We start from the raw sequence: 230,018 nt of genomic DNA, 5'->3' as shown, positions 1-230,018 counted from the left end.
CGAACTGTTAGACGACGCGGACGGGGTCGGTTCGCTAGATGAAAATGGTGAGCTCGAAACCTCGTACACACCTGACTCGGGTGGTGCCTACGGCTTCATTCTGGTCACCGTCGATGACGGACAAGGACTGTCCGTTTCGGACAACAACGTTTCGGCCGATGGAAACGTGACCGTTGTCGGCGTTGAACAGACGCTGGTTCAGGAAAGCGCGTCTACGGTCGAGGCGACCGCCGACAATGTCTCCACCGGGGATAACGTCTCGCTCGATATCGAGACCGAACTGGAAGACGACTCTGTCACGCACGCCGTGTTGTTGTTCGATGAGGACGAACTGCAGGGCCAGACGAGCACCGTTCGGGTGACTGGTGACATCAATGAGGATTTCTCCGAAGATCAAGTCACGGTCGAGAACTCCTTTGAGGGCGTCAACGGCGTTTCGTCGGCCAGTGATGGCGCTACCCTCACCGGTGGGGACTCGACAGCCGCGGGGACGATGCCGTCTGCGGGGCTGATCGGCCTGTTCGGATTCGTTCTCTCCGAAGCATCGCCGGATTCGACTGGTGATAATATGATGCACGCCTCGGCGACAACGGTATCCGATACCTCCGATACCACCATCGATGTCGAAACGCTCGACTCCTGGTCGAACGGGACGTACACGTACGTGCACGTCGCTGTTGGCGAAGACTCAAACGAGATCAGTTCCTCCACAGGAACGGTCACACTGTCACAGTCGGACGACGATAACGACGACAGTGATAACAACACTGGTGGCGGCGATGATGGCAGTGACAGCAACGACGGAAATGACGACAACGACGACAACAACAATAACAACGGAAGCGACGACAACGACGACAACAACAATAACAACGGAAGCGACGACAACGACGACAACAACAATAACAACGGAAGCGACGACAACGACGACAACAATAACGACGGAAGCGACGACAACGACGACAACAATAACGACGGAAGCGACGACAGCGACAACAACAATAGCGGTGATGACGACTCCGATAACGAGAGTACCGAAGAAGACACAGCGGACGAAACTACGACTGACACCGACACCGACGACGGCACCGAGACTGGAGGCGGAGCGGAACCAACGGAAGCAGCTACGACCGCAGGTGGTGGGGCACAGCAACCCGACGATACGGACACAGCCGGAACGGAGGGCACGGTCGAAACCACGAGTTCGAGTGGTCCCGGGTTCACCGTCCTCGTCGCGGTGCTAGCACTGCTAGGCGCTGGATTCCTGGCACGACGCGACTAACGAACGCTCCAGTTTACACAGCGGTTTCGGTTCTTCTCCGATGCGATTTCCTTCTCCGCTGCATGCCCATTCGAAGTCTACGGTTCTCGAATGACTGAACTATCATGTCACCAGCGGTTGCAGATTCAATGTTGCTGAAAGGGGTAATTTTATATTATTTACAGATAACATGACAGTGTAAGGTACATACAATGGGGGACTACGCAAAACCATCTCGTGCGGCGAAGATCAAGTGTATCAAGTGCAACTCACCGGTCGTGGTCACCGTTGATGAAGAGTACGTCTGTGTCAACTGCGGCGAAGCGCCGATAGAATCCACAGCCCCAGTCTGAGACCGTCGTTTTAGTTTTAGTCCGTGGACCCCCAGTGCTGGGAACAGCAGCGACTCTATCTGACTGCTAACCTGATGTCCGCCGCTGGAGAGCTGTCACTTCAGCTTACAACGACCGGTGAGCAAAGCGTTAGCGCGGTGGGATTTCCACTGATATCCGTTCGTCTCTCCGGTACATCGTCACGAAACTGTAGCTGACGGCCAGTCCGAAGACGATCAGGGGGACGGCGAGCGAGAGCAGACCGTCGGGCGAATGCGCTGCAAACGACGGCGTTCTATCGGGGTTTGCCGCAACCACCGGCCAGAACAGGTTCGGGAAGAAGTAGTAATCCGTCCCGAGTCGCACAATCGGATAGAAGTCGCCGGCGATGTGTGAGAGATAGCCGGCAGAAAACACCACTGCGTACCGCCCGTAGCTACGGCGGGCAGCCAGCAGTACAACGACGGTGAGGACGGGGAGCGAGATGACCAGCGAGTGGGCTAGCATACGCCCACTCGGAAGAAGAGCAAACGTCCACGCGAGCGGCTTGTCGATTACGTCCGGAAGTTGTGTCGCGACAAGCAGGAGCAGTACCATCGGCCCGGATGGGAGGCGATGCCACCGAGCCACCGTATACGCCGTCAGCGGGACGACTGCGAGGAGGAAGTGGCCTGCGGGGTACACCGTGAAGCGAATGGGCCGAGAAAATAAAAGCTGTTCGCTGGGTTCAGTGTTCAAAGCGCAGGCCGCGGGATAGCCCCGTTTTACCTGGGATGGTGCTGCCCTCTACAAGAACACGGATCAGCCGGTCACGTTCACCCAGAGGTGGACTTCCCGGTACGCGGTCGATTGGGCCACAGTCTCTGGCGGTGAGCCACGGTACAGCAGGTACTGGAGCCGAAGTCTCTCCCCAGTCATCTCGGGCTCCACCTCGTGCTGGCGCTGCCAGGTCTTGTTGTGTCCCAGCGTCGGCTGGAAGCGCTGTAGTTCAGATTGCTCCCGGACCTGCGTCTCATTCCCAACGCGCTCAACGCGTTGTAACTCGACGATAACGGTGTACTCCGTCCGCTCGTGTTCCTGATTCCCAATACCGACGATCAACGAGCGACCTTCGCCCCGCTGAAACTCCGTCGGATAGCCGTCAGCAACGCGCTCGCCATCTTCACCCTCTGTCAGCAGGTAGAATTCGCTGAATCGCTCACCGTCTTTGGGCACCGTGACGGCGTATCCGACACTGGCGGTTGCAAGCAGGATACTCAGGACTAGCAGTACGTTCAGGGCGGCGTCAGTCCGCGAGGCCGGCGAGAATACCTCTTCACGCCCGGCACTAAGCCACGCGCGATACGGAACTCGGAACCGTTCATCGGCGGGCAGCGCCCAGCGTCGGACAGCCGCGACAGCGGTCAACACGAGCGTCAGTCCACTAAGCGAGACGAGAATCGGAAGCAGGCGGATGCCCCATGGTGTGAAGTTCAACACCAGGCCAACCAGAGGAACGAGAGCGATGCTGAGCCCGAACGAGAGTGCGGTCCGTTCGATCCCGTCGATCCCGTCCGCTTCTGGGTTCGAAACGGTTTCATCGTCGGTACTGGGGCCACTCCCAGCTTCTGGAAACAGCGCTGCGATGAACGCATAGCCGGGGATGAAAAGGACAAACACGAGCCCGGCGATGATGCGGACCGGCGTGTCGGAGACGACCGGCAGCAAGGCAGCCAGATTTGTCAGGACCACAACGCCGACAACGCCTGCTAGATCAGCCGGGAGGTGGCGGAGCTGGCGCGGCAAGAGTAGTTTCCACGCCTGGGATTCAGCCATTGGCAATGAGTCATATCGGCACGGTAAAAAAATAGCTGATTGCTTCGCTTTCCATCTCAGCGGATAACTGCAACTGTCTCCGGTAAGCCAACCGAACGCATTTTATCAACCCGGGAGAATAACTCGGTGTGTTCCGGAGCCAGTCGTGGGCCGTGTTCGCCATCCTGACAATACTGGGGCTTACAGCGGGCGCTGGTGGGGTGGCAGCGATGGGAACTGACGACGGGGGTCCGGCTCTGAACCGTCAGGTGGAGACGCCGACGGACAACAACGAGACGCAACAGGAAAACCCGGATTCGGTATCGAACGGGGAGTACAGCGACGAAACAGCCGCCTGGTTAGCTCGGACGATGGGCGGACAGCTGGAAAACAGCAGTATTGCGCTGTCGAACGCCCAGTACGACCGGGCTCGGTCGGTCCTCGGTGACGACTACGACAAGCGTCTAGAGCAGTACGTCGAGGTTGCTGGAGACACGTCGTCGGATACGGACGACACCGCTGCGAGGGAGTTTGAGGCCGCGCGCGAGAACCAGCGAAACCTAACGAACGAGGTCCAGCGGTATCGGCAACAGTACGCGGCATATCAGACGGCACGCGAGCGCGGTAACGAACGCGAGGCCCGCACCACTGCACGGGCGATGGAGCGAACGGCGTCGAACATCAGCGACAGGAGCAACGAACTGAATCAGAACCTCGACCGGATTGAGAACATCACATCTATTGACCTGTCTTCGGGACAGACCGAGATCAACGAGACGACAGCGAACATCACGGCGACGCAGGCAGTCATCCGTGAAGAGACGCTCGTTGGAACGACACTCACGGTTCGGTCGATAGACTCGACCGCATCATTCAGTGACTCCGGAACGGTCGCCGGCCAGATACAGACTGAGAATGGCTCGGTCATCGCGGACGAGGCGGTTGAACTCAGGATCGAGAACCGGACGCGGACTGTCCAGACTGATTCGAGCGGCGTATTCGAAACGCAGTACCGGCCACGTTCGGCCAGGCTCGGGTCGCAATCCATATCGATCGAGTACGTCCCAGAAACTGACTCGGTGTACCTGTCCGACAACGCCACGTTCGTGATTACCGTACAACAGGTGACCCCGGACCTGACGAGCGAAATCGCACCGGATTCGGTGGGATACGGCGACCGACTCAACGCCACGGCGTCCGTGACAGTCGCGTCGGACGGTGTCGATGCGGTCCCAGTCGAGTTTGCTATTGGTGAGTCTGTCGTTGCGCGGACGACGACCGGACCGAACGGCACCGCCACAGAAACGATCCGACTCCCGGCGACGGTAAATGACGGGGAGCGTCAGGTCATCGCCCGGGTTCCGTATGAGGACCGAGCAATTGCAGGCGTCCAGTCGGAAACCCCTGTTGTCGTCGTCGAGACTCGAACAAACCTCTCAGTGAATGCATCACGCACGGATGACGGGGTCCTCGTCAGCGGGAAACTCCAGACTGTTGCTGAGGAGGACCCAGTGGTGGGTCGCCCGGTACGCCTGCAGATCGGTGCTAGCGGAACACAGCGGGTCGAGACGAACCGAAACGGGTCGTTCCAGACTGTTCTCGAGAATCCCCAAGGCAACGAATCTGTGACTGTCACCGCAACGTACGACGAGCCACGGGCAAACCTCGGTAATGCGACTGCAACGACAACGCTGGCGGCTGGATCCGGCGGTGGCAACCCACCGGTCGGCTCAGATTCGGATAATGATCTGCTCATCGATACGCTGGTGGCGATACTGTTCGGCTCCGATGAGAACCCAGCGGCCTTCGGGAACGGGGTTATCGGCTACAGCTGGCTGCCCGTCCTCGGTGGTGGGGTAGCACTTGTGGTTGTCGCCGCAGCTTGGTTTGTCGTGTCACGTGTCCGCCAACCCCGAGAGGCGGACTCGCCTGTCCAGACCGAGACGGCTGATGCATCAATGGCTGACTCTGATCCGTCGGCGATGTCGTCAGACGAACCGACGCCGACGTTCGAGGACCGCGTCGAGACGTATCTGGACAGCGGGAACTACGACGCCGCAGTGATGGCAGCGTACACCGCAGTTCACGACGTGCTGGCAGTGGAAAACGGGATTGACGAGGGGGCAACACACTGGGAACTCCTCCAGCGGAGCCAGGAGCACGGCGTCTCGGAGGAACGGATAGCAGATATCAAAACGGTGGTCGAAACCTTCGAGGCCGCAGCGTTCGCGCCGACATCAGTCGACCCGTCACGGGCCGAAGCAGCTGTGGAGCGCGCCCGTAAGATCAAGTCGAACGGGAATCACTGACTGTCCACTCGCCGGTTCGAGTCCCTGCTGTGGCCCGCAATCAGGTTTGGAACTGCTGTCTTCAGCGCTCAGCAGCGGAAATGATAAAACGAATATGCGTACGGTCTGTCGAGTCCGGTAGTGGCAACTCTGCAGTCGTGGTTCGTTGGTGTCGGAACAGTCCTGCTGGTCCTGTTTGTCGGGATCGGCGGGTCAACAGCCGTCGCTACCGACAGTAACGAGACGCCAATGCAAACCCAGACAGGGGCTGTGAATACGACTCTCGACGTTCAGATCAGTCCCGGATCGATTTCCTACACGAACCCCGCTACCATCCGCGGGACGTTGCGGACGGCGAACGGGACGCCCGTCGCGAACGAGCAGGTCAGACTCGAAGTCGAAAACCGAACACGACTCGTTGAGACCGATGGTAACGGTTCGTTCGCGCTCCAGTACCGGCCCCGTTCGGCACAGACCGGTCCCACTGACGTTACGGTCCGATATACTCCGGCCCAATCTGCGGTGTATCGCGGTGACACGGCAACCGTCGCTGCCAGTGTCACGCAGGTGACCCCGACGCTCACCCTCGACCGGTCACCGACCCGTCTCGCTACCGGCGACGAGCTAACAGTCACGACAGCAGTGCGCGTCAACGGGGAGGGTGTGAGCAATGTCCCGGTCGAACTACGCATCGGTGGGGCGCTGTTCAAACGCGTGGTGACCGGGAGCAACGGGACGGTGACGACCAGTATCAGGCTGCCGCCAAGCGTAACGACCGGTGAACAAACCGTCACGGCCGTGATTCCGTATGAGGGCCGTGCGATTGCGGGCAAGCGCGCGACCGCATCGATCATAGTCGGCCCTGAGGCGGCAGAGTCGTCGGCGACCGTTGATACCTCGGGTGGCTCAACGGAGCCGTCAGGGAGCAGTCCCCAGTCGCTCGTGTCACAGATCCGTTCGTTCTTCACAGTCCCGGTCATCGCTGCACTGCTGACCGCGATTATCCTTCTGATTCTTGAGGTCATCGTTCGTCGACTTGGGTTGTTTTCCGACGCTACCCCCGAGTCTGAGGGGACAGAGACGACCGTGAGGACGGGCACCGACGAGCCACAAGCCATCGAGTCCATCGACGACACTCCCACATCAACTGACAGTCCGACGGACCAGATGGGGAACGCTCTCGCGGCCGGCAAGTACGACTCAGCGGTCACGATGGCATACGAATCGGTCGCCGATGACATCCGGGCTGTTGCGGACTTTCAGAACAGTAAGACGCACTGGGAATTGCTTGCATGGTGTGAGGACAGCGCCCTCGACACAGATCAGGTCGACGCGGTCCGGACCGTCGTGGAGGCATACGATCGCGCGGCCTTCTCGGCGGACCAGATGGACCGTGCCAGTGCGGAAGCCGCAGTCGAACACGCTAGGGAGTTACAGATCGACAGCCTATCGTAAGCCCCGACTCCGCCGGCGGAATGCGGTAACTATCTTACACCCACCCGCTGTAGGACCCGGCAATGAGTGACGGCCGGACAGGACGAGTGCTGCTCATCGTAGCTGTGCTGGCCGTGGCAGCCGCGGCCCGACTGACGACGCTCCACTGGACACCACTGCCCTCGACGCTAGACGGATTCGGTTACGTCGCGCTGGCGAGAGACACGCTTCGGACGGGGACCTTTCCGCTCACACGGTTCCGCGCGGACAACATCGTGTTTACCGCTGTGCTGACGGTCGTCGGTTCGCTCACCGGTGAACGGCCGCTGTACATCGCCCAGCTGGTCGTCGCGGTCACTGGTGCGGCATCCTGTCTGACGGCGATGGCGTTAGTCAAACGCCTCGCGCAGTCGAGCCGATGGCGTCACTCGCGCACGACACTGGCGATGGGCGTGGTCGGGATGGGGCTCGCAGTAGAGGGAATCTATCTCCGTCGGACTGGCCAGACTGACGAAGAGGCACTGGCGTTCCTCTTGCTCCCGCTGTTTGCGATTGCCGTTCATCGGTTGCTCACGACGGAGCGATACCGGCGTCGATGGGGGGCAGTTGTGATCCTCCTGTTCGCTGCCTTCCCGCTCCTGCACACGTTTAGCTCGCTCATCGTTGCGCTGGTACTGACGGGGGTGCTAGCCGCCCACCTCGCCGGTATTCCGTCGCGTCGTGATGCCGTCACCGCCCTCGCCGTCGTCGCGGGCTTCTGGGTGTATATGTGGGGGTACTACCGGATTGCAGAACGCTCGCTGTTGGAGGTCCCCTACGTTGACCGTATCAGCGCGTATCCGGGGCTGTTTTTGGCCTGGGTCGTTGTGCTGGTGGCGACGCTTGTCTGGTTCCAGCGGACGAGCGCTCGCCTGCAGCGGGTGACCATCGGCGGCGCAGTCGGTCTCTGGTTTCTGACGCTCGGTGCGAACGCGTTACAGACCGTGTTCCCCGGGACACAGACCACGCCGATCGGCCTCTTGGTGCTTGTCGCGGCCTTTGCCGTCCCGGTGGCGTTTGCGGTCGTCGGCCTCCCGCGTGCGAGCCGCGATCGTCGGTTGATCGGCCCGGTCGTGCTTGCGCTGCTACTAGCGCCAATTGTTACTGTGTACTTCTCGTTGACCGCCTCGCTGACGCCAGAGTACTACGGGACGGCGCTCCGCGGGCAGACGTTCATTCATCTGCCCGTGTTCGTGCTCGCTGGCATCGGCGTCGCGTCGGTCGCCTATCGGCGGTCGCCGTCGCCGGACGGCGGACGTGGGTCGCCGAAGGCCCACAGCCACCGACTCGCAACGGTTCTGACAGTCGTCGTCGTGGTCGCCGCAGTCGTAACGATGCCTATCGCGTTCATCAATCTCGACACGCTAGCGTTCCCGACGGGGGCGACCGAATCGCAGTTCGCGGCCGCCACGTTCACCGCAGATCACGTTGACGAGCAGTGGGCTTCCGACCATCCGTTCAGCCGTATCGTCGACCTGTACTATCCGGGTTCAGCCAACGGTACGTACCAGCCGACCGCCCGGTGGCTCGGTGGCGGTGCGGAACCAAACTGCCCGACGCTGTCGCGGGCATCGTGGGGGACGACCGGGGCACATCTGTTCCCGGCCGGAAGCGAGAAGACCACGCCTGCGGCGCTGGAGGAGTGGCGTTACGAGAACGATGTGGTCTATGACACCCGAGGGATCGACTCCGTGTACCTTGTTCGCCCCGGCGGGAACCGAACGAACTGCTGAGCGCACACAGTTCGATTGGCTCTCCACCCTCGGTCTCTCCCGTGTATGTAACCGTGGCATACAATACGGGGCCGGCAGAAAGGCCGACAATGACTGACCCCGTCCTCGTCGGTTCAGGGCTGTGTGTCACACGACGGGGGACCAAGATTCTCGACGGTGTCTCACTTACCGTCGGGTCCGACGCGGCGATGCTCGTTCAGGGGCCTAGCGGAGCCGGCAAGTCGACCCTGTTCAATGTCCTCGGACTGCTAGAACCACCGTCTAGCGGTCAGTTGGAAGTCGCCGGCCGAGACGCGAGTGCCCTATCCGAACGCCAGCGTGCCCGGCTGCGTCGGACGACGCTCGGGTTCGTCTTTCAGGATTTCCAGCTCATCGGCGACCTGACGGCCCGCGAGAACGCGTCGCTCCCGCAAGAACATGCGGGCAACCGTGATCCCGACTGGCTGGACACGCTATTCGAACGCCTAGGCATCGCCGGACTCGAACACCAGTACCCTGCGACGCTGAGCGGGGGCGAGAAACAGCGGGTTGCTATCGCACGGGCACTTGCAAACCGCCCCGAAATTATCCTTGCTGACGAGCCGACCGGGCAGCTAGATCCGGATACCGCCGAATCGGTCCTAAACCTCCTGTTCAGTATGAAGGAATCGACGGAGACCGCACTCGTCGTCATCAGCCACGACCCGCAACTGGCCCAGCGGTTCGACGAACGGCTGTTCATCCGCGGCGGCACCCTCGTCTCCGATACCGCCTCGGCGCCGGACGCGAGCCCGTCCACGGAGACGAACTAACGAATCGATGGGATACAGAAACGCCCTCCTGTTTCGCTGGTCCAGACGGGATCGGCTCACCGTCGTCGTCGTCGCCGTCACGGCCGCGTTTCTCATCGGCACGGTCCTGCTGTTGTTCACCGCCGTAACGTACTCGGAAACGTTCGCCGAACCGCTTGCGAACTCCGGGACGGTCACCTACCACGACGCGGACAACGGCCCCCCGGAAACCGGCGAGGATATCACCGTGCTCCCGACAGCGACGGCGACCACAGACGGGACCGACGTTCGTCTCGTCGGCATTCCGCCCGATACGCCCAGGGTGCTTATCGAGGGGTCGGCCCAGTGGCAGGAGGGGCGATTACCGACGATTCCCGATGGGGTTGATGGCCGGGGACCGGTCTCCCAGCAGCGAACCCGAACAGTCAGTGGGTCAAACGGGACTGTCTCCCTCACGGTTGTTCCACAAGAGCGGGGAACGACGTTCCTCTCGAATCAGTGGTACGCGACGAACGCCTCGACTGCCCAGCGGGTCGGCGTCACCGGCTACTTCGTCATCGACCACAGCCCGAGCGGGACCGGGCTCGGGAGTCTTCCGAGTGAGGGGGCACCGCTTGTCAGCGCGCTCCTGTACGTCCTCGGCGGTCTGGAGCAGGTTCTCTGGGCGCTGGGTATCGCCGCGGCTGCCGGCGGATTGCTGGTCCTCATCGTCGTCTATAACGTCACGCGGATGAGCGTTCGCGACCGACTCGATGCAATACGAGTCATCCGCTCGACTGGCGCATCGGGGTGGCGTGTAGGGCTTCTGTTTACGCTTCGCGCCGGCCTCCTCGTCACGACCGGAGTCGTGCTGGGCTACGCTGTCGGACTCATCCTTATCAAGGCGCTCGTCAACGTCGCGATTTTCGTCGGCCTCCCAATCGCGCTTGATATCACTGTTACCGGCCAGAGCGCCACTGTCGTTGCTGGTGTCGCTGGAATCTTCGTTTTGATGGGGCTGGTTGCAGGCGCGCTTGCGGCCTACCCTGCGGCGACTCGTCCACCGGCATCTCTCGGAAACCGCCATACTCGATCCGGCCAGTCCGGGCAGTCGGCGCTTGCGACGCTCAGAAGCTGGGTCACACCGACGTTTCTCTCGTGGCGCTCGGTCGTGCCGACGGCGGCGACGCTGACCGTGTTCGGAATCACATTCCTGCTGGTCGTCTCCCTGGCTGGCCTCGCGTCCCCACTTGGCGGTGAAGCAGGCGGAACCGGGACCATCACTGAAGCCGGCGCGCCCCACCCGCTGAACAGTCGTCTCGATGCTGAGTACGCTTCGGCCCTGAGTGCCGACGGGACGCCGGCCAGCCCGGAGGTCATCTACGCTCAGGTTTCGGACGGCCAGCCGTACATGGCTCATGGGGCGGAGTACGACGCGTTCGCGAACGTCACCGGGGCCACGCTGGTCGAAGGCCAGCGACCACAGCGACATGACGAGGCCGTCATCGGGAGCGACCTCGCACAGACGCTCGATGTCGGGGTCGGTGACGAACTGACCGTCAGTGGAAGCGTCAAGCCTGGGGTTCGCCGGGTCACTATTGTCGGGCGGTACGACGCCCCCAGAACGCTCGATGACCTGCTCATTCTGCCGCTTGACTCCGCGGCCGACTTGGCGACCGGACCGGGAGAGGTTCATATGATCCGCGTCAAAGGCTCGGTCTCAGCTCTCGACGACGCCGACGGTGTCGCGGCCAACCAATCGGGCGCTGTCGTGACAGGGCTGTCGGGTCCAAGTCGCGTCACGAAAGGTGACACAGTCAACCTCACTGTCGCCGTCCGAAACGTCGGCAACGAGCGGGCGGACCGGGAAGTCACAGTCCAGTATCAGGGCGACCAGCGGACAACGACGGTGGCTGTCCCGCCGGGACAGGAGCGGACTAGTACTGTCTCCGTTACCGCGTCGGAACTGGGGACTGCCAACGCTACTGCCGGGGAGTACACACATTCGGTGACCGTGGTCTCACCGAACGCTATCGAGATTCCAAGCCAGCTGCCATCCCAGGCCCCGCCCGGGTCGGGGCTCTCCGTCCCTGTCGTCACCAAAACTGGAGAGCGCGTTTCGAACGCCACCGTCACGGTGAACGGCCCGTCGCTCAGAACTGGATCGAGCGGTGTCGCCGTCGTTCCCCTGCCACGCGAGCCGGGGAACTATACGATAACGGCCCGGTCCGGAGACCAGACGGCGACACACGACATTCAGATCGTCCGTGGAACCGAACGGGAACTGTACGGGGAGCTGTCGATAGCTCCGTCATCGGGGTCGGTCCTGACGACGCCAACGCTCAGGGTCGGACTCGCAAACCCCTGGCAGGAACCGCTCACGCGCAACGTGGGCGTTATTGGCCCCGGCGTTTCCCGGAACCGGACTGTCTATATGCCGCCCGGAAACGTCACGCAAACGCGGTTCTCCCCGGACGGCGGACGGAGCCAGCCCGGAACGTACACCTATCGAATGACAGCCAACGGGACCACCCTCACCACGGCGGACTACAAGGTGACCGGCGACCGCCGGCTGGCATCCGCGGTGGCAAGCAGCGGGTCGTACGCGTCCGGAACGCCAATTGAGCGCTCCGTCGAGGGCGTGTTCGGGAACGTCCAGTTGATTCTCGGCGTCCTTGTCGTCCTCTCGGCGCTGAGTACTGTCGGCAGTACCACGGCGACGTTCGCACAGGGTGTCCACGCGCGTCGGCAAGCTATCGGTATCCATCGTTCGACCGGCGCGACGCAGTGGCGGGTCTTGCGGACGATTCTGGCTGATATCGCTCGAATCGCAATTCCAGCAACCGGCCTCGCTCTTGGCCTATCGGTTCTCGCGTTACAGCTGCTGGAACGGGCTGGCTGGCTCGTCTTCTTCGGCTTCCGCCTCTCCGCGCGGACGCCGCCAGCCATCCTTGCAGCGATATTTGTCGGCGGCGTCTCGCTTGCCCTGTTCGGGGCCCTCGTCGCAACGGTGCCGTATTTGACGGCCTCGCCGGTCTCGTTGCTCCCGAGCGGCGACCGAACGCGGACGCCCGACGAGGAGTCGGCGGACTAAGTACGGCGGGAGTTCCGTCGGACATCCGTGCCGCTCTCAGGTATTCCGACTGTCAGCGGTTTTACTCGGGATGGTCAATGCCAACCGGGCATCTCGATGTGGCTATCAGTATTCCCACTCAGTCTCTAGTTCCTGTTCAGACCTGACACCGGTTCCTGAACCGGACAGCAGGCGGAACTGTTCAGTAGTTAAGCTCCGATAGTCAGGGACCGCACAGTCGACTAGCCTGTGTCTCTTGGCTATGAATATGGAAAAATACAGTAGTTGTAGAGCCAGTGGAGAGCGGTTTCATGCCGAATTGAGCCCATCCAAGCGAGGTCTCGAAACCAACTTCGAGGGTAATTGATGGACTCTGATCTGTACTGTACGCGAAAGTAGTTGTTAATTAAATACATTGCATCACTGTTAGTTCTGAGAGAGTCATGTCTGGGATGACTGATTTCGTATTCGTGACGATTGACTGCTGGAGAGACGATGCACTAAGATCGATGCCGGAATTCCGATCGTATACGGCTAATAGCGATTGGGAGCGAACAGCAGCGATAGCAACGTCCTCAAACACGAGCAATACTTTTCCAGCGTTGTTTGGAGCGTCATACTACCCGCAGGTCTGGATGAAAGACGGGACTGTCAACCCAGACATCCCGACCTTGCCCGAGAAGCTTAACCGAGCTGGCTACTCGACAGCCGGATTTATCGCTTCGAACCCCTGGCTGAGTCGATGGCGTGACGAATTCGACACGTTCTGGAACGGCGGGATCGAGGATTCGAGCCGACTACGGTTCGGCCTCGAACGGGCACGTAACCTTCTGCAACTAAAGCCGCTGATACCTGCGGAAACTGTTTTGCAACGAGCGCAGACCTGGTGGGAAAACACTGATCCACCACGATTCCTCTGGGTCCATCTGATGGAACCACATAAACCGTATCTCCCCGGAGTAACACGCGGACTGGAGATCGGACCTGTCTTATCACCGCTTTCGCTCGCAGCGGCACCCCAGTACGACGACACAGCGTATCCCAAGTGGCTGCGGCAGCATTCACGGAGCCTATACAAACAGGCTGTGCGGCGACTGGATACCCATCTTACGCCGTGGCTCCAGACGCTCGGCGATACCCCGACTGTCATTACTGCTGACCATGGCGAGGAGTTCGATCACGGGATTGTGAGTCACAAGCAACTGTACGACGAAACTGTCCGCGTCCCGCTCTTGACAAACAGTGATATTGGTCAACTAACGGACGGTCTCACCCGTCAGATCGACATCGCCCCGACGATACTCCGGTTCCTGGGCCTTGATCCACCGACTGTCTGGGAGGGGACTGAGGCGGCGGCAACCGTACCCCCACAACACCTACTATGTGGACCGGATGACGACACGGAAAAAATATGGGCTGGTATCCGGACAGAAGGAGAGAAACTGGTGAACACCTACGATTATGACTGGAACGTTATTAATACGGAATTCTATCAGTTAGCGTCTGATCCAGACGAATTATATCCGAAACCGAAACAGGCCGCGCCGACGGAACTGCTTGACGCGGTAAGTGACTTTGTGAGCCGACCCGAAATACAGGAGCCGCTACAGGAGTGGTACTCGGACCTCGGTACTATTGAAACCGGAACTGTCGAGAGCAGATTAGAAGATCTGGGATATCTCTAACCGCTGGGGCGTGACGGAACAAATACGGAATTGGCTCAGCTTGTCGGATCGCGACTGTATCCGGCGGAGCAGTAGACGCGTGCAACCCAGAGTCGTCCTCCAGTATGCGGCTTATAATTATGATCTAGTAAAGTGAATGCCTGCTTCAATGACTGGGGCAGGGGACTCACGGTCGGCACAGATAGAGACAACTGCACTCTCTCGGCGAAAACTCCTAGCTGTGACAGGGCTTTCCGGACTCTCTCTTTTCGCCGGCTGTGGAGGGCTTACCGGGAACAGCGGTACCGGTATTGACGTGCTGCAGGACGGCTCTCGCGTAAGTGCTGATGTTACGAAGCTTGATTTTACCGGGGCGACCTCGATAGAGCAGCGGGATTCGGACACTGTCGGCGTAGACACTGCGATACAGAGTGACGATATTACTGGCATTGACGCGACATTGGGCTCATTAGCTGTCGACTCGCTCCATGTTGGAACGGACCAGACAGTGACATTTGGTGACAACGAGGAGTTCGATGCGACCTTCGATAGCGAGACGCAGCGACTGGAACTGTCCGGTAGCGTTCAGTTGTCCAATGGAACGCTCAAAGGACCCTATGACACGAACAACCATGTCCACGACATGATACTGCCCGGAATGCATCCACACGCAACTGATGCGGTTGGGGCACAGGACAATGTACTCGGATTTGCTGATGCGTGGGCCGACGTCAGCCACACTCCGTTGAGTGCCGGTGCGGGACTCCACACGCTATTCAAGCCTGGGCCAAAGCTCTGGGCCGGTTGGAACCAATCAGAAGACTTCCCGGCACAGATTACTATCGAAGACCTTTCCGAAGACTGGGGACCCGGACGAGCGATGGTGATGTTCCGGGATCAGGCGAAACCACAATATCTCTCCATCGAAGTACGGTCTTCTGGTGGGAACTGGGAACAGGTTGCGACGAAGGAGAACAACTCGGATGCAGTCGTTATCTTGGACCTGACTGATGCGTCTCCCCCTATTACTGCGATGCGGTGGACGTTTGCTGAGCCCGAAACCGAAGCTAGGGTACACCTGACGAATTTGTTTTACTTTTCGATGTCAGTAAAGGGGAATTCGTGGCTCCCGAAAGCCCGCGGTGAAACGACGGATATCACGTTCATCCCGAAGTCATCCCCGTCCCCGCCGGAAACGGGGGTCAAACTGTTCACAGATGCGAATAGCGGAGCCCTCAAAGCGATCAAAGACGATGGGACGGAACAACAGTTAGACATTGATACAAAGTCGCGTGAAGCAACCACCGGATCGGTGACGCTTACAGATGGAGAGGCAACTATCGCCACAGGGATCTCCGAACCAGGCACTCACTTGAGTGTCCATCTGGACCCGACAGGCAACGGTGCGAACGACTGCTGTGTTAGCGTCAACTCATCCGTTCGGTGGGACAGCACTGACGATGAGTATAAGATCGATGTCGTGGAGAACGATACGACAGTCGGTGACCCAGTGGTCGGATACAAACTATCGAGGTTGTAGCGCTGTCGAGGCTGAGCAAGGCCTGAACCATCTAGGGATACTAATATTATGGATCAATGAACCAAACACACTAGATGTCGAACAGATCGTTTCTTGTTCGGTTGCTTCCCGGATTTGTGCACGCAGTCCCCGCTGATCTGCTGGTTGTTCTCCTCTATGTAGCCGCGACTGGCCTCACAGTGTTCGTGCCTGTTCTCCGTTCGTCCCCGTTGCGAGTCATTGTCGGCGTTCCGTTTGTCCTGTTCATTCCGGGCTACGCACTTATTGCCGTCCTATTTCCCGGGGCACCACCACAGAATCATCCGACATCTGCTGGCGTCGACGCTGATGAGACGACGGGAAGTATTAGTGACCAAGTCGACGGGATTGAACGGTTCACTCTCTCCCTTGCGACGAGCATTTCGCTCGTTATCTTTTGCGGATTGTTTCTCGAGATATCTCCTTGGGAGTTTAGAACCGTCACACTGTTCGTCACTATCGCCGGGTTCGTGCTCCTTGCCACTGTGGTCGGTATAAAACGACGCAGGGCACTTCCGGCCGAGGATCGCTATACCGTCCCCATCGGGCCCTGGTACCGAACTATCCGTCACCGACTCGGAAACCCGCCGACCCGGGTCGACCTTGGACTGAATATACTGCTGATCGTCGGGGTTGTGATCACAGCTATAACCCTCGGGTTTGGCGTCGGCGGGCCAACCGGCGAGGAGGGGATCACAGAGATGTATCTGCTGACCGAAACAGCTGATGGCGACCTTGTTGCCAGAGACTATCCCACAGAATTCACGAGCGGCCAACAGAGGCAGGTCGTCCTTGGGCTAGAAAACCATGAGCACGAGACGATCAGATACACGACCGTCGTCGAACTTCAGGAAGTATCAGACGATGGGACGATGACTGTACGCGAGAGCGAGCTATATCGGCTTTCAGTTACGCTCGCACACAACCAGAGTGACACGGTTCCACACAGCGTCGCGCCAAAACTGACCGGTCCGCGACTCAGATTGGCGTATTTGCTCTATCGCGGCGAACCACCAAGAGAGCCGACGATTGCGAACGCGTATCGCGAGACTCATCTCTGGATTAATGTAACCACTTCTGGGTGACTGGCCCGCTACGAACCCTCGGTGATGACTGTACTGAGTTGAGCGCGCAACTCCGTGGATATCTGCTCCCATAGATGCGTCTCACGGACGTATTCGCGGCCGTTAGCGGCCAACTGTTCGCGAAGGGCCCCGTCCGAGACCAGACGCGCAATCGCGTCGGTGAACCCGGTGACTGGAACAACGAGAACTTCCTGCTCGTGGGCGATCTGGAATCCCCGCCGTCCGAACGCAGTGGTCACCACGGGAAGACCTTTGGCAAGATATTCGAGGAGTTTGATGTTCGTGCCGCTCCCGGATTCGATTGGATTCAATCCGATATCTGCCGCCGCAAAGTATGGGTCAAGATCGGACACAAACCCGGTGCAAGTGACGTTGTCTCGGTCAGTGGATATGGACTCACCAACGCTGCCGACGATCAGAAAGTGGATATCGAGTCCTCGCTCGGCCGCCTCCGTGGCGACCCGAACTAGCTCGCGTGCCGCCTCACGATTCGGGCCGTAGTCCGTTCCAATAAACAGCCCGATCATGTCTGCACTGATGTCGTGTTCCCCGCAAACTGTTCCCGACGACTCCCGCTGTGATCCCCCACTCGATAACGCTTCTCTGCTGACGCCGTTCGGGGAGACAATATAGTTCGTCTTCACGCCGTATCGGCGGCGGTATTCGCTAACATCGCGCTCGGACGTACAGACAACTGCTGTGGCCCGTTCGAGTGCCGTCCGTTCGATCATTGAGACCCGACTGGTAAACTGGTCTCCGATGAAGCCGCTACTGGTTGATTCGAACCGTTCCTGTTCGACGTTGTGACTCGAATACACGACCGGGGTGCCGTCTGCCAGGGATGTGACGGCTGGCACCTGCCACGGAAGTTCGACGAGTATGACATCAGCCCAGTTGATTCGCCGCTGGAAAACTGTAGGCTTCAGCAAGCGGAGCGACGCTCCCAAAAAAACGTTCGGCAATCCAAACAGTTCGGGGAGTCGGGTGAGATCGAATACCGGATGCAGATGCTGCAACTCTTGGTACTTCTCCTCGATCGAGACCGTCTGCTGTAGACTGCCGCGGAAGTAGTTTTGGAGGTGTCCGCCCTGACAGTATCGATATACGGCATCCCCATGGGTGGGAAACGACGTGACGAGCCCATGGCTCCTGTGCTGGCCGCCGTCAGACGGTGGATAGACGTTTGTTGGTGTGATCTGGAGGACGTTCACGACTTGAGTAGGACGTAATTCGGGCGCGGTCTGGCAATGACTGTTGTGCTTGTCACTACGATTGCAGTGGTGTCGCGGCGGTCACCTCATCTACGGTTTCATGTGCCTGCTGGACGATGTCTTTGATCCAGATATACTCGTAGGTACTTACTCGACCGAGATTGAACATATTCTCATACGCGTTCAGTTGGCCGTTCATCTCGTTGAACGTCTCTATCTCTGATTCGACGGGGAGCGGATAGGCCCGCGGCGCACGCCGCACCTTTGCGTCTTTCACCGTGGCCTCAACGCCCTGTTCGTTGAGGAACGAGAGCAGGGACTCCTCGAACCACTCTGTAGAGCGACCCCAGATATCCTCATCGATGAAACATGGGAATTCGACGGTCAAAATGTACTCGCCGTCCGGGATGTCCTGCGGCGTGAAATCGTAGTCAGTAATACGGGTAAACTCGTAGTCGTTCGGGAAATACCCCCAACTCACGTGTTCGGGGAACAGTCTCTCGGACGCTTCGATGTGGGCGCCCAGTATTGCCATACTCCGATACTGTAAGGATTCGTCAGCATCTACCAGCAAGCTTGGATCGATTGTGCTGACGAATATGTCACTAGAGATCACGTCCCCACTCTCGGTCGTGACACCTTCGATTTCAGCTCCGGCCGTCTCGAATCCGGTTGCCCCGTCGTAAATGACATTACAATCCGCAACCATCTCCTTGAGGACTGTCGAATACTTCTTCTGTGGATACTTCGCGGCTCCATCGAAAAACGAATCCTCAGTGTCGGGAAAACTGATTTTGAAATCGAACCAGTCGCCAGTAATGCGGGTAGGGTCGATCCCCCAGTGCTTGTTTGTGTAGTTCTTGTAATATCGGTTGTACAGCCGCTCTCCGACCTGCCGACGCATATATGACTCGAAGTAATCGGCGTCAGTTTTCCCTTCCGCGGCCGCTAACTCTTCTTCGATCTCTTCGGCGTCGTCCCAGAGCGATATATTCGACCGTGTGACGGGGTAATTGTGTGGTTCGTCTATCGTTCCTGTTGGATATGTTTTCGCATAGAACGTATGGTCGTCTAGGTCGGTAAATCGCCGAAACAGGTCACCCACAATCGCCTCTTCCTCAGAGTCATAAAAGAGAAGATGTGGTGCAGAGTCACAGTGATACCCTGAATCAAATTCGATCTCTCTGAGAAGCCCACCGATTTCCCCCTTCTCGAGAACCGTTACGTCGTACCCGCGTTCGCTGAGAAGGTACCCCGTTGTACACCCGGCCACGCCCGCACCAATCACTGTTACAGTCGTCATAGTATTCGGTGAGGTGACATATTCATCCCGGATATATCAATTTACGGGACAGAACGGGGTTATCAGATCCACGCTCTGCGAAAACTGCCAGACTACGTCTTATCAAACACCCGCTGGGCCAGATTCGGACTGCGGACACCTGCCGGGGGAGGCGTCGTTCACCTCCGCTCCTGAACCGTACACGCAGCTTAAAGCCCCGCGACTCCAGTCTATCGCGACAGTTGTGAGTTTGCCTCCGCGTAGTGGAATACTATCGGGGGTCGTGACCGTCCTGATTGACCACTGCAACCTGTTTACCCTCGATAACGTCGGTCCATCGCCGTTTCGAAACGCAGTCGTACTCGTCTTGTAAACTATAAAATACAATATACTTACATTACCGAGTATCATTACATCGGATACAATGGGTGCTCCGTACGTTGTCTCCGCTGTTGTTACTTGGAATAATTACGATGACACGCGCGCCTGTCTGGATTCACTGCTTACGCTGGACTACCCGAACCACGACATTGTGCTCGTCGACAACGGGTCTACAGACGGTTCGGCAGACCGACTGGAAACCGAGTACGAATCGGTTGAGTTGATTAGAACCGGTGAAAACCTTGGCTACGCGGGCGGAATGAACGTCGGTACGCGCAAGGCCCTCGAACTTGGTGCTGCGTATGTCTGGCAACTGAACAACGATGTCGTCATCCCGGACGCGTCGCTCCTGTCTGACCTCGTCGAGACGATGCAATCGAACCCGGACATCGGTATGCTCACACCGCTAGTCACAGAGTACCCCGATACCGACACTGTCTGGTTCCAGAAGGGGATGATTGATTGGAAAACGGGAAACACTGACCACGTTGACGCTACACCTAGCGGTTCGGACGGACTCATTTACAACGATTACATCCCGAACTGTAGCTTGCTCTTCCCGGCACATGTACTGGACGAGGTTGGACTGCTCCCTGAAGACTACTTTCTCTACTACGATGATGTCGAACACGCGGTCCGGATACAGGACGCGGGGTACGAACTGGTGACGGACACCACGTCCCGAATCTACCACAAAGAAAGCAAGAGTTCGAGAGGGGAACTTGGGCCGATGTACTCCTACTACCGGTCCCGGAACATGGTGCTCTTCAGAGAGAAATTTCGGGAGCGGATCAGTGATCTGTTCCTGCTGTATCTGTTCGCCTGGATGGTCGAGCAGGTGGGAATTCGGGTATACTATGGGGAACTCACAGGTGTCCGGGGATTAGCTGAAGGACTCCTTGATGGACTCACACGGGAAAGCGGCAAAGGAAAATACCCCTGAGTGTCGATAGGAACTCGCTTGAACCGAACCCGTCTGGGTGAAAAAGCCAACTCGCCTGCTGTCACTGATCGGAAAATCGACTGGGGCCGGTAGCTTGGCACGCGGTGTTCAGTTTGTCTCGCTAGTCTGTGGATAGTGGCTACGCGGACAGGTGGTGTCAAATTTGCGAAAGATTAATGATTCGCTGAACAAACTAAATGACAATGGAACTGACGAGACGCGATGCGCTATATGCTCTCGTCATGGGTGGTGGCATCGGGGTCAGTGGAGTCGCGTATGCCGACCGAAAGGCAGCGGAAAATGAAGGTATTGAGAACGAATCTGGGTTTTCGACTGACCAACTTCAGACGGTCGTGGCGATCGCCGAAGTCGTGTACCCGACAGAGGTAACCGGAATCGCTGCATTCGTCAAGCAATACGTCACGGGTCTCCGACCGGAAAAACAGGCTAGCCTGATTCCGGTCATCGACGCATTCAGTGCTCACGTTCGGGAGATCCACGACCGGCCGTTCTGGGAACTGTCGATTTCAGACCGGCAAGTAGCGCTTCAGGAACTGGGTGTCGACCGAATGAGTCCGGACCCGACCGGAACGCTTCCGGAACGTGTCCGATATCATCTGATCAATCAGCTTCTGTACGGACTGTTTACCGCCCCGAAAGGAAGCAAACTCGTTGGTATCGAAAACCCGGTCGGCTACCCGGGTGGCTATCAGTCGTATCAAACAGCACCAGATGTCACAGAATAGTACAGCGGACCGACGACCATCGAGTGACGCTGACGTCTGTGTGGTCGGTTCAGGTGTGGCCGGTGCGCTGGTCGCGTACACCCTATCGAGTCGAGGTCACGATGTCGTGATACTTGAGGCAGGACAGCGGTTCGACCCGGGAAATCGCCTCGAACAGATGGAGCAGAGTCTCCGCCCGCATGGCTCACTACTGGATATCTGGAACATGGGCGGCCCTCGCGACCAGTATGTCACCTCCGGTGGGGCGTACTACCCGTTGAATCAGACGCGCGTGAAAGCTGTCGGCGGAACGACCTTGCACTGGTTGGGCATTACCCCACGTCTGCATCAGAAAGACTTCGAAATGAACACCAGATACGGTCTCGCAGCGGATTGGCCCATCGACTACGAGGATCTCAGGCCGTACTACGCGGCGGCCGAGCAGGAGATGGGGGTCGCCGGCACGCAAGATAACCCGTTCGAACCGCCCAGGGAGACTGACTACCCGATGGATGCCTTTCCAGCGAGTTACTCGGATACACTGTTTGCAGACGCCTGTGATGAACTCGAGATTACGATGCACTCGACCCCTCAGGCGCGGAATTCGGAGGCGTACGACGGACGGAGCCAGTGCGTTGGATTCAGTACGTGTATTCCGGTCTGCCCTTCGGGGGCAAAATACAGTGCTGATGTCCACGTCCGCAAGGCGGAGGCTGAAGGCGCACGGGTCATAGACCGGGCTCCAGTGCAACGGATCGAACACGACAGTACTGGGGAGACTGTGGACGCGGCCGTGTACGCGACGCCGAGCGGAGACACCTATCGTCAGGATGCGGATGCGTTCGTGCTCGCCTGCGGGGCCGTGGAAACACCACGCCTGTTACTGCTCTCCGAGTCCCCACAGTATCCTGATGGGTTAGCGAATAGTAGCGGTGCCGTCGGCCGGTATTTCATGGACCAGCCTATCGTTTCCGTGACTGGAGAACTAGAGCAGCCGACGAATCAGGAGCCCATCGGCTACCACACAAGAGAATCACACCAGTTCTACGACCACGATGATCCGCAACCGGGCAGCGTTAAGCTGGTGTTCGAGAACGTAAACCCCGAGTCCGTCGTCAGACCAATGCTCAGCGGCGGTGATATGACCTCGCGAGAGAACGTGTTCGACTTCGCTATGGGCGACAGTTGGGGAGACGAAGTCCTCGACAAAATCGAATCAAACTATCCCAACAATAGAGTCCGTCTGCTCGCGAACCCGGAGCTGCTCCCTCGGAGAGAAAACCGAGTCACGCTGGACGAATCGAAGACCGACGATTTCGGGAACCCCGTTCCAGATGTCTCGTGGAATATCGGCTCGCATGCGCGTGAAACGATGGAATTTATCCGAGAGGTTCAGTACGATATCTTCGACGAACTGGGGGCAACCATCGTTTCTGAAACCGATCTTGCTGACCCGCCCCCTGCCTCACATAAAATGGGAACGACGCGAATGGGAACGAACCCAGAGAAAAGCGTTGTTACGCCGCAACTCAGGACACACGACCTCGACAACCTCTATATCGCATCGAGCAGCGTGTTCGTGACGGGCGGCGCAATGAATCCCACGCTTACTATCGCGGCACTGGCACTGAAAGCCGGAGAGCACATCGACAATGCACTGTAAGTGATCCTCATGCACTGTGCCACTACAAACAAGGCTTGTTCCGGGTGGTCTTTACGGTGCAGTCTGTTGCAGGGCGGCGAACATAACGAGGAGGAGATAGGGGATCCGGTGGCTGGCAGTAGATCCACTACGCTGCACTGTCCCGATAATCTGTGCGACCGCCGTGTCGTGAAACCGTCACTCTGCTACTGTCGATTCCGTGAGGGGGATGTCGTCGCAACACCGGCACAGTGGCTGGCTCACGCATTCAGGGTGTCACCATCTTCGCCACGACTACACGGCCAGCAGAAACAGGGCGTACTGCGTCCCGTTGGTGACATTTCGTATTCTGGAGTGTGTGATTGGCGCCTATGAGACAGAATATACGGTCACTGGTACACCGAGCGTTCTTTCCAACTGCACTGGTCGCGGGAACGGCGACTGTGCTCTTTGTCAGTTACAGTCTAAGTGCCGTCATTGGTATCCGTGGACTGTACGCCCTTATCGGACTCTGCATCGGGTGCGTGATTTACTATGGCTACCAGTTTACAGAGCCAACGGACGTGAGTGGACCAGCCCTCCGCTGGGCAAATAAAAGCGTTTACCTGATTACGCTGGCCGCTGTTGTCGTCGCACATCAGACGGACCATCGCCTCCTCGTTCTTGTGGTGGCATTGCCGCTCGGGTATCTGCTGGTAGTGTACCAGCTCCTCGCTGGGGCTACAACGCGTGTTGCACTCCCACAGGCGATCAGCTTATTTTTGATTTCGCCGGTTACGAAATACCTCACACTCGGATTTTACTTCTCTGGCGGAGACACGCTCTTTCATGTCCATCATATCGAGCGCTTGCTAACCGACGGGAGCGTCATGGCGATCAGCGGGGAATATATCGGACATGGCCTGTACAGCTATTTCCCCGGCTTACACCTATTTATTGGCAGTCTCAGCTCGATAACGGGTCTCGACGCATACGGTGCCCTTCTGACTGGTGGGACGCTCGTTTATGGCGTCCTGGTTATTCTGTTACTGTACGTCTTCGCGCGGGTGGCGCTCCAGTGGTCTCGAGTGGCGTTGTATGTGGCCCTCAGTGCAACACTTCTGTACCCGCTGTCGTACTTTGCGACGTACTTCTTCCCACAGGCGCTTGCCGTTCCGCTACTGATATTTGTCATCTATATCGGGTTCAGAGCGACAGCGTCACAGAACAGCCGACCGCTCAACTGGACAGCGACAGGGCTGTTAGTGATGGGGAGCGCTGTTTTCACTCACCACCTGTCGTTTATCCTTTTGACGCCGATAATTACCATTCTGGCGTTACTGCCGATTGCCGTTAGTGTGTTCCGAGATCGCGAGTTCAATCGTGACAGTCTGTTCCATCCACAGATATTCCCACTCGTTGCGGGGTGGATTGCCGCAGTAACCTACTGGACTGTGGCTGCAGATTCGTTTATTATAAACTTCTCACTGGCTATCCGTTCGATTCTCGAAGGGTTCCTGATCGCCGAGTCATCGTCGGAGGCGGCGGGATTCATCGCCTTTGGAACCACCGTTCCGGAACAGACAGTCGAGACTGCAGTACTGAATCTCCTCTCAGTCAACAGCCTGTATCTCCTCTCGATGACGGCGGTCTATGCTATCGGACTCGCCTTTTTACTACAGCGGTACCCGAAGTACAGACATTCACTGAGCGTGATACTGCTTGCCGTTCTCGCGGCACCAATCGTATTCAAGACTCCGTTCGTGTTTCCCGGCTTGTCTCGGTCACGAATGCCGTTTGCGTTCTTCTTTCCGCTGGTCTTCGGACTGGGTCTGTACCGGCTGGTCCGCAGCACCGCGTCTCGACCTGCACTCCGGGTCGTCCCAGTCATTGTCTTTGTGTTGTTAGCAGCCACGACACCGTTGTTTGTTTGGGCTGGTGACGATCTGTATCAGATCCACGATCCACCGAACGGGCCACCGCAAGGGCAGGTCGAGTTTTCCGAGTCAGAGATGGAATCGTTTCAGGAGCTCAATCAGTTCAAGCGATCGCACGGGATTCCCATTCAGACTGCCTGGGTCGATGCGCTCGCGATTGAGCGCTACGGCGGCACGTCGGTTGGACGTGCGACTGTCGACAATGGGACATTGCGGGCTGAAAATGGCTATCTCCTCTACAGGGACTCCTGGACTGACCATCCGGTCGTATTCGATTTCGAGAGTGGGAAGATACTGATATCTGAAGAGTGGCTCCGAGCGGAGTCAACAACTAACAACAAGATGTATGATTCAGGACAGCATGGAATCCTCTGGAAGCGTGATGAGGTTGTCCTCGGGTCGTCGTGAACGGGACTGTCCCGCTTACGATTCGATAAGGGGCTCAGGACCCGTACAACCTGAACTCAAAGTCAACCTACCCACGATCTGTGGCCGGTACGCTCCACAGCAACACGATCAGTAGGCCGAGCATGACGCCACCATATAGAATCTGAACCGTCTGCCCGCTGTCCGTCGCTACACTGATCTGTTTCAGGGAGAGTAAGGCTTCGATGCCGCGTCGACGAAACACGAATCGTGGGACGAGGTCAAGCACGTCGAAGAAAACGCTGATGCCAGAACCGGTGAGCAACCAGACAATACTGACGAAAGAGAGAGACCGGCCTGGTGTTCTTGGGAATGACCCTTTCTCGGATACGGCACGAATGGTCGACAACCCCTCGTACAATCGGGAATTTCGAAACAATGGATAACAGAGACTAATCGCGATTCCGCCGAGAAGCACCACGGAGACAAAAAGATTCACCAGTAACACGAGTGCTCTCGGATAGAACCGCCCAGTATTCGTGATCACGTACACCCACGAGAATACTGCTGCCGAAAACAGCACAGCACCGGTTCCGCGCAGTCCATACTCTCGGAGAAGCATGATAAGCTGGGTTTCTCCCAGACGCTCCCTGTACCGTCGTTCTGTGGTAAAGAGCGCACACCAGCCACCGACTGTCAGTAGTAACAGATCTGTAAGGGGGCTTACTCCGGTCAGGAATATATCGAAGAGCACCCCAAGTCCGATTCCGATCAGCGCGAGTGGCCCCAGCAACATGCCGGAAACTGCTGCGATTGTCATTTCCGGAAAGACAAAAATGAATGGGCCTGTGATCGCCAGCGGTGACGCGGTAAGGAGTTCTACCCCCGCAAGCAACACCGCGGGAAGCACTGCGGGGACTAGCACGGATTTGAGTGTGCCCGTATTCATAGTGAACTGAATAGTCTATTTACTCTTCTCTCATTTCATACTTCAGCTGACAGTACTGTTATTCTTTGGTTGACCCAGCTGGTTTGTACTATCTGGCTTCGGTATGGGTGGTAGCAGTTGCCTTCCTGGCCGAGTATGTCGAACTCGGCACAAACAGCGTATCCCACGGCATGCGATTCTGTCTCCCGGAGCAACAAGAAAGTCGAGCCGTACTCGGCAGTGACCCATATCACCCCAAAGAAATGTTACTATATGGGCCAATATGAAAGACAAATGAAGCGTCGAACGTACTTAACTCTCACAGCAGGCGGGATCCCACTGATATCCGGTTGTTCCGGGTTACAGCAGTCCGAGTCTAGCACCACTACCGAGGCCACTCGAACTGCTTCAACCGCCACACCTGCTCGAAAAAACACCGCCGCGACGCCACCGGAGGAACCGCCTTCGAAAACCGATTCAGCGCCCACACCGACGCCTGTCCAGCGGTTACCATCACCGATGGCGGTGGACAACACCAATCCGTTCGTGTATCTGAACGATATCCCGACGGACAATTTTAACGGCGAACTCGCACTGGCAATGGCAAGTGATTCAAACGGAATACAGCTCGACGGATACCTTCATGAGTTCCCCAGTGTTCCCTGGTGGGATAGCAAACAAAAGCAAACGGAGGCCGAAAACCGCTACGCGAACCATCATAGGCTTATCCGCACGAAGGCAGTAGAAAGTGGCTTTACAGACCTCCCTCCCGCTGAAACAGGAGTGAACACCCGGCACACGAAACCGGAATCGGAGGCGATAGACGAGACAGACCCGATTGGTTCAGCTGCCACGGATAGAATAGTTGCCGCAGCTAACGCGGCATCCCGAGAGAACCCGCTCGTGATTGCGGCAGGTGGACCACTCTGTTCTATTGCTGACGCATATCTCACTGACCCCTCGATCGTCGAGAAGGTAGTCGTTTTCTGTCGGATCAGACCAGCTATCGATGGATGGAACGAGTTCCTCAGTGGCTGGAGTTTGACGATCGTGACCCGGAAGTTTCAGACCGTGTTCTGTCCCGCCTCTGGTGGACCGCTGATTGAAAGATCGCGGGTACAAGATTCCCTTCCGGAGAAACCACTCCGGAAGTATATGCTGAACAAAACATACGATGGGTCCGGGGAAAACCCATTAGCTGATGGACAGAAGTGGGAAGGAGATGCTGTCTCGATACTCTCTGGTGCCCATCCGTCGACACGGACTGAGGCTGTACGTCTCAAGTTTGCTGGGCTAAAGGAGCACTGGGCACTAGGTGAGGTATTGCCATCGTATACTGAAACCACCGAGGAGACTAACACTCACGTCATCCCCGAGCATCGCCATCAGCCAATGAATGCAGCGTGGTGGAGTCACATGACCGCGGCGTCAACGTGGGGACGTGAGAGCGAAACAACCGAATGACGACCTGGATATAACACTACAGTAGCTTGGGTTGAAACGGGACTATCTCTGCGATCGCTTGCGGTTTGCCCCTTTGCAACATGAGGGGAAGGGTCAGCCAACGAATTCTCGGAAAATGTCTTTATCGTCATCAACGACTGCAAACATCCAGATGACCAGCACATAGACCACCGCAATTCCGAGTGCCATTCCGATCCGCGGGAGGAGGGAGAAAGAGCGGAGGCCTATCAAGTACGCGAGAAGCGCGAACACGCCCCCGATAACAAGCGTGATGATATACTGCCTCCCGATCGGTTGGATACCGACGTACTGCTTTGTCTGATAGAGCTCGGCTAGCTGGACTCCCGAAATGGAGATCGCAGTCGCCACCGCTGCTCCAACACCACCGTATTGCGGTATCAGGAACAGATTGAGGATGACATTAGCGACCAGCATGGTCACTGTATCGACCAGAACGATATCCTGAAACCCGGACATCTGCAAGAGCTCGCCGGCCGGTCCAACCGCGACTAGCAATAATTGCGCGGCAAACAAGATGATCAACACTGGAACGCCCTCAGTGAACTGTTCATTGAATAACTGCAGGAGTTCGGCTGCGAACAGTGACCCGATGACAACAACCGGAAACGTGAAAATCAGCACCCAGCGGGACACCGTCTGATACACGGTTTCAAGTCTGGTGATGTTGTTACCGCTATACAGATCCGAGGCGATTGGATTGAATATCGTGACCAGCGCCGAAAAGAAAATCACTCCCTGCTGTGAGAGTACCGAAGAGGCGTTGTATATCCCGACAGTTGCCGACGAGCGAAACGTACCGAGGAGCAATCGGTCCATTTGATTAAGCGCGAGATAGCTGAACCCCGAGAGAAACACCGGAAACGAGTATCTCAGCAATCCTTTAATATCGGCTTTAATCGGGCCGCGGAAGCCAATATCTTCGAATAAGCCCGGAATCAAACCGAGTCCGAGTAGCGCTGAAAGAACGACGGCCAGAGCAAACCCTGTCACCATCCCCTTGAGTTCATACCCCAGAAGAAGCGCACCGGCAACTAAGCCGAGTTTCAGAATCGGAAAGGCGACATTCAGGACTCCCTGCTGGACACCAACACGCTTGAATCCAACTGCGACAGACGTTGATGCAGTCAACAGTACACGGAACGGAAGGGCCACAGCCAGGATTGGCAGCAACGGAACCAACGCCGATTCTTCAAAGACTCGTACTGCCAGTGGGCCCGAAAAGAGAACCATGAGTATGCCGAAAAGAATTCCCAGTAGTCCAGTGATAGCTATTGAAGCGAAGACTGTCCCTCGCACCTGTGAATCGGCATCTTCACTCCGGTATTTTGAGACGTAACGTACGACACCGTCAGGTAACCCCAGTAGTGAGATCGGCTGAGCAAACTGTACGACTGTCCACCCGAGAACGAACAATCCGTATCCGCTCGCCCCGAGAAACCGTGCGACGACAATGTTGAACAGGAACCCAAGAGCTTTATCGAACAGGCTTGCGCCGAACGCAATACCGCCTCCTTTGATAATCTGTTCGTACAGTTTGTGTATCGATCCGTCCTCGTCGGTGCCAGTCATGGCTGAGTTCGTCTGATCGCTCATCGCTAGCAAGCGTCGCTTGTCATACCGTAATATTGCAGAAAGGGATGCGAGTAGACTGCTTGATATTGAACACAGAGGGGGTTGTGTCCTCGGTCCGGATCGGTGTCATAGGGGGGCCGCCCATTCTGACATCGGAGGAGATGTCTGAATAGATATGGATTTGAGAACCACCGAAGGAGTTTGCATGGCACTGTAAAATGCTTTGTTTCACGTCTACATTGGGCAACCCATACTGAATAAATAGTTAGTCGCGGATTATGACGTGTCAATCCGCTTGTAATGTCACAATCAAGTACCTAATACGATTGACGGAATGGGGGCGCCGACCGTGAAGACCGATGAAGACGTTTATATAGACAGTATCAGTCCAGAGAGAAGATAGTCCCTCGATCTACGGAATGTGGGCCGTATCCACTCGGGTGTCGATCCCCGGGAAGAACTGTGGCTTTGTCCCCCGCCACAACTCAACCGGTTCCCCGTCTGCCCATGACCACGGCTCAACTGCGTCAGCAGGAGACGACGTGTTGCTGTTGTCGAATACAATGCTGTTGCTGTTACGTGGCGCTTCCCATTTCACGTTGAACCATGTTCCAGTCAGCGATGCGTTTGTTTCTGCGAATTTCGCCCCATCGTTCTCAGACCAGGGGTGTGCGGAAAGACGGACACCGTGGAAGTCGTCAACTGCGGCATTGAACCGGTAACACCGTTTCGTCTCAGAGGTTTCGATATGCGAGAGGAGTAGCTCTGCGCATCCGGAGCCACCAATCTGGACACACGCATTACTCGCGAGGTCGACCTCGTTTGTTTCACAGATCTTGTGGAATCGCGTATCGAAGATCCGGTAGCTCCCCTTGGAACGAGGTGTCGCGTTGATCCCGCTGCCACCGGGGAAGAACCATACAGCGTTGACAGCTACGTCGAGATTCGGGACATCAGTGGTCAACCATCCCGGCTTCGACCCGTCGTTTTGCCCATGCCAGAAGCCGCCGTAAATACCGAGGTGACCGGCACCAGTCACATCGAAGGTCCACCCGGAGGTCGTCACGTTGAATCGAACGTTCCATGCAGACACGACCGAGATATCACGACCCCCGAGCGTCAGTGAGATCGTTCGTCCAATGTCATACGAATCCTGTCCAGAGATCAGAATCGTCCCTCCCTCTGACAGATCGCCCGCAGCCGCTTCAATCTGATCTGCCAACGAGCCACTGTAGGAGTCTGTTCGAACGACTGGCGTTGTGATCTGTGGACCGCCATCCACTACGACCGGTGAGTCTTGACATTGCTGCCACGGCACGTCTGAAGAGGCGTCTGGTTCCAGCCCCTTCCAGAGTGAACCGCCGTCTGCAATATCGGCATCGACGACAGATGGGCGCGTGTAATTCCCGTCGTTCCAGAGCAACGCACCTGTAGACCCAGTCCACACTGCGCCATAAACTGTTCCAGTAGTGTACTTATTGAAGCGGAGCCCGACAGCGTCACTTCGGGGGCTTTCGAACACCAGGTTTGATGCAGTCAGGTTTTGACCAGACGCCTGATCGAGGAATACCCCGGTCTGGAAGTCTCTGAATGTTAGATTTGCGAGCAACTGCTGGTCGCCACTCTGGCAATTAAATCGGATTGGTTCTGAGACACCCTCGAACGTCGCATCACGGACAGACCAGCCTTCACTGAAGTCCTGGCCATCCCGAACCAACAGGCCGTGCGTCCCACCTCTGATGACGACTGGTGCGATCAAACCCCGGTAGATATCGACTGCGGACATCCATCCGGTCCCCTGGAGTGTCCACTTCCCACCATATACCTGGATCTGATTTCGTGGGTCATTCGTCAGTCCGTAGTAGTTCGATCCGTCTCCCGATCGGCGGACGTTGAATGCCCAGTCAGCTGTTACGTCTATGGCTGCATCGTTCGCGAAGCAGAGCATCGGGCCTAGAACCGAGCCGGTATCGATTTCCACCGTCTTATCCCAAGAATAGGTGCCAGCGGGGACCTCTAAGACGGCCCGCCCATCGATCTCTGATCCCATTGCTGACATTGCGTTTTCGACCTGATGAGCAAGTGAGGAACCATCAAATGTAGTCGCGTCATACACTGCCTGCGAGCGGTCATCAAGATCGTTGACCAACGACAAATAAACGTCTGCCACAGAGAGTGTGCTCATTTTCGACAGCTGATCTCCACCGATATTATCGGAGACCGTGCTGAGGTCGTCCATTATCGACTCGAAGTTATTATTGAGTGGGACGTGCCAGTCGAGTGTTCCCTCTGCGGGAGTGTTATACCCGCCAACGCCAGAGATACCGAGTTCGTTAGCAAGTGTCTGAACGTCGCTTTCGATAGCACTGAAGTTCTCATTCAGTGGATTATCCCAGTCGAGTGACCCCTCCGCTGGAGTGTTGTATCCGCCCACTCCGGAGACACCGAGTTCGTTTGCGAGTTCTTGGACATCGCTTTCGATAGCACTGAAGTTCTCATTCAGTGGAATATGCCAGTCAAGAGTCCCTTCTGCAGGGGTGTTGTAGTTATATGACTTAGACATAATTGCTGTATATCTGCTGTGAGCTGCGAGCGTGGGCTTCTGTCCCGCTACCGCTGTAATTGCGCTTTTCTTGCTGCTCGATGAGCGAAATCTGTCGATACCGACACTCGGTGGTCTCTGTTTTCAAATTGGATTGGGGTGAATCTGCTCTGAACATCTCGTGTGGGTGATTAGGGAGTCCCTGAAATATCGTTCCGACGAGTAAGATACAGTTACTATCGCTATTCAGCTAGCTAGGTTCACTTATTTGCAGGGAACTTACCAGATACTACGACAGAAATGAAATATTGATAACAATACTGTAGAAGGTAATGAATACAACGGTCAAAAGAAGTAGGAAAGCCAAATATTAACCGTCTCATCCGGGCTCGATCGATATCGGAGGTCACATCGATTGCGTTGATATAGGTTTCAATAATTATAACAGTATGCCTTTCGGATATAGATATCGCCCTTGCGTAGCGTATATACTGGTCTCAACTACCGCTCAAGGTTCTCAAACTGTCCTAACAACTTCCCACACTGGAACCCGAAAAAGTGTGTGAAGTCGTAAAGCACTGCATAGGGCAGCCAGTGTATGTATCCATTCTTGACCAGATACTTCATCTCATTAATAACGTACTGCACCCCATTTGAGACGAAATTGTCCTCTCCATCTGCGGCGATAGTTGCGTACGCCCGCCCGTCCTCGAATCGCCGCTGCAGATTCTCTCTAAGATCATAATCATGTGAATGGTAGACCACAGCCTCAGGCTCATAGACGATGTTCACGTCCCCATCGAGAACCCGGAGCGCGAAGTCTTTATCTTCGGACATATTGATGGCCTCCTGAAACCGATATTGCTCCCAAATATCTCTATCGATGGCCGCTGATACGTCCGAAACATACACGTTGTCGAGGAAGAACTGCCGTGTGTCTGTCGTATCGTCTGCAGTCAGTGTGTTGCGTTGGTCCGGATAGAAATGCGAGTAAAAGAATTCATTCATCGGCTTTGCGTCCGGGTACGCGACTTGCCGGCCGTACACAACCCCCGCCTGATCGGAGATAATCGGATTGACAAGATTTTCTAGCCAGTCTTCCGTTTTAGGCGTCGCGTCATGGGTAAGATACACGAGTATGTCTCCGGAGGCGTTCTCTGCCCCGAAATTCCGGGTTTTACTGTGATGAAAATCCTCCGGATTGATGGTATAAATAGCACAGCCATGGGCCTCTGCTCGTGAAAGTGTTCCATCCGTTGATCCGGAATCGACCACAACGGTTTCTACGGGGCCAGAATACGACTGTCTCTCAACTGCAGACAGTATCTCCTCAAACTGTTTCCCCGGATTCTTTGTTAATATTACGACACTAACACTCGGCTTCATGATGGTACAAGCCCGGTGTTCTTCCAACGGCAAAGCTGTCAATAGCCATTACTGTCAAAAATAGGACCTTCTGTCATATAGATAGATGGTGGCTACTGAACGGCGAAAATAGAACTTATTTGCATCAGTAGCGGTCGGCTACTCGATAGAGACTGCTCCAATGCAGTAACACGTTTGTGCTGAAGAATTATTATGATATCTCTGCCAGTTTGTCGAAGACTGCCGAATGAGACCGAAATGATATATCTGCGTTATTTGAAATTCTCGACGAATCCAAACTGCTATCTGTCGGACGAGGTGCCTCTTGGCCGAACTCTTCGGTAGAGATCGGTGAAATCAGGTCTTGATTAAACCCGAATGATGCGGCCAGATCACGTGTGAATCGATATCGCGACACTCGCGTCGGTCCGGCTGCGTTGTACACGCCCGTGAGGTTCTGATCAGCAACCGCCAATGCAGCTTGCGCCAGATCGCGCGCGTACGTGGGGGTAGAAACCTGATCGTCAACGATCGATATCTCATTGCCTGCTCGTAGCTCGCTGATAGCCCACGTGACGAAGTTGTTGCTGGCGAGACCATAGATTACGCTTGGTCGTAGCACCGTCGTTTCTGTAGCGATTTTTGCTGCCTGTTCGCCAGCATACTTCGTCCGTGCGTAGTAATTAACCGGTGAGACGGAGTCTGTCTCACTGAACGGTGCATCGCTCGGTGCTCCAGAATATACGTAATCTGTCGAGATATAAATTAGCTGTGCGCCGACAGCGTCTGCGGCGCTAGCCACGTGTTTCGTCCCCTGTGCGTTGACCGTCCACGCGCGCTCTTGCTCGGATTCACAGTCATCAACAGCGTGAAACGCGGCTGTATCTACGACTGCGTCCGGTTCAATCTCTTGGAGAAGCTCGCGAACTGATACAGGGTCTGTCTTATCTAGCTCTCTGTTAGTTCCTGTATCAGGTGCTGTTCTATACGTTCCGGTCGCTGAAATGCCACGCTCCTCACAGCTTCGCAAGATGTTTTGTCCAACGAGCCCGCTTCCACCGATAACGACGATATTCATGACACCAGTGCCACTGTAATTGAGCGCCGGCCGTTGCCTTGTCCCGGTTTGTTATCGTCAAAACCATCCCCTCCAGCAAGGCTGTGACGAGCGGATTCCCTCTCCCGCTCGGTATCTGTGTCTTTTGGACTACCCGGCCAATCGGTACTATCTGCCTGCTGTAGCAACTGAGTATAGATCCTCCCGTTAGTCCCTCTCATTTTGCCGACATACCGCTACCTGGATATTAAATTCCCATGTCCGTTGGGGGAACAGCGCCTGAACTATCTACCCACCACCAGTAATTTCGCAATTCGTCTGTGGCTCAGCTTGCTGACGACCCGCCTCAGACGTCCAGCTAATCCAGTTCTAGAGCCACGACCGATCAGCCATAATTACAAATGTGAACTCGGACCACGTCGTTGCTAAAATCGCACTGGGCAGGCGGTTATGGAAGGTACTTTACCAATAACGATGTATCCGTGCGTCCTAGTGTTGGCCATGGAAGCTGGTCATCACCCGAATATTGTCTGGATTGTCATCGATGCGCTTCGGGCAGACCACACCACAATGGATGGATACGAGAGAAACACAACACCGAACATTCAAGCGATTGCTGACGAGGCGCAGGGAACTGCTGTCTCAAACTGTTTTTCTCATGCCATCGCGACCAGACCCTCGGTCTCATCAATGCTGACAGGTGTCTATCCATCGGCTCACGGTGTGAATATGATCGAGAACGCGATTCCGTCCGAGTTGCAAACGGTTCCTGAACTGCTGAGCGAGGCAGGGTACCAGTCTGTCGCAATCTCTCGAAACTCACATGTTAGCAGAGCGACAGGACTTCACCGTGGGTTTGATGAGTTCGATTGGTTCGGTAGCGTCAGTTCACTGCTGGAGACGGTCGATATCGACATCCTCCTCAAGTATCTGCTTGGAATTAGAAACCACTCTGTTGGCTTCTCAACGGACCTTGTCGACCACTCGATAGCATACATTGTTAATGAATTGGCCAAGCGAAACATTCGGCGGCTGAACCAAGACGCGAATCCGTATTTTATGTTCCTACATTATCTTGGCCCGCATGATCCGTATCTCCCTCCGATTCCGTATCAGGAACGCTACTTAGCTGACCTCGGGGTTGATAGGAAGACGGCAATTCAAGTCGTCAATCATGTAACGGAACACAACTGGGAGTACAATACTGGGAAGCTGGAATTAACTGAAGAGGAATCGGAGATTCTGAGAGCGATGTACGACGCAGAGGTCGCCTATACAGACGCCTGTGTTGGCGAACTGTTCGATTTTATCACCGAACAGGATTCACCTAACGAAACGCTGTTTATTATTACAGCGGACCACGGAGAACTTCTCGGCGAACGTAACGTTATCGGCCACGAATTCCATCTCGACGATGCACTCCTCAATGTGCCGCTAGTCATCCACGGCCCTGGCTCAGAGCACGTTCAGTCGGACGCACTTGTTCAACACATTGACCTCGTCAAAACGCTCGTCGAGGACATCTCTGGTGAAGTCGAACAATTACAGGGGGTAGATCTGGTATCCGATGAGCGAGACTGGATCGTCTCGGAGCGGTGTCAACCGCTTGATTTTGATGACCTGACCGACATCAATCCGGACTTCGACCCGTCAAGCATACATGGGGACAGCATGCGGGCCCTTCGAACTCGCGAGTTCAAACTCATTCGCAGCGCCACGGAAACCGATCTATACAAACTGCCAGATGAGGATACAGATCTCTCAGAGGAGCGATCGGAGATCACTACTCAGCTGCGGGATGAACTAGAGCAGTGGCAAGAAACGTTTGGGCAACCGATCGGAACCGCACGCAAGGCCAATCTCAGTGCCGACATGAAACAGCAACTGACGGATCTGGGGTACCTAGTAGACTAATTGTACTTATTATGGCTGCTCGACACGAACCCAGTATGATGGTTCCCTCCAGCCTGCAGCCAAGTACGATTGCTATGTGTCTGTGTTCGATGTCCACCGCTACTGAACAGCACGTCGGAAGTGATCCAACGCCAAGCGACACGGGGACGATAGCGGCTCAGGAGACAAACCGACCGCTGCGGAGACGAGTATAGAATGCCAACAGACGTTGCTATTATCCGGGGTCCGTATTTCCGACCAAATAGCACGCTTCTCTGGGAGTACGTTCACAACACGTACTCGGACATAGACATTACTGGCTTCGAGAGTGACCCACAATGGTTTGATACATCTGAGCTCAACCTGCCAATCGAATCACTGCACTGGTGGGACGGCAAAATCGATGCGTTCGGACAGGAGAATATCGTCTACCACGCCTTGGAAAAATACAAACTTCCCAGTATCGCATTGACGGGCTTACGACAGGTTGTAGATGAGCACGACGCAGTCCATGTCACAGAAAATTACCGGATCTATTCGTATTGCGTTGCACTGCTGTGTGCTCAAACGGATACAACCTTCTTCGTCGATGCTCACGAGAACATTCCACACAGGCCCGCAAACCCGCTAACGTGGGTTATCAAAAAAACCGTGAACCGCCATGCTGACGGGTTCACATCTCCGACGCTGGCGTCTAAACGAGCATTGATACATGAAGGTGTTGACCCGGACTTGGTGGAGATTCTCCCGAACGTAGTCAATCTCGACCGGTTTCAGCCGGGTCCCAGAGACGCGGATGCAGTATCACTCCCTGCTAAGATCGAATCGACGTTCAATATCTTGTTCGTCCATGGGCTAAACGAACGCAAGGGTATTCCGTTCCTGTTAGACGCGTTTGAGACAATGCAAGAGGATTGTGATGACATCTCGCTACTTCTTCTTGGAGAGAACTCCTTTGACAGATCATATTATAACGAACATGTCCGAGATAATCCGGCGGTTTATCACTTCGAATATCTCGAAGATATCCAAGCTGCGTACAATTTGAGCGATGTTTTGGTTCTTCCGAGCGTTGCGGCAGAGCGGTGGACCGAGCAGTTTGGTCGGGTCCTCGTTGAAGCGATGGCGTGTGGCCTCCCGACGGTCGTCACAGATGTCGGCGGCCCCCCGTTCGTCGTCGAGGACGAAGAGACCGGTCTCGTTGTCGAGCCACGGTCCTCACAGTCCCTTGCCAGTGCCCTCACTCGCCTGTATCGGGACGAGCAGCTACTGCAGGAACTGGGAAGCACTGCATACGACCATGTCCGTGATAATTACTCCCCAGAGACGGTCGGGGATGACCTATATGAGTTTTATCGGTCACACTGTGACGGATAGCAACTGATGGTCGCGCTGTGACAATATTCTCATAACTCGGTCCCAGAAGCTCACAACCAGCTAGGCCGATACCCAGGGATATATTTGCACACCGAAACGGTCTGTAAGGATGCTACACGCCCTCTCCATTTCATGTTCCCAGTTATACCGGCTTTCTATGGCCAATCGACCGTTTTCTGCCCAGGTTGAATATCCATCGGACTGCTGCATTTCTCTCATAACTGTTCCAGCTACACTCCCTGTAGCATGGTAGGGAAGCACTTTTCCACAATTCACGTCGTTTACAATTCGGGCTGTCGGACGAGTCGGCGTTGTCAAAACTGGGAGCTGTACACTCATGTAATCGAACAGTTTGTTCGGAATCGTTTGGTTCGTGTACGAGCTAACCTCGTGAGGAATAACACCGACATCCCCTGACCGGAGAAACGAGGTAACCGTATCCGGCGGAATCCATCCCAAAAAGTCCACATGTTCGGTAATTCCCAGCGTTTCGGCACGTCGTTCGAGTCGTTCTTTATCTGGCCCATCCCCGGCAATCGCCAGATGAATCGGCTGATGGTCCGAAGTCCTGTTCGCATGCCAGATTCCGTCAATGAGCAAGTCCAGACCGCGAAACCTGTTAATCGAACCCACGTAAACGAATGTGAACCCAGGCCACTCCGCGTTGTCGTACTCGCCGCTTTTATCAGTAAATGACGATCTCTCTCGCAAAAGCGGGACGTTCCCGACAACGTGAACCGCTGATTCGGCTTTTCCGGCAGCGACTAGGTTTTCCTTCCGTTCTTCTGCAACGACCCAAATTAGGTCAGCCAACTGCACGGTAAGGCGTTCGACAGTCCCGACTAGTGTGGTGTTGAGTACGACGTGGTCCAGAACGTGTTCGACTGGTTTCTCGCGGGCTAGTTCCGCAAAATTCTCTCGGAGATCTAACACCGTTGGGATTCCGCAGAGTTTTGCAGCGACGATTGCGGGGAGGCCCGCACGGATATCACACGGAATCACGATTTCTGGTTCCATAGCTCGGAACTGAACCACCAGCCAGAGGATCCAGAATGGATTCACCGGTACCTTTGCGGTAATAAGCCTGAAAAGCGGTGTCGAAAGCAGCCATGAGAAGCGCCTGACGTGGGCGTAGTCGATATCCTCCTCACGGGGTGGGTGCGAACTTTTGACCTGCCCAAGGTCCGGATCTTCCAGTGAATTCCGACCCAGTATGAAGACGTTCGACCCGGATTCGTCCAGTGATTTCGCCATCTTCCGCGTGCGAACGTCTCTGTCAAGCGGGTAATTCCCCTGAACAACGATAGCAACGTCGGTGGAGGTCCTATTGTCGGGACTCCTCATCGTCACCACTGTAGTCCGCTGTATTTGTCAGTACTGTCACTAGAGAGACACTCGAACAGACATACTATAAAATTCACTGATAGGACTATCGTAGCTGCTACGTACAGTATTCTTGCTACTGATCTTCTCGTACCTCTGTTATGCCGACCCCAACTACAGACAGTTTTTAGACAACACTAACCACCTGTCTGCTGCACCGATACCGAAAGAGGGCCCCACTATTCCTGATAGCAGTATCTCGCTGGGCGGGGATCTCGCCCATTAGATCATCTAGTGGGGACGCGGAGTTCAGAATAAAAAAGAAGGCAACGTTCAAGCAAGCATAGTTCCAATTCGCCAATAGGTAACGTTTCGCTGCCCAATCGGGAAAGGTGACAGCCGTGATTATTTTCGGAAACATGCGTAAGCAAGGCCTCTCTCGGCTTACAGCTATACTAGGTTTTTTCCATCAGTATGTCTTCTAAGACAATGATATCTAACCCCATCCCGTAGAAGTCTTTAATCGCCTCAATAGGCTGATTTACGATCGGTTCTCCGTTATCATTGAACGAGGTATTGAGAACCACTGGAACGCCGGTAATCTCTTCAAAGGCACTAATCAAACCGTAGTAACGGGGGTTTTGATCCTCGCGAACTGTCTGTGGTCGCGTGGTATCGTCAGCTGGATGGAGGACCGCAGGGATCTCTGCCTTCTTTTCTTCCACAACATCGAACGTCTTGATCATGAATGGCGCTTCTTCAAAATTAACCAGATACTGGTCACCGGCTTCTTTAAGCATTGACGGGGCAAACGGCCGCCATCCTTCACGATGTTTCACGAATTCGTTTACGCGGTCGAGTGAAGCCTCCGATCGTGGATCAGCCAGTATACTGCGATTGCCAAGTGCTCGAGGACCCATCTCGAGTTGGCCCTGGAACCATCCGACGAGCTTGCCATCAGCGATATGCTCTGCAACCGTTCGACACAGGTCGTCTGGTTTAGCATAGCTGAGCTTGTTCGTTTGTAGCACCGCCTCAATTGATTCTGTGGTGTATTCCGGGCCCCAATACACGGTAGAAATATCTTCGGTGGCAGTGATGCCTGCATCCAACAACCCGGCTCCGACCGCAGCACCAGCATCGTTTGAGACAGGCTGGACGAATGTACTCTCAACGCAGGGGAGTTCCATAACTTCTTTATTCACTTTGCAATTGAGTGCGACACCGCCTGCTAACCCTACTTTATCCACATCTAGACGCTCACTGTAGTGGGTAACTATCTCGGTGACTGTTTCCTCCACCAGTTTTTGCGTGACATGTGCAAGATCTCGCTCCCACTGCGAAAACTCATCAGTGGTCTGCTTTCTGGGGCGATCAAAGATTTCCTCTAATTTCCTCGTCGCGTATTCGAAATTGCCCTTCGAAAGCGTACTGACATCATACTCTAACCCGGTCTTGATCTCCTCTCTGAGGATCTGTTCGATCTCATCGTTTCGATCCCCATACGGGGCAAGTCCCATTATTTTGCCTTCGCCGTTGTTTGGGTAGTAACCCAGAAACTTTGTCACCGCTCCGAAAAAGAATCCAAGGCTATTGGGATACTCATACGTTCGCAACCGTTTGAGTCCCTCGGAATTGCCCTTCCAGACGACGGTACAGTCGTACTCGCCTCGCCCATCCATAGTGACGATTAGTGCCTCGTTGAAGCCGGATGGGTGAAATGCACTCGCTGCGTGGCACCGGTGATGTTCTATGGTTTCGATAGGGGGAGTGTACTCACCGAACTCAGAAAGGTTGTTCCGAACAGCCCACTTAGAGTATACCGTTGGGCCAACATCGCGTTTTACCGTTCCTTCAAGCTGTGTAATCGCCTCAGCAACGCCCTCTGTTTCTGTGACAACTGTGTTGATATCGTGTCTGAGCATTTTGTAAAAAAGGCGCGGCTTCCACGGAATCAGTACTTTCTTCACGTTCGACAAGCTGATATCGGCGTATTCGAGGCACGCCTCAATAGCATTCATTGGGAACGTGTTTTCGGCGTGTTTTTCTCTGGTAAGCCGCTCTTCTTCAACGCCGAACGCCAGTTGTCCGTTCTTGAAGAGTACCGCACTTGGGTCGTGAGATCCGAGATTCCCGACACAAGGATTTATCGAAAGGACGTATTCGCTCATACGAGAGGGCCTGTTTGTCCAGTGTAATAATAAGATTTGGAGTACTATCAAGTAAGTGTGGTATAATGCGGAACCCTGTGGCGGAGCACAACCACGGCTTCAGTCTCTCTTTCGCCACGTCAGATTAGCTCGTCAGTCCATGTGTCCGGCGTCTGGTCGTTCACTATCTCAACGTCAATGTGGTACGAGAAATCTCTGGGGCCCTCGTCTTTGATCCATTCAACCATCTCCTGCAAACCGTCACGGAGGGTATATCGTGCCTCGTAGTCTAGAAGCTCTCTGGCCTTGTCTGCCGAACAGTTGGCAAGCTTGACTTCCTGTGGGCGATCAGGTTTGTATATCGGATCCAGTTCGAAGCCGATAATCTCTGCAATGGTCTCTGCGAGTGTATTGATAGTCACGAACTCATCGTCCGGGCCGATATTAATCACTTCACCAGTGACATTATCGTTTGTAGCCACCTTTCGCAACGGGCGAATGTCGTCTTGAATGAACGTGAAGCACCGTTTCTGTTCCCCGTCGCCGTAAATAATCGGTTGTTTCCCCTGCAGCATACGATTGATAAATATTGCTGCGACGTTGCGGAAGGGGTCGTCAAACTTCTGTCGCGGACCAATGATATTGTGAGGGACAGCTATGACGTACTCGAAATCATGGATATCTGCCATGAGTTCAACCATGTCCTCGGCTGCGACCTTGCTGATAGCGTATGGATCCTGTGGGCGGGGTTCCATATCCTCTGTGAATGGCGTTTCGTTTTCACCGTACCGAGACATACTAGAACAATACACAAATCTGTCGACGCCGACATCAGCCGCTGCCGATAACGTTGCAGAAGTTGCTTGGTAGATGCTCTTGTTGACCCGAGCAGGCGAAAAGACGCTCAACCCCTCATACGCTAGAGCAGCAGTGTGATAGACGATGTCGGCATCGGCCATGGCAGCCTTCATTTCTGAGACATCATTACAATCGATTTCATAGAACTCGGCTTCGCGAGGAACGTTGTTTTCATATCCGCCAACGAAATTATCGTTCCCTACAACCTCATACCCCTCTTGAATGAACTCATCAGCCAGATGACTTCCAAGGAATCCGGCGATTCCAGTTATGAACACTGTCTCCGTCATCAGTACTGTCATATAGCATTAGTAACTGATTAAGTATACACCGGTTTCTGAGATACTGGATCAATTTGAAACGAATTATTGCAAATAAGGGAATCTTAAGCAACTCAGTATTTGATGAACAGGTATCTCTCTGATGGAATCCGATTACCTCTTTTATTTTCCGAGACATCCACTCTGTCCTTGATGAATTCGCCCTAGCTATCAGGTATTGACTCTACGCAACTACCGAGCCGGATGATGTCTATAACTGCGAGCAGAAGGCTGGAAACCGCCCAGATCTCATTGTCACACCTTCATGTGTACCCAGTGGGGTCCATACACACCAGTAGTTACTGGGACGACCTCTTTAGAGAAACGCACGGAACTTATCGGCAAGTTCTTCCACCCCTTGATCCAACGTATGACCCGTCTCGAATCCGTGTGACCGGATTTTCTCATCGCTTACGATGTAGGACAGTTGGTTCAGTTGCTCAGCCTCGGTGTAACCGATTTCGACATCTGGGAAGTGCTTCGTAATCGCATCAACTACGTCTTGCAGACGGCCGTTTTCTCCAACGACGTTGTATGCCTCTCCGTCACCGAGTTCATCCGCAGCGAACAGCATCGATCGGACGGAATCCTGGACGTGTAAATACGGTCGTTTTTGATCTTCAGCCCCCTCATACACTGTCAGGGGTTGACCGGTAGCAGCGAGGAACGCAAACTTGTCAACGACAGTATCGAACCGCATTCCGGGACTCCACCCATAAACAGTACCCAGTCGGAGCCCTGTAAGGTCCATCTCGCCGTCATACTCCGCAAACATGTCTGATTCTGCTTGGAGTTTTGCCTCTGCGTACGGTGACTCAGGATTGCATTCGGAGTGTTCGGTGATCTTTTGCTCAGTTCGTCCGTACACAGAACAGGTAACAGCGTTCACGAACTCGTCAACTCCTGACTTCTGGGCGTCACGAAACAGGTTTACAGCGGCTTCGTGATTGACTTCCCACGTTTTTTCGGGAATATCGAAGGTCTCAGGAGCATTGGTGATCGCCGCGAGGTGGAACACGGTATCAACATCCTCAAGCGCTGCTTCCCTCACCGATGAGTCTCTGATATCACCTTCGACGAAATCGTAGTCAGCGTACGCCGGGAGATCCCATAGCGAGTGGAATCTCGGCTGTCGAAAGTTATCCAGAATCCGAATCGTCGAACCGGAGAATTTTGGGTGGGTTGGGAGTTCACGTATAAGACTCGAGCCCAGATATCCCAGGCCACCAGTGACTAGCACTGTCATCGTTACTGGCTCACACTACTCCGTGGAATACATGTCTCGGTTATTAAGAATATACGCCCTATCGTCGCCCGAAAGGTCGGAATACTTGAGAATATTGTCACAGTTCAGCCCGGGACACTTCATCTCCCGACGCTGTTCCAGCACGTTGCCTGCTGTGATAGTCCCACATTCAAGACACGTATGTGTGATAATGTGCATGGTTACAGTTCCAATGTCGAGTTCCTGCCGACAGTTATCCGCTCGCCCTCGGGTTTACTGTCACTCGATTTTACGCAGGCTTCTCGGCCGACAAGCGAATCGACGATTTTAGAATCGGTCTTGATTTCGTTGTGTCCCATCGTTACGCTGGCCTCTATGTGGACGTTATCGACGATCGATTGCTCTCCGATACTCGTATATGGTCCAATGTAGCTGTCAGAACAGACACGCGTTCCTTCCCCGATCGAGACTGGACCACGGACGACAGCACCGCCCTCGATAACTGCGTTCTTCTGGAGTTCGACCCGCCCACTGACAGATGCTCCATCCTGGATATCGCCTTCGATTTGTCCATCCATATTGTCGAGAACGAGTCGATTCGCCTGTAGCACGTCTTCAGGCTTCCCGGTGTCTTTCCACCACCCATGCACGAGGTGTGACTGAACGCGACTTCCGGTTTCCAGTAACCCCTGAATAGCATCTGTGATTTCAAGTTCACCTCGCCACGAAGGAGTCAGTGACTCGATCTGTTCGAAAATCGCTGGCGTAAACACATAGATACCGATCAAGGCGAGATTGCTCGGGGGATCATCCGGTTTCTCGACCAGCGAAACGATATCACCGCTGTCGTTCACCTCAACAATCCCGTATCTGGATGGCTCATCCACCTCCTGTAAACCGATACCGGCGCTGTACTCTGATGAATCGAAGTTGGCAACCATATCCGTGATCCCGTCGCGCATGAGATCATCACCGAGGTACACGACGAACGAGTCATCACCGACGAAATCTCGGGCACAGCCGACTGCATGTGCAAGTCCCAGTGGATCCCCCTGGACGATATACGTGATTTCAACGTCGTATGCGGACCCATCTCCCAAGTGCTCTTGAATTGCGTCCCGGCCCTTGTTACCCAGAACTACGCCGATCTCGGTAATGCCGGCCTCTCGCAGGTCCTCTATCGCATAGTCGAGAACAGGCTTATTCGCGATTGGCACCAGCTGCTTTGGCCCGGTGTAGGTGATTGGATAGAGACGCGACCCCGTACCGCCTGCGAGAAGTACTCCCTTCATGATTACTCGTGGGGGGGTTCCTCCCAGTTGAGTGGGATTCTGTCCGTGTCGTAGGGTATCCGTTCCTCGTCTGGGTCGTCGTAGTCATACAGGTTCGTTGGGAAGTTCACCAGAAGGACTCGCTCGTCACCGATTGCTTTGAATCCGTGCCAGCAGTCTCCCGGAACCCGAATCGCGTTCATGTTACCTTCCCCAATAACATACGTGTCTAACTCCCCGTTTGTCGGTGACCCTTCCCGTTCGTCGTATATTCCCACCTTTGCCTTCCCCCGAAGAACGACGAAATGATCTACTTGCCCTCGATTATGGCGATGCCAAGCGCGTACAATACCGGGATAGGTTTCAGAAAAATAGGACATCTGAGGTTCGTCATCTCCCTGAAAAAAATCCCAGTCAGACCGCCAGATCTCTGTTAGATGGCCTCGCTCATCCACATTCATCTGAAGATGTTCTATTTCAACATCGTGTATCATATTAATACAATCAAAATATAATGTCTACTCTATTTACATTTTTTGACCGTTCAGTTACCGCCTGAGATGCACCCTCCTCTAATCAGCTACTGAATCGGGCTCGAAGACCTTCGGCGATATAATCCACCTCTACTAGAATTCGTGCGACCGGGTGATTCTCTGGGGTTCCGTCGGGGCCCCATTCTATTCAACGCTGTCGCGCCATGTTCTGATCTCGGCTGAAAATGAGGGTGCTTTGATTAGTAAGGTTTCATCTACTTTACGCGGTAAGATGAGAGTATTAACAAAACCCAGTATTAACTAAAATGGCATTAGTCGTAAGGACTGTTGTATGTCAGATGAAAACCAAGACAGTCGATTTTCAAGGCGCTCTGTAATTCACACTGTAAGCGGTATCGCAGTGACCAGTTCGATATCTGGAGTTGTCTCAGGGAGAGCGAATAAGAACGGACGAGGCAATGGAAACGGACGGAAGGGCAAACAAGGCGATAACAACGGTGGGGGACCCCCAACTGGTAGTAAAAATACCTGTCCTAAGGGGACTGCTCTACTCGCCAAATACGAGGTAGAGGGTGGAGAATTCAGGTTCGAAGAGGGCAGCGATTTTCTGGAGGCTGGTGACTCCTTCGACTTTACCGTCACTGAAACGAAGGAGGACAAAGAGGTGCTCGCGTTTGATTTCACCTCCATTGACGATGTCTATGACGTGCATACAATATCGGTCAAAACCGGAGCTGGTGTCTTCCGGAAGTCAATCGATGACTACGAGGGATCGTTTGATGCTCAGGAACATGACGGAGAGGGCCCTGTTCAGGCAGTCAGCAACGTACTCCTCTGTTCAAAAGTGTTCTGGCAGGCTGATCTCGGAATCGGAGACGTACCTGAGCCACCGAATTACAGTGCAGCAGATGCAAAGCTAGTCCGCGCTGCGTTAGGCAATTCAACCTCTCCGACGAAAGCAGAGAATCCCACTGGTGACGGGGGTGGGTCTCCAGATATTGGAGCCGATGAAGAATTCGATATTGACTTTGATGCGGGCACAATCGAGATCGGATTTACTGGAAATACAGATTCTCAGAAGATACACCTTGCCAGTTTTGAGAGGCCCGGGCCATTCAAGGGCGAGAGAGAGTTCCAGTATCAGGACCTGTTTGACACTGCGGTCTCTACCTCAACTGAAGATACACTCAGCGTCGATATTCCAACACCTGAAGACTATGAATAGTAACCTATCAGCTGTCTCTCTCAAAAAGTAAATAAAATTCAAATACCACCACTATAACCATCCACAAGTATAATGTTCGTAAAACTAGCGCTAGGAGAACGGTTAATGGCTCAGATACTTCAGGGCGGATTTCGCCCTCCGCGCTGGGGCGTATGATTCCGACACAAACCATCAGATGGTTAATTGTTTGATTAGCCCACGTCTATTCCGGAAGTTTAACTGGCAGTACAAGTGACAAAGCTACCATGGCGACACGACAGCGCCAGCAGTTCATCTACGGGCATCTCACGTGGGTACTTGGTACCATCCTCGTGTTGACCCTCCTAGATGCGCTGACGCTGGAACTGTTTTTCGTTGTCTCGCTGATCGGATTTCTCGTTACTGTCGAACTGGTTGCACCGCAGGCCGTGTCGCCGCGCTGGCGACGGCGGCTCTGGTGGCTCATCGCACTTGGTCTGGTGGGCTTTGCCTACGTGGTCATCAAACGGATCCTTGCGATTCTACCGCCGGGGCTGATCTGATGGCACCGACACCGTCTCCTGACGATTCTTGGCTGCCGTCGGTCACTTTCCCACAGCTACTGCTTGCCACTTACACTGCCCTCACGGTCATCGCACTCGTCTACGCCGCGAGCACGTCCTCAGCAGCGTTCGGTGCGTATAATTCCAAGTGGGACGGGGCGGGCGAACTCCGAACCGTCGCAGTTGACGCCGGTGCAAACGTGACCGTCGGAACGAACGTAAGTCAGTATCCGACAAGTGACACGGACGGCACCGTTGCGGTCGTTCTCTCGCCGGCCGAGCCGTACTCGTCAAGCGAGCGGACACGAATCGCTGAGTTCGTTCGAAGCGGTGGGACACTCGTCGTCGCTGAGGATTACCGCCCACACGGAAATGAGCTACTCGCGGCTGTCGGTGCAGATGCACGCTTCGACGGCCGCCCGGTGTACGACAACAGAAATTATTACCGGAACTCCTCGCTCCCGGAAGCGACGCCTGCCGGCGACTATCCAGAGACTACAGGCGTCGATACTGTCGTCCTCAACTACGGGACAACTGTCAGAGCCGGCAACGCGACGACACTCGTCAACACCTCAGAGTATGCCTACCTCGACAGTAACGGGAACGCCAACCTTGACGGCGAGGAGCAGTTAGCGTCCCGACCCGTCGTCACGAGCGAATCGGTCGGCGACGGTCGAGTTATCGCTGTCAGTGATCCGAGCATCTTCGTGAACGCGATGCTTGAACGTGGTGACAACCGACGGTTCGTCCAGAACATCGTCGCCAATCACGACACGGCCCTACTGGATTATTCACGCGCCAGTAGTGTCCCGCCAGTGGCCGCTGCCGTCCTCGCTGTACAGCGATCGGACGCGCTGTTGCTGTTCTGTGGCGTCGTGCTGGTCGGGGCGCTGCTCGCGTACGACCGCCGTCTCGACGAGTCTCTCCGTGATCGACTCAGTGAATACAGAGGTCACGAGTCGGACCCGCACCTGTCCCGAGACGGCGTGGAGACCTATCTCACAGCCCGGCATCCGGACTGGGAAGCCGCACAGGTAGAGCGAGTAACGGAAGCCATTATTAAACAGCGGTCCGAACGTCAGCGTAATGACTGATCCGTCGGTACTGTACGACCGTCTCAGAGAGGAGACGGAAACAGTTCTTATCGGGAACGAGCAGGTTCTTCGGCACATTACTGTTGCCATGCTTACACGCGGCCACGTGCTTCTTGAGGGGGTCCCCGGTGTCGCGAAAACGACGATTGCCACGCTCGTCGCCAACGCGACGGATCTCCAGCACTCTCGTGTTCAGATGACGCCTGATCTGCTCCCTGCAGATATCACTGGAACGACAGTGTATCACCAGCGAAACGGCGAGTTCGAACTGCAGAAAGGCCCAGTGTTTACTAATCTGGTCATCGCTGACGAGATCAACCGCGCCCCGCCGAAAACACAGAGTGCGCTGCTCGAAGCGATGCAGGAAGGGCAGGTGTCTATCGAGGGGTCAACGCTCGAACTTCCGACCCCGTTTACGGTCGTTGCGACGATGAACCCACTCGAGATGGAAGGAACGTTCAAGCTCCCAGAGGCCCAGCGCGACAGATTCCAGATGAAACTCGTCACTGAGATTCCCGACTCAGAGGAGGAGCGCGCTATCCTTGACCGGTTCGACGCAAACCCGACGCTTGATGCGGACTCTATCTCACAGGTCATCTCTCGGGACGAACTTCTGGACGCCCGGACAGTGGTCCCTGAGACACACATCGAAGACACAATCAAAGAGTACATTCTTTCTATTGTCGGCGCAACGCGAGACCATCGAAACGTCATTCACGGCGCTTCACCGCGGGCGACCATCGATCTACAGAATACAGCCAAGGCGGGTGCTCGTCTGAATGGCCGAGAGTACGTCATCCCGGACGACGTGAAAGAGATGGCGCTCCCGGTGTTGCGCCATCGTCTCATTATGAACAGCGACGCCGAACTAAGCCAGATCAGCGCCGAAGCGGTTATCGAAGAAATTCTCCAGTCGATCACGCCGCCCGGGTCCGACACCGACCACAGTACGGGTACCGAGACAGCGGTCGGCGATGGCGGGACGAAACGCGAGTTCGAATAGCGACCGGACCGCAGTTAGCTGTTTTCTGGCATCGTGGTCGTCTCTTTTTCCGGGGTCGCCGCGCTATTGGACTGCGCCGATGGTTGTTCGAGTGCGTCCCACGAAACCGTCACGACACCGCTGAACCGCTCGTCATCACGCGTGTCGACGGTAACCGGCCGGTCAAAGCCCGTGGCAAACCCCACCGCGAGCAGTGATACCACCGGATGGTCTAGCTGGTGAATTTCACCGAACGCAGGATTGTCAATGGCAATAGAAGCGGTTCGGTTCTCGCCATCAATTTCGATTGTTGTATCATCGACAAGTTCGAACTGTTCGGACAGGGCCGCAGTCAGCCGTGTCGCTATTGAATGGGGGTCGTCATCGAGTTCACCCGAGAGCGTTCGCTCGAACTCGGTGTATAGCCGGCCACCGGTGGGGGGGAGCGATATGCCCTGCTCCGACTCGACGCCTGTGACGAACAGCTCTCCCAACTGCTCCGGGTCGGGAACCGCGTACTCGACGTGCTGTGGGACGAACAGGCGTGCAGTCGTCTCAGGGCGGGATGCTGTTGGGACATACACTGCCTCAGTTTGGAGTTCAAGTTCGCTGACGAGTTGCTGTTCGATATCGGCCAGCGTGTCAAACACAGTATCACTGACTGACGCAGAGACGAATCGCTCGGGAGTGAGATAGAACGTGACGATGCCGGCGAACACACCGGTCCCACCGAACGCAATGAAGATGGTTTGCAGGGCCGGAAAGACGAACGCCGCTATGAGGGAGAGGCCACCGACCGTAAAAAAGCCTATCGCGGTCCGTCTGAACGTTGCTCGCTTCGCATGCACGTATGACTCGCGCAACCGGCGATTCTCCTCCCGCAACACTTCTAGCTCCGCTTCGAGTGTCTGGCGATCCGGTACAACATCGGTCTGTTGGTCGCTGTCATCAGCTGATGCGTCCAGTTGCGAGGGCTCGGGTTGACTCATAGGAAATCACGATCCGCAGCTACGTCTTCAGTCACGATGTCGAGTTCTATCAGCAGATATCGGTGAAGCAGATAGCCGACGATAGCAATCCCAACGAGGAGGGCGGACCCGACCCTGAGGGGATCCAGATTCAAGGGCCCGAGCAACAGCCAGGCAAGACCGCCGAGCAGTGGAACGACAAGCGCCACGAGGCTGCCAGCGACCCGACCGTCGGGTATCTCAATAGTGACTGAAAGCAATGCAAGGAACAGGCCACCTTCGACAAGGACGAGGGGTATGAGTGACGGTGCATCGACTGTGATGAGCGCTATCTGTCCAAGCACGACGGCGAGAACGGCTGTTCCGGATAGATAGAGACCGCCGAGGACAATACCGACGAGGCCAAGCCAGACCGGTCCACTCAGGACAAGTCCGCCTGCCGCGATGCCGATTCCCAGCAGGCCGAGCACGGTAGGCGGTGATCGGAGCGACCGTTCCCTCGCTAGTGCCATACTCATACGTATTCCCCTTGGTCTGTGTTCGCTGGGCTGCCAGACAGAATAGCCGAGATCTGGTCCGGCGACCCGACCTCGTAGGCCGTCACTGCGTCGATCTCGTTCAATTCACGCCGGAACTGGTCGAAGGTCCGATACCGTTCGTAGGCGGTACCAAGGTCGGTGAGAAGGTCCGTATCGAAGGCCACTGAGGGCGTAATAAATACGACGACCTCCGTTGCGTTGCGTCTTGCCAGTCCAACTGTGTTCCGCAGTTCGTTCGGGTTGCTGTCGTCTGTACAGATGACCAATAGGTCCGCGCTACGTATCTCGTGTGGTGCCGCTTGCAACCCGTTGTACAGTGGTTGGTCTGGAAGATGTTGCTTTGACCCAGCAGCGTTCCGATACGCGAGCAGCGTCGCTTCTATCGGTGATTGTGTGCTTGTCGACGGATTTACTCTCCCTGTCTCCGTTCCGGTGTGAGGCGCTGTTGTGATAGCTGTTGCCGGTGTCTCAGTTTCAGTGTCGAGGTCATTAATCCGATGCTGACACGACCTGTAAACCTCGGTTCTCGCTACGGGGACTCTCGAGTCTGTCACGCCTGCGTCATCGATGGTCACGTACCCTAACGGGTCACGGGTCGTTTCGGCACGCTGCTGGAACGCCGCGGCGACCGCTTTGAGGTGCTCTAGCTTCGTTTCGCCAGGTGCACCATCACCCAGCGTCTGACGGTGATCGAGGACGAGTACCACACTACGGTTACTCTCGGCTTCGTAGTTACGGACGTGCGCCTCGTCTAGTCTGGCAGTCGCCTTCCAGTCGACGTATTTCAGTGCGTCACCCGGAACGTATTTTCGAATCTCCTCGGCTGACAAGCCACCTGTCCGCCCGCGGGCATCGTGCTCGCCGACACCGCGTAGCAACTGTTTCCCACCCTGGCCAACGTGAATCGGGCCGACCGACGGCGACTCGACTGCTATTTCCGGGCCGGGAGCCGTCGTGAACGACTGGGTAAACAGCCCGGTGCCGTCACTGACAGTCACCGTGGCTCCGGGAACGGTGTAGTTGCCAACAGTCTCCCAGGTGAGCGGGAGTGTCACTGATGACGACTGCATCGATGTACCGAGAGTGATGTCTGGAGAGGGACCCGCTTCCATCTGCGCTGTGAGTGGAATCCGTGCTTCGATGGAGAGCGGCAGGTGATCGCCGGCAGCGTCAACCGATGCGTCGAGTGTGTACGTCGTTTCGGCGCCGGTCCGTATTCGGGACCGGTCGAGCGACTGGCTGACTGTGAGTTCGTCCTCAAGCCGTGAAACGCCACGAACGAACGCAACCTGCATTGCGAGCAGCCAGCCTGCGAGCGCGACGGCTCCGACGACTAAGAGGGGTGCATCGAGCAGCCCACCACCTATGACGAGGCTCCCGATAGCAGTGAGCGTGAGCCAGAACCGGCGGGTAACACGCATTACCTTCTGTTACTGAATCGAGCCCATTGAAGATACCGACAGACACAGCCAGGGACTTCAAATATACACCCAATCCAATATCGAAATCGATATTGATATTTGGGGAATTACTTACTTACCTTCTAACCGAAAACATTGGGTTATAGATGACCCAATGGTCTATTTTATCCCGGTTTTTGCGGATTTGCCTGAAGGAGACTTTTGGCCTCAGTTTTAATATTGAAACTGAGAGGGCAGGCACCCCTGCCGGAGCCCATCGTCTCACGGGCCGATGGCTCCGTAACGTGCCGGTGGTTCGTGTCGGTGCCATCGTCCTCATCACGGGGCTACTCGCCGGTGTCGTGTTTCCAGCTGCCGGAATGTCGCCACAGGTGAACACCGCTAGTGGTGGTGGGGCCGATGCGCCAAATGTACAGGAGGCACAGGCCGATGTGAACGCCACTGATACAGACGGAGACGGACTGTCGGATTCGCTAGAGCGGTCCACTTACAGCACCGACCCGACCGACGCGGACACGGACGGTGACGGCTATCCGGACGGCATGGAAGTCCGCTGTGAGCAGGCTATTCCGGATGCAGACCCGCTGCGAACCGATATCTATGTCGAAGTCGATTCTACCCAGTCAACGACGCTCAGCGACTCAGTCCAGACCTCTATTGTTGAGACCTTTGAGAATGCACCCGTTTCGAACCCGGACGACTCCACCGGGATCAACATTCATCTCGTCACGGATGATACTAATCTCTCGACCAACGGAACAGTCCACTCGAAATCCCGTGCTGGTTCCGGGAACGATATCTACGACTTCCGAGCCAACCATTCGGAGTACAGTTCTGACGGCTATTACTACGTCTTGCTCACCGATGACGTCGCCTACAACGGTGACGACTACTTCGTCGGCGCGGGACGACCTGAAATCGCGGCGATGGAGCGGTTCGATTCGACGAAGATCACCGCATCGCTGTTTATGCATGAATTCGGGCATGCGATGGGGCTCGACGCCTATCAGGACGGTATCGACGAGGAGCGCTACTCCCAGACAGAGTACGATAGCGTGATGAACTACAACGGACTGTACAGACAACTCACCTATTCGAACGGCACCGACAGCGTGGGTCGAAACGAGTGGGAGTTCGTTGCTGAGAACCGAACGCAGCCCGACGTTGTGTGTGCGGAGAACGGGACGTGCTCTAGCAGGTGTACGTAGAACTGATTAGTGCGTGAAAACGGCAGTCAATGATTAACTGCTGTCTGCCAGCATACTCATGAAGAACGACCCGAACACTGTCTGTAGCCCGAGGACCACGACTGTCGAGGCCAGTAGGGTCGCCGTGGCTGACGGTAACGCCGCTTCGCCGGCGAGCAGCCACTGTCCAAACACGCCCCCGAGGTACAGAATTCCGGCTGCAGCCGCGAGGATACCGATTGACGCGCCGTGCTCCAACTGGAACTGCTCCCGTATCATACCGACAAGCACGCCCTCCGGCTTGTTGATCGGGTTCGCAGCGATGGAACTGAACAGCGCGAGCGTCCAGACCTGATACCCGACGATTGCCAGCAACGACCCGCCGACCATTGTCTGTATTCCGAAGTTGATGCCACCGACTGACAGCTGTGCGATTGACAGCGACATCAACACTGCCCCAGCAGAGACAAGCAACAGAGCTGGATACGAGAACAGGTAGTCCGGTGCGTTCACAAGCATGAATCGGACGTGTCGCCAACCGTCACTGAAACTGTCGAGCGTTTCCTCGCCTTCCCGCTCGTGGTAGATAATCGGAACCTCCTCGATGGTGAGATCGTTCGCGCCGGCCTCCATGATCATCTCGCTGGCGAACTCCATCCCGGTCGTCTCTAGCTCTAGCGTTTCGAGCGCGTCCTTGGTGAACACACGGAAGCCGCTGTGTGCGTCGCTGACACCGGCTCCATAGAACGTGTTCAGGAACCGCGTCAACAGCGGATTGCCGACGTATTTATGCAGCGGCGGCATCGACCCGTCACGGATCTCTCCCTCAAGTCGACTCCCCATACAGATGTCCGCGTCGCCGTTCTGGACCGGCTCGAGGAGCTGTGGAATCATCTTAAAATCGTACGTCGTGTCGGCATCGCCCATCGCGATGTACTCTCCTCGTGCCTTGTCGAACGCGTAGCGATACGCATAGCCATAGCCCGGTTCGTCAGGTGTCACGACTGTCGCACCCCGCTCGCGAGCTAGCTCCGGAGTCGCGTCGGTCGAACTGTCGCTTACGATGATCTCAGTCGGGACGCGCAACTCCGATATCGCGGTCTTGATCCAATCGATACATTCTACAATCCCTTTCTCCTCGTTGAGGGTGGGCATCACGACGCTCAAAACCGGCCTGACTTCGCTCTCCGGCGTGACAAGAAACTCGTCTGCAGTGCTGGCTGTGATCCCCCGTTCGTCCGCTTGATTTGCCTGATTTGCTTGTATTGTCATTCCCGTACCTCGGCTGTAACTGGCGCGTCTAGTGGCATACGCTCTCCACTCCCCTGAACGGCTTTCGGTGAATACGGCTAGTAAGCCCCATTTTATTTGATTTCAGTGGCTAACTTCTGATAGGTACCGCGTGCTTCCCACACAGGATGTCATGTCAAAGCAGCATATAATAAAGCTGTTGGGTAGGATAACCCATCATTAATAATAATAGTTAGCATGAGGTTTCCCTATTCTCCTCTGAATGTGCACAATTTCTTCCGACCATGACGATATTGTGGTGTAGACACCTATCAATAGAGAACATTATTCACGTACTAATGTACGTTGTGGAACAGACATCTATCAAACTAGTGGACTATCTCTGCAGCGGGTATCATTTGCAGACATTCAAACACTACAATACAATGACCAACAGGGCGGCCACGTTTGCGGGAATCACACTACACCGGAAGTCTAACGAGAGACACAGAGAAGTGGTCCCAGATATTGTCCACGGTCGGAAAAATTTGCCAACTTGGATAGACGCACTCTGGAGACAACCACTTGACTCCGTGTGTCAGTCGACGACTCTAGGGCTTCATAATTGCCGAGCGGCTTACACCGGGCGGCGAAGTCGACTCCGTATCTCGCCACCAGCAGCGTGTAGCCGTGGCAGTCGGTCCTCCAATGCACTGACCAGCGTTGTGACGCTTAGTCCAAGGACGTACACTCCTCCTAAAAACATGATAACTGAGATGTCCTTGCTGAACTGAAGTGCCCCACGTATCGATGCCATATACGTACATATCCAAGACGAGTATAAGTCGTTGCGGTCCAATTATTAATATTTGTAACTGGGCGAGCACTGTCGTCCCGAGCCGTAGATTTAAGCTGTCCTATGTGCTAAGTAGTAACATGGCCACAGACCAGTCCGAGGGGGCCAGCCTGCCCGTGCCACCGCTGGAGAATACGGCGTTTTTCTCCATCGAGGACGATGACGGCTACGTCCGTATCGAACAGTCGCTAGGGAATCAGGTCCTGTACACGCCCAATGAGGCACGGGACATCGCTGAATCCATTCTCGATGCTGTTGACGAGGCTGCCGAAGAGGAGTAACCCATCGCCGGCTGTCGGCCCTGTTTTGCTGGAAGGCGAGATGGTTTGAACACGGGCGGTCCAGCATCAGATATGACAGATGCTAGCCACCGGGCGGCGGTTGCCGAGCGAGCGGCCCGTGCCGGCGGTGTCGTGGCCCGCGAGCAGTTCCGGGGCGACCTCAGCGTCGAGTCAAAGGCAAACAAGAACGACCTCGTCACGGAAACAGACCGCGACGCCCAGCGGCAGGTCGTCACAACGATTCGGGCGGAGTTCCCTGGTGACCGGTTCCTCTGTGAGGAGGACCTCTCGACGCTGGCCGGCCCAGAGGTCGACCGCGATGTCGAAGGGGTCGATAGCGTCCCCGACAGTGGCTCCGTGTGGGTCATCGACCCGATCGACGGGACGGCGAACTACGTCCGCGGAATGCGCTTGTGGGGGACGTCCGTTAGCGCCGTTGTCGACGGTGAGCCAGTTGCATCGGTGACCTATCTCCCCTCGTACGGTGACCTTTACGCCGCCGGCCCCGAAAGCGTGACGCGAGACGGAACTGAACTTTCCGTGAGCGGACGAACCGACCCAGAGACTTTTGCCGTGGCCCCCGTCGGCTGGTGGGACCGTGATGACAGGGACGAGTTCGGTCGGTTGTGTAGCGCTGTCGGCGACCGCTTCGGCGACATCCGGCGCTTGGGTTCGTTCCAAGCAACGTTGGCCCACGTTGCCGACGGGGCGCTCGAGGGGCTCGTTTGCACGCGCTCGATGGCACCCTGGGATACGCTCGCCGGCGTCCATATGGTTCGACAGGCTGGCGGCACGGTTACTGACCTCAATGGTGAGCCCTGGACCCACGACAGTGATTCCGTCGTCGCCTCCAACGGTGAGGCACACGAGGCCTTCGTGGCGGCCGGCAACGAAGCGCTCAGGCAGGACTGAACACACTTGCCCCGCGCAGTTCAGTACCGCGCGAAATTCCGCTCCATGCACACGGGACCGGAACGCTAAAACCGCCTGCCACCGGTCACTCGGCCATGGATACGTTCGAGCGAGCCGTCGATGAGTACGGGCCCGGCCAGCTCTGGGTGGGCTCTTTCGTTGCAGTCCTCCTCGTCGCGGTCGGCGCCGTTACGGCCGCTCCACAGGCCGTCTGGGATCGGTTCCTCTGGCAGTACTTCTGGGGGCCAGTGTATGCCGACGCCAAGTCGGCCAGCTGTGCCGAAATGACTGCATCCGGCCCACAACCACTGTACGATGGCTGTGCGGCGGCCATCCAGGAGGGACGGCTCATCGCCGAACCGGGATACACTATCGTCTCTGAAATCGGGTACATGTTGATTCTGGTGTATATGCTCGTTGGTGTCTACTTTCTCCTCGAGCGACTGGACATCGCCGAAGACCCGAAGCTCTACTTCGCGTTCGTACCGTTCATGCTACTCGGCGGCGCGCTGCGGACCGTCGAGGACGCAACTGACCGCGCGGTCGACGCCGGAGTTACACCCATCGTCGAGTACCCACTCAGCTCGCTCATCATCAGCCCCGTGATTTACGGTACCGTGTTCTTGCTGACGCTGCTCGTCCTCGTCGTCTGCGTGGACCTCGAACGGCGTGGGGTCGTCGACAGCTACTACCGGACGACCGGCGCTATCGGCGGGGCCTTTGTCGCCGTGACGCTCCTGTATCTCACGTTTGTCGCCCTCACCCGTGAGTACGCAACGCTGTACCCGTCAGTCCTCATCACGACTGTCGCACTGGCGTCGGCACTGTCGTACGGTCTGTACCGGCTATTTGAGTCTTACCGCCCGGCGATGAACGACGGCACTGGCTATATCGGTCTGCTGGTCATCTGGGGCCACGCAATCGACGGTGTCGCGAACGTCCTGCTGGCCGACTGGCTCGACGCACTCAATGTACCGCTGACGTACTACCCGAAACACCCGGCCAACGAGTTCATCATCGCGGCCACCGAGACGCTCCAGCCGGCTGGCCTCTCGGCCGCTATCGGCACGTCGTGGCCATTCCTGATCGTCAAGCTCGCCGTCGCCTCGCTGGTCGTCTCGCTGTTCAACCAGGAGTTCATCGACGACAGCCCGCGGTACGCACTGCTATTGCTCATCGCCGTTACCGCAGTCGGCCTCGGGCCGGGCTCGCGAGACATGCTGCGGGCGACGTTCGGTATCTGACGGCCGTTGGTGCCGTCTGCCCTCAGGGGAACGGATGGTGATCCCGGTCAAGTCGCGGCGCGAAACCGAGATCTGCCGGCACGGCTTCGGCCCGCTTGCCGAAGAACGACTCACCGAAGAACAGCGGCTGTGCCGACGGACAGACGACCCGGACCGCCTCGAACCCGAGCTGTTCGAGGTCGCGCGTCGTCAGCCGTGTCCCGTACGGCGCGAGCCCCGCGTCGGCTGCCCGGTCACACAACGTCTCTAGCTCTTCCTCGCCGGAGAGGTCCGCATCAGGGCCAAGCGAGTCCAGCGGGACCGCCGTCTCCGCAGCCGCCAAGTCGGCCGCCTCACCGGGCGATTTGGCGTAGCGCCCGATAGCGCCCTGTGCGTCCATGGCTGCCTCGGGACCCATGCTGTCGAGTTCCATCCAGTTCTGAAGCGCCTCCTCCAGCGCGCCGACGGCGGCTGCACCCGGGTTCAGATCTGCGTCGGTCCCGAGTGCGAAGCGGGGCCACCCGTCCTGTTCCAGTGCGACAGTGATGACTGGCACGTCCACGTCCTGTGTCAGTAACAGCGCTGTCACGTCGAGGCCCTCAGATGTCGCCCGCCGCCGGAGCGTTTCGTATCGCTCGTGGTCGTCGACGGCCACCCGGAGCGGCTCGAACGTCGAGTACCACGACAGCATTGCGGCGTCACGCTCGATGACTTCGTACAGCCCGGTCAGCAGCGCCTCGGTGACGGTGTTTCCCAGCCCGAGCCCGGTCGTCGTTGCCGGTCTGACGGCGTTCGACGGCGGGGGATAGTGGACGGTCTCGGCAGGAAGTGACCGGTGTTCGTTGGTCAGCAGATTTTCGGCAGGAACCCAGGGGAGCACCGTCGATTTGTCCCACTCGGCCTCGTCTCTGACGAATGCATCAGGTGTAACGGCATCCGGAATATCGGCGACTGTCCCGCGCTGTAGATTCCCGTCTCGATAGACGCCGGCCGCGTACCGCTCGTAGTTCTCGCCCAGCGCTTTCATGAATGCTGTATCCCAGTCGACGGCGACACCGGCGGCCTTGGCGGCGGCCGATACGTCGCTGAAACCGGTGGTGTCGGCGAGCGTCGACAGGTAGTACGGAGCCGGGAACGATTCGACTTCGCCGACCTCCGTTGCAATACCGACCCGGTCGTCAAGGCCCAGCTCCGCCCGCGATAGCGCCTCGCTGTCAGGGGCTGTCTGTCGACCGTCACCGAGGGTATGGCTCTGTGTCCCGCCACAATCACAGCCCGGGACTGGGAGGAACCGCCGCTGGGTGTGTGGGAGTTCCGTGACAGTCCCGAAGAGGGCAGCGTCACCGTCGAGAAACTGGGTCACCAGTCGACCGGCCAGCGCCCCCGCGAATCGTTGCGTGGCTGCTGCCGGGGCTTCTGCGACTTCCTCGGTGTCATCGACCGTCGCCTCAACCCGAGCCCGCAGGCAGTCGAAACAACCCGTCTCAGGTCCGAATCCGCTAATCGCGGCATCAGTAACCGGGACACCGCCGACGCCGCCCAGTTCGACGGCGGCCCACGGGCTGTCTTCGACTTTCGCCCGGTCGTTCCACGCCGCAAACGTCTCCGAACCGACGGTATCGACGACGATGACGAGGTCGCCACTGCTGTCCGCCGGTGTCGACGGCTGTGCTACTGAAACGTCGATATCAGCGAGAAACGCGGCAAGTGCATCGACAGCCGGTCCACGCCCGACGACTTCGACAGTTCGCATGCCGAAGCCCTCGTGGTGAAGGGAGAAAAACCTACGCGGCGAGGATGGACTGGGCGACGGAGGCCAGTTCGTCCGGGTCGGCGTCTTTGAGCCGGTCGTCACCGAGCATCAGGCGGAGTCGCGGTCGACCCACGTCAATCGGGACCTTCTCAGTGTCAATGAGATTCATGTCTTCGAGTTTCGTCTTGGTCCGCGAGAACGTCGCCTTGCTCGCCAGTCCGACATCCTCGCCCCATTTGCTGATGTCGTACAGGAGTTCGCCGTTCCGTGCGGCCACGAGCAGACTGATGGTGACCTCGTCGAGGCCGTCGCCGTCGCCGCGGGCCGTCGACAGAGAGCTGAGAACATCGTTGAAGTCCGATGCGGTTTCCGGGCCGATATCGGATTCCAGCGTTCTCTGGACGCGGTTGAGCGGCGGCGTTCGGAGTGAATACTCGTCGGCGTCCGTCCAGGCTGCGTCGTAGTAGTCGTAGGCGTTGTCGACGAACGCCGTGTCATCGGTCCCGAGACCGCCGACCGTGTCGCTGATCGTGACGAGCGCGTACACCGTATCCACAGTTACCGCGACCGAGTGGTTCGGCACGTCGTCAAGCAGTCGCATCGTGAGCCGGCCCTCGTCGATGAGGTCGGCCGCGGTGCTCGCGACAAGGAAGTCGTCCATGACGTCTTTCAGCGCCCGCTCGTCGGCCAACAGCCGAACTTCTGGAGCGCCCGAATCTGCGTCTAATGTCGATACAAGCTCAGAGATGGTCCGTCGTGACGGGTTCACGACATACACCGGCTCGTCAGTTGCCCCAAACACCGTGGTCAACATAGAACCGACGTCGTCTTGCAGGAGATTTTCGGTCATTGTCCCTTGCCAGTATATAGTGTACTGTTATATTTAATTTTACCGGCCATACTGTGTTGATTTCGCCAACAATCCGACAACACCCACCAGCGAACAGCGATAAAATATTGGTCAATTATCCTAAGCAGAAGCCGCTTGCCTCACGGACTGAACCATCTGTTCCGCTCATCAACGCTGTGTAAATCTGGCCGAATCAGTGGCTGGTCTCACTGTTTCCTTCCCGCCAGAAGCCACGACTTAGGACCAGATCAGACCTTCACCTGGGTACGCAAGGAAACGATGGCGTGTCGTATTACTACGACTGCTCAGTTGGCCAGTGTCGAAACGGGCGACAGCCGTCTCAGGATAAACCACCTGTCTTACATTTTTGGAGTCGTCAGAAGCCCGTCCGGAGGCGGGCGGCCAAGTCATCGGACCAGTGGAACTCCCCGTCGTAGATGACGGGCAGTGAGGTCTGACCCAGCGCGTCGGCCAACTCCGTAGCGCCGAGTGAGTGGCTCGTCTGTTCGCCGTTTAGCGCGGCGCTCTCGTCAAATGGCAGGCGGTAGCTCTCACCGGGCCGTTCCGGGGATACAACCGTACACTGTACGTCGAACCCGGTTTCCCCTTCGGAGAGCCAGACGACCGCCGGGTGTGCTGGATTGGGAACGATGGAGTATGTCCCGTCGCCGACAACCGCGTAGTCTTTGCACATCATTATCCGCCGGCGCGCGAGTTCCAGCGCTCGCTGGATGCTGAATCCGTTACTGAGCAAGCGCGCGAAGGCGGTCCCGACCAGGGCAGCGTGTTTGTCCAACACGTCGGTGAGTGTCACTGCGCCGGCGACCGCACCCTGTTTGACCAGGTCAAGCCCTTCATCGTAGGAGCCACAGGCGTTCAGGAAGAACGTCTGCGTTCGGGATTCTGACAGCGACGACAGCGCCAGATTACCGTCGGGACAGCGCAGTCCCTCCTCATCGCAGTGGCCGATGAAGTGGACGAACTCCGTCGGCTGCCGGAACACGTCGGCCAGTTCGTTGACCGACAGCAGTTCGCTGACCCGCACGTCCATCGGGAGGTCCGCTGCCCGGTATATCTCCGTGACTTCTGTGTGTTCGTCAGCCATCTCCTCGTCGTTGAGGACGACCGCGACTTGTTGGCTGTCGGTATCACGGTTCTGACTACGGTAGCGGTTCACGTACGCTTCCGGCGGCGTTTTGCAAGCGTCTATCGGGTTCCCCGGAGCGAGCCACGAGTGCAACTGCCCCTCACGCAGGTTCGGTTCAATGACCGGTGGGCGTTCGGCCGACCCGCGGCTCAGATACGAATCCGCCAGCGTCCTGTCGAGAAGCTCATCTTGGTCAAGCCGGGAGCTGTCCGGCAGGTAGATAAGACTGAGCCGGTCAAGCAGGAAGGGCAGATAGCGGACCCGCTCCGGCTCCGGCGAGACGTACGTCGAAAGGGGCCACTCAGGTAGAATCGAGTTCACGGCCTCATCGGAGACATCGATGTACCGTTCGAGCCGTCCAGCCGGCGATAGCGACCGAATCGTGTCCGGGTCAAGTGAGAGGGCGGACGTAATACGAGGCCCGCTCTCGGCCGGGTCGACGCGTCTGACCTGGCAGTCCAGATAGAATACCTTCCGGAGCAGCGCTGCGACGCCGGCCTGTAGCGACGGCCATGCGTCGAAAGTGAGCTGTACCGACTTGCCTTCGGCCGTCAACAGTGCGGTGTCCCGTGACTCGACCACCACTTCGGCCCCGAGATAGTACGCCAGTGGTGCGCTGACGAGCAGTTCCGCCTCGCACTCTGGAACACGGAGCGTGATACCGGTCTCGGGACGGTTCTGCCGAACCGGTTCCGGAATGCGGGTTGTCTCGCCGGTCGTGACTATCGGCGGGTGCCCGCGGAGTTCCGGGTGCGAGCGGGACGGCTGCATCGTGTGATGAGCCCCGCTCAGATGTGTGATTGCCGTTGCGAGCCCTGCGGGCGTCGCGGGGACCTGCAGATGCGGCCGCTCCGCGTTCGTTTCCCAGACGAATCCGACGGTAATGCTCGTCGGCTCCTGGAAGCCAAGCACGGTAGTAATACCGGCCGAGTGGAGCGACGCCGGGCCGTCGAAGCGGACGTGGATCCGGATGTCATCTACGACGCCCAGCGGTGAGTCCCGGTCGCTATCCGCAGCGCGGGCCTGCATCGTCAACAGGTACTCCCCTTCCTGAAGCCTTGTCGGTGAATCAACCGTCTCGCTATCGGCATCAGCAGCAACGCGGGTTACCGTGGCATCAACCGCCGGTAGCGCTAACTCGGTGACGGACCCACGGTAACAATCGTCGACACGTTGTGGTAGCTGTTCGCCGTCAGTACTCTCCCGATTGTGTAATTGGTGCACCAGTGCGGTCGGGTCGACCGTCTCCCCATCCCAGTCCAGCGTTTCACCGCCGTCCCGGCCCACCCGCTCGCCTGCCACCCCCCAGGTGACCATGTGTGATTATACAGAACGTCATCTGATATATACGTACGGTTGTCAGCACGTCGTCACCCCCCATACCCCGGCACCAGACGGTAAATAATAACATTGCACATACGTGGGTCAAAGGGTAGATTATTGTCGTATCGGTCCTGACTCGGATACATGAGCTACGAAACCGTACGGGAAGCAGACCCGGCAGTCGCAGACGCCCTGGAAGGCGAACGAGGCCGGCAGAACGACACACTGGCGATGATTGCTAGTGAGAACCACGTCAGCGAGGCTGTGATGGAGGCACAGAGCTCCGAACTGACGAACAAGTACGCCGAGGGCTATCCTGGCGAGCGCTACTACGGCGGCTGTGAGTACGCCGACGACGTCGAGGAACTCGCTATCGACCGCGCAAAGGAGCTGTGGGGCGCGGACCACGTCAACGTCCAGCCACATTCCGGTTCACAGGCCAACATGGGCGTCTATCTCGGCGTCCTCGAACCCGGCGACAAGATCCTCTCGCTTGACCTGACCCACGGCGGCCATCTCTCACACGGCCACCCGGCGAACTTCGCCGGGCAGGTGTACGAAGTCGAACAGTACAAGGTCGACGAGGAAACCGGCTACATCGACTACGAAGGCCTCCACGACCATGCAGAGGAGTTCGAGCCGGACATCATCGTTTCGGGCTACTCGGCGTACCCGCGCGAAGTCGACTTCGAGCGGATTCAGGAAGCCGCCGATGCGGTCGACGCCTACCACCTCGCAGACATCGCTCACATCACTGGTCTCGTCGCCGCCGGCGTCCACGAGTCGCCGGTCGGTGTCGCCGACTTCGTCACTGGGTCGACGCACAAGACCATCCGCGCCGGCCGCGGTGGCATCATTATGTGCGACGAAGAATACGCCGACGACATCGACGCTGCCGTCTTCCCCGGCTCGCAGGGCGGCCCGCTGATGCACAACGTCGCCGGCAAGGCCGTCGGCTTCGGTGAGGCGCTGGCTCCCGAGTTCGAGCAATACTCCCAGCAGACCGTCGACAACGCCATCGCGCTCGGCGACCGACTCAAAGAGCACGGGCTGGATCTGGTCTCCGGCGGCACGGACAATCATCTCGTCCTCATCGACCTCCGGCCGTCCCACCCGGACACCACCGGCAAGGAAGTCGAGGAAGCGCTGGAGGAAGCTGGTATCGTCCTCAACGCCAACACCGTTCCGGGCGAGACCCGCTCAGCATTCAACCCCTCGGGCATCCGCGCCGGTACGCCCGCGCTCACCACGCGTGGCTTCGACGAGGACGCCTGCCGCGAGGTCGCAGACCTCATCTACAAGGTTGTCGACGCGCCCCATGACGACGATGTCGTCGCGGAAGTCAGCGATCGCGTGGACGAGATGACCGACGAGTACACGCTGTACGAATAGCGCCAGAAGCTGTAGCCTGCGGTTCTGCTATCCGCACACTCCGCAACTCACTTTTTACCATTTCCAGCCGACACGTCTGGTATGCTCCGCGCAACCCGACGCCGGATGCTCTATGCACTGGGTGCCTCCCTGTCAACACTCGCCGGCTGTACGCAGTTTGAGGTCGAGTCAGGGGAGGAAACCGGACACAGCGATGGTGGCGGGAGTGAGCCCACAACAACAGCGTCAGAGACAGATACTGTTACTGCCACAGCCGAGCGGGCCAGTGCTGGCCAGACAACTGATGCCGAGGCGCTCGACCTGCGGGAGGCCAACGTCGTCGGCGTCGAACTCACGGACGAGGGGAGCGGCGACTACCGCTTCGACGTAACACTCTACCACGATGACGACGGCGAGGACGGCTACGCGAACTGGTGGCAAGTCGAGACGCTGGCGGGCGACCGACTCGGGCGCCGGGGCCTCCGGCACGCTCACTCGACGGCCCCGTTCACCCGGTCGGAGACGATTACGGTTCCAAACGACGTGGGCTGTGTCGTGGTTCGGGGGCATGACCAGACCCACGAGTACGGCGGGCAGGCGATGACGGTGGCTGTCCCGAGCGGCGTGACACGGGCCATCCAGCAGGGAGCCGGGCGGAAGTCAATCGCCGAGTCGGACTGTCCCTGAGCGTGCCAGCCTGTCGCGGCTGACTGAAATCCGGGACGTTCATACCGCCCCGCGCCGCCGTTGTACCTAATGACAGAGATTATCGACGGCAACGCCGTCGCACAGTCGATTCGGGACGACCTGGTCGCGTCCATCGACCGCCTCGCCGACGCCGGCCACCGCCCGTCGCTGGCAACAGTGCTGATGTCCGAGGACCCGGCCAGCGAGACGTACGTCTCGATGAAACAGGACGACTGCGAGGAGGTCGGTATCGAGGCCATCGACATCGACATCGACCCCGACGCGGACGCCGCCGAACTGTACGACACCATCGAGGACCTCAACGCCGACGACGACGTCAACGGTATTCTGGTCCAGATGCCCGTCCCCGACCACGTCGAGGACCGGTCGGTCCTGCGAGCCATCGACCCGATGAAGGACGTCGACGGCTTCCACCCGGAGAATGTCGGCCGACTCGTGGCCGGCGACGCTCGGTACAAGCCCTGCACACCCCACGGCATCCAGAAACTCATCGAGAGCGCCGGTGTGGACACTGAGGGCAAGGACGCCGTCGTCGTCGGCCGCTCGGACATCGTCGGCAAGCCGATGGCGAACCTCCTCATTCAGAAAGCCCCGGGCGGCAATGCGACGACGACGGTGTGTCACTCTCGCACCGAAAACCTCGCCGAACGGACGCGAAACGCTGACATCCTCGTCGCTGCGGCCGGCGTCCCGGAGATGATCGACGGCGAGATGATTGGGGAGGGCGCGACGGTCATCGACGTGGGTATCAACCGCGTCGACGCCGACACCGAGAAGGGGTACGAACTCGTCGGCGATGTCGAGTACGAGAGCGCGAAAGAGGTCGCCGGCGCGATCACGCCGGTTCCCGGCGGTGTCGGCCCGATGACCCGCGCGATGTTGCTGTACAATACGGTCAAAGCGACGGGCCTGCAACACGACATTGACGTCGACCTCCCCTGAATGCCGACGCTTGCGGATTTTGCGGACCGGGACGTGCTCACCCGCCGAGTGACCAGAGAGAGTGACACGGCGGGCGTAGACGGCGTCCGTGGCCGTGCCGACCGCGGGCTCCACTGGGCAGTCGGCGCGCTCGTCACCGACCCGGCGGACCGTCTGCTGTTCGTCTACGAGGACGACATCTGGAAGCTCCCGGGCGGCGGCGTCGAAACCGGCGAGACGCGTCAGGAAGCGGTGCGCCGCGAAGTACGCGAGGAGACTGGTGTGCCTATCGCTGTCAATGAACTGGCTGCCGTCACCGAGGTCACAGTAACCGACGGCGACCGCGAGGCGACGTTCTTTTTCGGGACCTATCGCGGGACGGCAGATGCAACGGCGCTCGCGTCGGACCCCGGCCTTGACGGCGAATCGATAGAGACCGTCACGTGGCGGGAATCAGTCCCTGAAAACTGTCTGGACGAGTCGCTTGTACGGCGGCTCCGGTGACCGGTTAAACCGTGTCGTCCTCGATTCCGGTGAGCCAGTTTTCGGCTCTGACGAAGGCACTTTCGTCGCCGGTGATGTACGAACCCAGGTCCCGCGCCGCATGGACGAGACGGTTCGCGTCTGCGGGGTCGACATCGCCGTCCAGCGCTTCGACCCGCTTTCGATGGTCGCGAATCCGCCCGGAGAGCTGTCGTGCAGTAGGGTCCGGATTGGCGTCCAGATACGTCCGCACGTCCCGCTGATAGCTGTCGACGGCGGCCGCCATCGCCAGCCCGTACGGCACGCGAAGGGCCGACGGGACTGACTCGACAGCCGGACGGTCGCCGTCGTCAGCCCCGCCGAGCAGTTCGTAGAAGTACCGCTCTGCTGGGTCGCCGCTGCGCAATTCCCGAGAGAGGTGTGCGCCAACATGCTGGAGTTCGACCGCGGCGACGAACGTCGGGTCGAGCGGGCGAAGCTCGCCCGCGTCGATGAACCCTCGCTTGCGCGTGTATTCCCGACAGTGCTCTGCTGCCGTGTCGGCGATTTCCCGGGTCGTATCCGCATCGATTCGACTCCGCACCGGCGTCAAATCGAGCGTGGCCGGTGTGTCGGTGTGTTCGGTGTGCTCGTCGATGCCGACACTGTGGATGCTGCCACAGTCCGGACAGGCAATGCTTCCCGTTTCGTAGTACCGCCACCGCGTGCCACAGTCCTGACACTCGCGCTCCCCGCGGACTTTCATACCTGATGCTGAGAGGGCTGTCCTCAAGATTGTTCCGTGAGGGCTGTCTACGCTAACGCATGCGCTCGGAAGACGAGATCCGCGAGCAGTACGAGTTCCTTGCTGAACAGTTAGACGACGAGGAGATGGACCACGAGCGGGTCCGTATGATGTTCACCCACTACAAGCGAGCACTTGGCTGGGCGCTTGAGGAGGAGCACATCTAGGTTAGTTACAGCTTACATTCGCTTCTAATTCGATAACTAACATCTGCTGGACGGGGCCGGTACTTTTAAGTTATTCTGCCCCATTCGACCAAGTGACGCTTCGCTTGGAGGGCCGAAGCGTCAGCGGGGACCAATTCAGGGCGGCAAGCGGTCGCGTTTTTCGCGACCGCTTTCCACTTACTTCGCTGCAAACAACCTGACACGAGTGATTTCTGTACATCCAGAAAGTGATTACTGACGATAGAACGTACTCGATGGACAACTCTGTGCCTGTCGCGTTCCCGGACCACTACCAGTTTGAGCTCGCTGTTGCGTGTCCCGTCGCTGCCCTCGGCTCGCCGCACTCTACTTTCAACTCAAACGCCACCTGTGACGCCGGTGTGAACGTGACTTTCTGGCCACTGCGTTGAGCGTGGCCTCTGATCTGTCTTCCAGAGTGTCGGTTATCAGTCTGTGCTCTGCCGCGGTGACGTTGCGGCCAACTACATCACCCATTTCACACAGGACTAGTCCGCCCATCTCTCTCCTGTACTGACAAATAATACTGCTGCAATCAGTTTCCGGAGAATGATTATATACTGACTGTAGTTACCATATGGACAAAACGATGACTGAGGGCCTACATACAGAAAATTCGAGACCCAAAACTACTGAAACCACCTCAAGTTCTCTGGGCCGATATATTTAACAGTATAGATACTAAATCATTACATAGGAGAATCGATGCACGACTTGACAGGATTCCAGCGTGATCTTCTCTACGTGATCGCTGGCAGGGAGGAACCCCACGGCTTAGCTATCAAGGAGGAACTCGAAGCGTACTACGAGAAGGAGATCCATCACGGTCGCCTGTATCCGAACCTCGACACACTTGTCGACAAGGGACTGGTGGAAAAGGGCCAGCGCGACCGCCGGACCAACTTCTATACGCTCACGCGTCGCGGGCGTCGTGAGATAGACGCCCGGCGCGAGTGGGAAGACCAGTACGTCGACCTCTAAAGATGTCGTACCGCGGCTTGTGCCGAGGCCGTCGTATCGTCGGTAGTGACAGGTACAGCGCCAGTAACAGGAGCTGGTCACGGTGCGATAACGGCGGTCATCGCCGTAGACACACAAGCCGTCGTTTACATGTCGCACAGCTGACGAAACAGCTTGGTGTCAGGTGGTTTCCGGCTGGTTCACCACGAGAGACCCGTGGCATTCGACAACGAACTTGGCTCCGCCACTTTCTCCCTCAGTGACGGATATATCCCACCCGTGTGCCTGAACGATGTCTCTGACAATAGCCAGGCCGAATCCTGTTCCCTCTTCGTTTGTGGTATATCCCTGCTCGAAGACGGCGTCACGCTCTTCACTGGGGATGCCCGTCCCGGTGTCTTCAACGTAGAACCCGACCCCGTCGGGTACGGACCCGACCTTGACGGTCAGATCGGCCGATTCATTGTGTTCGACACTGTTCCGGAACAGGTTTTCAAACAGGGTCCGAAGTCGATTACGGTCACCATCGAGTTGGAGTGTCGTTTTGACGACGAGGGTCGCTCCGTCAGTCTCGACGCTCTGCCAAGCATCGTATGCGATCAGTTCGAGGTCTCCCTCGTCGGTCTCAGTCACCGTTTCACCTGAGCGGGCCAACGTGAGCGAGTCGTCGATGATAGACTCCATACGCTCGAGTTGCTCCTGAATCGTCCCAATCGACGCGCTGTGATCGGCATCGACATCGCTCTCAAGTAGGCTCAGTCGTCCGCTAGCGACGTTCAGTGGATTCCGAAGGTCGTGCGCAACAATGCTTGCAAACTGGTCCAGTCGTTCGTTCTGCCGTTCCAGTTTTTGCTTCCGCTGTAGCTGTTCGGTCACATCTCGGGAATTCAGAACGATTCCCTCGACGAACGGGTCGTGAAGCAAATTCGTTGCGTGTGCCTCGATGAAACGCCAGTTATCGGCTGCGTCCCGGAATCGCACTACGTACGTGCCGGAGTAGCCGTGATCGTCAACGTATTTGGCCAAATCCTCAGCAACGCCTTGCCTGTCGTCAGGATGGATGTATTCGATGGCGTTCTCACCGACTAACTCCGCAGGTTCGTACCCGAGTATCTTCTCGACTGGCTGGCTGACGTACGTGAAATCCCCGTCTTCGTCCAGAATTGTCACCATGTCCGAAGACCGCTCGATGAGGCGCTGGAACCGCTCTTCAGCGATACGTCGATCGGTCACGTCACGGTAGATGAGCAGGTGTCCGATCATTGAGCCAGTTTGATCGGTGAGCGTTGTACGGTTAATATCAAAGTAGTGCGGCCCGCCGTCAGCCTCAATGACGACATCGGCGTCGGCACTGCCGTCGCCGTCTGGGAGCGAGTCATAGGACGGCATGACTTCGGACGCGGACCGACCGATTGCCGCCCCTTCATCATCGAGGAAGTCCGCCCCAGCCTCATTTACATCGACAAGCCGTTCGTCTTTATCAACGACGAAGACGGGATCGGACATCTCCTCGACGAGCGTGTGTCTCGCGACGGGCATCAAGTCAAGGAGGTCAAAGCGAAAGAGCGCAATAGCGAAAACAATCCCCGTAAAGGTGAATGAAAACGCTGTCGGGTCGGCGGACCCCATCGGGCCGCTGCCGAAGATGAACACCACGCTCGCAATCATCGGAATAATGCCGCCAAGCAACATCAAGGTCGCCTGTGTCCGGTATCGACCGCTTCGTTTGAGCCCGAAGAGCCCGACAATGACGTACGTCGTCCCGATCAGAGTGTACTGGTACAGGAGATTGAACCAGAAGACAGGGCCGTTCTCACGCTCCGGACTCGCGAGCGGCGGTCCCTGCACGAACCCGTCGAGGGTCCATATCAGATCGTGTGACTGTGCAGTCACGACAAATCCGAATACGATGACCGGGGGAGCGAGCAGTAGCGCCCAGCGTCGGCGGGTCAGGAGTGATTCCCGGCCGCTGTATGTCAGCCCGAACCAGAACTGTGTTGGCCCGAGCCCGACCGCGCCGATGTATTTGATAACGAGACCAGTCCGGTACGTCGACATTGTCGTGCTTGCAGACAGAACACCGTTGCCGAGCGAATAAAGCGCGACAGAGGCCATTATCGCAGCGAGCGGTACTGCTCCGCGGACGCTCCGCCGACGAACGGCGATTCCAGCGATTCCCAGGTTTATCGCGAATGCACCAAGGAGAATCCACGTCGGTAGACCGGGCGCTAATCCCACAGCCAAGAATGATTTTGACGTTTTTTATAACTTCTCCCCGTATATATCAGGTGGATTATATATGCGTCGGTATCCGCACAATCTGTGCCGGAATCCAACTGTTTCACCTACGACCAGACTGACATCGTGCGGGTGTACAACTGAGTGACGGGGCATATCTTCTGCCTGTCTCGCTGGCTGATATTTGGATGAGAAGCAACGAGCGTCTGTCTCCCATCACTAACTGCTAACTGATCACACATGTGGGAGCTATGTCGACTCGCTTGCAACTATCCCCGGAGTCGATTCAGACGATTGTGTCTCGTCCTGCTTGCGGGATGCTCGGGATGTTTCTGGGCCTCAAAGCAGTGTTGACTGCCCGAGGCCGAACCGCGCCTTCGCCACGCGCGCCGTGTTCTGGATTTAGAACTGGTAGCGCCGGTCGTCCTTGTCCTGTTGCTGGGGGAAGTCGTTCCCGGTCATCTGGTCGAAGGTCATCCCCGAGAGGTACTCGTCGTACGTGCAGTCGTAGCTCGATCGGAGGTGGAAATCCAGCGTCCCGCGGTCGACAGTCGACTGAAACAGCATATGAACTGCACGCCTGACGAGTTCATCCGGGTCGTCCGGATCGAGTGCGACTGACAGCATCGCGAGTTCGTTGCGCGTCTCGCGGTCAATCGACAGCTCGAATTCGTCGTCGAAGTCGCCGTACACCGCTTCGATATCATCCTGTAGATCCTCAAGGCTCATACGAAAGGGGACGACGAGCGCGAGGAAACCCCTTACGACTCGTCTGGGGACGCTCCCTCGAAGCACGTATCGCTACGAGTATAACATATGATAAATTATATCATGGGTTGAACATAACGATGTGTAGCGGTCAGCTACCATAGGATTCAGATCAGATAATGACAGGTAGTGGGGACGAGACAGCAGCGTCCAGTCAACCCGACGGGCTGCTAGAGCGGCTTCACGCAGTCGTCCCGGATATGTACGCGCGGAGCTACACAGCGAAGTTCGCTGTCGCGCTGGCAGTAATCGTCGTTGTACTCGCAGCCGTCGGCTTCGGCAGCTACCTGCAGATACAGGAACGAATCGTCAGCGATGCGGCGACAGACCTCGAAACGTCGGCAACCCATCGCGCCGACAGTATCGAGCAGTGGCGGACGACCACCGAGACGGAGGCTACTGCTATTGCAGCCGCAGGTGTGTACGACACTGGGACGTCCGCAGATGTCAGACAGTACCTCACTACGGCAGAGTCGTCGCAAATTCGTTCGCTCCACTACGTCTCCACCGTCGACGACTCCCAGATGGTTGTCGCCAGCACTGAGACGAACACAGAGGGCCGGTCGCCGTGGGCGGTTGAACCCGCGTGGAAGTCCCCCGTACTGGCGGCGACGAATGACACCGCCGGTACCGAGACAGTGGTGCAATCGACAGCATACACGGATGGTGACGGCCACTCGATGGCGTTCGTGACCCCTGTCCCCGATGGCGATGGGGCACTAGTGCTGGTTGCCCGGGTCCCGGCTGAGCAGTTTCACGACGGGCGCAACGGGTTCGAGACGCAACTGCTCACCGGGGACGGGGACCCGCTTATCGGTGGCCAGGACGGTTCCGCGCCCATCAGTCAGGACGGCCTTCAGGCCGCAATAGCGGGCCAAACGACGACTATCGAAACTGGGGACCGTGTTGCAGCGTACGCGCCCGTCAACGGCACGTCGTGGGTGGTCGTGACGAGCGCTGAGCGCGAGTCGCTGTACGGAACGAGTCGGCTCGTTGGCTTGGGATTTCTCGCTGTCGTCGGGACGGCAGTCGTCTCTTTGGGCGTCGCAGGGTACCTCTTCGGACGGCACACGGTTCGGCCTCTGAGACAGCTCCGAAGCCGGACGCAGGCGATGGAACAGGGTGATTTGGGTGTTGACATCTCGACCGCTCGGCAGGACGAGCTCGGGCGGCTGTACGGCGCCTTCGGAAATATGCGGGACACGCTTCGGAGTCAGATACAACAGGCACAGGCGGCCCGGAAGGAGGCCGAGCGATCGAGCCATGAACTCGAACGCCAGAACGAGCGGCTGGACGAATTCGCATCGACGCTGAGCCACGACCTCCGAAACCCGCTTACAGTCGCCCGAGGGCATGTCGAACTGCTTGCGACCCGGCTGTCGGACCCGGAGACGGAGTCGGCTGACCTCCAGTCTCACATCGAGAAACTCGAAGACGCACACGACCGTATCGAATCCATCATCGACGACGTGCTGACGCTGACAAGAAAGGGCGCGAGCGTTGAGGAGACGGCGCCGGTTCCGCTGGAGGCCGTCGTCACCGAGGCGTGGGACAACATCGACAACAAGGACGCCAGCATCGAAGTCGCGGGCAGTCGAACCATCGACGCTGACCGGGCGCGACTCTTGCGAGCCCTCGAGAACCTGTTTCGAAACGCTATCGACCACGTCGGCCCGGACGTGACTGTCACGGTCGGACTGACGGACCACGGGTTCTACGTTGCCGACGACGGGCCGGGGATTCCGACCGAAGCGGTCGACGACATCTTCGAGTACGGCCATACGACGAGTGAGGACGGAACCGGGCTCGGCCTCTCTATCGTCAAGACCATCGCGGAGGCCCACGGCTGGCGACTGTACATCGACACGACCTACCCCGACGGCGCGATGTTCGTGTTCGCGGACGTGTTCAGCGAGGACGAGCCGGACTGGTACGGGACCGAGTTCGAGTGGGGACGGTCCGAGGTCGACGACTAAGCGGTAACGACCGCCACGCACAAATCAGGACAGAGCTAAACGAGGGTATGACCGACCAGTCGACAGCGACGGACCGCGAGGGAGGCGTGCCTGCGGACCCGTCGGCTGTCCAGGACGCACTCGTGGAGTGGTACGAGGCAGACCACCGCTCGTACCCGTGGCGAGAGACGACAGACCCGTACGAGATTCTCGTTTCCGAGGTGATGAGCCAGCAGACCCAACTGGACAGGGTCGTCGACGCCTGGGAGGATTTTTTGGACCGCTGGCCGACCGCGGCGGCGCTGGCAGCGGCCGACCGCTCGGACGTGGTCGGCTTCTGGACCAGTCACTCGCTGGGATACAACAACCGGGCGAAGTATCTCCACGAAGCAGCTGGTCAGGTGATTGACGACTACGACGGCAAGTGGCCCCGCGACCCGGACGGCCTCAGCGAACTGATGGGTGTCGGCCCTTACACCGCCAACGCTGTCGCCTCCTTCGCGTTCAACAATGGGAACGCTGTCGTCGATACGAACGTCAAGCGCGTCCTGTATCGCGCCTTCGATGTGCCAGACGACGACTCGGCATTTGAATCGGCTGCGAGCACGCTTATGCCAGCAGGGCAGTCGCGGGTCTGGAACAACGCAATCATGGAACTGGGTGGCGTCGCCTGTCAGAAAACGCCCCGGTGTGAGGAAGAATCTTGTCCATGGCGCAAATGGTGTTACGCCTACGAGACAGGCGACTTCACCGCCCCAGACGTTCCTGAACAGCCCGACTTCGAGGGAAGCCGCCGACAGTTTCGCGGACGGGTTATCCGTGCCCTTGGGAACCACGACGAACTAACTCTTGACAACCTCGGACCGAAGGTCCGCGTTGACTACGCGCCTGACGGCGACAACGGACGCGAATGGCTTCACGGGCTGGTATCTGATTTGGCCGATGACGGGCTGGTTGAACTCGCTGAACAGGATGGTGATACCATTGTCCGGCTTCAACAGTAAACGCACCAGCCGCTTCCGGGTATAAAAGAAATACATATTTCAATGATTGTCTGGTAAAACCGACGTAGGTAAAGTGGACCATCGATACACCGATATATTTACGACCAACAGATTAAGGTCTGGTGGCTTAGAGGATATTCTATGCGCGACCAACTCGAATCTCTTACTTATCGGGTCGAGTCTGGGGAATTACAGACCCATGATGAAATTCGGCGTGAATTTCTGAACATCATTGAAGACACAGAAGACGAACCCTTCGGTTCTTCACTACCGAAGGTATTCACGGTGCTTACATCAATAGACCGTACTTCCCGAATGGCGTAATCAACTGAACACGATCAACTTATCACTTAATTGTAAATATATGCGTTTTCGAATTCCTCAGAATCTCTCTCCGAGCGACCTGTTAAATTGTAACTGCGCAGTTTATTTATTACCGTTTCTGTGCGCGGTCGCACTCATCGCGGATTACGCCGTCTCTCATACGTATCCGGCATTAGCTGGCGGCTTTTATTTCGCAGTGGGTGATACTGTCCTCAACAACTTCCCAACATATCCCGAAACAGTGCCGTTGTACACGGCTGACGGTGTCCGGATGGGGATGCCCCCCTTCGGTGCAATCATCGCCGCACTTGTCGCAAAAATCATTTCCCCATTAACGGCTGCGATGTGGCTCCCACTCCTATTTCATGTTGTGGCGACACTTGTGGGAACCTATGCGGTCCTAACCTACGTCCGCGATTCAGGCTCCGGAAAGTTGATCTCCGTCCTTGCTGGCAGTTCTCTGGCGGTGAGTCCGTCGGTGTACTTTTGGCATGTGACCGCTGGCGGCACGGTTCGCACGCTTGGATATATTTTATATCTCTCGCTTATTGCTATCTCAATTAGGCTCTTTCGCGGCCGGGAGGGCCGTCTGCTTGCTGTGGCCACACTACTCACCGGTCTGGCGATCTCAACACATCCGTTCTATGGGTTCATGTCCTGTCTGGCTGTCCTTGCGGCTTTTCTCGCCTTTGATCCAACCGTGCGGACGTTTCGGTGGGGTGTGTTGATCGCGGTTGGCAGTCTGCTTGTGGCAGCGATCTGGTTGCTGCCGTCAATCCTCAACCATGGCCTTGAGATGTACCTGAACGTGTCTGGGTCTAGGAACGGACTCTTTCAATGGACCTGGAATCCCGTCAACAGAATTTACACCGAGGGATGGCGCGGGACGAATAGACCGTTCTGGGTAACACTGGGATTATTCGGAACCCTCACAGCTCTTATAAAACGCCGTACATTTTTGCTCCTCTTGCTCGCGTTTTCTACCTACTTCACACCCCGGCCCCGGTTCATCATCGTCCCACTCGTGACGCTTGCAGCACTGTTCCTCGTCAAAGACGGCCCGACCTACTTCACCAAGGTCGCCAGAGGTATCAACGAGCGGCGACTGAAACAAGCCGGAGCCATCTTAGCCGTGCTGAGCCTTGTGATTGTCCCTGTTGCGACTGGTTTGGGCGCTGTTGGCGCGAACGCTCCACCATCGTTTATTAGGAGTGGTGGCTTGGACGCAGCCGAGTGGGCAAAGACCAATACCGAGTCTAATGCAAGCTTCATGGTAGGTGACGACTTCGCTGAGTGGTGGCCGCTCCTCTCCGATCGACGTTCTCTTGTTGCCCCCCGCGGCGCGGAGTGGGACCATGGTGAACGGCAAACAGAACTTGAACAACGGCGCACAATTCAGTCTTGTAAGTCTGCTGATTGTCTCCGTAAACTAGCTACATCGGAGCCGATTTCGACAGATTACGTTGTTGTCCCAGTGGGACGGCTGGTGACGGGTTTGGGCTATCAGCAGCAATCTCCAGAACTACACCCTTCGCTGCAACAATCTGCGAATTTCTCACTGGTATATCAAAACAGTGACTACGCAATATACGAATTCACTATGTCTAATAACTAACCAGATGTTTGGATTGGCTGATATATAATCTGAAAAACGGGGGGGGGGGTACCTGATCTTTCCAGACTCAAACTACGGGCAAGAAGGGCATTATTACGAGGTTCATTAGCGAAAGGGACAACACTGAACACAGTCCCTGTATTGCTAACTCGGGGAGAGCAGGGGTTGAAGGTTACAGCGTCACGGATTGTCTTAATTAATGGCGGAAATTGTCCGGCTGTAATGCCGGTCGAAGTTACCACCGTGATACTTCACGCGGACGTGAAGGAACGACTTGAAGACGAACGGAACAAAGACGAAAGTTACAACGACGCGGTAGACCGACTTCTCGGGGGTGACAGCGCGTGATGACGCCGGACGAACGGGCGCATTCCGCGTTCTGTGCCGAGGACTACGTCGAATTCGCGGCGGCGGACTACGACAGCCCGGCGGCGTTCCTGAAGGACCGGAACGGCGTTCACCCGGCCTCGGTTGACGACCCCGGCGAGTACCAGAAAGCCGTCGCTGAACGCGGGGGTGAACAGTGACCATGTCCGTCACCGACGACGCCGACGTGAACGCATGGGTTCAGGACGCCGTGTCCGCCGTGGAATTCCCGGCGAAGGCGAAGGGGTCGCTCGCGTGGCGTAGGGCGTTCCGAGCGGTCCTGACCCATATCCGCGAACAGGGAACGAGCGGGGCCGCCGGGAAGAACCTTCGGACAGTCGCCAATCGGGAAGAACCCCGGTTTGAATGGACGTGGGCTGAGACGGTCCTGCCGTGGCTTCCCGGCGTTCAGTACGAGCGCGGCGGACTGTGGAAGTTCGACCCCGCCGACGCCGACCGGGAACAGCCGACGTGGACACCCCGGGCGACGACCGAATAGCGTCCATGGTGACGGCGGCGGACTTCCCCGGCGAGGGGACGACCCCCGCCCAACACCGGAACGCTGTTCGGGAAGCATATAGCCACCTTGTCCGTCACGGAACGGCGACACGTGACGACCTTCGGCAACGCACCTGAGGGGGAGCACGGCCGGGAGTGGCTCCGCGGGCTGCTTGCGGATTTAACCGACGACGGGCTAGTCGATGTTGACGACAGCGATGGCGAAACGGTCGCGCGCCTACAGCGGTAACCGCCACTGATTGTAACACGACACGCAGGTGACGCTCTGATGCTAGTCATCGCCTTGCTCGGGCGATAGCTCGCGGGAATACACGGCCTCGTCGTAGGGGTCGCCGCCGATAGTCAGTGTGCGAACATTCGTCCGCTCGAAGCCGAGGTTCTCGAAGAACTCTCGGCTCCGGTCATTCGAGGCCAGGTCGAGCGCGCGGAACCGCTTGACGTCGTGCTCCAGAAAGATGTCTTCGAGTCGGTCGTATAGCGCCGTCCCGACACCCTCACTGTGATGGTCCGGATGGACGTACAGCCGCAGCATCGTTCCCATTGTATGCATGGTGATGCCCTGGGTGAAGCCGACGATTTCGCCGTCCTGCTCGGCGACCAGTAGCGTCGCCTCAATGTCGTCGAGGTCGTTGGCGGGGACGCCGCCAGCCCACCCGTGGAGCGCGCTGCCCAGTGGGTCGGCGTACCAGTCGGATATCGTCTCGTCGATGACTTCGGCGTCCAGCGAGTCGTAGGCGTCGTGCCATGCTGCCCGTGCGACCCGGCGGATGCCGTCGGCGTCGGCGTCGAAGGCTCGGCGGATAGTCGTCATGTGTGTCCCGGCGACGGACAGACAGATGGTTCCGAGCCAGTTCCACACCGGGTAAACTGACGCGATAGGCGGCGCAGTCCCGCCGGCTCGGCCGGATGCTGAATCGTGTCGCGTCCCATAGATGCTGTGTCTATCGGCTCGTTTGTGCTATCATGGCTAATATCCTCTCCTTTGTGTGTGAATCACTCTCACTATATATCATGGTTTATCATTAGGTTTATGTAGGTGACACCCATTGATCGTCTTGTATGAGGACAGTCATCCTCGGTGTCATCGGCTCCGACGCGCACGTCGTTGGGATTACCATTCTGGAACGAGCGTTCGAAGCGGCAGGGTTCAACGTAGTCAACCTCGGTGTCCAGTCGTCCCAGTCGGAGTTCATCGACGCCGCGGATGAACATGATGCCGAAGCGATACTCGTTTCGTCGCTGTACGGCCACGCCGAGCAGGACTGCCAAGGGTTCCAGCAGCAGATCAACGAAGCAGGACTTGACGTGACGACGTACATCGGCGGCAACCTCGCTGTCGGGCAGGACTCCTTCGAGGAGACGCGGGAGACGTTCAAAGCGCTCGGCTTCGACCGGGTCTTCGATTCGGAGACCGACCCGGAGGAAGCTATCGAGGCACTTAAAGCCGACCTCGGCCACCGCTCCCGTGAGGAGGCCTCGTCCGAGAAGATCCAGCTCGGCTCCTGAGCCACGAACACCTTTTCCAGCCGCTCACGTCAGCGAACCATGCGCAATCCGGACTGCTTTCAGCGACTGCTATTGTCGACCACGCACAGCCCGGGGCGCTTTACGACCAGGGTGCGTAGGCTGTGTAATGTCACACATGACAGCTGAGCTGAGTGACGGCACCGAAATCAAGAATATCCACGACGTGGTTGAGGGGTCGAACGGCGTTCACCTGAAAAAGGAGGTCAGCGGTGGCGAGCTGGAACGCGTCGCATACATCCCGTATCCGAACCTCCTCTACGTGTACCACGACAACTGAGCGTCGACCAGATAACCGCCGTCGTCGTGACAATCCGGAAGCGGAACCGAGACTAGCGATGCACTCTGTCTCCCCCACCGATATACCGGCCCCACTCCATAGGTCCGTCATGTCCGAACCACACGTCGTCGGCGTCGTCGGCAGTCTCAGGGAGCAGAGTTACACCAGAGTCGGCATCAAGCGCGCGCTCGCCGCCGCCGAAGAGACCGGAGCGACGACGGAACTGCTTGACCTCCAAGAGTTTGGCCTGCCGGTGTTCGACGCCGACCACCGTGAGGCAGGCGACGCCATCGCGTTCGCTGACAGCGTCCACGCGGCTGATTCGATTTTGCTTGGGACGCCGGTGTATCACGGGTCGTACTCGGGCGTATTGAAGAACGCACTCGACTACTGTGGCTTCGATGAGTTCGAACACAAAACTGTGGGGTTACTGGCAGTTGCCGGTGGAGGCTTTCCGATCACCGCGCTCGAACACCTTCGCTCGGTCTGTCGGGCGCTGAACTGCTGGGTCATCCCACACCAGGCTGCAGTTCCGAACGCGAGCGATCATATCGCCGACGATCAGATAGTCGACGCCGACATCGAAGACCGCGTGACGACGCTCGGTGAGGAAGCGGTCCAGTACGCGAACATCGAACCGGACCCGGCGTGTTTCGAGAGTGCGGAGAACGTCGGAGCAGATGATTAGCCGTGAGGACCGCCGTGGGTGTCCGAGCCGTGAGCGACTGATTCGAAGGAGCAGATGATTAGCCGCGTAGACCGCTATGCGTGTCTGTGCTGGAAGGGGCCACTGGCCGAGAGAAGGAAACGGTCAAACCGGCCCGCGCCCAAGTTCCCGGCGTGACTCAGTGGGTCGAGAATCCGACCGGTGGCCGGGACCGGGGGCCAACCGCGCTTGTTCGCGCGTGGGTCGAGATACTGCGGCGTCCGCGGCGGTTCTTCCGCACCGGCGTCGGACCGGGTGATCAGGCCCCGGGGCTGGTGTTCGCGGCGATGGTCGTCCTCTTCGAGGAAGTGAGCCGTTACGCCGTCGTCAAACTGGCCCAACGGGGACTCCTGTCTACGGGGCCGTTTGATTATCCCGCCATCGGCGGGTTCTCGCCAGGCGTTGCGGTACTGGCACTGTTTGCCATTCTTGTGTTCGTCACGCCGGCAACGGTGCATCTAACGGCGGCGTTGCAGACACTGCTGTTGCTCCCCGTCGCGTCGGACCGCGGTGGCGTCAGCGAGACCGTGCAGGTGATGTGCTACGCGATGGCCCCTTGTCTGCTGGCGGGTCTGCCGAGCGCAGAGGTCCGGGTGCTCGTCACCGCCTGGGGCGCGGGGCTGTACCTGATTGGGACCGCTGTCGTCCACAACGTTAGACTCCCAGTGGCCGCGATCGTCGGGGCCATCCCTGCCGCAATTATCTTCGGCTACGGCTTCCGCGGCTTCCAGGCCCTCTCGGTGCTGGCCGCTAACTACGGGTTTTAGGGTCCGTCGGCATGCGTTTCCGAACGATGCTCAGTATCGACATCGACCAGTTCATGCTGGAACTCAAGGATGGAGCGTTCAAGAGCGTCGGCCCGTCGAACAAGGAAGCGACGATCAAGATGTACGACGTGGACGGCGTCGACGTTCGCGAATACGGCGACAAGCGCGTCAAAATTGCCTTCGAAGACGAACAGGGAAGCGAAATCGAGGTTGCTCTGTTCCCGGAACAGGCGAAAGCGGTCGCTTCAGGGCTCGAACTGCTGGAAGAGGAGAGAGAGATGTTCGAATAGCGGACCTGTTTCGTTCGGCCGGAATTCGACAACCGTTTTAGGCCCGACATACTTGCACCGTGTAATGGGTTCGTGTATCATCTGCGGCAAATCTGTCGAAGGACGCATCTGTGACCTCCACGAGGAGGACGCCCTGTTCGAGTTCCGTGGCTCGCGTGCCGACCAGCTATCGGTCGACCGCTACTACCGCGGCAGTGTCGACGGCTTCGCCGAGTTCGGCGTGTTCGTCGACATCGGCGACAGCGTAACGGGGCTGCTCCACCGGAGCGAACTGGACCAGCGGCTCGATTCCCTCGACTGGGAGTCGGGCGACAACGTCTACGTTCAGGTCAAAAACGTACGGGACAACGGCAATGTCGACCTCGGCTGGTCGATTCGCCAGTCCGAGCGCGAGTTCCGCGGCGTCCTCGTCGACGACCCGGAAATCGGCCATTCCGTCCTACTTGAGAACGAAGATGACGAGGAGGACGAAGAAGTCGAGTCCGAGTCGACGGCCGACGAGTCCGCAAACCAGAGTGACGACGTGTCGAGTGCGGACGACGACTCCGGCGCAAGCCAGTCTGAATCTGAGAGTTCCACAAGCGCCGGTGCCGTCAGCCGAGCCAGCGACGCCGACCGCGTCGAGGGCACTGCGGCCGTCGGCGGCAACGACAGTGGGTCGAACACCGCCGTCATGACCGAATCCGACGAGGAAGCCGACGCAGAGAGCGAGGCGAGTCAGTCGGACGAAGCGACGACCGATGAACCGGTCGCCGCGGCTATCGGCGACCTTGACGACCACGTCGGTGCGGACGTTAGACTGGAAGGCGAAGTCGTCGGCATCCGACAAACCTCCGGGCCGACGGTGTTCGAACTGCAGGACGAGACCGGCACCGTCGACTGTGCGGCTTTCGTCGAAGCGGGTGTCCGCGCTTACCCCGAAGTCGAAGAAGATGACTACGTTCGACTGTCGGGCGACGTCCGTGAGCGACGTGGCGAACTGCAGGTCGAGACCGAGGACCTCGGCGTGCTCGAAGCAGAGGAGCGCGAAGAAGTCGAACAGCGACTCGCCGATGCGCTCGACGACGAGGCCCGACCCGACACGGCTGAACCGCTCGCCGAAGACACGGCGGTCGCGGCCCTCTCCGACGAACTGGTCGAAGCGGCGACCCAGATCCGGAAAGCAGTGCTGACCGACCGACCGGTCATCGTTCGCCACGCCAACACTGCGGACGGCTACCTCGCCGGCAGCGCGCTCGAACGGGCCGCGCTCCCGCTCGTCACCGAGCAGCACCGCCGCGCCGACGCGAAGTATCACTACTTCGATCGGCGACCGATTGAGGGCGGCGTCTACGACATGGACGACGCGACGAAGGACACGACGACGATGCTTGACAACCGGGAGCGCCACGAGGAGAAGCTCCCGCTGTTCGTCTTTGTCGCCGCCGGCGGCACGCGCGAGAGCCTCGACGGCTTCGACCTGCTGAACGTGTACGGCGCACCGAGCGTCGTCATCGACGACATCGACGTCGACGGTGCGGTCGTCGACACCGTCGACGCTGTCGTCTCACCTTCGGCTGACGCCGTTTCCGAAACCACCTCGACGGCGCTTGCGGCCAACGTCGCTGCACACGTCAACGAAGACGTTCGCGACGACCTGCAACACCTCCCCGCTGTGAGCTTCTGGGAGGATATCCCAGAACCCTACGTGGACGCCGCCAGCGAGGCCGGCTACGACGAGACCGCGGTGTCGGAACTCCGCGAAGCCGTCGCGCTTGAAGCCCACTACCAGTCCTACGAGGACAAGCGCGAACTCATCACCGACCTCGTATTCGGCGACGACGAGGAAGACGTGGGCGGCCTGGCTGGCCACATCGCCGAGCAGTTCCGCGAGAAGGTCGACGAAGAGGTGTCCACCGCCCGGGCCAATCTCGATCACCGGACCGTCGACGGCGTCGACATCGCCGTCCTCGACACGGACGCGTTCACCCACCAGTACGAGTTCCCGCCGGAGTCGCTCCTGCTCGATGAACTCCACCGGGACGTTCGCGACGAGAGCGACGCCGTGCTCGGCATCTCGACGGACACGATGTACGTCCGCGCCAACGGCGATCTGGACCTGCACGAACTGGTCAACGAGGTCAGCGAGCGAGTTCCCGAAGGCGGCGTCGCGACACGGAGCGTGCGCGAAGGCACCATCCGTTATCTGGCCGGCGAGCGCCCGGCCGTCCTCGACGCCATGCTCGACGTGCTGGCTGACGAGCTGTAACGCGGCAGACTTTTTCTCCCCGCCGGCAATCTGATCGGGCATGAGCGACGGCCCCGTCAACGAAGCCGATCTCGATTGGACCGACCACGACCACGGCGACCGGACCTTCAGACGCAAGCAGATCGGTGACGCTGCCGGGGGTGAGCAACTCGGCGCGAGTCTCTATGCCGTGCCGCCGGGCAAGCGACTCTGGGTGCGCCACTACCACGAGGGCAACGAGGAAGCGATATTCGTTCGGGGCGGAACAGGAACACTCCGGCTCGGCCCCGAGGCCGACGAGCACGCGCTGGAAGCGGGCGACTACGTCGCGCTCCCGGCTGGCGAGGAGAGCGCGCACGAAATCGAAGCTGGTGAGTCTGAACTCCGGCTGCTGATGGTCTCGACAATGGAGGAGCCGGACATCACCGTCTACCCCGACCGGGAGATGGTCGGGCTGTATGCCGGATCGCCTCCGGGCGGCGAGAAAGCAGACCGGACGCTGTCAACATATCTCGATATGAACGCGGAAAAAGAGTACTGGGACGAGTGAGTCTTAGCGGCTGCCGACGTCGAACTCCGACAGCATCGTCTGGAGCCGCTCGGACTGCTCGGCAAGGGATTCGATGCTGGCGCTGACCTGTGACATCGACGCGGCCTGTTCCTGCGCCGTCGCGGAGGCGGTTTCGGTCTCCGCGGCGGTCGACTCGCTGATGTCCACAGCCTCCTCGACCATCGACACCGTTTCCTCGGTCGTGGCGGCCTGGTCATCGGTCGTGTCACTGATCTCCTGAATACCGTTGTCAGTCGCTTCGGCGTTTTCAGCTACTTGCGAGAACGTGTCGACAACAGCCTCTACGGCTTCGGTGCTCTCTTGCATATCCTTCTTGGCTCCCCGCGCCTCCGTGACCGTGGTTTCGGTCTGTGCCTGCGTCTCCGCGATGAGCTGTTCGATCTCGGTCGCCGAGGCCTGCGTCTCCTCGGCTAGCTGTTTGACCTCGTCCGCGACGACGGCGAACCCGTCACCGCCAGACCCGTTTCCGGCCCGGGCAGCCTCTATGTTGGCGTTCAGGGCCAACATGTTCGTCTGCTCAGCGATGTCACCGATGAGTTCGACGATGTCACCGATCTCAGCCATTTTCTCGTCCAGTCGCTCCACGTTTTCAACGGTCGAATCGATCGCCGTCTGGACTTCCCGGGAGCCTGCTATCGCTTCCTGTGCTGTCTCTTCGCCGTCGTCAGCGATTTCGGCCGTCTCACGGGACCGCTCCGCGACAGTTTCGGCAGATGCGGCGACCTCTTCGACAGTCGCCGACAGGTCAGTCATCTCGCCGGAAACGGTTTCGAGCATCTCCTGCTGTTCGGCCGCCCCGCTGGCGATTCCCTGAATCGATTCGCTCATATCTTCGCTGGCCCCTGTTGCCTGGTTCGCACCGGCCGTGGCCTGGTCGCTTGTGGACGCAACCTCCTGAGAGAACGTCTGTATCTCTTCCATCGCCGACTCCGTCTCCGTCATCATCTTGTTGAACGACTCGGCGATCTGTACCATCGCGTTGTTGTCAGCTACGTCAGGGTCGACCCGAACTGTTAGGTCACCGTCGGCAGCGGCCGACATGGCCTCACTGAATCTGCTGGCCGTCTCCTGCAATTCAGTGTTTTGCCGCTCGGCTTCCTGCATTTTTCGCTCCGCTTTTTTACGGGCTTCTTTTGCCTCGGCGCGTTGTTGCTCTATCTCCTCTTGCTTGGCTTGGAGGTCATCGATGTCCGAGGCGCGCTGTTCGGCTTGTTCAAAACGTGCCTGGGATTTCTCGCGTGACCGCTCGGTCGATACCCAGTTGTTCACGAGGGCGACACACAGCATCAGGACGAACCCACCATGGATAAGCCCCCATGCCCACGGGTTGTTAATCGCTGCCGTGTGGTTGTAGACGCGACTCGGGTCGATGGTCCCAAAGTATCCGTGGGTGAGAACGACATACGCCAGTCCCCACAGGAATGGGACCCAGTCCTCGTACACAGCAACTATCGCCATCCCAACAAAGAAGTGAAAATGGGCTTCGATATAGCCGCCGGAGAGTTGGACAAGAGCCAGTGACGACACAAATACTGCCGTAACCGAGAGGATGGTCCTGACACGCCGCCTGAAGCGAGGGATGAGGCTACTTGCAGATAGGGCAAACACGACCCCACAGAGTAGCAGTACCCGAGACAGCGGGGTTGCAGGGATTTGCGCTTCTGCTATCGGAGTAGACCCAGTGTAGATACCAAGTCCGAATAAGAACGGGATGTGAAGCAGTGTCACGAGTACCACGCTCCGGTGTCGGTTGCGCCACTGCTTGTCCGGGATTGTCGAGCCGTCCGGAATGTAGGATACAAAGCTTTGTAGCCGCTCGGCTACGCTTGGATTACTGTCTGTTGTCTGCCCGACATTTCCCGTTGACTGAGCCATACGTACGCATCGTTCGAGTACCGCAAATTAACCCTTTCGCGCAGATTATCAATGCTTGAACTGCGGTATCGTCGCGTTCATGCCCTTACCGGAGGAATATAGTGTCGCTCGGTGCGTCCGTCGTGGCCGGAGAACCGGTCGTCGTTTCTAGAAATTAGTCTATCGCCGCTCTCTGGGCGGCAGTCGTGTTACCGGCCGCTCACGATACAGCGGATCGCCAACACCAGAAGTGACGTATCGACAGTCGTTCTCACGCTTTGGTCAATATGTAGCGACTTACCCGCAGTATCACTCAAAATAATGAAGGCGTCTGCGGCGGAGAGCAGACGGCCCCGGATTGTTTCCGGAATTCGACGGGCCCTACGTATCCGGTGACGAGACGGATTTAGCCGCCTTCTTGGCACCGTAGTACGCCCACTCAGCGCTGTAACAGAATACGCAGCCGCGGAAGGTCGGCCGGTCAGGGCTCCCGGTGTCGTCCGTTTCACCGCTCATACTCTAACATGGGGTGACAGCACAATGAACCCCACGGCTAGCCCCATCATTGACGATACCCGAGCGACACGCTTATTCGGCCGAGACGCCGATTTCGCACAACGCCGATGAGTACGGAGACGCCGGACCCAGACGAGACAGAGACCTTCCAGCAGGTGTGTGCGGAGCTGGTCGACCGGATTCTCGCAGGCGAGGTCGAGCGCGACGACGTCGAATCAGCCAAGATCGACGTCTGCCGGGAGTACTCCGCGCCGAAAGTGCCGAAAAACTCCGAACTACTCGATTACGCGCCACAAGAGCACCGCGAGGTGCTGGAGGAGGTCCTCCAGCGCAAGCCGGTTCGGACCGCCTCAGGTGTGTCCCCAATCGCGATCATGACATCGCCAGAGCGGTGCCCCCACGGGAAGTGTCTGTACTGTCCCGGTGGTCCCGACTCGGAGTTCTCCTCCGCCCAGTCCTACACCGGTCACGAACCCGCGGCCGCACGCGGCGAACAGAATGACTACGACCCGTACGGCCAGGTCACCCTTCGGCTCAACCAACTGCGGGAGATCGGCCACCCCGTCGACAAGGCCGAACTCATCGTGATGGGCGGGACGATGACGGCCCGGAGCCACGACTATCAGGAGTGGTTCGTCAAGCGAGCCCTCGAGGCGATGAACGACTTCGACGTGGACGGAGAGCCGACGCCCGCAGAGGACGTGAGCTTCGCCGAAGACGACTACGAGTTCCGCTATCTCGAGGACGTCATCGCGGAGAACGAGACCGCCGACGTCCGCAACGTCGCCACGACGTTCGAGACAAAGCCCGACTGGTGTGACCCCGAACAGATCGACCGGATGCTTGACCTCGGCGCAACGAAAGTCGAAGTGGGCGTCCAGACCACCTTCGAGCGGATCAACCGCGAGATGCACCGCGGCCACGGTGTCCAAGCCTCCATCGACGCCAACCGTCGCCTGCGAGACTCGGGGTTCAAAGTCGGCTTCCACATGATGCCGGGCCAGCCCGGGATGTCAAAGGAGATGTGTCTGGAGGACTTCCGACGTATCTTCGACGAGACGGACTGGCGGCCGGACTATCTCAAGATATACCCGACGCTGATCGTCGAGGGAACCGTCACCTACGACTGGTGGCGCAAAGACGAGTTCGACCCACTGGACAACGACGAGGCCGCCGAGTTAGTCGCCGAAATCAAGGATATGATTCCCCGCTACACCCGTCTTCAGCGCGTCCAGCGGGATATCCCGGCTGACTTCATCGAAGGCGGCGTCTGGAAGTCGAATCTCCGGCAACTCGCTTGGAAGCGGATGGAAGAACACGACTGGACGTGTGACTGTATCCGCTGTCGGGAGGCTGGACACAGCGACGACGCCGCCGAGAACATCGAACTCAACGTGATGACTTACGAGGCCTGTGGTGGCACGGAACACTTCATCTCTTTCGAAGACTTCGACAACGACGTGCTCGTCGGCTTCTGTCGGCTTCGATTCCCCAACGACCCAGTGCGCCGGGAGCTACAGGACGCCGCAATCGTGCGTGAACTCCACGTCTACGGTAACGCCGTCGGTGTCGGGCAGGAAGGTGATGATGAGGACCACCAGCACAAAGGCTACGGGAAGAAACTGCTGGAGAAAGCGGAGGTATTGGCCCGGGACGCCGGCTTCCCGAAACTGGCCGTCATTTCCGGCATCGGTGTCCGGCAGTACTACCGGGAGAAACTGGGGTACAAACAGGACGGCCCGTACGTGAGCAAGCGTCTCTGATAGCCCCGACTTGATTTTCACCGCTACTGTCCCCGTGTGACGTGTCCTGTCGATGGACCAGACTGCAGAACTGCACTGTTGAGTGTCCGGCCAACGTGAGGCTCGCCACCGCGCCGCGGGTGATGGCGACGATTGAAAGGACGAACGTCATTTGAGGTACTATATGTATACCAACGCGCTGGCTGTGCTTGCGGAGTGGATCGAATAGGGCATTATCTGTAATGCCGTGTCCCGGCCCTTATTAGACTAGAACCGGCGGTAGCGGACGGTAGCAGCGATAATATGACCTTACTTTGCGATTCGTTCCTGCTAACTAATTACCAGACTATCATCGGCCAACCCATGGGTAAGATTACGGGCCTGTGGCTATCAGCGATGACGCTACTGGCTGTGGTTGCGGTGTCGACGGCCCCGATGTACGGAACGGGTGTCGCGGCGGCGTCCAATCACGAGACAGAGACGGTTGCGGGACCGGACATCGAGGTACAGGACGCCGGATTGATCGACAAGCGGGTCGATACGGGGCAGATGAATACGCCAGAGCCTGAGCTGTGGGTCACGTTCGAGAACACGGGCGACACGGACGGGACAGAAACAATTACTGTCGAGGTCGGCGGGCGAGAAGTGACGGTCATCGGCCCCGAAGAGGTGACCGTCAACGCCGATGGAACGAGGAACGTCACCACGACGTACCTACTCGAAACCAGCGACGGCGGCTATATCGAAAACGGGGAACACGAAGTGACGGTCAACGGTGAACCCGCGGGTACGCTGGTCGTTGGCGAGTCCAACATCACCGTCACGGACCATTCATGGAATACGACGACGGTCAGCGAAGGCGGAGCCGTTGAACTGACGGTCTCCGCAGAGAACACCGGCGCTGTTTCCGGCCAGCGGGATGTTTTCACTTACGTAGACGGAACGTCAGTTGACGCAGTGTCTTTCAACCTCGAACCGGGCGTGTCCGGGACGGACACGTACGTACACACGTTCGAGGAATCCGGGACATTCGAGTTCGGTACCGCCGAGGAAACCCAGACGATCAGCGTAGGCGACCCGCCAAGTATCGAGGTCAGCGAGCGGGGACTCAACAGGTCGACGGTCGACGTGGGTGAGCCCGTCGAGATAACGGCCACCGTCACGAACACCGGCGACCGGGCGGGGACCTTGGCGGTGCCGTTCACGGTCAACGACGACACGTTGGAGGCGCGGGAGGTAACGCTCGACGGCGGCGAGTCCACGACGGTGTCGTACACGCATTCGTTTGACAGTAGCGGAACGTATACCGTCGACGTCGCGGGTGAATCGGCCGGTGATGTCGACGTACTCGAACCGGCCTCGTTTGCGGTTCGGGACGCTCAGTTGAGCACTGACACCGTGGCCGTCGGCGAATCAGTCGATGTGACGGCGACGGTCGTGAACAACGGCGCGGCGGCCGGGACCTTTGAGGCGGAACTCGTTGTCGACGGCAGTACCGTTGACACGCAGTCAGTTGCAGTCGACGGCGATAGCTCTCGGGAAGTGAGCTTCAGTCGCTCGTTCGACGACAGCGGCGAGCGGGAGATTTCGGTTAGCGATACGACCGCTGGGACGCTGACCGTCGAAGCACAGAATGGCGGTGGAGCTGAGCCACCCAATATCCAGATTCAGGACGCCGGGCTCATCGACACCCAGGTCAATACTGACACGGATACGGGCGGCATTGGAACCCGCGAGCCGGAGCTATGGGTGACGGTGGAGAATGCTGGCGGACAGACAGGTACAATTTCTCTGCCTATCGAAGTTGGCGGTACGCAGGTCGGCCAGGAATCGATAACGGTTTCGGCTGGAGAGACAGCCAACGAGACGTACCTCTATCGCCTTGAAGGAGCTGTTGATGAGGGTGACCACGAGGTTACGGTGGGCGGTGTCACTGCCGGCACCCTGACTGTCGGCCAGCCCGATATCCAGATCACCGACGCGAGCTGGAACCGGACGACGGTCACCCGGGGCGACGCGGCAGAACTGACGGTGAGGGCCAGAAACGATGGAACCGTGACCGCAGGCCAGGAGTTCTGGATCGAAACGGGGAATCAAGTCCCCGACGCCGTCTCGTTCGACCTCGCACCGGGTGAATCCGGGACGGACACGTACGTGCGGACGTTCGACGAGCCCGGAACGTACCAGTTCACCGTCGGGAGCGAGACACAGACCGTCACAGTAGAGCAGCCAGCGACGTTCGAGGTATCCGATAGGGCGCTGAACACGACAAGTGTGAGCGAGGGACAGAGCGTCGCGGTGACTGCAACGGTCACGAACACCGGCGACCAGGCCGGCACCTACGAGGTCCCGCTTACGGTTGCTGACGAGCAGACGAGCGCCACGGACCTGCAATTAGGCCCCGGGGAATCGACGACTGTCTCGTTCACGGAGCCGTTCACTGCCGTTGGCACGTACTCCATCGATCTTGATGGGGTGCGGGTCGGGACGGTCCGTGTGTCTGAGACGGCGACGTTCGAAACCACCAGCGTTGACCTGAACAGAACGGATGTCGTCACCGGAGCGCCGATAGCGGTCGCCGCGACCGTCCGGAACGAAGGTGACCAGACCGGGACGGCCGATGTGCGGTTACAGGAAGACGGTACCACGATCGACACGCAATCGGTGACACTCAACGGCGGCGAGGAAGCGACTGTCACGTTCGTCCAGTCATTCAGCGATGCGGGGACGCGAGACATTGCCGTCGACAACCAGTTCGGAGCCCGTGTGACCGTGACTGAGCCGGCGATGTTCGAGATCAGCAACGCGGCAGTCAGTAGCGAGTCCGTGACCCAAGGCGGTGCTGTCGAACTTAGCGCGACCATAACGAACACCGGTGGACAGGCGGGGAACGTCACAGGGAACTTCTCAGTCGCGAATTCGGTCGTGGAGAGCCGAACAGTGACTTTAGATGGCGGTGAGGCGAGAGAAATCACGTACGAACACGTCTTCAACGACAGTGGGAACTACGTCGTCGATATCAATGGCGCGCGAGCGGGCACAGTCACGGTCAAAGAGCCGGCGGCGTTCGACACGACTGCTGTCGAACTGAACCGGACGAGCGCTCGAACAGGCGAGCCCGTTGAGGTGACTGCCACGGTCGTCAACAATGGTGACGAGGAGGGGACCTCCCCAGTTCGCCTGCAGACCAACGACGACATCGTGGACACGAGGAACGTTACGCTCTCGGGCGGTCAACAGACCGAGGTCACCTTCGTTTACGTCTTCGAGAGTGGCGGTGAGTACGATGTGGCGGTCAACAGTGACTCCGGCGGAAACATCTCAGTAACCCAGCCGGCGACGTTCAAGATTCGTGACGCAAAGCTGAGCAGTTCATCCGTTGAAACCGGCGAATCAGTTGACGTGACAGCGACTGTTGCAAATGTCGGCACAGAGAGTGGGAACTACACCGCGGCGCTCACAGAGAGCAACCAGACGCTCAAGTCCAAAAGCCTCGGTCCGATTGCCGGCGGTGAGACAGCAACTGTGTCATTCAGTATCTCCTTCGATGATGAGGGCGATCGGTCGCTCTCTATTGGCAACGCAACCACCGAAACGCTCGCCGTCGAAGCTGAGAGCAGTAGCGGCGGCGGTGGTGGTGGTGGCGGAGGCGGCGGCGGTGGCGGAGGCGGTGGCGGCGGATTCAGTTCCAATGACGACTCAGATGAGACCGACAACGGCGGCGGCGCAGAGGCTCCCTCCATCTCACAGTCACAGATCGACAACGGAGTCACTGTCCAAGTGACTGCCGACGCCGCGAACTCGACGGTCACCCAGTCGCTGAACCGCTCCGGTCCGTCCGAGACCGCGCCGGCGTTTACCCTCTCTGAACTCTCGCTTAACGTGACCAACGAAAGCAATGGGTTCAATGCGACGCTGCTCGGCCCACACGCCACGCCAAACGATATGGCTGCGGTTCAGGAAGATGGCGTGCGCGGATACGTGACCGTCACCTCCGGCGCAAATGCGTCTGCTATCAGCCGGGCGACGTACACCCTACGGCTAAACGAATCGGCGCTTCCGGCCAACGGGTCGATGGACGCTGTCCGGGTGTTCCAGTACCACAACGGGTCTTGGAGTCAGCTACCCAGTACTGTCGATGCGACGAACAGGTCCATTCGGGCGACGGCGTCCAATTTATCAACTATCGCTGTCGTTTCCCCGGCCGCTAATGCGTCCACTCCGAAGGTATCCGACTCTTCGAATACGGATACATCGACTCCGACACCCGCAGAACTCACCGTTGCTGATGCGTCCCTGATGGCTGACTGGGTCAGGTCCGGGTTCAACACGTCGGCGCGGGCGACAGTCGAGAACCCGACCAACGAAACCGTCGAACAGACGCTGACGGTTACTGTTGACGGCGACTCGGTCGCTTCTCGGACGGTCCGGCTTAACGCCGGCGAACAGACTACTGTGACAATAGAGTTCGAGGCTGTCAACGGCGCAGTAGCAGTCAACGGCGTCAGTGCCGGTGACCTGCGTGTCGGCTCGACTACCGCCCAGAGCACGGGTGGGTCCGGGACTGACGAGACTGGTGAAAGCGGTGGCGGCGCAGAGCCAGCCGCCGAAACGGTCGCAGCATCTGGCCCGGGATTCACCGTCCAGCTAGTCGCACTCGCGCTGGCGCTGATCGCCGGTCTTGTCCGCGTCCGTCGTCGGGTGTAGTACCCATGTGGATGGCAGGGCATCCGGCCTCGCTACCTCAGCTGTGCATGAAGGAGGAGCTTACCGAGGATTTGGCAGCTGGGTAACTAATCCTTTACTCGCATACCTCCCTGTATGAGCGAGGCAAAGACACTCTTCACTGCGGTCACTATCGTTTTCGGTACCGCTGCGCTCGCGTCCGCATTCGCCGTCGGTAGCGTGGTTGCGTCCGATGCCGGCTCCCAGAACAGTGTATCGGACGCCGGAGTAGGCACAGTCGAACCTATTTTTCAGACCGACTCCGGGGGACTACTTGGACAGGTGAACGAGACGGATACACCGGAGGGCGGCGAGCAGACTGCGGAGGACCAACAGACGTCAACCGAACAGGCCCAAACTGAATCGGAAGAAACGGAGGGCCCGACTGAAAGCGGCCAGACGGAGGAACCCACGGAGAGTGCAGCGACAGAACCCTCGACTGAGATCGAGGAAACGGAGGAATCGACGGAAACCGAAGAAACGGAGGAGCCGACGCAAACTGAGGACCCCACAGAAAGAGAAAATACCGAGACACAGACTCGGACTGAAGAACCGACCGGCAGTGAAGAGACCGAAGAACCGACGGACGGTGAGGAAACTGAAGAACCAACTGACAGCGTGGAGACCGAGGAACCAACCGACAGCGAGGAGACCGAGGAACCAACCGACAGCAAGGAAACGGAAGAACCGACCGACAGCGAGGAAACGGAAGAGCCGACCGACAGCGAGGAAACGGAAGAACCGACCGACAGCGAGGAGACCGAGGAGCCGACCGACAGTGAAGAGACCGAGGAGCCGACCGACAGTGAAGAGACCGAGGAGCCGACCGACAGTGAAGAGACCGAGGAGCCGACCGACAGTGAAGAGACCGAGGAGCCGACTGAGGGTGAAGGGACTGAACAACCAACCGACAGCGAGGGGACTGAAAACGGGACACAGAACGCAACTGAAACAGATGACAATGTCGGTGCTGCCGACACCGACGACTCAGATGACAACTCCGACGACGACAGCGATACCAATGGTGGTGGTTCGAACGATTCAGGCGGTTCCGACGACTCTGATGACTCCGATAATAGCGACGACTCTCAGTCCGACAGTGGAATTGATGACAATCTCACGGAGTCGGATAGGAATGAAAGTCGGACGCCGACCGAGGGCGTGAACGCAACCACGCAGAACGGAACAGCAGGCGGTGGCGCGCCTCCCGGCAACACGACCGGCATCGGAAACGAAACCGCTGGATTCGGGACGGAAACGGGTACCGATGGAGGCTCCGCTCTCGCGGGGCAGGGAAACGCCGACTTGCAGGTCAGGAAGGCGTCACTGTCGGCTGACTGGGTGCGGTCCGGGTTCAATACGACTGTGCGAACGACAGTAACGAACGCCGGTTCGCGGCCGATTAACGAGACACTGACTGTGACGGTCGACGGCAAACCGGTGGCAACGGACCGAGTGGCACTCGACCCCGAGGAAGAGGCACTCGTCGAGACTGAGTTCGAGGCGGTCGATGGAACCGTTCGAGTCAACGGCGAGACAGCGGGCTCACTCAGAGTAGAGAACCAATCCGTTTCGGTCACTGACGGCGGCGACCGGGAAACGACTGCGGCACAGGGCCCCGGATTCACACTTTCACAGGTGGGCGTCGGTGTCGCGATACTCGTCGTCATCGGCTGGACGCGTCGGAGCGTCCGACGCCAGCGGGGCCGCTGAATCGGGCCCCGGGCGGGTGGTCCGAACTGGTTGTGTGGTGGATTTTTACTCGTACCGTCCGACGAGCAAGTATGGCTCGTAACCTCGCAGTCGTCGGTGCCGGTGGTGCCGGTGCAGCGGCAACGTACGCGCTCCACGACGCGGACGTCGACGTAACAGTGTTCGAGAAGAGCCGCGGCGTCTGCGGGCGCGCCGCGACTCGGCGGCATGGTGACTGTACGTACGAGTACGGGGCGAATTATCTCAAGGCCGACGACGGTCGCGTGACGGAACTGGTCACAGAGTCCCTCCCGACCGAGGGACTCGTCGATATCGAGGAACCGGTCTACGCGTTCGACAGGACCGGCGATATCGACACCGGTCGAGATGCTGACGAACACAAATGGACGTACGAGGCGGGCATTACGCAGGTTGCAAAGCGGCTGTTCAACGAGGCCGACGCCGACGTGGAGAACGGCGTACGGGTCGAGCGTCTGGAGCGACAGCGCGACGGCTGGCGGCTTGAGGACGATGAGGGGGCGGATCTTGGATACTTCGATGCTGCGCTGCTGACACCGCCGGCCCCCCAGACGGCTGACCTGCTGGGACAGTCGCGGTGGGACCACGACGACTGCCGGGAGCTTCGGCAGGAGGTCGCCACGGTCCCTTATCGAACGGTCATCGCCGGCGTGTTGCACTACCCCTTCGAACTCGACGTGCCGTGGTACGCCGCGGTCAACAGTGACAAGGACCACGACATTGGCTGGATCGGCCGCGAAGAGTGCAAAGACGGCCACGTCCCCGACGGCGAGTCCCTGCTGCTGGTCCAGATGAACGAGCCGTGGTCGATTGCGAACTACGACGAACACCCCGACACGCTCATCGACGACATCGCATCGCGGACGGCCCGATTGCTGGACGACGACCGGCTAGCCGACCCCGACTGGACCGACCATCAGCACTGGCGCTACTCTCAGCCCGAAGGCGACGTTGACCACGACTTGCTGTCGTGTGCGGCCGAGCACGACCTGCACTTTGCCGGCGACTGGGTGGCCGGCGAGGGGCGACTCCACGCGGCGCTCCGGAACGGGCTGGAGACGGGCGAGGAAATCGCCGACAGCGGGTAACGGAACGCCTTTGGGTGCCCGCCGACAGCCACCGACATGGACCACAAGCGGGAACTGACGAGCGTCGACCTTGCCGCGCTTGAGGGCGAACTCGCCGGCTACGAGGGCGCGAAGCTCGACAAGGCGTACCTTTACCCCGAGGACGACCTCGTCAGACTGAAGCTCCGGGACTTCGACCGCGGGCGCGTCGAGTTCCTCATCGAGGTCGGTGATGTCAAGCGCGCCCACGTTGCTGACCAGAGCCACGTCCCCGACGCGCCGGGTCGGCCGCCGGATTTCGCGATGATGCTCCGGAACCGACTGTCGGGCGCTGACCTCGTCCGCGTCGAGCAGTTCGAGTTCGACCGCATCATCGAACTGGAGTTCGACCGCGAGGACGCGTCGACGACTATCGTTGCAGAACTGTTCGGCGACGGCAACGTTGCCGTGTTGGACGAATACGGCGAGGTCATCGACTGTCTGGAGACGGTTCGGCTCAAATCCCGCACCGTTGCACCCGGGACGCCCTACGAGTTCCCGTCGGCGCGGTTCAACCCGATGACCGTCGATTACGACGGCTTCGTCGCCCGTATCAAGGAATCCGACGCCGACCTCGTCCGGACGCTGGCGACGCAACTGAACTTCGGCGGTCTCTACGGTGAGGAGCTGTGTACCCGCGCCGGTATTGACTACAACGTCGCCGTCGACGACCTCGAGGAGTCCGACTTCGAGCGGCTGTACGAACTCATCGACGAAATGGGGACGCGCCTGCGTGAGGGGAACGTCGACCCGCGGGTGTACTACGAGACGCTCGATGACGGTGACGGGGCAAGCGGCGGTGAGACCGACGAGGACCCGGACCGGCGGCGCGTCGACGTGACCCCGATTCCGCTGTCGGAGTACGAGGAACTCTACAGCGAATCCTTCACGGAGTTCAACTCCGCGCTGGACGACTACTTCTTCAATTTCCAGCGGGAGGAGGAAGTCGAGGGCGGCGAAACACAGCGCCCGGACTTCGAGGCCGAGATCGAGAAACAGAAACGAATCATCCAGCAGCAGGAACAGGCTATCGAGGACTTCGAGGCCGACGCCGAGGCCGAGCGGGAGAAGGCCGAACTGCTGTACGCCAACTACGACCTCGTCGACGACGTGCTCTCGACGGTTCAGGCCGCCCGCGAGGACGACGTGTCCTGGGACGACATCGAGGCGAAGTTCGACGAGGGAGCCGACCGCGGCATCGCGGCTGCCGAGGCGGTCGTCTCTCTCGACGGGAGCGAGGGGACGGTGACCCTCGACATTGACGGCACGCGGGTCACAGTGGACGCCTTCACCGGCGTCGAGAAGAACGCCGACGAACTGTACAAAGAGGCCAAACGCATCGAGGAAAAGAAGGAGGGCGCGCTCGCCGCTATCGAGAACACCCGTGAGGACCTCGAAGCGGTCAAAGAGCGGCGGGACGAGTGGGAGGCCGACGACGGCGAAGACGAGACCGACGAGGACGAGGGCGAGGACGAACCGACGGACTGGCTCTCGATGCAGTCCATCCCCACCCGGTCGACTGAACGCTGGTACGAGCAGTTCCGCTGGTTCCACACCTCAGACGGCTTCCTCGTCATCGGCGGTCGGGACGCAGATGACAACGAGGAACTCGTCCAGAAGTATCTGGAGGGCGGTGACAAGTTCTTCCACGCCCAGGCTCACGGTGGCCCGGTCACGGTACTCAAAGCGACCGGCCCCAGCGAGCCGTCCAAGGAGGTGGAGTTCCCGCAGTCGTCACTGGACCAGGCCGCGAAGTTCGCGGTTTCGTATTCCTCGGTCTGGAAAGACGGGAAGTTCGCCGGCGACGTGTACATGGTCGACCCCGATCAGGTGTCGAAGACGCCGGAAAGCGGCGAGTACCTGGAGAAGGGCGGCTTCGCCGTCCGCGGCGACCGGACGTACTTTGAGGGCACGCCGGCCGGCGTCGCCGTCGGCATCACCTGCGACGACGAGACGCGAGTCATCGGCGGCCCACCCGCGGCTATCGAGGGACAGGCCGCGACCAGCATCACCGTCGAACCGGGACAGTTCGCGCAGAACGACATCGCCAAGCGCCTGTACCGGGAGTTCAGGTCCCGCTTCGCCGACGAGTCGTTCGTCCGTAAGGTCGCCAGCCCGGACCAGATACAGGAGTTCTTGCCGCCTGGCGGTAGTCGAATGACTGAGGACTGACCATGTCGGGTCAGAGGGAACACCGCGCCGGAGGTGGCTGGCTGCATGAGTGACCTCGGAAAAATCGACCGCGAACTGTTCGATAGCGTCATCTATCCGGAACTGGGTGCGGACCGAGAGGATGTGACGCTGGGGCCGACCCACGGCATTGACTTCGGCGTCATCGACGTGGGCGGCGACGCCCTCGTTACAGCTACTGACCCGCTGTCAGTTCTCCCCGATCTGGGGTTCGAGCGGGCCGGTCGGTTTGCACTCGATGTAGTACTGGCCGACGTTGCCGTCTCCGGCATCCCACCAACCCATCTTTCCGTGACGTTCACGCTACCGCCGGAGATGACCGATGACGAACTGGCGGCGATGTGGCACGGCTTCGCCGGACGGGCTGAAGAAGTCGGTGTGAGTGTCGTCACCGGCCACACCGCCCGGTATTCGGGCGTTGACTACTCCTGGGTCGGCGGCGCAACGGTGCTTGGCGTCGGGTCCCACGGGGACATCGTCCGGCCGGACGGCGCACGACCGGGCGACAAACTGGTCGTCGGGACCGGCCCCGGTGCGGAGGTCACGGGCCTGTTTTCGACTCTCTTCCCGGCGCAGATCGGGCTGTCGCCCGACCGAATCGCCACCGCACAGGAACGGCTGGCCGACACCGCTCTCGTCGAGGATGCCATGGCCGCGACGAACGCCGGAAACGTGACGGCGATGCACGACGCGACCGAGGGCGGCATCACCGGTGCGCTCATCGAGATGGCTGACGGCGCGGGCGTCCGGTTCGACGTGGACAGCGACGCAATGCCGGTCGCCGACGGCGTCACGGATCTCTGTAACGCGCTCGACATCGATCCCTGGCACGTCAGTAGTTGCGGGACGCTGCTGGCCGCTGTCGACCCTGCGGACGCCAATAGCGTCGTCGACGCGCTTCGGGGCTGTGGGACGCCCGCGGCCGTCGTCGGCGAGGTGACCGACGGTTCAGGACTGTACGTCGATGGCACTCGGCAGTCACACCCTGGAGCAGACCCCTCGTGGGAGGCGTTTGCGCGGTTGCAGGCGGCCGGCGATGGCAACGCTGAACAGCAGTGACGCTGAGAGCTGTCCGGCTACACCTGACAGCACGGCACACGTACTGCTACATATACTGCCGTGCGAGATATGCCCGCCACTGACGCCGGCGATGAGACGCCCGCGACAGGCTCGGTTGCCTGATCGACACAGTACGCCGATTCCGCATTTTGCGTCCCGGCGAATCGAATGGCAGAACACTTGTGTCCATGAAGCGGACGCTTCAGTATGCAAATACAGAGTCAGGAGACCACCGCGGAAGGGGCAGAACGCATCGAGGTGGTCCCCGAGACCCTTGACGACCTCTGGCATCTCTCGTATGTCATCGAGCCGGGGGACCTCGTCTCCGGCGACACGACGCGGCGCATCCAGCGCAACGACGATAATCTCCGGGACAAAGGCGGCGAGCGCGAGCCGATGTGGATTCAGATCGAAGTCACCGACGTGGAGTTCGCGAAGTTCGCCAACCGCCTCCGTGTCGGCGGTGAAATCGTCGACTGCTCCCGCGAGGACCAGCTGGGCTTTCACCACACGCTCAACGTCGAGGAACACACCGAACTCACCGTCGAGAAACACCTCAAGCCCGACCAGGCCGACCGGCTTGAAGAGGCCGTCGAGGCGACGGAGAACCCCGACGTGGCGATTGCGACCGTGGAGGAAGGCGAAGCACACGTCCACACAGTCGCCCAGTACGGCACGGAAGAGCGGGCGACCATCACCTCGACGACCGGGAAAGGGGAGTACGCCCGCCCACGAAAGGAACTGTTTGACGAACTGGCGTCGGTCCTCAAACGTCAGGACGTGGACGCCTACATCCTCGCCGGCCCCGGCTTCACCAAGCAGGACGCACTGGATCACTTTCAGGACGAGATTCCCGACATTGCCGAACAGATTACCGTCGTAGACACGTCTGCCGTCGGCGACCGTGGCGTTCACGAAGTACTCAAACGCGGCGCTGTCGAGGACGTCCAGCAGCAGACCCGCATCGCCGAAGAGGCGGACTACATCGACGAACTGATGGAGCGCATCGGCTCAGGATCGGAGGTGGCTTACGGCCCGGAGGAAGTCGCAAAAGCGGCCGACTACGGCGCTATCGAGACGTTGCTCGTGCTCGATGAGCGCCTCCGACTGGAGCGGGCTGGCGAGGGCGACTGGGACATCGATGTTGACCAGATCATCGAAACGACAGAACAAAAAGGCGGTGACGTAACCGTCTTTTCCGCGGAGTTTGCGCCCGGACAGCAACTCTCGAATCTGGGCGGTGTCGCGGCGCTGCTGCGCTACCGACTCGACTGAGGCCGCGTACCCACGACATATGTCTGCCATTTTTCACTCCGCCGGTGAGTCCCCCGAAACCGTTTTTTGCCCCGCTCTCCATTGGTACATAGTTCCAATGTCTGCGAGGAGTGGGTGATATGTCGTTCGAAGAACAACAGGATTTTGCTAGACAGGTCGCTGACCTGAACAAATACGGTCAGGCGCTCAATCGGTGCGAGTCCGTCGACGAAGTCGTCTCGCTCACGCTCGAAGCGATGTCGCTGCTGTTCGAGTTCTCTTACTCTACGTTCGTCGAGGTTCGTGACGACGAGCTCCGCGTCGTCCACAGTACAAACCCGAATCTCGTCCAGGGCGAGCCACCGAGTGACCTCGCTCGACGGGCGCAGGAGGCTGGCGAGACGCTGGTCGAACAGGGGTCTGATGCCGCTGTCGCTGCCGACTCGGATGTGACGGGTGCGCTGGCTGTCCCCGCTCGGATGGGTAATGAGGTGACTGCTGTGCTGGTCACTCGGTCACAGACCGTCGAGGAGTTCGGGGACGAATACATCAGACCGATGGAGATTCTTGCCACTCACGCCGCGACGGCCATCTCTAACATCCGTTCCCGTGAACGGCTAGAACGGGCACACCGGGACCTCGAACGGCGAAAGGAGATGATCGAGATGTACGACCGACTGCTCCGACACGACCTGGGCAACGACCTGCAGGTCATCGCCGGGTTCGCCGATGTCGTCGCTGGACAGGTCGACGGCCAGACCGAGGAGTACGCCGGCAAGATCCAGCGCGCGGCCGAAAGCGCCGCCGACCTCATCCAGCGCGTCGGCGACCTTGTCTCGACGCTGGAAGCACAGGACAATCCAGAGCCACAGGATCTTGAATCAGTCCTCGGGGACACGGTGCGTGATGTCAGAGACAACTACGGGTCACTGACGATTGATTTTGTGTCGTCAGACTTCGAGTATCAGGTGTACGGCGGTGACTTGCTTGACTCGGTGTTCACGAACATTATGTCCAACGCGGCGGTCCACAACGAGGGCGAAGTCCATATGCGAGTGTACCCGGCGGAAGTCAGTCCCGACGAAGTTACGGTCTGCTTCGCTGATGACGGGAATGGTGTCTCGCCGGACCTGCGTGCTGATATCTTCGAGATGGGGGTCAAGGGCCAGGAGAGTTCAGGCACCGGCTTTGGCCTCGGATTCGTCCGGGCGCTGACTGAATCCTACGGCGGCAGCGTCAGCGTGGGCGAAAGCGACGCTGGCGGGGCCGAGTTCCGCGTCACGCTCGAACGCGTCTAGCTGACTGTTATCGTTAGGCTGTCCTCGGCGAACTGCACGTCGCCATCGTAGCTGTCTGCTATCGACTCGAGCATCTCCTCGTGTCGTCCCTCTGTGTGTGGGTACAGGTGGGTGAGATACACGCGGCCGACCTCGGCGTCGGCATCGCGGAGCGTCTGACCGAGGGTCTTCGGCGTTGGGTGGTTCGACACGTCCACGTCGTCCGGGAACGAGCAGTCGTGAACGAGTACGGCCGACCCATCGGCGAACTCGATGAGGTCTGTGAACGCTTCGGAGTCAGCACCGAGCGTTATTGCTGGCCCGTCACCGACAGAAAGCCGGTAGGCGAAACACTGCATCGAGTGGCGCGTCTCGCAGGTGTCGCCGCGGAACCCAGACAGTTCGAACGGTCCGCCATCGAGGTCCCTGACCGTCAGGTCCAGCCGGTCCTGCATATAGTCGTGTGTCTCGAGCAGGTCACGAACCAGGTCGCTCGTCCCCGGCGGGCCAGCGATCGTGAGGTCCGTCTCACCGGCCAGCCAGCGGGCCTTCATCAGCACGTCGAGATCGGAAACGTGGTCCAGATGATGATGGGTCAGCAGGACGGTGTCGACACCTTCGTACCCCGTGTCTGTCTGGGCCAGCGAGTGCAACACGCCGCTACCACAGTCGACAAGCAGGCGGTTCCCACCGCGTTCCAGTAGATAGCCGGTCTGCATTCGAGAGCCGGTGGGCATGGCGCTGCCGGTGCCGAGAAACGTGAGACGCATACCGGACGACAGCGAGCGAACGGACAAAGGGTTGGTGTCTGGGGGCACACGTCGGCAGGGGAACCACCAGGGAGCGTCAGCGGAGTGAGGGCGGTGGCCGTCGGCGGGGACGGGGTCAGGGCGGCCGTGTGGGAAGGTCACCCGTCGACGGCGCAATTCATGCTTCGGCCGGGGATAGCAAAAGCGCACCTGTGGCTCAAAACGCGTTTTTACCGAACCGGACCCACGCCGAGACCGCAAAACGGAGCGGGAAGCACTTGTACGGCCGCACCGAGTGACGAGTATGAAGAAATCACTTGACGAACACGCTGAGCGATTCTCCGACCACGCCGACGCGTACGATGAAGAACAGGATTCGGCGGCGTATCGCGCCTGCGTCGATTTCGTCGTTGACCACGCGGCCCCCGAGAGTGATGACGTAGTGCTCGACCTCGGCACGGGTACCGGAGCGATTGCGTTCGCGCTCGCGTCCGATGCACGGGAGGTTATCGGCCGCGATATCAGCGACGGAATGCTGGAGAAAGCCCAAGAGAAAGCGAAAGAACGCGGCGTGGAGAACGTTTCTTTCGGCGACGGTCGCTTCCGCGCTCCGAACGTCGACCGCCCAGTGAACATCGTCACATCGAATTTCGCCATGCACCACCTCGGTGACGACGAGAAACGCGAGGCGATCGACACTATCGCCGACCTGGGGCCGCGGCGCATTGTCCTCGGGGACGTGATGCTGTTCGGCGACGACGATCCCGACGCACCGTTTTACAGCCCCGAAGTCGACGACCCGGCGACGGTCGGCGTCCTCGCCGATGCCTTCACCGATGCCGGCTACGCGCTGACAGCTGTCGAGATGGTTACCGAGCAGGCCGGCGTGCTGGTCGCCGAACAGGTCGACTCGGATTAAAGCGACTGGATAGGGAGACCGATTTAGCGGTAGTTTCTGTACGCCCAGAACGAGACGTATAGCGTCAGGACCAGCAGCCCACCGAGGAAGAAGGCCACGCCGGGTTCGATATGGAAGCCGCCACTGGCCGCGGCGTCGGTCGTTAGTTGCCGTGCCTCCTCGGTCATTGCTGCGACCGGGGTGTCAGCCTCTGGAGCCGGAGTGCTTCTCGGGGCCTGCGTGGCCTCTGGTGTCTCCGTCGCCTCGGCTATCTGGAACCCACCGTCGTCCGACGCCGTCGAGGTCGGTGTGGATTCGGCCGTCGAGGCTGTCCGGTTCGCCGTGTCCAGACTCTCAACGTCTCCGCCGCCCTGCGCACCGTCACCGGCGGTTCCCGCATCGCCGCCGGCCCCCGAACTCCCGAACTGGATCGGGAACTGCCCGAGCAGGAGTTGCAGCATGACGCTGGCCGCGGTGAGGATACCGATAACGGGCAGGACGCGGCGGATGAGCGACCGGAGCGACCGCTTGCGCTCCTGTGTGCCGACGAACAACACCAGCGGGTCTTCGGGAGGCTCGTACACCTTCATCTCCTGGCCTTTCTCAGAGTATTGGATCCCGGCGACAGCGATGAGTTCCTCGTCTTCTAGTTTCTCCAGATGATAGGAGACCTTCTGTATCGACATATCGAGCCGGTCGGCTAGTTCAGAGGGCGTCCCCGGCTCTTCGTACACCGTGTTGAGTATTTCTCTGGCCGTTTCCGAGGAGAGGGCATCGAGTACGGCTGAGACATCTTCGTCGACCCCGACGACCTGTAGCTCCCCGTCCTGTGAGGTGCTTGTGTCGGGACCGCGGGAGGGCAGCAACGACATATATTGCGTTCACTGCCGCCCAGCGTAATGAATCTCGTGGAACCTCACGGGAATATTTGAGTCTAAACAGTCACTCCAGCCGTTCGGTCACCGACGCGATCGCGTCCGACGAGAGCGAGTCTCGGGGCGGTCGAACCGTCGCGTGGTCGATGATACCGCGGTCGGCGAGCAACGCCTTCACCGTGGGCGCGAAGCCGAACTCGGCACACGCGTCCGAGAGCGGTGAGAGGACATCCCGCTGGACTGTTCTGGCCTGTGCAACGTCGCCGCTTGCGACGGCAGTACCCGCCTGCTCCAGTTCGTCGAACAATAGGTGCGAGAGCGCGCTGATGCCACCGTCGCCGCCAAGCACCAGCGACGGGACGAACAGGCCGTCGTGGCCCTGGTAGACGGTGAAGTCCTCAGAGGTCTGATTCATGACCGCGGTGACGTACGGAAGGTCGCCCGAGGAGTCCTTGAGTCCCGCGACGGCGTCGGACTGGGCAAGCGCGGCGACCGTCTCGACGGACAATTTCTGCCCGACTGCTCCGGGGATGTTGTAGAGGTAGACGGGCAGCGGCGCGTCGGCCAGCACCGCGTCGAAGAACGCCTCGTTGCCTGCTCCGCTCGCCTGCCCGCCGTAGTACGACGGTACGACTAGCGTGCTGTCCGCGCCCTGTTCGGCGGCGAACGCCATCCGCTCGTGGACCGTCGGCACGTCGGTAGCGGCCGTCCCGACAATAACGCGGCAGTCGTCGGGCGCTGTCTCTGTTGTGCTTCGGACGACGGTCCGGTACTCCCGTGGCGACAAGGTTTCGAACTCACCAGTCGTCCCGCAGGGAACGATGCCGTCGACGCCCGCCGCCGAGACGTGCCGGACCAGCGATTCCAGACTGGTAACGTCGAGTTCGCCGTCGGCGTCGAACGGCGTCACCAGCGGCGTCAGTACGTCGAAGGAGTCAGCCATGCCCCAGGCCAGACGCGGCGGTCGCTTAGGCGTTTTCCCCATCGATATGGCGGAACCCACTTGCCACGGCAGTCCTACTGGTCGATAAGAGCCGACAATGGGAGGACGCGAGCGTCTCGCAGCGACGGACCCGGAGTTCGACCCGGAGGCGGTCGACATTGACGACGCCGAGGTGCTTGACCGCCTCGCGCCCGTCGTTCAGGAGTGGTGGGTCGAGCAGTTCGGTGAGTTCGTCCCCGGTAACGGCGGCTTCTTCACCCCGCCACAGAAGGAGGCCATCCCGCTCATCCACGAGCGCGAGAACGCCCTCATCTGTGCGCCGACGGGGAGCGGCAAGACCCTCGCATCTTTTACCGGCATCATCAACGAACTGTTCGGGAAAGCTCGCGAGGACGAACTGGAGAACTCCGTCTACTGTTTGTACGTTTCGCCGCTGAAGTCGCTGGCAAATGACATCCATCGGAACCTCGGACAGCCGCTGGACGGTATCACGGCCAAACTCGACGAGTGCGGCGAGGACGTGGAAATCCGCCATGCGATCCGCCACGGGGATACCAGCGACAGCGAGCGGCAGGCGATGCTCGAAACGACGCCCCACATCCTCAACACGACGCCGGAAACCCTCGCAATTCTCCTGAACTCGCCGAAGTTCAAACAGAAACTCGAAACCATCGAGTACGTCATCGTCGACGAGATCCACAGCCTCGCCGAGAACAAGCGCGGCACGCACCTCTCAGTATCGCTGGAGCGTCTAGAGGAGATGGTCGAGGAACCGCCGACGCGCATCGGCTGTTCGGCGACCGTCGAGCCGCTCGACACCGTCGCGGAGTTCCTGGTCGGCCGTGAGGACCCCGGCGGCGACCCCCGTGACTACGAGATCGTCGACACGCGGTTCGCCCGCGACTTCGATATGGAGCTGTCCTGTCCGGCCGACGACCTCATCAACACGCCCCGTGACATCATTACCGAGCGGTTCTACACCCAGCTCCACGACCACATCCATTCCCACACCAACACGCTCGTGTTCACGAACACGCGCTCGGGGGCCGAACGCGTCCTGCACAACCTCCGCGAGAAGTTCGACGAGTACGACGAATCTAACTCCGGCTGTCACCACGGCTCGCTCTCGAAAGAGAAGCGCCGCGACATCGAGGAGTCGCTGAAGGCGGGGTCACTCGACGTAGTGACAACCTCGACCAGCCTGGAACTGGGTATCGACATGCCCCACATCGACCTCGTCGTACAGGTCGGGTCGCCCAAATCCGTCGCCGCGTTGCTCCAGCGCATCGGCCGTGCCGGCCACCAGCTCGGCGAGACTGTCGAGGGCCGTGTCATCGCGCTCGACCGTGACGAACTCGTAGAGTGTGCGGTGATGCTTGAAAAGGCCGAACGGGGCTTCGTCGACCGTGTGTTCATCCCCGAGAACGCACAGGACGTGGCGACCCAGCAGATATACGGCATGGCCATCAATGACGTTCGCCCCGAGGCGACATTCAAAAGCGTCCTCCGGCGAGCTTACCCGTATCGGGACTACGATGACGGGGACTGGGAACAGCTGATGCGGTATATGACCGCCGACTACCCGGGGATGGAGGATAAGAACGTTTACGCCAAAATCTGGCGGGACACGAACGACGCGCCCGACGGCGAGCACCACTACGAGGAGTACGACGTGGGTGAGCACCTCATCGGCAAACGCGGTCGGCTCGCGCGGGTCATCTACATGACCAACATCGGAACGATTCCGGACTCGTTTACTTGCGACGTGGTCACCCGGAGCGACGACAGCTGGGTCGGCCAACTGGACGAGTCATATCTGGACACGCTGGAGAAAGGCGACGTGTTCGTGCTGGGCGGAAACAACTTCGAGTACCGCTATCGCCGCGGGTCGAAGGTGTACGTCGACCGGACCGCCGCCCGCCCGACGGTCCCCTCGTGGTTTTCCGAGCGCCTCCCCCTTTCATACGACCTCGGACGCGAGATACTCGACTTTCAGGGGCAACTGCTGGACCGGCTTGGCGATGGGGGGATGTCGGAAGTCAGGAACTGGCTCCGGACGTTCCCCGTCGACGAGAACAGCGTCCGGGCCATCGCGCGGATGTTCCGAGAACAGGTGGCCTACGCCGGCCCGGACAGCGTGGCCACGACTGACCGCCTCGTCATCGAGGAAACGCTTGACCACGATGAGTACGAACGCCACTACCACGTCCACTCGAACTACGGCCGGCGGTTCAACGATGGCTTCTCACGGCTGCTGGCCTACCACATCGCTCGGGCGGCCAGCGCAAACGTTCAGGTCGCCGTCGCCGACAACGGCTTCACGCTCTCGATGCCGCTGAACCGGAAGGTGGATATCGCGCGAATCGTCCGCGATTTGGACCCAGCAACGGCTCGCGAGGACCTCCGGGCCAGCCTCGACGGGACAGACCTCCTCCAGCGGTACTTCCGCATCAACGCTACGCGGTCGCTGATGATACTCAAACGCTACAAGGGCTACGAGAAATCGGCCAGCGAGCAGCAAGTCTCCTCGGAGATGCTGCTCGGGTTCGCTGAGGACCTCGGTGACTTCGCCGTCGTCGAGGAGACCTACCGGGAGATATTGGAGGATAAGCTCAACGTCGACGGCATCGAGACCGTCCTGCGTGCGATGCAGGACGGCGACGTGGACGTGGTTCGGACCCGCGTCGACTCGCCGTCGCCGCGGGCTTTCGGTCTCGCGACGCTGATGGCCAGCGACGTTGTGCTCGCCGATGACGAGTCGGCCGTCCTGCAGGAGTTCCACCAGCGAGTCCTGAACGAAATAGAGGACGGGGATGCCGATGACAGCACCGTCGCCACTGACGACTGAGCGGCTGGCACTGTTCGACACGAGTGCCTGTCTCCCGTCCGCTGTACTGCCGGCGAGCAAGCAGTAAAGGCCACGGGGCACAAAGGCGTGTTCTGCAATGCCACATCACACACACGGGAGCGACGACGACGCACACGATCATGAAGAGCCGGAGGCCGGCCACGTTCACGAATCGGTCGACGACGGCGTCGACGCGAGGGACGACTGGGCGCGTCGACGGCGCAAGGGCATCCCGACCGACAAGCAACTGCTGGTCGTCGCGTGTATGGACGAGCGAATCCCTGTTGAGGATGCGCTCGGGCTCTCGCTGGGCGACGCACAGATATACCGAAACGCCGGCGGGAAAGTAACAGACGACGTAATTCGCTCAGCGGCGCTGACAACACAGTATTTCGATACGACGGAAATCATCGTCGTCAACCACACCGACTGTGGAATGATGAGCGCGTCCGACGAGGATATCGTTGCAGGGTTCGAGTCCGCAGTCGATGGTAACCTCGATGATATCGATCTGGACCCGGCACTGCCGGAGCTAGATATCGGTGACGCGTCAATCGCGGAGTGGGTCCGGATGACCGACGACATCGACGCGGCCTGTGCGGCACAGGTCGAATACCTCGAAAACCACGAGCTGATTCCCGACGACGTCACGGTGACAGGCTACGTCTACGAGGTCGAGAGCGGCCACCTCCGTCGGCCCGGCGAGCGGGTCGCCGAACAGGTCAACGAGCGCGTGTAGTCCGCTACGGTCATCATCGGGTGACCTGAGACGGGACGGAACAGTATCGGGGCAAACGTGCTGTCCTCGGCTGTCTACTGCTCGGCAACGACCGGGCAGTTGACCATCGCCGCGCCGGAGGCCAGGATGTCGGCGTCTTGGGCCGAGTCGAGGTCCGAAACGCTGTCAAAGTCCGCGTTGTCGAAGATGTTGACCAGCCACAGCGGCGAGTAGCCGTCGTCACCCGGCACTGTCGCGGTGACGTTGTGCGTCTGGTCGCTCCCCTCTTCGGAGAGGAACCCGGACGGCGGGCCCCCGCCCTCCTCGTCGGGGTTAGCGTTGAAGCTCACGTAAATCGGGGAGACCGGGACAGTACCGTCGGACGACGATAGCGACGCCTCACCGAACAGGAAGTACGGAACTACTTCGCCGTCGTACCAGCCCTCGACCAAGTCGGCCGAACTGCTGTCGACACTGTGTCGTAGCTCCGCGGTTGACCCGTCGGGAACCACCGGGCAGTTCTTGATCGTCTCCGTCGGCTCGATGTCGTAACCCGCCTCCTGAATATGAGAGACGCTGGTCGCCGTGTTCGCTTCGTAGCTGTCGGGCACTGTCACTTTGTGGACTTGCCAGAAATCGTTGTACCCCTCGTCGCCGGGCACCACGTCGATGATGTTGAGTTGGTCCTCGACCGGGTCACCGTTTTCGTAAAACAGCGCGTAAATCGGGGCCGCCTCGGTCGGCTGGACGTCGAAATCGTAGTACTCGATAACGGTTCCGTCAGGCCCGTATCCCTGTGTCAGGAACTGCTCGTCGAAGTCGATCGGCTCGTCGGCGTCCGGAAGCGCGTCGTTTGCGCTGCGCTGGTGGAGCATCCCGGCGGCGTCGCTGAATCGGTCGACCGACGCCATCGGGGCATCGCTGGGATCAGTGGGGCCCATATCGCCGTCCATCGATCCTTCGGTCATCTCTTCCCCCTCATCCATTGCGTCGCCGTCCGTCATCTCACTCTCGGTCATCCCACCTTCGGTCATCTCGCCCTCCGTCATTTCACTGTCTGTCCCGCCACCGCCGTCACCGTCGCTGCCACTACACCCTGCGAGTGCGAGTACAGTCCCGGTGCTTGCAAGCGTCGTGAGGAATCTGCGTCGAGTGTCTGCCATATTCCGTCTGGACACGCGATGGATTACCTAAAGGGACTTTTTCGAACTCCGGATGAACTGTCCCCCGCGTTCGGGTCGAAACCGTTCCAATTTCGGCCCGGAGCCAAACCGTTAATCCGCGGCCGGCCCCTCGGTTCGGACATGGAGTCGCTTCACCCGCGGGTGAGACTGCTGTGGGTTCTGTCGACAGTTATCCAGGCGTCGGTGCTCGGCGTCATCGCGTATCTTGTTGACCGGTTCGCGGTCTCACTGCCACAGACGGTGGTCGTCGTCGGCTGGGTTGTGCTCGTGTTTCTTGGCGTTGCCCACGCAATCGCTGCCCACCGGATCTGGCGCTTTGACCTACAGGACGACGCGCTCTTTCTCCTCCGCGGTGTCGTCACCCGGACCGACACGTCGGTCCCGTACGTTCGTGTTCAGCACGTCGACACCACGCGCGGCCCGGTAGAGCGGGCCATCGGGCTGGCGAGCGTCGTCGTCTACACTGCCGGGACCCGCGGCGCGGACATCACGATCCCCGGACTGCGGCCCGAACGAGCCACCGAACTGCGAGAACAACTCCGTGACCTCGCGAACGAGAGCGAGGCCACGGACGCGGTATGAACCGGCTCCATCCGCGAAGTGCGGTCCTGAGCGTTGCCCGAGCGGCGCTGCAAGGCGGCTTCTTCGGCTTCTTCGGCGGGTCGCTCGGGACCGGCATGCTCGGACTGCCAGCGTTCGCGGTTCCGCTGCTGGGCCTGCTCGGTGCACTGACGTTTGGCGGCTACGCGCTGGCGCGCTATCTCCGCTTTCGCTACGAACTCGATGGGGACACGCTCACTGTCGAATCTGGTGTCTTCGCCAGGCAGTCCCGCCAGATTCCGCTGGGCCGCGTCCAGAACCTCGATGTCGAACAGAACATCCTCAACCGCCTGCTCGGGCTCGCAATCGTCCGCTTCGAGACGGCTGGCGGCAGCGCAACGGAAGCCACACTGGACGCGGTCGACGAGGCGGAGGTCAAACGTCTCCGGAACTACGTGCGGACCCACGACCGGGACGAAGCCGCCGAGTCGGCGGCAGAAACTTCCGACGCGGTGTCTGAGACTGCAACATCTGGCCGGTCGGCCCACGCTGACCTTCCCGGCGTGACCGGTCCCACACCTGCACACACCGGCGACGCCAAGACGGCGAATGACTTCGGGGACTCGGCCTCGGCTTCGGACACGGAACCACGCGACCAGCCAGACGGGTCGCTGTTGTTCGCGTTCGACCAGCGCGAACTCCTGACGTACGCGCTCGTCTCCGTCCGTCCGGCCGCGCCGGTCCTGACGCTCGCGTCGCTCCCGCTGGGGATGGATATCGTCTGGACCGTCCTGCGGTTCAATGCGAACCTCGTTGGGGCGTCGCTGAATGGGCCTGTCGTCCGCTGGCTGGCTAGCTCACCGGAATCCACGCGACTGGCTGTCTTCGCCGCCCTCTCTGTCGTCCAGTTCCTCCTGCTTGCGCTGGTCGTCAGTGTGGCGCTGACCGTCATCGAATACTACGGCTTCCGACTCACACAGGCCGACGGCGACCTCCGGTACGAGCGAGGGCTGTTGCGCCGGTACAGCGGTAACATCCCGCTGGAGAAGGTCCAGACGGTCACCATCCGCGAGAACGTCCTGATGCGACGGTTCGGCTACGCAACGCTGGCTGTTGAGACGGCCGGCTACAGCGGTGGGAATCAGCAGTCAACACAGGGCGTCGCCGTGCCCCTCGCGCCCCGCGAGGAGGTATACGAACTGGCCCGCGACATCGAGTCGTTCGGCGACCTCGACTTCGACCGCCCGCCGAAGCGCGCCCGGCGGCGCTATCTCGCCCGCTTCTCGCTGGCCGCGGCCGGGCTCACCGCAGTCGCCTACGGCATCGATTTGCTGGTGCTTGAAACCGGCTACTGGTGGCTCGCCGCTCTCCTCTTCCTCCCGGTCGTGCCGGCGGCACACTTCCGCTGGCGACACCGCGGGTTCGACCTCGATGACTCGGTGCTGGCGACCCGGAGCGGCTTCTGGCGGCGGACAACGCGCATTGTTCCGTACTACCGGCTCCAGACGGTGTTCGTCACGCGGTCGCCGTTCCAGCGCCGCCGCGACCTGGCGACCGTGGGGGCTGACACGGCAAGTTCGTCAAGCCTGCTCGGCGGCGTCGCTCAGGTGTACGATATCGACGAAGACACCGCAAAAGAACTCAGAGACACGTTACGAGAGCGTCTCACCGCACACGTCGCAGGGCTGCGGACGGGCGCCAGAGGCGGCGACGCGGACGCGTAGTCAGCCCCGCGCCCACTCGACCATCCGGCCGTACACCTCGTCGGTCGCCAGCGCGTCGCCGTCGCCAACTAGGACGAGCGCTTTCTTCGCCCGCGTGAGGGCGACGTTGATACGCCGGTAATCCTCGAAGATTGGGCTGTCGAGCGTCCCGGTGGCGACAAAGGAGATAATGATGACCTCCTTGCTCGACCCTTGGAACCGGTCGACCGTGTCGACGGTCACGTCCGGCAGGCGCTTGGAAATCTCCGCGACCTGCGCGCGGTACGGCGCGATAACGCCGATGTCGTCGGCTGGAACTCCCGCAGACCGGTACGACGCGACGATTTCGGTAATTCGATCGGCCTCGGTCGGGTTGGTGTTGCCGACCTGACTGCCGTCCGGGTCGACGAACGCCACGCGGTCCCGGAGGCCTTCAGGCAAGCTCGCCGTCGCAACGCCGTCGAGGTCGTCGAGCCGCTGTGCGGCCACCTCGCCAGTCGCCGGCCGCAACTGCCCGTCGTAGAACTCCCGCGAAGCGAAGGCCTGGATGTGCTGGGCCATCCGGTACTGGCAGTCGAGCATCACGCCTGCGTCTGGGTGAGCATCGATGAGTCGTTCAAACAGCGAGGTCGACAACGTCTCGTTCTCTGACTGGACCACGGGCGGCAACTGTTGGTGGTCGCCGACCAGCACGAACCGGTCGGCCAGCGTCGTCGCCGCCAGCGTCCCCGGTTCGGTCAGCTGGCCGGCCTCGTCAACGACAGCCACGTCGAACTCCTGTGTCTGAAGCGTGCTCCCGCCGCAGGTGGCCGTCGTCGCCGCGACGACCTGCGCGCTCTGGAGCTGACTCGCACACTCGCCGGGGTCGCCGCTGGTCTCCAGCCGGTACTTCTGCATATCCTCGCGGACGCCGCTTTCTGTGCCAACGCGAACAATATCGGTGTAGCCCTGGTCTTCCAGCGCTTCCAGCAGATTGTCGACGGCACGGTTGGTAAACGCCGAGAGCAGGACGCGGTCGCCCCGGGCTATCAGTGCCCGGACCATCCGCGCCAGCGTGTACGTCTTGCCCGTCCCCGGCGGCCCATGGACCAGCGCGAAGTCCTCTGCGCCGACCGCCAGCTGGACGGCCTCGTTCTGGGCGTCGTTGTTGTCGATGAACGTCTCCTCGACTGGCTTGAACTCCGGCTCGCGCCGCCCGAACAACACGTCCTTCTGCTCGGGCGACTGGAGGAGAACGGCGTCGTGCAGCGCATTCTGGAGCCGGTCGGTGGTTAGCTCAGATGGGTACACGTCGAGTCGGCGGAGGTCAAGCGGCTCGTCGGCCGTGACGACGATTTCTTCGCCAAGACGTTCGACGCGGGCTAGTTCAGCGTTACCGGTCACCGGGTCGCCGTCGCTGGCGAGCACGAGATTGCCCTCGCGGATCTTCGAGACGGCCCCGGTCCCTGTCGCGCGCAGTTCCCAGCGGCCGCCGTCGAGCTCCCGGCGGCCGGTCGGTTCGAGGCCGATGAGCGCCCGGTCGTTGTCGGCGCGCTCCTCGGGCGTCTGCTCCCAGAGCTTTGCGTACTCTCGGTGGACGGACCGGCGCTCGGCCTCGACGGCTGTGTAGAACTGCTCGAAGTAGTCCAGTTCCTCGTCTGGCACCGCTCGACCGACCGTTCCTGCTTTGGACTCCTGGTCGAGGCGGCCGGAGACGGCCATACAGGTGTCCTGTTCGAAGCAGTACTCGCATTTCGCGTTGGCCTCGTAGCCCGTCGGCACGCTAGAGTCGTACTCCATCGCCGCAATCGCGTTGCGGGTCCGGACGACGTAGTTCAGCAGCCCGCTCCCGATAGAGAACTCCTTGGCCGGCGAGAGGTCGCCGCTCTCCTCGTTGCGGTCGACGGCGGCGTTTTTGGTGTAGAGGAGCGTACCTGTGTCCGGGGCTGCGTCGACGGCGCTGCCCGTGCCAGCCGCGCGCTCCCCCAGCATCAGGGCGTATGCCGTCGCCTGGATCTTGTCCTGAAACCGCGGCTCCCGCTTGGTGTTCTTGCCGGTCTTGAGCTCGACGGGCATCCCGCGCCGGACGGCGTCGGCCCGCCCTTTCATGCCGAACCGCTCGGAGATGAGCGTCATCTCGGAGCGCCACTCGCTCTCCGCGGGACTGAAGTCCCGCTCCGAGTTGTCAGCGGCTGTCGCCGCTCCATCCGTCTCCGTGAGCGTCCCCTGCTGGAGCCACCCCTGAATAGCCGACGCGTGGTCGCGCACGTCTCCGGCCACCTCGTCGGCCTCTCGGCCCAGCAGTCCAATATCCAGTCCGGCGGCGTCGACCTGCTCTTCGATAGCGGTGTCGAGGTCCCGGCCCCGAAGCAGGTCGCCGAACACCTCGTGGACGACCGTCCCCTTCACAAGCGGGTAGGCGTGCTCCGCACCGTCGAGTTTCCGGAGGTAGTACATCCGCGGGCACTGCACCCACGCCCGGATGTCGGTCACGTCGACGAGGAAGTCCGGCTGGACGACCAGCGTGGCGTCGCCGCCGACGGAGTACTGCTGTTCGCCCTGATACTCCCGCTCGTCGGGGTTGTAGACGGCGATCTCCATCCCCATCTCGATGACCGCGGCGTTCTCGGTCCACTTCCCCCAAAGCGTCACCGTCGTGGGCTCGCCGGCCCCGCGGTCGGGACGTATCGTCACCTCACAGAGGTCGCTCTCGCCGTACTGGGTGTTCACCGTCTTCGGCTCGTCGATGTCGACGACGACACCGCGAACACGGTCTACGCTCATGCTTCGGCCCTCCCCTGTTGCACGACCCAAGCGACGGGGCGGTCCCTCAAAAGTCGTTCGCGCCGGGGCTCATTCGCTGGTCGTATCGGCATCGGACTCGGTATCGGCGGCGTACTCTTCGAGCGTCTCCAGCGACACGTCATCGAGGACGTCCTCGCTCGTCGCGTCGAGGTTCACTGGCGGTGCGTGCCCGGCCTCGTGGGCCTCTATCCAGCGCGGAACGCAGACACACCAGCTATCACCGGGGTCGAGACCCGGAAAATTCAGCTCTGGCCGCGGCGTCACGAGGTCGTTGCCCTGTGCCTTGCTGTACTCCAGAAACTCCGCCGTCATCACGGCACAGATCTCGTGCCGGCCCGGGTCACGCTGGAGCGGGTAGCAGTAGCCATCGCGCATAAACCCTGTCTCGGGGTCCATCGAGCAGGGGGCCAACTCCCCGCCGAGGACGTTGTGTTCGCTTTCCATACCACGTCTGGCTGTTCCGGAGAGTAAAGCCGTTCGGCTACCCGCTCGCGCTCACTGTCCCTGTTCGATGTCGTCCTCGTCACTCCGGCTTCGCGTGTCACCTGATGAGTTGGCGGGCTGGTCGCCATCCCCGTCCAGTTGTCTAGCCTGGCTCTCCTCTGCTCCAGCAGCACTCTGCGACGGGCGCTGCCCGGGAGAATTACCGTCTGGTGAGGGTTCCGATAGAGAGTCAGCAGGTTCGGACCCGCTCGGTGCCGTCGATTCGGCCCTGTCGTCCGTCTCCGGTGCATTCGGTGAGACTGCGGGCACGTCGACAGCGTCCAGCGCGGCCTGAATCACGTCGTCTTTTTCGGTCCCTTCGATAGTAGCTTCTGTCGTCAGGACCAGTCGGTGACTCATCGTTGCGTTTGCCAGTCGCTTCACGTCATCAGGTGTGGCATACTGCCGGCCAGCGATGACCGCGCTGGCCCGGACAGCCTCGAAAACCCGCTGCACGCCCCGCGGCGAAACGCCGATCTTTGCCCGGTCGTCTTCGCGTGTCGCCCGCGCCAGGTCGACGATGTAGCGACGAACCTTGGTGTCGACGCGGATGTCTTCCGCACACTCCTGAAGGGCACGAACCGTCTCTGGGTCAACTACCGGATCGACCGATGGCGAGAGTGTTCGCCGGTTGGCCCGCCGGTCAAGCAGCCCCATTTCCCCATCGACATCGGGATAGTCCATCGACGTCTTCACGCTGAAGCGGTCCCGCTGGGCCTCGGGAAGCTGGAAGGTCCCTTCCTGCTCGACGGGGTTCTGGGTCGCGATAACGACGAACGGTGTTGGGAGTGGGTGCGTCGTCCCGTCGACACTGACCTGTCGCTCTTCCATTGACTCAAGCAGTGCAGACTGGGTCTTCGGCGGCGCACGGTTGATTTCGTCTGCGAGCACGACATTCGAGAACACCGGCCCCTCTGCGAACTCGAACTCCCGTTCGTGCTCGTTGTACACGTTTGACCCGGTCACGTCCGCCGGCAGCAGATCAGGTGTAAACTGTACCCGAGTAAATTCAAGGCCCAGCGCCTCCGCCAGCACCCGCGCCAGAACCGTTTTACCCGTTCCCGGTACGTCCTCGACCAGAACGTGTCCTCTGGCGATGACGCCAGCCAGTGTCTCGAACAGCACTCGGCGTTCGACAACGACAGCCTCCTCAACTCGCTCCACAATGTTGAGACAGTGTTCTGACGCCGCCTCAACGCTCAAATCCGACGATGACCCGGCCATGCTCCATGCGTTGTACTCGGGGTGTATCAATGTGTACCATTAGCCGTTATCTGTCGAGCTTCGTGGCTACTGATCCATTCTGGACGGATCAGCAGTGAGTCCGTCTCTTAGCCACGAAGTGGGGCAAGCAGCAGTAACACACCGACCGCGGCGAGTGCCATTGTCTCCGGCGATCCGACTGCGGAACCGACAGCGTGGCGCGCTGCATCGACAATGCCGACGGCGGCGATGCCGAGAAGTCCGACGCCGACGGCGAACACGCTGTGATACAGCTCCAGCCGTCGCGTTTCCGGACGATGCCCCAGTTCTGCCGTCAATCCCAGACCGAATGTGCCAACGTCCCAGGCGACGAGGCCGCTGACGACACCAGCAAACACCAGTAGCGTGGGAAGGTCGGCCTGTGCCGCACCGATGCTCGCACAGATGAGTCCCGAAGCGGTCAGTGCCGCGGGGCCGGCACGTGCTGGCAACAGGCCAAAGATGAGCGCGCCGATGACGAGCACAAGCAGCAGATACACCACCAGTGGCAGCAGGAGGGCACCAAAGAACACCGCTGGGAGCGAGGCGAACCCGAAGATCCCGGTTCGCAGGAGGAACAGGGCTACCAACACCAGATAGCCAACTGCCGCGATGGCGGCCCCGACAGTCCGCACCGAGGCGGCGTTGAACTCAGTTGTGAACTTTCGGATGACAATCACACCGCTACCAGCAACCAGCGCGCCGACTGTGACTGCCAGAAGCGGCGCGAGAACGACCCACGACGACAGCACTCGGATACCGAGACTGAACGGTGGGGACGCGACGAGCTGACCAAACGGCGTAAACAGTAGCGCCAGCGGGGCGACCACAGTGAACGATACTGAACCGATTGCGACCAGTTTGAGTGACCGGGTCCCCCGTTTCAATCTGGTCGCCATCGCGTCTCGGCGGCTCCGCGCTGTCAACTGCACGAGTGGGAGCTGTGCCACGGCAAAATACAGGCAGCCCGACGCGGCGACGCCGAGGACACCAAGACAGACCGTGGCGGCCATCGGTGATGTCCCGCCAGCGACAGCGCTCACCAGTTCCCAGCAAAACAACGCGAGCACGACTACGACCGTGCCAACGACGAGGCCGACCACTGCGAACAGATACGAAACGGCGCTGCTCACTGTCGCTGCTGACACTGCCTCTCTATCGAGCACATTGGTCCAGGCAGTCGCGACGCCGACCATTGCGACGGCAACACCGAACCCAAGAAGCGGGGCGGCTGCTACCTGCCCGACCGAGGCGATGAGGCCGGTCGCCGCCGGCAGGAAACAGAAGTGACCAATGACCGTCGGTCCCAGTCCGTCTCGGTCCAGCAGCGTCAGTCCCGCCACGGCAATGCCGGCGAGGAGTGCGATACCACTGAACAGTTGTGGGTCGCCGAATAGAACGCCTGTCGCCAGGGCGGACGCAGCGACTATGAGCGCGGCGATAGTCAGACTGGTCGCCCGCGGTCGCCCCTCGTCGCCGACGGCCGATGGTGTGTCGAGTCGCGGCCCGGCAATCATTTAGGCTCCGCCTCCTGGCTGGGCGCTGCCATTCGGCTGGCGCGCCGCGACGGCGAAGGCGTAGTCGAGGATGAGCGGCAGCGGTGTCCCACGTCGCCAGTCGATTGTCCGGGCCCCGGACGCCTGACACCGCGCCAGACGGGTCCGACGGCGGACGTGGTCGTACTGTCCGCTGACGGTGCTCGCCGCGGTTACGTCCGTCGAGAGCACGGCTCGCTGGCAGTCGAACGCTGCCCACGACGCCATTGCAGTGACCGGCGCGTCGTCGAGCAACGGCGAGACGAGCACCAGCTGGCAGCGGGGTCCGGCCATCTCCATAACTTTCCGGAACTGCCGCTGTGTGTCGGCCTCGTCTGCTGGCCCACCAACCGGGTCGCTCTCGGCAGCATCGGCAGCGGCTCGTAGCTGTTCGACAGCCAGCGACCGCTGGTTGGGTCCGTCACCTGGCTGGAGCCAGGTCAGTCCCGCTGGACCGTCGCCGTCGATGCCGACGATTGCCAGCCCGACTTCGTGGCCGGCATCCAGCAGCGAGGTCAGTGCGTGTGTAGTCGCGTACGCGCCGAGTTCGACCGCAGTCGGGCGACCGGGCCCGGCGGTCACCCGCGCTGGCGAACGGGCGTCGACGACGAACACGACCGTCGTTGACACCCACTGCTCGTAGTTGACCGTCGACAGCTCTCCTCGCTTCGCGTAGCCGCGCCAGTCGATGCGGCCGGCCGGGTCACCGCGCTGATACTCCCGCGTCGAGTGAAAGGTGAAGCCATCGCCGGGGGCGTCGGCCGTGAGTTGGCCCACGCGGTCGGTTCCCTGGTCGGACAGCGGCGGCGCCCGAGCGTCCAACTGACACACCAGCCTGTCATCGCCCTCGGGGTGTCGTGTCGCAGTCGCGACTTCGCCGGCACCCGTTCCCCGGACGCGGAGCCGTGGCTCGTCGAAGTCGTGTTCGCCCCGGCGGGCGATGAGGGTGTATTCGAGCGTGACTGATTCGCCGGCAGCAAGTGTCTCGCCACCGCGGGGCGACCCGTCCAGCACTGCGAGGTCAGTCGGAACGCCGTCGACGACCCGGATGTCCGACAGCGTCTGCTGGCCGCTGTTTGTCACCGTCAACTGGACTTCGACAGGGTGCCCCGGCGGCGCTGGCGTCGGGTCAACCGCCCGCGATACGACGAGGTCTGCCGGGACAGCAGCAGTCGACAGGACTCCGTAGGCCAGATACGAGAGCGGGAGTGCAGCGGCCAGCAGCAGTGTCCCGCTCCCCTCCCAGATGCCCGCTCCGGCGAGTGCCAGCGCGGCGACGATTGCGCCGCGCCACCGCGTGGCTCGTCGCCCCATCAGTTTCTCCCCTCCGTCACGTCGCCCCAGTCGGCCCTGTCTGTCGCTGTGGTATCCGCTCCGCTATCGTCGACCGGTGCTGTCCCGCCAGTTTCCGGGTCACCGCTGGTCGCGTCGTCCGCGCCAGTTCCGTCCCCAGTGCCGGCTCCGTCGACGCGGGCATCTTCTGACGCGCCGTCTGCGCTAGCCCCGATGTCTTCCCGCTCGGGAATCGACCCGTCGACGGCCCGCTGGAGGCTCCCATCAGCCGCCCGCTGCAGGTCGGCGACTGCTGGGGCGACGACTGGCATCGGACGCGGCGCTCGCTGGCCGACCACTGCCGGCAACGCATCATCGGCCGCAACGCTGACTGCCGCCATTGCTCGCCCACACCGCTTTCGGACGGCCTTTTCCGGAAACAGCCAAGCCCGGAGGCGCGCGCGAAACGGCCGGTCCGGCGGCGTGACGGATTCGTCCAGTACCGCGGCGGCAACCGGGTCGTCCGTCCAGGTCCCCGCGGCTAGCTGTGCTTTTACCGTGTCGGGGTCGTGACCTCCCTGAACCAGTGCCTCCGTGAGCGTCGCCCGAAGTGGTTCCCGGACAGGGTCAAGGCTCTCGTCGACCGACCCATCGTCGCGGGCCTTCGCAACCGCCGCTTCAACGCGTTCTGCGAGTTCGGTTCCGGAGACAGCGTCATCTGTCGGTGTCGTCTCGAGATACTCTCTGGTGAACCCGTCGTCATCAGCCCACGGTGACGGTGATATCGTGGGGTTGTCGGGCGTCCGCAAGAGCTTCCAGACGGCCACGAGCACGCAGACGAGGAGGACGAGGACACCCGCCGCACCCGGTCCGGAAGCCGCGGGTTCTGGCGTCCCTATCAGTCCGATAACCGCGCCGGCAGCCACGAGTAACATGCCACACAGCACGGCGATTCCCAGCCCGACGTGACGACGATTCATTCTGTGTCCTCCTGCTCGTCACTCGCACTCACCAGCGCATCGTACGCGTTACGGGCCTGCTCACGGCGGTTATCGCTCGAATAGCCGCCGTATTCGACATCCCGGAACGCCTCTGTCAGTGCTTCGACGGGGGCCCTCGGGAGGCCGCTGTCGATTGCGGCCCGGGACACCTCGCCGGGCGTCCGCGTCCGCCAGTGCCCGGGGACGACGTGCCTAGCGAACGCACGCCAGATGTCCCGAAGCGACGGGAGCGCCGACTCGTCGCCGTCTGACGAGTCGGTACCCGACTCGCTTGGTCCGGGACGAGACGCCTCAGTCTGGCGGTCCGTATCGTCGGTCCGGCCAGAGATGTAGACACTGACCGCACTCAGTGCCACCCCGGCCCCAGCCACGACGGCACCGGCCGCGCCCCAGCGAACATAGCTCAGTATCACGCCGACACACGAGAATCCGAGCGTTACAATCCTGCGCGGCGTAGTTTCAGCCCTGACCACAGTGATGGCTCGATACCCGGCCAACCGGAGCCACTGCCTGAAGCGACGGGACAGTCCTGTCACCGTCAGCGGCAGCGACGTGAGCCATGCGGCCAGACGGATAGCCAGTCGTTGGCCAATGCGCAACATGGCTTCGATACAGCCGACGAGCCAGAGTGCTGTTCGCCGGGTCAACTGAACGACACGGGCGACGAGGCCAGCAACCCTTTTACTGCCGTTCCTGGCAGCATGTGCGACCGCCTGCCCGCCCGAGATCGCATCCGATCGATAGTGGTACAGCGCGGCGACGCCCACGACTGTGAGCGCGATGACCAGTCCATCGCGTTCCCAGAGCACGCCGATGAAAAACAGCGAATCAAAGATAGCCCAGAGCACACCGACGCCGCGTGCGACCCTGGGAGTGTACAGCAATGCGGCGATAGCGATAGTCACCACAGTTACCACCAGCAGCATCGAACTCACCACAACGGTCCCGATATACGCGTCCCAGAGCGTCGTTCTCGCTGTCTGTCTGTCTGTTGCCGCTGTAACGGTAAGCGAGGGATTTGCCGGGAGTGAGACAGCAACGGTGCCGTCAGCGCCAGTTGTCCCGCGGCGCTGGTCGCCGAGCGTGACAGTTGCGTTCGTGACTGCCTTGCCGTTTATTGTGGCGTTAACCGCGGCGCTATTACCCGGTACTGGGAGGGTCTTCGCTGGCACGACGCGGACGTGTAAGTTCAGTACGTCGACGCGTGCGGTACCCTCGAACTCGCCGCGGGACACAGTTACTGCAGTGGTATCGCTATCTGGGACTGTCAGTTGAGACTGGCCGGTGGTGTCAGCTCGGCCGACAATATCGCCGTCGTGGCTCACGGTCGCGTTTCGTACCGGGACGCCGTCGACCGTTGCGACGAGCGGGACAGTCGACCCGGGGTACGGTTCGCCAAGCAGTGTCACGCTGACGTTCCCGGCGACACGGTACTGACCGGTGTTATTGTCGGCCGCTGTCTGCTGGCGCGTAGCAGTCGAATCACCCTCGCCAGATAGCCACATATTCTCTCTCGCGAGACGGTCAGCCGTTTCAGTCCCCGATCCCTCGTCCGGCCGACGGTAGAACTGACATGACTCTACGCCCGGCGATTCGACCGTTACGTTCAGTTCGCGCTGGTAGGGCACCTGTCCGGTCACCTGCCCGCTCTGGTCAGTCCGACCGACATATCGGTCATTGAACCAGACACGGGTCGCGGCCGCTGGTTCAAGATCTTGATACACCAGGACTGTGAGGGGATGCCCGGCTTTTGGCGTCGATTCAATGAGGACACCACAGCCGTCCGCAGTGGGCGGGGTAGTCTCGCCGGGAAGCGGAATCGGCTCTGTGTCGCCTGTGACGTTGGTGCTCCCGCCACCGTCGCGACGCTGTTCTCGTGTATCGGTTGGTGTCTGCGTGAGTGGTTCAGACCCGCGGCTCCCGTCACTGCCCCCACTGTTGTCGACCCCGCTCTCAGTAACCGGTGGTGGGGCCAGAAACGCAGCGACAATTAGCCCGACGAGGCAGAGACTTACCAGTAGTAGCTGCCGCCAGTCAACACCGCCATGGTCGGTATCGGATGCTGTACCCACTTGTCGCCCCTCGTAACGTGCGCCCGTACCGCGACACCCCGAGCTGTTATCATAGAAACTGGCGTGAAAGATAATCAATCCCCGGTATGGTTGTCGACAGCGGCCGCAGTCGTGAGGACACTCAGCCAGTATATACGACATTTCTCCATCTCCCGGGCAGCAGTCGGGACCGATGGGTTCATTCTGACTCAGTCCGAACAAGGAACTGACAATGCGCGTTCGTGACTGGCAGGACATTCTCGAAGACGTGATGGAGAGCAATGCCAATCCGGGGGACTGGCGTGCCGTCGGGGGCGACCGCGCGAACGGAATCGGCGAGGATATCTACTTCGGTCACCCCGACGCTGGTGTCTACCAACTCAAGACCTACGCGAAGAACCCCTTCGAGGTCCAGGGCGTCGGGTCGCAGGTGGCCCGCCGAATCGACGACGACATCGACCCGCTGTTTCCGAACGACGGGTCCGGAATTTTCGGTGTCCAGCAGGGGCCGGAAGACGAGGACGACGCCAAAGAGAAGGCCAAGAACCTCGAAACGGTCCTCGAAACGCATGCGGACGCACCGACGTCACCGCAAGCGCTGCTGGAGGACATGATGGACGCGATGGACTCCCCTGCCTACGGCCCGATGGAGTTTGATCACCACGACCGGCCAGACCAGATGACTGAACTCACCGAGACATTCGAAGAAGCGGAGGAACTACTTGACGCGGAGTTCGAGGACGTTATCGAAGAAGACGTAGAGCGGGGCTTCTACTGATGAGCGTCCGGACACAGCCAATCTGTACCGGGTGTCGCTAATGGTCGGCCCCTCGATGACAGACGCCGACCGGAAACGATTTCTCAAATATACGCAAGTCGGATTCGCGCTCCTCTTCGGCGTCTCGATGGGGCTTGTGACGTTGTACGGGGGTTCGGAACTACCGATTGTCGCTGGAACGTTTGTCGTCGGAACCGTCGTCGGCGGTGGTCTCGCATGGTACATCATCCCGGAGAGCATCGCAGAGACGCCCTACGAGTCAGTCGACAGAGGTCCGAAACCCGGCGCAAAAATGAAACAACAGCGACAGGAAAACGACGGCTCCGGACAGCGGGCATCCGAGGACGACGGCCGACTCTCACAGAACCGCGATTAGAGGAAGTCGTCCTGCATCGCCGGGTCCTGCTGTTCCGAGGCCGTCTGGTCGAAAATCTCTTCATCGAGAGTCTCGGTCTCTTCGGTTGTGGTATTGTAGGCCGAAATCCCTCGCTTCAGGAGGTCTTCGACTGCTTGGTCGCGGTTGAGGAACTCGCCCTGTTCGACGAGTCGCTGGATGTCCGAGTCCACCTGGTCCGGAAGTGACACCTTGATTTTGCTCACACTTGCCGCCTATACTGTTCGGACATAAAAACCCACCCCTGCTTTTGGGAGGGGACAAAAAGGCGCACGCATGAATGCGCGAAACCGTCACACACTTGACGGCGGCCGACACGAACCACAGTGTGAACGCGAACGACCGAGCGATCACCGCACTGGTCATGCTCGCACACGGGCTCGTCCACACCTACGAGATGGCGATCCCGATATTCGTCGTCATCTGGCTCACGGAGTTTGATCTCATCAACCTCGGTATCGCACAGTTCAACGTGACGACGGCGACCGTCGGCATCATCGTAACGCTGGGCTATGGCCTGTTCGGGGCCGGGGCACTCCCGGGTGGTATCGTCGTTGACCGCATCGGCTCCCGCCGACTCATCACCGGCTGTCTGCTGGGGATGGGCGGCTCGTACATTCTGCTTGGCCTGGCCCCAAGTATGGTCGTCATCGCGCTGGCGCTTGTCCTCTGGGGCCTCTCGGCCAGCGTCTACCACCCAGCCGGGCTCTCGCTCATCAGCAAAGGTGTCGAACAGCGCGGGACCGGACTGGCCTATCACGGCGTCGCCGGCAACCTCGGTATCGGCCTCGGCCCACTCGTCGCCGCGATTCTCCTGCTGGTCGCTGAGTGGCGGACCGTCGCGCTTGTCTTGGGTATCCCTGCGTTGTTCGCCGCCGTCTATGCCTCGCAGGCGAGCTTCGACGAGACGGCGGCGGTGACGACCGCGACTGACGGCGGGTCAAAGGCCAGCAGCGGTATCGACTCGCTCGAGGAGTTCCTCTCGGAGAGCAAGCAGCTGCTGGCCGGGAGCTTCATCCTGGTGTTCGTCGTCGTCATGTGCTCGGGACTGTACTATCGTGGTGTCCTCACGTTCCTTCCGGAACTCCTACGAGACCTGCCGGGCTTCGAGCCAATCCCGATAGAGACGCTGTTGCCTCCCGGCGTGCTCTCCGCGCTCGGTATCGAGGCCGGGACGGGCCAGACACTCAAGCCACAGGACTACTTCTACGCGGGCCTGCTGCTCATCGGCGTCCTCGGACAGTACGCCGGCGGCAAACTGAGCGACCGGATTCCCGTCGAATACGGTATCGCCGGCTCGTTCCTAGTGCTCGCTGTCCTCGCGGTGCTGTTCGTTCCGGTGTCGGCGATGGGCTTCGGTCCACTGGCGGTGCTGGGTGCACTTCTGGGCGTCGCGCTGTTCGTCGTCCAGCCGATGTATCAGGCCGCCGTCGCCGAGTACACGCCCGCCGGCACGCGCGGACTCTCGTACGGCTTCACCTATCTGGGCGTGTTCGGGGTCGGCGCGCTCGGCGGTGGTCTCGCTGGGTCGATACTGGCCTTTGCGAACGCGACGGTGTTGTTCGGGACACTCGCCGGCATCGCAGTCCTCGCCGCTGCCACCGGGCTAACTCTCGCTCGTCGTAAGTAGCCGACCACTATCTTTGGTCCACTATTCGAACAACAGTTATGTCGTTTTCAACCGTTGTAATTGGGCGGTAACATATAACACACCCTGAAGCTGATATCGTCGCATGCAAACAGGGCTGGCCGCACTTGACCCACACAAAGCCGTACTCCCGATTATTGCCGTTATCGGACTCATACCAGTACTACTGTACTACCGGCGGAGTTCGCGGCTGTTCGTACTCGGCTACATGCTACTGATTCTAGCAACGGTCGTGACCAACGTCGAGAACCTGTTTCTCGGTACAGTACTCAATTACACCGAGCACTACCTTGGTCTGATGGGATCAGGACTCGCGTTCCTGTTTGCAGCGTACGTGCGCCGCAAGCAAGTACTGGCGGACGATGGCAACGGGGACGGCCCGGAAAGTGCTCTCGAAGATGGTCCAGATGTCGCCGCCGATGGCGGGAGGACAGAACAGTGAGTGCACCCATAATCCTCGCGGACTTCATCGCGGTTACCGCATACGCCGCAACGGTCGTTCTCGGCGTGAAAACGTACCGCGAAACTGAACTCGACTCAGGGTTTTGGGCGAACTTCTCGTTCGCTGCGGCGCTCGGGTTCCTCTGGACGGGCGTTGTGTTCCTTGAATGGATCGGCATCGCGGGAGCAATCATGGATGCACTGGGTACGTCCTTGTTAGCAGTACTCATCGGTGTTGTCGCAATTTCCTCGACAGGAACCATCGCAACTGTCGAGGATCTCAAGACGGCTACCAGAACGGCTTCGAACCGGCGAGCTGAGGCGGAGGAACAGCGCAAGGCCGCAGAAGAGCAACGTCAACAGGCAGAGGCGGCCAAGCAGCAAGCTGAGGAGGCACAGCGAGAAGCTGAGCAGGCGAAACAGGAGTCAGAGAAGCTAAACAATCATCTCCGAACGAAGGCCGAGTCCTTCAGAACAACAATGCATGCGGCTGCTGAGGGAGACTTCACGCAGCGGATGGACCCCGATAGTCGAACGGAGGCGATGACTGAGATCGCGACGGCGTTCAACGACATGATGGAGACGCTCTCGGAGACGCTGACGACTGTCACGCAGTTCGCCGGGCAGGTCGACGATTCGACGGACGAACTCGGAGCCAGCGCAGAGGAGGTGCGAAACGCGAGTCGGGAGGTTAGCGAAAACGTCGATGAGATTGCTTCGAACACCGACCAGCAACACGACAACGTGACGAATGTCACCGACGAGATGACTGATCTGTCTGCGACCATTGAAGAGATAGCGTCCTCAACCGACGAAGTAGCGAGGAAGTCCGCCCAGGCGTCCGAACTTGGTTCCGTCGGTAGCGAGCGCGTGACCGGTGCGAAATCGGAGATGGAGGCGATCGAACGACAGGCCGATGCCACCATCGACGATGTCGAATCGCTCGATACCGAGATGGAGCAGGTCGGCGAAATCGTCAGTGTCATCGAAGACATCGCCGAGCAGACGAACATGCTGGCGCTCAACGCCTCTATCGAGGCTGCTCGCGCCGGCGAGGCTGGCGAGGGCTTCGCCGTCGTCGCCGACGAAATCAAGGGCCTCGCTCAGGAGACCGGCGAAGCGACCCAGCGCATCGCGGACCGCATCGAGACGATTCAGGAATCGACGACCGACGCCGTCGAAGGAATTCACGAAATGGATGAACGCGTCGACAACGGTCTGGAGACGGTCGATGAGACCATCAGCGTTCTCGAAGACATCCTCCAACACGTCGAGGAGGTCAACACCGGCATTCAGTCCGTTGACGACGCGACCGACGAACAGGCCGCCTCCGCAGAGGAAGTGGTGGCAATGGTCGAGGAGTTCGACGCAATGACCGAGCGGACGAGCGCGGGAGCGCAGACCGCAGCCGCGGCGGCCCAAGAGCAGACTGCGGCCATCGAGGGTGTGACAGATGATGTAGTCCATCTCTCGGACCAGGCTGAGGACCTCTCGGAATTGCTCAGCAGCTTCAACTTCGCTGTCTCCGGCGAGGCTGACCGCGCGACAGCGGCGACTGGCGAGCCCGCACCGGTGACCGACGGGAGCGGCCAGACCGAAAGAAACTAACACCGCCTGCTGTCGGCCGTTTCTGCGGTGATCTCTCGGCCGGCGAGTCGAAGACGAGTGTACTTCTGATCGTGACTCACGCTCTCCGGATCATCAGATAGTATTTCTGTCTGTACGGTGTAGCCGTGGATCAGATGGACGCCGCAGTTATCGTCCCGGCCTACAACGAGGCGGAGTCGCTGGCCCGCTGTCTGGCTCCCTTCGAGTCACAGCCCGTCGAACTGATCGTCGTGGTCGGCGGCGATGACGGGACGGAACAGGTAGCCCGCGACACCCCTTTCGTCGACACCGTCGTCCGGTGCGACGAGGGCGGGGCGGGAATCGCTAGGAACCGCGGAGCCGCGGCCGCGACAGCGCCGATTCTGCTGTTCACCGATGCCGATACGGTGGTCCCCGAGGACTGGGTTCGCCTGCATCTCAGGCACTACACCGACGATGGCGTAGTGGGTGTTGGTGGCCCCGCGAGGCCACTCGAAGACAGCCTCAAGCACCGTGTACTGTTCAAACTGCTGTCGGACTACTGGTATCGGGTGTCCTGGCCGCTGGGCTTCGTCCAGCAACCGGGCTTCAACTGTAGCTTCCGGGCCGACGCCTTCGAGGCCGCGGGCGGCTTCGACGAGGACATCCCGTTCATGGAGGACACGGAACTCTCACTGCGGATGAAAGACTACGGCCGAATCGTATACGACGCCGACTCCTGTGTGGCCACGTCCGCGCGTAGAGAGGCTGACGAAGGGTACCTCTCGCTGTTTGCCAAGTACGTTCGGGGATACGCCAATCACTACATCTTCCGCCGGGAGTTCGATGCCGACTACTTCTGAGAAGGGCAGCCTTTTCAACACACACACCGGAGCACTGACACGATGAGTGGCTGGCGGTCACTGCTCCGACGTGCTGTCGAACAGGTACGGTCGGACCTCCGGGACGACCCCTATCTCCGCTACATTCTCCTCCTGTCGACTGTGCTGGTCGGGTTCTGGTTCTGGCACCGTATCCCGAACTTCGCGACCCGCGACGAGTACAGCCGCTTGCTCGACGCGATGGTCGTCTACGGGTCGGTCCTCGAAGAACCGACTTTCGAGGGGCTCAAGGCCGGCATCGAGTGGGGTCGGGCCCCCTTCGGTGCGACGCTGTACCTCTATGCGCTGGCTATCCTCCCTGTCGTACTCGTCGCAGCTTTCACCGGCGAGTTAGGCGCGTTCACGACTATCGCCTTCCCCAGCTGGGAGTTCGGCCACTACGAGGTCTGGGCAGCCACGCCCGAGTGGATATGGACCTGGAGTCTCGTCTCCATCCGGCTGACCAACGTCATAGCCGCGCTCTGTACCGTCTACCTCACCTACCGCCTCGGTGTTGCTATCGAGGGGCGTAACGCCGGCCGGCTCTCGGCCGTCGTGCTCTCGCTTACCTTCGGCTTTCTCACCATCTCGAAGGAAGCCGGTGAGGACATGCCGGCGCTGGTCTTCGTCCTCCTCGCGCTGTATCTGCTCGTCAGGTACGTCCAGACGGACGACGGGACGCTGTTCCTGACGGCAAGCGCCGCTGGCGGGGTCGCGATTGCGTTCAAACTGACGGCTGTGCCGGTCATCCTGCTCATCGGTGTGGCCTTCCTGCTGCGTGCCCATGCCGCTGACGCGCCGCTGACAGAGACGCTGTACCGGCCGAAGCTCCTCCTAAGCGGCGCTTTGCTCGGGTTCGCGATGATCGTGCTCGGGTTCCCCACTGCGCTCGTGGCGGGGGCCGAACCGTTCATCGAGCGCGTGTTCGGCGGCTCGACCTCGCGGATGAGTCATCCGACTGGTCCCGACGCTCCAATGTGGTGGTGGTTCCTGCGGGGCTACTTCAGCGCGCTTGGACTCCCACTGGTTACCGCGGCCGCCGCCAGCGTCGTGGCGACTGTCGCCACGTTGCGCGACCGCGATTCCGCCTTCCACGGCACTGTCCTCGTTTTGACGGGGCTGGTAGCCTACATCGTGATGTTCTCCCAGTGGCACGATTTCCGAGTACACCACCTCATACCGACGTTCCCGCTTATCGCTTTGCTCGTCGGGGGGCGACTGGTGGACCTCCGCGAGCGCTCGTCGTCTCTGGCGCGACCGGTGATGGCTATCTTGCTGGTGACGACGGCCGTCTACGCCGGTATCGGGACGGCCCAGTTCGCGTCAATGCCCCGAGACGAGGCGACGGCGTGGCTCGAAGACAACAGCGAGGAGGGCGACGTGGTTGAGACATATCGCGTCCACATTCAGGACACCGCTGTCCCGCACTCGCTGACCGCCAGACACGTCGCCGGCCAAGACTCGGAGGCGGAGGAAGCGATGGCGTGCCCCCGATACATTCAGGTCGGGTATCGGGACCTCCTATACCTCAAAGAAGATACCTACTACCGGAACGGTGACGCACAGGCCGTCTACCTCCGGAGCCTTCTGAACGAGGAGTCCAACTACCGAATCGTCGCCGAGTTCGGGGAGCGGCCGCCAAACTTCGTGCCCCAGCGACCGACGCCTAGTTCGTTCACTGACCTGCTCCGACTCGGCGTCGTCCCGCATACCGACCAGTTCGCCGACGAGCAGGAACTCGCGGCGAACCAGTACACTCTCATTCTGGAACGCGACGGCAAGTGCGACACGAGCCGTCATCCGCCGTTCTGATACTGCCGGCTGTAAGCCATTGAAGAATTTTGCCACCCGGGGTAGCAAATCTCTTCACGTAGTTACAGCCAACAGTATGAGTCCGTCTTGCCGTGGCTCTTTCCGGCCAGCTACTCCGTCGTCAGTGACGCGACATCGAGTCGAACAGAAGGATACCAGCCAGCGAGCGACGGCAGGTAGATACTCAAGAACCGGTCGACAAAGATGATGGGAATGATAACCTCCGCTGGGAGGCCAAGCGCGACGAACACCGCCGTCGCTGTCGCTTCGGTAACACCGATACCGCCGGGCGTCAGCGGTAGGAGCGTCACAGTGTACGCGACCAGCAGGTACAGCGGCAACGCGACCAGCGGCTCGAACGCGACGCCGAAACTTCCTAACAGCAGGCCGACGCGGACGCCGGGTGCAAGCACGAGGTCGACGGCCCAGCCGACCGCGTAGCGGAGCCACACCGCCGGCTCGCTCGCCAGTGACCGAAATGTCGTGGTCGAGCTGTCGGTGAATTCGAGCAGGCCGTCGAGCCGCGCCGCAAGCGTCCCGCCGACACGTGGAATCCGGACCGCAACGCCGGACAGCAAGCCGATAAGCCGGTCCAGATAGGCGAGGTTGAGGCCGCCAAACAGTACCGTCAGACCGGCCACGAAGTACAGGCCCGTCGCAAGCGCCAGTAATAGAATAAGTTCGAGCCGGAGCAGTGGAACCGCCAGTACGAGCCCTGCGGTCGCCGCGACGCCGTAGTATAGTGCGAAGACGCCGGTGTGAAGCGCCGACGCGGCCGCGGCGTCGCTGTAGGCCATTCCGGTCTGGCTCCGGAGGACGAACGGCGCGGCCAGCCGTCCAGAGAGCCGCGACGGGAGCAACTGATTGACGAAGTTCACGATGAGCGTCGTCCCGGCGGCGGTCCGGAACCGGGCGGGCGCGAGCGGGGTCATCACTGCATGCCATGTATAGGCTCGGCCACAGATACCGAGAACGCTGACAGTGACGACTGTGAGTGCCGTTTCGGTTTCGACGCCGACGAGTAGGTCGATCGCACTGGCGATATCGAACTGCGTGAGCAGCCACGAAAGCGCCGCGACGGCGAGGCCGTACTGGGCGACCGTGATCCCCAGATCACGAGCCCGGCTCGTCACGGCGTCTCGCCCCGCTGTAGCTGTGTCGCGGCCGTCTCACCGTCCTCCAGAACGGTCCGCACGGTCGTGAACTCGAAATCCTGCTGGAGAATCCGCTCGACAGCCCGGCGCATCCAGTCGCCTGTCCTGACGTACACCCGCGTCGGCACCCCTTCGACGGCTGGCAGGTCCACCAGTTCCCACGGATGGACGTACAGCATTGGCGTGATTCCCCGGCGGGCTAGCAGCCTCATACCCAGAATCGTGTATCGGGGGCCGAAAAAGCGGAGCCAAGTCCCGGTGAGTGGCAACTGCAGGCCCGGCATGACGCTCGCCGGGAATTCCGTAACGCTGTCCGGCGCATCTGGGCGCACAGCTGTCGCAGGGACAGGTTCGTGGAGGTCGTATTCGCCGCCGTACCACCCCGGAATCGACCGGCTTGAGACGACGCTAGAGTCGTACGTGTATCCGATGTCGGAAAGCAGACCGAAGTGGTCGTCGGTGATGTCGAAGGCGGGTGCTCGGAACCCGGAGACCCGCTCGTTGGTGACTCGCTCCAGCACGTCTTTCGACTGGGACAACTCCCCTCGTCGCTCCTTGCTGTCGAGATCAGAGAGCAACTGATGGGTGTGCGTGTGCGAAGCAATCTCTATACCCGCGTCAGCGAGCGCCCGTACGGCATCGGGATGGGACTGGGCGACCGAGGAGACCACGAACGCGGTCGAGGTCGCGTCGTACTTTGCGAGCGCGTCCCTGAAAAACCGACCACCGTCGAGGCCGACGCCGTCGCGGTCGGTCGTTCCCGACGCGCTGCGGTACGCCGGCGTCTGCGTAAACAGCTCGAAGTCTATCGACAGCACCGCACGATTACTCATCTTGCTTGTCCTCGGTCTGTAGCTGGTGTTCCTCAATTTCGCTCCGCAGGAGGCTCAACTCCTCGTTCAGCCGTGACAGGCGGTCGTACATATGCCCGATGCGGTTGAGCAGGTACGTCACCGCCACGAACAGCGTCAGGTTCGAGATGACGAGGATAGCCCGGGCTTTCCATTCGAGGCCCAGCAGCCGCGCCACGACCTCGAACACGTTGGGAACGATGGCGACGACGATGAGTCCCATGCCGAGCAACAGCGACATCACGAACAACTCCAGCGACTCGCGTTCGCTTCTGACGATGATAAACCCGTTCGCGAGGAACGCCAGCCCGACGACCAGCGACAGGAGGTTGACCAGTGAGTAGTCGAATCCAAACACCATAGTTAGCGAAAGAGGAGGACGCGAAATACCGTGTCAGTCATCCGTAGCGGGTAGAGCACGAGCGTGTCGAGGCTGAACTGTGACTCGCCCTCGTCACGGATTGGCATCTCTATCGATACCTCTTCGATCCGCTGGCCGCGCTGGGCCGCATCAAGCGTCTGTTCGACCGCCCAGTGGTTGTCCGAGCGGTGGAGGATGTTTTCCAGCGCTGACACGCGGTAGACGCGGAAGCCGCTCGTTACATCAGTGATGTCGATGCCGCCGAGTTTCCGCACGACGGTCGTGAAGAAGGTGATTCCCAGCCGCCTGACGAGCGGGTAGTCGTCGATGCTCTCGTTCAGGTAGCGGCTACCGATGACCATGTCCGCGTCCTCGGCGTGGTCCAGCAGGGTTGGAATCTTCTCCGGGTCGTGTTGGCCGTCAGCGTCGACCTGCACGACGAAGTCGTAATCGTGGCGGATGGCGTACTGGTACCCCGTCCTGACGGCCCCACCGACACCGGTGTTGAACACGTGCGTGACGACGTGTGCGCCGTGCTCCCGGGCGATGGCTGCGGTGTCGTCTGACGACCCATCGTCGACGACGACGACCTCGTCGACGTATCGGCTCGTTCCGTCGATCACCGACCCGATGGTGCTCGACTCGTTGTACGCGGGAATGACGGCGACTGTTCGCACTGGTGGAAACGCCGCTAGCAGCGAACTTAGAATTGTCGTTCTCTGGGATAGTCCACTTGCGGCCTGTGAGCCTGTCGTTGACCGCTCCGCTCGTTGCAAACCGGCTTCTGTGAGTTACTGCCGATGAGAAACCGACTAGTCGGGATGCCTGCTTCTCACAATCGGAAATGGTTATTGTCAGCAAGGCCCATTCTTAGAGAGACGTTCGTGACCAACATAGATCATGATGAATAGGGCAAGAATGAAAACACACCGCGCGGTACGTACTGGCATGAGTGTCGAGCAGGAGCAGACGGAACGGACCATCAGGTGTCTGGTGGCGAAAGTTGGACTCGACGGTCACGACCGGGGCGCACACGTCATCGCCCGGGCGCTCCGTGACGCTGGCTTTGAAGTGATTTACTCAGGGCTCCACCGAGCGCCTGACGAAGTCGTGCAGGCCGCTGTGCAGGAGGACGTGGATGTCGTCGGTATCTCCATCCTTTCGGGGGCACACAACACGCTCGTCCCGAAAATTCTTGACGGGCTAAAGGAGTACGACGCGTTCGATGATCGGCTCATCCTCGTTGGGGGCATCGTCCCGGATGACGATCAGGAGGAACTCCGCGGGCAGGGCGTCGATGAGATATTCGGCCCGGGCGCGTCCATGGAGGAGATGATTGACTACATCCACGAGAACGCGCCCGAGCGATGAGCGACCTCGTCGCTGACCTGCTTGCGGGCAAGCACAGCGCCCTCGCCAGAGTCATCACACAGATAGAGAACCGATCGCCGGGGTATCGGAAGATAATCTCCGACCTCCACCAGCACACCGGGACGGCCGACGTCATCGGCGTCACCGGTAGTCCCGGTGCGGGCAAGTCCACGCTGGTCGACAAGGTCGCAGCGACCTACCGCGAGCAGGGCCAGACTGTCGGCGTCATCGCTATCGACCCGTCCTCGCCGTTCTCCGGCGGCGCAGTGCTCGGCGACCGGATACGGATGGCCTCGAACGCTGGCGATATGGATATGTTCTTCCGGTCGATGTCTGCTCGTGGCTCCCTCGGTGGGCTGTCGACGGCGACGACCGACGCCGTGACCGCGCTGGACGCGTTCGGCAAGGACAAGATCATCGTCGAGACAGTTGGCGCGGGCCAGAACGAGGTCGACATCGTCCGCACCGCCGACACCGTCGCCGTGCTCGTACCGCCGGGCAGCGGTGACGACGTCCAGATGCTCAAGGCCGGCATCCTCGAAATCGGTGACGTGTTCGTGGTCAACAAGGCCGACCTCGATGGAGCCGACCGGACCGTCCAGCAACTCCGGGAAATGCTACAGGGACAGAGCGGCCGCCCGGACTCCGGCCATCACGGCGCGACTGAACTTGCCGGCGACCACGGAGACGCGTCCACCGACGATTCCGATGATGGGGGCGACGAGCCGGAGACATGGAACCCCCCTATCGTGGAGACGGTTGCCAATCGGGGCGAAGGCGTCGAAGATTTCTTAGACGCGCTGGCCAACCACGGCGCGTATCTGGACCGAACCGGCCGCCGAGAGGGGCAGGCCCGAGAGCGATTCGCCGCCGAAATCCGAACCTTGCTTCGGGAGGACGCCAACGAACTACTGGTCGGCGAACTCGACCGCCGCGGCGGCATCGAACAGTACGTCGACGCCGTCATCGAGCGCCACACTGACCCGTACACGGTCGTCGATGAGGTGCTCGAACCGCTCCGTGAGTGTCTCGACGAGCCTCGCGACGAGGCCTGAGTGCGAGGCTAGCACCCTCCGGACTCAGCAAGCCCTCGGGCAATCGATACCTGATGCTCGTCCAGCATGTATAACATACTCCGGGTCCCAAGTCATCAGTATGAAACTCCGCAAGGCGCTCGGTGCAGTCGTTGGTGCGGTCGGCGCGACAGCCGCTGCCAACCGCGTGCTGCAGTCGCGGGCCGGCGCGTTCGAACCGATGCTCGACGGGGAACAGGGGACGTACCGCTGGCGTGGGTTCGATATCGCGTACACTGAAGCCGGCGACCCGTCGGACCCGGACCTCGTGCTGTTCCACGGCATCAATGCCGCTGCCAGTAGTCACGAGTTCCATACGGTGTTTGACACCCTCGCAGAGGACTATCACGTCATTGCGCCGGACCTGCCGGGCTTCGGGCATACGGACCGGCCACCGCTGCTGTACTCGGCCTCGCTGTACACGGCGTTCGTGCGGGACTTTATCGAGGACAACACGGCTGACGCGACCGTCGTCGCGTCATCACTGACCGGGGCCTACGCCGCCAGCGCGGCACAGGCGGTCGACGTGAAGGAACTCATCCTCATCTGTCCGACGGACAGTTCGATGGGCAACCGTACTGTCTGGCTCCGCTCGCTGCTCCGCGCGCCAGTCATCGGAGAGGCCATTTACAACCTCACCGTCTCAAAGCCTTCTATCCGGCACTTCCACGCCGACCACGGCTACTACGACATGGATAACCTCACCGAGGACGTCGTCGACTATGAGTGGCAAAGCGGCCACCAGCCCGGTGCGCGCTTTGCACCAGCGTCGTTCGTCTCGGGCTTCCTCGACCCCGAGGATGATCTCGGTGAGGTACTTGCCAGCCTCGACGTGCCCGTGACGATGGTCTGGGGCGAGGACGCCGACATCACGCCGCTGTCGAAGGGTCGCGACATGGCCGAGCAGGCGGACGCGATGCTCGTTGTGTTCGGTGATTCGCTACTCCTGCCCCACGTCGAACACCCCGGTGAGTTCGTTGATGTGGTCCGGGACAGAGTGACTTCGGTAACAGTCGAGAACTGAGCCCTAGCGCGGTCGGAACACGACCGCTCTCTCGCCGGTCGTCACGCGCTCGCCGACATCGATGCCGACCACGTCGTCGATAGCAACGTCGTCCGGGTCCACGTCACGGACGAGGCCCGTGACCGACACCGGTCCGAAGTCAGCGATAGCGGTGACGTAGGGTGCGTCGTCCTCGAACTGCGGCGTCGGGACCGTGATCGTCGTGTGGCTCGCGATTTCGCCGGAGTCCGGCAAGTCGACCGCCGAGAGGTCCTGGTCGTGACAGCGCGGGCACACCCGACGAGGCGGGAGCCAGCCGTGGCCGTTCGAGCATTCGAGGTAGTAGCCGTCGTCCGATTCGATGCTGTCGAGCCACGCGTCGTACTCGCCGTCTTGTGCGGATTCAGTCATTCTTGCACCTCCATGACGTGGACAGTCGTAGACGCGACTGTGCCGCCCGCGTTGTGTGCGACGCCGACCGTGCTGTCCGGCACGGCGTCGGCCCGCGGGTGTGACCCGTCGAGGAGCCAGGCGACCGTCGCCAACTGAGCAACGCCGGTCGCGCCGACCGGGTGACCCTTGGCTTTCAGCCCGCCAGAGAGATTTATCGGGCGGTCGCCGTCGCGGGTCGTCTCGCCGTTGCGCGCCGCAGCGATGCCCTCGCCGCGCTCGTAGAAGCCAAGCGATTCGATTGCGAACACTTCCGCGATAGTGAAACAGTCGTGGACCTCGGCGAAATCGACATCGTCGGGGCCGACGCCGGCGTCCCCGTAGGCCTCCTCCGCAGCCTTGTCGGCGGCGGGTGTCTGTGCCAGATGTAGGCGGTCCTGCAGTGCGAGATTGTCACCACCTTGGCCGGTCCCAGTAATGGCGACTGGGGCGTCTAAGTCGTGCTCCTCAGCGTAGGACTCCGTCGTCAGGACAGCGGCCGCGGCCCCGTCAGTAATCGGACAGGAGTCATACAGGCCCAGCGGGGACGCAATCGTCGGGGCCTCCATCGCGTCCTCGACCGTGATTTCCTTCTGAATCTGGGCGTGTTCGTTGACCAGCGCGTGCTCGTGGTTCTTGACGGCGATGTGAGCGAGGTCCTCGTGGGAGCCGCCATACTGGTCGAAGTACGACCGGGCCATCAGCGCATACGCACCGGGGAAGGTCATCCCGGCACGGACCTCGTAGAGGTCGTCGGCGGCGATGGCGAGCGCGTCTGTCGCCGCTGCCGTCCCGATGTTGGTCATCCGTTCCGCGCCGCCGACGACGACGACCTCCGCTTCGCCGTTCCGGATCGTCTTGACGGCTTCACGAACGGCTGTACCAGCGGATGCACAGGCCGCTTCGACACGGGTCGCCGGAACGTCCAGTCCGATGGCCTCGGCCATCAGCGGGCCCTGATGGCCCTGATGTTCCGCGAGCTCTCCCATGAAGTTGCCGTAATAGAGTGCCTCAGCGTCTTCCGGGTCGATTCCGGCCTCCGATAGCGCTTCGAGTCCGGCCTCGGCGAACAGGTCTCGGCCGGTTCGCTCGGGGTGTTTCCCGAACTGTGTCACGCTGGCCCCGGCGATACGTGGGTCTGACATTATCTCCCAGTGTGCGCTGACGGCTTAAATGCCTACTGTTCGGATGGTTAATTAGCGCATAATCACCGACTTAAACGCCTACAAACGGGATATAGGTTCTCAGCAAAAATTAATTTCCCACGACGGTTATATCCCTCAAAGGAATTGTTTCCACGTCAGTTCACGATTTCGGCGATCCGCTGTGGCTCTCCCGACAGCGCCGGTTCCGGCTCAACCATCTGTAGGACCTCGTGGTCGGTCACGTTTGGATACGACTTTTCGATGGCGTCTTCGATAAGGGCCTTTTCGAGACGGAACTCCGTCCCCTCGTAAACGACATCGACACCCTGTTCGTCGAACGATAGTACAGTCATACAGCGAATTACGCACGGCACGAATAAAAGGATAGTCTCTCGTGGGGCCGCGCTGGTTCAGATAATCCGGAGGTAACCCGGCGAAACGCGGGTTCGGAACGGTCCGTCAGGACCGTTACGAGTCGCCGTCGCTGCCGACTCGGATGACCTGTAGCAGGGAGTACACCGGGACGCCGCGGATGTCGCCGATGCCGCGCTTGTCAGCCAGCACAACACAGGCCACGGGGTTCCCGCCTTGTTCGTGGATCGCGTCGATGGTTTCCCCCATCGTCTTGCCGCTCGTAATCGTGTCGTCAACGACGTAGCAGTCACGGTTCCGGATCTGCGCGAAGTTTCGGGAGAACGAGCCATCGCTGGTTTCGCTCTCGTCGTCGTCCCACTGGTGTTTGGTCGGGGCGTACGTTCCGAGGTCGGTTTCCAGTTCCCGCGCAACGGTCGTCGCAAGCGGCGCGCCGGCCTTCTCGATGCCGATGGTAAGGTCCACGTCGTCGCCTTTCTTCGAGAGCAGGTCAGCCATCGCCGCTCCTGCGTGGTACAGCCGGTTGCTGTCACGGCCGACGGCGGACCAGTCAACGTGGATGTCGTGGGGGCCGCCATCATCGCTCGTGTCCGGTTCCGTCCCGGTGCCGCTGCGTTCGACAAGCCAACTCGCTGTCTCCCGGGAGACGTTGAGTTCATCAGCAATCTCGCCCTTAGAGAGGCCACGCTGTGCCAAGTCGGACGCACTGTCGACGAGGTCGTCGATATTCTTCATACCTTCATCTCCGTGTGCGAGGATTTAATAGGCAGTGTTCTTCACCCACCAAAATCTATTTACAACAGTCATTGTACTAATCTATTGGCTGGGTCCACTCTCCCTGCTATCCGGGGCCAGGTGGCGACCCCGTCAGGTCACCAGCATCCCCATTCCAACCCGGCCGACGCCAACCGTCTGTCACACAGCATGGTTGTCCGCGGGACCGCACGCACCAGCGGTCAGGCGGGGTTTCTCCCGCCCTTTGCCGTCCATCGTCTCTATAGGTCGAACCCGAATAGCGCCTCGGACACCGGACCTGATACGGACTCGGCTGTTCCGTGTGCGTTTCAGTTGTCGCCCACTTCAAAGGTGTAGAGTCGTTGCTCGCAGGTCGGACAGACGAGCGTCTCGTCTGGGTCCTGACGCGGGCCCAGATGGCCGCCACAGCATGACACCGACGACGACTCGACCAGTTCGGAGCCACAGACCGGGCAACTATCAAGAAACATCCGGAAGGCCTCCGCACCGGCGACTCTGAGCCGCTCGTCGTCGAGACGCTCGCCAAGGACCTCGTACGCTGCGAGCTCGGCGACGACGACCGGACGAGGCAGGAGCTGTTTGTGCTCGGAACCAAGCACGATCCACTCCGCGTCGTCGACATACGGCTCCGCATGATCGACCTGCTCCAGCGACGCCTGCAGTGTCGTCGAGAGAGCGTCGAGTGATTCCGCTGCCAGTTCGTCCATCCGGTCGTGCCAGACAGTGTCGACGGTCGCTTCGGGAAACAGCCGTTCACCCTCAAGTTCGATGACGCCAGCTGCCGAAAGCTCTCGGAGGATGGTTTCGCCGTCCAGTTCAACGTCATCAGCCAGCGAGTCACGCTCCTCGTGGGCCATAGCTTCCTGCGTTGCCGCGTCGTGTGCTGGCTCCCCATGGAACCACTCGTCCGGGATCGGTGACGCCGCCACCAGCCGTGGAGCAAATTCTGGCGTGTACGGAACCAGATACCCCCGAAGGTAGACCACCGCGACGCCGACAACGCCGACCAGTAGGCTCAGTAACGAGCGTTTGCGTGCACGCAGGAACAGTGCAAGAAGTCCGACAAGCCCCAGGTTCAAGACCGTACACGGCCAGCATCTGTTCGGTCCGGTGTAGGACTCGTCGCTGAGGGTTTCGAGTACGTCCATCGGGTCAGATTCCTTCGGTGCGGACTCCCGGCTCATGTTCGGACAACGGTATCCAGTCCCAAAATTCTTTAACAACAGCTGTGGTACAAAGTGTCATGAGCGATTCACCGGTGACATACACCACGCTCGGGTCGACAGGTCTCGACGTGTCTGAACTCTGTCTCGGAACGATGAACTTCGGGAGCGCGGAGCCCTGGATGCTAAATGACGAGGCTGAGAGCCGCCGGATACTCGAACGCGCGCTCGATCTGGGTATCAACTTCTTCGATACGGCCAACGCGTACTCGAACGGCGAGAGCGAGCGTATCCTTGGCGAGGCCGTCGACTCCGCTCGTCGCGACGAACTGGTCCTCGCATCGAAGGTGTACTTCGATATGCACGACGGGCCGAACGGGAGTGGGCTCTCGAAGAAACACATCATCGACCAGTGTCACGCCACGCTGGACCGCCTCGGCGTCGACTATCTCGATCTCTACCAGATCCACCGGTGGGACGAGGATACGCCCATTGAGGAGACACTGGATGCGCTGACGTATCTCGTCGACGAGGGACTGGTCCGGTATATCGGCGCAAGCACGATGGCGAACTGGAAGTTCCAGAAGGCGCTGTACACCGCAGATATCGAGGGGTACGAGCGGTTCGTCTCGATGCAACCGGAGTACAGCGCTGTCGACCGTCACGAGGAGGCGAATCTCCTGCCCGTCTGCGAGATGGAAGGGATTGGTGTCATCCCGTGGTCACCGCTGGCCGGTGGCTTCCTCGCCGGGAAGTACGACCGCGACGACGACCTATCCGAAGGGCGGGCGAGTACAGACGAATACACGGCAAACCGGTTCAGCGACGAGAACTGGGCGGTCCTTGACGAGGTGCAGGCGATTGCTGACGCGAAGGACGCAACGCCGGCACAGGTCAGCCTAGCGTGGCTCTGCCATCAGGATGTCGTCGACGCGCCGATAATCGGCCCGCGGACGATGGACCACTTGGAGGAGAACGTCGGCGCTCTCGATGTCGACCTGTCCGACGAGGAATGTGCCCGAATCGAGGCCCCGAAACAGCCACAGTGGCCGGTCGAGGGGAAGGACTGACCGTGGACTTCGATAGATAACCATGCACGTTAACTGCGTTCTCAGTTTCCCTGTACACACATGGACGACAGCGAACTAACCGATGTCCTCGAAGATGCCGGTCTCTCCCCGTATCAGGCGGAGGCCTATGTGGCGTTGCTGGGGCTGGGGACCGCATCGGCGACTGACATCGCTGACTCCTGTGACGTTCCGGACCCGCGGATATACGACGTGCTCCGGGACCTGGAAACGAAGGGATATATTGAGACGTTCCAGCAGGACAGCCTGACCGCCCGCGCCCGCAACCCAGATGTAGTTCTTGAAGACCTGCGGTCCCGGTCGAGCAAGTACCTCGACGCAGCGGAGACGATCGAAGAACGCTGGAACCAGCCAGAGATATCCGACCACGAGGTCAGTATCGTCAAGCGATTCGAGACGGTCGTCAGCCGGGCTCGAGAGCTCATCGAAGCGGCTGAAAACCAGATTCAGGTTGGCGTGGACCCGGAGCAGTTCTACGCGGTTCGAGAGGAACTCATTGCCGCCCACGACCGCGGCGTGAATATCAAACTCAGCATCTGCACGGGTGCTGGTGAGGAAGTGCCCCCGCTTGCCGACATCGAAGGGACCTGTACGGAGGCCCGGAATCGCGAGATTCCGGCCCCATTTTTCGTGTTGGTCGACCGTACCTGGACGTGCTTTGCACCACACCACGACTCGGTCAACGAGTACGGTGTCCTCGTCAAGGACCGGACCCACACTTACGTCTTCCACTGGTTCTTCTTGACCTGTCTGTGGGAAATCTGGGACACACTGTACACTGAGCGGACGCCGGAAACCCCGACGACATACGTCGACCTCCGCCACGCCGTCCGGGATATCGAACCGCTGTTGAACGAGGACGCGATTATCGAGGCCGTCATTGTGGGGTACGACACGGAAACCAAAGAGTCGGTTGAGTTGACAGGGCGCGTCACCGACATCGACTACACCGGGAGTAGCATCGGACGGAAGGACCCGGTTCCACTGGCACAACTGGCCGGCCGAATCAGTGCGACGCTGGTCACCGACGATGGGACGTACGAAGTCGGCGGCTGGGGCGCTGTCATCGAGGAAGTCGAGGCCACCGAGATTACGATTACGAACGTCGAGTACGAGTAACGAGACGCGGCTTTCCCGAGACAGGTAAACTCTCCCTCAGTTTGCGCGTTTGAGATATTCTGTGTGGCAAACAGCTGTTTGACCTGTCCCTTGGTATATATACTGAAAGATTTATACGATGGTGAGTAGTCAATAATATATCACTATTGTCGTGGTGAGGCCGGTAATTAACAACACCTGTGGTTAATTATGGACAACCTTTAAGGTGTGTCCGGGATAGCTCAGAATAGATATGTCGGACAATGGCACAAGCGACAAGCGGAACTCAACAGGCGTCTCCCGGCGACGGTTCGTCCGTGCCGCCGGAGCAGCAGGTGTTGTCGGTGGACTAGCGGGCTGTGCTGACTTCGTCGGTGGCGGCGGCGGCGACGGTGGCGGTGGCGGTGGTGACGGCAGCGACGGTGGTTCGACTGGCGACGGTAGCAGCGGCGAGACGACGACGGTCCAGTGGGGCTTCGACCCGGTGGCTGTCCAGAACAACGGCGACGCGATCAAGCAGGCACTGCACGACAACGGCCTGCCGGACTCCATCGAAATCGAATTTGTCCCGCGCGATCAGGACACCGGTGCGGCCCGGTCGAACTACAACCGACTGCTCTCGGCCGGGGAGACGAACCCGGACATGTTCCTGATGGACAACGGCTGGACGAATATCTTCATCCAGCGGGGACAGCTCCAGAACCTCTCCGAAACGCTCCCTGAGGACCTCCTCTCGGACGTGTCGGACAACTACTTCTCGGCGTTCACGGACACGGCTCGGAATCCGGCAAACGGTAACCTATTCGGCGTGCCGGTGTTCCCGGACTTCCCGACGATGCAGTACCGCAAGGACCTCGTCGAGGAAGCCGGCTACAGCCCCGAGAGCAACAACTGGGCGACCGAGCCGATGACGTGGGAGGAGTGGTCGAACATCGCGGCGGACACCTACGACAACGCTGACGTCGATTACGGCTTTACGACCCAGTGGGACATCTACGAGGGAACCTCCTGCTGTACGTTCAACGAGGTCATGTCCTCGTGGGGCGGCGCGTACTTCGGCGGCCGCGACAACCTCTTTGGCCCGATTGGCGAACGGCCGATCACGGTCAACAACGAAGAGGTCATCAACTCCCTCAACATGATGCGGAAGTTCGTCCACGACGAGGACTTCGGCGGCCAGTTCGAGGGCTACGGCGGCGGCTTCACCCCGACCGAAATCCTCGGCTGGAAGGAAGAAGACGCTCGCGCACCGTTCGTCAATGGCAACGCCGTCTTCCACCGGAACTGGCCCTACTCGCTGGCGCTTGGCGGCCGCAGCCCGGAGGAAACCGAGGACCCGACGCTCGGTGAAAACCTCGGAGCGATGCCGATTCCGTACGCGGTGCCTGAGGGTGAGGCGGCACAGCCTGGAACGGGTGGCTCCACGTCCGCGCTCGGTGGCTGGCACATGACGGTCAACCCCAACAGCGAGAACACAGATGCCGTGACGCAAGTCATCCGTGCAGCGATGCAGCCAGACTTCCAGCTCACGCTGCTGTCCGTCCAGGGATGGCTGCCGCCACGGCCTGAACTGTTCAACTCCAGCGAGGCCCAGAACGTGCCCGTCGTTGGCCGGTACATGGACACGCTGCAGGTTGCTGGTAACAACACGATGCCGCGCCCGGTGACGGCCGTCTGGAGCGACCAGTCCAGCAAGATCGCACAGCAGGCGAACCGCGCAGTCGGGCAGGAAGCCTCCTCGGCCGACGCGATGGCGACGCTTGAGTCCGCGCTGGCAGAGACCGAGCAGAACTGAAGCCACAGGCAAGCGTTACAAAACCACCCCTGTGATTATTTATCATGACACATTCAAACGACGGACGGAGGTAACCAAATGAGTACAGAAACCGGCCGTGAATCCAGACGCTCGGGGGCGCTCGTCAGCGTGATGCGCTGGATGGAGAATCTCAGCGATACGCAGTACGCGTATCTGCTGTTGATTCCCGTGTTCGTGCTTCTGGGTGTCGTCGCGTTATACCCGCTGTTGCGGACCTTCGAGCTGTCGCTGTTCGCGCTTTCGGCTGACTTTTCAAGCACCACCTTCGTCGGCGCTGGGAACTACGTCGAGCTGTTCACCGGAGCAAAGAACCGGTACCTGCCGGGCGGAACGACGTTCCTTCCTGAAGGATTTGGCTTAGGTGCATTGCTGAACAGCGCCCTAGTCGTCACGATAATCTTCGCCGTCACAAGTGTGCTGTTCGAGACGCTCATCGGTCTCGGACAGGCGCTCATCCTGGATCAAGACTTCTACGGTCGACGGTGGATTCGCGCGGCTATCATCATTCCGTGGGCTGTCCCCGTCGTCATCCAAGGGATAATCTTCTTCCTGATGTTCAATTCGAACGTCGGGTTCCTGACGCCACCGCTTGCTGACCTCGGATTGCTCGCGCCGACGAACACGCTCAACGACACGGCAAGTGCGACGTTTATCATCATCGTCGCCGACATCTGGAAGACCTCGGCGTTCATGGCCCTGCTCATTCTGGCGGGACTCCAGAGCATCGACCGGGGCCTGTACGACGTGGCGAAGGTCGCCGGCGCGACGAAGTGGCAGCAGTTCAAGCTCATCACGTTCCCGCTCATCCTGCCGACTATCGGCGTTGCCGTGTTGTTCCGGTCGGTACAGGCGATGCGGGTGTACGGCATCATCGATACGGTGTCGAGCTGTACCGTCGTGCCGTCGCTGTCGTGTATGGTCGTCGCGACGTTCACCACCCGCGAGGGGACGTCCGCGGCCATCGCGTTCGTGACGGCCGCGATTATCGGCATCGTCGTGATGGGACTCATCGCCTGGCAAGGGGAGGACGCGATCTAACATGGCTACGCCAACCGACACCCAGGAGCAGTCGAGCGACGGACCGCTACAGCGCTGGACCCAGAGCGCCATCCAGAACCCGGACAAAGTGTACCGGGCGCTGTTTTACGCGGCGATGGTGTTTTTCCTGGTGACGACGCTATTCCCCTTCTACTGGCTCATCGTACTGGCGGTGACCCCCGAAGGAAACCTGCTCTCGGGCAGTTTCCTCCCGACAGTGAACCTCTTCGGCGTCAGCGGGACGTTCCCACTGCCGGTTCCGAAGGGCTTCAACCCGGGCGCGTTCATCACAGTTTTCGAACAGGTGCCGTTCCACCTGTACATGCTGAATAGCTTCGCACTGGCGGTCACGACGACGGTCATCGTGCTGTTCGTCGCTAGCCTCGCCGGCTACGTGTTCGGCCGGCTTCGATTCCCCGGCCGCGCACTGCTGATGCTCGGTATCTTGGCAATCAGCTACTTCCCGCCGGCCGCGTTCGTCATCCCGCTGTTTCAGGCGTTCGCCGGCAACGCGCCGATTACGGTTCCGTTCACGTCCATTCCGCTGTTTACCCCACCACGGCTGCTGAACACGCCCGGGTCGATGGTGTTGCCGTTCAGTGCGCTGTTCATGCCGCTGTCTATCTTCATTCTGACGACGTTCTACGGCCAGATTCCCGACGGGCTGGAGGACGCCGCACGGGTCGAAGGAACGACGCGATTAGGTGCGCTGTTCCGCGTCATCATGCCGCTGTCCGCGCCGGGCGTGGCGACCGCGGCCGTGCTGACGTTTATCGCCGTCTACAACGAGTACTTCTTCAGCTCGATCATGGCGACCTCACCGGAGGCGGCGAAATGGTCACCAATCGTCGGCGGGATTCTCAGCTACCAGACCCAGTACACGACCCAGTACAACCTCATGGCGGCCGCGAGCATCGTCGGGGTCCTCCCCGTCGTCATCCTCGTCATCGTCGCACAGGAACGCATCGTCAGCGGACTGACCTCAGGCGCACTCAAAGAGTAACACAATGGCAAGAGTACGACTCGAACACGTAACGAAACGCTACGACGACCAGGGTGACGTTGTCACCGCGGTCGACGACATGAACCTCGATATCGCCCACGGCGAGTTCATCTGTTTCGTCGGCCCATCCGGCTGTGGAAAGTCGACGACGATGGAGACCATCGCCGGGCTCACTATCCCGACCGAGGGTGAGATATACATCGGCGACCGCGAGGTGACGAACCTGCCACCGAAAGACCGTGGCATCGCGATGGTGTTCCAGAACATCGCGCTGTTCCCGCACATGGACGTGTACGACAACATCTCCTTCGGGCTGCGGCTACGGGACTACCCACAGGACGAGATCGACCGTCGGGTCGAGCGGGCCGCAGACATCGTCCAGCTAGAGGGGATGCTCAACCGGATGCCCGAAGAGATGTCCGGTGGACAGCGTCAGCGCGTCGCCATCGCCCGCGCCATCGTGCGCGAGCCCGACGTGTTCCTGATGGACGAGCCGCTGGCGAACCTTGACGCGAAGCTCAAGGTCCATATGCGAACGGAGCTCCAGCGCCTGCACAAGGAACTGGACACGACAATCATCTACGTGACCCACGATCAGGAGGAAGCGATGACGCTGTCCGACCGGATCGCCGTCCTCGATTCGGGGCAGCTTCAGCAGATCGACCCGCCGCTGACCTGTTACAACGAGCCAGACAACCTCTTTGTCGCCGGGTTCATTGGCTCGCCGTCGATGAACTTCGTCGAAGGGACAGTCACCGAGAACGCACTGGAGACGCCGAACTTCTCTCTCGAGTTCAATCCGTCGTCCATCGAGGGCGTTGGAGTCGGTGACGACGTGACGCTCGGCATCCGCCCGGAGGACATCTATCCGGGCGAACTCAAGTCGGAGGTTCCCGACCCGTCGGGAATGATTACGGCGACGGCCGACATTCTCGAACCGATGGGTGACGAGATATTCGCCTACCTGCTGTTGGGCGACGGCGAAACGTCGATGTCCCAGGAACTGGCGACAAACGACCAGTTACTGATGAGCATCGATCCCGACTCGGATCTCGAAGAAGACGATGAGATCGGGGTCGTGATCGACCGACGGAACGTCCACCTGTTCGACTCGGCAACCGGCGAGGCGATCGTCCACGACCTCATTCCGTACGAGGCCGAAGGTACTGCATCCAGTAGCGAAGTAGAATCAGACGACTGATATGAGTAGCCACCTCGCGATGCTGTATTGGAGCGGAATGCTCGTGCTATTTTTCTTCTGGGCGTACGGTATCGTGTCGTTCATCCTTGACCTGAAGAACAAGATCGTCCCCGGCATAATCCAGTATCGGCGCGGTCGACGGCACGAGAAGGCGAAACAGGAACAGGAAGAGGAACGCGAAGAGCGTGAAAAGCAGTTGTATTAATTCAACTCGGTGACAACTTTTACCAATGACTGAGACCGTTCGGATAGGCATCATCGGACTGGGAAACATCGCGGACATTCACTGTACTAACCTCCAACAGCTCGACCAGCCGGTCTCGATAGCGGCGGGCGTCGACGTCGATGCCAATGCGCGCCGCCGGTTCGCCGAGACGTACGACGCCGCAGTGTACGAGGACGCCGCCGCGATGTTCGGGTCCGTCGATGCCGTGCTGGTGACGACGCCGAACAGATACCACGAGCAGTACGTCGTAGCGGCGCTTGAGGCAGGGCTGGACGTACTCGTCGAGAAGCCGCTGGCACACACGCTCGAAAGCGCCGAACGGATCGCCGCGGCCGCTGAAGGGGCCGATGGGTTCTGTATGGTCGGCTTCCACAAGCGATTCGCCGATCCGGTCGAGACGTTGGTGGGCTACCGCGACGCGGGTGAGATAGGTGAGGTGTCACACATCGAAGCGAACTACATCAGACGCCGCGGCGTCCCCGGTCGGGGGTCGTGGTTCACGCGCAACGACGTGGCAGGTGGCGGGTCACTTATTGATATCGGGGCCCACGCTATCGACCTCGCGTTGCACGTTGCCGGCCATCCGAATGTCGTCGAGGTGTCAGGTGATACCCGCGCTCAGTTCGGCGTCGACGAGGACTACGCTTACGTCGAGATGTGGGGCGAGGACCGGGGCGCAGCCGAGTTCAGTGTCGACGATTCCGCGAGTGCCTTCATCCGCTGTGATGACGGCACGACGATATCCCTAGAAGTCGCGTGGGCAGTCAACCGGCCGGACAGCCAGGAGTACTACGTCCGCGGAATCGACGCGGGCGCGAAACTCGACCTCGCAGACCAGTCGCTAACGCTGTTCGAAACAGCCGATACCGGCCGGATGCACCACCGGACGACCGATATCGAAACACAGCGGTCGGACCCGCAGCGAAAGGAGCAGGAACGGTTCGTCTCGACGGTCCGGGACGGGACCCCGCCGTCGATAAACACTGTCGAGCAGGCGCTACGCGTCCAGCGCGTGATGGACGGAATCTACCGCTCCAGCGAAACTGGTGCGGCCGTCAGCATCGGTGAGACAGAGACTTGAAGAAAGACTTAATCCCCAGTGTTCTCACTCTCTGCCTGGCATGAAAGTGATTGGTGTTACGCGGGACGACGACGGCCCACAGCTCTTAGAACGGGAGCGACCGTCGCCTGACCCAGGCGAGGCACTCGTCCGGACACTCCGCGTTGGTGTTGACGGTACAGACCACGAAGTCCTGAACGGGTCCCACGGCGGGTTCCCTGACGGGGCAGACCACATGGTTCTCGGACACGAGGCGATCGGCGTCGTCGAAGAGCCCAATGGCACGGGGCTCGAGGCGGGGCAGGTCGTCGCGCCGACTGTTCGGCGGAAACCAAACGGCGAAACGAACGAGTACTTCCGCCGGGGCGAACCTGACATGGCTCCGGACGGCGAGTACACGGAGCGGGGGATCGTCGGCGACCACGGCTTCATGGCCGAGTACTTCACCTCGCCAGCGGATTTCCTCATTCCCGTTCCGGAGGCAGTCGCCGAGCACGGCTTCCTCGTCGAACCACTTTCGATCACCGAGAAGGCCAACGAGCACGCCTATGCGACGCGGGAACCGTTCGACTGGCGACCGGACTCCGCCTGTGTATTGGGCAACGGCTCGCTCGGTCTGCTGACACTGTGGATGCTTGAACAGGAGTACGACCGCACTTACTGTGTCGGTCGACGAGACCGTCCCGACCCGACTGTCGACATCATCGATGAGATCGGGAGCACGTACGTCGATTCTCGCGAGACGCCGGTGGACGAACTCCCGGATGCCCACGAGGCGATGGACTACATCTACGAGGCGACCGGGTTCGCCCCTCACGCGTTCCAGACGGTCAAGGCGCTCGACCAGAATGGGGTCGGCGTGTTGCTCGGCATCCCGGAGCCGTGGGAGTTTGAAGTCGATGGCGGTTCGCTACACAACGAGATCGTCCTGCACAACAAGTGTCTCATCGGGACGGTCAACTCACACGTCTCGCACTTCGAGGACGCCGTCGAGACCTTACAGGAGCTTCCGGAATGGCTGCTCGATGACCTGGTCACGACGGTCACCGACCCGGAGCATGTCGAGGCAGCCTTCGAGGACGGGGACAACCAAATAAAAGCAGTCGTCGAGTTCGATTCGCTGTAAGTCCTCGGGCCGAACCGCGCCCGAGCTTTTTCGTCGCAGTCTGGCCTTGATACACCCCCTCTAGAATGGGATCTGCCGGGTACATGTAAGATAACAGATGTAAGATAGTGAGGTATTTACTCACATACGATTAATTTGTTTCACCGCTCAAAACCGAAAAATCGGCCCATATAGCTGATCTACCTCGGTTGGCCTGAATGTCAAATGGTGATTTTCGCTATACAGAAGTATTAAGTACGAATCTTCAATAAGGAATTATGAGGTATTGGTGCAACCATGGCTGATGACAATTCAAACAGACGGTTGACGCGGCGTAACGCTCTTCGGATTGCTGGTGCAGCAGGTGCGGCCTCGCTCGCTGGCTGCGGTGGGAGTGACGGCGGCGACGGCAGCAGTGGTGACGGCAGCAGCGGTGAGGGAACTGACGGCAGCAGTGGTGACGGCAGCAGCGGTGACAGCAGTACTGACAGCGGGACACAGTACAGCACACTTGAGGTTGCCCACTGGTGGGGTGAAGGCGATGGACTGGAAGCGATTCAGTCCGTTATGGACGCCTTCAAGGAGCAACACCCGGACGTGCCGTTCGACGAGAACCTTATCGCCGGTGGTGCAGGTGACAACCTGCAGGCGAACATCCGGACACGGGTGCAAAACGGCAACCACCCGAGCACGTGGCAAGCCTGGCCCGGAAACAATCTGCTCCCCTTCACCGACGCGAACCTGCTGAAGGACATCGGCGATTCCGTGTGGGCAGAGAACAGCATGGAGGACGCATACCTCCAGGGTGTCAAAGACGCGGCCCAGCCCGCCGGAAACTACGTGACGGTGCCGCTCAACATCCACCGGATCAACAACCTCTTCTACAACGTTGAGGTTGTCGAGGATGCCGGGGTCGACCCGACCTCCCTCGAAACACCGTCCGACCTTGTCGACGCAATGGCAACGGTCGACGAGGCCGGCTACACCGGAATGGCACACCAGACTGGGTCGCCGTGGTCCAGTTTCCAGATGTTCGCGACGGTTCTCCTCGGCGAAACGGACGCTGAGACCTACAGCGCCATCTTCCAGAACGGCGAAGTCGACGCCAACAGCGACGCGCTGGAGTCGGCAGTCGAGACCACGCAGTCCTACCTCGACTACATCCCAAGCGACGCCGGTTCGATTTCCTGGACCGAGGCCAACAATCAGGTCATCAACGGCGAAGCGGCGTTCCTCCACCAGGGTGACTGGGCGGCAGGAACGTACATCACGAACGACCTCACGTACGGCGAGGAGTGGGACCATGTGACGTTCCCGGGCACCGACGGCTACTACGCGCTCAACATGGACTCGTTCCCGTATCCGGTCAACAACCCGTCCCCGGAAGCGACCACGCTGTGGTGCCAGTTCGTCGGGACGACGGAGGCACAGGAGATCTTCAACCCGAAGAAGGGGTCGATTCCGCCGCGGACTGACGTGAACACCGATCCGTTCAACGACTTCTCCAAGGACCAGATAGCGGACTTCCAGAACAGTGAGGCCCAGCCGCCGTCCGTCGCACACGGTCTGGCCGCACCGCCGGCAGTCAAGTCCTCGCTCGAATCCGCTATCTCATCGCTGAACTCTGGTGCTGCGCCCGCAGACGTCGTCTCCCAGATTTCTAGCTCCTACTAGAACGCACCGATAGCGCGCAGTTTTTTCTCGTGGCAGCTCGAACAATCGGAGTCTGCAGCGGTAGGCGGCCGCTGTGACAAGGCGACGAACAGTAGCGGATACGCGTGTGACTGATCCTGAAAGTGTCTGCTGAAGAGAGTGCCGAAGTTCTTAGTACTCGACTCGCAAACGCCCCACTATGTCTAGTGACGACTTGGAAGCATCGCTCGAACAGGTAATTGCGCGGTTCAATCTCGGCGAGTACGAGATTTCAGCCTACCTGGCCGTGCTGCAACACGGTGAGCTGACAGCGTCGGAGATATCGGAGAATACGGACATTCCACAGCCCCGGGTGTACGATACGGTTCGGAGCCTCAGCGATGTCGGGCTGGTCGAACTCAAGGAATCCCGGCCGATGAAGGTCCTAGCTATCGACCCGCGGGAAGCGTTCGAGGGAATACAGGATTCGCTTGATGATCTCGTTGACGACCTGTCCTCGCGCTACACGGCACCCGCCCGAGAGCCCGAAGCTGTCTCGCTCGTCAAATCTCGGCCGACGATACTCCGGTATCTCGAAGACATCATCGAGACGGCCGAGTATGAACTGACGCTATCGCTGACCCCGGCTCTGTTAGAGCGATTCGAAGACAGACTGGCAAGCCGGAAGCAGTCCGGCATCGCTATCGAGATCCTCATTTCGCCGGGCGTAGATGCCCCCGACCCGGCGCGATTCGATTATGAATCCATCGCGACCACGGTGAAGGCTCGTCGCGGTATCACGACACCGGTCGTCGCTGTCGCCGACGGGAACTACTCGATGTACGCCACCCGCGAGAGCGTCCGTGGTGACACGGACCGATACGGCGTCATCTTCAATCGGTCGGAACTCGGGTTTCTGGTGTCCGGGTTCCTCAACACGGTGCTGTGGACGACGGCCGAAACGATTGCCAGTGACGGGGAGGGGCTGCCGTTCCCGCGCCGCTACGGGACAATCAGGCGCTGTATCTCCGATCTGGTGACGCTGGACGGGGAGTTCTACGCGACTATCGAGGGTCGGGATGTGGAGACGGGCGACCACCGGGTCGTCGAAGGCAAAGTGGACCAGGCATCGTTCAGTTCGAACCGCGAGGTCGCGACGCTGGTCGTCGAAACGGCAGAGGGGCCGGTCGAGGTCGGTGGACAGGTCGCTGCGTTCGAGGATATCGAAGCGTACGAGATCCGAATCGGAACGGACGAACCGCCCGAGAACTGATCAGATAGTCGGCTGTGGTGCTTCTCGCGATTGCTGCCCGATTGTAGACGGTCGGTCCGGAAACGAGAGACAGCAGTCCATAATAAACGGGCACGGCTGGACGAGTTGACAGCGGAGACAATGAGCACCGTGGGCGGGCAACCCACGGTGATTGCATGACCCTTCGGGCTGGCGAAGTATGTCAGAGGCACGATATCGCCGGGCCCGAACGTGGCAATTCCACGAGACCAACGTGCTCCATTGCGTTCAGCGGGGACGTGGTCGTACGTGGACAGCAACAGTGTCTTCGTCGTAAGCGGTAAAAAAGATGGACACATTGGCTGCAATAATATCCAGTGTCCGAGAGAATAGTGTTCCAGTCGAAGAAGATTCCATTACAAATGGAAACTGATATGTGCGAAAAATATGACCTACAGTATATGGGGACAGTATGGGCGTAGAATCGCTTATTCAGTACGTCCGAACGTCGTCTGTCCGGACGGATATCATCGGTTCACTGTGTCCCGGAGCCAAGGCCACCAACGAACTGCTGTCAGCAGTTACTGCGAGCGAGTCAGCGATCTATGATGCGCTTTCGAACCTCGAAGGCCGCGGTCTGGTCACCTCGATGGATGACGGGTGGCAACTTACCGGCACCGGCCGTCTGGTTGCAGATACGATCCACCGCCAGCAGCGCCTTGAGGAACTCTTCGCTATGGCTCCCCAGTACTGGGAGTCCCACGATACGTCAGTGCTGCCACAGCCGTTCCGGTGTCGCCTGCCTGAACTCGACGAATACACGGTCATCCGTAGTACACAGACCGATATCAACCGCCCCGTCCGCGAAGTCGTCACCCGCGTTGAGAACGTCTCCAGTTGTGACGTTGTCTCGCCCGTCTACCACCCTGAGTACGAGGCTGCGATGCCAGACAGCTCTGATTCGAGGCTGGTGGTGAGCTGTGCTGTCGTCGACGAGATGCTCGGCAAGGAGGACGTCTCACTGGATACAGATCGATACGAGGAGACGACCGTTCGTGTCACACCGGTCCCGTACGCACTCGCTGTCGCCGATGACTGGATGATCCTGACGCTTCCAGAACTCGACGGGGCCTGGCCGTCAGCGAAGATTATATCCGAAGCGGACAGCGCCATTTCATGGGCAAGAGATCTGTTTACGCATCTCTGGGTGGATTCCACCCCGTTAGAGACGTATCTCGCCGATCACTGATTTTGGCAAACCTAAACATTCAAGAACCGTGGGTTCTGACGGATGAGCAATGGCTATTCAGGGTTCGCGGGCCGAAGAACCGGCCGGCTACACGTTCGACGACCTCGCTGTCGTTATGGGGACGTACAACGAGGAAGAAGCGATCGGCACTGTTCTCGACGATATCGCGACAGTAACTGACGGGCGTGCAGAGGTCGTCTGTGTTGATGGGTCCAGCGACCGGACACCGGAGATTGCCCGCGACCACGGTGCGACAGTCACCGAACAGGAACCGCAGGGGTACGGCGTGGCGGTCCGCGAAGCCGTGCTGACACCGGATCGGCCGGTCGTCGTCACGACGGACTGTGACGACACGTATCCGATGGAACGTCTGCCTGACTTCCTCGCGGAAATAAACGACGGGGCCGACGTTGTCAGCGGCGACCGGCTGTACTACGGGGCTGAACAGATGCCTGCGATGAACAAACTGGGGAACGAACTGTTCGCGCTACTCGCGAGCGTACTCATGGGCAAGCGCGTCCACGACACGACCACTGGAATGCGCGCCTACCGCCGTGAGGTCCTCCAGAAAATCGTCTGGACTGAGAACACCGGACTCTCGGCTGAACTCCTCATGCGGCCGCTGATGCGGGGGTACGACGTGCGTGAGCGTCCTATCGAGTACGACGAGCGGAAAGGCGAGACGAAACTCGACCCGTTCTCCGGCGGGGCCGCCATCGCAAAGTCTATCGTTCGGGTGGCGCTGGAAGAGCGGTTCCGGTAACCCAGCAAGAAATCGGTGACGGGAGCCGGCTCACCGGTCGCTCGGTGGTTGCTGGTAGCTACTTGTGCCGCCGGGGTAGCCCTGCGGATTCTCGATACCGACAAGCTCGCCGCCGGTCGGTGAACTGTACAGCGCGAACAGGAGGTCGTTGACGAGGTAGTAGCGTACGCGGTGCCGCGGGTCGCCATGTGGGTCCGGATCGGAGACACTGACACCCATTCCTCGTAGCGTTTCTTCCTGTGTTTCTGTGTCTAGCGCAGTGAAGACGGTGTCCTCCCATTCTCGGGTGTAGGCGTCCAGATCCGCAACGGCACTCGCCATTTCTGTCGCCCGCTCTGGGTCTGCCTCGACCCGCCCGGCGACGTAGCTGTCGACAAACTCCTGTACGCCCGCTACCTCGCTCGGGTAGACAATAGCGGCGACGGCGCGATACGCCTCGCGCTCGTGGTCGCCGAACTCCGATTCAGACCTGCCAGTGCCGTCCTCGGCTGAATCGGCAGTATCGTCGTCTCCTGATCTGTCCCAAGCGAGCGCCGCCGCGCCGCCGGCGACAGTGACACCCGCCGCGCCGAGTGCTTTCAACGCATCACGTCTGGTGAGTTCGTAGTCAGTCATCGATGGGTTTCACGTATCTTCGGTTGTGGTGGTTGCGTTCATGCTGATTCCGTCGCGATGCGTGCCCGGGACGTAGGCTGCTTCGCCGCCGCAGCGGCGCTGGTCCTTACACACTTCGAGCCGCGGCGTCAGTGCCCGGACGCTGTCGTCCGCCTGTGCAACCGGGAGTTCCGCCCGGTATTCGAACCCTGCGCCGGTGCCGTAGTCGACGAACATGATGAGCGTGACCGACCCGTCTTCTGGCGTCGGCACGCCGACCTGCTCGTCGATGCCATCGCCGGTGAGCCGCGTCCGGTTCCGATCAGTCGAGAGTTGCAAATCCAGCCTGTCAGCGCCAGTAACCGTCGCGTAGTCGTTCTCACCCTCGCTTGTGAGCCGTATCGAGACCAGCGCAGCCTGCTCTGGAACTGACGCCGATACGTCCGTCCGGACCGTCTGGCCCGCCGCCACAGACACCGGCTGGAGTCGCGGCTCGACGGGCAGCCCCAGATACGGGACCCACTCGCCGCGGAACACGTAGCGGTAATAGTTCCGGTCTGGGTAGGCGTCGACCACGTCGAACTGGCGGTGTTGCATCGCATAGACAGTGTCGCCGTCGAAGCCCGGGTCGTTGCGGACCGACTGGAACGGATGATTGAGCCAGTCGCCGTATGGTGTCGGGAGCAAGACGAGACTGTTGTCGAGGTCCCGCTCCTCGAACGGCTCGTAGGCCTGTTCGAACTGCTGAGTCACTTCATAGTTAGCTGAGACCGGGTCGGCCGCCGTCGTGACGGCCGCGCCGCCGCCTACCGCCGCGCCACAGAGCGCCACCGCGAGCAGGACTGGGCGAACACGGTCGGCGCTGATCCGCTCGGTTACCAACTGCCGCGTCCACCGGGCAACGGCAACGACGCCGACGGCACCGAACGCCGTCAGCGGGACGAGCATATCGACGTGGTAGAACGGCCCCAGAAAGGTTACCAGACCGTCTGTCGGGTCCGAGAGGTCGCCGAGCATGTTTACCGTGCCCCAGAAGTAGCCGTTGCCGAGCGGGACCGTCAGGAGGACGCCGGCCAGCGCCGCCTGTCGGCTGTCTATCCCGCGGCGCACGATGGCCCCGAGCCCGGCGGCAGCCGCTATTGTTCCCAGCGGACCGGCGACGACCCACTGTGTGGCAAGCTTCCAGAGGAGTTCGGCGTTCGCGTCCAGAGACATCGCTGGCGTGAACTCCCGTGAGTAGCCCAGAATCTCACGGTAGCCAAAGCCTGGCCCGTCCTCCGGGGCGAACACCTCGTACGGGAACAGCATGGCAGAGCCGGTAACAGTGCGGTTGTACACGAGCGTCGCGCCGACGCCGGTGAGCCCGCCGACGGCAGTCAGCGACAGGCGCGTGAACCGCGCCGGGTCGCGCGCCCGGAGCGACCACAGCGCGTGGATGATGAACGGCGTCGCAAACAGCACGGCGGTGTAGGGCCGCGCAAAGAAAGCAACGCCAATCGAGAGCCCGGCACAGGCTGCCGTCTTTCGGCTCCCGGTCCGGTCGGCGTGGAGATACGCTGCGGCGAATCCAAGGTTCCAGAGCGCCGCCGGGACATACGAAAGGAACACCGAGGCGTCGATGAGAAAGAGCGGCGACCCGAGCATGAGGACGGTCGCTATCACCCCCGTTCGTGCATCGAACGCCTCGCGGACGGTGTGGTATGTCAGCGCTAGGACCCCAGTCCCAATCAGGCCGAGCGCGACGCGGTACCCGCCGAGTAGCTTCCCGACGGCGAACATCGCCGCCGGAACCGGCGCGTACTTCGGATACAGCCGTCCGCCGTCGGCTACGAAAAACCATGGTCGGAACGCCTCCTCGACTGGCGGGTACATGAACAGTTGCCCCTCCAGCAACATCGCGGCCTGCTGGAGGTAGACACCCTCATCGTGGTTAGTGGTGTGGTGCGGAAAAACGACGTGTGCGAGCGTAAAAACGATGAGCCCACCGAGCAGTGCCACCAGCCCCGCCTGTACCCCCGGCTGGCGCAGTCGCTTCATTCCGTCGGATACCAGGCCAGGTCGTGGTCAGCGGTCAGGTCAACCTCGACGGGTTGGCCCGGTTCGAACGTCTCGACGTGGTTGTGCATGCAGTGGACGACGTCGCCGCTGTGGAGTTCGACCCGATAGACGAACGAAGGGCCGTTGTACTGGCGGTGGACGACGTAGCCATCGGCTTTGGACTCGTTTGTCGGCATCGCCTGCAGGTCATCAGGTCGGACGAGTACGTCGACCATCGCGCCGTTGTACGCCTCGACCGGCCCGTTCAGCAACTCGACATCGAACGAGCCCAGCCCCGTCTCGATGCGGTCGTTGGTCACCCGGGCCGAGAGGAAACTCGCTTGGCCGAGGAAGCTCGCGACGAAGCGACTCTCGGGGTTTTCGAACACCTCTGCTGGGTCGCCGATCTGGGCGATGGTTCCGTCGTTCATGATGGCGACGCGGTCGCTTATCGACAGCGCTTCCTCTTGGTCGTGGGTCACGGAGATGGCGGTGACGCCGGCTCGCTTGAGGATTTTGCGGACCTCCTCGCGCATCTCGACGCGCAGGCGCACGTCCAGATTCGAGAACGGCTCGTCGAGCAGGAGGACATCCGGCTCCGGGGCCAGCGAACGGGCGAGCGCGACGCGTTGTTGCTGGCCGCCGGAAAGCTGGCTCGGCATCTTGTCGTGATGGGCCGAGAGGTCGACCAGTTCGAGCAGTTCGTCGACCCGTTCCGCGACGGCGTCTTCTTCCATCTCGGTCAGGCCGAAAGCGATGTTCTCGGCGACGGTGAGATGCGGGAACAGCGCGTAGTCCTGAAAGACGATACCGACGTTTCGTTCCTCGGGCTTCCGGAACGAGGAACCGTCGGCGATGACTTCATCGGCGATCGATATCTGCCCGTCAGAGGGGCGTTCCAGCCCGGCAATCATCCGGAGCGTTGTCGTCTTCCCGCAGCCGGACGGCCCCAGCAGTGTCAGCAGTTCGCCGTCGTTCACGTCGAGCGAGAGGTTCTCGACGGCGACTTCGTGACCGTAGTCCTTGGAAACATCGTCCAGTTCGAGGACAGTCCGGTTTGGGTTTGCCACCGCTGCGTCCACGTCGTCGAAGTCCGATGTTTGCTGTGTGCGTGTTTGTCGAGACATTAGCTTGTGTCCTCCCGTCGAAGAATGACCAGCATGGAGAGCCCGGAAAGGCCGACGAGCACGAGAGCCGGGACCGCCGCCTGTCCATAGTAGCCGGCACCCTGGACGAGCCAGATGTACGTGACGAAGGTTTCGAAGCCCGTCGGGCGTAACATCAGCGTTGCCGGCAATTCCTTCATGGTCGTCAGGAACACCAGTGCCGCTCCGGCGGCGATACCCGGGGCAACGAGCGGCAAGACGACTTTCCGAAATGCCGAGAGCGGGTGATAGCCCAGCGACCGCGCTGCTTCGATGTAGCTCGGGTCAACTTGGAGAATTGAGGATTCGGTCGCCCCGACAGCCTGCGGAAGGAACCGAATCACGTAGGCGAACACCAGCAGGATGACGCTCTGGTACAGGAAGGGGACGTATCGGAGGCCAAGGTACACCAGCGCCAGGCCAAGCACGACACCGGGGACGGCGTAGCCGACGTACGTAGCCCGCTCGGGAAGCGACGAGACACCTGACGTGCCGCGTGCGGAGAGATACGCTATCGGGAGCGCCGCCACGACACAAATAGCGGCCGCGGCGGCAGCGAGACCGACTGAGTTCCAGGCGTAAGACGCTTCGAACGCGAAGCCACCGCCGCTGTATCCCGTGCCGGAGCGCAGGAGCCACTGGAGCAGGATACCGATGGGCAACACCAGACACAGTGACGCAATAGCACCGCAAAACAGCAGTGCTGGGGCTTTCCAGTAGCCGAGCCTGATGAGTCCGGGCCGGTGCGAGCCGCTGCTGACGTAAGCACCGTCCCGCCCGGCGCTGAGGCGGGACTCAACCGCGAGGATGCCAATCGCCATCACGAGCAATAACATCGAGAGCACGGAGGCGTAGTCAAGCCGGCGAGCACCGAACTCGTTGTAGATCATCCGAGTGAACACGTCGTACTGCATAATCGCTGGTGTCCCGAAGTCGGAAAGCGCATACAGCGCCACCAGCAGCGCGCCAGCGGCGATTCCTGGTGCGATCTGAGGCAACGTGACGCGGCGGAACGCCTCCCAGCGGGTGTGGTTCAGTGTCCGGGCAGCCTCAACGACGGTTCCGTCGAACGACAGCAGCGACGCGCGCGTAGTCAAAAACACGTACGGGTACGTAAACAGCGTCAGCACAAGTATCGCGCCGTGTAGGCCGTATATCGTCGGAATTTGCTCGATTCCGAGCGGCGAGAGCAGGTCGGCGAGGACGCCACGGGGGCCAAACGCCGAGACGAACGCGAAGGCCCCGATGTAACTCGGGACGACCAACGGTAGCGCGGACGTAATCGTCCAGAACCGCTTGAACGGCAGATCCGTCTGGGCGGTGAGAATCGCCAGCGGAACGCCGATGAGAATCGATGCGACAGTGACGCCAGTCACCAGCGCCAGTGTGTTCAGCGTCACCGAGACGGTCGTATCGCTCGTCAACAGTTCGACCGCACGTGCGAACTCAATTTCGCCCGCCCGGAGAAACACCCACACCAGCGGCGCCAGTAACAGCAGCGAGATTGCCAGTGAGACCACTGCGAGCAGCGTGTGCGGCGACGAGTCTCGTTCCGACGTCGTCGCCTGCTCCCGAAGCCGCTCGTACCGGTCTTTTGTGCCCATATTAGAGGACGCCAGCGTCTCGCAATAAGTCAACGGTTCCGGCCACGTCAGCCAGTTCGGTCAGGTTGATCTCTGGCGGATTTAGTTCGTCGATGCGCGGCAGGTCACCAACCGGTGCGACACCCGGAATCATCGGATACGCGAACGTCCGGGTGGCGAAGAACTCCTGTGCCTCCGCCGAGAGGACGTGCCGGACGAAGTTCGACGCCAGGTCCGCGTTGTCGGTTCCGTTGATGATTTCGAGACCCGAGACGTTGACGAGTGCGCCAGCGTCGCCCTCGGTGAACGCGAGGCCGATCGGCGAGCTTTCGCGCGCAGACTGGACCCGAAGCGTGTAGTAGTGGTTGGCGAAGCCGGCGGCCAGTTCCCCGTCAGCACAGGAATTGGAGACGCGGAACTCGTCATCGTAGGTGCTGATACCATGGTCCTGCATCGCCTGAAGCCACGACATCGTCTCGTCGTCACCGCGAATGAGTCGCATCGCGGTGATGAACGATTGGAACGCGCCGTAGCTCGGCGCCCAGCCCATGCTGTTTTCGAGGGCGGCCGCCTCGGGGAACTCCTGCACCGACGACGGAATATCGGAGTCGGAAATCTGGTTCGTGTTGTACGGAATTGCTCGGGCTCGACCAGCGATGCCCACCCAGCGACCCTCGCTGTCTTGGTACGCGTCGGGGACTGTCGAAAGCGACTCTTCAGGGAGGCTCGTAGTCGCGCCAGCGTTTGCCACCGCACCGAGCGAGCCGGCATCGACGGACATGAACACGTCGGCAGGACTTGCGCCAGCATCGTTCTCCTCGATAATCCTGTTTGCGAGATCGCTGGAGGATTGCCGCCTGTGGTTCGCTGTGAAATCCGGATAGCGTTGTTCGAGCAGCTTAATGAGGTCGAGGTAGAGTCCGCCCTCGCCGCCACCGAGATATAGCGTCAGTTCGCCGCTGAGGTCCGGCAGGTCCTCAATCGAAGTCCCGCCGGGTGCCTCCCGCTGCGCGACCAGTGGGCCGGAGCCACGGAAGTCCGACAGGGAAATCTGCCCGGCGGCGGTTCCGGCCTCACCATCACTTTCGCTGTCGCCCCCACCAAGAATGGAGGAACAACCGGCAAGCGCTGTCGCGGCAGTCGCGCCACCGAGAGCAAGGAACCGCCGTCGAGACTGCGTCGCGTTACGTCCAGTCATATCGCTAGAATCACTCATTGTTTGATTTAGGGTTGCCTAAACAACTTAGGCCTTTCTAGTCGTCGGCGGTTGCGGGGACCTGTTCCGTCGCGGCGGCGTCCAGTTCGTCGAGACATTCCAGCCAGTCGAGCATGAACTCGCCGCAGTAGTTAAGGAAGGCACCGTTTTCCCAGTCGCTGAAATCGCCGTCGGCCATCGCCGTGGCGATCGCGTCGAACACCTCGGCGTAGGAGTCGGCGTCCGCACCGGCTTCGTCGACGATCTCCCAGACGTGCTCGTTGAGTTCGAGCCCGTGGACCTCGTTGGTCAGGTCTGAGAACGTCGAACGGGGCGCTTTGTTGTGCTCACACAGCGGGTCGCCGTTGTAGATCTGTTTGCCCAGCACGTCACAGGCCCGCTTGAGGAACACGCCCGACCAGATGTCGTCGAAACGGCCGACATCCCATTCGTTGTCGTCCATCGGGAGCTGGTAGAACGCCGGGATGACTTCACGGCGGAACGCAAGGTTCATCGAGCAGACGGTGAGGTACTGCTCCTCTGCAGCGACAAAGTCATCGCCGAAGTCCGCCCCGGTGGTACGAGTCTGGGCCTGTCCCTGCAGGTCGCCGTCCATCAGAATGCGAACCGCATCGAGGTCCGGCACGTTCGTCCAGAGGCCCTGCGAGGCGACCACGTCGTCGACGCGGGTCTGCTCGGTCGACACCGTCTCGTCCATCGCGGCGTAGGGGTAGCCACGCGGGTAGAGGCCGTGCTCGTCCTCGTTCTGGTAGAGGACGTTGACCCACTGTTCGTCGGAGCTGACTGTCTCAATCTCGCCCTCAAAGGCCAGATTCGACATGTGGGTGCCAAAGAAGTCCGCGTCCTCGTGTGGCAGCGTGTCGTCGTCGATGAACACACCGTACTCGTAGTCGTTGGCCCACATGTAGAGGAGGCCAAACGATGTCTGGGCGTGACTCGCTTCAGGAATGAGGTGTGAGTACTCACTCGCGCCGTGGGTCTCGAACCACGCCTCGCGTCCGGTCCCGTCGTAGACGGCCCCGTCGACGCCCTCCTCGTCGAGCATCTGTTCCATCGCGTCAGTGTCACAGAAGTCCTCCGTGATGAGCACGACGAACAGTCGGTCCAGATCAAACCCGTGGTCTCGGGCGTTCTGGAAGTACGACCGCATACATTCGTGGTTTCGAATCGTCGGCACCATCACGCAGATGTCGGGTGTCATGTACTGACCCTACCTCTTTAGGCTATCCTAAAAGATTTGGCGTTCTCACTTTGCTTCCCTCGTGAGTCTGTTTTCTAACTGTCATTTATTCTGTAACCGGCATATCATTATATTCCAAATCTGGCGTTTAATGTTGTATTAGGAGAACTATTATTTGGCTGTGCTTTGCCAGATTAGGTGATGAGCGTACGAAGCAACAGGGCTCCTGTCAACCACAAATGAACCTGGATAATCAAACCTGTGTCGTCACTGGGTCCTCACGCGGGATCGGTCGCGGAATCGCCAAAGACCTCGGTGCTCACGGGGCCAACGTCGTCGTCAACTACCGTTCCTCGAAGGCGGAAGCCCGTGCCGTCGTCGAGGATATCCGCGACAGCGGCGGCACCGCTATCGCGGCGCAGGCCGACGTGGCGAAACTCGATGAAGTCCGGGCGATGCGTGAGAAGGTGGCCGACGAGTTCGGTTCCGCAGACGTGCTCGTCAACAACGCTGGTATCACCATCGACAAAAAGTTCGAGAACATGACCCGTGACGACTGGGAGACGGTGATCGATGTCAACCTCGGCGGCGTGTTCAACGGGACGAAGGCTTTCTATGATGATATTCGTGATGCCGATCACGGCCGACTGATAAACATCTCCAGCGTCGTCGGCCAGCAGGGCAACATCGGGCAGGCCAACTATGCGACGACGAAATCCGGGTTGTTCGGCTTTACACGGACGCTCGCGCTCGAACTGGCACACACGGGTTCGACAGCGAACTGCGTCGCGCCGGGCTTTGTCAAGACCGATATGCTAGAGGAGGTGCCCGAACGCGTTCAGGAGAAGATTTTGCGGGAGATTCCGCTCGACCGGTTTGCACGCGTCGAAGATATCGCCGGCATCGTGAGATTCGTCGCCAGCGAGGATTCGAGCTACATGACAGGACAGGTACTTGGTGTTAACGGCGGGATGGAGTGGTAGGATGAGTCAACAGGAAGAACCAGACGACGAGACCACCCCCGACGACGCGGTCGAGGAACTGCGACAGAAACGGGCCGAGGCAGAACTCGGCGGCGGTGAGGCTCGTATCGAATCCCAGCACGAGAAGGGGAAGATGACTGCCCGCGAACGTATCGATTTCCTCGTCGACGACGGGACGTTCAACGAGGTCGATCCGTTCGTCGAGCACCGGTCAACGAACTTCGGCATGGAGGAGAAGCGCTTCGCCGGCGACGCAGTTGTCACCGGCTACGGTGAGGTCGACGGCCGGAAGGTGTTCCTGTTCGCCCACGACTTCACCGTACTCGGGGGCTCGGTCGGCGAGGTCGTCGCTGACAAGATCTGTAAGGTGATGGACCGGGCTATCGAGAACGGCGTCCCGGTCATCGGACTCAACGACTCCGGCGGCGCACGCATTCAGGAAGGCGTCGACTCGCTGGTCGGCTTCGCCAAGATATTCGAGCGCAACACCAAGGCCAGCGGGCTCATCCCCCAGATATCCGCGATCATGGGCCCATGCGCGGGCGGGGCCACCTACAGCCCGGCGCTGACCGATTTCACGTTCATGGTGCAGGACACCAGCCACATGTTCATCACCGGGCCGGACGTCATCGAGACGGTGACCGGCGAGCAGGTGTCGAAGGAGGAACTCGGCGGTGCGGGCTCACACTCCACCAAATCCGGTGTTGCCCACTTTTCATACCCGTCGGAGGAGGAAGCGCTCGAAAACATCCGCCGGCTCCTGTCGTACCTCCCGGCGAACAACATGGAGGACCCGCCGCGGGTCAAGCCGTGGGACGACCCCGACCGAGAAATTCCCGGTGTGACCGACATCGTCCCATCAGCACCGCGCAAGCCCTACGACATGACGAAGGTCATCGACGCTATCGTCGACGAAGGTTCCTTCTTCGAGGTCCACGGGAACTGGGCGCGCAACGTCGTCGTGGGATTCTCGCGGATGGACGGCCAGTCGGTCGGCGTCGTCGCTAACCAACCACGCGTGAGCGCGGGAACGCTGGACATTGACGCGGCGGAGAAAGCGGCTCGGTTCGTTCGCTTCTGTGACTCGTTCAATATCCCCATCCTCACGCTCGTCGACGTGCCCGGATTTATGCCCGGTACGGACCAGGAGCACAACGGTATCATCCGGCGGGGCGCGAAGCTCATCTACGCCTACGCCGAGGCGACGGTCCCGCTGTTATCGGTCGTCGTCCGGAAGGCCTACGGCGGTGCGTACATCGTCATGTCCTCGAAGTTCCTGGGCAGCGACGTGAACTATGCCTGGCCCGGTTCGGAGATGGCAGTGCTCGGCCCGCGGGGAGCCGTCAACATTCTCTACCGGAACGAAATCGCGGAGGCTGACGACCCGGATGCCAAGCGTCAGGAGCTGATGGACGAGTTCCGCGACGAGTTCGCCAATCCATACGGGCCTGCGAAACGGGGCTACCTTGACGACGTTATTGAACCGAAAGAGACGCGCAAGCGCCTCATTCAGGACCTCGATCTCCTGCAGCGCAAGCGCGAGGATACGCCACCGAAAGACCACGGCAACATCCCACTGTAACATGGCGACTCGCGATACACCACAATCGGACATGGAGACGGCGCTGCCTACTGACAGCGCAGACCCGGATGACCTGTCGCTGTCGATACCGGCGGACGCATCACAAGCAGAAGCAGCGGCTATCACCGCTGCGATCAGCGCACACCTGACTGACCGCCAGCGGGCCGCTAAAGCGCCATCACAGCGTTCGACTGTCGAATACGTCGACGAGTGGACGCTCGCTGGACGGCTGGCGAGCGTGGGCAAGCGCCGTCCTCCCACCAACGTCAAACGAGGCGAGGAGTGGAAGGCGGCGGCGCGAGCGTGGTACTAAGATTCAGTAAACTCCTGCAGTACTTCGAGGTCGCGGGTGGTCCGCATGAACTCCGACAGCGATCGCTCGGCCCCACAGTCGTCACACGCAAACTGTGTCTCCGGGGTCGGGAGGTCGGACACTTGCTCTTCCCAGGCGACTGAACACGCCGGACATTGTAACTGGAGCCAGGCTTCCTGCATATTTCGTGTGTGGTTAGCACGCACGGATATACTTTGTGTGGATTCTCACTGTCGGGGGCTGTGGCGCTGTTTGGCGATTCAGGGTAGTTTCGGCCTGCCTAAATATGGGAAGATTTAAATGAATTAGGCAAGCCTAAAAAGACATGAACCGACGAGAGTATATTGTTGCGGCCGGTGCCGGATTGGCGGGTACCGTCGCCGGCTGTTCGGGTCAGTCCGAGGCCGGAAGCGGTAGTAGCGACGGAACTGATGAGTCGACGGCGTCCGGGACGACGGCTGCGGAGTCGACTCAAACAGAGAGCACTGAATCGGCGGCTTCAAGCTACGCAGTCTCGATGGAGCCAGTCGGCGAGGTCACCTTCGAGTCAGCCCCGAAGGTCTGGGTCGCAAACAACGGCAGCTGGGCAGACATGGGGATTGCGCTCGGCCTCGATGCACCGGAGGGAGTCTGGCTGCCGTCGCGATATCACACTCAGTACTACGACGAGATACCGGGCATCAGCGTCGACGGGAACTCGATTCAGAAGCTGTGGGGTGACAGCGGCGTCGGGAAGGAACAGTTCTACGAAATCGATGCCGACATCCACGTCATGGACCCGAACTTCCTCCAGAGCCGCGGGTCTTGGGAGCAGTCGGATATCGACGAAATCGAGTCCCAGATCGCCCCCTTCTTCGGGAACAGTATCTTCTCGACGGGCTACAAGTGGCACGACTACACCTACTACACGCTATACGAAGCCTTCGAAAAGCTCTCACAGGCGTTCCAGCGAACCGACCGGTTCGATGCGTTCCAGTCTCTTCACGAGGAGTTCCAGACGAGTCTGGACGACATCATTCCGGACTCGAAGTCCGACCGGCCGAAAGTGGCTATCATGTGGGCCGGGAGTGACGAGCCGACGAGTTTCTCCCCGTATCTCATTGAGGACGGGACCAGTTTCAAACAGTGGCGGGACCTGCGCGTGCGCGATGCGTTCGCCACAACTGCTGTCAGGGACTTCCACGCCGACCGCAGTAAGGTCGACTTCGAGACCCTGCTGGACATCGATCCTGAGTACCTCCTCCTGCGAGGGCAGGAGAATAAGACGCGCTCGGAGTTCGAAGACACGGTCGTCAGTTTCCTCGAATCGGACCAGACCGGGAGTGAACTGACGGCAGTACAGAATGGGAACGTGTACCGCGGTGGGCCACTGTACCAGGGACCGATAACGAATCTGGTCCTCACGGAACGGGCCGCGTCGCAGGTGTACGACGTGGACCGGGAGCTGTTCGACCGCCAGCGCGTCGCCGATATCGTCGCTGGGGATCTGTAGGGAACCATGGTCGGACGAACGCTCGCGGACATCCGTGACAGGCTCTCGGACCTCAGCGTGGCTGTCGGTCCGTATCGTGTCGTCAGCGCCAGGACGGGCACGCCGCCGTTCCCAGTGTCGGGGATGCAGTTTCCGGACCGCGAAACAGCCGCCGAAGCGGCCAGTGTCGCGACTGCCTACCGAAGCGCCCTCCGTCGCTACGACCCACGTGTCACCGTTCACGGCCTCATCGTTTGTGAAGCGCCGTGGGGGACCGACGCCGTCAGGACTGCTCCGTCGTCGCTCCCGGAGTACTGTCACACGGTCGCCGGGTCGCTGTTCGAGGTGTTGTCGGGCCGTCATCGCTCCGTCGAACAGGCAGTTATCGACAGCTATCTCGAAGCGGCCGAGGAGACCGAGAACCGCGAGCGACTCTGTCTGGCGATGCTCGAAAGCATGGCCACGGCGCTCGCAGAACACCTCGACCCGGAACTACAGGCGGATACCCTCCGAGAAGCCGCCGGGCAATTGCCGCGAAAGCCAAGCGGACCCGAGCCGGTCCGGGACGCTGTCGTCGACCTCGAAACAGCGGGGGTAGTCGACGAGGCAGCAATCGAACCCGCGGCCACCGGTCCCGGCCGTTGTTCCAAATATATCACATTACAGAACTATCGTCCGACGCTGTCGGACCTTCGCTGTCCGGTATTGCCGATTGCTGTCGAGCTACTGCGTCGGACGAGTATCACGCCACAGATGGCCCAAGCGGAGCGAACTGCGGACGGCTGGCGGTTGCTCGTCTCACTAGCCGGTGACCAACCCGCCGAGGGGTTGTCGGTTGTCACGACGACTGCGTGAACATTCCACTCGTTCTATAGGTCAGACCGTAATACATACACGAGACCCCTGTGACGGCACAGGTATGGGAGTCGCAGTAATCGGCGCGTCAATGACGAAATTCGGGCAACGCGACGCCTGGATCCGTGAGTTGCTCTCGCAGGCGGGCGAGGAGTGTCTCACGGACGCCGGCGTCACGCCTGACGACGTAGAGCATCTGTACGTCTCGAACATGGCCAGCGGTGAGTTCGAGGGGCAGACGGGAATCATGAACCTGTTAGCCCACGATCTGGGGGTGCTTCCGGCCTACAGCGAACGGGTCGATCAGACCTCGTCCTCGGGCGGGGCCGGGACCTACGAAGCCTGGCAGTCAGTCGCCAGCGGGGCCAGCGACATGACGCTGCTGGTTGGCGGGGAGAAGATGACTCACAAGACGACGGGCCAGGCGACAGACATCATCGCCTCCATCACCCACCCCGACGAGTACAAACACGGCGTGACGCTCCCGTCCTTTGCCGGGATGACCGCCCGGCATTATCTGGAGCGCTTTGACGCCCCTCGGGAGTCACTCGCCCGGGTCGCAGTCAAGAACCACAGAAACGGCGTGGATAACCCCAAGGCGCAGTTCCAGAAGGAAATCACGATGGAAAAAGCGCTTGAGTCGCCCATCATTGCGGACCCGCTGCGGCTGTATGACTTCTGTCCGATTACGGACGGCAGCGCCGCGCTCATGTTCACGACGGAGGAACGGGCCAAAGAGATCACCGACGAGTACGCACTCGTCTCCGGTATCGGTGGGGCGACTGATACCCACGTTGTCCACGAGCGCGACGACCCGACAATCATGGGCGGGGTCGTCGAGTCGAGCAAACAGGCCTACGAGATGGCCGGTCTCAGCCCCGACGACCTCGACGTGGCCGAACTGCACGATATGTTCACCATTCTGGAGTTCCTCCAGTTGGAGGGCATCGGCGTCGCCGACCAGGGAACGGCCTGGGAGATGGCGATGGACGGCGCGACGGCCAAGGACGGCGAGTTGCCAATCAACACCTCCGGCGGGCTCAAATCGAAGGGCCATCCGCTGGGGGCAAGCGGTGTCGCGCAGGGCGTCGAAATCTACGAACAACTCGTCGGTGAGGCCGGGCCGCGACAGGTCGAGGCCGACACCGCACTGGCGTGTAACGTCGGCGGGTTCGGGAACTGTGTTATCACCACCATCATGGAGGCCGCAGAATGACGCTGGAAGCAGGTATGTGTTCGAACGGTCACGTCTCGTACCCCACGCATCCGCTGTGTCCTGAGTGTGGCGAGCCACAGGAAGAGAGCTTGGACCTCTCGGACCGGACCGGCGAAGTCGTCACCTGGACCCATTCGACAGCGACGCCGCCGGGCGTTCGCGAGCCCAACACGCTGGCTATCGTGGAGTTCGACGTAACTGATGTTTCTGGTACGAGCGACGAGTTCGTCCGCGCGCTCGGGCAGGTGACTACGGACGAGGTCGAAACCGGTGACACGGTTGCACCCGTCTACACCGAGGAACTCCGTGACCCCGACGCGGGTATCAAAGTCCCCGAGAGCCAGGACTGGGACGGCTACCGCTGGGATCCGGTCTGACCAGCTCTCCACATACTGTCGGATAATACGACTCTCTTTTGCCGGCGATACCGTCCCCTGCGCTTCGATAGTGTTGCTGACGAGGGCAGAGAGCAGTGTCTCACTCGAGAAGATGAGGAGGGTCGCGCCGCTGAGCAGACCGTAGCCGACACCGCCGGAGACGGCATAGAAGCCGAACAGGGCACGCCGATCTATACGGTCGAGACGGGTGTCGAATACGTCTCCGGGAGGGTCCCTGTTTCGGCCAGTTCTGTAATGCACTCTTCAACGGACTCCGTTCGGCCCGCGTCGGCATAGGGGGCTACCTGTACGAGATTGCCGTCCTCGTAGACCGCGAGACAGACGGCTGGCATGACGAGTTCCCGGCGTTTCTCGCCCGTCGTCGAACTGTAACAGAGCCGGGTGTCGAAAAACGGCGCGAGGCAGACGCCAGACTCGCGGGCCCAGTCCGCGAACTCGTTATACAGGTCCCGCTCGGTCCCGTTACCGGGGCCCTGCAGCGGGACGCGTTTCTCCCATTCGACCGTTTCGATGTCATCGAGTACGCCACGGCACACCAGCTCCTGTAGCTCACGTTCGATAGCGGTGCAACGTTTCCGTGATGGCGCGGGGAGGTCAGATCGGACGAACAGGGTCGCCCGACGACCGCCCGGAGCGGTAGAGCTGGACATCGGTATCCATACCTTCACCCCCACAATAATAAATCATTATGTTTTATATAATATATTTATCACACCGCACTATATCCCTTACTCCTCGTCGTTTCCGTCTCCGTTTTCAGTCCCGGTGTCATCCTGACCGGGGCCTTCGATATCGTCCTTTATCGATCGTAGTTCGGCGTCTACGTCCACGGGAACGTCAGTAACTTGCTCAGGGTTGACCGCCTCACCTCCGTCAGACTCATCGGCTAACCTGTCCCGGATCTGGTTGCGTAATTGTTGAGCTTCCTGAATGAGCTCGCGGGCTTCCTCATCTTCTGGCGTCCCTTCCACAGCCTGCTGGAGGTCCGTCAGCGCACCATCGAGACGAGAGAGCGTGGCCCGGCTCAGGTTACTTGCGCGTTGTCGCACTTCATCCGAGGCAGAGCCTGTCGATGTCGGCCGCCCCTCGGCCATCCGAAGGGCTCGCCGGAGAAGCTTCAGCGCCTCGATGTTGCTCTTCAACACGAGAATGACTGCAGGGATGGTTACATCGCTGGTAAATCGGAGGAGTTCACCCGGTGTCGGCGGCCGCGGGAGGCCGCTATCGGTCGTTGGCTCGACCTCCGTCTCTAGCTCCTGTAGCGTCGTAACGAGGTCCGTAACCAGGGCGGTAAGATCGTCGTCCGAACTCATATCTCTCTCTTGTCGCCTCGGATACTAAAGGCCGCGCCGTGTCGGCGATCAGCTTCGGGCCGTCTTTGTTTTCGGTGCAGGGGCTGTATCTACAGTTGATTAGGTCAACCAAAATCCTTTTAGCTTTAGGGGTGCCTAACTCAGGTAATGCCATCACAGACGGACGATGTCGAGACCTCCGAGGACCGCCCGGACGTTGCAGCACTGGACAGCGGTGCTGACAGAACCGTGTTTACCGAAGACGGGAACCGAGACGGCTGGATTTCGACCGACGTCACTGTTGACCTTCGACGATAGTCCGTTCATCCCTCCGCATCGCGTTTCTCTTTCCTTCGAGTCTCGGACTGCGTTCTACCCGAATAGTTCACGCCACGCTACACAGCCTGGGCTAGGTGGTGACTATCCGGCGGAAGAAACTGAGAGAGAAAGCCTTGTGCTGAGAGTTAGTCGAGGACGAGCGTGTCGTCTTCGAGGTAGTGTTCGATGTGGTGGGCGTCTTCCTCAGTTTGCACAATGATTTCCCGGAGGATCTGCGCCGTGGCGTGGTCACCGAGGTTCTCCGCAAGGTCGATGTGATCACGGAGCGACTCGATGATGTCGCCGTACATCTCGAGGTCGTTTTCGAGCGACGTCCGGATGTCGTACACATCCTGTCCTTCCGGCTCAACCGACGCGTGCTCTTCCTGTGCCTTGCCGCCGGCGATAGGTGTGCCACCGAGGGCCTGTGCCCGCTCTGCGAGTTCGTCGGCTGCTTCTTCGGCGTTTCCAGCAGCATCGCCGAGGAATAGGTGGAGGTCACGGAACTCGGCGCCCTCGACGTTCCAGTGGTGCTTCTTGACCTGATGGTACAGCGTGTATGTGTCCGCCAGGTCCTGATTCAGCGCGTTGATTACCTGCTCGGACTTCTCCTTGTCGAGGCGGAGTTCGTTCTCTTCGACATTCCCGAACTCACGTCGGACGTGCTCTTGTGTTGCCATAGTCATCTTATTGTACTGGTGGAAGCCACTTAAAGATTGTTTTGTGAAAATATGTTTTCGGGAACCCAAAAATTATATTCTCAGATGGAATGGCTGGTTACCTGAACTGAAATATTGTCCGATGATCACAACCGCCGCTTTAGCCCGGACTCTGTACCTGAGATGAAAAGGAACACCCTACTGCGACGACGGTCGGGAAACAACGAGCGCGACGACACTTTCGTCGATAGCGCTGCTTTCAACCGCTGTTTCACGGAGGACCTGTTCCTGATGGACTGCGACGACCGCGGCGAGCAAGTAGTCGTCGAGCCCGAGATGCGTGCCGTACTCTTCCCAGACGTTCTCTCTGACGGCCATGAAGAACGTCTCGGGCGTACGGTGTAGCACCGCGTCATCGAACCGCTTTCGCCACTCGTAAACGAGATCTTCGACGCCCGGAGTCTCACGCATCGTTCGCTGATGGTCGGCGAGCGCGGACCGCAATTGCTCTTCATCGACGCTGTTTGTCCCCGCGACCCCACGGACCACCTCGTCGTCAAACGGTGCTAGGAGTGTTGCGTCAGTCATCGGACGCCGCTACGGGGGTGATGAACAAAAGCACCGTCACACCGAAATCGCGGTAATGAATCGTCTAGATTCCCGCTCACTGGGAGTTCCCCACATCTATATTCCGGCCCCACTGTAATCACTGAGTAGAGGCATGGGACGATTATCGACGTTGTTTGCGCCGGAACGTGTCGCAGTGGTCGGGGCGACCGATTCGGAGGGATCCGTCGGTCACGCGGTCACCACGAACCTGCTCGATTCGTTTGCAGGGGAGGTCGTGGCCGTGAACCCGAACAAAGAGACAGTACTTGGATTGCCGTGTTATAACAACCTCGACGGCCTGGAAGATCCCGGGTCGGTCGACGTTGCCGTCGTCGTCGTACCGCCGACGGTGGCGGTCGAGGTCATCGAGAACGCCGGGGAAGCGGGTATCGAAAACGTCGTCGTCATCACTGCTGGCTTCGGTGAGACCGGCAGTGATGGGGCCGAACGCGAGCAACGGCTCCGAGACGCGGCCAGCGAATATGACCTGAATCTGGTCGGCCCGAACAGCCTCGGCGTGATGTCGACTCCCGTCGGGCTCAACGCCACCTTCGGTAATGAGATGGCTAGCGACGGCGACATCTCCTTTATGAGCCAGTCAGGCGCGTTCATCACCGCCGTCCTGGACTGGGCTGCCGAGCGCGATGTCGGCTTCAAGGACATCGTCTCGCTCGGGAACAAGGCAGTACTCGACGAGAGCGATTTTGTCGCCGAGTGGGGTGACGACCCCGACACTGACGTCATTCTGGGCTATCTTGAGGACATTAACGATGGGTCCTCGTTCGTACAGACGGCTCGCGAGGTGACACAGGAGACGCCGATTGTGCTTGTCAAGTCCGGCCGCACAGACGCGGGTGCGAGCGCGGCCGCCTCCCACACCGGTGCGATGGCCGGCTCAGAGCGGGCCTACGAGGCAGGCCTCGACAAAGCCGGGACGCTCCGCGTTGAATCCGTACAGGAACTGTTCGACTACGCACAGATCCTCGCGGGCCAGCCGCTCCCGGACGGAGACGAAATCGCCATCGTCACAAACGCCGGCGGTCCCGGCGTGATGACGACCGACGCTGTCGGCGACTCGGACCTGCAACTCGCGCAGTTCGGTGACGAGACGTTCTCCCGGCTCCGCGAGGAGATGCCCGACGAGGCCAATATCTACAACCCGGTCGACATCATCGGCGATGCTCCCGCGGAGCGCTTCGAGACAGCGCTCGAAACGGTTCTCGCGGACGACAACGTCTCGATGGCCGTCGTCGTCGCCTGTCCGACGGCAGTGCTTTCCTTCGAGGACCTCTCGGAACGCATCGTCGAACAGCAGGAGCGGTTCGAGAAGCCCGTTGCGGCAACGTTGATGGGCGGGAAGTCAGTCGACGCCGGTGCGAACGTCCTGAGCGAAGCGGGCGTGCCGAACTACTTCGACCCGGCCCGCGCCGTCGGAAGTCTGGACGCTCTGAGACGCTATCGCGAGATCAGGACAACCGACTACGAGGAGCCGACGACCTTCGACGTGGACCGCGAGCGGGCCCGTGAGATACTCGAATCCGGTGCCCGGCGCGGGTCGAACCGGCTCGGCGTGGAAGCGATGGAACTGCTCGACGCGTATGGGATTCCGACACCACAGGGTGATGTCGTCTCCTCGCCCGTCGAAGCGGAGGCTATTGCCGAGGAGATCGGCGATGATGTGGTGATGAAAATCGTCAGTCCGGACATTCTGCACAAGTCTGACATCGGCGGCGTCGAGGTCGCTGTCCCCGTCGAGGAGGTCCGTGACACCTACGAGGATCTCGTCGTCAGGGCGCGGAACTATCAGGAAGACGCGACGATTCTCGGCGTTCAGGTACAGGAGATGGTCGACCTCGACAACGGCGTCGAGACGATCCTCGGGATGAACCGGGACCCGCAGTTCGGGCCGCTGCTGTTGTTCGGCCTCGGCGGTATTTTTGTCGAGGTGCTCGAAGACAACACTGTCAGTGTCGCTCCCGTCAGCGAGACCGAGGCGAAAGGAATGCTCGACGACATCGACTCCGCGCCGCTGTTGCGCGGTGCCAGGGGCCGCGACCCCGTCGACGAGGCCACGCTCGTCGAGACAATCCAGCGGCTCTCGCAACTCGTCACTGACTTCCCCGCAATCGTCGAACTGGACATCAACCCCCTCGTCGCGACACCAGACGGGGTACAGGCGGTCGACCTGCGACTCACCCTCGACCAGGAGAAACTATGACCGACACGAACACGCTACTCGTTACATCGCTTGAGGAAGGTATCGGCAAGACGGCTATCACGCTCGCGCTCGCGACGCGTGCTCACGACGCGGGCTACGATGTCGGCTACATGAAGCCCAAGGGAACGCGTCTGCGGAGCGCGGTCGGCAAGACACGGGACGAGGACCCGATGCTCGCCCGCGAACTGCTCGATCTGGAGACCGACCTCCACGACATGGAGCCCATCGTCTACTCGCCGACGTTCATTCAGGAAGCCATCCGCGGGCGTGAGGACCCGGATGACCTCCGTGAGCGACTGCAAGAAGGCATCGAAACGTGTTCGGATGGAACCGATATGCTCCTTGTCGAGGGGAGCAGCGACCTAGCGACTGGCAGTATCGTCGACCTCACAGACATCGATATCGCGGAGTTGCTTGACGCCCGCGTACTGTTAGTCACCGGCTACGACACGCCCAGTGACACGGACGAAATTCTGTCTGCGGCCGAAGCGATCGGTGATCGACTCGATGGGGTTCTGTTCAACGGCGTCACCGATGCGACAGTAGATGAACTCGCCGATGACGTGGTCCCGTTCCTCGAAGGAGAAGGAATCCCAGTCCACGGCATTCTGCCGCGTGACCGCTCGCTCGCCGGCGTCACGGTTGCCGACCTCGCCCGGAACCTCGGCGCTGACATCCTCACTGGTGATGCCAACACCGATGTCCACGTCGAGCGGTTCAGCGTCGGCGCGATGAGCGGGAGCAGCGCGCTCGAGCGCTTCCGGCGGACACGCGATGCTGTCGTCGTCACCGGTGGCGACCGGTCGGAGGTCCAGACTGCGGCCCTCGAAGCGTCCGGTATCAACGCGTTACTCCTCACCGGTGGGTTCCAGCCCGCCAGTGCGGTCATTGGACAGGCGGCCGAGAAAAACGTTCCAGTACTGTCAGTTCAGTCAGATACACGGACGACGATAGACAGAGTCGAGGAAGTGCTCCGAACCGGACAGACCCGGAATGAGGCAACGGTCGACCGTATGCGGACGCTACTGGACGACGGCGTCGACGTCGAGTCGCTGCTGTCAATCGACCTCTAGCACCGTCGTTTCGGCTGGGCGGTAGCCCGTTCCTAACGGAACACGGCCCGTTGCTGAGGGGAAATCTCCAGATGAAACGTGCCTTACTATTTTAGTGATCGGTAGTCAATCATCAGATGGAGCCTTACCGGCTCCGTAGTGTCACACGACGGGGGTTTGCCCCCGTTCTATCCCCTTTGTGCCGACACACACTGACAGCTACCGCTCGATAGCCGGCTGTAGCACCGACTGCGGGAGACTCGCTCTGAGTCCGTCAATCACGCTATCAGACGACTCAATGTTAAGCGGTGGCACCGGCCAGACAGAGCACCCGGTCATCCGTTCGATAACGTCCGAATTTGTCCGCTCTGCGGTCGTCGCGCCTTCGTACTCGTTGAGAACGACACCGACAACTGCGACGCCTCTCTGCCGGAGCGCCTGAACCGTCAGCGCCGTATGATTGAGCGTCCCAAGGCCCGAACGGGCGACGACCAGCGCAGGAAGCCCGACATCTGCAACGAGGTCGATGACTTCGTGGTCGTCCGCAAGCGGGACACGCAGGCCGCCGATACCTTCGACAACAGCCGTCTCGCTTCCTGCCACGACATCGGTGACACCGTCGCGGATCGACTCGTAGGAAAGCGTGACATCGCTGTCTGCTTCCCGTGCGGCCACTTCCGGTGCTAGCGGGGGAGACAACCGTTGTAGACAGACTGCCGCCTCCGCCGTGCCACAGATAGACTCGACGAACGCCGCGTCGTCATCGGGCGGATAGCCGGTCTGGCAGGGCTTGACTGCGACGGCGGCTGTCCCCGTCTCCCGGAGCCAGCCCGTCACCCCAGCCGTCACGACCGTCTTGCCGACGCCGGTGTCGGTCCCGACGACGAAGACGCCGTCCTCGGCGATGTGGCCGGTCCCGCCTTCCGGTTCCGACTCGTCGATCGTTTCGCTCACAGCACGCCCACCTCCGTGCCGGCAGTCCGGAAGGCGTCGAGACACTGCGCGATGTCGTCAGCTGTGTGTGTCGCCATTGGCGCGACCCGGATACGAGAGGTGCCCTCTGGCACTGTTGGCGGGCGGATCGCGGGCGCGACGATACCGTGGTCGCGCAGCCGGTCGGCTAGTTCCAACGCGTCGCCGCGGTCACCGACGACGACCGGGAGGATATGTGTCTCGCCAAGCACCTCGTAGCCCATCGTCTCCAGACCGTCCCTGAGTGTCGCCACGGTGTCCCAGAGTTCCGTCGTCCGTTCGGTCTCACGAGCGATTCGCAGCGCCTCGCGGGCCGCCGCGGCGTTTGGTGGGGAGAGTCCGGTCGAGAAGATGAACGACCGCGCGGCGTTCAGCAGGTACTCGATAAGCACCTCGTCGCCGGCGATGTAGCCGCCTTGGCTCGCCAGTGCCTTCGACAGGGTGCCTAACTGCACATCGACACGGTCGCTCAGCCCCTCGCGCTGGACGACGCCACCGCCGCTGTCACTGAACAACCCCGTCGCGTGTGCTTCGTCGACCATCAACCACGCGCCGTACTCATCGGCGGCGTCACAGATAGCCGACAGGGGCGCGATGTCTCCGTCCATCGAGAACACCGAATCGGTGACCACGAGCCACTGTTCGTCCTCATCGACATCGGCTGCTCGCGTGGCCAGTTTCGCTCGCAAGTCGTCCGGGTCACAGTGGTCGTAGACGACTGTCTCGCTGGCCCCGACGCGACAGCCGTCGATAATCGAGGCGTGGTTCAGCTCGTCCGAAAAGACGACATCCGGGGCCAGCGCGTCGATGGTCCCGATGTTGGCCGCGTAGCCCGACGAGAACGCCAAGGCTCGCTCGGTCCCTTTCGAGGCCGCGAGGTCACGCTCCAGCCTGCGGTGGACCTTCGTGTCGCCGGTAACCAATCGCGAGGCCCCTGCGCCGGTCCCGACCGTCCGTGCCCCCAGTTCGGCCGCTCGCTGGACCCGGCTGTCGTCGGCCAGTCCGAGATAGTTGTTCGAGGCGAAGACGGCGGCTTCGTCGTCGAACTCCGGTGGTTCACCCTTCGGGTCATCGGCGAATCGAGTCCGTGCCGAGACGGATTCAGCGACTTCCAGATGGCGGCGGAGGTTCTGTGCGTCGCGCTGTTCGAGTCGGTCGTTCAAATCGAAGCCGTGAGTCATGGAAGAATCAGGCGGTCTCAGAAGCCAGGCATCAGGTCAGCGGGGCCGAACACGCCGTAGTGGCCGGCGCGGTTGTTCCGGACGCCGGCTTTCAGGTAGCCAAGCGCCGGGCCGTTGACGTTGGCCTCCATGCTGGTCACGTCGTCCAGTTCGAAGGTGTTCGTGCCGGTCTCCCCGTCGAATGTCGTGCCCGTCACGCTGACCGTCGTCGTCGTCGGTTTCTCGTCCGAGCGCACGTCGAGGACGCCGCCGACGTGAACGTCCTCGGCATCGCAGATGCCCGCACGCTCCAGTAGTACGTCGTCGGCATGCTCCATGTCGTGGAATTCCAGCACACCGTCGTGCTCGTCGATGAGGGCCTCGATCTCCTCCTCGCTCATCTCTCGGGCCGTCTCGATGTCGTAGCCGTCGAGATGAGCGATGTCCTCCCGGACCGTCCCGCGGTTGTCTTCGTAGCCGGATTTGAGGCCGACGCCCCACCAGATATCGACTTCCTCGACCTCGACGAATGACTGGGCGGCCAGGGCCGCTGCACCGGTCAGGAACCCGGGGGTCGCGCCGGCACCGCAAACGAACGTGATGCCAGACTCTTTCAGCAGGTCCTCGCGGTCATCGAGCATGCCGATGACACGGGAGCGCTTGAGCACGTCGATCATGACGCCCTCGTAGTCGGCCTCGGCGAAGCGCTCGGCCACGCGCGGGATGAAGTCGTGTTCGAGATTCGGTAGCGCCAGCAGGACAGCGTCGATGGCATCGCTCTCGGCGATGATGTCGTCGATGGGCGTTTCCGTCGGCTCGCCCTGCGAACTGGCGACGATGCCGGCCTCCTCACCGTGCTGTTTGACGCCGCCGCCTCCGCCCTCGACCGCAGCTGCACCGCCGTCCGAGGCGTAGTCGTCCGTGGGGGTTGCGGGCGTCGTTCCGGACGCGTCCTCGGGCCCGCTTGCAATATTGCCCTCCGTCGCCTCCAGCAGTTCGTCTACGTCGAGGCCACTGTGGTCGATAGCCACGCCGTTGCGGTCACAGGCCGCGACGGCGGTGAGGCCGTCCTTGTGCTGTGAGACTTCGAGCGTCCGCCGTCCGATACCACCGGTTCCAAGCACTGCAAAGCGTATGTCGTCCATTGTCAGTCGTCGGATTTGAGCTCTGATTTGGTCTGTGCTGTCCCTGCCGCCGTCTCGGTTTCTGTCTCGTCGGTCGCGCGTTCCTTGACCGCCTCGGGGTCGAACTCGTTTGCGTCGGTGTTCGGTTCGAGCCCGGCCTCTTCCATGATTTCGAGGTCGTCGGCCGCCGTCTGTCCCTCGGTAGTGAGGTAATCACCAGTGAGGATACCGTCCGCGCCGGCCTCCAGCGCGGCCACCTGTCCGTCCGTGTCGAGGTTGACCTCGCGCCCGCCGGTCAGGCGCACACGAGACTCGGGATGGAGCAGGCGGTACACTGCGATAGTCTTGACGACCTCCTCGGTCGTAATGTCGGGCAGCCCCTGTTCGGCCATGGGGGTGCCAGCGACCGGGTTCAGGATGTTCACCGGGAGCGAGGAGATGCCGATGTCCTGCAGGGCCATCGCCGCGTCGACCCTGTCGGTCGGCGATTCGCCCATCCCCAAGATGACACCGGCACAGAGGTCCATGCCGGCCTCCTTAGCGACACGGAGCGTCTCGACCCGCTTCTCGAAGGTGTGGGTCTGGACGACCTCCGGGAAGTATCGGGGTGAGGTCTCAATGTTGTGATTGTAGTGGTTGAGCCCTTCGTCAGCCAGAATAGCGGCTTCTTCCTCGGTCAGAATGCCGAGGCTGGCGTCGACCTCCACGTCCGTCTCGTCGCGGACGAGGCGGATGGCTTCGAGGACTTCCTCCCACTCGTCGGGGCGGTTCTCCTTCGAGACGCCTTTCTCGGCGACGACGATACCGAACCGCTGTGCGCCGTCGCGTTCGGCGCGTTTTGCGGCCTCCAGTATCTTCTCCGGGCCGAGAAAGCCGTAGTTGTCGATGCCGGTGTCGAAGTGGACCGACTGGGCACAGAAGCCACAGTCCTCCGCGCAGTTCCCGGCTTTTGCGTTTACGATCGAACACGCGTCGACGGTGTCGTCACCCAGTTGCGTGCGCACGTAGTCGGCCCCGGCCGCCAGGTCGTCGACCGGCTGTGCGATGAGAGCCAGTCCATCCCGGCGGTCGAGGCGCTCGCCGTCCAGCACGCGTGCGACGGCGTCGTCTACCGTTTGGTTACCCGTCTCGTAAACCACATTCTCGGTGTCGGTTGACGGTCTGATAAAGATTCGGGTGAGTTCTGCAATCGGCACGCCAATCACGGGGGTACCGTTTTACCGAACCCACTGCTACGGGTTCACATGGCTGGTTCGACGGAGGCGGGAGCCGAACACGTCGCCGAAGACGGCCACGAGCACCGAAGTCGGTGGCCCCTGATAGCTGCAATCGGTGCTGCGTCGCTGTACTTGGGCGTCGGACTGGTATTTGTCGGGCTCGACCTAGTCCCGTCCGTGGTCCCGATTGTCCTCGGCGGCGCTGGTGCGATCGGCTTGCTGGCCGGACTCGCCGGGTGGGCAAACGAGGCGTTCATCACCGATTACCTACAGAACCGCGTGGACGGCGGTTCCGACTTGTATGCGACGACGATGATTCTGTTTCTCGTTTCCGACGTGGCGACGTTTTCCGCCGGTTTCGTCTACTATACCTTCATCCGGGCCGGGTCGTGGCCGCCGGCCCACCTCCCGCCGTTGCTCGGCTCGCTCGTGGCCATCAACACGGTATTACTGCTCACTAGCAGTCTGACGCTTCATTACGGGCACGAGGCGCTCGAAGGCGGGAACCGGCGGCGGTTCCTCGGCCTGCTCGGGGTGACGCTCGCGCTTGGCGTCGTCTTCCTCGCCGGACAGGTGTACGAGTACTACGAGTTCGTTGCCGTGGAGGGGTTCGGTATCGGCTCGGGTGCGTTCGGGAGCGCGTTCTACGGCCTGACTGGCCTCCACGGCCTGCACGTCGCACTCGGCGTCCTGCTGCTCGCTATCGCGTTCGGTCGCGCGCTTCGGGGCCATTACACGCCCGAGCGGGACACGGCTATCCGGACCACGTCGCTGTACTGGCACTTCGTCGACCTCGTGTGGGTGTTCCTCGTCGTCGTCCTGTACGTCGGCGCTGCCCTCTGACCCCACGGGGAGCGCACGAAACCCCTAATTCGACCGGCCGGCCCGCTGGTCCAGCCGCACCAGCCGCCGGTACAACGGCGGGGCCAGCACGCCGAGGAACCCGAGCGCGATGGCAAACACCCCGAGCGGGAACTGTAGCGGTGCGGCCGCGAAGCAGGTGTTCTCCGCGACGATGGTCACGTAGTACTGTTCGCCTTCGTAGGTAACCACGGCTCCGCGACGGAAGGCGTCGGCGTTGGGCACGCTGCCGACGACCTGCTCCTCACCGACCGGATCGTCTACAGCCGTCAGAAACGCCGTCTGTTCGGCCGACGAGAGGTCCTCGAAAGCCAACTGTGGGAGCCGCGGTCCCGGTCCGCCTTCGCTGAACCGCTCGGCCGTCCGTTCCGGCTCTTCCACGCCGATAGTCGGGTTGCCGCAGTTCTCCAGATCCGGCTCGATAACGGCGTAGCCGCCCGGCACCGCTCCGGCGATACCGACCGCAATAAGCAGGACGCCGACGAAAGGCGCGAGATACTGGAAGACGAACGAGTCTGCACCGGAACTCATCTGTCAGCCGCCCCCATCTGTCCGGGTCCGGAGCGCCTCATCCGATTTGAGGTACTGGAAGGTCACGGTCAACCCGATGCCGTACGCCCAGTGGGAGACGAGCACGAAGGCGAGATAGCCGACGAACCCGAGTCCACTCTGGCCAGTGTAGAACGCGATGGCGAACCCGCTGGATATCAGTGTCGCGAACACAAGCCCGGTCTCGAACAGGAGGCGACCGGGGAGGTAGTCGGAGAAGGCCAGGAACAAAAGCGGCCAGGTGACGGTCCCGCCAACGAGGAAGAGCACCGCGCCGACGGCCGGAGTCGCGGGTAGCCCGACCAGTTCAGCGATTTCACCGAACGAAACCGGGTCGAGGACGCCAATGAGTATCGCCGTGATGAGTCCGCCGCTCATCAGAACCGTGCCGACGAACCCGCCGGCTGCGGCCATCCAGGCGTTCCGAGAGACGGTTTGGGCGACATTCCCAACGCCGCCGGCCAGTCCGGTCGGTTCGGCTTCAGGGGCGTATGAGCGCCGCGTCGTCTCGGGCTCAGTCGGCTCCATGTCGTATTTGTCCATCATACGCTGTTCGAACCACTGCCACTCACGGGTGAACTGGTTCGTCGCCTTCAGACCCCACGGGTCCGTCGTCGTTACGGGCGTCCCCCGCCAGTACGAGACGAGCATGTTGTACAGCCACAGCAGCGCACTCAGGCCGATGACGTAGCCACCCACGGTCGCGATCTGCTGGGCGAACTGGTACTCGGGCGGGTAGATGGCCTGTCGTCGTGGGAGCCCAAGCCCGCCGATGACCAGCAACGTCATGAATGTCACGAACGAGCCAAAGACGATCAGCAGCGCCTGAAACCTCGCCATCCGTGTGTCGTACCACCGGCCGGTGATGAGCGGATACCAGTAGTAGCTCGCGGCGATCATCAGGAACGGGATGATGCTGACGACGATGAGGTGGAAGTGGCCGACGACGTAGTACGTCCCGTGATAAAGGATGTCGACGGGGATGACGGCGAGGAACACGCCTGTGACGCCGCCGATGATGAACGTCCCGATGCCGCCGGCACAGAGGATAAACGGTGCAGTCAGGCGGATATCCCCCTCCCACATCGTCGTGATCCAGTTGAACACCTTGATCGCACTCGGGACGGCGATGGCGATGGAGACGGCCATGAACGACAGCTTCACTCGCGGGTCCGCGCTCGTCGTGAACATATGATGCGCCCAGACGCCGAAAGAGAGGACGCCCAGCCCTAGCGTCGAGTAGACGATGAACTGGTAGCCGAAGAGTCTCCGCCCGACGAACTTCGGCAAAATAAGGCTCATCAACCCTGTCGCTGGAAGGAAGAGGATGTACACCTCTGGGTGGCCCCAGAACCAGAACAGGTGTTGCCAGAGGATTGCACCACCGCCCTCCGTGGCGAAGAAGGCCGTTCCGAGGTTCCGGTCTAGCAGGAGCATCACTAGCGCGCTCCCCAGCAGCGGGAACGCGAACAGCGCAATCCCGCTCGTGACGAGCATGTTCCACGAGAAGATGTCGAGGTTCGCCCAGCTAACGCCCTCGCCGCGCTCGTAGACAATTGTGGTGATGAAGTTGATGGCCCCGACCGTCGTGGCGATGCCGCTCAGATGTAGGCCGAGTAACAGCAGGTCTATCTGTGGATTGGGCTGTTGCACGGACAGTGGCGCGTACAGTGTCCAGCCCACGCTCACCTCGCGCATCGTGAGGAAAAACCGGATAGCGTCCGCCGGGAGCACCAGATTCAGCACCTGGCCGAGGACCTGAATCATGAGTCCCATCCGGACCAGAATCAGGGCCGGCGGCAGGAGCCAGAACCCGACGGCGTTGACCCGCGGGAAGGCCATGTCGTCGGCCCCGATGAGCAGCGGCAGGACGTAGTTTCCGATGCCGAAGAACACAGGCAGGACGAAGAATATCAGCATCGTCAGCCCGTGCGTGGTAAACAGCGCGTTGTACGTCTCCGGCGTCCAGATGTCTGCCGGCGGCGTCAGCAGTTCCGTCCGCAGCATCATCGCGTCGGTGCCGCCCCACAGGCCGGCGGCGGTGCCGAAAGCGATGTAGAGCAGGCCGATGTCCCGATGGTCCGTCGTCGTCAGCCAGCGGTACAGTTCAGACTGGATTCGGCCGATTTCGAATTCGATCTCCTCCCGCGTCGTGTACCCGCCATCGCTCTCCGGTCGCGCCTTCCGTTGCTCCCGGACCCACAGGAAAAGCACTGCCAGGGCCAGCACAGCGAGAGCGGTTCCCTCAACGATAGCCCTGTTTAGCATCTGTGTGTGACGTGCCGTGCCGGAACGGTTGCTCGTGTCGCCATGCTATACGTTACCAATTTCTGACACGCCCACGCTCATAAAACCACACGGAGACCCGGATCTTGCGGCGATCGCCCCTCAGTTAACACAACGTTGGGCAAGTTATTTGACATGGCGATTGGTACAGTGTGACAATGCGTCTCCGAAGGCGCGTGATTCAGGCGGGCCTTGTCGTGGTCGGGCTCTCGCTACTTGCTGCTCCGGTCACAGCGCAGTCGGTCAACAGGGCTGCTATCGACGACCTCAACGAACAACTCCTGTACGTCGCCCTGCCACTGACGCTATTCGTGGAACTCACGCTCGTGTACGTGATCTACCGGTTTCGGAACAACGACGACCCGAAGCCGACCGTTGACGACCCGGCGCTAGAGGTGACCTGGACGGCCGCGACGGGCGCGATACTCGTCTTCGTCGGCGTCTCGGCGTTCGTGGTGATGGCTAACCCCTACATTACGCCCGCAGCAGCCGAGGCGTCCGCTGACGGGGGCGACGCCTTCGCAGACGATACGGAGATAGACGTGCTCGCCTACCAGTGGGGGTGGGAGTTCTCCTACGGCGAGGCCAATGTCACGACGGAGGAACGGCTTGTCCTTCCGGCCGACGAGAACGTCACATTCAGGCTGCGAACGACGGACGTGATTCACGCCATCTACATTCCGCAACTGGGCATCAAACAGGATATCTTCCCTAGCCAGACAATGATGGCCCGAACGCATCCGACCGAACCCGGCGAGTACCGGCTGTACTGCGCCGAGATGTGCGGGGCTGGCCACAGTAAGATGGACGCTACCGTCGTCGTCAAGAACCAGTCTGCGTACGACGCCTGGATAGAAAATCAGACGGCTGCGGCCGGGTAGGTCGGCCAACCGGTGTGACTGCTCAGTACAGGTCGTCGAGTTCGTCTTCGGTGTGGCTGTGGGACTCGCCTGGGAACTCGCCGGATTCGACGGCGTCGATATACTCGTCGACAGCGTCGGCCACCTCACCGCGAACGTCGCCGAACTGCTCGGCGAAAGGCGGGCTGGACTCCGAAAGGCCGACCACATCGGTGAACACGAGCACTTGCCCGTCACAGTCGCCGCCGGCTCCGATCCCGATCGTCGGGATGTCGACGATTTCGGTGACCTGGGCTGCAAGGTTCGCCGGGATGTGTTCAAGCACCAGCGCGAACGCGCCGGCGTTCTCGTGTTCTCGCGCAAGGTCGACGATTTCCTCGGCCTCCTCCCGACCGGTCGCCTGTCTGGTGTAGCCGGTCTGGTTCACGCTCTGTGGCGTGAGCCCAAGGTGGGCCATCGTCGGGATTCCGAGGTCCGTCAGCCGTTCGGTCAGCTCGATTGTGTGTGGTCCGGATTCAAGCTTGACTGCGTTTGCGCCCTCCTCCTTCAGCATTCGTCCGCAGTTCTGGATGCTCTCACGCTCGTCCGCGCCGAAGGAGAGAAACGGCATATCGGCGACGACCAGTGCGTCGTCCGCGCCGCGTGCGACCGCGCCGACCCGGGAGGCCATCTCATCAAGCGTGACCGGGAGCGTGTCATCGTGACCGAGGACGGCATTCCCCATGCTGTCGCCGACGAGAATGACGTCCACGCCGGTGTCGTCGACGATGCTCGCGGTAACGGCGTCGTACGCCGTCAGCATCGTGATCGGCTCCTCACCAGCCATCGCCTGCAGGTCCCGGACAGTTGGCATATCCGAGCGGGGGCGCGCCTGCGCCTTACCTGTTCGGGTTGCGCACGTCGTCCGGGAAACCGCAAGGTGCTTGCCGTACCTGGCTGTACCATTGGATGTGCCAACAGTCGAGAAGACGGACCCGGACGGCGTGGATTTCGGGTGGGTGATGCAGGTCACGTTCGTGACGACGATTCTGGTCGGCTCGCCGCTCGTCGTGCTTGCGTCGACCGCGGTCACGCTCCAGACATGGACCGCGCGGGCGCTGTTCGCGGTCCGCGTCGGCGCGCTCATCTGGTTCCTGACGGCCGTCTGCGTCTACCTCTACGCGCGATACCGGGCCTGATCGAACTCGCTCGCCCACTCAAACGCCATCCCAGCCCGCTGGGCAGCCGTCGCGTCGCTCTCTGAGTCACCAACGAACACGACTGCGCCAGGGTCGACGCCGATTTCGTCGGTAATCGCCAGTAGCCCCTCCGGGTCTGGTTTCGGTGACTCGACGGTGTCACGGCCAACAACCGGACCGACATAGCTGTCGAGGTCATGCACATCCAGCGCCGCCCGACACGCCTCCTCCGCGTTGAGCGAGCACACGCCGACGGGGACGCTGTGTGGGAGGCCGTCAGCGAGAGCCAGTCGCTCCGACTCGTGCGCCCCAGTCCGCTCGTGGTCGGTGATCGCCGCTTCGACAGCGTCACGGTGGCCAGTCTCCGAAGACAGTGTCAGCATCTCCCAGAGATCGCGGTTTTCAGGGTCGACGTTTCGCTCGCGCAGAACTGTCGCCACGTCGCTGGTCACCGTCCCCCAGTCGACGGCCAGCCTGACAAGCGTCCCGTCAAGATCGTAGATGACGGCGTTGTGTGTCACACTCAGCAGTAGGGTCGACGCCCGCAAAACCGCTTCGCCCTGGCTCACTTACTCCAGCAAGTCCTGTGCGATGATGTTCTGCTGGATTTCGCTGGTCCCTTCGTAGATGGTCGTCACCTTCGCGTCGCGGTAGAACCGCTCGACGGGGTAGTCTTTCGTATAGCCGTAACCGCCGTGAATCTGAATCGCCTCGTTAGCCACGTCGACCGCCGTCTCGCTCGCGAAGTACTTCGCCATGCTCGCCGCTGCCCTCGCCCGCTCGCCGCGCTCCAGTTGCTGTGCGGCGTTCCACGTCAACAGCCGCGCCGCCTGCACGTTCGTCGCCATGTCCGCGAGTTTGTGCTGAATCGTCTGGAACTCGCTGATCGGCTGGTCGAACTGCTCGCGTTCCTCGGCGTAGTCGATGGCCTCGTCAAGGGCTGACTGTGCGAGTCCGACAGCCTGAGCGGCAATAGCGACCCGCCCAGTAGTCAGAATTGACAGGGCTGCGGCCATCCCTTTGCCTTCCTCGGTCAGTTGGTAACGTTCGGGAACGCGGACGCCGTCGAACTGGAGCGGCGTCGTGTCGCTCGCGCGGAGGCCGAGTTTGTCCTCTTTCTCGCCGACGGTGAGCCCCTCGGCGTCTTTCGGCACCAGAAACTGCGTTATCGAATCCGGGTCATCGGGGTCGGCCTTCGCGAAGACGATGACGACGCCCGATCGGTTGCCGTTGGTAATCCACTGCTTCTCGCCGTCGATGACGTACTCGTCACCGTCCTGTCGGGCGGTGGTCGACATCTCCCGGGGGTTCGACCCGGCCTGTGGCTCCGAGAGCGCGAACGCGCCGACCGGGCGGCCATCGACCATCTCTGGGAGCCAGTCGTCCTGCACTGCCTTGGAGCCAAATTGTGCGATACACGAGGTCGCGAGGCAGTGGACCGACAGCGCCGTCGCGACCGCGAGCGACCCGTACGCGAGTTCCTCGTTGACCAGCGCGTACGTCGGTTTGTCGGCGTCGAAGCCGCCGTATTCCGCTGGTGTCGTCAGCCCGGTGATGTCGATATCCGCGAGCCCGTCCCAGCACTCCTCTGGAAAGGACTGTTCGCGGTCGGCATCAGCGGCTTTCGGACGGATGTCCTCGACGGCGAACTCTCGAACGGTGTCGCGGATGGCTCGCTGCTCAGCGGAGAGGTCCATACCGGCCGTTACACCGGAGTCGGCAAAATATCCGGGGGTCAGTTGGACTCGACCAGGTCGATGTCGAGGTACTGCTCGAGCGCCTTGATCGTCGAGCCGCCGACGTTCGCCTGCGTCGCGCGCCCCTGCTCGACAGCGAGGATGTCCGCTTCGTCAAGGTCGAGTTCATCGGCCAGCTCACTCGTCTGGAGCCCCTCGTCCTGTCGCGCTTCCGTTACGCGCTTGCCGTACTCGCTGACCAGATACGGGAGCTGGTCATCGTCGTAGTCAGCGCCGTCCTCCCAGTGGGAGGTGTCGGCTTGCTGTGCGTCCTGTAGCTTCGCCGCGTTCTGTGCGGCTTTGCGTTTCCGGTTCTGTTCGTCGCGCGAGCTGTCACTGCCTGTCGTTCGCTCGTTTTCCCCGTGGTCACGCGCACAGCTGTCACACACTTGGAGGGTCGCACCAGCGACGTTCGCGGTCTGGAGGTCGCCGCCGTCGCTACCGCAGAGCTCACAGCTCCCGCCGGCGCTATCGCCACCACTGCCGGTCGAGTATTTGGCCATGCCCCCCGTAGCGGTTTCGTGATATTTCAAACGTCCGGTTCGACCGAGTGTCACACCCTCCCGGGGCGGGTCCAAACGAAAGCGCTTTTATTTACCCACCGGAAACAGTTGAATGCACTCAGACAGAGCGCGCGTGGGTAGCCAAGCCAGGCCAACGGCGCAGCGTTGAGGGCGCTGTCCCGTAGGGGTCCGCCGGTTCGAATCCGGTCCCACGCACTCTCAGAGTGCAGGTGCATTCCCTTGGGACTGCACCCACGCAAACTTACTTCGGACACAACGCTTCCAGAGCGTTCGCTTCAATTCTGTCGTCAAGAAATCGATAGACGCGACCTGAGCGAGCCCACTCCTCGCTCACCGCATCTCGTCGAGCGCGACGGCGTGCTCGATGTCGACCGAAATCCAGTGGGTCGGGAGCTCGTCGTCCTGATCGCTGAAGACGGTGAGTTCCGTCGGGTTGTCCGCATCGTCGACAGCATACTCGAACCGAGCCGATCCTGCGGGGAGAGCAGACGAGTCACGGAGTGGGTCATACACCGACATCGTCAGTCCCTCATTTGAGACGACGCGGACACTCCACATAAGCGGCAGTCGCGATTCTTGCGGTGTGGGAATCAGGTCTGACACGAAGGTGGAGACTATTGCCCGCGTCTGTAGCAGGACTTCGCGGGACCGGATTCGAACCGCCTGAAGATTGCTCACTTTGTTCGCTCGTTCTGTGCTTCGAATCCTCATTCCGCACCCACGGCTCTCATGAGTTATTCGAGCCGAGAAGTGCGCGGGACCGGATTCGAACCGGCGGACCCCTACGGGATAGCGTCCTAAGCGCTACGCCTTTGGCCTGGCTCGGCAACCCGCGCGCATCAGTCGCTATCCGTGTTGGAATAAAGAACCCTTCGCTTGCGGGCGACGAAGGTTTAGATAGGATGGGGACCAACAAGCTGGTATGTACCGCGCCAGCGACCGAATCGAGCACGATGAGTGGCTCTCCGACATCGAGGCGGCATCGGACAGGCTCGACCTCGGGACGACGGCGCGGTCCCACGCGGTTGACCTGTTCCTCTCGACAATTCCCGAAGAGGACCGGTCCAAACAGGCGACAATGGCGGCCAGTGTGTACGTCGGTGCGCTGGTCGCCGGTGAAGAGCGGTCACAGTCGGCCGTCGCGGAGGCGACGGACGTCTCTAGGTTAACGATTCAGCAGCGCTGGAAGGACCTGCTGGAGACAGCCGGGCTGGAAGCGCCGGGCTGGTAGCTACGAAATGTTCTGGCGGCCGGTGCGATTGGGCGTGAGATTCCCGTGTTCGTCGATTTCGCCCTCAACGATCCGGGTCGAAGAAATGATGTCGCCGTCCTCGGCACGGACGTGCGGGACGACTTCGATTTCGAGCGGGTCGTGGCCTCGCTCCTCGCGGATCTCGTTGATGCGGCGACCGCCAGTTTCCGTCTCGGGCGAGACGACGAGCGTGTCGAACTGCGACTCCGTAGCGATGCCGGTCGGCTCGGTGAGTTCTCGGACCTGCCACTCGCGCTCTTGCTCGGCGGCGAGCGTCGCGAGTTCGTCGGCGAGTGCGGATTGCCGTTCGCTGAACGGGCGAACGTGGCGCTGGTCGTGGCGCGTCTTCGGCGCGAGGTCGTCGCTGGTGAGGCCAACTGTCACGTCCCCGAGTTCGAATGCGCGTTCGAACAGCGCGCGGTGTCCGTCATGAATCGGGTCGAACGTTCCCCCCAGCGCGACATTCATATCCCGGGCAACGGCACGGGTAGGTTTAGTAATATCGACTTGCGAAACAGCCTGCTGGAGCCGGGTTTGATTATACGTCAGCGTCGTCTTCGTCCTCGGACTCGTCTCCTTCGTCACCAGTTTGGTCGCTTGCGTCGGCGTCGGCCGCGCCGTCGTTCGCATCTTCGACCGAAATTGTCACCGGCTCATCGTCGGGTTCCAGCGTCGTCTCGCCGCCGATGTGATCGTCGAGGTTGAACACCGTGTTCAGTTCCGACTGGATGTCACCGACGATAGTGTTGACGAGGTCGCTCGGCGGAATAGCGCTGTACTCGTAGGGGTTGTTGCCCGCGCCGTCACTCTCACGTTTCTGGCGGGTCACGACCTCTTCTTCGGTGAGTGCCGCTAGGGCCTCGCGGACAGTGCTCGGATACAGGCCGGTCCCTTCGGCTATCTCCTCACTGGTGCTTTCGGGTTGCTGTCGCAAGTGGACGTAGATCCGCGCCCGCGTTTCCGTGTCGAGGACCCACGCCAGCAGGTCGACGATCCCTTCGTCGAACTGCTCGACCGCGCGGTCTGCCTCCTGCTCGATTCGGTCCCGGACATCGTCTGTGTCCTCAAGATCGTCGTGGTCGTCGTCGTTTGCGGACATGCGTTGTCTCTGTGAGGACAAAAGCTATAGCTGGATAAAAACCCTTGGCCCCGACTCTCCAGTCGTTACACGGAACCAATCAGTTCCGGCCCCAGACGACAGTCCAGATCAGGACAGTTGCAGTGAGTCTGCGAGCGCCATGACCCCATCTTCCGACCGAAGCCGGCGCTGTCGCTCGGCGCCGCTTTCGCGCTCGTACAGCTCCCACAGCCCATCGATACCCAGGCGGTCGCTCTCGCTCTCGACCAGTTCCTTCACCGAACGCGTCGTCGAGAGGTCACGCGACAGTAGTTCGGCGGACTGGCCGTGGCGGATGGCACGCCACTTGTTCTCGTCAAGGAACTCCCGGCGGAGCCGTCGGCCGGACTCCCCGTCCTCGTAGCGTTCAGAGAGGTCAATGACGAGTTCGTGGACGTACTCAACGAAGGCCAGCACTCTGTCCGGGTCGGCCTGCCCGTCCGGGGCACGTACCTCGACAGTGCCGTGGCCGGAGTGGGGTCGCACGTCGAACCAGAGTTCGCCGCGGTCGTCGATGCTCCCCGTTTCGAGCATCCGCTGCTCGTAGGCTTCGAAGGCATCGTAATCGTCGAAAGTTGTCGGCATCCCGGTGTTGGGCAGGGCCTCGAAGATTTTTCCGCGGGCGGACTGCAGCCCGGTGTCGAAGCCGTTCCAGTACGGGGAGTTGGCCGACAGCGCAAGCATCAGTGGGAGATGCCAGCGGAGTTCGTTCGCCACCCAGACGGCTTTGTCGGCGTCGTCGACACCGACGTGGACATGCAGTCCCGCGGTCGTGTTGCGATGCTGTGGGTACTGAATACGGTCCAGCTGTGACTTGTATCGGGGCTTCTCGGCGTGTTCGAGTTCGCGCCACTTCGCCAGCGGGTGCAGGCCCGCAGCGGCGATACCGAACCCGTTCGCTTCGGCGTGGTCGACCAGCGCGTCCCGGACTGACCGGAGGTGGTCACCGGCGTCCGCCGGGTCGTCGATACGCGGCGTCTGCGTCTCGATAACACACTTGAACAGTTCGTGGTCGAGCCGCCCGTCGAGAACCGCTGGTGGCTCCGTCTCGTAGACGAGTTCGTCCGTGCCAGACGTTGGGCGACCAAACTCGTCAACGACGTAGAACTCTTCTTCGATGCCGAGCGTCCCCATCCGGGTAAAATGCTCGGCAGAACCCGTCGCGTCCATTAATCAGCACATCGGAACCGACCCGCTAAAGCCTTCCGTCCCCGCCCGCTCAGCCCGCACAACTGTATTCCATCTTACAGCGAATTGCGTGAGGAAGAGGTTCCGCATCAGTCTTCGCGGGGCCGGGCAACGATCCCGAGATGGTCCTCGTGATACGGGTCCAGCCGCGCCGTCTCCAGCAGTTCGTACTCCGCTTCGAGTTCCGAACGCACGCTGTCGAACACGGCGTCGGGGTCGGCGGTCACGTCCTCGCTCCGGGCTTTGATAGCCGCGAGGAGCCGGCCGTCGTCGGCCAGGAACTGTTTGTTGAGCGTCGCCACCCGGGCCTGCCCTCTGGTCGCCACGTCCTGCACGACCACGTCGACCGGTTCGACGACGTGGGCGTAGCTCTCGGGCTTGCGTGCGTCCTTGAGCAACGGAAAGAGGTTTCGTCGGCTCTCCGCGGCGTCCAGCAGTTCTCGCACCGGCCGGGGCGCGAACTCGACGGCGTAGGTCGGCCCGCCGAAATCAGCGACGTGGCTCACGGTCGTCCCGGCCGCCGCGCCGAGGTACAGTACGGTCTCGCCCCCGTCGAGGCCGGTATCCATTCCGTGTGCAAGCATCGCTCCGAGCTTCGAGCGGTGGGGGTCCCACCGCCGCCAGTCACCGTCCGTCCGCTCGCCGTACACTGGCTGTCCCTGTGTGGCGAGGCTCGTCTCACCGCCGAAGTCGTGGCGCTCGACGCCGGTCGGGAGCGTCATTCGTCGTCCCCCTCCTCGGCCCGTGCCTGAATCCGCTCAATACGCTCGTCGAGCTCCGCCTGCAGGTCTGGCCGGCGGTCGCCGCTGTAGTGGTCGATGCGGGCGGCAATCGAGAGCTTCCCCGCAAGAGCCCGCGCAGCCGATCCACGGTCCTCGCGGCGGGTTCCGCTCACGTACTCGTGCGTGAAGATGACGCCGTGTTTCGGTGACGGAGCCGACCCCTTGAGGTGGGCAAAGAGCGCGTCTTCCGCGCCGAGGACCTGCACCGTCCCGCTCGGTTTCTTCGCCAGCGCTTCGAGGCCGCCAGCCAGTGAAATAAGCCGGGCCGCCAGCACCGGCCCGGCCAGCATCGAGAGGTTCGGCGCGACGGCTGGCGCGGTCCGCTCGATGTACGCCCGGAGTGAGTCAGCCTCGTCGGCCAGCGCGGCCGTCTGCTCGGCAAGCGACCGGAGCGCGCGGTCCCCCTCGTCCTCGCCGTCTCGGTCGGCCAGCGAGCGAGCGTACTCGACGCCGCTACCGCTATCGCCGTGTCGGCTCCCACCCCATTCGGCGACCCGTTCGGCGAGTTCGTTCGCTGTCCGTTCGCAGTCGGCCATCGCCCGCACTGCGTGGACGAGCTGCTGGTCGTCAGCACCCTCCTGTTCGGCGACCGCCGCGCTGGTGGCCGCCATTGTTATCTCGTGCAGGCGGTCATAGTAGGCCGCCTTGTCGTCGGCGAATCCTGCCTCGACGGCCTGCTGTGGCCAGTCCTCCGGCGTATCGGCTCGCCCGGCCTCTATCTGTTCGACAGCGGCCGCGTCGTCGTCCGGGTCCAGCCCGGCGAACCACCCGTTGCTCATAGCCGTGTGTGCACGCCCGATGCGAAAAAGTGACCCGGTTAGCGTCTGTAAAACGCGTCTGATTGTGCTTTCGATCCGGCCTCAGCGCATCCCTGGCGGCGGACCGCGGTCCCGTGGGTCATCGTCATCGCCGTCCTCTTCGAGGTCGATACCCGCCTCCTTGCGGCGGCGAATCACCGCCTGTAGCTGTCGGTAGTAGTACACAGTCCCAACCACGCCGATCACGATGGCGATAGCAGACAGGCCGCCGAACAGCCATAGGTCGCGGTCGAGGTAGTACCGGACGACGATCTGGTCAGAGGTCACCTCGTCCCAGCGAATGACCTGCTGGCCATCGACAGTCTCCGACTCGTAGCCACCCGGACTGATCCGCGAGAGGAACGGAATCCCGGCCCCGGTGTTGGGCGGGAGTACGACCGTGTACGACCCGTCTTCGACGAGCGTCGGGGAGGCAAAGCGCTTGCCGGTCCGCGCGACCGAGTAGCCCACCTTCCCGGAGACGTTCCCGGAGAGATTGACAGTCGTTCGCTGGCGGCTCTCTGAGGCGCTCAGCGAAGATTCGTTGGCGCTAACCACAGTCCCGTTCTCGTATCGGAACCGAAGCGCACTGATGGGGACGCTCCGCTCGCGCCCGAGGCCGTCGACGGTGTACACGTCGAACGTCGTCTCGTTTTCGACGGCATAGACGGCAGTGTATTTCGATTCCTTGATGACGATTGTCCCGTCAGCTGAGGTGTTCCAGTCGTAGCTCGCGTTCTCGTTCAGCCGCTCCGGGTCGACCTCTTCCGAGCCGAAGAAGCCGCTACAGCCCGAAAGGGCGACCAGTGCGAGAACGGCGACCAACAGGAGGTGGCGGCGTTTCATAGCTCGAAATCAGGGCACGATTGCCAGCAGCTCTGACGGCATGTACTGCCCGATGTCGGCGAGCAGCCCCGGCGGGTCGGTGTCCGGGTTGCAGATAATGCTCTGTTCTAACAGGCCGATACGCTCGACTGTGACGATATCCTGTGCGTGACCGGCGCGGTTGACCGTCGCACGCGCTTCCGAGCGTGTCACGCTGTTTGCGTTGATGCGGCCGTTGTTGCCACGGGTCCACTCGTAGAGGCGGTCCTGCTCGACCTCTGCAAGGCTTGCAGGGTCGCCGGCGACGAACCGGAGCGGAAGGTGCTGGACCAGTCCGAACCGTTTCCGGATCTGTGACGGCGTCCCCTGCCCGAGACCGAGCTCATCGGCCGGAATCCGGACCGTCTGACCGAAGCCGACATCGAGGACGAAGCCGTCCTCGTCCCAGCTATCGAGTGTGCCAACGTACGTCTCGCCGTCTTCGTGGTCGGCGACCAGCTCGCCGAATTCTTCACGGAGGAGGTTCTTCGCGACGGTCTCGTCCGGGCCGTCGAGGGTCACCGTCGGGAAGTCGTCGTCACGAAGGCCGATGTCGTACGCCACGTCGAGGTCGCCGAGTTCGTTGCCGACCATCGAACGAAGTCCGTCGAGCGTACGGTCCCGGGCGTCGCCGGCGACGTACACTTTTGTACCGAGAACGACCATCAGGCTTCCACGTCCACATCAGCGTTCAGTTCGTCTCTGAGCTCTTCGATACGGTTCTCCATTGCAGTGACGAGACGGGTGTTCTCCATCGTCTCGACCTGATTACCACATTCGGGGCAGTCGAAGCCGAACTCCATCGCCTCGCCGAATTCGAAGCGGATACCGCAGTGCTCACAGAGGTAGAACTCGTTTTCCCGCTCGTACTCGCGACGTTCTTCAAGGCCGTCAAGCAGGCGGTGCATCTCCTCTTGCAGTTGTTCGGGGATCTTCTCGTACTGGAACGTCCAGAGGTACGTGAGCCACCCGGAATCCTCGTCGCGGAGCCGACGATAGGTCGCGAGGTCGTTCTCGTAGAGAATAAACAGCGCTCGGCGGACATCGTTCAGTTCGAGCCCGAGCTCCTCGGCCAGTTCCTCGTCGGTCACTTCGCCGTCCGGCGGCGCGGCGGCGACCGGCATCCCTTTCGGTCCGACCAGCTCGTGGAGGTACTTCTGTATGACGGGGTCCTCCAAGAGTTCCTCAAAAGCCATTACCCGAACATCCGGGAGTCATGTGGTTAAAACCATCGGGTCGTCCTCTCCTGAACGCTGCCACAGAGGCCGGGACCACGCTGCTGTTCGGACGGACTCGTTGTGCCTGCAGGCGCACAGCAACAACGGCGGACAGCAGTCTCTTTTTGCGACTACCGTCAGCGTAGTTCGTCGCTACAACTCACAAACCCCGCTATTCGATTTTTTCGACTGGCGTCCGACAGGAGGAGCAGGTCTCTTTATCAATAGCGACGAAGACGGAGTCACAGGACGGACACTCGTAGAGATTCGATTCAGGTTCGTCGGCCGTGCCCGCGCCGTCATTGCCGGCGGAGCCAGCCCGAACACGGTTATCCGTCACTGAACCGGCCTCTGGTCCGTTGTCTGACTGCCCCTTCCCACCCGAGAGTACATCCGAAACGGATTTTTTGATTTTGTCTAGCATCACGAGTTGCTGGAGAATAGTAGTCATTTGAATTACTTTAACAGCTGTGGTTTTCAGGACACGGACAGTTCCAGACGACCGTCTTCACTGGCGAACAGTCAGAGGTTGGCAAGCGGTCGCGGTGATGTCTGTTCGTATTCGATGACATCGAACCCGTCGTGGGCCTCCCGGGACAGTTCTGTCCACTCCGCGCCCAGATCAGGGAAATACCGGTCGCCCTCGTTGCGCTCGTGGATACGGCTGAGGAAAACTCGGCCGGCGAACGGGAGGAACAGGTCGTACACTGCCTCGCCGCCGATGACATAGGTGACTGGTGGCGAGTTGGCTGCTTCGGCGCTGTCGCCAGCGAACGCCTCGGTCGCACCGGCGCGGGCGGCTGCTTCGACACCTATCTGGGGTGTCGTAGCGTACTCAACTGTCTCTGAATCGGCGGTCCGGCTGTCGTCGGTCGTCAGGACGACGGTGTAGCAGTCTGTGAGCGGGTCCATCGAATCGAATGTTCGTCGGCCAAGGATGACCGGGTGGCCGGCGATCCGGTCCTTGTACTGGCGCACGTCCTCGGGATAGTGCCAGGGAACGCCGCCATCTAGGCCAATGACGTTGTTTTCATCTGCGGCGACCACGAGTACCAGTTCAGTGTCGGGTATCATCGTCATTTGTATCCAAGCGCCTCCAGTCGGTCGTCGAGGTCCTCGGCAAACTGCGTGTCAGACGCGTCTTCGAACTCGGTGTAGCCGTCAAGTGGCGTCGCGATATCCACATCGGCGTACCGATCGCTGTTGAAATGGTTCCGGACGACGGCGGCGGCGATATCGCTGTCCTCAACCGTGCCGCCACAGCCCTTGATAACGGATTCGTAGGCACTGTTGCCCCATGCCGCCCGTTTTCGCACCTCATTGCCGGGCCGGTCGTGGTAGACCAGTCGGGCGTGCTTTGCGAACGGGGCAGCGTCGCCACAGACCCGTTCGGCCTCCTCACGCATCGCTGGACCGATGGGGGCCTGTGACGCGACGACGGTCCCGTTTGGCGAGGCAAACGCCGGACCGTCCGCGTTACTTTCGTCGAGCGCTATCGCGCGGACGGCGTCGGGGAACCGGCTGAGCGTCGCCAGATCGGTGATGCGGTGTCCCTCCCGCTGGCCGGGAGCACGGACGACGAGCGGGACGTGATACATCGTCTCGTGAGTCCCGATACGGTGGCTGACAGCTGGCGGTTCCTCGGGAATCGCTGTCGGTTCGCCAAAGCCCTCGCCGTGGTCGCCAGCGAAAACGACCAGTGTGTCATCGAGGACGCCCTGTTCGTCCAGTCCGCGGATCAGGGTCTCGAAGATGGCGTCGGCCTGCCGGACTGCACCGTGGTATATCTGTTCGAGAATGCTGGCGAAGCCAAGCGAGAGGTTCCCCGAAAGGAACTCCCAGTGCCACTTGAACCCCATCGACTCCTGCATGTCGCGGGAGCGCTCGTCGCTCCACTCGTCGTACTCGGCGAGTGGCTCGTATGGGCGGTGGGTGTCCATCAGGTTGATGCAGGCGGCCCACTCGCCCTCCCGCTCGGAAATCCACTCTAGCGTCCGGTCAGCGTACCAGAAGCCGTTGGGCCAGTCGCCTAGCGAGCCATTGGTCTCGTAAGCCGAATCGTACTGTTCAGGCGATCCGACGGCCGTCTGAAACACTTCGTCAAGCCCTGATTCGTGGTCCGTCAGGAACGGGTTATCGGAGAACAACCCCGTGTCATAGTCTGCTTCAGCCAGTTCCTCGAAGATTGTGTGGCCGGCGTCGAGTCTAGCGGTGTGGTCGACGCCGTGTTCGTGGGTCTCGTGGCCCGTGAACATGCTGACGTGGCTGGGGACGGTCCAGTTGCTCGGGCTGCGAGCCTGCGTGTACACCGTCGCCTCCTCGGCGAAAGCGTCGAGAAAGGGCGTCGTCTCACGGCGATAGCCCAGCACGGAGGTGCTCCGGGCGCGGAGACTGTCAGCGACGACGAGCAACACGTTATGACGCGACATCTGAGCGTGAGTTAGCGTCGAGCGATAAAAGGTCCGCGGCACAACTGCGTGGGCATCACTCCTCGCCGGGGTCGACGACTCGCTTGCCGGTTTCCTGCGGGACGACTACCCGGTCGGGGTTCTCCCAGTCGCGGTCCAGTTCCCGGCCCTCAAACAGGTGGTCGAGGAAGACGGCCAGCGAAGCGACCTCGGAGTGTGGCTGGTTGGTGACGCCGACGTTCCAGTCGGCGTGCTCGTACACCTCGAAGGGGACTTTCTCCGCGCCGACGACGACCAGCAGCGGTTCCGCTGTGTGGGCCTCTCGAACGCCGGCCTCAACCTCTTGGACCGGCTCGCCGTACATCGTCAGGTGGACGACGCGACCCTCGAAATCACGGATGAGCCGCTTTGGCTCTTCTGTCGAGGCCACGTCGAAAGGACCACCAAACCGGTCGGTGATGTCGATGACGGTATCTGCCTGATTGCGGGCGGCGTTGGCCAGCACGACTTTGTCAGCCCCGAGCGCGCGTGCGGTCAGTCCAACGTGGGTCGTCATCCGCTCGTCCCGGCCGGGCCGGTGGCCCAGTCGGAGCACCGTCACCTGCGGGGAGTCCTTCATCCGTCGCTCCGTGCGGCTTCGATAGCTGACTGGACCGGCTCGTAGGCGACCTCGCTCCACTCGACCTGCTCGTCGTTCACGAACACGGTTGGCGTCCCCCGAACGCCGCGGTCGGTACCTGCATCACGGTCACCGGAAACTGTCGGGCGATACAGTTCCCCCGTCGCGGCCGCTCGAACAGTCTCACCGTCGACGTCCAGTCCCTCCGTCAGTTCGGCGTAGGTATCCGGCCCCAGCTGGTTCTGGTTCGCGAACAGGCGCTCGGAGTATGTGAAGAAGGCCTCCGCGCCGACGTTGTCCTGCACGGCGCGCGCAGCGCTTGCGGCCTGCCACGAGACCTCCTCGTTGACCGGAATCGGGAAGTCGTGGAACTCGTAGCGGATCGCTCCATCGTCCAGGTAGTCTTCCTGAACCTTCGGATAGACGGACTCCGAGTAAGTCGCACAGTGTGGACAGGCGTAGTCTTCGTACACCGCAACCGTAACGTCGGCCTCGGGGTCGCCCGCGACCGGTGTCGAGAGCGGCTGGCCCGGAGCGGGCGTTGCCGTCTCCGTTCCAGCAGTCTCCGTTTCGGCCGACTCAGAACCGCCGCCGGCACATCCGGCTAGCGCGCCGAGCGCAACAGTTGTCGCCGAGAGAACGCTACGGCGAGTGAATCGGGTCATAACCGACTCTCACAGGGGAAGCTATAAAACGACGTTGTCATCTGTTACGTGGCTACCGACGCCACCGGAATCGGCCGCGACCACAACGTTTTTTCTCGCCTGGGAAGCATCGCACCTATGGACGTATCAGAGAAGCGAATAGTCGTCACCGGCGGGGCGGGCTTTATCGGGTCGCATCTGGTCGAGCGCCTCGCTCCGGACAACGACGTCGTCGTCGTCGATAACGAAGCGAACGGGCAGTCCGAGTGGGTCCATGCGGGCGCAACCTATCTGGATGGTGACCTCACCGACCCCGACGTCGTCGCTGAGGCTATCACAAGCGATGTCGACCTCGTCGTTCACCTCGCGGCGTCGAAGCTGGTCGACACGGACACCCCTCGCCGCCAGTTCGAGGACAACAGCGACATCACCTACAACATCCTCGAACGGATGCAGGAAGCCGGCGTCGAAAACCTCGTGTTTACGTCGTCGTCCACGGTATACGGCGAAGCGCCGCGGCCGACGCCGGAAGACTACGCGCCGCTTGAGCCCATCAGCGTCTACGGCGCGACAAAACTCGCCGAGGAATCGCTCGTCTCGACGTACGCCCACAGCCACGACATCCAGTCGTGGGTGTTCCGGTTTGCGAACATTGTCGGCCCGCGCCTGCGCGGCGCCGTCATTCCCGACTTCATCGAGAAACTCACCGAGGACCCGTCGACGCTGACAATTCTCGGCGATGGCCGTCAGGAGAAGTCCTATATGCATATCTCCGAGTGTATCGACGCGATGCTGTTCGCCGTCGAACACGCTGACAAGGACCACAACGTGTTCAATCTCGGCACGCGGACGACCACATCGGTCGACCGCATCGCCAGCATCGTCGCCGAAGAGATGGATATCGACCCCGAGTACGAGTACACCGGTGGTGACCGCGGCTGGACCGGCGACGTACCGCGAATGCGCCTCTCCGTCGACAAGCTCTCGGCGCTCGGCTGGGAACCCGAACAGTCAAGCGATGACGCCGTGCGGCAGTCGACCCGCGAACTGCTCGAAGAACTCTAAGGGCGGACTTAGACCGGGTACGTGCCGTTCAGCTGTGCTTTTTCGACGACGTGGCCGCTGGCCGCGTCGTACACGTCATCCTTGTCTGCCGCCGGGGAGAGATCGAGCGTCGTGTCTAGCGCGTACAGGAGGAATCGATACGTGTGCTCTCGGTCCGGTGGATTCGGACCACCCCAGCCGACCTCTCCGAAGTCGTTCTGTCCCTCTGTGGCCTCGTCGGCTGTCCACCCCTCCGGAATCCGCCCGATATCCGGTGGAATGTCCCAGATGAGCCAGTGGTCCCACACTTTCCCGGCCGGCTTTTTGACATCCGGGTCGTCGACAATGAGGAGGAGCGACGATGCGTCCGACGGGACGTTTTCGATTTCTAGCGGTGGGTTCGTGTTTGCCGCCGAGTAGCCGTGGTCCTCGGGGATACGGTCGCCGTCGTCGAAGGCCGGACTCCGAAGCTGTAGGTCTGCCATGTGCTGGTATTTGACAGACAAACACAAAAACATCGTCCCGGCAGCCATTTGCGGCTCCGCGCCGAACCGCCGGACGTGCAGGTCGTGGGCTACCATGCGCGGGTCGACGAACACGCCGCGCTCCTGTTGGCCGAGGACGGGAGCGTCACTACCGAGCGACTGGACCCCGACACGGAACTTTCCTACACGCTCGGCGAGCGCCACTGTGCTGGCGCGGTCGACGGCGACCGACATTTTCACTGCGACAATGACTCCGCGCCGTACTGTCCGGAACACACCGATATCTGGCCGTGTGCCCGCTGTACCGGTGACTGCAACAAGCCCCTCGACACCTGCGATGAGGAACACGCGGTGTACCTGGCAGCGTTCGCGCCGGATGTCATCAAGGTCGGGGTCACCCGCTCCTGGCGGCTGGAGACGCGGCTCCGTGAGCAAGGGGCCGACAGGGCCGCCCACCTCCGAACCGTCGCCGACGGCCGTATCGCCCGGCAGATCGAGGCCGATATCGCTGTCGAGCTGGGGGACCGGGTCAGAGTCCCGACGAAGATATCGGGATTTGACCAGTCCGTCGACACGGACTGGTGGGCGTCACTCTGTGAGCGCTACGACCCGCTGGCGACCTACGACTTCGAGTACGACCTATCCCTTTCGGACCGTCCGATGGCCGAAACCCTGGCGACCGGGACTGTCCGGGGGACGAAGGGACGCGTCGTCGTGCTTGAGAACAACGGCAGCGTCTATGCCGTCGACCTCCGACAGCTCGTCGGCTACGAACTCACCGACGGCGGAACCGACCGCGACCTCCAGTCGAGCCTCGGCGCGTTCGGATAACACCGGCGACTGGCGTCGCTGTAATCCGTACTTGACAGTACAGAAGACATTTAAAGGCGGCTGTTGCCCATCCTCGTGTGCGACGTGAAACCCTCCTGACCGGTGGCATGGTCGTGGTCGTCCTGACCATGCTCATCGGTGCAACAGCGGTCCCCGGCGCGCTCTCCGAACCCGAGGATAACGTTCGCGAGAGCTATCTCGACCTCCGCGAGACGACCATCGAACCGGCGTCGGTCGACGGCCAGACAGTGACGCTCTCCATCGACGCCCGACTCTCGCACCGCGGCGGTCCTGCCGAGAACGTCACCGTCGAGACGCGGGCCATCGATGCGGACACCGGCCTCGTCGCAACGACGACGCGACAGTCGGTCGGCACAGTCGAAGGGGAACGAGAGGTATCGGTGCGGTCAAACATCACAGTCGAGCGAGCAGGCGGCTATCGGATAGACACGATCGTCTACGAGGACGGGAATCGGGTCGAGACCGGCCAGCAGTCAGTCCAGAACGTCGACGCGCTCACACCGGCGTACGCCCGCAGTACCGTGACGTTCCAGCGCTTCGAGAACGCCGGCGTCCCGCTCGATTCCATCACCTATCGGATTGACGGCGTCGCGGACAACCAGACGATGCTGAACGTCTCGGTGTACGTCACGAATGCCGGCAACAATCCGTCTAATGATCTCTCGCTCCGGCTCCGAGCACGGCAAGCTGACTCGAATGTTATCGCTGACGAGTCGACCGTGCGGGTCGGCCAGATTCGACCCGGCCGGACTGAGATCGTCAGAACCCAACTGACGGTGCCTGACGACTACAACTACTGGCTCGACGGGATGCTGCTTTCCGATGGCGTCATCGTCGGGACCGAGAGCTCCCCGGCGAACCTCCATCCGACAGAGCGTCTTCAGGAGAACGAAACCAGACAACAGGTCGGCTTCCAATCCAGCGATTTCGAGCAAGACCGGCCGGAAGAGCAGGGGATGGACGAACCACAGCAGACGGCATCTGGGCAGGGGCCCGGCTTCACAGCGTTGCTCGGACTGATTGCGGTCCTCGCAAGCGCCCTCCTCATCGCACGGAGACAGACCAATGAGTGACACCTCCAACACCGACGTAGTGGCACAGGACACCGGCGCGGAGACCAGCGACGCTGTCGGCGAGACCGATGACGACTCTGGTCCGACGATTGCCGTCTACGCGCAATGGGCAGTGTTTGCTATCCTCACACTCGTTGCGCTCATCGCGACACTGCAGTTCTACTTTTCCGCGTCGTCGGCGATTGATACGTTCGTCACCGACAGATATCGGCCGCTGTTCAACGCGGCGTTCAACCTCGCCGTGGTGCTTGGCTGCGGGCTGGGGCTCTCGGTACTGGTCCGACGGCTCGCCTGATACGCCCTGCCGCCAATCATATCAGGTACCCACAGTCGGCGTTTCAGTAATCCGAGGTTTCAGGGACCTGTCAGCCATACGTCGAGAAGTACATTATGACCAGACGACGCGTAACGCGGCGACGATTCCTGCTCGGTTGCAGCGCCACCACCGGTGTAGGTCTGGCCGGCTGTACCGGCGGCGACGAGTCGACCGCAACTGACTCAACCCCGACACCTACCGACGACGGTAGTAGCGAACCTACAACGACAGCCGACGAACCGACGGCAACCGACACCGAGACAGCGACGCCGGACCAAACGACCGTTGAAACACTCGTCTCGGTCGGTGGCGACCGCGTGCCGGAGAACATGGCCCTCGGTCCTGACGGCGGCCTGTACTTCGGCATCACGGCCGGTGAGGTCCGGCGCGTTCCCGCAGCAGAGACCGACGCGACCGGCCTCTCCCTCGAAGATACCGAACAGATTGCGACGTTGCCCGGCGCGATTGGTGTCGAAGCAGCGCCCGATGGAACGGTATACGCCGCCGTCGCCACACAGGACGACCAGTCGGGCGTCTGGGAAGTCCCACCTGACGGCGACACGGCACAGCTTGTCGGCATTAGCGGGTTCCCGAACGACATCCACTATGACGCCGACCGGGAGCGCCTGCTGGTGACTGAATCACAAAACGGCGTGGTCTACGCGGTCACGACCGACGGTGAGCGGTCGACCTGGCTGGACGACGACCGGCTGGAGACGGAGAGTTTCGGCGCGAACGGAATCGCCCGCGACGCTGACGGCGATATCTACGTCGCGGTAACGCGAGCCCCCGACGAAACTGGTCGCTTGCTCCGCGTTCCGGTCGAGTCGGACGGTGCCGCCGGCGAGCCGTCGATGTTCTTCGAAGGCGGTGCGATATTCGGAGCGGACGGGATTACCAGCCGGGACGGTGACATCTATGTTGCGGCCAACAGCCAGAACCGCGTCGTCAGAGTGACTGCGGACGGGACCACGGACGCCGTTGCAACGGCAGACGACGGGCTGGTGTTCCCCTCTGACGTGCTCTTCGGGACCGGCGACCAGCAGGATTCGCTGTTCATCTGTAACTTTGCGAACCAGTCTCCCGAAGACGGCGCGATTCTCCGGACCAGCGTCCCCCGCTGACCGACCGCTTACGTGGCCTGTCTTCGGACGACAACCCTTTTCAGCGGCCCAACCAAACCCGAGCGTATGGCAGACGATGAACCTGAAGACGCTGGCGAATCGGCGGACGCGACCGAGGAAGGCGGCGAGGAGAAGTCCTTCCGCGAGCGAGTCGAGGAGATCCGACAGCAACGCGCCGAGGAGCGCGAAGAAGGCGAGGGTGACGGCGAAGAGATGAGCCGCGAAGAGCGCATGGAAGAGATGATGGGCGGTGGCGGCGGCCCCGGTGGCATGGGCGGCGGCAACCCCTTCGCACAGATGATGGGCGGCATGATGGGTGGCGGCCCCGGCGGCCCCGGTCCGGGTGGCCCCGGTGGCATGGGCGGCGGCCCGCCAAGCCAGCATGAGGAATCGGGCGGAAGCGACAACGAGGAACTCACGCGCGAGATGCGAAAGCTCCGAGACGAAGTCCACGATATGCGGCGCTCGCTCGACCGCATCGCTGACGCGCTCGAAGACTAACGAACCTCGGCTTGCTGCCGCTTTTGGAAACGAACGAACAGCGGCAGCTCACTCGTACTGAGTCCTCCGCCGACTATCGAACAGTGGTGAAGTACTGACTGCCTCTGGACGGGGTGCCAGCAAGACTCCAGATGGACACCGCGCCAGTCGCTATGAATCGCAAAACGAGACACCAGTAATCTCAAAGCGTGCGCCACCGTCGGCGCTGTCGCGAACACTGATCTCCCAGTCGTGCGCCGCTGCGACCTGCCGGGCGATACTGAGCCCGAATCCGGTTCCCTCCGTGCTCGTTGAGTAGCCGGCTTCAAACACTGTCTCCCGCTCGTCTTCGGGGATGCCGGGGCCGTCGTCCGCGATGTAGAACCCGTCGTCTAACGCCCCGATCGTTACGGTCACGTCCGCCCCAGCGTGCTCAACTGCATTTCGAACGAGATTCTCGAATAACTGTTTCAAGCGGCTCTCGTTTGCCAGGACGGTCCTGTCGATATCAGTGACGAGTGTCGCATCGGCCGTCTCGACAGTCGCCCAGCAATTTTCGGCGAGCGATGCTAGTGCGACCGGTTCGCGGTCGGTGACGGTCTCACCGTCCTGTGCCAGCGTGAGCAGATCGGTTAACAGCGTATCCATCCGTTCGTGTGCCCGTTCGACAGCAGCCAGATGTTCACTCTCGCATTGCTCGCCCGCCAGTTGCAGTCGCCCCTGCGCAACGTTCAGCGGATTTCGCAAATCGTGTGAGACGACGCTCGTGAACGCCTCAAGTTGGTCGTTGTGCTGTTCGAGGGCCCGCTCGCGGTCGCGTAGCTGTTCGGTCCCTTCGACCTGCTTGAGCGCGCTGGTGACGTGTCCGGCCAGAATTTCTCCAAGGACGACGTCTCGCTGATCGAACGCCGCGGTCGTCTCCGAACCGGCCAACAGGACTCCGTACTCGCCGAGCGGGAGATACAGTTCGCTTTTGATCAGTGTGTCCGGGTTGTAGATGTCCGGGTCGGCGTGGACGTCATCGACGGCGAGTGCGTCACCGGACTCGTAGACGCGCCACGCGATGCTGTCTCCGGGCGTGAAGGTCGGCAAATCGTCTACCAGGTCATATATCCCGTCAGAGGCGGCGACCGGTTCGAGAGTTCGTTCATCCTCGTTGTAGAGGTGGATTGTGTTCGCCTCGAGTCCCAGTACAGTGCGCGCCGTCTCGACGCCGATTTCAGCCACCTCCTCGCGCGTGTCAGCCCGGAGCAGATCCTGTACCGATTCGCTGAGGGCTTTGAGGCGACGTTCGTGTTGTTTTCGTTCGGTAATGTCCCGTTGGAACCCAACGTAGTTGATGACCGTTCCGTCATCGTCGCAGACTGGGGCGATAGACACCTGATTCCAGAACATAGTTCCGTCCTTCCGGTAGTTCCGGAGTTCGACCGACACGGGTTCGCCCTTGTCGATGGCCGCCCGCATCGCGTCGACCGGCTCGGACTCGGTCGCCTCGCCCTGCAGGAACCGGCAGTTTCGGCCGCGCACCTCTGACTCCGTGTAGCCAGTCAGCTCCAAGAATCGACTGTTGGCGTATGTTATCGGGGTGTCATCCTGCTTGGGGCCGGTCATTATAATGCCGATAGGTGCCTCGTTCATGGCGCGTTTGGTCCGGGAAAGTTCCTGTTCGCCGTCCCGCCGCTGAGAAATATCCCGGACCGTACAGACCAGTTCACCGCGGTCAGTCCGTGCGAGCACGTGGTCCTCGGTGAACGTGCTCCCATCGGCACGGAGCCCGGTCGTCGTGCCTGTCCAGTACCCGGTCTCTTCGATGGCCGGGAGGATCTCGTCGTAGATGCGTGGAATGTCCGCCTCTCGATACAACAGTTCCCAGTGCCGGCCCTGCATCTCCGCCGGGTCGTAGCCGTAGAGATCTGCGTACGCTTCGTTGACGAAAATAAACCGCCCATCCTCGTCCAGGATACTGATTCCCTCCTGTGCGGTCTCGATGGCATCGAGCTGGCGGTTCCGCTCGCGTTTGACACGCTGAGACTCCACTGCGTTAGTAATTCTATTCGCGAGCACTGCGTACTGGTCCGTACCGCTCCCTTTTTGCAGATAATCGGTAACACCGGCTGAGATAGCGTCGCTTGCGATCTCCTCAGAACCTTTGCCAGTGTAGAGAATGAATGGAAGCGCCCCGTACTCCTCGCGGACAGCTTCAAGGAATTGGATGCCGTTCCGCTCGGGCATATCGTAGTCGGAGACGACACAGTCGATGTCGTTGTCTGCTAGGATTTCCAGCCCCGCTGTGGCGCTCGTCGCAGTCTGCACGTCTACCCGGTCGTCCTCGCGTTCCAGAAACGATGCCGTCATGTCGGCAAACCCCGGTTCGTCATCGGCGTGGAGAATGCAGAAGGTTTCAGCAATATCCGTCATACCTTTGGGTAGTAGTCACACATTATAGGACGCTGAGTTAAAAGACCATCTCTGAAATCGGACGGTAACATATGCCCGTCATTGACGGGCTACGTGTTCCATCTTTCGGCCGTGCTTGGTTTTAGATAATTTACACTTACGTGAAGTTCGCGCGCATGGCTATCCCTGGCCGACCATCTCGTCTTCGTCTTCCCACTCCTGTTCGCGGAGCTCGTACTTCTGGACCTTGCCGGTCGCCGTCGTGGGTAGTTCCTCAACGAACTCCACGCGGCGGACGACTTTGTAGGTCGCCAGTTGTTCTCGGGTGAAGTTCCGGAGGTCTTCAGCTGTCACGCCCGGGTTGTCAGGATCGCCTGAGTTAGGGACGACGAAGGCTTTCGGTGTCTCGCCCCACTCGTCGCTCGGGGCGGGGATAACTGCGACATCGCTGACGGCGTCGTGTTCGTAGAGTGTATCCTCCAGTTCGATGCTGGAGATGTTCTCGCCGCCGGAAATGATGATGTCCTTCTTCCGGTCGCGGATGGCAACCATGCCATCCTCGTCGACCGTCGCCAGGTCGCCCATGTGGTAGTAGCCCTCGACACGGTCGGAGAAGGCCTCCTCCGTCTGTTCGGGCTTGTTCCAGTAGCGGTCCATCACCTGATTGCCGCGGACGACGACCTCCCCCAGCGTCTCGTCGTCGTGTGGCACATCGTTGCCGTCCTCGTCGACGACCCGGACATCGGTCCCAAGGTAGCCGATGCCCTGGCGCTTCTTGACGCTGAAGCGGGCGTCGCTTCCGTCTTCGAAGAACCGCCGGGCGTCTGAAGTCGTGACGAGTGGGCCGGTTTCGGTCGCGCCGTAGACGTGTTTCAGGTACCAGCCGAAGTCGTCTTCGACGGCTCGGATGACGGCCTCCGGCGGTGCGCTGCCGGCCGTTGCGATGCGCACATCGTTCGCACCGGTCGTCTCGATCTCTCCGTCGTGGGCTGCATAGCGGTCCGCCAAGATGTTCAGCACCGTCGGCGCGCCACAGAGATAGGACACGTCTTCTGTCCTGACAGCGTTGAAGATGCCTTCGGCGTCAACGCCGCGGGTACAGACGTGTTTCGCGCCCATGCCGGTGACCGAGAAGATGTGGCCCCAGCCGTTGACGTGGAACATCGGGAGCGTCCAGAGGTAGACATCGTCGTCCGAAATCTCCTGATGGAGCGCAACGATGTAGGCGTGGAGTGTCTCGGTCCGGTGGGTCCGACAGACACCCTTCGGGTCGCCGGTAGTCCCCGAGGTGTAGTTGATCGTGATGAGGTCGTCCTCGTCCATCTCGGGGCGCTCGTAGTCGGTTCCCGCCTCCTCGATGATTTCGTCGAAGGACTCCCAGTCGCCGTCGACGGCGTCCGTGTCGTTGGTGACGAAGATTTCCGTGGGCACCTCGTCGCGGATCGGCTCGATTTTATCGGCGTACTCGTAGTCCGCGTAGACGGCGTCGACCTCGGCGTCCGAGAGAATATATTCGAAATCGTCCGGCACGAGCCGGTAGTTCAGCGGCGTGTGGACCGCGCCCAGTTGCATGGTTCCGTAGGCCGCTTCGAGCTGGTAGTGCGTGTTCGGGTCCAGCACGGCCACCCGGTCCCCCCTCTCGATGCCACGGGCAGCCATCGCCGCCGAGAACCCGTCGGCTCGCTCCCCGAACTCGTCGTACGTGAAGCGTTCACCGGTCGTGGCGACAACAGCCTCTTTGTCCCCGTAGTATTCCCGTGCACGGTCGAGAAAATCCGTGGTCAGCAGTGGCTTGTGCATCTCAGGCTACCGTATGGTTAATCATGATAAAGTGGTTGTGATACTCCCCTGATCTTGCTGTCTCGGAACCGGTCATATTTTGGGTGTCTGTCGAACCACAGCCGCTTTGGGGATAGCGTCCCCAGTTTTCACCAATGAGTACAGCGACGGCGGACGTTTCGAAGCGACAGGCGTGGGTGATGGCCGCACGGCCACAGACACTGCCTGCCGGGGCTGCGCCGGTCATCGTGGGAATGGGGCTGGCGGTCCACGCTGGCGTCTTCGCTCCAGTGCCGGCAGTTGCGGCGCTGGTGGGCGCGCTGCTTATCCAGATTGGAACGAACTTCGCGAACGACTACTACGATGCGGTGAAGGGGGCCGACACCGATGAGCGTGAGGGGTTCACCCGCGTGACCGCTGGCGGCCTCATCGATGCCGAGGAGGTCAAGCGAGCGATGATAGCGACCTACGGTCTCGCCGTCGTCATCGGCGTCTATCTCGTCGCTGTCGGCGGTCTGCCCATCGTCGTGGTTGGCCTCTCAGGCATCGCCGCCGGAATTCTCTACACCGGCGGTCCGTTCCCCTATGGCTACCGCGGCCTAGGCGACCTGTTCGTGTTCGTCTACTTCGGCCTCGTCGCTGTGACCGGCACATACTACGTACAGGCCGTTGCGAGCGCAAGCGGCGTCGGCACGTTTCCGATGACGCTCCCCCCAGGATCGGTCACTGCCGCCGCCATTACAGCCAGTCTCCCAGCAGCCGGGCTGTCGACGGCGATTCTCGTCGTCAACAACATTCGCGACCGCGAGACGGACCGCGCCACGGGCAAAAAGACGTTAGCGGTCTATCTTGGCTATGGATGGAGCCGCGTCGAGTTCCTCCTGATGGTCGGGATGGCCTACGTCGTCCCTGTCGTGTTCGCCTTTGACAGCCAGTACGGACTGGCGGCACTGGCCCCGCTGCTTACGCTGCCACTAGCGTCGACTATCTCGAAAACAGTCCTCACACAGACCGACGGCGACGCACTGAATCCGACGCTCGAACGGGTCGGCCAGACGCTGTTCGCCCACTCTGTCCTGTTCGCGGCGGGTCTCGCTGCCACACAGCTACTATGATGGTCGATTCGTTTTCGCTCCCGCTGTCGAGTCCGCTTGCCACCGCCCGCGAGACGATTAGCCAGCGCTCGGGGTTCGTCGTTCGCTACGACCACCGCGGCGAAACCGGCGTCGGCGAAGCTACGCCGCTCCCGGGCTGGACGGAGTCCGTTGACGACTGCCACCATGGACTTGACGACGCTGCCACGGTTGCGGCCGACGGCGGGCACACGGATGTCCTGCTGTCGCTGGACGCCGCATCGGTTCCTGCCGCCCGACACGGTTTTGCGACCGCGCTACTGGACGCCGACGCCAAGGCCGATTGCGTGCCGCTGTACCAGTGGTTCGAGCCTGAGAGGCACTGTAATCGCGTCCCGGTCAACGCGACAGTCGGCGACGGGTCACCGGCTGAGACCGCCGACGCCGTCGAGCGGGCGGTCGCGGCCGGCTACGACTGTTGTAAGCTCAAGGTCGGGAAGCGAACCGTCGACGAAGACGTGGCGCGCGTTCGGACCGTCCGCGAGCGGGTGGGCGACGGTGTGACCCTGCGGGCCGACGCCAACGGCGCGTGGTCCCGTGACCAGGCGCAAGACGCCTTCGACCGCCTCGCGCCGCTGGACGTGGCCTACGTCGAACAGCCGCTTCCGACTGATGACCTCGCCGGCCACGCTGAGCTGCGGGGCAACGGTGTCGGTGTCGCGCTCGATGAATCCCTTGTCGAACGCCGGGTCGACAGCGTGCTCGACGCCGACGCGGCCGACGTACTGATACTGAAACCGATGGTGCTGGGCGGCCCCGGCAACGCCCATACGCTGGCACTTCGGGCCCGCGAGCAGGGCGTCAAGCCGGTCGTCACGACGACTATCGACGCCGTCGTCGCCCGCGTTGCGGCGCTACACGTCGCCGCCGCGATTCCCGATGTGGCCGCGTGCGGTCTGGCGACCGGCGACCGACTGGCCGCCGACCTCGCGCCGGACCCGACAACGGTAACTGACGGATCGATGTCGGTTCCCCAGTCGACCGGCCTCGGCATCGACCCGGCGGAGGTGGAACCCGATGCGTGATCCTTTCAACTGGCCGACAGAGGATCTCGTAACGCACCGTGCCGAGACGACGCCTGACCGGACGGCGATGGTCGCGGCGGCCTCCGGAAACGCGGTCACCTACCGGGAACTCGACGCCGCCGTCGATGCGGTGGCTGCTGAACTCGACCGGCGAATCGACGCCCAGGACGCCACTGTCGCGACGCTCCTGCCGACGCGGCCGGCAGTCGGGACGCTCCTGTTTGCGGCGATGCGACTGGGGGCGACGCTCGCGCCGCTGAACGTCGAACTCGACACGGGGACGCTCCAGAGCCAGCTCTCGACGGTTGACGCCGACCTGCTGGTCTGCGGGGACAGCACCGCGTCGCTGGCGGGTGACATCGACGGCTGTCCCGTCGTTTCGGTCGGTGCAGACCTTTCAGCGGCTGCTGTCGCCGACGAGACAGCAGCGACGGTCTCGGCCGACGAAACAGCCACCGACGTGACCCCGGCGACTCTCTCCCGGACGGCCACCCAACTGGTCATTTTTACCTCTGGAACCACCAGCGAGCCGAAAGGCGTCCAGCTGACCGTCGGCAACCTCGTCGCCAGCGCCGTCGCGTCATCGTACCGCCTCGGCGTTCTTCCGGATGACCGCTGGCTGGTCTGCCTCCCGACCTACCACATGGGCGGACTGGCGCCGTTCGTCCGGAGCGCGCTATACGGCACTGTGGCCGTCGTCCAGCGGTCGTTCGACGCTAACGCGACACAGCAGGTGTTTGCGAAACACGAGGTGACTGGCGTCTCGCTGGTGCCGACGATGCTGTCGCGGCTGCTGGACGCGGGCTGGGAACCGCCGTCCTCGCTCCGGTTCGTCCTGCTCGGCGGCGGGCCGGCCAGCGAGACACTCATCGAACGGTGTCGGGAGCGGTACGTCCCGGTCTGTCCCACCTACGGGATGACAGAGACGTCGTCACAGATAGCGACGGCGCGGCCCGAGACAGCCTTCGAACACGCCGGCACCGTCGGCCAGCCGCTCGTGTTCACCGACGTGACCGTTGTCGACGACGGGGCCGCCTGTGACCCCGGTGAACGCGGCGAGATAGTCGTCGACGGCCCCACGGTCACGCCGGGCTATCTGAACGGCGACGGTGACGCGTTCAGCGACCACGGTTTCCGGACCGGCGACATCGGCTATCGGGACGCGGACGGTCGTCTCTGGGTCGAGGGCCGCGTCGACGACCGGATCGTGACCGGCGGGGAGAATGTCGACGCATCGACGGTTGCCGGCACCATTCGTGAACACCCTATGGTCGAGGACGCGGCCGTCGTGGGCCTTCCGGACGAGGAGTGGGGACAGCGTGTCGCCGCACTAGTCGTCGGGGACGTATCGCCCGCAGTGGTTCGCGACTACTGCACTGAGCGACTCGCGCCGTACGAGGTGCCAAAGACGGTGCGGGCAGTCGATGCGCTCCCGCGGACGGCCTCGGGGACTGTCGACCGGTCCGCCGTCCGGTCGCGCCTCGGGACTGCCGGCGAGTCGAACGAATCCGTATAGCGGATTGGGGCTCGCGGCCAAGCGGTTTTCTACGTCGATAGCGTATGGAGTTCCGTGTGTACAATCGTCCTCGCGTGGCAGGTCTTCGACGGCACGCCGGTCGCGGTCGCGGCGAACCGCGACGAGCGACTCGAGAGGCCGTCACAGCCGCCACAACAGCGCCACTGGGGCAGTCGCGTTGTCGCGCCGGCCGACGAAGAAGCCGACGGGACGTGGATCGGCTACAACGAGCACGGCCTGCTAGCGGCGGTGACGAACCGCTGGGTCGACGCCGACCTTGCCGGCGACCGCTCGCGCGGCCTGCTTGTCCGGGACGCGTTGAGTCACGAGAGCGCGGAGTCAGCCGCCCGTGCTGTCGAGCAAGCGACCAGAGACGCCGAATACTCGGGATTTAACCTTCTGCTGGCAGACGAGAACGCTGCCGTCCTGCTAGAATGGGACGGCCAGCTCGCGGTCCAGAACTTCAAGCCCGGCGTTCACGTCATCGTCAACGTTGGCGCGGACGGCGACTACCGGATTCCAGCCCATCGGCCCGATGCCGGCGAGGAGCAAGCGACCAACGCGACGCGGTTGCGCGAGGCGCTGGTTCCGGAGCCCAGCGAATCCGCCGACGAATGGATTGATCGGGCAGGCGAAACCATCAGCGACCACGAGTACGGCGTCTGCGTCCACGGTGACGGCTTCGGCACGCGGTCGTCGTCGCTCATCACACTTGGTTCGGACCACGAGTATCGGCACGCGGCCGGGCCGCCATGCCGGACGCCGTACCGCCCGGTCGAAGGTCAGATTTAAGCGGCCGTCTCACGGTGTACACAATACATGAGTTCAGCAGCGTCGGAGGCGGACCTTTCTGACGGCGAGCGGGCCGGGCTCGAACTGATTCGTGAGTCCGGTGGCATCCACCAGAGCGACTTCTGGAAGGAACTCGACGTCTCCTCGCGGAAGGGGAGTCGAATCGTCGAGTCCCTGTTCGAGAAGGACCTCATCCAGCGTGAGGAGACGGTGTACGAGGGGCACAACACGTACTACCTGACACCCGCGGCCCGCGACCTCGACTTCTCACTTCTGATGGCCGGTGACCAGCTCTCGCCCTTTATCGGCGACGAAGAAGTCGACCCCCACGACGACACCTTCTCGCAGTGGGTCATGACCCTCGCTTACGAGGACTGACCGGCGGTTACGTGGCGTGAGTCAGTAATGCCACGGCACGTCGTCGAAATCCGGGTTGCGGCCCTCGTTGAACGCGTCCCGTCCTTCCTGAGCCTCGTCGGTCATGTAGGCCAGCCGCGTCGCCTCCCCGGCGAACACCTGCTGTCCGACCATGCCGTCGGAGTCCAGATTGAACGCGTACTTGAGCATCCGCATCGCCGTCGGTGACTTCTCGTTCATCCGCTCGGCCCACTCGATGGCAGTATCTTCTAAGTCTTCGTGAGGCACCACGTCGTTGACCATCCCCATGTCGGCGGCTTCGTCGGCATCGTAGGTCTTGCCGAGGAAGAACACTTCCCGGGCCTTCTTTTGTCCCACCTGCCGTGCGAGATACGCCGAGCCGAAGCCGCCGTCGAAGCTCCCCACGTCGGGGTCCGTCTGGAGGAACTTCGCGTGTTCCTCGCTGGCGAGCGTGAGGTCACAGACGACGTGCAGCGAGTGGCCGCCGCCGACGGCCCACCCCGGGACGACGGCGACGACGGGTTTGGGGATGTGGCGGATCTGGCGCTGTACTTCGAGGATGTGAAGCCGGCCGACGTTTTCCGGCGCGTCATCTTCCACGCCGTCGCTCGTCTCTCGCGGGTCGCTTTGCTCCCCGCTCGCTGTGTCCGAGTCGCGTAGCGACTCGCTGTACTCGTAGCCGCTTTCACCTCGAATACCCTGGTCGCCGCCGGAGCAGAAAGCCCAGCCGCCGTCCTTCTCGGATGGGCCGTTCCCGGTCAGGAGGACACAGCCAACGTCGGTCTGGCGCTTGGCGTGGTCCAGCGCCGTCGCAAGTTCGTCGACCGTCTCCGGCCGGAAGGCGTTGCGCTTCTCCGGGCGGTCGAAGGCGATACGGACCGCACCCGTGTCGGTTGAGCGGTGATAAGTGATATCGGTGAAGTCGAACCGGTCGATGGCACTCCACCGCTCCGGGTCGAATATTTCAGAGACCATACCGTGGCTCGGGACGGCCCTCGCAAAAAGATTCCTCGTACAGGCTCACACAGCGGAGGAAACCCTTTGGTGCCACGCACACGAACCGACTAGCGATGCCCTCCACATCGAACAAAAAGGCGGTGATGGGGATGCTTGCGGGCCTTTCCATCCTCATCGTCGTGTACAGTCTCATTATCGTCCAGCAGATTCTACTCGGGCTGATTGTGGCTGTGGTCCCCTGGCTCCTGTATCTGGTTGTACGGTTCGTGTTCACGCTCGAACGGATCGCGACGGCGCTGGAACGGCTTGCGTCGGCTCGTACCCGTGAATCGGAGTCCGCTGGGGACCATCAGCAGCCGTCGGAGTCGTACGGACACAACACAGAGACCGAAGGAGGCGTAGAGAACGAGTGACTGACTGCGGTCGCGTGCAGTTACTGTCGGTCGCTCGCCCGCAGGTGCTACACTCGGCATGACAGAGACATTCTACGAGGTGCTGGGCGTTCCAACTGACGCCTCGACGGCGGCTATCGAAGCGGCCTACCGGGAGCGACTGAAGGAAACCCACCCCGACGTGAGCGATGCCGCCGACGCTGGCGAGGCGACACAGCGGCTCATCGAAGCCCGCGACGTGCTCACCGACGAAGACGAGCGGGCGCGATACGATCAGCTGGGTCACGACGCCTATGTTGCGGGCGAGCGTAACATACCGGACGACAGTGGCAGCGACGTAGCCGAAGCGGCACGGCGCGCGGGCTATGACGAATCTGAATCGGCAACCGATCGAACCGAAGCGAGCACTGACCGAGGTACAGCCCGGACGAACGCCCAAGATCGGGCACGACGTGAACGAGCCGCCAGAGACCGCGTCGCTGAGGACAAAAATGGGCGCTCGACTACCGACACCGATGCGTCGTCGAGCAACGAGCAATCGACCGACGCAGCCAGTGAGACGGCGACGGCGTCGAACTCAGAGTCGACCCAGCGCTCCGGGTCCACCGCGACCAGCGGCTTCAGCGACAACGCCGGCAGCGGTGCCACCTGGACTTCGTCATCCGCGTACTCCGTCCGCCAGACCGACACCCCGTCACGCGGCTCGCTCTTGGAGATGCCGACCGGCCGGGGGCTGACGCTGTTTGCCATCACATTCGCGCTCTATCCGGTACTGTTGTTCAGCGCGCTACTTCCGGCGTTCCCCCTGTGGGTCAACCTGACAATCGGGGCCTGTACCCTCTTCATGATCGGCTATCTCCAGTCCGAGCCTACTATCGCGATTATGGTGTTCGGGAGCTGGAGCCTGACGACGGCGGTATTGCTGATCGTGCTGAACATCAGTGCGTTCTCACTTATCGGAGCGCTCGCACTGTCGGGGACGTGGCTCCCGTTCGGACTGTCGCTGTTGACGGCGTCCGTGCTCCGGCTCTAACAGATCAGTCGTCAGCGAGGGCTTTCCCGACCTGTTCAGCAAGCCGGTCTCTGACCGCGTGGCTGTCGCCCGCGTCGAACCGGACCTCGATGACCTGTGTCCCATCGCTCCGGACTGAGTCGCCAAAGCGCTCGCGGAACTGTCGGCGGTCGGCCACCCGCTCGAACTCCAAGGAATAGAGCGCCTCCGTTGGCTCGAAATCGAGCCCGTGTGGCGTTCGGAACTGGTTCTCAAAGGTGGGGTGGTCCTCGATGGGCAGCATGTGGAAGATGCCGCCGCCGTCGTTGTTGAGCAGGACGACCGTCGCGTCTACCGCACAGCGGCCGAGCGCGAGCAGGCCGTTCATGTCGTGGTAGTACGCCAGATCGCCGGTGACGAGCACGAGTGGGTCAGTTGTCGCGCTGCCGGCCCCAAGCGCCGTTGAGGTGATGCCGTCGATACCACTGGCCCCGCGGTTGCCAAGTACGGTTAGGTCAGCGTCACGGGGGCCGCCAAAGCGGTCCATATCTCGTATCGGCATACTGTTCGAGATGAACAGTGTAGCCGGGTCCGGGGCCAACGCGGTCACATCTGCGAGGACGCCCCCTTCCCAGTAGGTCTCCGAAGCGGTTTCAGCAACGGTGTCCCAGTGGGTTTGCTCCGCCCTAATGAACTGTTCTTGCCACGACGCTGCAACGCCACCCAGCGTCTCGCCCGCGAGCGCATCTGCGGTGGCGTCGGGGTCGGCAACGAGTAGGTCCGTGGCGGTGAACTCGGCCTCCGACCAGCCGCCGGCCGGGTCGACGAGGAACTGCTGGCAGTCGGCGTCCCGGAGGTAGTGACGCAGCGGCTTCGAGGTCGGCGACGCACCGAACCGGACGACGACATCGGGGTCGTCCCACTGATCGACGCCGTCACTTCCGAGATAGCTGTCGTAGCCGCCACAGACCGGCACGTCGAGGCGGTCGACGTGGGGGCCGAACCGGAGGTCCGACAGCGGGTCCGCCAGAACGGGGAAGCCCGTGGCTGCCGCCAGCCGTTCAAGCGAGTCGGCACTGAGTCCCTGGTCGGCCGGCCCGGCAACGATGAGGCCTCGCTCGGCGGCCTCGAGTGCGTCCTGCACGCGGCGCACTGTCTGCTCGTCCGGTGCACCGACGCCCTCGCTCGTCGTGACAAACGGGCCATCGCGGCCGATTTCGGCCGCGCTGTCACCATCTGCCCAGTCGGCGGGCACGCCCGCCGGGTCGTCCTCGGGCACCGATGTCGGCTCCAGTGGCTTCCGGAAGCGACAGTTCAGGTGAACCGGACCGGGGTCATTACCGGTACTCTCCGCGAGGGCGCGAGCTGCCGTGGTCCGTAGCATCCGAACCTTCCGCGGCTCGGCCTCGGGTTCGGGCATATCGCGATACCAGCGGACGGCGTCGCCATACAGTTTCTCTTGGTCGACAGTCTGGTTCGCGCCGCTGTCGATGAGTTCCGGCGGGCGGTCCGCCGTCAGCAGGAGCAGCGGGACGCCCGACTGGTTCGCTTCGATGACTGCTGGGTGGTAGTTCGCCGCGGCGGTCCCCGATGTGCAGACCAGCGGCGTCGGCTCGCCGGTTCGGCGGGCGCGTCCCAGTGCGAAGAAGGCCGCCGAGCGCTCGTCGAGGTGGGAGAACACCTCGATGTCGGGATGCTCGGCGAATGCGATCGTTAGCGGCGTCGAGCGGCTACCGGGCGAGAGACACACCGCGTCGACGCCGCCCGCGGCGAGTTCGGAAACGAGCGTCTCCGCCCACAGCGTGTTGACGTTTGGGGCTGTCATTCCAGCTCGTCCAGTATTGGCCGGTATTTGAGCTGGACCTCGTCCCACTCGCGGTCGGGGTCGCTGTCCGCGACGATGCCCGCGCCCGCAAAGAGCGTCGCCTCGTGTTCCGTGGCGACGGCCGAACGGATGCCGACGGCGAAGGTCCCGTTGCCGGCAGCGTCGACCCAGCCGATCGGAGCGGCGTACCAGCCGCGGTCAAACGCCTCCGTCTCACGGATAGTCCGTAGCGCCGCGTCCGGTGGCAGCCCGCCGACGGCCGGTGTCGGGTGGAGTGCCTCGACCAGCGAGAGGACGTGTTCGTCGTCGTCGAGTTCGGCTGTTATCGATGTCCGGAGGTGCTGAACCGTGGCGAGCCGGCGGACGGTCCGGTCGCCGATGCGAACCGTCGAGGCAAACGGTTCAAGCTGGTCCCGTATCGCGTCGGCGACGAGCTTCTGTTCGTGGCGGTCTTTCTCGCTGTCGAGGAGCTCGGCGGCAAGCCACTCGTCCTCGGCGGGCGTGTCACCCCGTCCCGTCGAGCCAGCCAGCGCCTCTGTCCGGACGGTTCGCCCGCGGACCGAGACCAGCCGCTCCGGCGTGGCCCCGAAGAAAGTGCCACCGGATTCTGTCGATAACATGAATCGGTAGCAGTCCGGGTACGTCTTGGACAATCGGGCCATCACGTCTGGGACCGATAGCTCCGTGTCTAGTGTGGCGCTGAGGCTCTGGGCGAGCACGACCTTCTGGAGCTCGCCCCGGTCGATACTCTCTGTGGCAGCCGCCACCTGCTCGCGCCAGCCGTCCTGTGTTGGCGTGCGCTCCCGGTGTGAGATTCCCGGCGGCGTACCCGGACTGCGCTCGGAGTCTGCGACCAGTCGGTCGCGCCATTCCTCCAGTAGCGCCTCCGCTTCGGTCGCGGCCTCAGGTCCTGTCGCGACCGTTGTGAGCCAGGCATCGTCGTCCCTTCTGGTTACCTGTATTTCCGGGAGGAAAAACGCCGCACTGGGGAACCCATCCCAGGGAGAGTCCTCCCCTTCGTGTGTTCCGTTGTGGAAAGCGAACCCGCCGAATGCTCGCGGTCGAGCGATGCTCGGGAGGCTATCGGGCACTGAGCAGTCATCGAACAGTGCTTCGACTGCTGTCCGCACATCGTCGAACCGCGACTGCCCGTCGGCAGTCACAGTCGCCGCGCTCCCGCGGGCCGCAATTGACTCTGTACCGGCCGCCCAGAAGAACCGGGGGCGAGCGTCCGTCTCCAGTATTGCCCGCACCGGTGCATCGTCGAGGCGACACCCGCGTGCGACGACCGTTGTCTCACCAACCGTCGTCTCGTCACCACGCAGTGGTTCCATCAGCCATGCCTTAGGATTGCGCACCTTTGAGCCTAACTATACGCTCGATTCCACATAGTGGGGCTCGGAATCGGGCCGCCATCGTGGTGCGGCCGATTTCACGCCGTTCTGACCCGCCACGCGACATTGCAGTAATCGGATTCTGATTCGCAGAAATTAATATTTGGGTTCACAAAGTTCCTCTCTCAGTTCTACAATTGTAATTCCGCAATCTACGAACATACCCCCGTCAAGTTTAAATAGGGCATAGTCGAAGCCCCCTATGTTGCGATGCCTAAGGTAGAGATCAATATCCCGGAACACCTGGAGATGCAGATCGCGCAGCTCGTCGAGAAAGGCGAGTTCCTCAATCGTGAGGAAGCTATCGAGGACCTCCTGTCGACCGGGCTCAAGGCGTACAAAACCTCCGGACCACAGGATGAAGACGAGGAACCAGGGTTCGAAGAAGACGGCATGATGGGCCACGACGACGAGTACGTCTTCTGAAAATACAGGCGTGAGCGTCTGGTATCCCTTCTCAAGCAATTCTTATGCACGTGCCACCGCATACTGTAGCCATGCACAAAGACGAGCTTCTTGAGCTACACGAGCAGATGGTGACGATTATGCAGTACTTCCGCGACGACATGGACTCAGTCGATCCGGAACTGTTCGACGCGTATCAAGAACTCGACGTGCGGCCATCGGACGTCCACAAGTCGAAAAGTGAGCACAAACACGCCGTGTTCGTGCTCGGAAACTCGCTGGCGACGGCGATGAGCGAAGACGAGTTCTCGGATGCAGGTCGGGTCAGCAAGCGGATGAAGGAGCTGGCTGAGGACGCCGAGCGGAAACTGTAAGCAGGGCGGCCTTGCATCGCGTTCTCTCGTCTTTATCTCGACCCGTCTCTGCTCTTGGCTACGATCTTTCGCCGTCGAGTTCGGTGAACAGCTCCGGGTCGGTCTTGAATTTCAGGACGTTGTGGACGACCGAGTTTCGGATGTTCTGAATTACGTCGCCGTGTTCCTTGTAGAACTCGTGTATCCAGCGGGATTCGGCCGTCCGGCTCGGGAACATCATCACTGATTTCCACTGATATTCACCGTCTGAGAGGAAGTAAAACAGCGTGTGCCGGTCGTCCCGGATAGACACCATCGCGTCGTGCCAAGAATCGGCAAAATGCTTGGGATTGAATTTGAACTCAAACAGCGCGAAATTAAACAGCTCCTCGTTCGGGACGATGGTCTCGCGGAAGACATCCGCGTCGCGCATCTCTCGAATCGATTCGCTGACAGTCACATGGGACACGTCGATGCCGTACTTCGATTCGAGAAGGTCCGCAAGCTCGCGGGATGACCGCTTGGGGTCCGCCGAGAGCTCACGCAGAATGTACATATCCCGCTCGCTGAATTCCCAGTCCGGAGGACCGTCGGTCATACTGTGGCCCCCCTCCTGCCGGGAGCGCAGGCACGGTCGATTTCGGCGTCGGGGGTCGGTCGAGTCAGTGTTGGAACAGTCGTAGGTACCATCTGTCTGTCTGGTCGTTGGTTGCTGAATCAGTGGTGGCGTCGGCCACGGTAATCAGTTTACTGGCCCGTGAACTCCGGATCACGTTTCTCGACGAACGCGGTTGCGCCCTCTTCGTGATCGTCAGTCGTGAACGCGAGACCCTGTGCGGTGGCTTCGTTTTCAAGTGCCTGTTCCAGCGAACTGTTCAGGCTCCGGCTGACCAGCCGCTTGGCGTGACCGAGTGCAACTGTCGGCCCAGCGGCGATGTCTGCAACGAGTTCCGAAAACTCAGATTCGAACGTCTCTGCGTCGAACACTCGAGTAAATAGCCCAAGATCCTCGGCTGCCGCAGCGTCCAGTAGTTCGCCGGTAAACAGGAGTTCCTTGGCCTTGTTCGGGCCGACGATTCGTGGAAGGAAATAGGAGACACCGGAATCACACGCCAGTCCGACCTGCCGGAAGCCGAAGCCGATCTGGCCGTCAGTGCTTGCGACCTGCGTATCACAGGCGAGCGCGAGTCCTGCACCAGCACCGAAGGCGGGGCCGTCGATTTTCGCGACCACCGGAAGAGGACAGCTGTGGACGGTCCGGATCGCTTCATGGAGTGACGAGACCACCAGCTCGACCTGTGTGGCCGGCGGTCGGTCGTGTTTCACTCCCTGTAGCATCGCATTGATGTCCCCGCCGGCACAAAAGGCCGGGCCTGCGCCTTCCAGTACGACACACCGGGCGTCGCTATCGGTCACCGATTCGAACGTGGCAGTGAGCGCATCGGCCAACTCCGCTGACAGGGCGTTTCGCGACTCTGGCTGGTTCAGCGTCACTGTAGCGATCCCGTCGTCAACAGATAGCGTCACGGTCGCGTCTTCCATGTGTGGGCCCTTGACCGGCGGAAAGATAACAGTGGTGTCCGTCAGCGCCTGCCAGACCAACATCGTTGGGCAGTACCTTTTGCCCGGGCTAGTCCGTGTACTAGGTATGCGCCTGCACTGGCACCGCCGTGACCTCCGGGCGACGGACAACGCCGGCCTCGCCGCGGCGACTCCGTCTGACCCGGTCGTCCCGGTGTTCATCTTCGACACGGCCGTTCTCGACCACGCCGGCCCGCCCCGGGTCGCGTTTATGCTGGACGCGCTCGACAGTTTGCGCGAGTGGTACCGTGACCACGGTAGCGACCTCGTCGTTGCCGAGGGAGACCCCACATCCGTTTTGCCAGAACTGGCAGCCGAGTACGGCGCGGAGAAAGTCACCTGGGGCAAGGACTACTCCGGACTTGCACGGGAACGCGACGCGGCCGTCCGGCAAGCGCTCGACGACGCGGACGTGGCCCGAGAGGCCCTCCAGAACGCCATATTACACGAACCCGGAGAGATTACGACGAACGATGGCGACCCCTACAGCGTCTTCACCTACTTCGGCCGGAAGTGGCACGACCGCGAGAAGGCAGCCCCCTACGATCCGCCGTCAACTGACGAGTTAGTTGATGTCGACGGTGACGCGCTCCCGACGCTAGCTGACCTCGGTTTCGAGGAGCCAGAAGCGGACGTGCCCGCGGCGGGAACCGACGACGCACGCGCCCTGCTCGATGACTTCCTCGATGAGAACGTCTACGAGTATGAGGAGCGCCGGGACTTCCCGGCCGACGAATGCACCTCGCGGCTCTCGGCCCATCTGAAGTTCGGGACCATCGGCATCCGAGAAGTGTACGACCGGACGCAGGACGCCAAAGAGGGGACCGGCGGTGACCGCCGCGATTCCGTCCGAGAGTTTCAGTCCCAGCTGGCCTGGCGGGAGTTCTACACGCAGGTGCTGTTTGCCCATCCACACGTCGTTAGCGCGAACTACAAATCATACGAGAACCCAATTGAGTGGGAGAACGACGAGGAACTGCTGCAGGCCTGGAAAGACGGTGAGACGGGTTATCCCATCGTTGACGCCGGGATGCGCCAGCTTCGTGACGAGGCGTACATGCACAACCGCGTCCGAATGATTGTCGCCTCCTTCCTCACCAAGGACCTGCTCATCGACTGGCGACACGGCTACGAGTGGTTCCGGGAGAAGCTGGTCGACCACGACACAGCCAACGACAACGGCGGCTGGCAGTGGGCGGCCTCCACGGGGACCGACGCGCAACCCTATTTCCGCATCTTCAATCCGATGACACAGGGCGAAGACTACGACCCGGATGCCGAATACATCAAGGAGTACGTCCCGGAGCTACGGGACGCCGCGCCGGAAATTATCCACGACTGGAACGAGTGCTCGCTCACGCAGCGGCGCAACGCTGCGCCGGAGTACCCGGACCCCGTTGTCGACCACAGCGAGCGCCGCGAGCAGGCGCTGGCGATGTACAAGCGGGCCAGAGGAGACGAGTAGCGCGGTTTCGTTCCGTCTAATTGAACTCTCCCGGGTGCTTACACGCGAGCTGACGCCGCTTGGTGGCATCAGTACCGCGGGCAGATACGGCTTCGTCCCGCCGTCCTTGTTGAGTGCTACCAAATGGCTCCTAAACGTTTAACAGGCAGCCGCGCGACAGGTAATGATGGAGGCGTTTTCATATGTCCGAACATTCAAATCCCGAACTGCCACCGCTCCCGTACGACTACGATGCGCTGGAGCCACACATCTCCGAGCAGGTGCTCACCTGGCACCACGACACCCACCATCAGGGGTACGTAAACGGTCTCGAATCGGCCGAGGAGACGCTCGCCGAGAACCGCGAATCCGGTGACTTTGGTTCGAGTGCCGCCGCGATGGGCAATGTCACCCACAACGGCTGTGGTCACTATCTCCACACGCTGTTCTGGGAGAACATGGACCCCAACGGCGGCGGTGAGCCGGAGGGCGAACTCCTCGACCGCATCGAGGAGGACTTTGGCTCCTACGAAGGCTGGAAGGGCGAGTTCGAAGCCGCCGCATCAGCTGCCGGCGGCTGGGCGCTGCTCGTGTACGACCCCGTTGCCAAGCAACTGCGCAACGTGCCGGTCGACAAGCACGACCAGGGCGCGCTCTGGGGCTCCCATCCCATCCTCGCCCTCGACGTCTGGGAGCACTCCTACTACTACGACTACGGCCCCGCTCGCGGTGACTTTATCGACGCCTTCTTCGAGGTTGTCGACTGGGACAAGGCTGCTGAAGAGTACGAGAAGGTCGTCGGTCGCGTCGAATAAGGGGCGACACTCGACGTTTTTTGCGGACGTGTAAAAGCCTGAGAGATGTCTGTGCCGATAGTGTCTGACCCACCGTTAATATCTAACTATGCCGACAAAAAATATCGGCGTGACTGGAGCAGACTACGGAACGGCAGTGTCACGGGAGGATATAGTTTTATAAGATGTGAATCAGTGGTAAGTGGTATGAGTCGCGATACCAATCGGCGAGCGTTCCTGAAGCGAACTGGGGCGGTAACCACTGTCGGTCTGCTTGGTGGGTTGGCAGGTTGTTCAACCGAACAGACCGGCGGTGACGGCGGGGACGGCGGAGACGGCGGCGATGGTGGGATGACCGGAACCGGGACCGAGTCCGGTGGCGACAGCGGTCCGGAGTCACCGGACGTGCTGATGGTCGTCGGCTATCCTCAGAGCGGTGTGCAACTGTTCAAGGACTTCTACGCCGACTACGGCGACGATGCCGCCGACATCCTCGTCACCGATGGCCTGCAGGACGGCGAACTGCCGAGTAACGTCGGCGACGATATGTCGAACGTCCGCGGCACGGCCCCGTCAGCGGCCGGGCCTGGTGTCGATACCTTCACAGAGCAGTTCACCTCCGAGTTCGATTACGACGAGGCCGGCGTGTTCACGTCACAGGCATACGACGCGACGGCGGTCCAGATTCTCGCAAACCTGCTGGCCGGCGAAAACGACGGGCAGGCCGTCCGGAATCACATGCGCGTCGTCGCCAATCCGGGCGGCGAGTCGTACGGTCCCTCCGAGTTGCCAGCGGCCGTCGAAGCGGCCGCCGCGGGCGAGAACATCCAGTACGAGGGGGCCTCGAGTGCGGTCAACTTCGACGAAAACGGGGATATGGCCTCGGCGCAGTATCAGGTCTTCGGCTTCCAAGACGGTGGGGGCGTCGATACGCTCAGCACCGTCGACTTCAGCGCTGGCGACGACATCCCACAGCCGGAACCGAACGGCTCTGGGAGCGACTCCGGACGGACGGTCAAGTTCGGTGTGTTGATGCCCGAAACCGGCGACCTCGGACCGCTCGGCAGGCCGATCCGTGACGGAGCGCTACTCCCGGCCCTGCAACTCGAAGGCCAAGTCGACTTCGAGTTCGATTATCAGGTCGGAGACACCCAGACCCAGGCGCAGGCGGGCATCGACGCCGCCAACTCTCTTGTCAGCGCGGGCTATCCGTCAATTACCGGAGCGGCCAGCTCCGAGACGTCGATACAGGTCGCCAGAAACGTGCTCATCGACAGCAGCGTCGTCGGGTGTTCGCCAGCGTCTACGTCGCCGACGATTACTGACCTCGAAGACAACGATTACATGTTCCGCACCCCGCCCAGCGACGCCCTGCAGGGACAGGTCCTTGCGCAAGTCGGCGTGGACGAACTCGGTGCCGCGACCGCATCGACGCTGTACGTGAACAACAGCTACGGGCAAGCACTGCAAGAGGCGTTCGCCGGCGCATTTGAAGCGGAGGGCGGGACTATCGTCAATCAGGTCGGCTTCGAGCAACAGCAGTCCTCCTACACGTCTGAGATCAACAGCGCGATGAACCAGTAACAGGGCTGTCAGCGCTGATCCTTTTTTCGAGCTATCCGCCGAGGAAGTCTTGGCGAACCTGCTCGTCGTTGAGGAGGACCGTCCCTTCGTCCTCGTAGCGATTCTGACCCTGCACGAGCACATAGCCCCGATCACACCGCCGGAGTGCCTCCTTTGCGTTTTGCTCGACCATCAGAATAGCCGTGCCGTCGTCGTTGATGCGGTCGATGCGATCGAACATATCGTCGACCAGGTCCGGGGCGAGCCCGGCGGAGGGCTCGTCGAGCAACAGCAGGTCGGGGTCGAGCATCAGCGCCCGGCCCATGGCGAGCATCTGCTGTTGGCCGCCCGACAGCGTCCCGGCCGACTGGTCGGACCGCTCCCGGAGAATGGGGAACCTGTCGTACACGTCTTCAATCCGGTCTTCCGGCACTTCGTCGAGGATGTACGCACCCATTTCGAGGTTCTCGCGCACACTCAGCGAGCCGAATACGTTGCCGGTCTGGGGGACGTAGCTGATTCCCTCGTAAATGATTTCGTCGGGATTGCGCTGGCTGATATCAGCCCCGCTGAAGATGACCTCTCCACCCATGTACGTTGTCAGGCCGAAGACGGACTTCATCACCGTTGACTTGCCAGCCCCGTTTGGCCCGACGATGACGACGTACTCACCGTCGGAAACGTCCATATGGACATCACTGAGGACCTGCAGATCGCCGTAGCCCGCATCAAGGTCTCGGATGGCGAGGAGCCGCTCGGCTGGGTCGGGGAGCGTGATAGCCTCTGACTCTGTCGCGCGCGGACTCATACGTCACCTCCTAGGTACGCCTCAAGTACCCGCTCGTCCGACTTGATAGTCTCGGCGTCCCCTTCGGCGAGGATGCTCCCCTGATGCATGACGATGATGTGTTCGCAGTTGTTCATGATAACGTCCATGTCGTGTTCGACCAGCAGGAAGGTCAGGCCCTGCTCTCGACGGAGTTCGTGAATCCGCTCCAGTAGTTTCTCTTCCAGCGTCGGGTTGACGCCGGCCAGCGGCTCGTCCAGTAGAATCATCTCGGGGTCGGTCATCAGGACCCGCGCCATCTCCAGCAGTTTCCGCTGGCCACCGGAGAGATTGCCGGCGTTCTCGTGGGCGAGATGGTCGATCTCGAAGAACTCGAGCGTCTCCCACGCGCGGTCCCGAACAGCCGTCTCGTCGTCGATGACATTGCCGCGAAGCCCTGGCGTCACCGACTGGATGACCGACTCGCCGACCTGTCCACCCGGCGCGAGCATCACGTTCTCCAGGACCGTCATCTCGGACAGTTCACGGGCGATCTGGAACGTCCGGACCAGCCCCTTATTTGCGAGTGTGTATGACGGGAGCCCAGTAATGCTCTGGCCGTCAAAGGTGACCCGGCCACCAGTTGGTTCGTGAATGCCAGTGATACAGTTGAACGTCGTCGATTTGCCGGCCCCGTTCGGGCCAATGAGGCCGGTGAGCGACCCCTCTGCCACGGAGAACGTCGCCCCGTCGACTGCGACAACGCCGCCGAACTCCTTGCGGAGGCCGTCGACTTCCAGCAGCGGCGACTCGATCGCGTCGCTCGTGACGGCAGTTTCCTGTTGCGGTGCAGCATCGGGTTCACTCATCTGTCTCACCTCCGGATCCGGACTGCGCTCTGTCAAGGCTCACGCTCGTTGCGGGTTCGTTCCGGTGGCCGAGCAGCCCCTCTGGCTGGTTCTGGATGATATATATCAGCACGACGCCGATGAGGACAAACCGGAGCGTGCTGACGTTGCTAATGGTGTATGCGAGGAGTGGAAGCGGGTCCAGCGACCCGAGTCCGGCAACCGCGTCCACGATGTTGCCGGGTGCGCGAGTGCCGCCAAGCGAGACGTTCTCGCCCAGCCGCGCCGGCAGGTAGAACAGCAGTCCCGAGAACGTCGCTGCGCCGATGATGCTCCCGGTGTTGGATCCGGAGCCGCCGATGATGAGCGCCGCGAACACGTAGAACGTAATCGTCGGTCTGAACTGCTGTGGGCTGACGTAGCCCGCCTGGCCGCGGAACAGGACACCGGCCAGCCCCATCAGCGCACAGCCGATCATGAACGTCTTGATCTTGAACAGGCGGGTGTCCTTGCCCAGTGACTGGGTCACGGTCTCGTCCTCACGAATCGCTTTCAGCACGCGGCCGAACGGCGAATTGGTGATTCGGGCGAGCACCCAGTAGCTCGCAGCCACGACCAGCAGGAGAAGTATCCCGTACGTGAGATTCGCCAGATTCGGCCCGGAAACGCCGACGCCCTCCGCAGCAGTTACGAGTGGCTGCCCGACGCCATTGATGAGCGTCGACGCGACCTCGTTTGCGGACTTGAACGAGATACCGGTCGCGCCGCCGGTTCCGACCGGCGCTCCGAACAGCGAGAACTCGGCGAGGCCGTCCCAGTTGACGACGAGCCGAATTATCTCCGAGAACGCGACCGTCACGATGGCGAGGTAGTCAGCCTTCAGTCGGAGTGCCGGCAGCGCCGCGAGACCGCCGATGATAGCGGCCATTGCCATGCCGCCGATGAGGCCAACCCATAGCGGGAGGCCGAGCCCCGGGACTGCCCCGGCCGCCGGGTCAGTTGGCGCAGTGAGAATCGCTGTCGTGTACGCGCCGACGGCCATGAACCCTGCAATGCCGATGTTGAACAGACCGGTATACCCCCACTGAAGATTCAGCGCCAGCGCGAGGATGGCGTAGCCACCAATGAGAACGGTCACGCTGCCGATGAAGCCGGCAGCGAGGTTCGCCCAGTTCGCCCCCCCGACAGCGATCGCCAGTACGAGCATAACGGCCCAGATACTGGCGATGAAGCCGATGACCAGCCCTACGTCCGGGAGTGCGTCCAGACGGTTTCGAACAGTGTCAACATTACTCATGCAGTCGACACCCCCCCAAAGATGCCGGACGGGCGCAACAGCAAGACGACGATGAGCACCAGAAACGCAGAGGCCCGCGTCAGCCCGGATGGCAGCCAGATCAGGGCCAGACTATCGACTAGCCCAATGAGAATCCCGCCAGCCATCGCCCCGTAGATCGAGCCGATGCCGCCGACGATGACCGCGGCGAAGATGAGCAGGAGCAGAATCCAGCCGAAGTTGAACGATATCGTGCCGCTTTCCAGCACGAGCAGGTAGCCGCCGATGCCTGCCAGGCCGCCACCGAGGATCCAGGTAAGTCGGATCACGCGTTCGGTCGGAATCCCGGTCACGCGTGCGAGATCTTCGTTGTCGGCCATCGCCCGCATTGCCTTGCCAAGCTTCGTCCGCTGTAACAGCAGGTGGACGCCGAGCATCAACAGGACCGACACCACCAGCAGGGTGATTTCGTTGTCGGTGATTGAAATCATCGAGAATAGCGTCACCCGGAGCCCGCCGCTTGCGACCCCGCTTGTCTGCGTGCCGAAGACGAACGCAATGAGGTATCGCAACGCGAGGGCAACACCGATTGACGCAATCAGCAAGGAGATGTTGTCCGTATCGCGCATGGGGCGATAGGTGAGTCGGTCGATGAGTAACACGATCCCAATCGACCCGACACCGGCGATGACAAGGCCGAGAAGCACCGGAATGAACGTCGAAACGGTGCTCAACTGTCGCCCCGAATTGAGCATGAACAGTTCTGAAATCGGGGCTCCGGTCCCGAGGCCAGCGGTGATGTACGCGGCGACCCACCCCAGGAACGCCCCGACAGTCACCGTGTCCCCGTGCGCGAAGTTGGCGAAGTCGAGAATGCTATATGTCATTGACAGACCAATGCCGGCGAGTCCGACCGCCAGTCCGACGAGCAGTCCGTCCACCACCATTGAGAGCAACGAACTCACGGTGAGAGACCCCCCCAGTAACTTGGCTCCGAGGAAAAACACGGTTGTCCCAGCGAGCTTTGCAACTAAATCCAGCAAGAGGAAGCCACTGACCGCGGCTACCACTGCTGCTCCCGGCCGATCGCCCACCACTACGCGGCCGTCTCTTGCGAACTCAGCAATTCCCATAGGTTACCGTTCGTTGGACCTTCCTTTGTAAATAACCCACCGGAAATTCTTGCGGAATAACCATGTAGAAGCCAAAATACCGCTGTGAAAACAGGAATTAACCCCTCCCATGGTCAGGTATCGGTCGAGAGACCATTGATACCACGAGAAAGATAGCGAATGGAGCTACTTCGAACTCGGTGAGGAACGTGAGGGTGAGCGCCCGCACAGCACCCGATGCTGTCATCGGTTACCAGTGTTTTAAGCTGTAGCCGTATCGAGAAATCACCGGCCATCGGCCCGATACCGACGGAGAACGGTGCTATTCACAGCGCTTTTATGCGGTCCATCGATGATATACGACAGATGGTACGCCTGGTCGTCGCCAGTCTCGTGCTGGCTCTCCTGCTGGGAAGCGGTGCCGCGCCACTGGCGATGTCACAGCCGGCCGACGAGAGCGTGGGCGTCCAGACGCCCGACAGGTTCGACCGGACGACGTTTCAGGTCACGTTGTATCAGAACGGGTCGGCGAAGTGGGCGATCGTCCACCGGACACCGCTCGCAAACGACACCGAACAACAGCAGTTCGAGGAGTTCGCTGAGGAATTCGAGCAGTCGGAGCAGCCACTGTACCAGAATTTCGTCGAGCAGTCGACGCTGCTGACACAGTACGGGACGAACGTGACCGGCCGGAACATGAGTGCGACCAACTACGCCCGGTCGGCGACGGTCGACCCGCTCCAGAACACTGGAACCGTGCGGATGTCGTTCCACTGGCGTAACTTCGCGGTTGTCGAGGGCGACGCGGTTGTGGTCAGCGACGTGTTTGATGGCGGGTTCTACATCGGGCCGAGCCAGTCGTTCGTCTTCGAGCGCGGCCCCGAACTTGCGTTCGTCGACGTCCAACCGGACCCCAACTCACAGAGCGAACCTGACTCGCTCGAAAACAGCGAGAGTGTTACGTGGAACGGCGAGCAGTCGTTCAACGACCGTCGGCCCTATGTGGAGTTGCAGCCGCGCGAAACCGGGCAGAGCGCTGGCGCTGAACAGCGCACCACAGCGGGTGGTGACACACCTGCCGAGGCCGCTGGTGGGCTGTCGTGGATGCTCCCGGTCGCCATCGTCGGTCTCATTGTCGTCGCCGGTGGCGTGGCCGCGTGGCGGTCCGGCGCGCTGAGAGGGGTGTTGGGAACCGACGATGACGAGCCGTCCGCTCCGTCGCCGTCGGCCACAGGCGGCACTGAGAAGCCGTCGACGGCTTCCTCGGGCGATGCAACGGCAGACACCGACACCCCTGAGGACCCGGCAGTCCCCGACGAGGAACTGCTCACCGACAGCGACCGCGTCCGCAAACTGCTGGAGGAAAACGGGGGCCGAATGAAGCAGGTCGACATCGTCGACAGCACCGACTGGTCAAAGTCGAAGGTGAGTATGCTCCTCTCGGATATGGAGGACGACGGCGAAATCTCGAAGCTCAGAGTCGGCCGCGAGAACATCATTAGCCTCGCCGGTCAGGAACCCGACGCTGCGGGGTCACCGTTCGACGACGAGTGATACTGTCGGCTGTCCGTCTGTATAGCGGAATACCTTGCAATAGTTACAGCCAACAGTATGATAAACCAGCACAGGGCGGGGCTGAAACGCAATGATTATACGTATATCCTCGCTACGGATTTGTGTACGCTCCGTTGGTGTAGTCCGGCCAATCATATCACCCTCTCACGGTGATGACTAGGGTTCAAATCCCTGACGGAGCATTTCTCTCCGATTCAACGCATACACAGTTACCACGTTCTGTGACCGACAGTATTTGTGTCTGCCAGTCCAATCGGGCGGTATGCGCGTCGCGGTAGTCACCGTCGGAGACGAACTGCTCAGTGGCGAGACGGTCAACACGAACGCTGCGTGGCTTGGACAACAGCTCGCGGAGCGTGGCGTCACCGTCGGTCGGACGACGGTTGTCCCCGACGAGATCTCGGACATTGCCCGCGTGGTCAACGAGTACCACGCAGAGTTCGACGCTGTCATCGTCACCGGTGGCCTTGGACCGACGCACGACGACAAAACAATCGATGCCGTCGCCGCTGCATTCGGGCGGGACGTCGTCGAGAGCGAGGACGCCATCGCGTGGCTGGAAGAACACGGCGGGTACACACGCGATGACCTGACCGACGGCACCGGCGAGGTGCCGGAAGGGTCCCGCGTTTTGCCAAACCACGAGGGCGTTGCGCCCGGCTGTGTCGTCGAGAGCTGCTACGTCTTGCCGGGCGTGCCGGGCGAGATGAAGCGGATGTTCGAGGAGGTCGCAGAAGAGTTCGCCGGCGAGCAGCGGTACGTTCACACCGTCGACGCCGCCGAGCCCGAGAGCGCACTGCTCGACCGACTGGCAGAGGTCCAAGAGCAGTTCCCGGTCAAGGTCGGGAGCTATCCGGGCGAGCACGTGAC

The 230,018-nt window shown here is 60.7% G+C and carries 210 protein-coding genes, 3 tRNA genes and 1 pseudogene (2 of these 214 running past the window's edge); 117 read left to right on the top strand and 97 right to left on the bottom strand.

Translation table 11 applies throughout. The features are described from left to right. Positions 1–1,282: the 3' portion of a PGF-CTERM sorting domain-containing protein gene (locus RBH20_RS07190; protein WP_306706951.1), read on the top strand. It extends 473 nt beyond the left edge of the window; only the last 1,282 of its 1,755 coding nucleotides appear in the window; the start codon falls outside the window, past its left edge; the stop codon is at positions 1,280–1,282. 191 nt (positions 1,283–1,473) lie between these two features. Beyond that, positions 1,474–1,614, top strand: coding sequence for a hypothetical protein (locus tag RBH20_RS07185; RefSeq protein WP_306706949.1), 141 nt, complete (start codon positions 1,474–1,476; stop codon positions 1,612–1,614). Between the two features lie 129 nt (positions 1,615–1,743). Here the strand turns inward: RBH20_RS07185 and RBH20_RS07180 are convergent, their stop codons facing one another. Together RBH20_RS07180 and RBH20_RS07175 are read right to left on the bottom strand one after the other, a co-directional pair. Continuing rightward, complete coding sequence (locus tag RBH20_RS07180) at positions 1,744–2,277, bottom strand: metal-dependent hydrolase (protein ID WP_306706947.1); 534 nt, start codon at positions 2,275–2,277, stop codon at positions 1,744–1,746. 117 nt (positions 2,278–2,394) lie between these two features. Next, on the bottom strand, positions 2,395–3,408 hold the full coding sequence (locus RBH20_RS07175) for a DUF1616 domain-containing protein (protein ID WP_306706945.1): 1,014 nt from the start codon (positions 3,406–3,408) through the stop codon (positions 2,395–2,397). A gap of 209 nt (positions 3,409–3,617) precedes the next feature. On the opposite strand from RBH20_RS07175, the gene RBH20_RS07170 reads away from it, so the two are divergent. The 8 genes from RBH20_RS07170 (at position 3,618) to RBH20_RS07135 (ending at position 17,010) form a co-directional block, all read left to right on the top strand. After that, positions 3,618–5,696, top strand: coding sequence for a hypothetical protein (locus RBH20_RS07170; protein ID WP_306707497.1), 2,079 nt, complete (start codon positions 3,618–3,620; stop codon positions 5,694–5,696). Positions 5,697–5,816: 120 nt separating this feature from the next. After that, positions 5,817–7,130, top strand: coding sequence for a hypothetical protein (locus RBH20_RS07165; protein WP_306706943.1), 1,314 nt, complete (start codon positions 5,817–5,819; stop codon positions 7,128–7,130). A gap of 62 nt (positions 7,131–7,192) precedes the next feature. Further along, positions 7,193–8,881 carry a sodium:phosphate symporter gene (locus RBH20_RS07160; protein WP_306706941.1) on the top strand — a complete coding sequence of 563 codons (1,689 nt, stop codon included), beginning with the start codon at positions 7,193–7,195 and terminating at the stop codon, positions 8,879–8,881. An 89-nt stretch (positions 8,882–8,970) separates the two neighbouring features. Then, on the top strand, positions 8,971–9,672 hold the full coding sequence (locus RBH20_RS07155) for an ABC transporter ATP-binding protein (RefSeq protein ID WP_306706939.1): 702 nt from the start codon (positions 8,971–8,973) through the stop codon (positions 9,670–9,672). A gap of 7 nt (positions 9,673–9,679) precedes the next feature. Next, positions 9,680–12,724 carry an FtsX-like permease family protein gene (locus RBH20_RS07150; RefSeq protein WP_306706937.1) on the top strand — a complete coding sequence of 1,015 codons (3,045 nt, stop codon included), beginning with the start codon at positions 9,680–9,682 and terminating at the stop codon, positions 12,722–12,724. A gap of 422 nt (positions 12,725–13,146) precedes the next feature. After that, positions 13,147–14,388 carry a sulfatase-like hydrolase/transferase gene (locus RBH20_RS07145; RefSeq protein WP_306706935.1) on the top strand — a complete coding sequence of 414 codons (1,242 nt, stop codon included), beginning with the start codon at positions 13,147–13,149 and terminating at the stop codon, positions 14,386–14,388. A 148-nt stretch (positions 14,389–14,536) separates the two neighbouring features. Further along, the gene (locus RBH20_RS07140) at positions 14,537–15,907 is read left to right on the top strand and encodes a hypothetical protein (protein WP_306706933.1); all 1,371 of its coding nucleotides are present in this window, start codon (positions 14,537–14,539) and stop codon (positions 15,905–15,907) included. A gap of 74 nt (positions 15,908–15,981) precedes the next feature. Continuing rightward, complete coding sequence (locus RBH20_RS07135; protein WP_306706931.1) at positions 15,982–17,010, top strand: DUF1616 domain-containing protein; 1,029 nt, start codon at positions 15,982–15,984, stop codon at positions 17,008–17,010. Between the two features lie 8 nt (positions 17,011–17,018). On the opposite strand, the gene RBH20_RS07130 is transcribed toward RBH20_RS07135, so the two are convergent. Both RBH20_RS07130 and RBH20_RS07125 read right to left on the bottom strand, forming a co-directional pair. After that, the gene (locus tag RBH20_RS07130; RefSeq protein ID WP_306706929.1) at positions 17,019–17,939 is read right to left on the bottom strand and encodes a glycosyltransferase family 4 protein; all 921 of its coding nucleotides are present in this window, start codon (positions 17,937–17,939) and stop codon (positions 17,019–17,021) included. A gap of 337 nt (positions 17,940–18,276) precedes the next feature. Then, a complete protein-coding gene (locus tag RBH20_RS07125) occupies positions 18,277–19,524 on the bottom strand; it encodes an NAD(P)/FAD-dependent oxidoreductase (protein ID WP_306706927.1) in 1,248 nt (415 codons plus the stop codon). A 403-nt stretch (positions 19,525–19,927) separates the two neighbouring features. Here RBH20_RS07125 and RBH20_RS07120 point away from each other — a divergent pair, with 403 nt between their 5' ends. The 4 genes from RBH20_RS07120 to RBH20_RS07105 all read left to right on the top strand — a co-directional run bounded on the left by RBH20_RS07120 (position 19,928) and on the right by RBH20_RS07105 (position 25,518). Next, positions 19,928–20,827, top strand: a complete 900-nt coding sequence (locus RBH20_RS07120) for a glycosyltransferase family 2 protein (protein ID WP_306706925.1) — start codon at positions 19,928–19,930, stop codon at positions 20,825–20,827. A gap of 203 nt (positions 20,828–21,030) precedes the next feature. Next, positions 21,031–21,573: a gluconate 2-dehydrogenase subunit 3 family protein gene (locus RBH20_RS07115; protein WP_306706923.1), complete on the top strand. Its 543-nt coding sequence runs from the start codon at positions 21,031–21,033 to the stop codon at positions 21,571–21,573. Further along, entirely contained in the window at positions 21,560–23,215 is a 1,656-nt protein-coding gene (locus RBH20_RS07110) for a GMC family oxidoreductase (protein WP_306706921.1), read from the top strand. The genes RBH20_RS07115 and RBH20_RS07110 overlap by 14 nt, the downstream gene beginning before the upstream one ends. A gap of 542 nt (positions 23,216–23,757) precedes the next feature. Further along, positions 23,758–25,518 (top strand): hypothetical protein, encoded by a 1,761-nt coding sequence (locus RBH20_RS07105; RefSeq protein WP_306706919.1) that lies wholly within the window; start codon positions 23,758–23,760, stop codon positions 25,516–25,518. 67 nt (positions 25,519–25,585) lie between these two features. On the opposite strand, the gene RBH20_RS07100 is transcribed toward RBH20_RS07105, so the two are convergent. Beyond that, positions 25,586–26,425 (bottom strand): hypothetical protein, encoded by an 840-nt coding sequence (locus RBH20_RS07100; RefSeq protein ID WP_306706917.1) that lies wholly within the window; start codon positions 26,423–26,425, stop codon positions 25,586–25,588. Between the two features lie 498 nt (positions 26,426–26,923). Between RBH20_RS07100 and RBH20_RS07095 the strand changes: the two genes are divergently transcribed. Next, positions 26,924–27,868 carry a hypothetical protein gene (locus RBH20_RS07095; RefSeq protein ID WP_306706915.1) on the top strand — a complete coding sequence of 315 codons (945 nt, stop codon included), beginning with the start codon at positions 26,924–26,926 and terminating at the stop codon, positions 27,866–27,868. A 93-nt stretch (positions 27,869–27,961) separates the two neighbouring features. Here the strand turns inward: RBH20_RS07095 and RBH20_RS07090 are convergent, their stop codons facing one another. From RBH20_RS07090 to rfbD, 4 genes are all read right to left on the bottom strand, one after another. Further along, positions 27,962–29,482 carry an oligosaccharide flippase family protein gene (locus tag RBH20_RS07090; RefSeq protein WP_306706913.1) on the bottom strand — a complete coding sequence of 507 codons (1,521 nt, stop codon included), beginning with the start codon at positions 29,480–29,482 and terminating at the stop codon, positions 27,962–27,964. A gap of 391 nt (positions 29,483–29,873) precedes the next feature. Further along, positions 29,874–32,024 carry a hypothetical protein gene (locus tag RBH20_RS07085; RefSeq protein ID WP_306706911.1) on the bottom strand — a complete coding sequence of 717 codons (2,151 nt, stop codon included), beginning with the start codon at positions 32,022–32,024 and terminating at the stop codon, positions 29,874–29,876. A gap of 480 nt (positions 32,025–32,504) precedes the next feature. Next, positions 32,505–33,389: a glycosyltransferase family 2 protein gene (locus RBH20_RS07080; RefSeq protein WP_306706909.1), complete on the bottom strand. Its 885-nt coding sequence runs from the start codon at positions 33,387–33,389 to the stop codon at positions 32,505–32,507. A 190-nt stretch (positions 33,390–33,579) separates the two neighbouring features. Then, positions 33,580–34,446, bottom strand: a complete 867-nt coding sequence (gene rfbD / locus RBH20_RS07075; protein WP_306706907.1) for a dTDP-4-dehydrorhamnose reductase — start codon at positions 34,444–34,446, stop codon at positions 33,580–33,582. A gap of 429 nt (positions 34,447–34,875) precedes the next feature. On the opposite strand from rfbD, the gene RBH20_RS07070 reads away from it, so the two are divergent. Together RBH20_RS07070 and RBH20_RS07065 are read left to right on the top strand one after the other, a co-directional pair. Then, complete coding sequence (locus RBH20_RS07070) at positions 34,876–36,339, top strand: sulfatase (protein WP_306706906.1); 1,464 nt, start codon at positions 34,876–34,878, stop codon at positions 36,337–36,339. 195 nt (positions 36,340–36,534) lie between these two features. Beyond that, on the top strand, positions 36,535–37,695 hold the full coding sequence (locus RBH20_RS07065; protein ID WP_306706904.1) for a glycosyltransferase family 4 protein: 1,161 nt from the start codon (positions 36,535–36,537) through the stop codon (positions 37,693–37,695). Positions 37,696–37,755: 60 nt separating this feature from the next. On the opposite strand, the gene RBH20_RS07060 is transcribed toward RBH20_RS07065, so the two are convergent. The 6 genes from RBH20_RS07060 to RBH20_RS07035 form a co-directional block, all read right to left on the bottom strand. Further along, entirely contained in the window at positions 37,756–39,039 is a 1,284-nt protein-coding gene (locus tag RBH20_RS07060; protein WP_306706902.1) for a glycosyltransferase family 4 protein, read from the bottom strand. 434 nt (positions 39,040–39,473) lie between these two features. Then, positions 39,474–41,189: a carbamoyltransferase C-terminal domain-containing protein gene (locus RBH20_RS07055; RefSeq protein WP_306706900.1), complete on the bottom strand. Its 1,716-nt coding sequence runs from the start codon at positions 41,187–41,189 to the stop codon at positions 39,474–39,476. A 119-nt stretch (positions 41,190–41,308) separates the two neighbouring features. Beyond that, positions 41,309–42,316, bottom strand: a complete 1,008-nt coding sequence (locus RBH20_RS07050) for an NAD-dependent epimerase/dehydratase family protein (protein WP_306706898.1) — start codon at positions 42,314–42,316, stop codon at positions 41,309–41,311. 346 nt (positions 42,317–42,662) lie between these two features. After that, positions 42,663–43,592 (bottom strand): NAD(P)-dependent oxidoreductase, encoded by a 930-nt coding sequence (locus tag RBH20_RS07045; RefSeq protein WP_306706897.1) that lies wholly within the window; start codon positions 43,590–43,592, stop codon positions 42,663–42,665. Between the two features lie 200 nt (positions 43,593–43,792). Then, positions 43,793–44,863 (bottom strand): glucose-1-phosphate thymidylyltransferase, encoded by a 1,071-nt coding sequence (locus RBH20_RS07040; RefSeq protein ID WP_306706895.1) that lies wholly within the window; start codon positions 44,861–44,863, stop codon positions 43,793–43,795. Positions 44,864–44,865: 2 nt separating this feature from the next. Beyond that, a complete protein-coding gene (locus RBH20_RS07035) occupies positions 44,866–45,336 on the bottom strand; it encodes a dTDP-4-dehydrorhamnose 3,5-epimerase family protein (RefSeq protein ID WP_306706893.1) in 471 nt (156 codons plus the stop codon). A 331-nt stretch (positions 45,337–45,667) separates the two neighbouring features. Between RBH20_RS07035 and RBH20_RS07030 the strand changes: the two genes are divergently transcribed. From RBH20_RS07030 to RBH20_RS07015, 4 genes are all read left to right on the top strand, one after another. After that, a complete protein-coding gene (locus RBH20_RS07030) occupies positions 45,668–46,561 on the top strand; it encodes a hypothetical protein (RefSeq protein ID WP_306706891.1) in 894 nt (297 codons plus the stop codon). A 245-nt stretch (positions 46,562–46,806) separates the two neighbouring features. Continuing rightward, the gene (locus tag RBH20_RS07025; protein ID WP_306706889.1) at positions 46,807–47,082 is read left to right on the top strand and encodes a hypothetical protein; all 276 of its coding nucleotides are present in this window, start codon (positions 46,807–46,809) and stop codon (positions 47,080–47,082) included. Further along, the gene (locus RBH20_RS07020) at positions 47,082–48,176 is read left to right on the top strand and encodes a DUF4350 domain-containing protein (protein WP_306706887.1); all 1,095 of its coding nucleotides are present in this window, start codon (positions 47,082–47,084) and stop codon (positions 48,174–48,176) included. The genes RBH20_RS07025 and RBH20_RS07020 overlap by 1 nt, the downstream gene beginning before the upstream one ends. Then, positions 48,169–49,179 (top strand): MoxR family ATPase, encoded by a 1,011-nt coding sequence (locus RBH20_RS07015; protein WP_306706885.1) that lies wholly within the window; start codon positions 48,169–48,171, stop codon positions 49,177–49,179. The genes RBH20_RS07020 and RBH20_RS07015 overlap by 8 nt, the downstream gene beginning before the upstream one ends. 14 nt (positions 49,180–49,193) lie before the next feature. Here the strand turns inward: RBH20_RS07015 and RBH20_RS07010 are convergent, their stop codons facing one another. Genes RBH20_RS07010 through RBH20_RS07000 form a run of 3 tightly spaced genes read right to left on the bottom strand, consistent with a single transcriptional unit; the run spans position 49,194 to position 52,086 of the window. Continuing rightward, positions 49,194–50,147 (bottom strand): hypothetical protein, encoded by a 954-nt coding sequence (locus tag RBH20_RS07010; protein WP_306706884.1) that lies wholly within the window; start codon positions 50,145–50,147, stop codon positions 49,194–49,196. After that, positions 50,144–50,644 carry a hypothetical protein gene (locus RBH20_RS07005; RefSeq protein WP_306706882.1) on the bottom strand — a complete coding sequence of 167 codons (501 nt, stop codon included), beginning with the start codon at positions 50,642–50,644 and terminating at the stop codon, positions 50,144–50,146. Before RBH20_RS07005 ends, RBH20_RS07010 begins: the two co-directional genes overlap by 4 nt. After that, a complete protein-coding gene (locus RBH20_RS07000) occupies positions 50,641–52,086 on the bottom strand; it encodes a DUF58 domain-containing protein (protein ID WP_306706880.1) in 1,446 nt (481 codons plus the stop codon). The genes RBH20_RS07005 and RBH20_RS07000 overlap by 4 nt, the downstream gene beginning before the upstream one ends. Before the next feature lie 371 nt (positions 52,087–52,457). Here RBH20_RS07000 and RBH20_RS06995 point away from each other — a divergent pair, with 371 nt between their 5' ends. Then, a complete protein-coding gene (locus RBH20_RS06995) occupies positions 52,458–53,294 on the top strand; it encodes a hypothetical protein (protein ID WP_306707495.1) in 837 nt (278 codons plus the stop codon). A gap of 33 nt (positions 53,295–53,327) precedes the next feature. Here RBH20_RS06995 and RBH20_RS06990 read toward each other — a convergent pair whose 3' ends face one another. After that, the gene (locus RBH20_RS06990; protein WP_306706878.1) at positions 53,328–54,545 is read right to left on the bottom strand and encodes a glycosyltransferase family 2 protein; all 1,218 of its coding nucleotides are present in this window, start codon (positions 54,543–54,545) and stop codon (positions 53,328–53,330) included. 894 nt (positions 54,546–55,439) lie between these two features. On the opposite strand from RBH20_RS06990, the gene RBH20_RS06985 reads away from it, so the two are divergent. The 3 genes from RBH20_RS06985 (at position 55,440) to RBH20_RS06975 (ending at position 57,796) form a co-directional block, all read left to right on the top strand. Then, the gene (locus tag RBH20_RS06985; protein ID WP_306706876.1) at positions 55,440–55,640 is read left to right on the top strand and encodes a hypothetical protein; all 201 of its coding nucleotides are present in this window, start codon (positions 55,440–55,442) and stop codon (positions 55,638–55,640) included. Positions 55,641–55,712: 72 nt separating this feature from the next. Continuing rightward, complete coding sequence (locus RBH20_RS06980; protein ID WP_306706874.1) at positions 55,713–56,552, top strand: inositol monophosphatase; 840 nt, start codon at positions 55,713–55,715, stop codon at positions 56,550–56,552. Positions 56,553–56,647: 95 nt separating this feature from the next. Further along, on the top strand, positions 56,648–57,796 hold the full coding sequence (locus RBH20_RS06975) for a DUF63 family protein (RefSeq protein ID WP_306706872.1): 1,149 nt from the start codon (positions 56,648–56,650) through the stop codon (positions 57,794–57,796). A 22-nt stretch (positions 57,797–57,818) separates the two neighbouring features. Here RBH20_RS06975 and RBH20_RS06970 read toward each other — a convergent pair whose 3' ends face one another. From RBH20_RS06970 to RBH20_RS06960, 3 genes are all read right to left on the bottom strand, one after another. Next, positions 57,819–59,528, bottom strand: coding sequence for a YcaO-like family protein (locus RBH20_RS06970; protein WP_306706870.1), 1,710 nt, complete (start codon positions 59,526–59,528; stop codon positions 57,819–57,821). Between the two features lie 31 nt (positions 59,529–59,559). Next, complete coding sequence (gene tbsP, locus RBH20_RS06965) at positions 59,560–60,378, bottom strand: transcriptional regulator TbsP (protein ID WP_306706868.1); 819 nt, start codon at positions 60,376–60,378, stop codon at positions 59,560–59,562. A gap of 376 nt (positions 60,379–60,754) precedes the next feature. Beyond that, the gene (locus RBH20_RS06960; protein WP_306706866.1) at positions 60,755–62,842 is read right to left on the bottom strand and encodes a hypothetical protein; all 2,088 of its coding nucleotides are present in this window, start codon (positions 62,840–62,842) and stop codon (positions 60,755–60,757) included. 150 nt (positions 62,843–62,992) lie between these two features. Here RBH20_RS06960 and glyA point away from each other — a divergent pair, with 150 nt between their 5' ends. From glyA to RBH20_RS06940, 4 genes are all read left to right on the top strand, one after another. Further along, a complete protein-coding gene (gene glyA, locus RBH20_RS06955; RefSeq protein WP_306706863.1) occupies positions 62,993–64,240 on the top strand; it encodes a serine hydroxymethyltransferase in 1,248 nt (415 codons plus the stop codon). Positions 64,241–64,321: 81 nt separating this feature from the next. Beyond that, positions 64,322–64,906 (top strand): hypothetical protein, encoded by a 585-nt coding sequence (locus tag RBH20_RS06950; protein ID WP_306706861.1) that lies wholly within the window; start codon positions 64,322–64,324, stop codon positions 64,904–64,906. Positions 64,907–64,975: 69 nt separating this feature from the next. Next, entirely contained in the window at positions 64,976–65,869 is an 894-nt protein-coding gene (locus RBH20_RS06945) for a bifunctional methylenetetrahydrofolate dehydrogenase/methenyltetrahydrofolate cyclohydrolase (protein WP_306706859.1), read from the top strand. Then, complete coding sequence (locus RBH20_RS06940; RefSeq protein WP_306706857.1) at positions 65,870–66,352, top strand: NUDIX hydrolase; 483 nt, start codon at positions 65,870–65,872, stop codon at positions 66,350–66,352. A 4-nt stretch (positions 66,353–66,356) separates the two neighbouring features. Here RBH20_RS06940 and RBH20_RS06935 read toward each other — a convergent pair whose 3' ends face one another. Then, positions 66,357–67,076 carry a TFIIB-type zinc ribbon-containing protein gene (locus RBH20_RS06935; RefSeq protein WP_306706856.1) on the bottom strand — a complete coding sequence of 240 codons (720 nt, stop codon included), beginning with the start codon at positions 67,074–67,076 and terminating at the stop codon, positions 66,357–66,359. A 59-nt stretch (positions 67,077–67,135) separates the two neighbouring features. Between RBH20_RS06935 and RBH20_RS06930 the strand changes: the two genes are divergently transcribed. Beyond that, positions 67,136–67,282, top strand: coding sequence for a hypothetical protein (locus RBH20_RS06930; protein ID WP_195156665.1), 147 nt, complete (start codon positions 67,136–67,138; stop codon positions 67,280–67,282). A gap of 723 nt (positions 67,283–68,005) precedes the next feature. Beyond that, positions 68,006–68,281 carry a PadR family transcriptional regulator gene (locus RBH20_RS06925; RefSeq protein ID WP_004518082.1) on the top strand — a complete coding sequence of 92 codons (276 nt, stop codon included), beginning with the start codon at positions 68,006–68,008 and terminating at the stop codon, positions 68,279–68,281. Between the two features lie 159 nt (positions 68,282–68,440). On the opposite strand, the gene RBH20_RS06920 is transcribed toward RBH20_RS06925, so the two are convergent. Both RBH20_RS06920 and RBH20_RS06915 read right to left on the bottom strand, forming a co-directional pair. After that, complete coding sequence (locus tag RBH20_RS06920) at positions 68,441–70,498, bottom strand: histidine kinase N-terminal 7TM domain-containing protein (protein ID WP_306706850.1); 2,058 nt, start codon at positions 70,496–70,498, stop codon at positions 68,441–68,443. Positions 70,499–70,900: 402 nt separating this feature from the next. Further along, on the bottom strand, positions 70,901–71,227 hold the full coding sequence (locus RBH20_RS06915; protein WP_306706848.1) for a hypothetical protein: 327 nt from the start codon (positions 71,225–71,227) through the stop codon (positions 70,901–70,903). Positions 71,228–71,385: 158 nt separating this feature from the next. Between RBH20_RS06915 and RBH20_RS06910 the strand changes: the two genes are divergently transcribed. From RBH20_RS06910 to RBH20_RS06880, 7 genes and pseudogenes are all read left to right on the top strand, one after another. After that, positions 71,386–73,242 (top strand): sensor histidine kinase, encoded by a 1,857-nt coding sequence (locus tag RBH20_RS06910; RefSeq protein WP_306706846.1) that lies wholly within the window; start codon positions 71,386–71,388, stop codon positions 73,240–73,242. Positions 73,243–73,289: 47 nt separating this feature from the next. Further along, positions 73,290–74,225 (top strand): A/G-specific adenine glycosylase, encoded by a 936-nt coding sequence (locus RBH20_RS06905; RefSeq protein WP_306706844.1) that lies wholly within the window; start codon positions 73,290–73,292, stop codon positions 74,223–74,225. A gap of 520 nt (positions 74,226–74,745) precedes the next feature. Further along, positions 74,746–76,164, top strand: a complete 1,419-nt coding sequence (locus RBH20_RS06900) for a hypothetical protein (protein WP_306706841.1) — start codon at positions 74,746–74,748, stop codon at positions 76,162–76,164. 222 nt (positions 76,165–76,386) lie between these two features. Further along, entirely contained in the window at positions 76,387–76,512 is a 126-nt protein-coding gene (locus tag RBH20_RS06895; protein WP_306706839.1) for a hypothetical protein, read from the top strand. Continuing rightward, on the top strand, positions 76,512–76,691 hold the full coding sequence (locus tag RBH20_RS06890; protein WP_306706837.1) for a hypothetical protein: 180 nt from the start codon (positions 76,512–76,514) through the stop codon (positions 76,689–76,691). The genes RBH20_RS06895 and RBH20_RS06890 overlap by 1 nt, the downstream gene beginning before the upstream one ends. 2 nt (positions 76,692–76,693) lie before the next feature. After that, entirely contained in the window at positions 76,694–77,029 is a 336-nt protein-coding gene (locus RBH20_RS06885) for a hypothetical protein (protein WP_306706835.1), read from the top strand. Between the two features lie 129 nt (positions 77,030–77,158). Then, positions 77,159–77,278: pseudogene (locus RBH20_RS06880) on the top strand (A/G-specific adenine glycosylase); the annotation flags it as partial. Positions 77,279–77,320: 42 nt separating this feature from the next. Here RBH20_RS06880 and RBH20_RS06875 read toward each other — a convergent pair. Beyond that, positions 77,321–77,860 carry a GNAT family N-acetyltransferase gene (locus RBH20_RS06875; protein WP_306706834.1) on the bottom strand — a complete coding sequence of 180 codons (540 nt, stop codon included), beginning with the start codon at positions 77,858–77,860 and terminating at the stop codon, positions 77,321–77,323. 248 nt (positions 77,861–78,108) lie between these two features. Between RBH20_RS06875 and glmS the strand changes: the two genes are divergently transcribed. The 7 genes from glmS (at position 78,109) to RBH20_RS06840 (ending at position 83,393) form a co-directional block, all read left to right on the top strand. Further along, positions 78,109–78,555, top strand: a complete 447-nt coding sequence (gene glmS, locus RBH20_RS06870; protein WP_101350135.1) for a methylaspartate mutase subunit S — start codon at positions 78,109–78,111, stop codon at positions 78,553–78,555. Between the two features lie 127 nt (positions 78,556–78,682). Then, positions 78,683–78,853 (top strand): hypothetical protein, encoded by a 171-nt coding sequence (locus RBH20_RS06865; RefSeq protein WP_306706830.1) that lies wholly within the window; start codon positions 78,683–78,685, stop codon positions 78,851–78,853. Positions 78,854–78,962: 109 nt separating this feature from the next. Continuing rightward, on the top strand, positions 78,963–79,541 hold the full coding sequence (locus RBH20_RS06860; protein ID WP_306706828.1) for an NADPH-dependent FMN reductase: 579 nt from the start codon (positions 78,963–78,965) through the stop codon (positions 79,539–79,541). A gap of 152 nt (positions 79,542–79,693) precedes the next feature. Further along, positions 79,694–80,326: a YIP1 family protein gene (locus tag RBH20_RS06855; RefSeq protein ID WP_306706826.1), complete on the top strand. Its 633-nt coding sequence runs from the start codon at positions 79,694–79,696 to the stop codon at positions 80,324–80,326. Positions 80,327–80,352: 26 nt separating this feature from the next. Then, positions 80,353–80,616 (top strand): hypothetical protein, encoded by a 264-nt coding sequence (locus tag RBH20_RS06850; RefSeq protein WP_306706824.1) that lies wholly within the window; start codon positions 80,353–80,355, stop codon positions 80,614–80,616. Between the two features lie 64 nt (positions 80,617–80,680). Then, the gene (locus RBH20_RS06845) at positions 80,681–82,864 is read left to right on the top strand and encodes a DHH family phosphoesterase (protein WP_306706822.1); all 2,184 of its coding nucleotides are present in this window, start codon (positions 80,681–80,683) and stop codon (positions 82,862–82,864) included. 40 nt (positions 82,865–82,904) lie between these two features. Next, a complete protein-coding gene (locus tag RBH20_RS06840; protein WP_306706820.1) occupies positions 82,905–83,393 on the top strand; it encodes a cupin domain-containing protein in 489 nt (162 codons plus the stop codon). A gap of 3 nt (positions 83,394–83,396) precedes the next feature. On the opposite strand, the gene RBH20_RS06835 is transcribed toward RBH20_RS06840, so the two are convergent. Next, positions 83,397–85,289 carry a methyl-accepting chemotaxis protein gene (locus RBH20_RS06835; RefSeq protein WP_306706818.1) on the bottom strand — a complete coding sequence of 631 codons (1,893 nt, stop codon included), beginning with the start codon at positions 85,287–85,289 and terminating at the stop codon, positions 83,397–83,399. A 360-nt stretch (positions 85,290–85,649) separates the two neighbouring features. Then, entirely contained in the window at positions 85,650–85,784 is a 135-nt protein-coding gene (locus tag RBH20_RS06830) for a hypothetical protein (protein WP_306706816.1), read from the bottom strand. Positions 85,785–85,891: 107 nt separating this feature from the next. On the opposite strand from RBH20_RS06830, the gene RBH20_RS06825 reads away from it, so the two are divergent. The 8 genes from RBH20_RS06825 (at position 85,892) to RBH20_RS06790 (ending at position 100,889) form a co-directional block, all read left to right on the top strand. Next, positions 85,892–87,547, top strand: coding sequence for a tRNA uridine(34) 5-carboxymethylaminomethyl modification radical SAM/GNAT enzyme Elp3 (locus tag RBH20_RS06825; protein ID WP_306706814.1), 1,656 nt, complete (start codon positions 85,892–85,894; stop codon positions 87,545–87,547). 342 nt (positions 87,548–87,889) lie between these two features. Then, positions 87,890–92,233: a beta strand repeat-containing protein gene (locus RBH20_RS06820; RefSeq protein WP_373567951.1), complete on the top strand. Its 4,344-nt coding sequence runs from the start codon at positions 87,890–87,892 to the stop codon at positions 92,231–92,233. A gap of 114 nt (positions 92,234–92,347) precedes the next feature. Beyond that, the gene (locus tag RBH20_RS06815) at positions 92,348–93,964 is read left to right on the top strand and encodes a hypothetical protein (protein WP_306706812.1); all 1,617 of its coding nucleotides are present in this window, start codon (positions 92,348–92,350) and stop codon (positions 93,962–93,964) included. A gap of 71 nt (positions 93,965–94,035) precedes the next feature. Next, positions 94,036–95,070: an NAD(P)/FAD-dependent oxidoreductase gene (locus tag RBH20_RS06810; protein ID WP_306706810.1), complete on the top strand. Its 1,035-nt coding sequence runs from the start codon at positions 94,036–94,038 to the stop codon at positions 95,068–95,070. A 36-nt stretch (positions 95,071–95,106) separates the two neighbouring features. After that, on the top strand, positions 95,107–97,260 hold the full coding sequence (gene rqcH, locus RBH20_RS06805; protein ID WP_306706808.1) for a ribosome rescue protein RqcH: 2,154 nt from the start codon (positions 95,107–95,109) through the stop codon (positions 97,258–97,260). 45 nt (positions 97,261–97,305) lie between these two features. After that, entirely contained in the window at positions 97,306–98,337 is a 1,032-nt protein-coding gene (locus RBH20_RS06800) for an AIR synthase family protein (RefSeq protein ID WP_306706806.1), read from the top strand. A gap of 207 nt (positions 98,338–98,544) precedes the next feature. Continuing rightward, positions 98,545–99,612, top strand: coding sequence for an mRNA surveillance protein pelota (locus RBH20_RS06795; protein ID WP_058995733.1), 1,068 nt, complete (start codon positions 98,545–98,547; stop codon positions 99,610–99,612). A 119-nt stretch (positions 99,613–99,731) separates the two neighbouring features. Beyond that, on the top strand, positions 99,732–100,889 hold the full coding sequence (locus RBH20_RS06790; RefSeq protein ID WP_306706803.1) for an ATP-binding protein: 1,158 nt from the start codon (positions 99,732–99,734) through the stop codon (positions 100,887–100,889). Here the strand turns inward: RBH20_RS06790 and RBH20_RS06785 are convergent. After that, positions 100,886–101,638 carry an MBL fold metallo-hydrolase gene (locus RBH20_RS06785; RefSeq protein ID WP_306706801.1) on the bottom strand — a complete coding sequence of 251 codons (753 nt, stop codon included), beginning with the start codon at positions 101,636–101,638 and terminating at the stop codon, positions 100,886–100,888. The genes RBH20_RS06790 and RBH20_RS06785 overlap by 4 nt on opposite strands. Before the next feature lie 283 nt (positions 101,639–101,921). Here RBH20_RS06785 and RBH20_RS06780 point away from each other — a divergent pair, with 283 nt between their 5' ends. After that, on the top strand, positions 101,922–102,536 hold the full coding sequence (locus tag RBH20_RS06780; RefSeq protein WP_306706799.1) for a class I SAM-dependent methyltransferase: 615 nt from the start codon (positions 101,922–101,924) through the stop codon (positions 102,534–102,536). 23 nt (positions 102,537–102,559) lie between these two features. Here RBH20_RS06780 and RBH20_RS06775 read toward each other — a convergent pair whose 3' ends face one another. After that, positions 102,560–103,387, bottom strand: coding sequence for a winged helix-turn-helix domain-containing protein (locus RBH20_RS06775; protein ID WP_306706797.1), 828 nt, complete (start codon positions 103,385–103,387; stop codon positions 102,560–102,562). 70 nt (positions 103,388–103,457) lie between these two features. Then, entirely contained in the window at positions 103,458–104,333 is an 876-nt protein-coding gene (locus RBH20_RS06770; RefSeq protein ID WP_306706795.1) for a dihydrodipicolinate synthase family protein, read from the bottom strand. Between the two features lie 97 nt (positions 104,334–104,430). Between RBH20_RS06770 and RBH20_RS06765 the strand changes: the two genes are divergently transcribed. Both RBH20_RS06765 and RBH20_RS06760 read left to right on the top strand, forming a co-directional pair. Next, positions 104,431–107,181 carry an ATP-dependent helicase gene (locus tag RBH20_RS06765; RefSeq protein ID WP_306706792.1) on the top strand — a complete coding sequence of 917 codons (2,751 nt, stop codon included), beginning with the start codon at positions 104,431–104,433 and terminating at the stop codon, positions 107,179–107,181. Positions 107,182–107,278: 97 nt separating this feature from the next. Continuing rightward, positions 107,279–107,920: a carbonic anhydrase gene (locus RBH20_RS06760; protein WP_306706791.1), complete on the top strand. Its 642-nt coding sequence runs from the start codon at positions 107,279–107,281 to the stop codon at positions 107,918–107,920. A gap of 74 nt (positions 107,921–107,994) precedes the next feature. Here RBH20_RS06760 and RBH20_RS06755 read toward each other — a convergent pair whose 3' ends face one another. Continuing rightward, complete coding sequence (locus RBH20_RS06755) at positions 107,995–109,062, bottom strand: hypothetical protein (RefSeq protein WP_306706789.1); 1,068 nt, start codon at positions 109,060–109,062, stop codon at positions 107,995–107,997. 141 nt (positions 109,063–109,203) lie between these two features. Between RBH20_RS06755 and RBH20_RS06750 the strand changes: the two genes are divergently transcribed. Further along, positions 109,204–109,665, top strand: coding sequence for a PH domain-containing protein (locus tag RBH20_RS06750; protein WP_306706787.1), 462 nt, complete (start codon positions 109,204–109,206; stop codon positions 109,663–109,665). Beyond that, complete coding sequence (locus RBH20_RS06745; RefSeq protein WP_306706786.1) at positions 109,662–111,347, top strand: PH domain-containing protein; 1,686 nt, start codon at positions 109,662–109,664, stop codon at positions 111,345–111,347. The genes RBH20_RS06750 and RBH20_RS06745 overlap by 4 nt, the downstream gene beginning before the upstream one ends. Here the strand turns inward: RBH20_RS06745 and RBH20_RS06740 are convergent, their stop codons facing one another. The 7 genes from RBH20_RS06740 to RBH20_RS06710 all read right to left on the bottom strand — a co-directional run bounded on the left by RBH20_RS06740 (position 111,348) and on the right by RBH20_RS06710 (position 121,715). Beyond that, entirely contained in the window at positions 111,348–114,089 is a 2,742-nt protein-coding gene (locus tag RBH20_RS06740) for an AAA domain-containing protein (protein WP_306706784.1), read from the bottom strand. A 69-nt stretch (positions 114,090–114,158) separates the two neighbouring features. Continuing rightward, positions 114,159–114,554, bottom strand: coding sequence for a DUF2237 family protein (locus tag RBH20_RS06735; protein ID WP_306706782.1), 396 nt, complete (start codon positions 114,552–114,554; stop codon positions 114,159–114,161). A 51-nt stretch (positions 114,555–114,605) separates the two neighbouring features. Further along, positions 114,606–115,817 (bottom strand): MoxR family ATPase, encoded by a 1,212-nt coding sequence (locus tag RBH20_RS06730; RefSeq protein WP_306706781.1) that lies wholly within the window; start codon positions 115,815–115,817, stop codon positions 114,606–114,608. Between the two features lie 107 nt (positions 115,818–115,924). After that, positions 115,925–117,352 carry a glycosyl transferase gene (locus RBH20_RS06725; RefSeq protein ID WP_306706779.1) on the bottom strand — a complete coding sequence of 476 codons (1,428 nt, stop codon included), beginning with the start codon at positions 117,350–117,352 and terminating at the stop codon, positions 115,925–115,927. Beyond that, positions 117,353–118,684, bottom strand: a complete 1,332-nt coding sequence (locus RBH20_RS06720; protein ID WP_306706777.1) for a DUF58 domain-containing protein — start codon at positions 118,682–118,684, stop codon at positions 117,353–117,355. It lies immediately after the preceding gene. Beyond that, complete coding sequence (locus RBH20_RS06715; protein ID WP_306706775.1) at positions 118,684–119,622, bottom strand: hypothetical protein; 939 nt, start codon at positions 119,620–119,622, stop codon at positions 118,684–118,686. The genes RBH20_RS06720 and RBH20_RS06715 overlap by 1 nt, the downstream gene beginning before the upstream one ends. Continuing rightward, positions 119,619–121,715, bottom strand: a complete 2,097-nt coding sequence (locus tag RBH20_RS06710) for a DUF4129 domain-containing protein (RefSeq protein WP_306706773.1) — start codon at positions 121,713–121,715, stop codon at positions 119,619–119,621. The genes RBH20_RS06715 and RBH20_RS06710 overlap by 4 nt, the downstream gene beginning before the upstream one ends. A 211-nt stretch (positions 121,716–121,926) precedes the next feature. On the opposite strand from RBH20_RS06710, the gene RBH20_RS06705 reads away from it, so the two are divergent. Both RBH20_RS06705 and RBH20_RS06700 read left to right on the top strand, forming a co-directional pair. Then, on the top strand, positions 121,927–122,472 hold the full coding sequence (locus tag RBH20_RS06705) for a hypothetical protein (RefSeq protein ID WP_004518045.1): 546 nt from the start codon (positions 121,927–121,929) through the stop codon (positions 122,470–122,472). A gap of 55 nt (positions 122,473–122,527) precedes the next feature. Further along, the gene (locus RBH20_RS06700; RefSeq protein ID WP_306706771.1) at positions 122,528–122,848 is read left to right on the top strand and encodes a hypothetical protein; all 321 of its coding nucleotides are present in this window, start codon (positions 122,528–122,530) and stop codon (positions 122,846–122,848) included. Here RBH20_RS06700 and RBH20_RS06695 read toward each other — a convergent pair. Next, on the bottom strand, positions 122,845–123,072 hold the full coding sequence (locus RBH20_RS06695; RefSeq protein ID WP_004518043.1) for a ribbon-helix-helix domain-containing protein: 228 nt from the start codon (positions 123,070–123,072) through the stop codon (positions 122,845–122,847). The two genes, RBH20_RS06700 and RBH20_RS06695, sit on opposite strands and share 4 nt — an antisense overlap. 74 nt (positions 123,073–123,146) lie before the next feature. On the opposite strand from RBH20_RS06695, the gene RBH20_RS06690 reads away from it, so the two are divergent. From RBH20_RS06690 to RBH20_RS06670, 5 genes are all read left to right on the top strand, one after another. Then, complete coding sequence (locus tag RBH20_RS06690; RefSeq protein WP_306706768.1) at positions 123,147–124,496, top strand: MFS transporter; 1,350 nt, start codon at positions 123,147–123,149, stop codon at positions 124,494–124,496. Positions 124,497–124,599: 103 nt separating this feature from the next. Beyond that, positions 124,600–124,956: a hypothetical protein gene (locus RBH20_RS06685; RefSeq protein WP_306706766.1), complete on the top strand. Its 357-nt coding sequence runs from the start codon at positions 124,600–124,602 to the stop codon at positions 124,954–124,956. Then, on the top strand, positions 124,953–126,563 hold the full coding sequence (locus tag RBH20_RS06680; protein WP_306706763.1) for a methyl-accepting chemotaxis protein: 1,611 nt from the start codon (positions 124,953–124,955) through the stop codon (positions 126,561–126,563). Before RBH20_RS06685 ends, RBH20_RS06680 begins: the two co-directional genes overlap by 4 nt. A 134-nt stretch (positions 126,564–126,697) precedes the next feature. Continuing rightward, on the top strand, positions 126,698–127,384 hold the full coding sequence (locus RBH20_RS06675) for a glycosyltransferase (protein ID WP_306706761.1): 687 nt from the start codon (positions 126,698–126,700) through the stop codon (positions 127,382–127,384). A gap of 42 nt (positions 127,385–127,426) precedes the next feature. Next, on the top strand, positions 127,427–129,214 hold the full coding sequence (locus RBH20_RS06670) for a glycosyltransferase family 39 protein (protein WP_306706759.1): 1,788 nt from the start codon (positions 127,427–127,429) through the stop codon (positions 129,212–129,214). Between the two features lie 110 nt (positions 129,215–129,324). On the opposite strand, the gene RBH20_RS06665 is transcribed toward RBH20_RS06670, so the two are convergent. Genes RBH20_RS06665 through RBH20_RS06650 form a run of 4 tightly spaced genes read right to left on the bottom strand, consistent with a single transcriptional unit; the run spans position 129,325 to position 132,257 of the window. Then, a complete protein-coding gene (locus RBH20_RS06665) occupies positions 129,325–130,347 on the bottom strand; it encodes a lysylphosphatidylglycerol synthase transmembrane domain-containing protein (protein WP_306706757.1) in 1,023 nt (340 codons plus the stop codon). Further along, the gene (locus RBH20_RS06660) at positions 130,344–131,201 is read right to left on the bottom strand and encodes a polysaccharide deacetylase family protein (protein WP_306706755.1); all 858 of its coding nucleotides are present in this window, start codon (positions 131,199–131,201) and stop codon (positions 130,344–130,346) included. Before RBH20_RS06660 ends, RBH20_RS06665 begins: the two co-directional genes overlap by 4 nt. Next, positions 131,194–131,580 carry a DUF2304 domain-containing protein gene (locus tag RBH20_RS06655; RefSeq protein WP_306706753.1) on the bottom strand — a complete coding sequence of 129 codons (387 nt, stop codon included), beginning with the start codon at positions 131,578–131,580 and terminating at the stop codon, positions 131,194–131,196. The genes RBH20_RS06660 and RBH20_RS06655 overlap by 8 nt, the downstream gene beginning before the upstream one ends. Before the next feature lie 2 nt (positions 131,581–131,582). Continuing rightward, the gene (locus RBH20_RS06650; RefSeq protein WP_306706751.1) at positions 131,583–132,257 is read right to left on the bottom strand and encodes a glycosyltransferase family 2 protein; all 675 of its coding nucleotides are present in this window, start codon (positions 132,255–132,257) and stop codon (positions 131,583–131,585) included. A gap of 271 nt (positions 132,258–132,528) precedes the next feature. Between RBH20_RS06650 and RBH20_RS06645 the strand changes: the two genes are divergently transcribed. From RBH20_RS06645 to RBH20_RS06635, 3 genes are all read left to right on the top strand, one after another. Continuing rightward, the gene (locus RBH20_RS06645) at positions 132,529–132,951 is read left to right on the top strand and encodes a cobalamin B12-binding domain-containing protein (RefSeq protein WP_004592670.1); all 423 of its coding nucleotides are present in this window, start codon (positions 132,529–132,531) and stop codon (positions 132,949–132,951) included. Beyond that, complete coding sequence (meaB, locus tag RBH20_RS06640; RefSeq protein WP_306706747.1) at positions 132,948–134,006, top strand: methylmalonyl Co-A mutase-associated GTPase MeaB; 1,059 nt, start codon at positions 132,948–132,950, stop codon at positions 134,004–134,006. The genes RBH20_RS06645 and meaB overlap by 4 nt, the downstream gene beginning before the upstream one ends. Positions 134,007–134,106: 100 nt before the next feature. Continuing rightward, positions 134,107–135,048 (top strand): alpha/beta fold hydrolase, encoded by a 942-nt coding sequence (locus RBH20_RS06635; protein ID WP_306706746.1) that lies wholly within the window; start codon positions 134,107–134,109, stop codon positions 135,046–135,048. A 3-nt stretch (positions 135,049–135,051) separates the two neighbouring features. Here the strand turns inward: RBH20_RS06635 and RBH20_RS06630 are convergent, their stop codons facing one another. From RBH20_RS06630 to RBH20_RS06610, 5 genes are all read right to left on the bottom strand, one after another. Next, positions 135,052–135,438, bottom strand: coding sequence for a Zn-ribbon domain-containing OB-fold protein (locus tag RBH20_RS06630; protein ID WP_306706744.1), 387 nt, complete (start codon positions 135,436–135,438; stop codon positions 135,052–135,054). Then, complete coding sequence (locus tag RBH20_RS06625; RefSeq protein ID WP_306706741.1) at positions 135,435–136,601, bottom strand: thiolase domain-containing protein; 1,167 nt, start codon at positions 136,599–136,601, stop codon at positions 135,435–135,437. The genes RBH20_RS06630 and RBH20_RS06625 overlap by 4 nt, the downstream gene beginning before the upstream one ends. Positions 136,602–136,756: 155 nt before the next feature. Continuing rightward, positions 136,757–136,954 carry a DUF5800 family protein gene (locus RBH20_RS06620; protein WP_306706739.1) on the bottom strand — a complete coding sequence of 66 codons (198 nt, stop codon included), beginning with the start codon at positions 136,952–136,954 and terminating at the stop codon, positions 136,757–136,759. 115 nt (positions 136,955–137,069) lie between these two features. After that, positions 137,070–137,708 carry a transcriptional regulator GfcR gene (gfcR, locus tag RBH20_RS06615; RefSeq protein WP_004961276.1) on the bottom strand — a complete coding sequence of 213 codons (639 nt, stop codon included), beginning with the start codon at positions 137,706–137,708 and terminating at the stop codon, positions 137,070–137,072. 329 nt (positions 137,709–138,037) lie between these two features. After that, the gene (locus RBH20_RS06610; RefSeq protein ID WP_306706737.1) at positions 138,038–138,913 is read right to left on the bottom strand and encodes a hypothetical protein; all 876 of its coding nucleotides are present in this window, start codon (positions 138,911–138,913) and stop codon (positions 138,038–138,040) included. Positions 138,914–138,972: 59 nt separating this feature from the next. Between RBH20_RS06610 and RBH20_RS06605 the strand changes: the two genes are divergently transcribed. From RBH20_RS06605 to RBH20_RS06545, 13 genes are all read left to right on the top strand, one after another. Beyond that, positions 138,973–139,962 carry an aldo/keto reductase gene (locus RBH20_RS06605; RefSeq protein ID WP_306706735.1) on the top strand — a complete coding sequence of 330 codons (990 nt, stop codon included), beginning with the start codon at positions 138,973–138,975 and terminating at the stop codon, positions 139,960–139,962. Between the two features lie 60 nt (positions 139,963–140,022). After that, entirely contained in the window at positions 140,023–141,099 is a 1,077-nt protein-coding gene (locus tag RBH20_RS06600; protein WP_306706733.1) for a TrmB family transcriptional regulator, read from the top strand. Positions 141,100–141,331: 232 nt separating this feature from the next. Next, positions 141,332–142,873 carry an extracellular solute-binding protein gene (locus RBH20_RS06595; protein WP_306706731.1) on the top strand — a complete coding sequence of 514 codons (1,542 nt, stop codon included), beginning with the start codon at positions 141,332–141,334 and terminating at the stop codon, positions 142,871–142,873. A gap of 78 nt (positions 142,874–142,951) precedes the next feature. Next, on the top strand, positions 142,952–143,932 hold the full coding sequence (locus RBH20_RS06590) for a carbohydrate ABC transporter permease (RefSeq protein ID WP_306706729.1): 981 nt from the start codon (positions 142,952–142,954) through the stop codon (positions 143,930–143,932). Between the two features lies 1 nt (position 143,933). Next, positions 143,934–144,935: a carbohydrate ABC transporter permease gene (locus tag RBH20_RS06585; protein ID WP_306706727.1), complete on the top strand. Its 1,002-nt coding sequence runs from the start codon at positions 143,934–143,936 to the stop codon at positions 144,933–144,935. 4 nt (positions 144,936–144,939) lie between these two features. Further along, on the top strand, positions 144,940–146,136 hold the full coding sequence (locus RBH20_RS06580) for an ABC transporter ATP-binding protein (protein WP_306706725.1): 1,197 nt from the start codon (positions 144,940–144,942) through the stop codon (positions 146,134–146,136). A gap of 1 nt (position 146,137) precedes the next feature. Continuing rightward, positions 146,138–146,341, top strand: coding sequence for a hypothetical protein (locus tag RBH20_RS06575; RefSeq protein WP_306706722.1), 204 nt, complete (start codon positions 146,138–146,140; stop codon positions 146,339–146,341). Positions 146,342–146,366: 25 nt separating this feature from the next. After that, positions 146,367–147,443, top strand: coding sequence for a Gfo/Idh/MocA family protein (locus tag RBH20_RS06570; RefSeq protein ID WP_306706720.1), 1,077 nt, complete (start codon positions 146,367–146,369; stop codon positions 147,441–147,443). Positions 147,444–147,483: 40 nt separating this feature from the next. Next, positions 147,484–148,548 (top strand): glucose 1-dehydrogenase, encoded by a 1,065-nt coding sequence (locus RBH20_RS06565; RefSeq protein ID WP_306706718.1) that lies wholly within the window; start codon positions 147,484–147,486, stop codon positions 148,546–148,548. A 276-nt stretch (positions 148,549–148,824) separates the two neighbouring features. After that, on the top strand, positions 148,825–150,201 hold the full coding sequence (locus RBH20_RS06560; protein WP_306706716.1) for an ABC transporter substrate-binding protein: 1,377 nt from the start codon (positions 148,825–148,827) through the stop codon (positions 150,199–150,201). Between the two features lie 178 nt (positions 150,202–150,379). Continuing rightward, positions 150,380–151,432 carry an HTH-type sugar sensing transcriptional regulator TrmB gene (gene trmB, locus RBH20_RS06555; RefSeq protein WP_306706714.1) on the top strand — a complete coding sequence of 351 codons (1,053 nt, stop codon included), beginning with the start codon at positions 150,380–150,382 and terminating at the stop codon, positions 151,430–151,432. 430 nt (positions 151,433–151,862) lie between these two features. Continuing rightward, on the top strand, positions 151,863–152,639 hold the full coding sequence (locus RBH20_RS06550; protein ID WP_306706712.1) for a winged helix-turn-helix domain-containing protein: 777 nt from the start codon (positions 151,863–151,865) through the stop codon (positions 152,637–152,639). A gap of 49 nt (positions 152,640–152,688) precedes the next feature. After that, positions 152,689–153,402 carry a dolichyl-phosphate hexose transferase gene (locus tag RBH20_RS06545; RefSeq protein ID WP_306706710.1) on the top strand — a complete coding sequence of 238 codons (714 nt, stop codon included), beginning with the start codon at positions 152,689–152,691 and terminating at the stop codon, positions 153,400–153,402. Between the two features lie 30 nt (positions 153,403–153,432). Here RBH20_RS06545 and RBH20_RS06540 read toward each other — a convergent pair whose 3' ends face one another. Genes RBH20_RS06540 through RBH20_RS06515 form a run of 6 tightly spaced genes read right to left on the bottom strand, consistent with a single transcriptional unit; the run spans position 153,433 to position 161,178 of the window. Beyond that, entirely contained in the window at positions 153,433–154,017 is a 585-nt protein-coding gene (locus tag RBH20_RS06540; RefSeq protein WP_306706708.1) for a gluconate 2-dehydrogenase subunit 3 family protein, read from the bottom strand. A 9-nt stretch (positions 154,018–154,026) separates the two neighbouring features. Then, positions 154,027–156,033, bottom strand: a complete 2,007-nt coding sequence (locus RBH20_RS06535; RefSeq protein ID WP_306706706.1) for a glycosyltransferase family 39 protein — start codon at positions 156,031–156,033, stop codon at positions 154,027–154,029. Next, positions 156,030–157,160, bottom strand: coding sequence for an ABC transporter ATP-binding protein (locus tag RBH20_RS06530; RefSeq protein WP_306706704.1), 1,131 nt, complete (start codon positions 157,158–157,160; stop codon positions 156,030–156,032). The genes RBH20_RS06535 and RBH20_RS06530 overlap by 4 nt, the downstream gene beginning before the upstream one ends. Then, positions 157,160–158,782, bottom strand: coding sequence for an iron ABC transporter permease (locus tag RBH20_RS06525; protein ID WP_306706702.1), 1,623 nt, complete (start codon positions 158,780–158,782; stop codon positions 157,160–157,162). The genes RBH20_RS06530 and RBH20_RS06525 overlap by 1 nt, the downstream gene beginning before the upstream one ends. A 1-nt stretch (position 158,783) precedes the next feature. After that, entirely contained in the window at positions 158,784–159,959 is a 1,176-nt protein-coding gene (locus tag RBH20_RS06520) for an extracellular solute-binding protein (protein ID WP_306706700.1), read from the bottom strand. Between the two features lie 55 nt (positions 159,960–160,014). Then, positions 160,015–161,178 (bottom strand): alpha-1 4-glucan-protein synthase, encoded by a 1,164-nt coding sequence (locus RBH20_RS06515; protein WP_306706698.1) that lies wholly within the window; start codon positions 161,176–161,178, stop codon positions 160,015–160,017. Between the two features lie 218 nt (positions 161,179–161,396). Between RBH20_RS06515 and RBH20_RS06510 the strand changes: the two genes are divergently transcribed. From RBH20_RS06510 to RBH20_RS06500, 3 genes are read left to right on the top strand one after another with little or no spacing between them, the layout of a single operon-like run. After that, positions 161,397–162,140, top strand: coding sequence for a beta-ketoacyl-ACP reductase (locus RBH20_RS06510; RefSeq protein WP_306706696.1), 744 nt, complete (start codon positions 161,397–161,399; stop codon positions 162,138–162,140). A gap of 1 nt (position 162,141) precedes the next feature. Then, entirely contained in the window at positions 162,142–163,722 is a 1,581-nt protein-coding gene (locus RBH20_RS06505; protein ID WP_306706694.1) for an acyl-CoA carboxylase subunit beta, read from the top strand. Between the two features lies 1 nt (position 163,723). After that, positions 163,724–164,035, top strand: a complete 312-nt coding sequence (locus tag RBH20_RS06500; RefSeq protein ID WP_306706692.1) for a hypothetical protein — start codon at positions 163,724–163,726, stop codon at positions 164,033–164,035. Here the strand turns inward: RBH20_RS06500 and RBH20_RS06495 are convergent. Further along, the gene (locus RBH20_RS06495) at positions 164,032–164,217 is read right to left on the bottom strand and encodes a hypothetical protein (protein ID WP_306706690.1); all 186 of its coding nucleotides are present in this window, start codon (positions 164,215–164,217) and stop codon (positions 164,032–164,034) included. The two genes, RBH20_RS06500 and RBH20_RS06495, sit on opposite strands and share 4 nt — an antisense overlap. Positions 164,218–164,360: 143 nt before the next feature. On the opposite strand from RBH20_RS06495, the gene RBH20_RS06490 reads away from it, so the two are divergent. The 4 genes from RBH20_RS06490 to RBH20_RS06475 all read left to right on the top strand — a co-directional run bounded on the left by RBH20_RS06490 (position 164,361) and on the right by RBH20_RS06475 (position 167,954). Further along, positions 164,361–165,527 (top strand): ABC transporter substrate-binding protein, encoded by a 1,167-nt coding sequence (locus tag RBH20_RS06490; RefSeq protein WP_306706688.1) that lies wholly within the window; start codon positions 164,361–164,363, stop codon positions 165,525–165,527. Positions 165,528–165,533: 6 nt separating this feature from the next. Further along, a complete protein-coding gene (locus tag RBH20_RS06485) occupies positions 165,534–166,361 on the top strand; it encodes a hypothetical protein (protein ID WP_306706686.1) in 828 nt (275 codons plus the stop codon). A gap of 64 nt (positions 166,362–166,425) precedes the next feature. Beyond that, a complete protein-coding gene (locus tag RBH20_RS06480) occupies positions 166,426–167,577 on the top strand; it encodes a thiolase family protein (protein ID WP_306706684.1) in 1,152 nt (383 codons plus the stop codon). Beyond that, the gene (locus RBH20_RS06475) at positions 167,574–167,954 is read left to right on the top strand and encodes a Zn-ribbon domain-containing OB-fold protein (protein ID WP_306706682.1); all 381 of its coding nucleotides are present in this window, start codon (positions 167,574–167,576) and stop codon (positions 167,952–167,954) included. The genes RBH20_RS06480 and RBH20_RS06475 overlap by 4 nt, the downstream gene beginning before the upstream one ends. A 191-nt stretch (positions 167,955–168,145) precedes the next feature. On the opposite strand, the gene RBH20_RS06470 is transcribed toward RBH20_RS06475, so the two are convergent. Together RBH20_RS06470 and RBH20_RS06465 are read right to left on the bottom strand one after the other, a co-directional pair. Further along, the gene (locus RBH20_RS06470) at positions 168,146–168,625 is read right to left on the bottom strand and encodes an HTH domain-containing protein (protein ID WP_306706680.1); all 480 of its coding nucleotides are present in this window, start codon (positions 168,623–168,625) and stop codon (positions 168,146–168,148) included. Between the two features lie 78 nt (positions 168,626–168,703). After that, positions 168,704–169,288: a hypothetical protein gene (locus tag RBH20_RS06465; RefSeq protein WP_306706678.1), complete on the bottom strand. Its 585-nt coding sequence runs from the start codon at positions 169,286–169,288 to the stop codon at positions 168,704–168,706. A 147-nt stretch (positions 169,289–169,435) separates the two neighbouring features. On the opposite strand from RBH20_RS06465, the gene RBH20_RS06460 reads away from it, so the two are divergent. Continuing rightward, on the top strand, positions 169,436–169,585 hold the full coding sequence (locus tag RBH20_RS06460) for a hypothetical protein (RefSeq protein ID WP_004961340.1): 150 nt from the start codon (positions 169,436–169,438) through the stop codon (positions 169,583–169,585). Between the two features lie 146 nt (positions 169,586–169,731). On the opposite strand, the gene dpsA is transcribed toward RBH20_RS06460, so the two are convergent. Continuing rightward, positions 169,732–170,265 (bottom strand): DNA starvation/stationary phase protection protein DpsA, encoded by a 534-nt coding sequence (gene dpsA / locus RBH20_RS06455; protein ID WP_306706675.1) that lies wholly within the window; start codon positions 170,263–170,265, stop codon positions 169,732–169,734. Positions 170,266–170,442: 177 nt separating this feature from the next. After that, positions 170,443–170,832 carry a hypothetical protein gene (locus RBH20_RS06450; protein WP_306706673.1) on the bottom strand — a complete coding sequence of 130 codons (390 nt, stop codon included), beginning with the start codon at positions 170,830–170,832 and terminating at the stop codon, positions 170,443–170,445. A 133-nt stretch (positions 170,833–170,965) separates the two neighbouring features. On the opposite strand from RBH20_RS06450, the gene acs reads away from it, so the two are divergent. Together acs and RBH20_RS06440 are read left to right on the top strand one after the other, a co-directional pair. After that, on the top strand, positions 170,966–173,071 hold the full coding sequence (gene acs, locus RBH20_RS06445) for an acetate--CoA ligase alpha subunit (protein ID WP_306706671.1): 2,106 nt from the start codon (positions 170,966–170,968) through the stop codon (positions 173,069–173,071). After that, positions 173,068–174,144: a phosphotransacetylase family protein gene (locus RBH20_RS06440; RefSeq protein WP_306706669.1), complete on the top strand. Its 1,077-nt coding sequence runs from the start codon at positions 173,068–173,070 to the stop codon at positions 174,142–174,144. The genes acs and RBH20_RS06440 overlap by 4 nt, the downstream gene beginning before the upstream one ends. A gap of 198 nt (positions 174,145–174,342) precedes the next feature. Here the strand turns inward: RBH20_RS06440 and bioD are convergent, their stop codons facing one another. Genes bioD through bioB form a run of 4 tightly spaced genes read right to left on the bottom strand, consistent with a single transcriptional unit; the run spans position 174,343 to position 178,518 of the window. Further along, positions 174,343–175,077, bottom strand: a complete 735-nt coding sequence (bioD, locus tag RBH20_RS06435; RefSeq protein WP_306706667.1) for a dethiobiotin synthase — start codon at positions 175,075–175,077, stop codon at positions 174,343–174,345. Beyond that, positions 175,074–176,276 carry an 8-amino-7-oxononanoate synthase gene (locus tag RBH20_RS06430; RefSeq protein WP_306706665.1) on the bottom strand — a complete coding sequence of 401 codons (1,203 nt, stop codon included), beginning with the start codon at positions 176,274–176,276 and terminating at the stop codon, positions 175,074–175,076. Before RBH20_RS06430 ends, bioD begins: the two co-directional genes overlap by 4 nt. 17 nt (positions 176,277–176,293) lie before the next feature. Further along, positions 176,294–177,400, bottom strand: a complete 1,107-nt coding sequence (locus RBH20_RS06425) for a transcriptional regulator (RefSeq protein ID WP_306706663.1) — start codon at positions 177,398–177,400, stop codon at positions 176,294–176,296. A gap of 2 nt (positions 177,401–177,402) precedes the next feature. Further along, positions 177,403–178,518, bottom strand: coding sequence for a biotin synthase BioB (gene bioB / locus RBH20_RS06420; RefSeq protein WP_306706661.1), 1,116 nt, complete (start codon positions 178,516–178,518; stop codon positions 177,403–177,405). 105 nt (positions 178,519–178,623) lie between these two features. On the opposite strand from bioB, the gene RBH20_RS06415 reads away from it, so the two are divergent. Continuing rightward, complete coding sequence (locus RBH20_RS06415) at positions 178,624–179,439, top strand: heme-copper oxidase subunit III (RefSeq protein WP_306706659.1); 816 nt, start codon at positions 178,624–178,626, stop codon at positions 179,437–179,439. Positions 179,440–179,463: 24 nt separating this feature from the next. On the opposite strand, the gene RBH20_RS06410 is transcribed toward RBH20_RS06415, so the two are convergent. Beyond that, positions 179,464–179,988: a hypothetical protein gene (locus tag RBH20_RS06410; protein WP_306706657.1), complete on the bottom strand. Its 525-nt coding sequence runs from the start codon at positions 179,986–179,988 to the stop codon at positions 179,464–179,466. Between the two features lie 3 nt (positions 179,989–179,991). After that, positions 179,992–182,274: a DUF6789 family protein gene (locus tag RBH20_RS06405; protein WP_306706655.1), complete on the bottom strand. Its 2,283-nt coding sequence runs from the start codon at positions 182,272–182,274 to the stop codon at positions 179,992–179,994. Between the two features lie 176 nt (positions 182,275–182,450). Here RBH20_RS06405 and coxB point away from each other — a divergent pair, with 176 nt between their 5' ends. Beyond that, positions 182,451–183,173: a cytochrome c oxidase subunit II gene (coxB, locus tag RBH20_RS06400; protein ID WP_306706653.1), complete on the top strand. Its 723-nt coding sequence runs from the start codon at positions 182,451–182,453 to the stop codon at positions 183,171–183,173. Between the two features lie 22 nt (positions 183,174–183,195). Here the strand turns inward: coxB and panB are convergent, their stop codons facing one another. Next, positions 183,196–184,005, bottom strand: coding sequence for a 3-methyl-2-oxobutanoate hydroxymethyltransferase (panB, locus tag RBH20_RS06395; protein ID WP_306706651.1), 810 nt, complete (start codon positions 184,003–184,005; stop codon positions 183,196–183,198). A gap of 97 nt (positions 184,006–184,102) precedes the next feature. Here panB and RBH20_RS06390 point away from each other — a divergent pair, with 97 nt between their 5' ends. Then, positions 184,103–184,330: a DUF5822 domain-containing protein gene (locus RBH20_RS06390; protein WP_004961369.1), complete on the top strand. Its 228-nt coding sequence runs from the start codon at positions 184,103–184,105 to the stop codon at positions 184,328–184,330. On the opposite strand, the gene RBH20_RS06385 is transcribed toward RBH20_RS06390, so the two are convergent. From RBH20_RS06385 to RBH20_RS06375, 3 genes are read right to left on the bottom strand one after another with little or no spacing between them, the layout of a single operon-like run. After that, a complete protein-coding gene (locus tag RBH20_RS06385) occupies positions 184,309–184,851 on the bottom strand; it encodes an HAD family hydrolase (protein WP_306706648.1) in 543 nt (180 codons plus the stop codon). The genes RBH20_RS06390 and RBH20_RS06385 overlap by 22 nt on opposite strands. A gap of 48 nt (positions 184,852–184,899) precedes the next feature. Continuing rightward, complete coding sequence (locus RBH20_RS06380; RefSeq protein WP_306706646.1) at positions 184,900–186,027, bottom strand: acyl-CoA dehydrogenase family protein; 1,128 nt, start codon at positions 186,025–186,027, stop codon at positions 184,900–184,902. A gap of 38 nt (positions 186,028–186,065) precedes the next feature. Beyond that, entirely contained in the window at positions 186,066–186,569 is a 504-nt protein-coding gene (locus RBH20_RS06375; RefSeq protein WP_306706644.1) for a multiprotein-bridging factor 1 family protein, read from the bottom strand. A gap of 131 nt (positions 186,570–186,700) precedes the next feature. Between RBH20_RS06375 and RBH20_RS06370 the strand changes: the two genes are divergently transcribed. Continuing rightward, a tRNA-Leu gene (locus tag RBH20_RS06370) sits at positions 186,701–186,785 on the top strand. A 135-nt stretch (positions 186,786–186,920) separates the two neighbouring features. On the opposite strand, the gene RBH20_RS06365 is transcribed toward RBH20_RS06370, so the two are convergent. Then, a complete protein-coding gene (locus RBH20_RS06365; protein WP_306706642.1) occupies positions 186,921–187,148 on the bottom strand; it encodes a hypothetical protein in 228 nt (75 codons plus the stop codon). Between the two features lie 193 nt (positions 187,149–187,341). Beyond that, a tRNA-Leu gene (locus tag RBH20_RS06360) sits at positions 187,342–187,426 on the bottom strand. Between the two features lie 86 nt (positions 187,427–187,512). On the opposite strand from RBH20_RS06360, the gene RBH20_RS06355 reads away from it, so the two are divergent. Continuing rightward, positions 187,513–187,821 (top strand): transcription initiation factor IIB family protein, encoded by a 309-nt coding sequence (locus RBH20_RS06355; RefSeq protein ID WP_306706640.1) that lies wholly within the window; start codon positions 187,513–187,515, stop codon positions 187,819–187,821. On the opposite strand, the gene RBH20_RS06350 is transcribed toward RBH20_RS06355, so the two are convergent. The 13 genes from RBH20_RS06350 to RBH20_RS06290 form a co-directional block, all read right to left on the bottom strand. Next, complete coding sequence (locus RBH20_RS06350) at positions 187,822–188,310, bottom strand: phosphopantetheine adenylyltransferase (protein WP_005534408.1); 489 nt, start codon at positions 188,308–188,310, stop codon at positions 187,822–187,824. Between the two features lie 70 nt (positions 188,311–188,380). Beyond that, positions 188,381–188,941, bottom strand: a complete 561-nt coding sequence (locus RBH20_RS06345; protein ID WP_306706637.1) for a winged helix-turn-helix domain-containing protein — start codon at positions 188,939–188,941, stop codon at positions 188,381–188,383. Positions 188,942–189,049: 108 nt separating this feature from the next. Beyond that, positions 189,050–190,129 (bottom strand): glutamate--cysteine ligase, encoded by a 1,080-nt coding sequence (locus tag RBH20_RS06340; RefSeq protein ID WP_306706634.1) that lies wholly within the window; start codon positions 190,127–190,129, stop codon positions 189,050–189,052. Between the two features lie 107 nt (positions 190,130–190,236). Further along, positions 190,237–190,869: a fibrillarin-like rRNA/tRNA 2'-O-methyltransferase gene (locus RBH20_RS06335; protein ID WP_306706632.1), complete on the bottom strand. Its 633-nt coding sequence runs from the start codon at positions 190,867–190,869 to the stop codon at positions 190,237–190,239. After that, positions 190,866–191,708: an NOP5/NOP56 family protein gene (locus RBH20_RS06330; RefSeq protein WP_306706630.1), complete on the bottom strand. Its 843-nt coding sequence runs from the start codon at positions 191,706–191,708 to the stop codon at positions 190,866–190,868. The genes RBH20_RS06335 and RBH20_RS06330 overlap by 4 nt, the downstream gene beginning before the upstream one ends. An 81-nt stretch (positions 191,709–191,789) precedes the next feature. Further along, a complete protein-coding gene (locus RBH20_RS06325) occupies positions 191,790–192,572 on the bottom strand; it encodes a DUF5803 family protein (RefSeq protein WP_306706628.1) in 783 nt (260 codons plus the stop codon). 9 nt (positions 192,573–192,581) lie between these two features. Further along, positions 192,582–193,256: a DUF2110 family protein gene (locus RBH20_RS06320; RefSeq protein WP_306706626.1), complete on the bottom strand. Its 675-nt coding sequence runs from the start codon at positions 193,254–193,256 to the stop codon at positions 192,582–192,584. After that, complete coding sequence (gene tfe, locus RBH20_RS06315) at positions 193,256–193,786, bottom strand: transcription factor E (protein ID WP_306706624.1); 531 nt, start codon at positions 193,784–193,786, stop codon at positions 193,256–193,258. The genes RBH20_RS06320 and tfe overlap by 1 nt, the downstream gene beginning before the upstream one ends. A gap of 193 nt (positions 193,787–193,979) precedes the next feature. Continuing rightward, complete coding sequence (locus RBH20_RS06310; protein ID WP_306706622.1) at positions 193,980–194,258, bottom strand: hypothetical protein; 279 nt, start codon at positions 194,256–194,258, stop codon at positions 193,980–193,982. A 71-nt stretch (positions 194,259–194,329) separates the two neighbouring features. Beyond that, positions 194,330–194,887, bottom strand: a complete 558-nt coding sequence (locus RBH20_RS06305; protein ID WP_306706620.1) for a dihydrofolate reductase — start codon at positions 194,885–194,887, stop codon at positions 194,330–194,332. Next, positions 194,884–196,236 carry a sulfatase gene (locus tag RBH20_RS06300; protein WP_306706619.1) on the bottom strand — a complete coding sequence of 451 codons (1,353 nt, stop codon included), beginning with the start codon at positions 196,234–196,236 and terminating at the stop codon, positions 194,884–194,886. The genes RBH20_RS06305 and RBH20_RS06300 overlap by 4 nt, the downstream gene beginning before the upstream one ends. A gap of 55 nt (positions 196,237–196,291) precedes the next feature. After that, on the bottom strand, positions 196,292–196,834 hold the full coding sequence (locus RBH20_RS06295; RefSeq protein WP_306706617.1) for a tRNA (cytidine(56)-2'-O)-methyltransferase: 543 nt from the start codon (positions 196,832–196,834) through the stop codon (positions 196,292–196,294). Then, positions 196,831–197,499, bottom strand: coding sequence for a thioredoxin domain-containing protein (locus tag RBH20_RS06290; protein WP_306706615.1), 669 nt, complete (start codon positions 197,497–197,499; stop codon positions 196,831–196,833). The genes RBH20_RS06295 and RBH20_RS06290 overlap by 4 nt, the downstream gene beginning before the upstream one ends. A 117-nt stretch (positions 197,500–197,616) precedes the next feature. On the opposite strand from RBH20_RS06290, the gene RBH20_RS06285 reads away from it, so the two are divergent. Then, entirely contained in the window at positions 197,617–198,543 is a 927-nt protein-coding gene (locus RBH20_RS06285; protein WP_306706613.1) for an NAD-dependent epimerase/dehydratase family protein, read from the top strand. A gap of 8 nt (positions 198,544–198,551) precedes the next feature. Here the strand turns inward: RBH20_RS06285 and RBH20_RS06280 are convergent, their stop codons facing one another. Beyond that, complete coding sequence (locus RBH20_RS06280; RefSeq protein WP_306706611.1) at positions 198,552–199,007, bottom strand: YbhB/YbcL family Raf kinase inhibitor-like protein; 456 nt, start codon at positions 199,005–199,007, stop codon at positions 198,552–198,554. Between the two features lie 48 nt (positions 199,008–199,055). On the opposite strand from RBH20_RS06280, the gene RBH20_RS06275 reads away from it, so the two are divergent. The 5 genes from RBH20_RS06275 to RBH20_RS06255 all read left to right on the top strand — a co-directional run bounded on the left by RBH20_RS06275 (position 199,056) and on the right by RBH20_RS06255 (position 202,873). Continuing rightward, a complete protein-coding gene (locus RBH20_RS06275; RefSeq protein ID WP_306706609.1) occupies positions 199,056–199,838 on the top strand; it encodes a DUF2797 domain-containing protein in 783 nt (260 codons plus the stop codon). Positions 199,839–199,915: 77 nt separating this feature from the next. Further along, positions 199,916–200,932, top strand: coding sequence for a PGF-CTERM sorting domain-containing protein (locus RBH20_RS06270; RefSeq protein ID WP_306706607.1), 1,017 nt, complete (start codon positions 199,916–199,918; stop codon positions 200,930–200,932). Then, complete coding sequence (locus RBH20_RS06265; protein ID WP_306706605.1) at positions 200,925–201,227, top strand: hypothetical protein; 303 nt, start codon at positions 200,925–200,927, stop codon at positions 201,225–201,227. Before RBH20_RS06270 ends, RBH20_RS06265 begins: the two co-directional genes overlap by 8 nt. Positions 201,228–201,322: 95 nt before the next feature. Further along, positions 201,323–202,372: an SMP-30/gluconolactonase/LRE family protein gene (locus RBH20_RS06260; RefSeq protein ID WP_306706603.1), complete on the top strand. Its 1,050-nt coding sequence runs from the start codon at positions 201,323–201,325 to the stop codon at positions 202,370–202,372. A 66-nt stretch (positions 202,373–202,438) separates the two neighbouring features. Then, a complete protein-coding gene (locus RBH20_RS06255; protein WP_306706601.1) occupies positions 202,439–202,873 on the top strand; it encodes a hypothetical protein in 435 nt (144 codons plus the stop codon). Between the two features lie 150 nt (positions 202,874–203,023). On the opposite strand, the gene RBH20_RS06250 is transcribed toward RBH20_RS06255, so the two are convergent. Next, a complete protein-coding gene (locus tag RBH20_RS06250) occupies positions 203,024–205,270 on the bottom strand; it encodes a PAS domain S-box protein (protein WP_306706599.1) in 2,247 nt (748 codons plus the stop codon). A 159-nt stretch (positions 205,271–205,429) separates the two neighbouring features. Next, positions 205,430–207,049 (bottom strand): long-chain-fatty-acid--CoA ligase, encoded by a 1,620-nt coding sequence (locus tag RBH20_RS06245; RefSeq protein WP_306706597.1) that lies wholly within the window; start codon positions 207,047–207,049, stop codon positions 205,430–205,432. Positions 207,050–207,183: 134 nt separating this feature from the next. Between RBH20_RS06245 and RBH20_RS06240 the strand changes: the two genes are divergently transcribed. Genes RBH20_RS06240 through RBH20_RS06220 form a run of 5 tightly spaced genes read left to right on the top strand, consistent with a single transcriptional unit; the run spans position 207,184 to position 211,872 of the window. After that, positions 207,184–208,143 carry a 1,4-dihydroxy-2-naphthoate polyprenyltransferase gene (locus RBH20_RS06240; protein ID WP_306706595.1) on the top strand — a complete coding sequence of 320 codons (960 nt, stop codon included), beginning with the start codon at positions 207,184–207,186 and terminating at the stop codon, positions 208,141–208,143. Beyond that, positions 208,140–209,186 carry a mandelate racemase/muconate lactonizing enzyme family protein gene (locus tag RBH20_RS06235; protein ID WP_306706592.1) on the top strand — a complete coding sequence of 349 codons (1,047 nt, stop codon included), beginning with the start codon at positions 208,140–208,142 and terminating at the stop codon, positions 209,184–209,186. Before RBH20_RS06240 ends, RBH20_RS06235 begins: the two co-directional genes overlap by 4 nt. Then, positions 209,179–210,702, top strand: coding sequence for an AMP-binding protein (locus RBH20_RS06230; RefSeq protein WP_306706590.1), 1,524 nt, complete (start codon positions 209,179–209,181; stop codon positions 210,700–210,702). Before RBH20_RS06235 ends, RBH20_RS06230 begins: the two co-directional genes overlap by 8 nt. Before the next feature lie 54 nt (positions 210,703–210,756). Next, positions 210,757–211,494, top strand: a complete 738-nt coding sequence (locus RBH20_RS06225) for an NRDE family protein (protein ID WP_306706588.1) — start codon at positions 210,757–210,759, stop codon at positions 211,492–211,494. A 27-nt stretch (positions 211,495–211,521) separates the two neighbouring features. After that, positions 211,522–211,872 (top strand): hypothetical protein, encoded by a 351-nt coding sequence (locus tag RBH20_RS06220; RefSeq protein WP_004517952.1) that lies wholly within the window; start codon positions 211,522–211,524, stop codon positions 211,870–211,872. Between the two features lie 21 nt (positions 211,873–211,893). Here the strand turns inward: RBH20_RS06220 and RBH20_RS06215 are convergent, their stop codons facing one another. Continuing rightward, on the bottom strand, positions 211,894–212,847 hold the full coding sequence (locus RBH20_RS06215; protein ID WP_306706585.1) for a 1,4-dihydroxy-2-naphthoyl-CoA synthase: 954 nt from the start codon (positions 212,845–212,847) through the stop codon (positions 211,894–211,896). Between the two features lie 95 nt (positions 212,848–212,942). Here RBH20_RS06215 and RBH20_RS06210 point away from each other — a divergent pair, with 95 nt between their 5' ends. Beyond that, positions 212,943–213,242 (top strand): hypothetical protein, encoded by a 300-nt coding sequence (locus tag RBH20_RS06210; protein ID WP_306706584.1) that lies wholly within the window; start codon positions 212,943–212,945, stop codon positions 213,240–213,242. 58 nt (positions 213,243–213,300) lie between these two features. Next, entirely contained in the window at positions 213,301–214,254 is a 954-nt protein-coding gene (locus RBH20_RS06205; protein WP_306706582.1) for a J domain-containing protein, read from the top strand. A gap of 4 nt (positions 214,255–214,258) precedes the next feature. On the opposite strand, the gene menD is transcribed toward RBH20_RS06205, so the two are convergent. Beyond that, a complete protein-coding gene (gene menD / locus RBH20_RS06200; RefSeq protein ID WP_306706580.1) occupies positions 214,259–216,037 on the bottom strand; it encodes a 2-succinyl-5-enolpyruvyl-6-hydroxy-3-cyclohexene-1-carboxylic-acid synthase in 1,779 nt (592 codons plus the stop codon). Continuing rightward, on the bottom strand, positions 216,034–217,371 hold the full coding sequence (locus tag RBH20_RS06195; RefSeq protein WP_306706577.1) for an isochorismate synthase MenF: 1,338 nt from the start codon (positions 217,369–217,371) through the stop codon (positions 216,034–216,036). Before RBH20_RS06195 ends, menD begins: the two co-directional genes overlap by 4 nt. A 270-nt stretch (positions 217,372–217,641) precedes the next feature. On the opposite strand from RBH20_RS06195, the gene RBH20_RS06190 reads away from it, so the two are divergent. Beyond that, complete coding sequence (locus tag RBH20_RS06190; RefSeq protein ID WP_004517946.1) at positions 217,642–217,857, top strand: ribbon-helix-helix domain-containing protein; 216 nt, start codon at positions 217,642–217,644, stop codon at positions 217,855–217,857. 71 nt (positions 217,858–217,928) lie between these two features. After that, a complete protein-coding gene (locus RBH20_RS06185; RefSeq protein WP_058995945.1) occupies positions 217,929–218,210 on the top strand; it encodes a UPF0058 family protein in 282 nt (93 codons plus the stop codon). A gap of 58 nt (positions 218,211–218,268) precedes the next feature. Here the strand turns inward: RBH20_RS06185 and RBH20_RS06180 are convergent, their stop codons facing one another. After that, entirely contained in the window at positions 218,269–218,787 is a 519-nt protein-coding gene (locus RBH20_RS06180; RefSeq protein WP_306706573.1) for a winged helix-turn-helix domain-containing protein, read from the bottom strand. Positions 218,788–218,936: 149 nt separating this feature from the next. Then, on the bottom strand, positions 218,937–219,794 hold the full coding sequence (locus tag RBH20_RS06175) for an enoyl-CoA hydratase/isomerase family protein (protein WP_306706572.1): 858 nt from the start codon (positions 219,792–219,794) through the stop codon (positions 218,937–218,939). Between the two features lie 43 nt (positions 219,795–219,837). On the opposite strand from RBH20_RS06175, the gene RBH20_RS06170 reads away from it, so the two are divergent. The 3 genes from RBH20_RS06170 (at position 219,838) to RBH20_RS06160 (ending at position 223,592) form a co-directional block, all read left to right on the top strand. Next, positions 219,838–221,235 carry a deoxyribodipyrimidine photo-lyase gene (locus RBH20_RS06170; RefSeq protein WP_306706571.1) on the top strand — a complete coding sequence of 466 codons (1,398 nt, stop codon included), beginning with the start codon at positions 219,838–219,840 and terminating at the stop codon, positions 221,233–221,235. A gap of 182 nt (positions 221,236–221,417) precedes the next feature. Further along, a complete protein-coding gene (gene sod, locus RBH20_RS06165) occupies positions 221,418–222,029 on the top strand; it encodes a superoxide dismutase (RefSeq protein ID WP_306706570.1) in 612 nt (203 codons plus the stop codon). A gap of 186 nt (positions 222,030–222,215) precedes the next feature. After that, positions 222,216–223,592 (top strand): ABC transporter substrate-binding protein, encoded by a 1,377-nt coding sequence (locus RBH20_RS06160; protein ID WP_373567950.1) that lies wholly within the window; start codon positions 222,216–222,218, stop codon positions 223,590–223,592. A gap of 31 nt (positions 223,593–223,623) precedes the next feature. Here RBH20_RS06160 and RBH20_RS06155 read toward each other — a convergent pair whose 3' ends face one another. Genes RBH20_RS06155 through RBH20_RS06140 form a run of 4 tightly spaced genes read right to left on the bottom strand, consistent with a single transcriptional unit; the run spans position 223,624 to position 227,594 of the window. Then, positions 223,624–224,379 carry an ABC transporter ATP-binding protein gene (locus RBH20_RS06155; protein ID WP_306706569.1) on the bottom strand — a complete coding sequence of 252 codons (756 nt, stop codon included), beginning with the start codon at positions 224,377–224,379 and terminating at the stop codon, positions 223,624–223,626. Then, positions 224,376–225,206, bottom strand: coding sequence for an ABC transporter ATP-binding protein (locus RBH20_RS06150; RefSeq protein ID WP_306706567.1), 831 nt, complete (start codon positions 225,204–225,206; stop codon positions 224,376–224,378). The genes RBH20_RS06155 and RBH20_RS06150 overlap by 4 nt, the downstream gene beginning before the upstream one ends. Next, the gene (locus tag RBH20_RS06145; protein ID WP_306706565.1) at positions 225,199–226,482 is read right to left on the bottom strand and encodes a branched-chain amino acid ABC transporter permease; all 1,284 of its coding nucleotides are present in this window, start codon (positions 226,480–226,482) and stop codon (positions 225,199–225,201) included. Before RBH20_RS06145 ends, RBH20_RS06150 begins: the two co-directional genes overlap by 8 nt. Beyond that, positions 226,479–227,594: a branched-chain amino acid ABC transporter permease gene (locus tag RBH20_RS06140; RefSeq protein ID WP_306706563.1), complete on the bottom strand. Its 1,116-nt coding sequence runs from the start codon at positions 227,592–227,594 to the stop codon at positions 226,479–226,481. Before RBH20_RS06140 ends, RBH20_RS06145 begins: the two co-directional genes overlap by 4 nt. A 318-nt stretch (positions 227,595–227,912) precedes the next feature. Here RBH20_RS06140 and RBH20_RS06135 point away from each other — a divergent pair, with 318 nt between their 5' ends. The 3 genes from RBH20_RS06135 to RBH20_RS06125 form a co-directional block, all read left to right on the top strand. After that, positions 227,913–229,127: a hypothetical protein gene (locus tag RBH20_RS06135; RefSeq protein WP_306706561.1), complete on the top strand. Its 1,215-nt coding sequence runs from the start codon at positions 227,913–227,915 to the stop codon at positions 229,125–229,127. Between the two features lie 128 nt (positions 229,128–229,255). After that, a tRNA-Glu gene (locus tag RBH20_RS06130) sits at positions 229,256–229,330 on the top strand. Positions 229,331–229,410: 80 nt separating this feature from the next. Beyond that, positions 229,411–230,018, top strand: the 5' portion of a protein-coding gene (locus RBH20_RS06125; protein ID WP_306706559.1) for a molybdopterin-binding protein. Its footprint extends 88 nt past the window's final position; the window shows 608 of its 696 coding nt (coding positions 1–608); its start codon is at positions 229,411–229,413; its stop codon lies beyond the right edge, outside the window.

The sequence above is a fragment of the Haloarcula sp. H-GB4 genome (assembly GCF_030848575.1).
GTDB lineage: Archaea > Halobacteriota > Halobacteria > Halobacteriales > Haloarculaceae > Haloarcula.
The sequence above is the reverse complement of the archived record's forward strand: the minus strand, read 5'-3'. Positions and strand labels throughout refer to the sequence as shown.

Excerpts from the sequence above, each read along its gene's own strand:
- RBH20_RS06785 (WP_306706801.1), bottom strand. The coding sequence starts at position 101,638 with ATGCGTCTCACGTTTCTCGGCACCGGCAGCGCCATGCCCACCGGCTCT.
- RBH20_RS06620 (WP_306706739.1), bottom strand. The coding sequence starts at position 136,954 with ATGACTGTACTATCGTTCGACGAACAGGGTGTCGATGTCGTTTACGAG.
- RBH20_RS06510 (WP_306706696.1), top strand. The coding sequence starts at position 161,397 with ATGAACCTGGATAATCAAACCTGTGTCGTCACTGGGTCCTCACGCGGG.
- RBH20_RS06625 (WP_306706741.1), bottom strand. The coding sequence starts at position 136,601 with ATGTCAGACCCACGTATCGCCGGGGCCAGCGTGACACAGTTCGGGAAA.
- RBH20_RS07080 (WP_306706909.1), bottom strand. The coding sequence starts at position 33,389 with ATGAAGCCGAGTGTTAGTGTCGTAATATTAACAAAGAATCCGGGGAAA.
- RBH20_RS07060 (WP_306706902.1), bottom strand. The coding sequence starts at position 39,039 with ATGAGGAGTCCCGACAATAGGACCTCCACCGACGTTGCTATCGTTGTT.
- RBH20_RS06355 (WP_306706640.1), top strand. The coding sequence starts at position 187,513 with ATGTACCGCGCCAGCGACCGAATCGAGCACGATGAGTGGCTCTCCGAC.
- RBH20_RS06705 (WP_004518045.1), top strand. The coding sequence starts at position 121,927 with ATGCGCGTTCGTGACTGGCAGGACATTCTCGAAGACGTGATGGAGAGC.
- RBH20_RS06470 (WP_306706680.1), bottom strand. The coding sequence starts at position 168,625 with ATGTCCAGCTCTACCGCTCCGGGCGGTCGTCGGGCGACCCTGTTCGTC.
- RBH20_RS06630 (WP_306706744.1), bottom strand. The coding sequence starts at position 135,438 with ATGACTGAATCCGCACAAGACGGCGAGTACGACGCGTGGCTCGACAGC.
- RBH20_RS06675 (WP_306706761.1), top strand. The coding sequence starts at position 126,698 with ATGGACGCCGCAGTTATCGTCCCGGCCTACAACGAGGCGGAGTCGCTG.
- RBH20_RS06210 (WP_306706584.1), top strand. The coding sequence starts at position 212,943 with ATGCCCTCCACATCGAACAAAAAGGCGGTGATGGGGATGCTTGCGGGC.
- RBH20_RS06565 (WP_306706718.1), top strand. The coding sequence starts at position 147,484 with ATGAAAGTGATTGGTGTTACGCGGGACGACGACGGCCCACAGCTCTTA.
- RBH20_RS06515 (WP_306706698.1), bottom strand. The coding sequence starts at position 161,178 with ATGACACCCGACATCTGCGTGATGGTGCCGACGATTCGAAACCACGAA.
- RBH20_RS07015 (WP_306706885.1), top strand. The coding sequence starts at position 48,169 with ATGACTGATCCGTCGGTACTGTACGACCGTCTCAGAGAGGAGACGGAA.
- glyA (WP_306706863.1), top strand. The coding sequence starts at position 62,993 with ATGAGCTACGAAACCGTACGGGAAGCAGACCCGGCAGTCGCAGACGCC.
- RBH20_RS06865 (WP_306706830.1), top strand. The coding sequence starts at position 78,683 with ATGTCACACATGACAGCTGAGCTGAGTGACGGCACCGAAATCAAGAAT.
- RBH20_RS06480 (WP_306706684.1), top strand. The coding sequence starts at position 166,426 with ATGGGAGTCGCAGTAATCGGCGCGTCAATGACGAAATTCGGGCAACGC.
- RBH20_RS06770 (WP_306706795.1), bottom strand. The coding sequence starts at position 104,333 with ATGGCTGACTCCTTCGACGTACTGACGCCGCTGGTGACGCCGTTCGAC.
- RBH20_RS06340 (WP_306706634.1), bottom strand. The coding sequence starts at position 190,129 with ATGGACGCGACGGGTTCTGCCGAGCATTTTACCCGGATGGGGACGCTC.
- RBH20_RS06790 (WP_306706803.1), top strand. The coding sequence starts at position 99,732 with ATGTCGTTCGAAGAACAACAGGATTTTGCTAGACAGGTCGCTGACCTG.
- RBH20_RS06245 (WP_306706597.1), bottom strand. The coding sequence starts at position 207,049 with ATGCACAAGCCACTGCTGACCACGGATTTTCTCGACCGTGCACGGGAA.
- RBH20_RS06535 (WP_306706706.1), bottom strand. The coding sequence starts at position 156,033 with ATGAAGCGACTGCGCCAGCCGGGGGTACAGGCGGGGCTGGTGGCACTG.
- RBH20_RS06485 (WP_306706686.1), top strand. The coding sequence starts at position 165,534 with ATGGTCGGACGAACGCTCGCGGACATCCGTGACAGGCTCTCGGACCTC.
- RBH20_RS06985 (WP_306706876.1), top strand. The coding sequence starts at position 55,440 with ATGGCCACAGACCAGTCCGAGGGGGCCAGCCTGCCCGTGCCACCGCTG.
- RBH20_RS06580 (WP_306706725.1), top strand. The coding sequence starts at position 144,940 with ATGGCAAGAGTACGACTCGAACACGTAACGAAACGCTACGACGACCAG.
- RBH20_RS06655 (WP_306706753.1), bottom strand. The coding sequence starts at position 131,580 with ATGGTGTTTGGATTCGACTACTCACTGGTCAACCTCCTGTCGCTGGTC.
- RBH20_RS06825 (WP_306706814.1), top strand. The coding sequence starts at position 85,892 with ATGAGTACGGAGACGCCGGACCCAGACGAGACAGAGACCTTCCAGCAG.
- RBH20_RS06180 (WP_306706573.1), bottom strand. The coding sequence starts at position 218,787 with ATGACCGACGGTCCTCCGGACTGGGAATTCAGCGAGCGGGATATGTAC.
- RBH20_RS06220 (WP_004517952.1), top strand. The coding sequence starts at position 211,522 with ATGAGTTCAGCAGCGTCGGAGGCGGACCTTTCTGACGGCGAGCGGGCC.
- menD (WP_306706580.1), bottom strand. The coding sequence starts at position 216,037 with ATGACAGCCCCAAACGTCAACACGCTGTGGGCGGAGACGCTCGTTTCC.
- RBH20_RS06525 (WP_306706702.1), bottom strand. The coding sequence starts at position 158,782 with ATGGGCACAAAAGACCGGTACGAGCGGCTTCGGGAGCAGGCGACGACG.
- RBH20_RS06255 (WP_306706601.1), top strand. The coding sequence starts at position 202,439 with ATGGCAGACGATGAACCTGAAGACGCTGGCGAATCGGCGGACGCGACC.
- RBH20_RS06755 (WP_306706789.1), bottom strand. The coding sequence starts at position 109,062 with ATGGCAGACACTCGACGCAGATTCCTCACGACGCTTGCAAGCACCGGG.
- RBH20_RS06460 (WP_004961340.1), top strand. The coding sequence starts at position 169,436 with ATGCCATCACAGACGGACGATGTCGAGACCTCCGAGGACCGCCCGGAC.
- dpsA (WP_306706675.1), bottom strand. The coding sequence starts at position 170,265 with ATGGCAACACAAGAGCACGTCCGACGTGAGTTCGGGAATGTCGAAGAG.
- RBH20_RS07135 (WP_306706931.1), top strand. The coding sequence starts at position 15,982 with ATGTCGAACAGATCGTTTCTTGTTCGGTTGCTTCCCGGATTTGTGCAC.
- RBH20_RS07160 (WP_306706941.1), top strand. The coding sequence starts at position 7,193 with ATGAGTGACGGCCGGACAGGACGAGTGCTGCTCATCGTAGCTGTGCTG.
- RBH20_RS07090 (WP_306706913.1), bottom strand. The coding sequence starts at position 29,482 with ATGAGCGATCAGACGAACTCAGCCATGACTGGCACCGACGAGGACGGA.
- RBH20_RS07175 (WP_306706945.1), bottom strand. The coding sequence starts at position 3,408 with ATGGCTGAATCCCAGGCGTGGAAACTACTCTTGCCGCGCCAGCTCCGC.
- RBH20_RS06925 (WP_004518082.1), top strand. The coding sequence starts at position 68,006 with ATGCACGACTTGACAGGATTCCAGCGTGATCTTCTCTACGTGATCGCT.
- RBH20_RS07095 (WP_306706915.1), top strand. The coding sequence starts at position 26,924 with ATGGCGGTGGACAACACCAATCCGTTCGTGTATCTGAACGATATCCCG.
- RBH20_RS06950 (WP_306706861.1), top strand. The coding sequence starts at position 64,322 with ATGCTCCGCGCAACCCGACGCCGGATGCTCTATGCACTGGGTGCCTCC.
- RBH20_RS06915 (WP_306706848.1), bottom strand. The coding sequence starts at position 71,227 with ATGAGCCTTGAGGATCTACAGGATGATATCGAAGCGGTGTACGGCGAC.
- RBH20_RS06155 (WP_306706569.1), bottom strand. The coding sequence starts at position 224,379 with ATGAGTCCGCGCGCGACAGAGTCAGAGGCTATCACGCTCCCCGACCCA.
- RBH20_RS06715 (WP_306706775.1), bottom strand. The coding sequence starts at position 119,622 with ATGAATCGTCGTCACGTCGGGCTGGGAATCGCCGTGCTGTGTGGCATG.
- RBH20_RS06300 (WP_306706619.1), bottom strand. The coding sequence starts at position 196,236 with ATGTCGCGTCATAACGTGTTGCTCGTCGTCGCTGACAGTCTCCGCGCC.
- RBH20_RS06190 (WP_004517946.1), top strand. The coding sequence starts at position 217,642 with ATGCCTAAGGTAGAGATCAATATCCCGGAACACCTGGAGATGCAGATC.
- sod (WP_306706570.1), top strand. The coding sequence starts at position 221,418 with ATGTCCGAACATTCAAATCCCGAACTGCCACCGCTCCCGTACGACTAC.
- RBH20_RS06500 (WP_306706692.1), top strand. The coding sequence starts at position 163,724 with ATGGCGACTCGCGATACACCACAATCGGACATGGAGACGGCGCTGCCT.
- RBH20_RS06595 (WP_306706731.1), top strand. The coding sequence starts at position 141,332 with ATGTCGGACAATGGCACAAGCGACAAGCGGAACTCAACAGGCGTCTCC.
- RBH20_RS06700 (WP_306706771.1), top strand. The coding sequence starts at position 122,528 with ATGACAGACGCCGACCGGAAACGATTTCTCAAATATACGCAAGTCGGA.
- RBH20_RS06140 (WP_306706563.1), bottom strand. The coding sequence starts at position 227,594 with ATGGGAATTGCTGAGTTCGCAAGAGACGGCCGCGTAGTGGTGGGCGAT.
- RBH20_RS06660 (WP_306706755.1), bottom strand. The coding sequence starts at position 131,201 with ATGAGTAATCGTGCGGTGCTGTCGATAGACTTCGAGCTGTTTACGCAG.
- RBH20_RS06585 (WP_306706727.1), top strand. The coding sequence starts at position 143,934 with ATGGCTACGCCAACCGACACCCAGGAGCAGTCGAGCGACGGACCGCTA.
- RBH20_RS07100 (WP_306706917.1), bottom strand. The coding sequence starts at position 26,425 with ATGAATACGGGCACACTCAAATCCGTGCTAGTCCCCGCAGTGCTTCCC.
- RBH20_RS07150 (WP_306706937.1), top strand. The coding sequence starts at position 9,680 with ATGGGATACAGAAACGCCCTCCTGTTTCGCTGGTCCAGACGGGATCGG.
- RBH20_RS06215 (WP_306706585.1), bottom strand. The coding sequence starts at position 212,847 with ATGGTCTCTGAAATATTCGACCCGGAGCGGTGGAGTGCCATCGACCGG.
- RBH20_RS07170 (WP_306707497.1), top strand. The coding sequence starts at position 3,618 with ATGGGAACTGACGACGGGGGTCCGGCTCTGAACCGTCAGGTGGAGACG.
- RBH20_RS06145 (WP_306706565.1), bottom strand. The coding sequence starts at position 226,482 with ATGAGTAATGTTGACACTGTTCGAAACCGTCTGGACGCACTCCCGGAC.
- RBH20_RS06820 (WP_373567951.1), top strand. The coding sequence starts at position 87,890 with ATGGGTAAGATTACGGGCCTGTGGCTATCAGCGATGACGCTACTGGCT.
- RBH20_RS06905 (WP_306706844.1), top strand. The coding sequence starts at position 73,290 with ATGACCGACCAGTCGACAGCGACGGACCGCGAGGGAGGCGTGCCTGCG.
- RBH20_RS06520 (WP_306706700.1), bottom strand. The coding sequence starts at position 159,959 with ATGACTGGACGTAACGCGACGCAGTCTCGACGGCGGTTCCTTGCTCTC.
- RBH20_RS06635 (WP_306706746.1), top strand. The coding sequence starts at position 134,107 with ATGAAACTCCGCAAGGCGCTCGGTGCAGTCGTTGGTGCGGTCGGCGCG.
- RBH20_RS06910 (WP_306706846.1), top strand. The coding sequence starts at position 71,386 with ATGACAGGTAGTGGGGACGAGACAGCAGCGTCCAGTCAACCCGACGGG.
- rfbD (WP_306706907.1), bottom strand. The coding sequence starts at position 34,446 with ATGAATATCGTCGTTATCGGTGGAAGCGGGCTCGTTGGACAAAACATC.
- RBH20_RS07145 (WP_306706935.1), top strand. The coding sequence starts at position 13,147 with ATGTCTGGGATGACTGATTTCGTATTCGTGACGATTGACTGCTGGAGA.
- RBH20_RS06235 (WP_306706592.1), top strand. The coding sequence starts at position 208,140 with ATGATGGTCGATTCGTTTTCGCTCCCGCTGTCGAGTCCGCTTGCCACC.
- RBH20_RS06890 (WP_306706837.1), top strand. The coding sequence starts at position 76,512 with ATGACGCCGGACGAACGGGCGCATTCCGCGTTCTGTGCCGAGGACTAC.
- RBH20_RS06800 (WP_306706806.1), top strand. The coding sequence starts at position 97,306 with ATGAGTGACCTCGGAAAAATCGACCGCGAACTGTTCGATAGCGTCATC.
- RBH20_RS06885 (WP_306706835.1), top strand. The coding sequence starts at position 76,694 with ATGTCCGTCACCGACGACGCCGACGTGAACGCATGGGTTCAGGACGCC.
- RBH20_RS06765 (WP_306706792.1), top strand. The coding sequence starts at position 104,431 with ATGGGAGGACGCGAGCGTCTCGCAGCGACGGACCCGGAGTTCGACCCG.
- RBH20_RS06415 (WP_306706659.1), top strand. The coding sequence starts at position 178,624 with ATGGCTGGTTCGACGGAGGCGGGAGCCGAACACGTCGCCGAAGACGGC.
- RBH20_RS06465 (WP_306706678.1), bottom strand. The coding sequence starts at position 169,288 with ATGAGTTCGGACGACGATCTTACCGCCCTGGTTACGGACCTCGTTACG.
- RBH20_RS06795 (WP_058995733.1), top strand. The coding sequence starts at position 98,545 with ATGCAAATACAGAGTCAGGAGACCACCGCGGAAGGGGCAGAACGCATC.
- RBH20_RS07040 (WP_306706895.1), bottom strand. The coding sequence starts at position 44,863 with ATGAAGGGAGTACTTCTCGCAGGCGGTACGGGGTCGCGTCTCTATCCA.
- RBH20_RS06845 (WP_306706822.1), top strand. The coding sequence starts at position 80,681 with ATGGGTTCGTGTATCATCTGCGGCAAATCTGTCGAAGGACGCATCTGT.
- RBH20_RS06175 (WP_306706572.1), bottom strand. The coding sequence starts at position 219,794 with ATGTTGGTCTGGCAGGCGCTGACGGACACCACTGTTATCTTTCCGCCG.
- tfe (WP_306706624.1), bottom strand. The coding sequence starts at position 193,786 with ATGGCTTTTGAGGAACTCTTGGAGGACCCCGTCATACAGAAGTACCTC.
- RBH20_RS06980 (WP_306706874.1), top strand. The coding sequence starts at position 55,713 with ATGACAGATGCTAGCCACCGGGCGGCGGTTGCCGAGCGAGCGGCCCGT.
- coxB (WP_306706653.1), top strand. The coding sequence starts at position 182,451 with ATGCGTCTCCGAAGGCGCGTGATTCAGGCGGGCCTTGTCGTGGTCGGG.
- RBH20_RS06945 (WP_306706859.1), top strand. The coding sequence starts at position 64,976 with ATGACAGAGATTATCGACGGCAACGCCGTCGCACAGTCGATTCGGGAC.
- gfcR (WP_004961276.1), bottom strand. The coding sequence starts at position 137,708 with ATGAAGAATATCGACGACCTCGTCGACAGTGCGTCCGACTTGGCACAG.
- RBH20_RS06150 (WP_306706567.1), bottom strand. The coding sequence starts at position 225,206 with ATGAGTGAACCCGATGCTGCACCGCAACAGGAAACTGCCGTCACGAGC.
- RBH20_RS06960 (WP_306706866.1), bottom strand. The coding sequence starts at position 62,842 with ATGGTCACCTGGGGGGTGGCAGGCGAGCGGGTGGGCCGGGACGGCGGT.
- RBH20_RS07110 (WP_306706921.1), top strand. The coding sequence starts at position 21,560 with ATGTCACAGAATAGTACAGCGGACCGACGACCATCGAGTGACGCTGAC.
- RBH20_RS07140 (WP_306706933.1), top strand. The coding sequence starts at position 14,537 with ATGACTGGGGCAGGGGACTCACGGTCGGCACAGATAGAGACAACTGCA.
- RBH20_RS06240 (WP_306706595.1), top strand. The coding sequence starts at position 207,184 with ATGAGTACAGCGACGGCGGACGTTTCGAAGCGACAGGCGTGGGTGATG.
- RBH20_RS06815 (WP_306706812.1), top strand. The coding sequence starts at position 92,348 with ATGAGCGAGGCAAAGACACTCTTCACTGCGGTCACTATCGTTTTCGGT.
- RBH20_RS06685 (WP_306706766.1), top strand. The coding sequence starts at position 124,600 with ATGCAAACAGGGCTGGCCGCACTTGACCCACACAAAGCCGTACTCCCG.
- RBH20_RS07005 (WP_306706882.1), bottom strand. The coding sequence starts at position 50,644 with ATGAGTATGGCACTAGCGAGGGAACGGTCGCTCCGATCACCGCCTACC.
- RBH20_RS06750 (WP_306706787.1), top strand. The coding sequence starts at position 109,204 with ATGGAGTCGCTTCACCCGCGGGTGAGACTGCTGTGGGTTCTGTCGACA.
- RBH20_RS06720 (WP_306706777.1), bottom strand. The coding sequence starts at position 118,684 with ATGGGGCGACGAGCCACGCGGTGGCGCGGCGCAATCGTCGCCGCGCTG.
- RBH20_RS06440 (WP_306706669.1), top strand. The coding sequence starts at position 173,068 with ATGACCGACACGAACACGCTACTCGTTACATCGCTTGAGGAAGGTATC.
- RBH20_RS06610 (WP_306706737.1), bottom strand. The coding sequence starts at position 138,913 with ATGAGCCGGGAGTCCGCACCGAAGGAATCTGACCCGATGGACGTACTC.
- RBH20_RS06600 (WP_306706733.1), top strand. The coding sequence starts at position 140,023 with ATGGACGACAGCGAACTAACCGATGTCCTCGAAGATGCCGGTCTCTCC.
- RBH20_RS06365 (WP_306706642.1), bottom strand. The coding sequence starts at position 187,148 with ATGTGGAGTGTCCGCGTCGTCTCAAATGAGGGACTGACGATGTCGGTG.
- tbsP (WP_306706868.1), bottom strand. The coding sequence starts at position 60,378 with ATGACCGAAAATCTCCTGCAAGACGACGTCGGTTCTATGTTGACCACG.
- RBH20_RS07055 (WP_306706900.1), bottom strand. The coding sequence starts at position 41,189 with ATGAGCGAATACGTCCTTTCGATAAATCCTTGTGTCGGGAATCTCGGA.
- meaB (WP_306706747.1), top strand. The coding sequence starts at position 132,948 with ATGAGCGACCTCGTCGCTGACCTGCTTGCGGGCAAGCACAGCGCCCTC.
- RBH20_RS06375 (WP_306706644.1), bottom strand. The coding sequence starts at position 186,569 with ATGGCCAAATACTCGACCGGCAGTGGTGGCGATAGCGCCGGCGGGAGC.
- RBH20_RS06810 (WP_306706810.1), top strand. The coding sequence starts at position 94,036 with ATGGCTCGTAACCTCGCAGTCGTCGGTGCCGGTGGTGCCGGTGCAGCG.
- RBH20_RS06335 (WP_306706632.1), bottom strand. The coding sequence starts at position 190,869 with ATGACGCTCCCGACCGGCGTCGAGCGCCACGACTTCGGCGGTGAGACG.
- RBH20_RS07050 (WP_306706898.1), bottom strand. The coding sequence starts at position 42,316 with ATGACGGAGACAGTGTTCATAACTGGAATCGCCGGATTCCTTGGAAGT.
- RBH20_RS07185 (WP_306706949.1), top strand. The coding sequence starts at position 1,474 with ATGGGGGACTACGCAAAACCATCTCGTGCGGCGAAGATCAAGTGTATC.
- RBH20_RS07010 (WP_306706884.1), bottom strand. The coding sequence starts at position 50,147 with ATGAGTCAACCCGAGCCCTCGCAACTGGACGCATCAGCTGATGACAGC.
- RBH20_RS06970 (WP_306706870.1), bottom strand. The coding sequence starts at position 59,528 with ATGCGAACTGTCGAAGTCGTCGGGCGTGGACCGGCTGTCGATGCACTT.
- RBH20_RS07025 (WP_306706889.1), top strand. The coding sequence starts at position 46,807 with ATGGCGACACGACAGCGCCAGCAGTTCATCTACGGGCATCTCACGTGG.
- RBH20_RS06320 (WP_306706626.1), bottom strand. The coding sequence starts at position 193,256 with ATGGTCGTTCTCGGTACAAAAGTGTACGTCGCCGGCGACGCCCGGGAC.
- RBH20_RS06550 (WP_306706712.1), top strand. The coding sequence starts at position 151,863 with ATGGGCGTAGAATCGCTTATTCAGTACGTCCGAACGTCGTCTGTCCGG.
- RBH20_RS06895 (WP_306706839.1), top strand. The coding sequence starts at position 76,387 with ATGCCGGTCGAAGTTACCACCGTGATACTTCACGCGGACGTGAAGGAA.
- RBH20_RS06330 (WP_306706630.1), bottom strand. The coding sequence starts at position 191,708 with ATGAGCAACGGGTGGTTCGCCGGGCTGGACCCGGACGACGACGCGGCC.
- RBH20_RS06205 (WP_306706582.1), top strand. The coding sequence starts at position 213,301 with ATGACAGAGACATTCTACGAGGTGCTGGGCGTTCCAACTGACGCCTCG.
- RBH20_RS06135 (WP_306706561.1), top strand. The coding sequence starts at position 227,913 with ATGCGGTCCATCGATGATATACGACAGATGGTACGCCTGGTCGTCGCC.
- RBH20_RS06780 (WP_306706799.1), top strand. The coding sequence starts at position 101,922 with ATGAAGAAATCACTTGACGAACACGCTGAGCGATTCTCCGACCACGCC.
- RBH20_RS06850 (WP_306706824.1), top strand. The coding sequence starts at position 80,353 with ATGCTCAGTATCGACATCGACCAGTTCATGCTGGAACTCAAGGATGGA.
- RBH20_RS07035 (WP_306706893.1), bottom strand. The coding sequence starts at position 45,336 with ATGATACACGATGTTGAAATAGAACATCTTCAGATGAATGTGGATGAG.
- RBH20_RS06290 (WP_306706615.1), bottom strand. The coding sequence starts at position 197,499 with ATGACCCGATTCACTCGCCGTAGCGTTCTCTCGGCGACAACTGTTGCG.
- RBH20_RS07070 (WP_306706906.1), top strand. The coding sequence starts at position 34,876 with ATGGAAGGTACTTTACCAATAACGATGTATCCGTGCGTCCTAGTGTTG.
- trmB (WP_306706714.1), top strand. The coding sequence starts at position 150,380 with ATGTCTAGTGACGACTTGGAAGCATCGCTCGAACAGGTAATTGCGCGG.
- RBH20_RS06160 (WP_373567950.1), top strand. The coding sequence starts at position 222,216 with ATGAGTCGCGATACCAATCGGCGAGCGTTCCTGAAGCGAACTGGGGCG.
- RBH20_RS07045 (WP_306706897.1), bottom strand. The coding sequence starts at position 43,592 with ATGACAGTGCTAGTCACTGGTGGCCTGGGATATCTGGGCTCGAGTCTT.
- RBH20_RS07020 (WP_306706887.1), top strand. The coding sequence starts at position 47,082 with ATGGCACCGACACCGTCTCCTGACGATTCTTGGCTGCCGTCGGTCACT.
- RBH20_RS06670 (WP_306706759.1), top strand. The coding sequence starts at position 127,427 with ATGAGTGGCTGGCGGTCACTGCTCCGACGTGCTGTCGAACAGGTACGG.
- RBH20_RS06645 (WP_004592670.1), top strand. The coding sequence starts at position 132,529 with ATGAGTGTCGAGCAGGAGCAGACGGAACGGACCATCAGGTGTCTGGTG.
- RBH20_RS07085 (WP_306706911.1), bottom strand. The coding sequence starts at position 32,024 with ATGTCTAAGTCATATAACTACAACACCCCTGCAGAAGGGACTCTTGAC.
- RBH20_RS06570 (WP_306706720.1), top strand. The coding sequence starts at position 146,367 with ATGACTGAGACCGTTCGGATAGGCATCATCGGACTGGGAAACATCGCG.
- panB (WP_306706651.1), bottom strand. The coding sequence starts at position 184,005 with ATGCCAACTGTCCGGGACCTGCAGGCGATGGCTGGTGAGGAGCCGATC.
- RBH20_RS06260 (WP_306706603.1), top strand. The coding sequence starts at position 201,323 with ATGACCAGACGACGCGTAACGCGGCGACGATTCCTGCTCGGTTGCAGC.
- rqcH (WP_306706808.1), top strand. The coding sequence starts at position 95,107 with ATGGACCACAAGCGGGAACTGACGAGCGTCGACCTTGCCGCGCTTGAG.
- RBH20_RS06405 (WP_306706655.1), bottom strand. The coding sequence starts at position 182,274 with ATGCTAAACAGGGCTATCGTTGAGGGAACCGCTCTCGCTGTGCTGGCC.
- RBH20_RS06575 (WP_306706722.1), top strand. The coding sequence starts at position 146,138 with ATGAGTAGCCACCTCGCGATGCTGTATTGGAGCGGAATGCTCGTGCTA.
- RBH20_RS06250 (WP_306706599.1), bottom strand. The coding sequence starts at position 205,270 with ATGACGGATATTGCTGAAACCTTCTGCATTCTCCACGCCGATGACGAA.
- RBH20_RS06265 (WP_306706605.1), top strand. The coding sequence starts at position 200,925 with ATGAGTGACACCTCCAACACCGACGTAGTGGCACAGGACACCGGCGCG.
- RBH20_RS06560 (WP_306706716.1), top strand. The coding sequence starts at position 148,825 with ATGGCTGATGACAATTCAAACAGACGGTTGACGCGGCGTAACGCTCTT.
- RBH20_RS06830 (WP_306706816.1), bottom strand. The coding sequence starts at position 85,784 with ATGAGCGGTGAAACGGACGACACCGGGAGCCCTGACCGGCCGACCTTC.
- glmS (WP_101350135.1), top strand. The coding sequence starts at position 78,109 with ATGAGGACAGTCATCCTCGGTGTCATCGGCTCCGACGCGCACGTCGTT.
- RBH20_RS06380 (WP_306706646.1), bottom strand. The coding sequence starts at position 186,027 with ATGGACCTCTCCGCTGAGCAGCGAGCCATCCGCGACACCGTTCGAGAG.
- RBH20_RS06740 (WP_306706784.1), bottom strand. The coding sequence starts at position 114,089 with ATGAGCGTAGACCGTGTTCGCGGTGTCGTCGTCGACATCGACGAGCCG.
- RBH20_RS07155 (WP_306706939.1), top strand. The coding sequence starts at position 8,971 with ATGACTGACCCCGTCCTCGTCGGTTCAGGGCTGTGTGTCACACGACGG.
- RBH20_RS07030 (WP_306706891.1), top strand. The coding sequence starts at position 45,668 with ATGTCAGATGAAAACCAAGACAGTCGATTTTCAAGGCGCTCTGTAATT.
- RBH20_RS06170 (WP_306706571.1), top strand. The coding sequence starts at position 219,838 with ATGCGCCTGCACTGGCACCGCCGTGACCTCCGGGCGACGGACAACGCC.
- RBH20_RS06450 (WP_306706673.1), bottom strand. The coding sequence starts at position 170,832 with ATGACTGACGCAACACTCCTAGCACCGTTTGACGACGAGGTGGTCCGT.
- RBH20_RS06775 (WP_306706797.1), bottom strand. The coding sequence starts at position 103,387 with ATGTCGTTGCTGCCCTCCCGCGGTCCCGACACAAGCACCTCACAGGAC.
- RBH20_RS06745 (WP_306706786.1), top strand. The coding sequence starts at position 109,662 with ATGAACCGGCTCCATCCGCGAAGTGCGGTCCTGAGCGTTGCCCGAGCG.
- RBH20_RS06835 (WP_306706818.1), bottom strand. The coding sequence starts at position 85,289 with ATGGCTCAGTCAACGGGAAATGTCGGGCAGACAACAGACAGTAATCCA.
- RBH20_RS06860 (WP_306706828.1), top strand. The coding sequence starts at position 78,963 with ATGTCCGAACCACACGTCGTCGGCGTCGTCGGCAGTCTCAGGGAGCAG.
- RBH20_RS06540 (WP_306706708.1), bottom strand. The coding sequence starts at position 154,017 with ATGACTGACTACGAACTCACCAGACGTGATGCGTTGAAAGCACTCGGC.
- RBH20_RS06930 (WP_195156665.1), top strand. The coding sequence starts at position 67,136 with ATGCGCTCGGAAGACGAGATCCGCGAGCAGTACGAGTTCCTTGCTGAA.
- RBH20_RS06425 (WP_306706663.1), bottom strand. The coding sequence starts at position 177,400 with ATGGACGACATACGCTTTGCAGTGCTTGGAACCGGTGGTATCGGACGG.
- RBH20_RS07125 (WP_306706927.1), bottom strand. The coding sequence starts at position 19,524 with ATGACGACTGTAACAGTGATTGGTGCGGGCGTGGCCGGGTGTACAACG.
- RBH20_RS06690 (WP_306706768.1), top strand. The coding sequence starts at position 123,147 with ATGCGCGAAACCGTCACACACTTGACGGCGGCCGACACGAACCACAGT.
- RBH20_RS06590 (WP_306706729.1), top strand. The coding sequence starts at position 142,952 with ATGAGTACAGAAACCGGCCGTGAATCCAGACGCTCGGGGGCGCTCGTC.
- RBH20_RS06975 (WP_306706872.1), top strand. The coding sequence starts at position 56,648 with ATGGATACGTTCGAGCGAGCCGTCGATGAGTACGGGCCCGGCCAGCTC.
- RBH20_RS06840 (WP_306706820.1), top strand. The coding sequence starts at position 82,905 with ATGAGCGACGGCCCCGTCAACGAAGCCGATCTCGATTGGACCGACCAC.
- RBH20_RS07115 (WP_306706923.1), top strand. The coding sequence starts at position 21,031 with ATGGAACTGACGAGACGCGATGCGCTATATGCTCTCGTCATGGGTGGT.
- RBH20_RS06350 (WP_005534408.1), bottom strand. The coding sequence starts at position 188,310 with ATGAATGTCGCGCTGGGGGGAACGTTCGACCCGATTCATGACGGACAC.
- RBH20_RS06325 (WP_306706628.1), bottom strand. The coding sequence starts at position 192,572 with ATGAAACGCCGCCACCTCCTGTTGGTCGCCGTTCTCGCACTGGTCGCC.
- RBH20_RS06285 (WP_306706613.1), top strand. The coding sequence starts at position 197,617 with ATGGACGTATCAGAGAAGCGAATAGTCGTCACCGGCGGGGCGGGCTTT.
- RBH20_RS06345 (WP_306706637.1), bottom strand. The coding sequence starts at position 188,941 with ATGTCCGCAAACGACGACGACCACGACGATCTTGAGGACACAGACGAT.
- RBH20_RS07000 (WP_306706880.1), bottom strand. The coding sequence starts at position 52,086 with ATGCGTGTTACCCGCCGGTTCTGGCTCACGCTCACTGCTATCGGGAGC.
- RBH20_RS06505 (WP_306706694.1), top strand. The coding sequence starts at position 162,142 with ATGAGTCAACAGGAAGAACCAGACGACGAGACCACCCCCGACGACGCG.
- RBH20_RS06725 (WP_306706779.1), bottom strand. The coding sequence starts at position 117,352 with ATGATTGCCGGGCCGCGACTCGACACACCATCGGCCGTCGGCGACGAG.
- RBH20_RS06545 (WP_306706710.1), top strand. The coding sequence starts at position 152,689 with ATGGCTATTCAGGGTTCGCGGGCCGAAGAACCGGCCGGCTACACGTTC.
- RBH20_RS07120 (WP_306706925.1), top strand. The coding sequence starts at position 19,928 with ATGGGTGCTCCGTACGTTGTCTCCGCTGTTGTTACTTGGAATAATTAC.
- RBH20_RS06605 (WP_306706735.1), top strand. The coding sequence starts at position 138,973 with ATGAGCGATTCACCGGTGACATACACCACGCTCGGGTCGACAGGTCTC.
- RBH20_RS06295 (WP_306706617.1), bottom strand. The coding sequence starts at position 196,834 with ATGAAGGACTCCCCGCAGGTGACGGTGCTCCGACTGGGCCACCGGCCC.
- RBH20_RS06730 (WP_306706781.1), bottom strand. The coding sequence starts at position 115,817 with ATGGCCGGGTCATCGTCGGATTTGAGCGTTGAGGCGGCGTCAGAACAC.
- RBH20_RS06760 (WP_306706791.1), top strand. The coding sequence starts at position 107,279 with ATGCCACATCACACACACGGGAGCGACGACGACGCACACGATCATGAA.
- RBH20_RS06310 (WP_306706622.1), bottom strand. The coding sequence starts at position 194,258 with ATGACTACTATTCTCCAGCAACTCGTGATGCTAGACAAAATCAAAAAA.
- RBH20_RS06490 (WP_306706688.1), top strand. The coding sequence starts at position 164,361 with ATGAACCGACGAGAGTATATTGTTGCGGCCGGTGCCGGATTGGCGGGT.
- RBH20_RS06305 (WP_306706620.1), bottom strand. The coding sequence starts at position 194,887 with ATGACGATGATACCCGACACTGAACTGGTACTCGTGGTCGCCGCAGAT.
- RBH20_RS06495 (WP_306706690.1), bottom strand. The coding sequence starts at position 164,217 with ATGCAGGAAGCCTGGCTCCAGTTACAATGTCCGGCGTGTTCAGTCGCC.
- acs (WP_306706671.1), top strand. The coding sequence starts at position 170,966 with ATGGGACGATTATCGACGTTGTTTGCGCCGGAACGTGTCGCAGTGGTC.
- RBH20_RS06940 (WP_306706857.1), top strand. The coding sequence starts at position 65,870 with ATGCCGACGCTTGCGGATTTTGCGGACCGGGACGTGCTCACCCGCCGA.
- RBH20_RS06875 (WP_306706834.1), bottom strand. The coding sequence starts at position 77,860 with ATGACGACTATCCGCCGAGCCTTCGACGCCGACGCCGACGGCATCCGC.
- RBH20_RS06280 (WP_306706611.1), bottom strand. The coding sequence starts at position 199,007 with ATGGCAGACCTACAGCTTCGGAGTCCGGCCTTCGACGACGGCGACCGT.
- RBH20_RS06475 (WP_306706682.1), top strand. The coding sequence starts at position 167,574 with ATGACGCTGGAAGCAGGTATGTGTTCGAACGGTCACGTCTCGTACCCC.
- RBH20_RS06195 (WP_306706577.1), bottom strand. The coding sequence starts at position 217,371 with ATGGAACCACTGCGTGGTGACGAGACGACGGTTGGTGAGACAACGGTC.
- RBH20_RS06430 (WP_306706665.1), bottom strand. The coding sequence starts at position 176,276 with ATGACTCACGGCTTCGATTTGAACGACCGACTCGAACAGCGCGACGCA.
- RBH20_RS07065 (WP_306706904.1), top strand. The coding sequence starts at position 36,535 with ATGCCAACAGACGTTGCTATTATCCGGGGTCCGTATTTCCGACCAAAT.
- RBH20_RS06185 (WP_058995945.1), top strand. The coding sequence starts at position 217,929 with ATGCACAAAGACGAGCTTCTTGAGCTACACGAGCAGATGGTGACGATT.
- RBH20_RS06410 (WP_306706657.1), bottom strand. The coding sequence starts at position 179,988 with ATGAGTTCCGGTGCAGACTCGTTCGTCTTCCAGTATCTCGCGCCTTTC.
- RBH20_RS06735 (WP_306706782.1), bottom strand. The coding sequence starts at position 114,554 with ATGGAAAGCGAACACAACGTCCTCGGCGGGGAGTTGGCCCCCTGCTCG.
- RBH20_RS06230 (WP_306706590.1), top strand. The coding sequence starts at position 209,179 with ATGCGTGATCCTTTCAACTGGCCGACAGAGGATCTCGTAACGCACCGT.
- RBH20_RS06935 (WP_306706856.1), bottom strand. The coding sequence starts at position 67,076 with ATGAAAGTCCGCGGGGAGCGCGAGTGTCAGGACTGTGGCACGCGGTGG.
- RBH20_RS06990 (WP_306706878.1), bottom strand. The coding sequence starts at position 54,545 with ATGACAATACAAGCAAATCAGGCAAATCAAGCGGACGAACGGGGGATC.
- RBH20_RS06530 (WP_306706704.1), bottom strand. The coding sequence starts at position 157,160 with ATGTCTCGACAAACACGCACACAGCAAACATCGGACTTCGACGACGTG.